The organism is Micromonospora sp. NPDC047762, assembly GCF_043204655.1.
Lineage (GTDB): Bacteria > Actinomycetota > Actinomycetes > Mycobacteriales > Micromonosporaceae > Micromonospora.
Genome location: NZ_JBIDCQ010000001.1, coordinates 459832 through 682952, shown reverse-complemented (window position 1 = coordinate 682952; position 223121 = coordinate 459832). Strand labels below are relative to the sequence as shown.

At 71.0% G+C, this 223121-nt stretch carries 226 protein-coding genes, 2 tRNA genes and 1 pseudogene (2 of these 229 only partly in view); 157 read left to right on the top strand and 72 right to left on the bottom strand.

Annotated elements, in window-relative coordinates:
• On the bottom strand, nucleotides 1-26 hold the beginning of the coding sequence (locus ACGF3C_RS03380; RefSeq protein WP_387351851.1) for a hypothetical protein. The gene continues 484 nt to the left of window position 1, outside the view; only the first 26 of its 510 coding nucleotides appear in the window; the start codon lies at nucleotides 24-26; its stop codon lies beyond the left edge, outside the window.
• Nucleotides 27-672: 646 nt separating this feature from the next.
• Between ACGF3C_RS03380 and ACGF3C_RS03375 the strand changes: the two genes are divergently transcribed.
• Nucleotides 673-1545 (top strand): prepilin peptidase, encoded by an 873-nt coding sequence (locus ACGF3C_RS03375; protein WP_393218351.1) that lies wholly within the window; start codon nucleotides 673-675, stop codon nucleotides 1543-1545.
• Between the two features lie 16 nt (nucleotides 1546-1561).
• On the opposite strand, the gene ACGF3C_RS03370 is transcribed toward ACGF3C_RS03375, so the two are convergent.
• Entirely contained in the window at nucleotides 1562-2191 is a 630-nt protein-coding gene (locus ACGF3C_RS03370) for a phosphatase PAP2 family protein (protein WP_355004752.1), read from the bottom strand.
• A 259-nt stretch (nucleotides 2192-2450) separates the two neighbouring features.
• Here ACGF3C_RS03370 and ACGF3C_RS03365 point away from each other — a divergent pair, with 259 nt between their 5' ends.
• On the top strand, nucleotides 2451-4760 hold the full coding sequence (locus tag ACGF3C_RS03365; RefSeq protein WP_393219068.1) for a glycoside hydrolase family 65 protein: 2310 nt from the start codon (nucleotides 2451-2453) through the stop codon (nucleotides 4758-4760).
• Nucleotides 4761-4818: 58 nt separating this feature from the next.
• Here ACGF3C_RS03365 and ACGF3C_RS03360 read toward each other — a convergent pair whose 3' ends face one another.
• Nucleotides 4819-5283, bottom strand: coding sequence for a hypothetical protein (locus ACGF3C_RS03360; RefSeq protein ID WP_357222197.1), 465 nt, complete (start codon nucleotides 5281-5283; stop codon nucleotides 4819-4821).
• Nucleotides 5284-5463: 180 nt separating this feature from the next.
• Between ACGF3C_RS03360 and ACGF3C_RS03355 the strand changes: the two genes are divergently transcribed.
• Nucleotides 5464-6624, top strand: coding sequence for a low temperature requirement protein A (locus ACGF3C_RS03355; protein ID WP_357222199.1), 1161 nt, complete (start codon nucleotides 5464-5466; stop codon nucleotides 6622-6624).
• 27 nt (nucleotides 6625-6651) lie between these two features.
• On the top strand, nucleotides 6652-7548 hold the full coding sequence (locus ACGF3C_RS03350) for a helix-turn-helix domain-containing GNAT family N-acetyltransferase (RefSeq protein ID WP_357222201.1): 897 nt from the start codon (nucleotides 6652-6654) through the stop codon (nucleotides 7546-7548).
• A gap of 42 nt (nucleotides 7549-7590) precedes the next feature.
• Here ACGF3C_RS03350 and ACGF3C_RS03345 read toward each other — a convergent pair whose 3' ends face one another.
• Genes ACGF3C_RS03345 through ACGF3C_RS03335 form a run of 3 tightly spaced genes read right to left on the bottom strand, consistent with a single transcriptional unit; the run spans nucleotide 7591 to nucleotide 9166 of the window.
• Nucleotides 7591-7974 (bottom strand): hypothetical protein, encoded by a 384-nt coding sequence (locus ACGF3C_RS03345; protein ID WP_357222203.1) that lies wholly within the window; start codon nucleotides 7972-7974, stop codon nucleotides 7591-7593.
• A complete protein-coding gene (locus ACGF3C_RS03340; protein WP_357222205.1) occupies nucleotides 7971-8873 on the bottom strand; it encodes a methyltransferase domain-containing protein in 903 nt (300 codons plus the stop codon). Before ACGF3C_RS03340 ends, ACGF3C_RS03345 begins: the two co-directional genes overlap by 4 nt.
• Nucleotides 8873-9166 (bottom strand): hypothetical protein, encoded by a 294-nt coding sequence (locus ACGF3C_RS03335; RefSeq protein ID WP_357222207.1) that lies wholly within the window; start codon nucleotides 9164-9166, stop codon nucleotides 8873-8875. Before ACGF3C_RS03335 ends, ACGF3C_RS03340 begins: the two co-directional genes overlap by 1 nt.
• A 56-nt stretch (nucleotides 9167-9222) precedes the next feature.
• On the opposite strand from ACGF3C_RS03335, the gene ACGF3C_RS03330 reads away from it, so the two are divergent.
• From ACGF3C_RS03330 to ACGF3C_RS03320, 3 genes are all read left to right on the top strand, one after another.
• Nucleotides 9223-9867, top strand: a complete 645-nt coding sequence (locus ACGF3C_RS03330) for a TetR/AcrR family transcriptional regulator (protein WP_357222209.1) — start codon at nucleotides 9223-9225, stop codon at nucleotides 9865-9867.
• A 170-nt stretch (nucleotides 9868-10037) separates the two neighbouring features.
• Complete coding sequence (locus ACGF3C_RS03325) at nucleotides 10038-10649, top strand: dihydrofolate reductase family protein (protein WP_357222211.1); 612 nt, start codon at nucleotides 10038-10040, stop codon at nucleotides 10647-10649.
• Nucleotides 10650-10797: 148 nt separating this feature from the next.
• Nucleotides 10798-11355 carry a GNAT family N-acetyltransferase gene (locus tag ACGF3C_RS03320; RefSeq protein ID WP_357222213.1) on the top strand — a complete coding sequence of 186 codons (558 nt, stop codon included), beginning with the start codon at nucleotides 10798-10800 and terminating at the stop codon, nucleotides 11353-11355.
• A 79-nt stretch (nucleotides 11356-11434) separates the two neighbouring features.
• Here ACGF3C_RS03320 and ACGF3C_RS03315 read toward each other — a convergent pair whose 3' ends face one another.
• The 4 genes from ACGF3C_RS03315 to ACGF3C_RS03300 all read right to left on the bottom strand — a co-directional run bounded on the left by ACGF3C_RS03315 (nucleotide 11435) and on the right by ACGF3C_RS03300 (nucleotide 16797).
• Nucleotides 11435-13471: an ABC transporter permease subunit gene (locus tag ACGF3C_RS03315; protein WP_393218342.1), complete on the bottom strand. Its 2037-nt coding sequence runs from the start codon at nucleotides 13469-13471 to the stop codon at nucleotides 11435-11437.
• Nucleotides 13468-14898 carry an extracellular solute-binding protein gene (locus tag ACGF3C_RS03310; protein WP_357222217.1) on the bottom strand — a complete coding sequence of 477 codons (1431 nt, stop codon included), beginning with the start codon at nucleotides 14896-14898 and terminating at the stop codon, nucleotides 13468-13470. The genes ACGF3C_RS03315 and ACGF3C_RS03310 overlap by 4 nt, the downstream gene beginning before the upstream one ends.
• 438 nt (nucleotides 14899-15336) lie before the next feature.
• On the bottom strand, nucleotides 15337-16107 hold the full coding sequence (locus ACGF3C_RS03305) for an IclR family transcriptional regulator (protein WP_355004764.1): 771 nt from the start codon (nucleotides 16105-16107) through the stop codon (nucleotides 15337-15339).
• A gap of 144 nt (nucleotides 16108-16251) precedes the next feature.
• Nucleotides 16252-16797 carry a hypothetical protein gene (locus tag ACGF3C_RS03300; protein ID WP_393218338.1) on the bottom strand — a complete coding sequence of 182 codons (546 nt, stop codon included), beginning with the start codon at nucleotides 16795-16797 and terminating at the stop codon, nucleotides 16252-16254.
• 399 nt (nucleotides 16798-17196) lie between these two features.
• On the opposite strand from ACGF3C_RS03300, the gene ACGF3C_RS03295 reads away from it, so the two are divergent.
• Nucleotides 17197-17979, top strand: coding sequence for a methyltransferase domain-containing protein (locus tag ACGF3C_RS03295; RefSeq protein ID WP_393218335.1), 783 nt, complete (start codon nucleotides 17197-17199; stop codon nucleotides 17977-17979).
• On the opposite strand, the gene ACGF3C_RS03290 is transcribed toward ACGF3C_RS03295, so the two are convergent.
• Nucleotides 17972-18571, bottom strand: a complete 600-nt coding sequence (locus ACGF3C_RS03290) for a nucleoside monophosphate kinase (protein WP_393218333.1) — start codon at nucleotides 18569-18571, stop codon at nucleotides 17972-17974. The genes ACGF3C_RS03295 and ACGF3C_RS03290 overlap by 8 nt on opposite strands.
• A gap of 244 nt (nucleotides 18572-18815) precedes the next feature.
• Between ACGF3C_RS03290 and ACGF3C_RS03285 the strand changes: the two genes are divergently transcribed.
• Nucleotides 18816-19352 (top strand): SMI1/KNR4 family protein, encoded by a 537-nt coding sequence (locus tag ACGF3C_RS03285; RefSeq protein ID WP_393218330.1) that lies wholly within the window; start codon nucleotides 18816-18818, stop codon nucleotides 19350-19352.
• A gap of 110 nt (nucleotides 19353-19462) precedes the next feature.
• Here ACGF3C_RS03285 and ACGF3C_RS03280 read toward each other — a convergent pair.
• Nucleotides 19463-19534, bottom strand: a tRNA-Lys gene (locus tag ACGF3C_RS03280).
• A gap of 204 nt (nucleotides 19535-19738) precedes the next feature.
• Here ACGF3C_RS03280 and ACGF3C_RS03275 point away from each other — a divergent pair.
• From ACGF3C_RS03275 to ACGF3C_RS03265, 3 genes are all read left to right on the top strand, one after another.
• Entirely contained in the window at nucleotides 19739-20149 is a 411-nt protein-coding gene (locus ACGF3C_RS03275) for a PadR family transcriptional regulator (protein WP_393218327.1), read from the top strand.
• Nucleotides 20146-21195: a GlsB/YeaQ/YmgE family stress response membrane protein gene (locus tag ACGF3C_RS03270; RefSeq protein WP_393218324.1), complete on the top strand. Its 1050-nt coding sequence runs from the start codon at nucleotides 20146-20148 to the stop codon at nucleotides 21193-21195. Before ACGF3C_RS03275 ends, ACGF3C_RS03270 begins: the two co-directional genes overlap by 4 nt.
• 162 nt (nucleotides 21196-21357) lie before the next feature.
• A complete protein-coding gene (locus ACGF3C_RS03265) occupies nucleotides 21358-22440 on the top strand; it encodes an NAD-dependent epimerase/dehydratase family protein (protein ID WP_357222232.1) in 1083 nt (360 codons plus the stop codon).
• A 136-nt stretch (nucleotides 22441-22576) separates the two neighbouring features.
• Here the strand turns inward: ACGF3C_RS03265 and ACGF3C_RS03260 are convergent, their stop codons facing one another.
• The 8 genes from ACGF3C_RS03260 to ACGF3C_RS03225 all read right to left on the bottom strand — a co-directional run bounded on the left by ACGF3C_RS03260 (nucleotide 22577) and on the right by ACGF3C_RS03225 (nucleotide 29273).
• Complete coding sequence (locus ACGF3C_RS03260; RefSeq protein ID WP_357222252.1) at nucleotides 22577-23761, bottom strand: hypothetical protein; 1185 nt, start codon at nucleotides 23759-23761, stop codon at nucleotides 22577-22579.
• Nucleotides 23762-23843: 82 nt separating this feature from the next.
• Nucleotides 23844-24593 (bottom strand): ZIP family zinc transporter, encoded by a 750-nt coding sequence (locus ACGF3C_RS03255; protein ID WP_357222234.1) that lies wholly within the window; start codon nucleotides 24591-24593, stop codon nucleotides 23844-23846.
• Between the two features lie 54 nt (nucleotides 24594-24647).
• Nucleotides 24648-25838, bottom strand: coding sequence for a GNAT family N-acetyltransferase (gene eis, locus ACGF3C_RS03250; protein ID WP_357222236.1), 1191 nt, complete (start codon nucleotides 25836-25838; stop codon nucleotides 24648-24650).
• Between the two features lie 67 nt (nucleotides 25839-25905).
• The gene (locus tag ACGF3C_RS03245) at nucleotides 25906-26598 is read right to left on the bottom strand and encodes a hypothetical protein (RefSeq protein ID WP_357222238.1); all 693 of its coding nucleotides are present in this window, start codon (nucleotides 26596-26598) and stop codon (nucleotides 25906-25908) included.
• The gene (locus tag ACGF3C_RS03240; protein ID WP_355004774.1) at nucleotides 26595-27440 is read right to left on the bottom strand and encodes an ATP-binding cassette domain-containing protein; all 846 of its coding nucleotides are present in this window, start codon (nucleotides 27438-27440) and stop codon (nucleotides 26595-26597) included. Before ACGF3C_RS03240 ends, ACGF3C_RS03245 begins: the two co-directional genes overlap by 4 nt.
• Nucleotides 27437-27775: a PadR family transcriptional regulator gene (locus ACGF3C_RS03235; protein WP_357222241.1), complete on the bottom strand. Its 339-nt coding sequence runs from the start codon at nucleotides 27773-27775 to the stop codon at nucleotides 27437-27439. The genes ACGF3C_RS03240 and ACGF3C_RS03235 overlap by 4 nt, the downstream gene beginning before the upstream one ends.
• 102 nt (nucleotides 27776-27877) lie before the next feature.
• Nucleotides 27878-28597 (bottom strand): protein phosphatase 2C domain-containing protein, encoded by a 720-nt coding sequence (locus tag ACGF3C_RS03230; RefSeq protein WP_355004776.1) that lies wholly within the window; start codon nucleotides 28595-28597, stop codon nucleotides 27878-27880.
• Between the two features lie 115 nt (nucleotides 28598-28712).
• The gene (locus ACGF3C_RS03225; protein ID WP_357222243.1) at nucleotides 28713-29273 is read right to left on the bottom strand and encodes an XRE family transcriptional regulator; all 561 of its coding nucleotides are present in this window, start codon (nucleotides 29271-29273) and stop codon (nucleotides 28713-28715) included.
• 56 nt (nucleotides 29274-29329) lie between these two features.
• On the opposite strand from ACGF3C_RS03225, the gene ACGF3C_RS03220 reads away from it, so the two are divergent.
• Nucleotides 29330-30562 carry a benzoate/H(+) symporter BenE family transporter gene (locus ACGF3C_RS03220; RefSeq protein WP_393218315.1) on the top strand — a complete coding sequence of 411 codons (1233 nt, stop codon included), beginning with the start codon at nucleotides 29330-29332 and terminating at the stop codon, nucleotides 30560-30562.
• Between the two features lie 67 nt (nucleotides 30563-30629).
• Here the strand turns inward: ACGF3C_RS03220 and ACGF3C_RS03215 are convergent, their stop codons facing one another.
• From ACGF3C_RS03215 to ACGF3C_RS03200, 4 genes are all read right to left on the bottom strand, one after another.
• Complete coding sequence (locus ACGF3C_RS03215; protein ID WP_091395802.1) at nucleotides 30630-31001, bottom strand: hypothetical protein; 372 nt, start codon at nucleotides 30999-31001, stop codon at nucleotides 30630-30632.
• Nucleotides 31002-31630: 629 nt separating this feature from the next.
• Nucleotides 31631-31882: a hypothetical protein gene (locus ACGF3C_RS03210; protein WP_030332357.1), complete on the bottom strand. Its 252-nt coding sequence runs from the start codon at nucleotides 31880-31882 to the stop codon at nucleotides 31631-31633.
• Between the two features lie 81 nt (nucleotides 31883-31963).
• Entirely contained in the window at nucleotides 31964-32437 is a 474-nt protein-coding gene (gene mscL, locus ACGF3C_RS03205; RefSeq protein ID WP_355004779.1) for a large conductance mechanosensitive channel protein MscL, read from the bottom strand.
• A 39-nt stretch (nucleotides 32438-32476) separates the two neighbouring features.
• Nucleotides 32477-33133, bottom strand: coding sequence for a FadR/GntR family transcriptional regulator (locus ACGF3C_RS03200; protein WP_244166066.1), 657 nt, complete (start codon nucleotides 33131-33133; stop codon nucleotides 32477-32479).
• Nucleotides 33134-33243: 110 nt separating this feature from the next.
• Here ACGF3C_RS03200 and ACGF3C_RS03195 point away from each other — a divergent pair, with 110 nt between their 5' ends.
• Nucleotides 33244-34524 carry an MFS transporter gene (locus ACGF3C_RS03195; protein WP_393218309.1) on the top strand — a complete coding sequence of 427 codons (1281 nt, stop codon included), beginning with the start codon at nucleotides 33244-33246 and terminating at the stop codon, nucleotides 34522-34524.
• 18 nt (nucleotides 34525-34542) lie between these two features.
• On the opposite strand, the gene ACGF3C_RS03190 is transcribed toward ACGF3C_RS03195, so the two are convergent.
• Entirely contained in the window at nucleotides 34543-34899 is a 357-nt protein-coding gene (locus ACGF3C_RS03190; RefSeq protein ID WP_030332365.1) for an STAS domain-containing protein, read from the bottom strand.
• A 163-nt stretch (nucleotides 34900-35062) separates the two neighbouring features.
• Between ACGF3C_RS03190 and ACGF3C_RS03185 the strand changes: the two genes are divergently transcribed.
• The 6 genes from ACGF3C_RS03185 to ACGF3C_RS03160 are packed head-to-tail and all read left to right on the top strand — an operon-like array spanning nucleotide 35063 to nucleotide 40663.
• The gene (locus ACGF3C_RS03185; protein ID WP_357230430.1) at nucleotides 35063-35923 is read left to right on the top strand and encodes an STAS domain-containing protein; all 861 of its coding nucleotides are present in this window, start codon (nucleotides 35063-35065) and stop codon (nucleotides 35921-35923) included.
• Nucleotides 35923-36333, top strand: a complete 411-nt coding sequence (locus ACGF3C_RS03180) for an STAS domain-containing protein (RefSeq protein WP_355004782.1) — start codon at nucleotides 35923-35925, stop codon at nucleotides 36331-36333. The genes ACGF3C_RS03185 and ACGF3C_RS03180 overlap by 1 nt, the downstream gene beginning before the upstream one ends.
• Nucleotides 36330-36749 carry an anti-sigma regulatory factor gene (locus ACGF3C_RS03175; protein ID WP_357201045.1) on the top strand — a complete coding sequence of 140 codons (420 nt, stop codon included), beginning with the start codon at nucleotides 36330-36332 and terminating at the stop codon, nucleotides 36747-36749. Before ACGF3C_RS03180 ends, ACGF3C_RS03175 begins: the two co-directional genes overlap by 4 nt.
• Nucleotides 36737-37762, top strand: coding sequence for a SpoIIE family protein phosphatase (locus tag ACGF3C_RS03170; RefSeq protein ID WP_393218303.1), 1026 nt, complete (start codon nucleotides 36737-36739; stop codon nucleotides 37760-37762). The genes ACGF3C_RS03175 and ACGF3C_RS03170 overlap by 13 nt, the downstream gene beginning before the upstream one ends.
• Nucleotides 37759-39120, top strand: coding sequence for a sensor histidine kinase (locus tag ACGF3C_RS03165; RefSeq protein ID WP_357230427.1), 1362 nt, complete (start codon nucleotides 37759-37761; stop codon nucleotides 39118-39120). The genes ACGF3C_RS03170 and ACGF3C_RS03165 overlap by 4 nt, the downstream gene beginning before the upstream one ends.
• 13 nt (nucleotides 39121-39133) lie before the next feature.
• Nucleotides 39134-40663, top strand: a complete 1530-nt coding sequence (locus tag ACGF3C_RS03160) for a SpoIIE family protein phosphatase (protein WP_393218300.1) — start codon at nucleotides 39134-39136, stop codon at nucleotides 40661-40663.
• Nucleotides 40664-40698: 35 nt separating this feature from the next.
• Here ACGF3C_RS03160 and ACGF3C_RS03155 read toward each other — a convergent pair whose 3' ends face one another.
• Nucleotides 40699-41517: a DUF6597 domain-containing transcriptional factor gene (locus ACGF3C_RS03155; protein ID WP_393218297.1), complete on the bottom strand. Its 819-nt coding sequence runs from the start codon at nucleotides 41515-41517 to the stop codon at nucleotides 40699-40701.
• 31 nt (nucleotides 41518-41548) lie between these two features.
• Here ACGF3C_RS03155 and ACGF3C_RS03150 point away from each other — a divergent pair, with 31 nt between their 5' ends.
• The 4 genes from ACGF3C_RS03150 (at nucleotide 41549) to ACGF3C_RS03135 (ending at nucleotide 45047) form a co-directional block, all read left to right on the top strand.
• A complete protein-coding gene (locus tag ACGF3C_RS03150) occupies nucleotides 41549-42139 on the top strand; it encodes a TIGR03086 family metal-binding protein (RefSeq protein WP_393218294.1) in 591 nt (196 codons plus the stop codon).
• Nucleotides 42140-42295: 156 nt separating this feature from the next.
• Entirely contained in the window at nucleotides 42296-42832 is a 537-nt protein-coding gene (locus tag ACGF3C_RS03145) for a PadR family transcriptional regulator (RefSeq protein WP_393218291.1), read from the top strand.
• Nucleotides 42829-43530, top strand: coding sequence for an ABC transporter ATP-binding protein (locus ACGF3C_RS03140; protein ID WP_355004789.1), 702 nt, complete (start codon nucleotides 42829-42831; stop codon nucleotides 43528-43530). The genes ACGF3C_RS03145 and ACGF3C_RS03140 overlap by 4 nt, the downstream gene beginning before the upstream one ends.
• Nucleotides 43527-45047, top strand: coding sequence for an FtsX-like permease family protein (locus ACGF3C_RS03135; protein ID WP_393218287.1), 1521 nt, complete (start codon nucleotides 43527-43529; stop codon nucleotides 45045-45047). Before ACGF3C_RS03140 ends, ACGF3C_RS03135 begins: the two co-directional genes overlap by 4 nt.
• A 42-nt stretch (nucleotides 45048-45089) precedes the next feature.
• Here ACGF3C_RS03135 and ACGF3C_RS03130 read toward each other — a convergent pair whose 3' ends face one another.
• Nucleotides 45090-45275, bottom strand: coding sequence for a hypothetical protein (locus tag ACGF3C_RS03130; protein WP_328651407.1), 186 nt, complete (start codon nucleotides 45273-45275; stop codon nucleotides 45090-45092).
• Between the two features lie 160 nt (nucleotides 45276-45435).
• Entirely contained in the window at nucleotides 45436-47532 is a 2097-nt protein-coding gene (locus tag ACGF3C_RS03125) for a S9 family peptidase (protein WP_357197868.1), read from the bottom strand.
• Between the two features lie 96 nt (nucleotides 47533-47628).
• Here ACGF3C_RS03125 and ACGF3C_RS03120 point away from each other — a divergent pair, with 96 nt between their 5' ends.
• Nucleotides 47629-48987 (top strand): FAD-binding oxidoreductase, encoded by a 1359-nt coding sequence (locus ACGF3C_RS03120; protein WP_393218283.1) that lies wholly within the window; start codon nucleotides 47629-47631, stop codon nucleotides 48985-48987.
• A gap of 18 nt (nucleotides 48988-49005) precedes the next feature.
• Here ACGF3C_RS03120 and ACGF3C_RS03115 read toward each other — a convergent pair whose 3' ends face one another.
• Nucleotides 49006-49413, bottom strand: a complete 408-nt coding sequence (locus tag ACGF3C_RS03115; protein ID WP_357230358.1) for a hypothetical protein — start codon at nucleotides 49411-49413, stop codon at nucleotides 49006-49008.
• A 48-nt stretch (nucleotides 49414-49461) separates the two neighbouring features.
• On the bottom strand, nucleotides 49462-51534 hold the full coding sequence (locus ACGF3C_RS03110; protein WP_357230360.1) for a SpoIIE family protein phosphatase: 2073 nt from the start codon (nucleotides 51532-51534) through the stop codon (nucleotides 49462-49464).
• Between the two features lie 295 nt (nucleotides 51535-51829).
• Here ACGF3C_RS03110 and ACGF3C_RS03105 point away from each other — a divergent pair, with 295 nt between their 5' ends.
• Both ACGF3C_RS03105 and ACGF3C_RS03100 read left to right on the top strand, forming a co-directional pair.
• Complete coding sequence (locus ACGF3C_RS03105; RefSeq protein ID WP_355004796.1) at nucleotides 51830-56197, top strand: HAMP domain-containing protein; 4368 nt, start codon at nucleotides 51830-51832, stop codon at nucleotides 56195-56197.
• Entirely contained in the window at nucleotides 56194-56748 is a 555-nt protein-coding gene (locus ACGF3C_RS03100) for a response regulator (protein WP_355004797.1), read from the top strand. Before ACGF3C_RS03105 ends, ACGF3C_RS03100 begins: the two co-directional genes overlap by 4 nt.
• Nucleotides 56749-56767: 19 nt before the next feature.
• Here ACGF3C_RS03100 and ACGF3C_RS03095 read toward each other — a convergent pair whose 3' ends face one another.
• The gene (locus ACGF3C_RS03095) at nucleotides 56768-57103 is read right to left on the bottom strand and encodes an STAS domain-containing protein (protein WP_355004798.1); all 336 of its coding nucleotides are present in this window, start codon (nucleotides 57101-57103) and stop codon (nucleotides 56768-56770) included.
• A 179-nt stretch (nucleotides 57104-57282) separates the two neighbouring features.
• Here ACGF3C_RS03095 and hemL point away from each other — a divergent pair, with 179 nt between their 5' ends.
• From hemL to ccsB, 6 genes are read left to right on the top strand one after another with little or no spacing between them, the layout of a single operon-like run.
• Nucleotides 57283-58620, top strand: a complete 1338-nt coding sequence (gene hemL / locus ACGF3C_RS03090) for a glutamate-1-semialdehyde 2,1-aminomutase (protein WP_357232956.1) — start codon at nucleotides 57283-57285, stop codon at nucleotides 58618-58620.
• A 6-nt stretch (nucleotides 58621-58626) separates the two neighbouring features.
• Nucleotides 58627-59274 carry a histidine phosphatase family protein gene (locus ACGF3C_RS03085; RefSeq protein WP_355004800.1) on the top strand — a complete coding sequence of 216 codons (648 nt, stop codon included), beginning with the start codon at nucleotides 58627-58629 and terminating at the stop codon, nucleotides 59272-59274.
• Complete coding sequence (locus ACGF3C_RS03080) at nucleotides 59274-59840, top strand: TlpA family protein disulfide reductase (protein WP_393218276.1); 567 nt, start codon at nucleotides 59274-59276, stop codon at nucleotides 59838-59840. The genes ACGF3C_RS03085 and ACGF3C_RS03080 overlap by 1 nt, the downstream gene beginning before the upstream one ends.
• A complete protein-coding gene (locus tag ACGF3C_RS03075) occupies nucleotides 59840-60658 on the top strand; it encodes a cytochrome c biogenesis protein CcdA (RefSeq protein ID WP_357226303.1) in 819 nt (272 codons plus the stop codon). Before ACGF3C_RS03080 ends, ACGF3C_RS03075 begins: the two co-directional genes overlap by 1 nt.
• The gene (locus tag ACGF3C_RS03070) at nucleotides 60658-62301 is read left to right on the top strand and encodes a cytochrome c biogenesis protein ResB (protein WP_357197890.1); all 1644 of its coding nucleotides are present in this window, start codon (nucleotides 60658-60660) and stop codon (nucleotides 62299-62301) included. The genes ACGF3C_RS03075 and ACGF3C_RS03070 overlap by 1 nt, the downstream gene beginning before the upstream one ends.
• Nucleotides 62301-63266, top strand: a complete 966-nt coding sequence (gene ccsB, locus ACGF3C_RS03065) for a c-type cytochrome biogenesis protein CcsB (RefSeq protein ID WP_355004804.1) — start codon at nucleotides 62301-62303, stop codon at nucleotides 63264-63266. The genes ACGF3C_RS03070 and ccsB overlap by 1 nt, the downstream gene beginning before the upstream one ends.
• Before the next feature lie 53 nt (nucleotides 63267-63319).
• Here ccsB and ACGF3C_RS03060 read toward each other — a convergent pair whose 3' ends face one another.
• Nucleotides 63320-63520 carry a hypothetical protein gene (locus ACGF3C_RS03060; RefSeq protein WP_357197894.1) on the bottom strand — a complete coding sequence of 67 codons (201 nt, stop codon included), beginning with the start codon at nucleotides 63518-63520 and terminating at the stop codon, nucleotides 63320-63322.
• 331 nt (nucleotides 63521-63851) lie between these two features.
• On the opposite strand from ACGF3C_RS03060, the gene ACGF3C_RS03055 reads away from it, so the two are divergent.
• The gene (locus tag ACGF3C_RS03055; protein WP_393218270.1) at nucleotides 63852-64658 is read left to right on the top strand and encodes a Scr1 family TA system antitoxin-like transcriptional regulator; all 807 of its coding nucleotides are present in this window, start codon (nucleotides 63852-63854) and stop codon (nucleotides 64656-64658) included.
• Entirely contained in the window at nucleotides 64649-64837 is a 189-nt protein-coding gene (locus tag ACGF3C_RS03050) for a DUF397 domain-containing protein (RefSeq protein WP_393218267.1), read from the top strand. The genes ACGF3C_RS03055 and ACGF3C_RS03050 overlap by 10 nt, the downstream gene beginning before the upstream one ends.
• 75 nt (nucleotides 64838-64912) lie before the next feature.
• Here ACGF3C_RS03050 and ACGF3C_RS03045 read toward each other — a convergent pair whose 3' ends face one another.
• Complete coding sequence (locus tag ACGF3C_RS03045; protein WP_357197902.1) at nucleotides 64913-65389, bottom strand: MarR family transcriptional regulator; 477 nt, start codon at nucleotides 65387-65389, stop codon at nucleotides 64913-64915.
• Nucleotides 65390-65471: 82 nt separating this feature from the next.
• Between ACGF3C_RS03045 and ACGF3C_RS03040 the strand changes: the two genes are divergently transcribed.
• Entirely contained in the window at nucleotides 65472-66026 is a 555-nt protein-coding gene (locus ACGF3C_RS03040; protein ID WP_393218262.1) for a carboxymuconolactone decarboxylase family protein, read from the top strand.
• Nucleotides 66027-66050: 24 nt separating this feature from the next.
• On the opposite strand, the gene ACGF3C_RS03035 is transcribed toward ACGF3C_RS03040, so the two are convergent.
• The gene (locus ACGF3C_RS03035) at nucleotides 66051-66926 is read right to left on the bottom strand and encodes an alpha/beta fold hydrolase (protein ID WP_393218259.1); all 876 of its coding nucleotides are present in this window, start codon (nucleotides 66924-66926) and stop codon (nucleotides 66051-66053) included.
• A 280-nt stretch (nucleotides 66927-67206) separates the two neighbouring features.
• Between ACGF3C_RS03035 and ACGF3C_RS03030 the strand changes: the two genes are divergently transcribed.
• Nucleotides 67207-68667: a menaquinone biosynthesis decarboxylase gene (locus ACGF3C_RS03030; RefSeq protein WP_124854289.1), complete on the top strand. Its 1461-nt coding sequence runs from the start codon at nucleotides 67207-67209 to the stop codon at nucleotides 68665-68667.
• The gene (mqnP, locus tag ACGF3C_RS03025; RefSeq protein ID WP_357226271.1) at nucleotides 68667-69578 is read left to right on the top strand and encodes a menaquinone biosynthesis prenyltransferase MqnP; all 912 of its coding nucleotides are present in this window, start codon (nucleotides 68667-68669) and stop codon (nucleotides 69576-69578) included. Before ACGF3C_RS03030 ends, mqnP begins: the two co-directional genes overlap by 1 nt.
• Here the strand turns inward: mqnP and ACGF3C_RS03020 are convergent.
• Nucleotides 69567-70553, bottom strand: a complete 987-nt coding sequence (locus tag ACGF3C_RS03020; RefSeq protein WP_393218254.1) for a terpene synthase family protein — start codon at nucleotides 70551-70553, stop codon at nucleotides 69567-69569. The two genes, mqnP and ACGF3C_RS03020, sit on opposite strands and share 12 nt — an antisense overlap.
• 152 nt (nucleotides 70554-70705) lie before the next feature.
• Between ACGF3C_RS03020 and ACGF3C_RS03015 the strand changes: the two genes are divergently transcribed.
• The gene (locus ACGF3C_RS03015; protein ID WP_355004816.1) at nucleotides 70706-71335 is read left to right on the top strand and encodes a UbiX family flavin prenyltransferase; all 630 of its coding nucleotides are present in this window, start codon (nucleotides 70706-70708) and stop codon (nucleotides 71333-71335) included.
• 144 nt (nucleotides 71336-71479) lie between these two features.
• On the opposite strand, the gene ACGF3C_RS03010 is transcribed toward ACGF3C_RS03015, so the two are convergent.
• Nucleotides 71480-71746 (bottom strand): BldC family transcriptional regulator, encoded by a 267-nt coding sequence (locus tag ACGF3C_RS03010; protein WP_007454516.1) that lies wholly within the window; start codon nucleotides 71744-71746, stop codon nucleotides 71480-71482.
• A gap of 270 nt (nucleotides 71747-72016) precedes the next feature.
• Here ACGF3C_RS03010 and ACGF3C_RS03005 point away from each other — a divergent pair, with 270 nt between their 5' ends.
• From ACGF3C_RS03005 to ACGF3C_RS02995, 3 genes are read left to right on the top strand one after another with little or no spacing between them, the layout of a single operon-like run.
• Nucleotides 72017-72475, top strand: a complete 459-nt coding sequence (locus ACGF3C_RS03005) for an Lrp/AsnC family transcriptional regulator (RefSeq protein ID WP_357226261.1) — start codon at nucleotides 72017-72019, stop codon at nucleotides 72473-72475.
• A gap of 50 nt (nucleotides 72476-72525) precedes the next feature.
• Nucleotides 72526-73356, top strand: a complete 831-nt coding sequence (locus ACGF3C_RS03000; protein ID WP_393218250.1) for an SDR family NAD(P)-dependent oxidoreductase — start codon at nucleotides 72526-72528, stop codon at nucleotides 73354-73356.
• A 32-nt stretch (nucleotides 73357-73388) separates the two neighbouring features.
• Entirely contained in the window at nucleotides 73389-74480 is a 1092-nt protein-coding gene (locus ACGF3C_RS02995; RefSeq protein ID WP_393218247.1) for a PLP-dependent cysteine synthase family protein, read from the top strand.
• 88 nt (nucleotides 74481-74568) lie between these two features.
• Here ACGF3C_RS02995 and ACGF3C_RS02990 read toward each other — a convergent pair whose 3' ends face one another.
• The 4 genes from ACGF3C_RS02990 to ACGF3C_RS02975 form a co-directional block, all read right to left on the bottom strand.
• Nucleotides 74569-75189, bottom strand: a complete 621-nt coding sequence (locus ACGF3C_RS02990) for a putative glycolipid-binding domain-containing protein (protein ID WP_357197933.1) — start codon at nucleotides 75187-75189, stop codon at nucleotides 74569-74571.
• A 102-nt stretch (nucleotides 75190-75291) separates the two neighbouring features.
• Nucleotides 75292-77124 (bottom strand): DEAD/DEAH box helicase, encoded by a 1833-nt coding sequence (locus ACGF3C_RS02985; RefSeq protein ID WP_393219063.1) that lies wholly within the window; start codon nucleotides 77122-77124, stop codon nucleotides 75292-75294.
• A 344-nt stretch (nucleotides 77125-77468) separates the two neighbouring features.
• Complete coding sequence (locus ACGF3C_RS02980) at nucleotides 77469-79001, bottom strand: hypothetical protein (protein WP_393218244.1); 1533 nt, start codon at nucleotides 78999-79001, stop codon at nucleotides 77469-77471.
• Between the two features lie 114 nt (nucleotides 79002-79115).
• A complete protein-coding gene (locus ACGF3C_RS02975) occupies nucleotides 79116-80681 on the bottom strand; it encodes an NlpC/P60 family protein (RefSeq protein ID WP_357230833.1) in 1566 nt (521 codons plus the stop codon).
• Between the two features lie 239 nt (nucleotides 80682-80920).
• Between ACGF3C_RS02975 and mqnE the strand changes: the two genes are divergently transcribed.
• From mqnE to ACGF3C_RS02960, 3 genes are all read left to right on the top strand, one after another.
• Nucleotides 80921-82090, top strand: a complete 1170-nt coding sequence (gene mqnE / locus ACGF3C_RS02970) for an aminofutalosine synthase MqnE (RefSeq protein WP_091395685.1) — start codon at nucleotides 80921-80923, stop codon at nucleotides 82088-82090.
• A gap of 23 nt (nucleotides 82091-82113) precedes the next feature.
• Entirely contained in the window at nucleotides 82114-82551 is a 438-nt protein-coding gene (locus ACGF3C_RS02965) for a hypothetical protein (RefSeq protein ID WP_355004821.1), read from the top strand.
• A gap of 73 nt (nucleotides 82552-82624) precedes the next feature.
• Nucleotides 82625-82936: a DUF4229 domain-containing protein gene (locus tag ACGF3C_RS02960; protein WP_393219060.1), complete on the top strand. Its 312-nt coding sequence runs from the start codon at nucleotides 82625-82627 to the stop codon at nucleotides 82934-82936.
• A 67-nt stretch (nucleotides 82937-83003) separates the two neighbouring features.
• On the opposite strand, the gene ACGF3C_RS02955 is transcribed toward ACGF3C_RS02960, so the two are convergent.
• Nucleotides 83004-84341 (bottom strand): C39 family peptidase, encoded by a 1338-nt coding sequence (locus ACGF3C_RS02955; protein ID WP_393218239.1) that lies wholly within the window; start codon nucleotides 84339-84341, stop codon nucleotides 83004-83006.
• Between the two features lie 210 nt (nucleotides 84342-84551).
• Between ACGF3C_RS02955 and ACGF3C_RS02950 the strand changes: the two genes are divergently transcribed.
• The 4 genes from ACGF3C_RS02950 to ACGF3C_RS02935 all read left to right on the top strand — a co-directional run bounded on the left by ACGF3C_RS02950 (nucleotide 84552) and on the right by ACGF3C_RS02935 (nucleotide 89723).
• A complete protein-coding gene (locus ACGF3C_RS02950) occupies nucleotides 84552-86429 on the top strand; it encodes a M14 family metallopeptidase (RefSeq protein ID WP_393218236.1) in 1878 nt (625 codons plus the stop codon).
• A 354-nt stretch (nucleotides 86430-86783) separates the two neighbouring features.
• Nucleotides 86784-87713, top strand: a complete 930-nt coding sequence (locus tag ACGF3C_RS02945; protein ID WP_357229273.1) for an ABC transporter substrate-binding protein — start codon at nucleotides 86784-86786, stop codon at nucleotides 87711-87713.
• Between the two features lie 181 nt (nucleotides 87714-87894).
• A complete protein-coding gene (locus ACGF3C_RS02940) occupies nucleotides 87895-88923 on the top strand; it encodes an iron ABC transporter permease (protein ID WP_357229278.1) in 1029 nt (342 codons plus the stop codon).
• Nucleotides 88920-89723: an ABC transporter ATP-binding protein gene (locus tag ACGF3C_RS02935; RefSeq protein ID WP_393218232.1), complete on the top strand. Its 804-nt coding sequence runs from the start codon at nucleotides 88920-88922 to the stop codon at nucleotides 89721-89723. The genes ACGF3C_RS02940 and ACGF3C_RS02935 overlap by 4 nt, the downstream gene beginning before the upstream one ends.
• A 16-nt stretch (nucleotides 89724-89739) precedes the next feature.
• On the opposite strand, the gene ACGF3C_RS02930 is transcribed toward ACGF3C_RS02935, so the two are convergent.
• The 5 genes from ACGF3C_RS02930 to ACGF3C_RS02910 form a co-directional block, all read right to left on the bottom strand.
• The gene (locus ACGF3C_RS02930; protein WP_355004826.1) at nucleotides 89740-90504 is read right to left on the bottom strand and encodes a VOC family protein; all 765 of its coding nucleotides are present in this window, start codon (nucleotides 90502-90504) and stop codon (nucleotides 89740-89742) included.
• 93 nt (nucleotides 90505-90597) lie between these two features.
• Nucleotides 90598-91335, bottom strand: coding sequence for an ABC transporter permease (locus ACGF3C_RS02925; RefSeq protein ID WP_357229269.1), 738 nt, complete (start codon nucleotides 91333-91335; stop codon nucleotides 90598-90600).
• 10 nt (nucleotides 91336-91345) lie between these two features.
• On the bottom strand, nucleotides 91346-92308 hold the full coding sequence (locus ACGF3C_RS02920) for an ABC transporter ATP-binding protein (RefSeq protein ID WP_357229266.1): 963 nt from the start codon (nucleotides 92306-92308) through the stop codon (nucleotides 91346-91348).
• Complete coding sequence (locus ACGF3C_RS02915; RefSeq protein ID WP_357229263.1) at nucleotides 92305-92616, bottom strand: transcriptional regulator; 312 nt, start codon at nucleotides 92614-92616, stop codon at nucleotides 92305-92307. The genes ACGF3C_RS02920 and ACGF3C_RS02915 overlap by 4 nt, the downstream gene beginning before the upstream one ends.
• Nucleotides 92613-93257: a transporter gene (locus tag ACGF3C_RS02910; RefSeq protein ID WP_357229260.1), complete on the bottom strand. Its 645-nt coding sequence runs from the start codon at nucleotides 93255-93257 to the stop codon at nucleotides 92613-92615. Before ACGF3C_RS02910 ends, ACGF3C_RS02915 begins: the two co-directional genes overlap by 4 nt.
• A gap of 136 nt (nucleotides 93258-93393) precedes the next feature.
• Here ACGF3C_RS02910 and ACGF3C_RS02905 point away from each other — a divergent pair, with 136 nt between their 5' ends.
• The 4 genes from ACGF3C_RS02905 to ACGF3C_RS02890 are packed head-to-tail and all read left to right on the top strand — an operon-like array spanning nucleotide 93394 to nucleotide 95677.
• Nucleotides 93394-93789, top strand: a complete 396-nt coding sequence (locus ACGF3C_RS02905; RefSeq protein WP_393218226.1) for a type VII secretion target — start codon at nucleotides 93394-93396, stop codon at nucleotides 93787-93789.
• Entirely contained in the window at nucleotides 93786-94712 is a 927-nt protein-coding gene (locus ACGF3C_RS02900) for a WXG100 family type VII secretion target (protein WP_357196611.1), read from the top strand. The genes ACGF3C_RS02905 and ACGF3C_RS02900 overlap by 4 nt, the downstream gene beginning before the upstream one ends.
• A gap of 9 nt (nucleotides 94713-94721) precedes the next feature.
• Nucleotides 94722-95066: a YbaB/EbfC family nucleoid-associated protein gene (locus ACGF3C_RS02895; protein ID WP_357229257.1), complete on the top strand. Its 345-nt coding sequence runs from the start codon at nucleotides 94722-94724 to the stop codon at nucleotides 95064-95066.
• Entirely contained in the window at nucleotides 95066-95677 is a 612-nt protein-coding gene (locus ACGF3C_RS02890; RefSeq protein ID WP_357229254.1) for a hypothetical protein, read from the top strand. The genes ACGF3C_RS02895 and ACGF3C_RS02890 overlap by 1 nt, the downstream gene beginning before the upstream one ends.
• Here ACGF3C_RS02890 and ACGF3C_RS02885 read toward each other — a convergent pair.
• Nucleotides 95666-97816 (bottom strand): HelD family protein, encoded by a 2151-nt coding sequence (locus ACGF3C_RS02885; RefSeq protein WP_393218222.1) that lies wholly within the window; start codon nucleotides 97814-97816, stop codon nucleotides 95666-95668. The two genes, ACGF3C_RS02890 and ACGF3C_RS02885, sit on opposite strands and share 12 nt — an antisense overlap.
• Before the next feature lie 643 nt (nucleotides 97817-98459).
• On the opposite strand from ACGF3C_RS02885, the gene ACGF3C_RS02880 reads away from it, so the two are divergent.
• The 3 genes from ACGF3C_RS02880 to ACGF3C_RS02870 are packed head-to-tail and all read left to right on the top strand — an operon-like array spanning nucleotide 98460 to nucleotide 101305.
• A complete protein-coding gene (locus ACGF3C_RS02880) occupies nucleotides 98460-99044 on the top strand; it encodes a winged helix-turn-helix domain-containing protein (protein ID WP_357231367.1) in 585 nt (194 codons plus the stop codon).
• Between the two features lie 42 nt (nucleotides 99045-99086).
• A complete protein-coding gene (locus tag ACGF3C_RS02875) occupies nucleotides 99087-100502 on the top strand; it encodes an MFS transporter (protein ID WP_393218218.1) in 1416 nt (471 codons plus the stop codon).
• Nucleotides 100454-101305 (top strand): menaquinone biosynthetic enzyme MqnA/MqnD family protein, encoded by an 852-nt coding sequence (locus ACGF3C_RS02870; protein WP_393218215.1) that lies wholly within the window; start codon nucleotides 100454-100456, stop codon nucleotides 101303-101305. The genes ACGF3C_RS02875 and ACGF3C_RS02870 overlap by 49 nt, the downstream gene beginning before the upstream one ends.
• Before the next feature lie 74 nt (nucleotides 101306-101379).
• Here ACGF3C_RS02870 and ACGF3C_RS02865 read toward each other — a convergent pair whose 3' ends face one another.
• Nucleotides 101380-102342: a hypothetical protein gene (locus tag ACGF3C_RS02865; RefSeq protein WP_393218212.1), complete on the bottom strand. Its 963-nt coding sequence runs from the start codon at nucleotides 102340-102342 to the stop codon at nucleotides 101380-101382.
• Nucleotides 102342-103331 carry a hypothetical protein gene (locus ACGF3C_RS02860; RefSeq protein ID WP_393218209.1) on the bottom strand — a complete coding sequence of 330 codons (990 nt, stop codon included), beginning with the start codon at nucleotides 103329-103331 and terminating at the stop codon, nucleotides 102342-102344. The genes ACGF3C_RS02865 and ACGF3C_RS02860 overlap by 1 nt, the downstream gene beginning before the upstream one ends.
• A 371-nt stretch (nucleotides 103332-103702) precedes the next feature.
• On the opposite strand from ACGF3C_RS02860, the gene paaA reads away from it, so the two are divergent.
• The 25 genes and pseudogenes from paaA (at nucleotide 103703) to ACGF3C_RS02735 (ending at nucleotide 130942) form a co-directional block, all read left to right on the top strand.
• Entirely contained in the window at nucleotides 103703-104779 is a 1077-nt protein-coding gene (gene paaA / locus ACGF3C_RS02855; RefSeq protein ID WP_393218205.1) for a 1,2-phenylacetyl-CoA epoxidase subunit PaaA, read from the top strand.
• Nucleotides 104776-105096, top strand: a complete 321-nt coding sequence (gene paaB, locus ACGF3C_RS02850) for a 1,2-phenylacetyl-CoA epoxidase subunit PaaB (protein ID WP_387351336.1) — start codon at nucleotides 104776-104778, stop codon at nucleotides 105094-105096. Before paaA ends, paaB begins: the two co-directional genes overlap by 4 nt.
• 34 nt (nucleotides 105097-105130) lie before the next feature.
• Nucleotides 105131-105856, top strand: a complete 726-nt coding sequence (paaC, locus tag ACGF3C_RS02845) for a 1,2-phenylacetyl-CoA epoxidase subunit PaaC (protein WP_357231662.1) — start codon at nucleotides 105131-105133, stop codon at nucleotides 105854-105856.
• Nucleotides 105853-106374: a 1,2-phenylacetyl-CoA epoxidase subunit PaaD gene (paaD, locus tag ACGF3C_RS02840; RefSeq protein ID WP_393218200.1), complete on the top strand. Its 522-nt coding sequence runs from the start codon at nucleotides 105853-105855 to the stop codon at nucleotides 106372-106374. Before paaC ends, paaD begins: the two co-directional genes overlap by 4 nt.
• A complete protein-coding gene (gene paaE, locus ACGF3C_RS02835; RefSeq protein ID WP_393218197.1) occupies nucleotides 106371-107480 on the top strand; it encodes a 1,2-phenylacetyl-CoA epoxidase subunit PaaE in 1110 nt (369 codons plus the stop codon). The genes paaD and paaE overlap by 4 nt, the downstream gene beginning before the upstream one ends.
• A 157-nt stretch (nucleotides 107481-107637) precedes the next feature.
• Nucleotides 107638-108828: a cyclic dehypoxanthinyl futalosine synthase gene (gene mqnC / locus ACGF3C_RS02830; RefSeq protein ID WP_393218194.1), complete on the top strand. Its 1191-nt coding sequence runs from the start codon at nucleotides 107638-107640 to the stop codon at nucleotides 108826-108828.
• 375 nt (nucleotides 108829-109203) lie between these two features.
• Nucleotides 109204-110256 (top strand): annotated as a pseudogene (locus tag ACGF3C_RS02825) (cell wall anchor protein); the annotation flags it as partial.
• 777 nt (nucleotides 110257-111033) lie between these two features.
• Nucleotides 111034-111744 (top strand): demethylmenaquinone methyltransferase, encoded by a 711-nt coding sequence (locus ACGF3C_RS02820; RefSeq protein ID WP_196920656.1) that lies wholly within the window; start codon nucleotides 111034-111036, stop codon nucleotides 111742-111744.
• Between the two features lie 86 nt (nucleotides 111745-111830).
• Nucleotides 111831-112055, top strand: coding sequence for a hypothetical protein (locus ACGF3C_RS02815; protein WP_091395588.1), 225 nt, complete (start codon nucleotides 111831-111833; stop codon nucleotides 112053-112055).
• Between the two features lie 139 nt (nucleotides 112056-112194).
• Entirely contained in the window at nucleotides 112195-113472 is a 1278-nt protein-coding gene (locus ACGF3C_RS02810) for a geranylgeranyl reductase family protein (protein WP_357196575.1), read from the top strand.
• A 135-nt stretch (nucleotides 113473-113607) separates the two neighbouring features.
• Complete coding sequence (locus ACGF3C_RS02805) at nucleotides 113608-113973, top strand: NADH-quinone oxidoreductase subunit A (protein ID WP_007454588.1); 366 nt, start codon at nucleotides 113608-113610, stop codon at nucleotides 113971-113973.
• Nucleotides 113974-113987: 14 nt separating this feature from the next.
• Complete coding sequence (locus ACGF3C_RS02800; RefSeq protein ID WP_124821345.1) at nucleotides 113988-114665, top strand: NADH-quinone oxidoreductase subunit B family protein; 678 nt, start codon at nucleotides 113988-113990, stop codon at nucleotides 114663-114665.
• Complete coding sequence (locus tag ACGF3C_RS02795; protein WP_393218188.1) at nucleotides 114662-115399, top strand: NADH-quinone oxidoreductase subunit C; 738 nt, start codon at nucleotides 114662-114664, stop codon at nucleotides 115397-115399. Before ACGF3C_RS02800 ends, ACGF3C_RS02795 begins: the two co-directional genes overlap by 4 nt.
• Nucleotides 115396-116721 (top strand): NADH-quinone oxidoreductase subunit D, encoded by a 1326-nt coding sequence (locus ACGF3C_RS02790; protein ID WP_357222488.1) that lies wholly within the window; start codon nucleotides 115396-115398, stop codon nucleotides 116719-116721. The genes ACGF3C_RS02795 and ACGF3C_RS02790 overlap by 4 nt, the downstream gene beginning before the upstream one ends.
• Entirely contained in the window at nucleotides 116718-117782 is a 1065-nt protein-coding gene (nuoE, locus tag ACGF3C_RS02785; protein ID WP_357222490.1) for an NADH-quinone oxidoreductase subunit NuoE, read from the top strand. The genes ACGF3C_RS02790 and nuoE overlap by 4 nt, the downstream gene beginning before the upstream one ends.
• Nucleotides 117779-119095, top strand: a complete 1317-nt coding sequence (nuoF, locus tag ACGF3C_RS02780) for an NADH-quinone oxidoreductase subunit NuoF (RefSeq protein ID WP_393218184.1) — start codon at nucleotides 117779-117781, stop codon at nucleotides 119093-119095. The genes nuoE and nuoF overlap by 4 nt, the downstream gene beginning before the upstream one ends.
• Nucleotides 119095-121602 (top strand): NADH-quinone oxidoreductase subunit G, encoded by a 2508-nt coding sequence (locus tag ACGF3C_RS02775; protein WP_357222492.1) that lies wholly within the window; start codon nucleotides 119095-119097, stop codon nucleotides 121600-121602. The genes nuoF and ACGF3C_RS02775 overlap by 1 nt, the downstream gene beginning before the upstream one ends.
• Nucleotides 121599-122951 carry an NADH-quinone oxidoreductase subunit NuoH gene (gene nuoH / locus ACGF3C_RS02770; protein WP_357222494.1) on the top strand — a complete coding sequence of 451 codons (1353 nt, stop codon included), beginning with the start codon at nucleotides 121599-121601 and terminating at the stop codon, nucleotides 122949-122951. Before ACGF3C_RS02775 ends, nuoH begins: the two co-directional genes overlap by 4 nt.
• Nucleotide 122952: 1 nt before the next feature.
• Nucleotides 122953-123594 carry an NADH-quinone oxidoreductase subunit NuoI gene (gene nuoI, locus ACGF3C_RS02765; RefSeq protein WP_357222496.1) on the top strand — a complete coding sequence of 214 codons (642 nt, stop codon included), beginning with the start codon at nucleotides 122953-122955 and terminating at the stop codon, nucleotides 123592-123594.
• Entirely contained in the window at nucleotides 123591-124361 is a 771-nt protein-coding gene (locus ACGF3C_RS02760; RefSeq protein WP_357222498.1) for an NADH-quinone oxidoreductase subunit J, read from the top strand. Before nuoI ends, ACGF3C_RS02760 begins: the two co-directional genes overlap by 4 nt.
• Nucleotides 124361-124678 (top strand): NADH-quinone oxidoreductase subunit NuoK, encoded by a 318-nt coding sequence (gene nuoK / locus ACGF3C_RS02755; RefSeq protein ID WP_355004853.1) that lies wholly within the window; start codon nucleotides 124361-124363, stop codon nucleotides 124676-124678. The genes ACGF3C_RS02760 and nuoK overlap by 1 nt, the downstream gene beginning before the upstream one ends.
• A 12-nt stretch (nucleotides 124679-124690) precedes the next feature.
• Complete coding sequence (gene nuoL / locus ACGF3C_RS02750; protein ID WP_355004854.1) at nucleotides 124691-126616, top strand: NADH-quinone oxidoreductase subunit L; 1926 nt, start codon at nucleotides 124691-124693, stop codon at nucleotides 126614-126616.
• A 64-nt stretch (nucleotides 126617-126680) separates the two neighbouring features.
• Nucleotides 126681-128216 carry an NADH-quinone oxidoreductase subunit M gene (locus tag ACGF3C_RS02745; RefSeq protein ID WP_393218176.1) on the top strand — a complete coding sequence of 512 codons (1536 nt, stop codon included), beginning with the start codon at nucleotides 126681-126683 and terminating at the stop codon, nucleotides 128214-128216.
• Nucleotides 128213-129766: an NADH-quinone oxidoreductase subunit NuoN gene (gene nuoN, locus ACGF3C_RS02740; protein WP_357222501.1), complete on the top strand. Its 1554-nt coding sequence runs from the start codon at nucleotides 128213-128215 to the stop codon at nucleotides 129764-129766. The genes ACGF3C_RS02745 and nuoN overlap by 4 nt, the downstream gene beginning before the upstream one ends.
• Nucleotides 129767-129856: 90 nt before the next feature.
• Entirely contained in the window at nucleotides 129857-130942 is a 1086-nt protein-coding gene (locus tag ACGF3C_RS02735; RefSeq protein ID WP_355004857.1) for a polyprenyl synthetase family protein, read from the top strand.
• On the opposite strand, the gene ACGF3C_RS02730 is transcribed toward ACGF3C_RS02735, so the two are convergent.
• Complete coding sequence (locus tag ACGF3C_RS02730; RefSeq protein WP_357222503.1) at nucleotides 130918-132147, bottom strand: MFS transporter; 1230 nt, start codon at nucleotides 132145-132147, stop codon at nucleotides 130918-130920. The genes ACGF3C_RS02735 and ACGF3C_RS02730 overlap by 25 nt on opposite strands.
• 154 nt (nucleotides 132148-132301) lie before the next feature.
• On the opposite strand from ACGF3C_RS02730, the gene ACGF3C_RS02725 reads away from it, so the two are divergent.
• Nucleotides 132302-133084: an IclR family transcriptional regulator gene (locus tag ACGF3C_RS02725; RefSeq protein WP_124821331.1), complete on the top strand. Its 783-nt coding sequence runs from the start codon at nucleotides 132302-132304 to the stop codon at nucleotides 133082-133084.
• A 91-nt stretch (nucleotides 133085-133175) separates the two neighbouring features.
• Here ACGF3C_RS02725 and ACGF3C_RS02720 read toward each other — a convergent pair whose 3' ends face one another.
• Complete coding sequence (locus ACGF3C_RS02720; protein WP_357222505.1) at nucleotides 133176-135302, bottom strand: PhoX family phosphatase; 2127 nt, start codon at nucleotides 135300-135302, stop codon at nucleotides 133176-133178.
• A gap of 215 nt (nucleotides 135303-135517) precedes the next feature.
• On the opposite strand from ACGF3C_RS02720, the gene ACGF3C_RS02715 reads away from it, so the two are divergent.
• On the top strand, nucleotides 135518-136033 hold the full coding sequence (locus ACGF3C_RS02715) for a sigma-70 family RNA polymerase sigma factor (protein ID WP_051708644.1): 516 nt from the start codon (nucleotides 135518-135520) through the stop codon (nucleotides 136031-136033).
• Nucleotides 136030-136737: a zf-HC2 domain-containing protein gene (locus ACGF3C_RS02710; RefSeq protein WP_357222507.1), complete on the top strand. Its 708-nt coding sequence runs from the start codon at nucleotides 136030-136032 to the stop codon at nucleotides 136735-136737. Before ACGF3C_RS02715 ends, ACGF3C_RS02710 begins: the two co-directional genes overlap by 4 nt.
• 100 nt (nucleotides 136738-136837) lie before the next feature.
• On the opposite strand, the gene rarD is transcribed toward ACGF3C_RS02710, so the two are convergent.
• From rarD to eccE, 4 genes are all read right to left on the bottom strand, one after another.
• Complete coding sequence (gene rarD, locus ACGF3C_RS02705; RefSeq protein ID WP_357222509.1) at nucleotides 136838-137755, bottom strand: EamA family transporter RarD; 918 nt, start codon at nucleotides 137753-137755, stop codon at nucleotides 136838-136840.
• A complete protein-coding gene (locus ACGF3C_RS02700) occupies nucleotides 137752-138249 on the bottom strand; it encodes a GNAT family N-acetyltransferase (protein WP_357222511.1) in 498 nt (165 codons plus the stop codon). Before ACGF3C_RS02700 ends, rarD begins: the two co-directional genes overlap by 4 nt.
• A 128-nt stretch (nucleotides 138250-138377) precedes the next feature.
• Entirely contained in the window at nucleotides 138378-138764 is a 387-nt protein-coding gene (locus ACGF3C_RS02695) for a phage holin family protein (RefSeq protein ID WP_091395522.1), read from the bottom strand.
• A 90-nt stretch (nucleotides 138765-138854) separates the two neighbouring features.
• Nucleotides 138855-140816 carry a type VII secretion protein EccE gene (gene eccE / locus ACGF3C_RS02690; protein WP_393218167.1) on the bottom strand — a complete coding sequence of 654 codons (1962 nt, stop codon included), beginning with the start codon at nucleotides 140814-140816 and terminating at the stop codon, nucleotides 138855-138857.
• Nucleotides 140817-141109: 293 nt separating this feature from the next.
• Between eccE and ACGF3C_RS02685 the strand changes: the two genes are divergently transcribed.
• Together ACGF3C_RS02685 and ACGF3C_RS02680 are read left to right on the top strand one after the other, a co-directional pair.
• A complete protein-coding gene (locus ACGF3C_RS02685) occupies nucleotides 141110-141430 on the top strand; it encodes a WXG100 family type VII secretion target (protein ID WP_091395516.1) in 321 nt (106 codons plus the stop codon).
• A 21-nt stretch (nucleotides 141431-141451) separates the two neighbouring features.
• A complete protein-coding gene (locus ACGF3C_RS02680; protein WP_355004864.1) occupies nucleotides 141452-141745 on the top strand; it encodes a WXG100 family type VII secretion target in 294 nt (97 codons plus the stop codon).
• Between the two features lie 169 nt (nucleotides 141746-141914).
• Here the strand turns inward: ACGF3C_RS02680 and mycP are convergent, their stop codons facing one another.
• Nucleotides 141915-143141 (bottom strand): type VII secretion-associated serine protease mycosin, encoded by a 1227-nt coding sequence (mycP, locus tag ACGF3C_RS02675; RefSeq protein WP_393218162.1) that lies wholly within the window; start codon nucleotides 143139-143141, stop codon nucleotides 141915-141917.
• Nucleotides 143142-143293: 152 nt separating this feature from the next.
• Between mycP and ACGF3C_RS02670 the strand changes: the two genes are divergently transcribed.
• Together ACGF3C_RS02670 and ACGF3C_RS02665 are read left to right on the top strand one after the other, a co-directional pair.
• Complete coding sequence (locus tag ACGF3C_RS02670; RefSeq protein WP_393218159.1) at nucleotides 143294-146083, top strand: SseB family protein; 2790 nt, start codon at nucleotides 143294-143296, stop codon at nucleotides 146081-146083.
• Nucleotides 146080-146445: a hypothetical protein gene (locus ACGF3C_RS02665; RefSeq protein ID WP_030486287.1), complete on the top strand. Its 366-nt coding sequence runs from the start codon at nucleotides 146080-146082 to the stop codon at nucleotides 146443-146445. The genes ACGF3C_RS02670 and ACGF3C_RS02665 overlap by 4 nt, the downstream gene beginning before the upstream one ends.
• Nucleotides 146446-146449: 4 nt before the next feature.
• On the opposite strand, the gene ACGF3C_RS02660 is transcribed toward ACGF3C_RS02665, so the two are convergent.
• The 6 genes from ACGF3C_RS02660 to acs form a co-directional block, all read right to left on the bottom strand.
• On the bottom strand, nucleotides 146450-147382 hold the full coding sequence (locus tag ACGF3C_RS02660; protein WP_112638703.1) for an alpha/beta fold hydrolase: 933 nt from the start codon (nucleotides 147380-147382) through the stop codon (nucleotides 146450-146452).
• Nucleotides 147383-147524: 142 nt separating this feature from the next.
• Nucleotides 147525-148844, bottom strand: coding sequence for a phosphatase PAP2 family protein (locus tag ACGF3C_RS02655; RefSeq protein ID WP_357222331.1), 1320 nt, complete (start codon nucleotides 148842-148844; stop codon nucleotides 147525-147527).
• 147 nt (nucleotides 148845-148991) lie between these two features.
• A complete protein-coding gene (locus ACGF3C_RS02650) occupies nucleotides 148992-149783 on the bottom strand; it encodes a hypothetical protein (RefSeq protein WP_393218154.1) in 792 nt (263 codons plus the stop codon).
• Between the two features lie 262 nt (nucleotides 149784-150045).
• Entirely contained in the window at nucleotides 150046-152487 is a 2442-nt protein-coding gene (locus tag ACGF3C_RS02645) for an immune inhibitor A domain-containing protein (RefSeq protein ID WP_393219057.1), read from the bottom strand.
• 333 nt (nucleotides 152488-152820) lie between these two features.
• Nucleotides 152821-155616, bottom strand: a complete 2796-nt coding sequence (locus tag ACGF3C_RS02640) for an immune inhibitor A domain-containing protein (protein ID WP_393218151.1) — start codon at nucleotides 155614-155616, stop codon at nucleotides 152821-152823.
• 267 nt (nucleotides 155617-155883) lie between these two features.
• Nucleotides 155884-157848: an acetate--CoA ligase gene (gene acs / locus ACGF3C_RS02635; protein ID WP_393218148.1), complete on the bottom strand. Its 1965-nt coding sequence runs from the start codon at nucleotides 157846-157848 to the stop codon at nucleotides 155884-155886.
• Between the two features lie 415 nt (nucleotides 157849-158263).
• Here acs and ACGF3C_RS02630 point away from each other — a divergent pair, with 415 nt between their 5' ends.
• Nucleotides 158264-159010, top strand: a complete 747-nt coding sequence (locus ACGF3C_RS02630; RefSeq protein ID WP_393218145.1) for an oxidoreductase — start codon at nucleotides 158264-158266, stop codon at nucleotides 159008-159010.
• A gap of 18 nt (nucleotides 159011-159028) precedes the next feature.
• On the opposite strand, the gene ACGF3C_RS02625 is transcribed toward ACGF3C_RS02630, so the two are convergent.
• On the bottom strand, nucleotides 159029-159832 hold the full coding sequence (locus tag ACGF3C_RS02625) for an HAD-IB family hydrolase (protein ID WP_355004872.1): 804 nt from the start codon (nucleotides 159830-159832) through the stop codon (nucleotides 159029-159031).
• A gap of 467 nt (nucleotides 159833-160299) precedes the next feature.
• Between ACGF3C_RS02625 and ACGF3C_RS02620 the strand changes: the two genes are divergently transcribed.
• The 10 genes from ACGF3C_RS02620 (at nucleotide 160300) to ACGF3C_RS02575 (ending at nucleotide 168653) form a co-directional block, all read left to right on the top strand.
• A complete protein-coding gene (locus tag ACGF3C_RS02620; protein WP_393218142.1) occupies nucleotides 160300-161490 on the top strand; it encodes a serine hydrolase domain-containing protein in 1191 nt (396 codons plus the stop codon).
• A 110-nt stretch (nucleotides 161491-161600) separates the two neighbouring features.
• Complete coding sequence (locus ACGF3C_RS02615; RefSeq protein ID WP_357223733.1) at nucleotides 161601-162155, top strand: sigma-70 family RNA polymerase sigma factor; 555 nt, start codon at nucleotides 161601-161603, stop codon at nucleotides 162153-162155.
• Complete coding sequence (locus ACGF3C_RS02610) at nucleotides 162155-163165, top strand: CU044_5270 family protein (protein ID WP_393218138.1); 1011 nt, start codon at nucleotides 162155-162157, stop codon at nucleotides 163163-163165. Before ACGF3C_RS02615 ends, ACGF3C_RS02610 begins: the two co-directional genes overlap by 1 nt.
• 218 nt (nucleotides 163166-163383) lie before the next feature.
• Complete coding sequence (gene ssd, locus ACGF3C_RS02605; RefSeq protein WP_357223739.1) at nucleotides 163384-164487, top strand: septum site-determining protein Ssd; 1104 nt, start codon at nucleotides 163384-163386, stop codon at nucleotides 164485-164487.
• The gene (locus ACGF3C_RS02600) at nucleotides 164484-165695 is read left to right on the top strand and encodes a TadA family conjugal transfer-associated ATPase (RefSeq protein WP_393218135.1); all 1212 of its coding nucleotides are present in this window, start codon (nucleotides 164484-164486) and stop codon (nucleotides 165693-165695) included. The genes ssd and ACGF3C_RS02600 overlap by 4 nt, the downstream gene beginning before the upstream one ends.
• Complete coding sequence (locus tag ACGF3C_RS02595; RefSeq protein ID WP_393218131.1) at nucleotides 165668-166990, top strand: hypothetical protein; 1323 nt, start codon at nucleotides 165668-165670, stop codon at nucleotides 166988-166990. The genes ACGF3C_RS02600 and ACGF3C_RS02595 overlap by 28 nt, the downstream gene beginning before the upstream one ends.
• Nucleotides 166987-167607, top strand: a complete 621-nt coding sequence (locus ACGF3C_RS02590; RefSeq protein WP_393218128.1) for a type II secretion system F family protein — start codon at nucleotides 166987-166989, stop codon at nucleotides 167605-167607. Before ACGF3C_RS02595 ends, ACGF3C_RS02590 begins: the two co-directional genes overlap by 4 nt.
• A 22-nt stretch (nucleotides 167608-167629) precedes the next feature.
• A complete protein-coding gene (locus tag ACGF3C_RS02585) occupies nucleotides 167630-167797 on the top strand; it encodes a DUF4244 domain-containing protein (protein WP_081883916.1) in 168 nt (55 codons plus the stop codon).
• Between the two features lie 47 nt (nucleotides 167798-167844).
• A complete protein-coding gene (locus ACGF3C_RS02580) occupies nucleotides 167845-168240 on the top strand; it encodes a TadE family type IV pilus minor pilin (protein ID WP_393219054.1) in 396 nt (131 codons plus the stop codon).
• The gene (locus ACGF3C_RS02575) at nucleotides 168240-168653 is read left to right on the top strand and encodes an Rv3654c family TadE-like protein (protein WP_393218125.1); all 414 of its coding nucleotides are present in this window, start codon (nucleotides 168240-168242) and stop codon (nucleotides 168651-168653) included. The genes ACGF3C_RS02580 and ACGF3C_RS02575 overlap by 1 nt, the downstream gene beginning before the upstream one ends.
• Before the next feature lie 453 nt (nucleotides 168654-169106).
• On the opposite strand, the gene ACGF3C_RS02570 is transcribed toward ACGF3C_RS02575, so the two are convergent.
• The 3 genes from ACGF3C_RS02570 to ACGF3C_RS02560 form a co-directional block, all read right to left on the bottom strand.
• A complete protein-coding gene (locus tag ACGF3C_RS02570; RefSeq protein ID WP_357223751.1) occupies nucleotides 169107-169685 on the bottom strand; it encodes a hypothetical protein in 579 nt (192 codons plus the stop codon).
• A 164-nt stretch (nucleotides 169686-169849) separates the two neighbouring features.
• On the bottom strand, nucleotides 169850-170059 hold the full coding sequence (locus ACGF3C_RS02565) for a hypothetical protein (RefSeq protein WP_357223754.1): 210 nt from the start codon (nucleotides 170057-170059) through the stop codon (nucleotides 169850-169852).
• Nucleotides 170060-170157: 98 nt separating this feature from the next.
• Nucleotides 170158-172530 (bottom strand): DEAD/DEAH box helicase, encoded by a 2373-nt coding sequence (locus tag ACGF3C_RS02560; RefSeq protein WP_393219051.1) that lies wholly within the window; start codon nucleotides 172528-172530, stop codon nucleotides 170158-170160.
• A gap of 188 nt (nucleotides 172531-172718) precedes the next feature.
• Here ACGF3C_RS02560 and ACGF3C_RS02555 point away from each other — a divergent pair, with 188 nt between their 5' ends.
• From ACGF3C_RS02555 to topA, 6 genes are all read left to right on the top strand, one after another.
• Nucleotides 172719-173075 carry an STAS domain-containing protein gene (locus tag ACGF3C_RS02555; RefSeq protein WP_355004901.1) on the top strand — a complete coding sequence of 119 codons (357 nt, stop codon included), beginning with the start codon at nucleotides 172719-172721 and terminating at the stop codon, nucleotides 173073-173075.
• Nucleotides 173072-173509, top strand: coding sequence for an ATP-binding protein (locus tag ACGF3C_RS02550; RefSeq protein ID WP_030334228.1), 438 nt, complete (start codon nucleotides 173072-173074; stop codon nucleotides 173507-173509). The genes ACGF3C_RS02555 and ACGF3C_RS02550 overlap by 4 nt, the downstream gene beginning before the upstream one ends.
• 316 nt (nucleotides 173510-173825) lie before the next feature.
• Complete coding sequence (locus tag ACGF3C_RS02545) at nucleotides 173826-176186, top strand: sodium-translocating pyrophosphatase (RefSeq protein WP_357223760.1); 2361 nt, start codon at nucleotides 173826-173828, stop codon at nucleotides 176184-176186.
• A gap of 102 nt (nucleotides 176187-176288) precedes the next feature.
• Complete coding sequence (locus ACGF3C_RS02540; RefSeq protein ID WP_357198393.1) at nucleotides 176289-176828, top strand: hypothetical protein; 540 nt, start codon at nucleotides 176289-176291, stop codon at nucleotides 176826-176828.
• A complete protein-coding gene (locus tag ACGF3C_RS02535; protein WP_357235306.1) occupies nucleotides 176819-177565 on the top strand; it encodes a hypothetical protein in 747 nt (248 codons plus the stop codon). Before ACGF3C_RS02540 ends, ACGF3C_RS02535 begins: the two co-directional genes overlap by 10 nt.
• A 428-nt stretch (nucleotides 177566-177993) precedes the next feature.
• Nucleotides 177994-180834, top strand: a complete 2841-nt coding sequence (gene topA / locus ACGF3C_RS02530; protein ID WP_393218117.1) for a type I DNA topoisomerase — start codon at nucleotides 177994-177996, stop codon at nucleotides 180832-180834.
• A gap of 48 nt (nucleotides 180835-180882) precedes the next feature.
• On the opposite strand, the gene ACGF3C_RS02525 is transcribed toward topA, so the two are convergent.
• Nucleotides 180883-182199, bottom strand: coding sequence for a D-arabinono-1,4-lactone oxidase (locus ACGF3C_RS02525; protein ID WP_357231295.1), 1317 nt, complete (start codon nucleotides 182197-182199; stop codon nucleotides 180883-180885).
• A gap of 226 nt (nucleotides 182200-182425) precedes the next feature.
• Between ACGF3C_RS02525 and ACGF3C_RS02520 the strand changes: the two genes are divergently transcribed.
• Nucleotides 182426-183031 carry a TetR family transcriptional regulator gene (locus ACGF3C_RS02520; protein WP_357231292.1) on the top strand — a complete coding sequence of 202 codons (606 nt, stop codon included), beginning with the start codon at nucleotides 182426-182428 and terminating at the stop codon, nucleotides 183029-183031.
• 50 nt (nucleotides 183032-183081) lie between these two features.
• On the opposite strand, the gene ACGF3C_RS02515 is transcribed toward ACGF3C_RS02520, so the two are convergent.
• On the bottom strand, nucleotides 183082-184287 hold the full coding sequence (locus ACGF3C_RS02515; RefSeq protein ID WP_393218114.1) for an amino acid deaminase/aldolase: 1206 nt from the start codon (nucleotides 184285-184287) through the stop codon (nucleotides 183082-183084).
• A 307-nt stretch (nucleotides 184288-184594) separates the two neighbouring features.
• Here ACGF3C_RS02515 and tmk point away from each other — a divergent pair, with 307 nt between their 5' ends.
• From tmk to ACGF3C_RS02485, 6 genes are all read left to right on the top strand, one after another.
• Nucleotides 184595-186694, top strand: coding sequence for a dTMP kinase (gene tmk / locus ACGF3C_RS02510; RefSeq protein ID WP_357231301.1), 2100 nt, complete (start codon nucleotides 184595-184597; stop codon nucleotides 186692-186694).
• Nucleotides 186694-187953 carry a DNA polymerase III subunit delta' gene (locus ACGF3C_RS02505; RefSeq protein WP_393218110.1) on the top strand — a complete coding sequence of 420 codons (1260 nt, stop codon included), beginning with the start codon at nucleotides 186694-186696 and terminating at the stop codon, nucleotides 187951-187953. The genes tmk and ACGF3C_RS02505 overlap by 1 nt, the downstream gene beginning before the upstream one ends.
• Before the next feature lie 122 nt (nucleotides 187954-188075).
• Nucleotides 188076-188405, top strand: coding sequence for a YbaB/EbfC family nucleoid-associated protein (locus ACGF3C_RS02500; RefSeq protein ID WP_053659404.1), 330 nt, complete (start codon nucleotides 188076-188078; stop codon nucleotides 188403-188405).
• Between the two features lies 1 nt (nucleotide 188406).
• On the top strand, nucleotides 188407-188712 hold the full coding sequence (locus ACGF3C_RS02495; RefSeq protein WP_112725261.1) for a type VII secretion target: 306 nt from the start codon (nucleotides 188407-188409) through the stop codon (nucleotides 188710-188712).
• Nucleotides 188712-189392, top strand: coding sequence for a hypothetical protein (locus ACGF3C_RS02490; RefSeq protein ID WP_357235045.1), 681 nt, complete (start codon nucleotides 188712-188714; stop codon nucleotides 189390-189392). The genes ACGF3C_RS02495 and ACGF3C_RS02490 overlap by 1 nt, the downstream gene beginning before the upstream one ends.
• A gap of 377 nt (nucleotides 189393-189769) precedes the next feature.
• The gene (locus tag ACGF3C_RS02485; RefSeq protein WP_357198373.1) at nucleotides 189770-190609 is read left to right on the top strand and encodes a regulatory iron-sulfur-containing complex subunit RicT; all 840 of its coding nucleotides are present in this window, start codon (nucleotides 189770-189772) and stop codon (nucleotides 190607-190609) included.
• Between the two features lie 157 nt (nucleotides 190610-190766).
• Here the strand turns inward: ACGF3C_RS02485 and ACGF3C_RS02480 are convergent, their stop codons facing one another.
• Nucleotides 190767-192521, bottom strand: a complete 1755-nt coding sequence (locus ACGF3C_RS02480; protein WP_393218105.1) for a metallophosphoesterase family protein — start codon at nucleotides 192519-192521, stop codon at nucleotides 190767-190769.
• Nucleotides 192522-192665: 144 nt separating this feature from the next.
• Here ACGF3C_RS02480 and ACGF3C_RS02475 point away from each other — a divergent pair.
• Nucleotides 192666-192739: transfer RNA gene (locus tag ACGF3C_RS02475), tRNA-Thr, on the top strand.
• Nucleotides 192740-192832: 93 nt separating this feature from the next.
• Here ACGF3C_RS02475 and ACGF3C_RS02470 read toward each other — a convergent pair.
• On the bottom strand, nucleotides 192833-194071 hold the full coding sequence (locus ACGF3C_RS02470; RefSeq protein WP_393218102.1) for a tyrosine-type recombinase/integrase: 1239 nt from the start codon (nucleotides 194069-194071) through the stop codon (nucleotides 192833-192835).
• Between the two features lie 2 nt (nucleotides 194072-194073).
• Nucleotides 194074-194616, bottom strand: coding sequence for a helix-turn-helix domain-containing protein (locus ACGF3C_RS02465; RefSeq protein WP_393218099.1), 543 nt, complete (start codon nucleotides 194614-194616; stop codon nucleotides 194074-194076).
• 97 nt (nucleotides 194617-194713) lie between these two features.
• Here ACGF3C_RS02465 and ACGF3C_RS02460 point away from each other — a divergent pair, with 97 nt between their 5' ends.
• The 37 genes from ACGF3C_RS02460 (at nucleotide 194714) to ACGF3C_RS02280 (ending at nucleotide 217237) form a co-directional block, all read left to right on the top strand.
• A complete protein-coding gene (locus ACGF3C_RS02460; RefSeq protein WP_393218096.1) occupies nucleotides 194714-194953 on the top strand; it encodes a helix-turn-helix domain-containing protein in 240 nt (79 codons plus the stop codon).
• Nucleotides 194950-195381, top strand: a complete 432-nt coding sequence (locus tag ACGF3C_RS02455; RefSeq protein ID WP_393218093.1) for a hypothetical protein — start codon at nucleotides 194950-194952, stop codon at nucleotides 195379-195381. The genes ACGF3C_RS02460 and ACGF3C_RS02455 overlap by 4 nt, the downstream gene beginning before the upstream one ends.
• 93 nt (nucleotides 195382-195474) lie before the next feature.
• Nucleotides 195475-195747 carry a hypothetical protein gene (locus tag ACGF3C_RS02450; protein WP_393218090.1) on the top strand — a complete coding sequence of 91 codons (273 nt, stop codon included), beginning with the start codon at nucleotides 195475-195477 and terminating at the stop codon, nucleotides 195745-195747.
• Nucleotides 195744-195983: a hypothetical protein gene (locus tag ACGF3C_RS02445; RefSeq protein WP_393218088.1), complete on the top strand. Its 240-nt coding sequence runs from the start codon at nucleotides 195744-195746 to the stop codon at nucleotides 195981-195983. The genes ACGF3C_RS02450 and ACGF3C_RS02445 overlap by 4 nt, the downstream gene beginning before the upstream one ends.
• Nucleotides 195983-196210 carry a hypothetical protein gene (locus ACGF3C_RS02440; RefSeq protein ID WP_393218086.1) on the top strand — a complete coding sequence of 76 codons (228 nt, stop codon included), beginning with the start codon at nucleotides 195983-195985 and terminating at the stop codon, nucleotides 196208-196210. The genes ACGF3C_RS02445 and ACGF3C_RS02440 overlap by 1 nt, the downstream gene beginning before the upstream one ends.
• On the top strand, nucleotides 196207-197118 hold the full coding sequence (locus tag ACGF3C_RS02435; protein ID WP_393218083.1) for a hypothetical protein: 912 nt from the start codon (nucleotides 196207-196209) through the stop codon (nucleotides 197116-197118). Before ACGF3C_RS02440 ends, ACGF3C_RS02435 begins: the two co-directional genes overlap by 4 nt.
• Entirely contained in the window at nucleotides 197115-197537 is a 423-nt protein-coding gene (locus ACGF3C_RS02430) for a hypothetical protein (RefSeq protein ID WP_393218080.1), read from the top strand. The genes ACGF3C_RS02435 and ACGF3C_RS02430 overlap by 4 nt, the downstream gene beginning before the upstream one ends.
• Nucleotides 197538-197542: 5 nt before the next feature.
• Nucleotides 197543-198025, top strand: a complete 483-nt coding sequence (locus tag ACGF3C_RS02425) for a WhiB family transcriptional regulator (protein ID WP_393218078.1) — start codon at nucleotides 197543-197545, stop codon at nucleotides 198023-198025.
• Nucleotides 198022-198228 (top strand): hypothetical protein, encoded by a 207-nt coding sequence (locus tag ACGF3C_RS02420; RefSeq protein ID WP_393218075.1) that lies wholly within the window; start codon nucleotides 198022-198024, stop codon nucleotides 198226-198228. The genes ACGF3C_RS02425 and ACGF3C_RS02420 overlap by 4 nt, the downstream gene beginning before the upstream one ends.
• Nucleotides 198225-199223 carry a PD-(D/E)XK nuclease family protein gene (locus ACGF3C_RS02415; protein WP_393218072.1) on the top strand — a complete coding sequence of 333 codons (999 nt, stop codon included), beginning with the start codon at nucleotides 198225-198227 and terminating at the stop codon, nucleotides 199221-199223. Before ACGF3C_RS02420 ends, ACGF3C_RS02415 begins: the two co-directional genes overlap by 4 nt.
• Nucleotides 199220-199498 (top strand): hypothetical protein, encoded by a 279-nt coding sequence (locus ACGF3C_RS02410; protein WP_393218069.1) that lies wholly within the window; start codon nucleotides 199220-199222, stop codon nucleotides 199496-199498. The genes ACGF3C_RS02415 and ACGF3C_RS02410 overlap by 4 nt, the downstream gene beginning before the upstream one ends.
• Nucleotides 199495-199869 (top strand): hypothetical protein, encoded by a 375-nt coding sequence (locus tag ACGF3C_RS02405; RefSeq protein ID WP_393218066.1) that lies wholly within the window; start codon nucleotides 199495-199497, stop codon nucleotides 199867-199869. Before ACGF3C_RS02410 ends, ACGF3C_RS02405 begins: the two co-directional genes overlap by 4 nt.
• Before the next feature lie 11 nt (nucleotides 199870-199880).
• Complete coding sequence (locus ACGF3C_RS02400; protein WP_393218063.1) at nucleotides 199881-200336, top strand: HNH endonuclease signature motif containing protein; 456 nt, start codon at nucleotides 199881-199883, stop codon at nucleotides 200334-200336.
• A 111-nt stretch (nucleotides 200337-200447) separates the two neighbouring features.
• Complete coding sequence (locus tag ACGF3C_RS02395; protein ID WP_393218060.1) at nucleotides 200448-201056, top strand: bifunctional DNA primase/polymerase; 609 nt, start codon at nucleotides 200448-200450, stop codon at nucleotides 201054-201056.
• Nucleotides 201053-202990, top strand: coding sequence for a YfjI family protein (locus ACGF3C_RS02390; protein ID WP_393218058.1), 1938 nt, complete (start codon nucleotides 201053-201055; stop codon nucleotides 202988-202990). Before ACGF3C_RS02395 ends, ACGF3C_RS02390 begins: the two co-directional genes overlap by 4 nt.
• Nucleotides 202991-203250: 260 nt before the next feature.
• Nucleotides 203251-203412 carry a hypothetical protein gene (locus tag ACGF3C_RS02385; RefSeq protein WP_393218055.1) on the top strand — a complete coding sequence of 54 codons (162 nt, stop codon included), beginning with the start codon at nucleotides 203251-203253 and terminating at the stop codon, nucleotides 203410-203412.
• Nucleotides 203409-203738 carry a hypothetical protein gene (locus tag ACGF3C_RS02380; protein WP_393218052.1) on the top strand — a complete coding sequence of 110 codons (330 nt, stop codon included), beginning with the start codon at nucleotides 203409-203411 and terminating at the stop codon, nucleotides 203736-203738. Before ACGF3C_RS02385 ends, ACGF3C_RS02380 begins: the two co-directional genes overlap by 4 nt.
• Entirely contained in the window at nucleotides 203735-204355 is a 621-nt protein-coding gene (locus ACGF3C_RS02375; protein WP_393218049.1) for a hypothetical protein, read from the top strand. The genes ACGF3C_RS02380 and ACGF3C_RS02375 overlap by 4 nt, the downstream gene beginning before the upstream one ends.
• The gene (locus ACGF3C_RS02370; RefSeq protein WP_393218047.1) at nucleotides 204352-205203 is read left to right on the top strand and encodes a DNA adenine methylase; all 852 of its coding nucleotides are present in this window, start codon (nucleotides 204352-204354) and stop codon (nucleotides 205201-205203) included. Before ACGF3C_RS02375 ends, ACGF3C_RS02370 begins: the two co-directional genes overlap by 4 nt.
• A 62-nt stretch (nucleotides 205204-205265) precedes the next feature.
• On the top strand, nucleotides 205266-205619 hold the full coding sequence (locus ACGF3C_RS02365; RefSeq protein ID WP_393218044.1) for a hypothetical protein: 354 nt from the start codon (nucleotides 205266-205268) through the stop codon (nucleotides 205617-205619).
• The gene (locus tag ACGF3C_RS02360; protein ID WP_393218041.1) at nucleotides 205616-205822 is read left to right on the top strand and encodes a hypothetical protein; all 207 of its coding nucleotides are present in this window, start codon (nucleotides 205616-205618) and stop codon (nucleotides 205820-205822) included. The genes ACGF3C_RS02365 and ACGF3C_RS02360 overlap by 4 nt, the downstream gene beginning before the upstream one ends.
• Nucleotides 205819-206826 (top strand): tyrosine-type recombinase/integrase, encoded by a 1008-nt coding sequence (locus ACGF3C_RS02355; protein ID WP_393218037.1) that lies wholly within the window; start codon nucleotides 205819-205821, stop codon nucleotides 206824-206826. Before ACGF3C_RS02360 ends, ACGF3C_RS02355 begins: the two co-directional genes overlap by 4 nt.
• A complete protein-coding gene (locus ACGF3C_RS02350) occupies nucleotides 206826-206993 on the top strand; it encodes a hypothetical protein (RefSeq protein ID WP_393218034.1) in 168 nt (55 codons plus the stop codon). The genes ACGF3C_RS02355 and ACGF3C_RS02350 overlap by 1 nt, the downstream gene beginning before the upstream one ends.
• 27 nt (nucleotides 206994-207020) lie before the next feature.
• The gene (locus tag ACGF3C_RS02345; protein ID WP_393218031.1) at nucleotides 207021-207278 is read left to right on the top strand and encodes a hypothetical protein; all 258 of its coding nucleotides are present in this window, start codon (nucleotides 207021-207023) and stop codon (nucleotides 207276-207278) included.
• Between the two features lie 97 nt (nucleotides 207279-207375).
• Nucleotides 207376-208344 carry a hypothetical protein gene (locus tag ACGF3C_RS02340; RefSeq protein ID WP_393218028.1) on the top strand — a complete coding sequence of 323 codons (969 nt, stop codon included), beginning with the start codon at nucleotides 207376-207378 and terminating at the stop codon, nucleotides 208342-208344.
• 352 nt (nucleotides 208345-208696) lie between these two features.
• A complete protein-coding gene (locus tag ACGF3C_RS02335) occupies nucleotides 208697-209029 on the top strand; it encodes an HNH endonuclease (protein ID WP_393218025.1) in 333 nt (110 codons plus the stop codon).
• Nucleotides 209030-209199: 170 nt separating this feature from the next.
• A complete protein-coding gene (locus tag ACGF3C_RS02330; RefSeq protein ID WP_393218022.1) occupies nucleotides 209200-209607 on the top strand; it encodes a hypothetical protein in 408 nt (135 codons plus the stop codon).
• Nucleotides 209607-211262 (top strand): hypothetical protein, encoded by a 1656-nt coding sequence (locus ACGF3C_RS02325; protein ID WP_393218019.1) that lies wholly within the window; start codon nucleotides 209607-209609, stop codon nucleotides 211260-211262. The genes ACGF3C_RS02330 and ACGF3C_RS02325 overlap by 1 nt, the downstream gene beginning before the upstream one ends.
• Nucleotides 211263-211281: 19 nt before the next feature.
• Complete coding sequence (locus ACGF3C_RS02320) at nucleotides 211282-212520, top strand: hypothetical protein (protein ID WP_393218016.1); 1239 nt, start codon at nucleotides 211282-211284, stop codon at nucleotides 212518-212520.
• Nucleotides 212517-213854: a head maturation protease, ClpP-related gene (locus tag ACGF3C_RS02315; RefSeq protein WP_393218013.1), complete on the top strand. Its 1338-nt coding sequence runs from the start codon at nucleotides 212517-212519 to the stop codon at nucleotides 213852-213854. Before ACGF3C_RS02320 ends, ACGF3C_RS02315 begins: the two co-directional genes overlap by 4 nt.
• A gap of 3 nt (nucleotides 213855-213857) precedes the next feature.
• The gene (locus tag ACGF3C_RS02310) at nucleotides 213858-214235 is read left to right on the top strand and encodes a capsid cement protein (RefSeq protein WP_393218010.1); all 378 of its coding nucleotides are present in this window, start codon (nucleotides 213858-213860) and stop codon (nucleotides 214233-214235) included.
• A 19-nt stretch (nucleotides 214236-214254) separates the two neighbouring features.
• On the top strand, nucleotides 214255-215157 hold the full coding sequence (locus tag ACGF3C_RS02305) for a major capsid protein (protein WP_393218007.1): 903 nt from the start codon (nucleotides 214255-214257) through the stop codon (nucleotides 215155-215157).
• The gene (locus tag ACGF3C_RS02300) at nucleotides 215150-215644 is read left to right on the top strand and encodes a hypothetical protein (RefSeq protein WP_393218004.1); all 495 of its coding nucleotides are present in this window, start codon (nucleotides 215150-215152) and stop codon (nucleotides 215642-215644) included. Before ACGF3C_RS02305 ends, ACGF3C_RS02300 begins: the two co-directional genes overlap by 8 nt.
• A gap of 3 nt (nucleotides 215645-215647) precedes the next feature.
• The gene (locus ACGF3C_RS02295; protein WP_393218000.1) at nucleotides 215648-216043 is read left to right on the top strand and encodes a hypothetical protein; all 396 of its coding nucleotides are present in this window, start codon (nucleotides 215648-215650) and stop codon (nucleotides 216041-216043) included.
• A gap of 1 nt (nucleotide 216044) precedes the next feature.
• Nucleotides 216045-216440: a DUF6093 family protein gene (locus tag ACGF3C_RS02290; protein WP_393217998.1), complete on the top strand. Its 396-nt coding sequence runs from the start codon at nucleotides 216045-216047 to the stop codon at nucleotides 216438-216440.
• Entirely contained in the window at nucleotides 216437-216823 is a 387-nt protein-coding gene (locus tag ACGF3C_RS02285; RefSeq protein WP_393217995.1) for a hypothetical protein, read from the top strand. Before ACGF3C_RS02290 ends, ACGF3C_RS02285 begins: the two co-directional genes overlap by 4 nt.
• 3 nt (nucleotides 216824-216826) lie before the next feature.
• On the top strand, nucleotides 216827-217237 hold the full coding sequence (locus ACGF3C_RS02280) for a hypothetical protein (RefSeq protein WP_393217993.1): 411 nt from the start codon (nucleotides 216827-216829) through the stop codon (nucleotides 217235-217237).
• Here the strand turns inward: ACGF3C_RS02280 and ACGF3C_RS02275 are convergent.
• Nucleotides 217234-217443, bottom strand: coding sequence for a hypothetical protein (locus ACGF3C_RS02275; protein ID WP_393217989.1), 210 nt, complete (start codon nucleotides 217441-217443; stop codon nucleotides 217234-217236). The two genes, ACGF3C_RS02280 and ACGF3C_RS02275, sit on opposite strands and share 4 nt — an antisense overlap.
• 66 nt (nucleotides 217444-217509) lie before the next feature.
• Between ACGF3C_RS02275 and ACGF3C_RS02270 the strand changes: the two genes are divergently transcribed.
• The 7 genes from ACGF3C_RS02270 to ACGF3C_RS02240 form a co-directional block, all read left to right on the top strand.
• Entirely contained in the window at nucleotides 217510-217848 is a 339-nt protein-coding gene (locus ACGF3C_RS02270; protein WP_393217986.1) for a hypothetical protein, read from the top strand.
• A gap of 3 nt (nucleotides 217849-217851) precedes the next feature.
• Nucleotides 217852-218115: a hypothetical protein gene (locus tag ACGF3C_RS02265; protein WP_393217982.1), complete on the top strand. Its 264-nt coding sequence runs from the start codon at nucleotides 217852-217854 to the stop codon at nucleotides 218113-218115.
• Nucleotides 218116-218118: 3 nt separating this feature from the next.
• Complete coding sequence (locus ACGF3C_RS02260; protein WP_393217979.1) at nucleotides 218119-218601, top strand: hypothetical protein; 483 nt, start codon at nucleotides 218119-218121, stop codon at nucleotides 218599-218601.
• A gap of 82 nt (nucleotides 218602-218683) precedes the next feature.
• The gene (locus tag ACGF3C_RS02255; RefSeq protein WP_393217976.1) at nucleotides 218684-219190 is read left to right on the top strand and encodes a hypothetical protein; all 507 of its coding nucleotides are present in this window, start codon (nucleotides 218684-218686) and stop codon (nucleotides 219188-219190) included.
• Nucleotides 219151-219594 carry a hypothetical protein gene (locus tag ACGF3C_RS02250; RefSeq protein ID WP_393217973.1) on the top strand — a complete coding sequence of 148 codons (444 nt, stop codon included), beginning with the start codon at nucleotides 219151-219153 and terminating at the stop codon, nucleotides 219592-219594. Before ACGF3C_RS02255 ends, ACGF3C_RS02250 begins: the two co-directional genes overlap by 40 nt.
• A gap of 4 nt (nucleotides 219595-219598) precedes the next feature.
• The gene (locus tag ACGF3C_RS02245; protein ID WP_393217970.1) at nucleotides 219599-221863 is read left to right on the top strand and encodes a hypothetical protein; all 2265 of its coding nucleotides are present in this window, start codon (nucleotides 219599-219601) and stop codon (nucleotides 221861-221863) included.
• Nucleotides 221863-223121, top strand: partial view of a hypothetical protein gene (locus tag ACGF3C_RS02240; protein ID WP_393217967.1) — the 5' portion only. The gene runs 1096 nt beyond the window's last position; only the first 1259 of its 2355 coding nucleotides appear in the window; it begins with the start codon at nucleotides 221863-221865; its stop codon lies off the right edge, out of view. The genes ACGF3C_RS02245 and ACGF3C_RS02240 overlap by 1 nt, the downstream gene beginning before the upstream one ends.

Below are 223121 nucleotides of genomic sequence, written 5' to 3'. Positions count from 1 at the left end.
CCGCTGGCGCAGGCGGTGACCGGCATCGCCGCCACGCCCACCAGCAGGCAGATTGCCGCTCTTCTGAGCTGCCTTCCGCGCACCGTTGAGCCTCCTCGTGGTCGCCCGGGGTGGTGAGGGCTCGCCGCCGTCGGGCATACGGAAGCGCGCCCGGATCAGCACATCCGGAGCGTTCATTGCGCTTCTGCATTCACCGTTACGGATCTTCTACAAATTGGGGGTCCTGTGTCGTCCGATGGTGAAGGTGAGGCTTGCGTCACACCCAAGGGGCGAGCATAGGCTGACGCTCGCCGATGCAACAGAGGCAATTCAAGCGAACACTCAGCGTGATGACAGGTGGTGGTGGCAGGTGTCCACACTGCTCCCCGGGCAATGGGCGAGCGAACTGTCGTTATTGATGGGGCGTCGCCGGGCCGGACGGGTTCACCGCAGTCGCGTCACCGGTCGCGGGAGTGGGACATCGCGGTCTCATCCCGGCATTCGAGCGACGTCGGCACCCCGTCGACGGGCTGCATCGTCCAACGGCACGCCTGACTCGGAACTGGTCGAAAGCGTCCGCGCGGGCTCCGGTCGGCAGGTCGCTTTCTGCGCCATCCGCCACACCGCAGCGAGCGTGCAATCACGATCCGTGTTCACCGTCGCAGGGGAGCGGTCAGCCGCAATGGAGGAGACATGGCGCTGACCGGCCCCCCGGCGGCCACCCCCGGTCGGGAAGACCGACCCGATCGGAGTCCGGCACCCCGGCCGTCCGGTGCCAGGACGGAACCCGCAGGCCAGGCGACGCCCGCTCCGCCGGGCGACCTCGCCTCGGCGGGGGCACGCACCCGGGTCTCGACGGTGTTCGCGATCCTCGCGATCAGTCCGCTGATGCGGTTGGCCGCGCTGCGCTACGCCGTACCCCCGGGTCTGCCCAGCCGGAGTGGCTGCGACGCCTGCGGCGCGCCGGTCGGCCTGACTCACCCCTGGCCGGCGCTGGGCCCGGCGGCCCGGTGCGGTCAGTGCCGCGCCCGGGTCGGCCCACCGCCGGCCACCGTCGAGCTGGCACTGCTCGCGGCGGCGGTGCTGCTGGCGATCGCCGGTCCGCCGGGCGGGGCGCTGCCGGCGCTGATCTGGTGGCTGGGCTGGACCATCCCGGCGATCCTCGTCGACCTGGCCGTGCACCGGTTGCCGGATCGGCTCACACTGCCCGCGGCAGCCGGGACCTGGCTGCTGCTCGGCGTGGCCGCGCTCGACGCCGACCCGGGGCACTGGCTGCGAGCCGTCATCGGCGGCGCCGGGCTGGCGTTCTTCTTCGCCAGCACCGCTGTGCTGCTCGGCCGCCGCGGCTTCGGGCTGGGCGACGCCAAGCTGGCGCTCAGCGTCGGCGCGCTGCTCGGCTGGTACGGCTGGCCGGTGCTGCTGTTCGGGCTGGTGCTCACCTTCGGGCTCTCCGCCCTGGTGAGTCTGGTCCTGCTGGCCACCCGCCGTGCCAACTGGAGCACCCACCTGCCGTTCGGCCCGTTCCTGCTGCTCGGCACAACGGCCGCTCTCCTGCTGGCGACCTGACCCGCCTCGCGGCTGGTCAGGGGCGGGATCGGCTGGCCAGCTTGGGGGCCGGGCTGCCGGAACGGTTGGCCCGGCGGCGGAGCACCTCGCTGGTCGGGCGGGCCAGCAACGGGGTGAGCACCACGGCGACCAGGGCACCGAGCAGCACACCCGCGATCACGTCGTGCGGGTAGTGCACGCCCACGAAGACCCGCGAGAAGGCGCCGAGCGCGGCCAGGGGCAGCGCGATCAGGCCGAGTCGGCGGGAGAGCAGCAACGTGGTGACCGCCAGCGCGCCGGCGATGGTGGCGTGGTTGCTGGGGAACGACCAGTCGCCCGGCGGTGGGCAGACGCCCGCGATGATCTCCCGACCGATCGACCGGCAGGGGCGATCCTCGTCCACCACGGTCTTGAGGAACTCACTGCCCACGTACGCCAGGACGGCCGGCACGGGCGCGATCAGGGCCAGTGCCCGGTCGTGCGGGCCGCCGGAACGGCGGCTCAGCGCGGCCATCACCAGCAGCGCGCCGAGTAGCAGGATCACCCCCTCGGTGGCGTGCCCGACGAACCACTGCACCGGCTCTGGGCTACCGGCGGCGGCGTCGACGACGTCGCTGTACCACTCGGCGCTGATCTCCGGAACGTCAATGCTGCCGTTGTCGACCATGCATCACCTCACTTCACGTTCATACCCTGTTCACCTTGGGCACACCCTAGGAACGCGCCAGAGGGCATCGCTGCTGTCGAAGGTCAGGTGGTTGTCAGACCTTCGTCCAGGTTTCGCACAGCCGGCTCTGATTGGCTGTCGCAGAACGTCGACCTCGACAGGAGACCTCGTGCAGACCGGTTCGGCCACCGATCAACCGCAGTCCACCGCCGCTACCGCAGACGACGAGACCTGGCGGATCCGGCGCACGGAGGCCGACATGGACCGGCTCGGCGAGACCGAGTCGATCTTCGCGTTGGGCAACGGATGGATCGGCTGGCGTGGGGTGCTCGACGAGGGCGCCCCGTGCGGGACGCCGGGCAGTTACGTCAGTGGCTTCCACGAGCGGCGTGAGCTGAGCTATCCCGAGGAGGGGTACGCGTTCCCGCCAGCCAGCGACACCGTCATCAGCGCACCGAACGCCGCACTGATCCGGCTCTGGGTCGACGACGAGCCGTTGGATCTCCGGACCGGGTCGCTGCGCAGCCATGAACGGGTGCTCGATCTGCGTACCGGCGTGCTGCGCCGGGAGACCGAGTGGATTTCACCGGCCGGGCGGGGCGTACGCATCCGCAGCACCCGGCTGGTATCCCTGCCGCGTCGCCCGGTGGCCGCCGTCCGGTACGAGGTCGAGCCGTTGGACACCGCCGTCGAGCTGAGGGTCAGCTCGGACCTGCTGGCCAACGAGAAGGTGCCGGAGCGTTCGGACGACCCTCGGGCCGCCTCGGTGCCCAGCGACCCGTTGACCGCCGAGACGTACAGTGCGACCGGCCTCGACGGCGTGCTGGTGCACCGCACCGAGCGCAGCGGCCAGCGTGTGGCGGTCGCGGTCAGTCACCTGCTGGAAGGCCCGGGCACTGTGACGACCAGCGGCGACTGCATCCCGGACCGGGTACGGCTGACCGTGACGGGTCGCCTGCACCCGGGGGAGCGGTTGCGGCTGACGAAGTTCGCCGCCTACGAGTGGGCGGCGGTCGACGCGACGCCCGTCGGCGAGTTGGCCGCCCTGGTCGCCGCCGAGGCGGACGCGGCGCGCGCGGACGGCTTCGACGCCCTGCTCACCGACCAGCGCGCCGCCCTGGACGCGGCCTGGCAGGTCGCCGACGTGCGGCTCGACGGCGATCCGGAGCTTCAGCAGGCCGTTCGGTTCGCGATGTTCCACCTGATCCAGGCCGGTCGCCCGGACTCCGACCGGACCATCTCGGCCAAGGGGTTGACCGGCAACGGCTACGACGGGCACGTCCTGTGGGACACCGAGAGTTACGTCCTGCCGGTGCTCACCTACCTGGCCCCGGCGGTGGCCCGCTCGGCGTTGAGGTGGCGGCACGCCCACCTGCCCGAGGCGCGGGAGCGGGCCGCCGAGCTGCGGTTGAGCGGCGTGACCTTCCCGTGGCGCACCATCGGCGGTCGGGAAAGCTCCGGCTACTGGCCGGCGGGCACCGCCGCGCTGCACGTCAACGCCGACATCGCCGACGCGGTGCTGCGCTACCTGGCGGCCACCGACGACCAGCGGTTCCTGGCCGAGGCGGGGCTGGAACTGCTGGTGGAGACCGCCCGGCTCTGGCACGGCTTCGGCCACTGGTCGGGCGGGGGCGACTTCCACCTGCACGGGGTGACCGGCCCGGACGAGTACGCCGCGCTGGTCGACGACAACGTGTTCACCAACCTGATGGCGAAGCGCAACCTGCGCGGCGCGGCGGACGCCGCCGAGGGGCATCCCGAGCTGGCCGACCGGCTCGGCGTGGACCGCGACGAGGTGGCCGGCTGGCGAGCCGCCGCCGACGCGATGGCCATTCCGTACGACAGCGAGCGCGGGGTGCACCAGCAGGCCGCCGGCTTCACCGAACAGCCCGAGTGGGACTTCGCGAACACCGGTGACGACGACTACCCGCTGCTGCTGCACTTTCCGTACCTGGAGCTGTACCGCAAGCAGGTGGTGAAGCAGTCCGATCTGGTGCTGGCCATGCAGCTCTGCCCCGGTGAGTTCACCGCCGACGAGAAGGCCCGCAACCTGGCCTACTACCAGGCCCGCACGGTCCGCGACTCGTCGCTGTCGGCGCCCCCGCAGGCCGTGCTGGCCGCCGAGGTCGGGCACCTGGATCTGGCGTACGACCTGTTCGCCGAGTCGGTCCTGCAGGACCTGGCCGACCTGGGCGACAAGACCGCTGACGGGCTGCACCTGGCTTCGCTGGCCGGCGCGTGGCTGGCCCTGGTGCAGGGCTTCGGCGGGCTGCGCGACGACCGGAGGGTGCTCTCCTTCGACCCCCGGCTGCCGCGCCGGATCGACAGGCTGGCGTTCAGCCTGCGCTGGCGTGGCCACCGGCTGCGGGTCACATTGACTCCGGCCGAGGTCCGCTACGAGCTGCCCGACGCCGCCGCGGACGCCGAGGTCGAGCTGTGGCACCACGGCGAGTCGCTGCGGGTCACCGGCGCCGAGCCGGTCACCCGGCCGATGCCGCCGGTGCCCGATCCCGGTCCGGAACCGCCCTCCCCGCCCGGCCGCCGCCCCACCCGCCGCTCAGCCGACTGAGTCGCCCCGACCGGTTCGGGCCGGCGCGGCTTCGTCCCGAGTCGGCGCGGGCTCCAGCTCAGGTCGGGGCGGGACCGCCGGCCATCCGCTCGCGGACGGCCTCCAGCGCCTCGAAGGCGTACGCCCAGTTGTGGCACTTGAAGCTGCGCAGGCCGTCGATCGCTGTGTGACAGTCGGAGCAGCGCACCCCGGCGATGGCGTCCGGGATCTCGGTGTTGACGTACTTGCGCTCGCCCAGGATGACCGTGGCGATCATGGCCTTGTCGTGCAGGCCGGAGAGCGCCGACGAGACGATGTCGTACCAGGTGACCCGTCGACGGCACTTCGGGCAGTCAGGTTCGTCGCCGCTGACCCAGAGTGGGGCGCCGATGCTGCGCGCCGGCATGCCGAGCAGTTTCTCCAGCCGCCGGACGTCCGACTCGGGGGTGGTCCAGCGGTGTCGGCCGGGCAGTGATGCGGGCGAGTCGTACACGGCGCGGAACAGGTCGTTGTCGACCTGCACGGTCTCGCGCTGAGCGGTCATCGGCGTCCATCCTCGTTGAGTCGGTGCCCCCACCGTGGCCAGCGGTGACCATGGGCGCAGCCGGATCAACGACACGAGGGGGCGGTGGGTCGTCGCTCCGCCGCTGACCGCTTTCGCCTCCGGTGGCCGGCCTCGGGTGGTACGACGGACGCAGGGCGTGCGTCGGCGGGAGGAGCGCCGATGGCGAGCAGACCAGAACGGTTGCTGCGGGGCGGCAACTCGCCGCTGAGCGCCTCGTTCCTGGAGCTGTTCTTCGACCTGGCGTTCGTGCTCGCCCTCAGTCAGTTGGCCGCCCACCTGCTGCACGACCTCAGCCTGGCCGGCGCGCTGCGTACCGCCCTGCTGTTGACGGGCGTCTGGTGGATCTGGGTGCCCACCACCTGGTTCGCCGACTGGTACGACCCGGAGAGTCCGGCGGTGCGGTGGTTACTGGTGAGTGCCGCGCTGGGCAGCCTGCTGGCCGGGGTGGCGATCCCGCAGGCGCTGGACGGGCGGGGCCTGCTCTTCGCCGGCGCGTACGTCTCGGTGCACATCGCCCGGGGCGTTGTCACCGCCGTCGGGCTGCGCGGTCATCCGCGACAGATTCGAACGCTGCGCATCCTCTGCTGGTTCAGCGTCTCCGCCGTACCGTGGTTGGTCGGTGGGTTTCTGCCGCAGTGGCGGGTGCCGCTCTGGCTGCTCGCCCTCGCCATCGACCTCACCGGCCCGCGACTCCGCTGGCCCACGCCGGGGATGGGACGGACCGGGCGGCAGGAGCTGCACCTGGCTGGCGAGCACTTCGCCGAGCGGTACCAGCAGATCATGATCATCGCGCTCGGCGAACTCGTCCTGGTCGCCGGCCTCTCGTACGCCGGCACCGATCTCCACTTCCCGCAGACTGTCGCGTTCCTGTTGGTCTTCGCCACCGCCGTGCTGATCGGTCTGCTCTATGTCACGCCCGCCGGCCAGCGCCTCGGCCCCGCCATCGAGCGTGCCGATCCGGCCCGTCTCGGCGTCATCACCGGATATCTGCACCTGGTGATGATCGCCGGGCTGGTGGTCACCTCCGTCGGCGCCGAGCTGAGCATCGCGCACCCTCTGCGAACTGGTGACATCACAGCGGTCCTGTTCATCCTGAGCGGCCCGATGCTGTTCCTCCTCGGGCGGATCCTTTTCTCGGCGGCGATCCACCGGCGACTCTCCTGGCCCCGGGTCGCCGCCCTGTTCGTGCTGGCCGCCGCGGCGGTTGTTCTGCGGATGCCGCTGCTGGCGGTCAGCGCGGTCGCCACCGGGGTGGCGCTCGCTGTGGTCGTCCTGGACCACGCCGGGATCGGCTCGTACCGGCACCGAGCTGGCGCGTAGTCAAGAAGCCTGACTAAAGTCAGGTATATGGACTCGGCTCTCATCGCCGCCGTGCGGCGGTTCAACCGGACGGTCACCCAACGAGTGGGTGCGCTCGACGACGAGTACATGGCCCAGGGGCGTCCCCTGGCGCAGGCTCGACTGCTGTGGGAGATCGGCCCCGCCGGCGCCGAGATCGCCGCGCTACGGGCCCGGCTCGGCCTGGACTCCGGATACCTCAGCCGACTCCTGCGCACTTTGGGGAACGACGGCCTCATCACCGTCGGACCGGCGGACCAGGCCGGCGGCGACGGACGGGTACGGGTCGCCACGCTCACCGACGCCGGCCGAACCCAGTGGGCCGACCTCGACCAGCGGTCGGACGAACTCGCCGCCTCGATCCTCGAACCACTCACCGAACATCGTCGGGAACGACTCGTCGCCGCCATGGCCGAGGTCGAACGGCTGCTCATCGGCTCGATGGTCGTCATCGAGCCGTGCCCGCCGACCGACCCGCGAGCCCGTGCGTGCCTGCGGGCCTACGCCCGCGACATCGCGCGACGATTCGACGACGGGTTCGACCCCGCGCTGAGCAACCCGGTCCACGACGAAGCGCTCGTCCCGCCCAACGGGGTGCTTCTGCTCGCCACCCTCAACAGCGAACCGATCGGCTGTGGCGCGGTCAAACTCCACCCCGACGCGCCCGCCGAGATCAAACGCGTCTGGGTGGCCGACACGGTACGCGGGCTCGGCGTCGGGCGGCGACTGCTGGGCGAGCTGGAACGGTACGCCGCCGAGCGCGGCGCGACAGCGGTCCGGCTGGACACCAACCGCAACCTCACCGAGGCGATCGCCCTGTACCGGGCGACCGGTTACCGGGAGATCGAGGCGTACAACACCGAGCCGTACGCCCACCACTGGTTCGAGAAGCAGTTGGGGGTCTGACGGCCGCAGTCGTCAGGTGATCGGGCGTCGCGTTCGCGGCGGCTACAGCCGCTCGAAGCTCTCCATGCCGGCGAGTTTCAGCACCTCGGTCCGGGTCGCTGGGCATTCCTTGCGGGTCTGGTCGTCAATGTCACGGCCGTTGGGTACAGGGCCCTGCTTCTCGTACCAGGAATAGAGGTTCACCGTGAGGTTGGCCATCGCGCCCGTCTCGGACCCGATCCCCTTGAGCGTCGGCACCTGGCCGTCCAGGTAGGCGCACACGTCCTTCGCCGACACCGGGGAACCGTCGGCCGGAGCGGATCGGGCCGCGCTGGTCGATCGTGTCGTGTCTGGTGCCGCAGCGGGCTCGGGCGCATCGGCCTCGGTGCACGCCGCCAGGGCGAGCACGAGGCAGAGGGCTGGTGCGAGCGGTCTGAAGGTACTCATTGGATTGTGTCCTCACAGGGTTCGTGGTGGGTAGGGGTTCCGGCGGCGTTCGCGGTGACGAGCCAGAGGCCGGTGGGCAGCCGGTAGCCGACGCCAGGCTCGCGGAACCGGCCGAGCAGCCGGGCGACCCCCGCCCGGGCCGAAGCCTGACCAGCTGGCGGAGCCGTCCGGTACGCGGCACCGGCCGGGCCGACCTCGATGAGCCATTCGGCCACCGCGTCGGCGTCCTCAGGAGTTTCCAGAGCGACATCGCACGGTGTGATCGTGACGGCGGTGAAGCCGGCGGTGGTGAGGATCCGGACGAGCCGCGCCGGGTCGGCGAACGCGAACGGACCGGGCTCGTCACCGACCGGGAGTGGTGGTAACGGTCCGAGATGCGGTGCGGCGCCGAGCATCGCCGCGGACAGCCACGGGTTGACGCCACTGTCGCGGAAGACGGTCGCGGCGAGGCGCCCTCCCGGGCGCAGTGATCGCCGGATCGTGCGGCAGCCGGCGACCGGGTCCGCCAACAGCATCAGGGTCATTCGTGAGAACGCCGCGTCGAACGGGGCACCAGGCACGACATCGAGAGTCTCGATGTCGGCCACGTGAAATTGGGTGCCCGGGTACCCGTCGGTGGGAAAACGGCGTCGAGCGGCGGTCACCATCGCCTCGTCGATGTCGACACCGACCGCCGCGCCGGTCTCGCCGACTGCGACGGCGATCTCGGCAGTGGTGCCGCCGCAGCCGCAGCCCACATCGAGGATTCGCTCGGCGGGTCGTGCGGCCAGTCGATCCATGGCAGCCGCGCCCAGCGGCCGACCGGTCTCGTCCTGCCGATCGGCGTGGCGAATCCAGCCAGCTGCCGCGCCCGCCCAGAAAGCGGCGCCGCGAGCCCGCAGGCTGGCGGTGTCGGCCATCAGAACGGCATCTCGGTGCCGTCGACGCTCATCGAGCGGAAGTGAGCCGCCTTCGTCGGGTCGAAGCCGTCCTCCTGTGCCGCCAAGCCAGCAGCCCGGACCAGCCGTTCGGACTGGAACCGGCGGAATGCCGCCTCGTCCTTCCAGATGTTGATGATCCGCCAGCCGTCCTCCGTCGGCCCGGCGACGTGCGCGAGAAGGCCCGGCGGTCGATCCGGTCCGAGGTGTCGTTCCACCTGCCGGTACTCCGCCTCGCTGACGCCGGGCATCTCCTGCAACACACCGAACGGCATGGCCGCCACCTCTCGATAGAGTGAACCTCTATCCAATAGAGCACTACACTCGAGAGGTGGTTGTCAAGAGACGTTATGACTCTTCCCGCCGACAGGAGCAGGCCCGACAGACCCGGCGGGCGATCCTCGAAGCGGCTGGCCGGCTGTTCGTCGACCCGGGCTACGCGGCCACACCGCTGACCGCTGTCGCCGTGGAAGCCGGCGTCGCGGTCCAGACCCTGTACGCGGTGTTCGGCAGCAAGCGGCAACTGCTCTCCCAGCTGGTCGACGTCACCCTGGCCGGCGACGACGAACCGGTGGCCCTGCCGGACCGGCCCTTCGTCGCCGAGATCCGCGCCCTCACCGACCCCCAGGCCAAGCTCGCCCGCTACGCACGTCACCTGGCCGAGGTCAACGCCCGGCAGGCCCAGGTGATGCTCGCGCTGGCCGGCGCGGCCACGGCCGATCCGGACGCCGCCGAGATCTGGCGCAAGAACGTCGACGACCGCCGCCGCGGCATGGCCATGTTCGCCGCCGAACTGGTCGGCACGGGAGGTGTACGCCCCGACCTGGGCGTCGACCAGGTGGCCGACATCCTCTGGTTGGCCCAGGACGTCCGCAACTTCGACTGGCTCGTCCGGCAACGCGGATGGGCGATCGAGCAGTACCAGCGGTGGTATGTGGACACGGTCAGCGGCGCGATCATCGCCGGCGCCGAATAGCGGAGAGCGCCAGTCATGGCGTGCTGCCGAAGCTGTGGCCATTCCCCGATCGACGTATTAGCGAAGGGTTAGGGCACGTTACCAGTTGTGATCTTGTAGCCCGGTGCCTCGCCGGGCAAGCTGATGGTCATCGCCGAACAGCGACCGGCAGCCTGAACGAGGAGATCGTCGTGCGCAAGCTCGTGTATTACATCGCCGCCACCCTGGACGGCTTCATCGCCGGCCCCGACGGCGCCGACCCGACCGGCCCCGGCGGGTTCTGGCCCATTCCGGACGACTACCTGCGCCACCTCGTCGCGGAGTACCCGGAGACCCTCCCCGGTCCGGCCCGGCAGGCGTTCGGCATCACCGATCAGGGCAGCCGGTTCGACACCGTGGTGGAAGGGCGCAACTCCTACGAGGTGGGCCTGAAGGCCGGTGTGACCGACGCGTACCCGCACCTGCGCCACCTGGTGTTCTCCCGGACGCTGGGCAGCAGCCCGGACCCGGCCGTCGAGGTCATCGGCCAAGACCCGATCGCCACGGTACGGGAGCTGAAGCGGCACGACGGCAAGGACGTCTGGGTGATCGGCGGCGGCGCGCTGGCCGGTGCCCTCTACCCCGAGATCGACCAGCTGATCATCAAGCTTGCCCCGTTGACCATTGGTGCCGGCATCCCGCTCTTCGGCCGTGACGCCGTCTTCGCACCACGCACCTGGTGCCTGACCGACCACACAGTTCTGGACAGCGGCGCGCTCTTCCTCACCTACACCCGCGCACAGACCGGAACCGAGACCGCGTGAGGGCACCGTACCCATGACCAACGCCCTCGCCCGGCCATCAACATGACCTGGACGTGAGCGGCGGCCACGCGTCCCGGCACCCGTTCCTGCTCCCCGCGGCGAGGTAAAGGTGCGCGACGACTCGGAGCTTGGCTCTACGCTCCCCACCATGTTCGCGCCAGTGAAGATCATCTCGGGTGGTCTGGAGATCCGTGAGTTCGGCCCGCAGGACGCCACCCAGCTGGCGGCGTTCGTGGCCGCCGATGATCGGACCGGACTGCCGCCAGGCTCACCGCAAACCGCCGCCGACGTGGACGAGTGGCTGACCGGGATGTCGCGCCAGCGGCTGGCCGGCGACGGTGTGCGGCTGGCGTTGGTGGACACGGCCGGAGGCGAGATCGTTGGCAGCATCGGGTTGCGGGACATCGACTGGAGGGCGGGACGCGGCGAAATCGGCTACGGGGTGCGGGCCAGTCGTCGCGGCCGAGGCTACGCGACCACGGCCGCCCGCGAGGTCGGCCGATGGGCGCTCACCGATTGTGGGATGCGCCGTATCCAGCTGCGCGCCCGGCTCGACAACGTCGCTTCCCTGCTGGTCGCGGAGAGGGCCGGATACCAGCGGGAGGGCACCCTGCGAATGGCCGACTGGGATGGCGAGAAGGCACATGACATGGCCGTCTTCTCGATGATCGCGGCAGATGTGGAAGCGGTCCGAGTCGCTGGTTGACCCGACGCTTGCCGGAGCCGTCGTGGGACGGCCCGTTGCCGGGCCGCTGGTGCGCGATCGGCACCAGCGGCCCGTCGGCTCACCCCTTCACCGCGCCCGCGGTGAGCCCCTCGGTCAGGAAGCGCTGCCCCAGGGCGTACATGATCACCACGGGGATGCTGACCAGCAGCGACGCCGCGGCGAGTTGTCCCTGCGGCACGACGTCTCCGGCGATCATGGATTGCATCCCCACCGGGAGCGTCTTGTACTCGTCCTTCGTGATGAACACGAAGGCGAAGAGGAACTCGTTCCAGGCGTTGGTCAGGGTGAAGAGCGCGACCGCCAGCAGCCCTGGCTTGGCCAGCGGCAGCACCACCCGGCCGAACGCCTGGATGCGGCTGCAACCGTCGACCAGGGCGGCCTCCTCCAACTCGATGGGGATCGACGAGAAGTACCCCACCAGCAGCCAGGTGGCGAACGGCAGTGTGAAGGTCGGGTACGTCACCACCAGGGACCACAACGAGTCGGTGAGCCGCGCGCCGATGAGCATCTGGTACAGCGGGATGAACAGCAGCGCGCCCGGCATCACGTAGGTGAGCAGCACCGTGACGGTGAAGCCCTGGGCCCCGCGGAACCGCAGCCGGGCCAGCGCGTAGCCCGCCAGGGCGGCGCAGACCAGTGCCACAGCGGTCGACGCCGCGGACACCAGCAGGGTGTTGAGATACCAGCGGCCGAACGGTTGGTTGTCGAACAGGGCGCCGAACTGCTCAAGCGTCCACGGCGTCGGCCACAGGTCGTCGGTACGCATGACGACCTGGCCCTCGGACTTGAAGGCCGTGACGAAGATCCAGTACAGCGGGCCCAGCACGAAGAAGAGCAAGCCAGCCAGCGCGGCCCAGGAACCCACACCCGACACCACTGTCGACGAACGGCGACCACCTCGGGACTGGAGGGTCGAGACCACCCGGCCGACCCCCGCCGCGATCAGCAGGATCACAGCGAGGACCACCGCCGCCTTCCAGAAGATCTGCGGTGATGCCCAGAGCAGCAGACCGGTGACCAGTGCGGTGACGACCCACGGCAGCGCCCGCCGCGCCGTCCCGGCCCAGCGCTGTGCCCCGAGCCGCAGCGCTGTCCGGCGTCGCCGAGGCAGTTTGATGTTGGTGTCCTGACGCAACAACCGGACCAGGACGAAGACCAGCCCGCCGATGATCGGCAGCATGACGAGCGTGACCGCCGCGCCCGCGCCGTACTGCAGTTGCAGGATGGCCTTCGAGTAGGCGATGAGCACGTACGGCGCTGTCACGTCACCCGGGCCGCCCTGCGTCAGCAACCAGACGAGGTCGAAGTTGTTGAACGTCCAGATCGACGACAGGGTCACCGTCACGGTGATCACGTGGCGCAGTCCGGGCAGCGTCACGCTTCTGAACCGCTGCCACGCCGAGGCGCCGTCGATGGTCGCCGCCTCGTAGAGGTCCGCCGGGATGGCCTTCAACCCGGCGAGGAAACACACTGTGAAGAACGGCACCCCCTTCCAGACGTTGACGAGGATCACCGACGGCATGGCCAGCGACGGGTCGGACAGCCAGCCCGCGGGCCAGCTGTCGACAAGGTGCGCGCTGGCCAGCAGCGGCCCGATCCCGGTGGCGGTGAGCAGCGTGTTGACGCTGCCGAAGATCGGGTCGAGCAGCGCACGCCAGCTGAACGCCGTCACCACCGTCGGCACCACCCACGGCACCAGGAGCAGCCCGGCCAGCACGGCCCGCCCACGTCGGCGATGGTGCAGCAGCAGGGCGGCGGCCAACCCCAGCACGACCTTGAAAATCTCGGCGTACGCGGTGAATACGAACGAGTTCACCACGCCGGTGTGGAACTGGTCGTCGCCGACGAGCGCGAGGTAGTTGTCCAAACCGACGAAGACGGTGTCCTGCCCGTGCCGTTCCGTGGTGCTGGTGATGATCGACCGGGCGATCGGCACGAGGACGAGCCCACCGACCAGCACCGCCATCGGTGCCAGGAACAGGGCCGCGAGTCGCCAGTCGCGGCCCAGCCGCCGCTGGACAGCGGTGAGGGAGCCGGGCCCCGACGGCGAGGATTTCCTCGCCGCCGGGACCCGGGCAGGACGGACAGACCTCACTGCGGCAGCCCCTGCTGGTTGAAGATCTGCACCATCTTCGCGTGGGCGGCTGACACGGCCTGCGCCGGCGCGGTGCCCTGCACGACCTGCTGCATCATGTCGGTGAGGACGTAGGCCGACCCCACCGCCTGCTGGCCCGCGCTGGCCTTCTGCGGGAAGGTCAGGCCGTTCTTCGTGTTCAGCGGCAGCTTCAATTCAGTGATTCTGCGCAGCATGGGGAACGCCGGGTCGCCACTGGTGAAGAACGGGTCGGCGTCCCAGACCTTCTCCCAGGCGGGCATCACCAGGCCGGGCGCCTCCTTTGCCACCCCGAGCAGCGCGGGCGCGCTGACCAGGTACTGCGCCAGGAGCTTGGCGAGCGCCGGGTTCTTGGCGCCCTTGAAGACGACGAAGCCCTGTGACTGGCCGAGCAGCAGCGGATTGTCGGTCGCCGGGCCGATGCAGTCGGAGAACACGTGGGTGTTCGCGTGCACCGGGTTCTTCTTGGTCCTGGAGTCCGCGTACACGCTGAACTGGTTGCGGGTGTAGCCGAGGATCCCGGCGAGCCAGTTCTCGTTGTTGCTGGTGTCGGTCCAGCTCGCGATCCCCGGCGGCAACATCGGCTTGTACTTCGGGTTGGTGTAGATGTCGCCGAGGAAGGTCACCGCCTGCACCGTCTCCGGGGAGTTGAAGGTGACCTTCCGGCCGTCGTTGGCGGCGATCGACCCGCCGTAGGCGTTGATCAGCGCCTCGATCATGCCGTTGCCGTCACCGGACCGGTTCACCGTCATGCCCCAGCCGAACCGGCGCTTGGCCGGATCGGAGATCTCCAGGCACAGGTCCCGCAGCTCCTCCCAGCTGTAGATGTCCTTGGGGGTGATGCCCTTGTCCTGCATCCAGTCCTTGCGCAGGAACGACCCGATCCCGATGAAGTGGTACGGGATGGCGAACCACTTGCCGTCGAAGACGCAGAAGTTCTTGGCCTCGGCGCAGGGCTCGCCGTACTTGGCGGTCAGCGCCGTGACGACGTCCGTCACGTCCTCCAGGTCGCCCAGCGCCTGGAACTGGGCGACGAACCGCGAGTCGGTCATGAACGCCAGGTCACGGGCCACCCCGCCCTTGACCTCGGCGTCGATCTTGGCCACCACGTCACCGGCGTCGGCCTGGACCAGACTGTTCTCGATCTTCGTGCCGGTGGTGTCGGCGAACTTCTTGATCGAGCTGTCGAGGGCTTCGTTCGCCGCCGTCGAATACAGCTTCTGCGACAGCATGCCCATCGAGGAGCCCTTCATCGCCGCCGCGGCGTCGATCAGCTCCTGCGGAACCTCCGGCTGCACCCTGCTGGGCGGATCGGAGTCGCCACCGCACGCGGCCAGACCGGCCGCGCCGAGCACCCCAACCCCCATCCCCAGAAAGCCGCGCCGTGACCACCCCGACTTGTCCTCCATGGACACTCGCCTCCTTCATCTCCCCGCGCACGGCTGCACGCCGAAGGCACAGCTGGCGGACACCGCGACGGTTGTGTTCCAGTTGGTTTCTGCCGGCGACCACCGAGGGTCGCCCGTCGAGATCAGTGCGTCGGTGGGTCGCCACGGTGGTGAGCGGGCCCGCCCGTCACCGTGGGACGGCCACTGCCGCGCGCTTCGACGGAGCCACCCGAGACATGTCGGGTGCCGCTCGTCGGATGGCGCGACGGGGTCGAGGCGATCGGCGACCGGGCCGAGGCAGTAGCGCTGACGTTCCAGTTCGGTCGGGTCACGGGACCACCGCCGTTCGAGATTTCGAACTAGGTTCGATATACCGTATCGAGTGGTCGCGACGCTAGAACAGTGCGAAGAGCGATGTCAATGTTTCGATGTTGTTTCGAACCGAAAGCGGGAGGAGCCCTATCGAGGCTGCGCCCGGTAACCCATGCGAGCCGACAACGCGGCCGCCCCCTCGCGAACCAGCCCGGTCCACTCCACCTGCACCTGAGGCGTCCAACGGATGATCGGCGCGGACAGGCTCATCCCAGCGATGATGGCGCCGGTGTGGTCCCGGATCCCCGCGGCGACGCACCGCATCGCAGTGTCCGACTCACCGATGTCGACAGCGACGCCCTCCACCCGGACCCGGTCCAGATGTTCACGAAGAAGATCCGGATCGGTGATGCTGTCCGGCGTCATGCCCGGCAGAGGGTCCTTCAGCAGGACGGCGTCCAGGTCCGCCTCGTCGAGGGCCGACAGCAGCACCTTGCCCACGGCCGTGCAGTGGGCGGGCAGCCGCAGCCCGACCCCGGAAACCATCCGAACCGGGTGGGTGCTGTCGAACTTGACGAGGTAGATCACATCGGCGCCGTCGAGCACCGCCACATGAACCGCCTCGTCGCACGCGGCGGCCACGTCCCGTGCGACGCCCTGCGCCTCGCGTACCAGATCAAGCCGGCCCGCGAACGCCGCGCCCAACTGGAACAGCGGCATGCCGAGCCGATACTGCACGGGCTGACCCGGTATCGAGATCAGGTACGCGCGAGCCTCAAGCGTCACGAGCAACTCGTGGACGGTCGTGCGGGGCAGATCGAGTCGCTCCATCACCTGGCGGGCCGACAGTTGAGGGCAGTCCAGAAACAGTTCCAGGACGTCGAGTGCGCGGATGACCGCCGGTACCACACGGGGCATGTTCGATAGTCCCTTCGCAGTGCCGGACCCGTGTCAACGATCTCCACACGAGCCAGCACCTGAAGAGGATATCTACGTCAGCCCGCGGCGCCAGGTGCCAACCTCGTCGTTGATCCCCTGCAACGCGCCCGGATTTCGGGGCGTTCAGGACCCGGTCGTCTGGAATCTGTGGAGCGCGGCCTCGGCCACCCGGGTGAGGTGTTCGGCGCCGTCGGGCTTGTTGCCCTCCGCCTGAACGACCACCAAGGTGGTGCCGGTCCGGACGAGGATGATGTCCCACTCCAGCGTGTCAGGACCCGATGTCGTGGCGTTGATGACGTGAAGGCTGTCATCGCCCAACTGCGGCCCGGCCGCGACCGCGAAGCGATAACCGCCGCCCTGGTCAGGCAGCACAACGGTCGGGCAACTGCCGATGAACGTCCGCAGGTCCGCCATCGCTCGCCGTGCACCGCCGTCGGTGTAGGTCCTGAGGACTTCCGTTCCCACCCACAGGTCGTCGGGACCCGCGTCGAAGCTGAGGGTGGCTGCGGCTGTCGCTGACGGAGTCCCGGTCAGCCGCCTCGCCGACAGCAGCGGGATCATGCTGCGCGAACACGACGCGTCGACGTCTGGACGTCGATCGCCAGCATCGAGTGCCATGGTGGTCGCGATGTCCACGGTGAAGCCGGGCGGTAGCGACTCCGGGGTCACCAGGCGTGCGGACAGCGCCGCGGAGTACCCGGGCCCGCCGGTCGCCGGAACTGCTGGCGGAGGTGACTTCGTGGCCGTCGCCGAATCCGTCGCCTGCTTTGTCGCGTCTGGGGATCGATCCGCTCCGGGAGCCGTCGGAGAACCGCAGGCGGTCACCACGGAGACGGTCGCCACCGCGACCAACCCACGCAGCAGAATCCTGTGCACCGGGCAGACTCCGCCTCTCGTCGAAAGGCGTCAGGCTACCAGCGCGACTTCAGCCGTCGGGCGGCGAATGTGGCCCACCGCGGCCGATATGTGAGTGGGCCGCCAGGGATTCGAACCCTGAACCCCTCTGGTGCGGCGCTGTGCTGTCGTAGGCAGCAGCGCCGCCGCAAACGGCGAAATATGCTGTAGATCATGCACGGGTTCACTGACGTCGACCGCCAGTCAGACCCGAACTCGTGGGTCGACGTACTGGACCGCCTTACCGAGGAACCTTTCTACCGGGCATATCAGCAGCGGGTCCGTCAGCTGCTCCATCCGGCGCCCGGCCGTCGCTACGTTGATGTTGGCGCTGGCACAGGGGCAAGCGCAGCCCAGTTGAAAGATGAGCACGGGGTAAGCGTGGCGACCGTGGACTACGCACTGACCATGGCTGCTGCCAGGCAAGCCCGCGGCTTGACCCAAAGCACCGTCGCCGATGCCCATCACCTGCCGTTCCTCAGCGACTCATTCGATGGGGCCTGGGCCGATCGCACCCTGCAACACCTCGCCGATCCCCACGCCGCGATCAAGGAACTCATCAGGGTTGTCCGGCCGAATGGCCGCATCGTCCTCGCAGACCCCGACTACGACACTCAGGTACTTGACATCGCCGACCAAAGCTTGGCTCGGCGCGTGCTGAGATTTCGGGCTGACGTCCTCCTCCGCAACGGCACCCTGGCGCATCAACATGCCGGCCTTCTCGCCGCACACGGCCTGGTCGACGTCACCACCGAACCCCGAACGCTGCTGGTTCGGAACCCGACCGCCGTCGACAACGTCCTCGGCCTTCGCAGTTGGGCTGCCACAGCTGCTCAACGCGGCGTACTCGACCCGGCCGACGCTCGTGCGTTCGAAGACCAGTTTGACGACGCCGTCGTTGCACACCGGTTCACATACGCAGTCACGTTCTTTCTCACCGCCGCCACGGTCACCTGAGACGCAAGCACCCGCTGGAGACGTCAGAGATGATTTGGATCAGCCTGCCTGCTACGTCCTCGAAGTCGCCGAAGCCATTGACGGTCTGCCACAGGCCATCTGCCCGGTAATAGGCGCGCAACGGATCGACCTGCTCCTGGTAGGTCTCCTGTGAACGCGAGTACAAAAGCAATAGTTCCTGGCGTCGCTCGGCTTGTTGGGAGTCCAGTTCTATCCGATGTTCCACTCGGCGCTGCGCGGCGAGGCGACCCTGGTCCTCCGTCAGGGAAAGTTCGATCACTGCGTTGGGGGCATGGCCGCTCTGTGTCAGCAACTCAGCTTGGCGGATGTCACGGGGGAAGTTGTACATCACCCAGCTACCGTCGACGTGGGTTAGGACCTCAGCGATGGCTCTGACCATTAGCTCATTCGGTACAAGATGTCCGGCCTGCATATACCGGTTCGCCTCTTTGCCCAGCGGAGTCTGCTGCTGCACGTGATCGCGGAAGACGTTGCCTGCGCTGACAACCTGTAGGCCGATGGCGTCCGCCAGAGCCCGCGCAGCGGAAGCCATGTCAACTACCGGCCCGGCGACGAGGACAACGTTGGGCATGTGTACTCCATGTTGATGACGCAGAAGCGCCAAGCTAGCAGCACACGGCACATCACGTGAGTTTGGACGTCGAGCGTCAGCCCGGATAGGCCATCACCATGGAGATCTACACGGTGGTCTCCTCGGCGGCCACCCATGCCGCCCTCAAGCGGCTGGGCAGCGCGCTGGACCGGTGATACCCGAGGCTCAAGCCGTTGGCCGGCACCAGACCGGTCCGTCGGTCCTCCTCGCTAGGGTGCTGCCCGTGGATCACGATGGTCGGACCTTGCCGACTCCTTTGTCCGAAGCTCATGAAGTCGGCTTCGACTACAGCGACGGCGTCGGCGTCGGCGTCGGCGTCGACTTCGAGCCGTACCCGCACTTCCTCGACTCGGGTGAGATTGCCGAGTGGTGGAGGGCGTGGACCGGAAACGCGGAGCTGGACGGTTCCGAGTTCCGGGTCTTCGGACAGGACGGCACCGGAGGCCTCGCCGCGTTCTGGCTGGTGCGTCATGGTGAGCCGATCGAGCAGCAGCCGGTGGTGTTTCTCGGTTCGGAGGGCGAAACGGGGGTCGTGGCGCAAACCCTGTGGGACTACCTGTGGCTCGTCGCCGACGGTTTCGGTCCGTGGGAAGCGACGGCCTATCCCAATCACGAACACGAGCCCCGTACGGATGCCCGCCTCGCGGAGATCGCCCAACGCTGGGCACCGTCGCGTCGCAGGTCGGCGGATGACGTCATTACCGCAGCGCGGGAAGAGTTCCCTGGCTTTGATGAGCTGATCGGCTCACTCTGCCGGTAGTTGGCGTGAGGGGTGCTCGACAAGATTGGGACCGACGAGAGCCCACTGCTGTGCCGAGCCGTGCTGACAAAGACAGCGACCCCGTAGAGGGCCGCTGAGCTGGAACGGAGTGGGCCGCCAGGGACTCGAACCCTGAACCTATGGATTAAAAGTCCACAGCTCTGCCATTGAGCTAGCGGCCCGCGCGCTCAGGTTACCCGACCCTCTGCGGCCCGGCTGATGTCCGCCCCCGGTCCGGCGGAGCGATGCCGGTCTACGCCCGCGTCGCATGACATCCGTAGACGATGCAGGGCCGAGCGACCCGCTGGCGCGTCGGCCTGACATCTCCGGCAAACTTCCGCACTGCTCGGTCACCGGTATAGCTTCATCACCGTTATATTGAGGCCATGGCCACACCCACGCCGCTGCGGGAACCCACCTTCTTGATCCTCACCGCGCTCGCGCGGGAACCCATGCACGGCTACGGCATCACCAGCGACGTCGCGGCCCTCTCCGGTGGGCGGTTGGCGCTGCGGCCCGGCACCCTCTACGGCGCACTCGACCGCCTCGCCGACGAAGGGCTGGTCGAGCGGGACCGCGAGGAGGTCGTCGAGGGTCGGCTGCGCCGCTACTACCGGCTCACCGAAGTTGGCCGGTCCGTGCTCACCGCTGAGACCGAACGACTGCGCCGCAACGTCGAGGCCGCGACGCAGCGGTTACGTGCTCGACCTGCGGTCACCCGCACCGCCGGCGGCACCTCACGCGGCCCTCTGACGGCCGCCCGCCCCATCCTTCGACCGACCGGAGGCCCGGCATGAACCAGCCCAACCCCGCGCAGGATCAGGCCGGGTCGCCGCTGGAGTCCCGCTACCGGCGGCTGCTGTGGGCCTACCCGGGTGACTACCAGGCTGAGCGGGGCGACGAGATCGTCGGGACGTACCTCGACACCGTCGATCCGGGGCGGCGCTGGCCATCCCCACACGACGCCGTCGACCTGCTCGGCGCCGGGCTCCGGGAGCGACTGCGCGGGTACGGCGCTCTCGGGCTGGTTGCGGCTCTCCCGCTGGCCGCGACCGCCGCGCTGAACACCCTGGTCGCGGTCTCCGTCTTCCTGCTCCTGCAGGTCGAGTTCGAAGATCCCCGCTTCGCCGGGCTGGATCCGGTCGGCCCGTTCCAGACCCTCGGGGCCGTGATCTGGCTGGGCTGGCTGCTCGTCGCCGTCACCGCCACGGCGCTGCCCGGGGCTTGGGCCCGCTCTGTCGCGGCCGGCGGTCTCCTGCTGACCGTCGTCGTGCCGTCCGTGGCCGCCGTCACCGGGCGGCCGGGGCCACCGCTGTTCGTGCTGGTTCCCGCCGTCGCGCTCGGCCTGGCCACGCTCGCGCTGCCCTCCCATCCCGGCTGGGTGGCGCGTGGCCTGCCGCCGCTCACTGCCAGTTGTGTGACGGTCGCATCGGTGGCTTTCAGCGCCGCCGAGAACGGCGGGAACATGTTCACCTCGTACGGCTCGACCCCCGAACTGTTGGCGATGGTCGGGGGGTTGATGTTCGCGCTGGTCCTGCTCGTCGGCCTCGGTGGCGCCCTGCGAGCGGACGACTCCGGCCTCTGGGCGACGGTGCTGCTCGCCACCCCGGCCGCCCTGTTCGGCGCCAACCAGCTCAGCCAAGGGATCTGGGGCAGCCAGGGAGGTGGACCGACCTCGGCGGCCTACGCCACCACGACCGGGTCGATCCTTCTTGTCGGCGCGGCGCTGCTGGCAGCGGCCCTCGCCGGCCAGGCCGCACGACACCAGACCGTACGTCGGCGGGTGCTCGACGACGCCTGCCCGACCTGCGGACACCGTTCGACCGCTACGGCACGGGCCTGACGTCGGGCGGGACCCAGGTGGCGGGACTCGGGATCCCGGTAGTCGGGCTGTCCTGGGCGCGCGGATGCCGCGACTTTCAGGAAGTCGAGTGGATCAACCGGCGGGGCGGGCCGCCGCGCTGGTGGGTGGTTGAGCTGCTGCTGGGCGGGTACGGGGTCGGGCATGCGGATCGTGGTGGTGGGGGCGAGCGGCAACGTCGGTACGGCGCTGCTGCGGCGGCTGCGCCGGGAGCGTGGCGTTGAGCTGGCCGGTGTCGTTCGACGGTTGCCCGGCCCGGATGCCGGCGAGCCGTACGACCAGGTGGAGTGGCACTCCTGCGACATCGGCGCGCCGGGCGCGGCCGGGCAGCTCGCCGAGGTGTTCGCGGGTGCGGACGCGGTGGTGCACCTGGCCTGGCAGATCCAGCCCAGCCATGACCAGCGGGTGCTGCGCCGGACCAACGTCGAGGGCAGCCGGGCGGTGATCAACGCGGTGGTCCAGGCCGGCGTGCCGGCCCTGGTGTACGCCTCGTCGGTCGGCACCTACGCCCCCGGCCCGAAGGACCACCCGATCAGTGAGCGCTGGCCGGCCACCGGTGTGCCCGGTTCGTCGTACAGCGAGCACAAGGCGGAGGTGGAGGCGCTGCTGGATGGGCTCGAACGGGATCACCCGACGCTGCGGGTGGTACGGATGCGCCCCGGGTTGATCTTCCAGCGGGCCGCCGGTGCGGAGATCACGCGTTACTTCCTCGGCCCGTTGGCGCCGGTGCGGCTGCTGCGCTTCGGCCGGATCCCGCTGGTGCCGACGAACCGCCGGTTGCGAATGCAGGCGGTGCACGCCGATGACGTGGCTGACGCGTACGCGCGGGCGGTGTTGGGTGATGCGCGCGGTGCCTTCAACGTCGCCGCGGACCCGGTGCTCACTCCGGAGCTGGTGGCCCGGCACTTCCATGGTTGGACGGTGCCGGTCGCCGCGCCGGTGCTGCGGGCGGCGGCGGCGTTGACCTGGCGGGCGCGGCTGCAACCGGTCGACGCGGGCTGGGTGGAGCTGGGTCTGAACGCCCCGCTGATGTCCAGCGAGCGCGCGGAGACCGAGTTGGGCTGGCAGCCCAGGATCAGCGCGCTGACGGCGCTCAAGGAACTCTTCGCCGGCATGGCCGACGGCGACCACACGTCAAGCCCTCCGATGTCCGGCGCACCGAACCTGCCCGGCCGCCCAGCCGCCCTCCTCCACGCCCGCCCCCCAGGCGAAGGAAACCCCTACTGACCCCACCCACCCCACCCACCCCTCAGCTCGTTGATCAAGAGCTTTCGGTCAGAGAACGCCGCCCCGATGACCGAAACCTCTTGATCACCGGCGCCGGGGCCACGGGGGCGGGGCGGGCCACGGGGGCGGGGTTGGGTTAGGAGAGCTTGGAGTTGGTTACGGTGGGGGTGCGGGCGCCCAGGAAGAAGATGCCGGGGAAGCCACGGGTCTCGAACTTGGCGCTGGGGTTGCGGCGCAGGGTCGAGTTTTCGATCCTCATCGTGCCGGTGCGGTTGTTGCTCACGAAGAAGACCGCGCCGCCGCCCTCGTTGGCCTTGTTGTTCTCGATGATCGTGCCGGCGATCCGTACGGTGAACTCGTTGCCGTCGCAGTAGATCGCGCCGCCACTGCCGCCGCCGGGCGTACCGGACTTGGCCGGGTTGGCGCCGCTGCCGATCGCCTCGTTGTTCCTGAGCAGGCTGTTCAGCACCACCCACGACACACCGATGCTGCTCAGCGCCCCTCCGTTGGAGCAGGAGCCGCCGTCGAAGGTGCTGCCCACCACGTACACCGGCTTGTTCTCGTACTGGCTGAGCACCCGGACGGCTGCGCCACCCAGGTCGGGGCCGGTGCGGTCGCAGCGGTTGCGGACGAAGCGCGAGTTGACCACCTTCAGCCGCCCGCCGCGTACGAAGATCGCCCCACCGCCGCCGCCCTCGGCCTTCTCGCCCGTGGAGTTGCCGTCGGCGAAGGTGAGGTTCTGCACGGTGAGCTGCGGGTGATCCTGGTTCTGGCAGTGCGAGGTGGTGAAGCCCTGGGCCTCGTCGCAGGTGTTCATGTAGAGGATGCGGCGCTGCCCCTGGCCGCTCAGCGTGACGGTGCCGCCGCCGTCCAGCACGATCTTCGGCCCGTTGGCGTTGCGAACCTTGGCGGTGGCGGCCATCTTGATCGTCACCGGGGCCGGTCCACAGTTGAACGTGATGACTCCGCCGGCCGCGACGGCCTTCACCACCGCCGCGGAGGTGCAACTCGCCGGGGTGCCCGTGCCGATTCTCCGCGTCGGCTTCGAGGTGTCCACCGCTCGCGCCTCGGCCGGCACGGTGGCCCTGCCGTTCGGGTTGCCGGCGGCGAGCACCTTGTTGGCGGGCTTCGGGCTGGCGCTGGCCCCCGGGCCGCCGAGGCCGTCGCGAGCCCCCGGTGCCTCACCCTGACCGCCGGTGGGCAGGGCCGTCGGCGAGGCGGTCGAGCCGGCCTCGAAGGTGGGGGCCGGGTCGTTGGGCGCGCAGGCGGGCAGGGTCGCGGTGGCGACACCGAGGACGAGGAGAGCGGCAAGCGACGTCATGCGCACCCCGTGATGCTAGGAGCCGTGACGGCGTCGCGACGAATCCGCCGGGCCGGTTTAATGCACCGCTAAGACGCCGTCATCAGGTGTGGGAGAGGGCGAAGGCGGTCAGGAAGCCGGCGACGGTGATCAGACCGACCAGCAGGTGCGCGTTCTCGAACGCCTCCGGGACCATGGTGTCGGTGATCATGGCGAGGATCGCGCCGGCGGCCAACGCGGTGATGGCGGCCAGCACCTCCGGCGGCGCGCCCCCCAGCAGCGTGTTGCCGACCAGCGCGGCGACGCCACTGATCAGCGCGATCCCGGTCCAGAGCAGGAACACGTACCGTCGGGTGCGGCCGGCCTGGCGCATGCCGGCGGCGCTGGACAGCCCCTCCGGGACGTTGCTGAGGAACACCGCCGCCACCGTGACCAGGCTGACCGCGCCGCCGCCGAGCAGGCTGGCGCCGATCACGACCGATTCCGGTACGCCGTCGAGCAGCGCGCCGACGGCGAGCGCCGAGCCGGAACCAGGCTGCTCGCTCTCGGAGGGTTGCTGGTCGCCGGACCGTTTCCGGTGCCGGGCGCCGTGCCGGGCGAGAGCCAGGTTGGCCACTGTGTAGACCACCGCGCCGGCGGCAGCGCCGAGAGCGGTGGGCAGGAGCCCGCCCTGCGCGTGCGCCTCGGCGATCAACTCGAACGACACGGCGGAGAGCAGCACCCCAGCGCCGAACGCCATGATCGACGCGATGAGGCGCTGCGGCACCCGGGCGAACCAGCCGACCGCCGCCCCGACCAGCAGAGCCGACCCGGCCAGCAACCCCCATCCACCCGCCTGTAACCACTCCGGCATTCGCGGGACCGTACCCACGCTCGCCGAGGCGACAAACCCGTTTGTGAGGAGGGCTCAGAAGTCGGCGAAGAGATACGGCACCCGGCGGGGGAAGAGGCCGCGCAACTCCGTGGCGGCGTCCACCGGCACCTCGCCCAGACCGCGCAGTGGCAGCTCGGCCGGGTCCAGCACCCCGTACGCGAGGGCGGAGAGACCGGCTGCGGTGAGCGTGGCGGTCGGCGCGCGGCCGGTGGTGTCGTCGACCAACTCCAACGCCCCGGTCGTGCCGTCGAGCAGGTGGCTGCCGGCCAACCAGCGGTCCCCGGTCAGCTCGATCCGCACCCGGCCCGGACCCGCGGGCAGCCCGCTCAACGCGTCCAGCGACAGCAGCCGGGCCATCGGCGCGGACGCGCCCGGCACCTGGGTACGGGCCTCGACGTGCACGTCCAGGTCGGTCAGCCACAGCTCGGGCAACTCGTCCGGCGGAACCTGAACGGTGATCCGCTGGATCTGGTCGACGTGCCGGGCGAAGAACTGCAACAGCAGCGCCCGCGCGAGCGGGTCGGTGACCAGCAGCTCGTTGCCGTGCAGCGTGCCGCCGTAATCGTCGATCCGGTACGTCACCGCGCCGGTGACCTCCCCACCGACCCGGGCGGTGAGCAGCCAGTACTCGTCACGGTCACGCATTCCGACCGCCCGGTAGTCCGGGAAGATCGCGAAGCCGTGTCGTTCCTGGAGGTTGCGTTCGGTGAACGCCCGCCACGCCGGATAGCCGGCGGCTACGCGTTCCCAGCCGACCTCACCGGGCAGGTCCACCCGGAGCAGCGAACCCAGGTTGGCCGGGGCGAAGGTGACCCGGCGCGGCTTGGGCAGCCCGATGTAGCCGAACCGGGCGTAGAAGCTGGGCCGGAACGGATAGAGCGCGCTGAGCGGATGACCCTCGTCGCGCATCTCGTCGAGGAGTTGGTGCAGCAACGTCCGGACGTGCCCCTGCCGGCGGGCCAGCGGATGGGTCGCCACCCCGGCGACACCGGCCATCGGCAGCACCACCCCGCGCAGGTTCTGTCGCATCGGGATGGCCGAGACGGCGGCCAACGTGGTGCCGTCCTCCTCGGCGATCAACGTCCGGTTGCCCTGGTTGTAGGGCAGGTAGTCGCGGAACTCCGCCGTCCGGGCGGTGCTGAGCGGCGAGGACTCGAAGGCGTACGCGGCAAGCGGAAAGCTGGTGGTGAGACGGTCGTCGTCGGTCACCCGGCGAATGGTCATTCGCCTATCTCAACCCGCCGCGCGGGTCACAGCAACCGGATTGGCCCGATCCACGGTCGGCCGGGCGTCAGCCGACCGGCAGGTGCCGCAGGTGGCGACGGCGGCGCAGGCGGACGCTGGCCACCGCGGCCACGCCCAGAGCCAGCAGGGCGGTGACGGCGACCCCGTGCAGCAGGCCACGGGAGAAATAGCCCTGGTCGGTGTTGTCGACCGTCCAGGTGGCGATCTCCCGGCTCGACCAGAACGGCGTCAACCTCGCCCCCGACCCGGCCGGGTCGATCAGCATCTGCACCGTCACCACAGTGAGCAGCAGCAGCGTGCCCTCCAACTCGCGGGGCAGCAGCGCGCCGATCAGCATTCCGAACGGCGCCGCCACCGCGACGGAACAGAGCAGCGCCGCCGCCAGGCCGCCGTACCGCAGGTCCGCGCCGTCGATCATCGGGAGCAGGAAGAAGGGTACGGAGATGACCAGTCCCACCGTCCACAGGCCGAGCATCCGACCGAGATAGAGATGGTGCGGGCGGTAGCCGGCCAGCCGCAGCCTCGGCTCCAGCTCGCGGGCCGCGGTCGTGGCGAACAGCGCGGCGGTGCTCACCGCCCAGCCCACACCGAGCAGCAGCGAGCGAACCGACTGCCCGAGGTAGGCGTCCCGCCGGATCAGGTAGAAGGTCAACGGCATCAACAACAACAGCAGGAGTACGCCTCGACGCCGCAGCAGCTCCCGCAGGGTCATCTCGGCGACGGTGACGAGCCGGTTCACGGGCGGCCTCCCTGGATGCCGGGCGCGTGCCACCCGGACTCGTGTGCCGGGGTCAGGTCGAGCACGATGTCCACCCGGTCGAGTTGGTTGAGCAGGTGGGTCACCACGACGATGGCCGTGCCGGCGTCGCGCAACCTGCTGAGCTGGTCCCAGAAGTTGACGTACGTGCCCTGGTCGAAGCCCTGGTACGGCTCGTCGAGCAGCAGCACGTCGGGGGCGCTGAGCGTGGACATGGTCAGGTTGAGCTTCTGTCGGGTGCCGCCGGACAGGTGGCGGGCCTGCACGTCGCCGCCCGCTTCCCAGCCGAGCTGCCGGGCCGCCGCCCGACCGGCGCGGCGGGCCGGGCCACGGGCCACACCCTGACCGGCGCCGACCAGCACGAAGTGCTCGTCGGCGAGCAGGAAGTCGGCGGTCCCGCCGGACTGCGGGCAGTAGCCGAGCCGCCCGGAGACGGTCACCTCACCGGCGTCCGGTGACATGAGGCCGGCGCAGATCCGGAGGAAGGTGCTCTTGCCGCAGCCGTTCGCGCCGACGACGGCGGCGATCTGTCCGGCCCGGACGGTGAGCGTGGCGTCGCGCAGCACGGTTCGCCGTCCGTACCGCTTGGTGATGCCTGCCGCGTGCAGCCGGACCGGCCCGGGGCGCGGTCCGGGCGCGGTGCCGATGCTCTCCACGACAGCGCCCGCGTACTGCTGGGGTGGGCCGAAGACGACCCAGGGGTCGCCGCCGCCCTCGCGTAGGTGCGTGGCGGCCTCGGCGACCACGTGCCGTGCGGCGTCCGCCGCGACCCGGCGCTGGTGCAGCTCGGCTGTGAGGGTACGCAGCCAATCGTCGGCGTTCACCGGGTGACCCCCTTCGTGACGATGTCGTTCACCGGCCGGACGAAGGCGAGCCAGGCGCTGCCGCCGGCGTGGAGCGCCGCGTGCCCGTCGTCGGTGAGCCGGTAGTACTTGCGGGCCGGTCCGGCGTTGCCCTCCCGCCACTGCGCCGTCACCAGGCCGGTCTTCTGTAGGCGCAGCAGCACCGGGTAGAGCGTGCCGCCCTGGATCGGCCCGACGCCCGCCGCGTCGAGTGCCTGGGCGAGTTGGTAGCCGTAGGACTCGCCTTTGGACAGCAGGGCCAGGACGCAGATGTCGAGCACCCCTCGCAGCCACTGCCCGCGCCGGTCGGAATCCACGCGTCGGACAGTAGCGGCGCTAGCTAGATGGCACAACCACCTACTGTGGCAGCGGTACCCGAACCAGTCGGTTCGGGTGAGCCGCCGAGGGAGCCGTACGGGTCAGCGGGCGACGACGTCGGAGACCACGACTGTGACGTTGTCCGGTGCGCCGGCGTGGTGAGCCAGCTTCACCAACTGCTCACCGCACTGCTGGCGGTCGGCGTACATGCCCAGGGCCGCGGCGATGGCCTCGTCCTCGACGTAGTCGGAGAGCCCGTCGCTGCACAGCAGCAGCCGGTCACCGGCGACCACGGTGAGCACCCCGACCGCCGGTGGGGTGTCGGCACCCTGCACGGCCCGGGTCACCAGGGACCGCTGCGGGTGGTGGCGGGCCTGCTCGGGAGAGAGGGTCCCCTGATCGACAAGCGCCTGCACGAACGTGTCGTCCCGGGTGAGCTGGGTCAGCTCCCCCTCGCGCAGCAGGTAGCAGCGGGAGTCGCCCACCTGGGCCAGCACCAGCGTCTCCCCGGCCAGCAGCGCCGCGGTGAGCGTCGTACCCATGCCGTCCCGGCTCGGGTCGACGGTGATGGCGGCGTGGATGCGCTGGTTGGCGGTGCTGACCACGGCACGCAGCGCGTCGGCGGCGCCGTCGGGGTCGGTGGGGGGAGCCAGCTCGTCCAGGATCCGGATCACGATCTCGCTCGCCACCTCGCCCGCAGGCAGCCCACCCATGCCGTCGGCGACCGCGATCAGGCGGTCACCGGCGAGGGCGGAGTCCTCGTTGTTGGTGCGCACCAAGCCGATGTCGTTGAGGATGACCGAGCGGAGGATCAGCGTCATGGGGTCAAGCTTGCCAAGAACAACCGGCATTCGTCTCTACGCCTCCTACCTAGGTCGAGAAATGATTGCGATTATCGTCGACGAGGTCGACGGTCCGTGACCGATCGGCGCGGTCTCAGCGGCGCGGATAGCGCAGCAGCAGGCTCGCGGCGACCTCCTCGTCGCCCACCGCCGCGTAGCTGTGTGGCACGTCCGACACCCAGCGGAGGTGGCCACCGGCCGTGGCCGTCAGCGGTGCGTCGGCCGGCCCGGCGCGCAGCACCCCGGCGAACACGGTGACGTGCTCGGTGACTCCCGCCGGGTGGGCGGGGGAGAGCTGGCCCGGCCCGGGCGCGACCCGCATCCGGTACAGCTCGTAGGTCGCGTCGGTGTCGGTGAAGACCTCCAGCAGGGTGGCGGTGACCGCGGTGCCGTGCACGGTGGGCCCGGCGGCGGGCTCCGCCAGCACCGCCGTCAGCGGTACGCCGAGCTGCGCGGTGACCGCCCAGAGCGTCTCCAGGGTCGGGTTGCGGGTGCCGTGCTCCAGGCCGGAGAGGGTGGCCTTTCCGACACCGGCGAGCCGGGCGAGTGTGGACAGCGACATCCCCTGCTCCTCGCGCAGGGCGCGGACGCGGCGCCCGACGACGGCGGGATCCACGTCGAGGCCCGGGCGCGGGGCTGGTGGTGGGTGCGGCACCCGGCTATCGTGCTACATGCTTCCGTTCCGTAAACGGAACAGTCGGGAGGGGTGTGGTGGCCGGACGCGTGCAACCGGTGCTGGCAGGGGCAGTGACCGCGCTGGTGGGCTTCGCCAGCTCGTTCACCGTCGTGCTGGCCGGGCTCCGAGCGGCAGGCGCGTCGGACGCACAGGCCGCCTCCGGCCTGCTCGCTCTCTGCGTGGCATGTGGGTTCGCCGCCGCCTGGCTGGGCTGGCGGTACCGGATACCGATGAGTGTGGCCTGGTCCACTCCGGGCGCGGCGCTGCTGGTGGCGACCGGGCCGCCGCCGGGAGGATGGCCGGTAGCGGTGGGCGCCTTCCTCGTCTCCGGTGTGCTGATCGTCGCGGCCGGGTTGTTCCCGCCGCTCGGCCGCGCGGTAGCCGCCATCCCCAAGCCGGTGGCCGCCGCCATGCTCGCCGGGGTGCTGTTGCCGCTGTGCACCGCCCCGGTCCGCGCGTTGGTCGAGCTGCCGGTGGTGGCCGGATCGGTGGTGGTCGGTTGGCTGCTGCTGCACCGGTTCGTCCGACGCTGGGCGGTGCCCGGTGCGCTGGTGGTGGCCGTGGCGGCGATCGCACTGACCGCACCGCCGACCGGCCTTACCGGTGCCGCGCTGATCCCGTCGGTCACGCTGACCGCGCCAGCCTGGAACGCGTCCGCGCTCGTCGGAGTGGCGCTGCCGTTGTTCCTGGTCACCATGGCCGCGCAGAACGTGCCCGGCATGGCGGTGCTGGTCGGCTACGGCTACCGGCCGCCGTTCGGCGCCGCACTGCGGACCACCGGCCTGGCCAGTCTGCTCGCCGCTCCGGCCGGTGGGCACGCGGTGAACCTCGCGGCGATCACCGCCGCGCTGGCCGCCGGCCCCGACGCGCACCCCGACCCGGAGCGCCGATGGATCGCCTCGGTCACCGCAGGTGTCGGGCTGGCCGTGCTCGGACTGGGTGCCGGCGTGGCCACCACGCTGGTGGCTGTCGCCCCACCGATCCTCATCGAGGCGGTCGCCGGGCTGGCGCTGCTGGGCGCCCTCGCCACCGCGCTCGCTGCGGCGGTGACCGACCCGGCGACCCGGGAAGCCGCCGTGGTCACCTTCGTGGTGACCGCGTCCGGGGTGACGCTGATCGGCGTGGGCGGCGCGTTCTGGGGCCTGGTCGCGGGCTGCCTGATGCTGCTTCTCTTCCACCGCCGCCAACCCGCCCCGGCCGCGCCCGCCTCCGCCGCCCCGGCCACGCCCGCTCCCGCCGCGCCGGACAGATCCACTCGGGTTTCATGAAGTCGGGCCGTCCCGAGGCTCCGGACACCCCGATTTCCGTGAACCCGAGTCGATCAGGGCGGTTGGGTCACTCCTCGGGCGGCAGGTCGGCCACCCCGACGGCCAGGAGGACCCGGCCGTCGGCCACCGACCCGATCCGGTCGGCCGGTACGTAGACCGCGCCGGTGCGGGTCAGGTCGGTCGAGACCTTCAGATAGCCGCTGTGCAGCAGTCGCGCCGCCAGATCTGCTGGGACGTCCGGCTCCTCGACCGCGGTCGCCTCGATCAGCTCGTCCAGGCTGCTGCCCGGGTCGGCGGTCGGTGTCTGGACGGTCACCGCGTTCGGGTCACCCCGCTGGACGAGGTCCACGGTACCGACCTCGGTGCCAGCTGAGTCGATCACCGGCATCCCGGTGGTGATCCGCGAGATGGTCGCCTGCTGCTCGTCCTGCTGGTCCATCCCGCTGCGGTTCCCAGAGCAGCGCGCCGCTAAACGCCGCCGCCACCCACCCCAACCGTCCGCTGCCGGCCCGCCCCTCCCGTCCGTCCCTCCCCGCCCGCCCGCCGTTCAGCGGCCGCCGCGGGCTTGGTGTGGTCGCACCTCGTCCCAGAGCAGTGGCTCGGAGGTGGGGCCGGTCCAGAGGCGGTGGGTCGGGGGCGATGGAGGCTCGGAGGTGGCCGGTCCGGAGGCGGTGGGTCGGGGGCGATGGGCTCGGAGGTGGCCGGTCCGGAGGCGGTGGGTCGGGGGCGATCGGCTCGGAAGTGATGGCCCGGGGAGCGTGATGACTGTGAGTCATATTTATGCCTCAGAGTCATCACCGCCAAAAGCAATACCGCCCCCGGCCCGCTCAAGGTGGCGGGCGGCGGGCCGCTACAGCCAGCGGCGGCCCCGCACCCAGCACCCAGCCCAGCAGACGGCGCCCAGCACCTAGCGCCCAGCAGACGGCACCCAGCGCCCAGCAGGCGGCACGCAGCAAACGGCACTTAACAGGCGGCACAGCAAACGGCACGCAGCAAACGGCACGCAGCAGACGGCACTCAGCACGCAGCGCCCGGCACCCTCGCGCCCGTGCACGGTGTTCCCCGCACTCAGGTGTTCGGGAGGGTCCAGCCGCCGGGCGGGCGGGGGGACAGCTCCCGCCAGGTGTCCGGGCCGTCGAGCAGCGCCCGGACGGTGTCCTCGGCCTCGTCCGCACTGCCGTACTCGTAGAAACGGGAGATGCCCTCGGCGCCGCCGGCCCGCTGCTCGACGTGCCAGCGGTCGGCGTCCACCCGCAGGAAGACGTCCCGCCGGGCCAGCCGCCCCCACTTCCCGTTCCACCAGTGCTTTCGCTGCTCCATGGCGGGACTCTATCGAACACACGTACGAGAAGATGCGGCCCCTGCGGGAATCCCGCAGGGGCCGATGTGCATCCGTTCGGGTCAGCGCTGCGTCGGCGGCTCCGGGCGGCGGCCCAGCACGTCGTCCAGCGCCCCACGCTGCTGGCCGGGGGTGGTGTGGCCGGCGGAGACCAGGGCGTCCCGGATCTCGGTGAGCAGCTTGACCTCCTCGCTCGGCGCCGAGGGCGGCGGCTCCTCGCCCCGCTTGCGCCGCTCGGCCAGCCGGTTCATCGGGTAGACGACCAGGAAGTAGAGCGCCAGTGCGGTCAGCAGGAAGGTGATCACCGCGTTGACGAAGGCGATCCAGTCGAACGGGATGCCACGGAAGCTGGGTGCCGTGCCGGCCAAACCCTTGTCGCTGCCGGTGATGAGCAGCACGAAGACCCGGATCAGCGGGTCGAGGAACGACTTGGTCAGCTGGGTGACCACGCCCGTGAACGCGGCGCCGATGACGACACCGACCGCCAGGTCGACGACGTTGCCGCGCATGATGAAGTCTTTGAAGCCCTTGAGCATTCGTACTCCCGAGGTGTCCGCTTTTCTGTCGGGCACAACCTATGCCCGTTCGGCGGGTTCCAGAAAAGCGCCGGCTTCGAGCGCCGCCCGGCCGGGATCGCCGGCCCGGATCGCCTCGACCAGCCGGGTGTGGTCGACGTAGCGCTCGGGCGTGAGTTCCCCACCCATGGCCTGGGCGACTGTGCTGCGCAGTGCGGTGCCCACCGAGGCGTACAGCTCGGCGAGCATGGCGTTGTGCGCGGCGGCGACCACCGCGGTGTGCAGTGCCGCGTCGGCCTCGACGAACGCGTCGACCCGGCCGCCGTGCCAGGCGGCCTCGCGCTGGGCGAGCGCGCCGTCGAGCGCCGCCAGGTCCTCCGGGGTACGCCGCAACGCGGCGAGCCGGGCGGCCTCCACCTCGAAGGCGCGGCGTACCTCGATGACCTCGGTCATCCGGTCGTCGCCGAGTCGGCGGGCGACCACCGGGGCCAGTTCGTCGGTGGACACCACGTAGGTGCCGGAGCCCTGCCGGCACTCCAGCACCCCGGCGTGCACCAGGGCGCGGACCGCCTCGCGGACCGTGTTGCGCCCGACGCCCAGCGCGGCGACCAGTTGTGGCTCGGTGGGGATGCGCCCTCCGACGGGCCATTCGCCGCCCAGGATGCGGGCGCGGAGTTGCTCGGTGGTCTGCCGGACCCGGTGGCCGCGCGGTGGCACGGGGGGCTGGCCGCGGGGCGGTGCCGGCGGCGCGGAGGGGAATTCAACCGACGGTGGCACTGGTTACATCACCGGTCCCAAATTCATCCCATGATTGTAGGTTAGCGGTCATGACCCCGCCACCAACCGCCGCTCCGGCGCTGCCCGCTCCCGTCGCCGTCGATCCTCGTCCGACGCGGGACCCCGGCACCGGCCGGCGGACGCACCCGGCGACCGGTGGCGCGCTGGTGCTGGTCGGGATGCTGCTGGTCGCGCTCAACCTGCGCGCCGTGGTGACGAGCCTCGGCGCACTGCTCGACGAGGTCCGCGACGGGCTGGGCCTCTCCGGCGTCACCGCCGGCCTCGTCACCACCCTGCCGACCATCGCGTTCGCCGGGCTCGGCGCGCTCACCCCGTGGCTGGTCCGCCGGGTGGCGCCGGCCCGGGTGCTGGTGGTCGCCATGCTCGCCCTCGCCGTCGGCCAGGTGCTCCGGGTCGCCACCGACTCCGCCCTGATCTTCGTGCTCACCAGCGCGCTGGCGCTGTCCGGCATCGCGGTCGCCAACATCCTGCTGCCGATGCTGGTCAAACAGCACTTCCCGCACCGCACCGGCCTGGTCACCGGCGCGTACACGATGGCGTTGACAGTGGGCACGACGGTGGCCGCCGCCTCCGCGGTGCCGATCGCGCACGCCTTCGGGTCGTGGCGGGCCGGGCTCGGCGTGTGGGCCGCGATGGCCGCGGTGGCCGTACTCCCGTGGGTGCCGCTGGCGCTGCGGGCCCGCGCCGCGGCGCGGCGGGCGACCCCGACGGCGGCTGCCGCCACGCCCACGCGGGTCCGGCCGGCGCGGACCCGGCTCGGTTGGGCGATGGCCGTCTACTTCGGGGCGCAGTCGCTCAGCGGGTACGCGATCATGGGTTGGCTGGCCCAACTGTTCCGCGACGCCGGCTACCAGCCGGAGTCGGCCGGGCTGCTGCTCGCCGGGGTGACCGCGCTCGGCGTACCGATCGCGCTGCTGATGCCCACCCTGGCCGGTCGGCTCGGCAGCCTGCGGCCGCTGGTGCTCGGGCTCACCACCGCGTCGGCACTGGCCTACCTGGGGTTGGCGCTCGCACCGCACGGTGCCGCGCTGCTCTGGGTGGCCCTCCTGGCGATCGGGCAGGGCGCGTTCCCGATGATCCTGACCGCCATCGGCCTACGCGCCCGCACCGCCGAGGGCACCGTCGCGCTCTCCGCGTTCGCGCAGAGCACCGGGTACGTGATCGCCGCCCTGGGCCCGCTGATGGTCGGCATCCTCTACGAGGCCACCGGCGGCTGGACGGCGCCGATCGGGTTCCTGCTGGGTGCCCTCGCCGTGCAGACGACGGCGGGCATGGCAATCGCTCGTCCCCGTTACGTCGAGGACGAGTGACGCACGCCGACGGTCAGGTCAGGAGGAAGCCGGCGTCGGTTCGCCGGCGACTGCCTCATCCACCGTCGGGTAGGTGTGCAGCACCTCGACCAGCCCGCTCACCTCAAGGATGCGCAGCACGCCGCGCTGCGGGGCGGCCAGCCGGACCACGCCGCCGGCCTCGTCGCAGCTGTTCTTGGCGCGGACGAAGACCGACAGGCCGGTCGAGTCGCAGAACGAGACGTCCGCCAGGTCGAACACCAGCCGGTTGCGGCCCTTGTCGAGCAGGTCGGTGATCTGGTCCTGCAGCTGCGGTGCGGTGGCCATGTCCAGCTCGCCCGCGACCGCCACGACGACCACGTCGCCGCGTTGTTCCGTGTGCACCGTCAACGACATTCGCCAGACCTCCTGTTATCGGGGGAACGGTATCCCACGACCACCCCCGGAGGTAGAACGGGAGCCGTCATCCGGTGGCCATCGTCATTCCGTTGCTACGGGGCAAGTAGTTGATCAGACCCCGGTGATAGAGTCCGCCCGGTCCAGGTCAAGGGGGTTCGAAATGGCGTTGAGCACCGAAGAAAGTGGTCGGCTCGCCGCGCTGCTCAGCGGGCAGGACGAACGGGTCACGACTCGGTGGACCGAGATCGTCACCAGTTCGTTGCGGGGCCGGCTGAGCCAGGCAGAGCTGCGCCGGCAGGTCCAGGATCTGCACGGCGCCATCGTCGCCACGAGCGAGCAGGGCACCATCGACCTGTCCGCCGAAAGCGCCGCCGAACTGCGCGCCGCGCTCTCCGAGCTGTCTCGTGGCCGGGCCCGGCAGGGCTTCTCCGCCACCGAGACCACGATCAGCGTCTTCGCGCTGAAGGACGTGCTGGCCGAACTGTTGCAGGAGGCCGGGGGCCCGCACGCGCTGTCGGACTACGTCGCCTTCTCCAGGCTCGTCGACGAGATGGGCCTGTTCACCTTCGAGAGCTTCGTCCGCACCCGGGAGAGCCTGATCGCCGACCAGGCCGAGCAGTTGCTCGAGCTCTCCACACCGGTGGTCAAGCTCTGGGAGGGCGTCGTCGCCGTGCCGCTGGTCGGCACCCTGGACTCGGCCCGGGCCCAGGTGGTCATGGAGCGCCTGCTGCAGACCCTCGTCGACACCGGCTCGCCGTACGCGATCATCGACATCACCGGCGTACCGGCGGTGGACACCCAGGTCGCCCAGCACATCCTGAAGACCGTGGTGGCCGCCCGACTGATGGGCGCCGACTGCATCATCTCGGGCATCCGCCCGCAGATCGCGCAGACCATCGTGGCGCTCGGCATCGAGTTCGGTGACATCGCCACCAAGGCGAGCCTCGCCGACGCGCTGCGCCACGTGCTGCGGCTCAACGGGGTGGAGACCGCCCGTCGCCAGCCGCGCCGGGGCTTCTGATGGAACGCGTGCCGATCCTCAAGATCGGCGACATCCTGCTCGTCTCCATCCAGCTCGACATGTCCGACCAGACGGCGGTCCAGCTTCAGGAGGATCTGGCCGAGCGGATCGTGGACACCGGCTGCCACGGCGTCATCATCGACATCACCGCGCTGGACATCGTCGACTCCTTCGTGGGGCGAATGCTCTCCGCCATCGCGTCGATCTCCAAGGTGCTCGACGCCGAGACGGTGGTGGTCGGGATGCGTCCGGCCGTCGCCATCACCCTTGTCGAACTCGGGCTGTCGCTGAACGGCATCCGTACCGCGCTGAACGTCGAGCGCGGCATGGAACTGATCGCGGCTGCCCACGCCGACGAGCTCGACCACCAGCTCGACGACGATCCGGACGCCGAGACGGCCACGCCGTGACCGCGGGCGTCGACCTGGGCCAGCCACAGGCGCAGTCGGTCCGCAGCGATGAGGACGTGGTGCGCGTCCGGCAGCTGGTCCGCGCCGTGGCGGTGGCCAGCAAGCTGTCCCTCGTCGACCAGACCAAGGTGGTCACCGCGGCGAGCGAGTTGGCCCGCAACACCCTGGTGTACGGCGGCGGCGGTTCGGTCGAGGTGACGATCGTGGACAACGGCCGACGCAAGGGCGTACAGATCGTGTTCGCCGACTCCGGGCCGGGCATCGCCGACCTCGATCTGGCGATGACCGACGGCTACACCAGCGGCGGCGGCCTCGGCCTCGGGCTCAGTGGGTCGCGACGCCTGGTCGACGAGTTCCAGATCGAGACGTCAGCGGAGACCGGTACGCGGATCACTGTCACCAAGTGGTCCAGGTGAACGCCGACGCGGTCACCGACAGTGGCATCTGGTTCCGAGTAGAGGCCAGCAGCGCCGCGAGTGCCGTCCGGCGTGCCGCCGAACGGCTCGGCGCGCAGGTGGAGATGGGCGGGGCGCGCATCGCCGACCTGGCCATCGTCGCCGCCGAGCTGACCAGCAACCTGGTCAAGCACGCCGACGAGGGTGTCCTGCTGCTCCGACCGGTACGCCGCGCCGGGCTGGCCGGCGTGGAGCTGGTGGCGATCGACTCCGGGCCCGGCATGGCCGACCTGACCGTCTCGTCCCAGGACGGGCACTCCACCACCGGCACACTCGGCATCGGTCTGGGCGCCATCGTCCGGCAGGCCAGCTGGTTCGACGGATACTCGCTGCCCGGCCGGGGCACAGTCCTCGCCGTGCAGGTCTGGCCTGCCGAGGCACGGCCGTCCCCGTCCTGGGCGGGCGCTCTCACCCGACCGCTGACCGGCGAGACGGTGAGCGGCGACGGGTACGCCGTCCGGGTCGCCGACGGGCGGCACCAGGTGCTGGTCAGCGACGGATTGGGGCACGGCCCGCTGGCCGGGGCCGCCACCGACGCGGCGCTCGCCGCGTTCCGCAACGCCCCGGCCGGCCCACCGGCGACGGTGGTCGGTCACCTGCACCGCGGCATGTCGCACACCCGTGGTGCCGCGCTCGCGGTCGCCGAGTTGGCACCCGAGGCCGGGATGCTGCACTACGCGGGCCTGGGCAACATCTCCGGCGTGGTCGTCGATGCTGACGACAAGCGTCGCGGGCTGGTCTCGCTGCCCGGCATCGCCGGGCACCAGCGGCCGACGATCCGGGAGTACGCGTACCCGTTCGGTCCGGGCGCCCGACTCGTCATGCACAGCGACGGGGTGGCCGACCGGTGGCGGTTGGCCGACTACCCGGGCCTGATGGAGAAGTCACCACTGGTGATGGCGGCGACGCTGCTGCGTGACGCGGGTGTGCGGCGCGACGACGCCTGCGTACTTGTCGCAAGGTCCTGGGTATGACCGACGAACCTTCGGCCCAGCCGCTGCTGCAGATGGCGCTGCGGGTCGAACAGGACATCTTCGTGATCCGTCAGCGGGGCCGCGAGGTGGCCGCGGTGGTCGGCCTCGAACACCAGGACCAGGTGCGGATCGCCACAGCGCTCAGCGAGGTTGCCCGGGACCTGCTGCGGACGACCGGGGGAGCGGACGTCTCCTTCCACGTCGACGCGGGCGCCGACGGCCGGTTCCACCTGCGCGCCGACCTGGCCCCGATGTCCCCGCTGCCGGACGACCGCTACCAACCGCAGTCCGGCGCGGTGTCCCGACTGGTCGACACACTGAGCGTGTCGACCGTCGAGGGGGTTACGGTCGTACGGATGTCCCGACGAGTCCCGGCCAACGCGCCGATGCCGACCCCGGAGCGGCTCGCCGAGTTCCGTACGGAACTCGGCCGCACCGCGCCGGGCAGTGCGCTGGACGAATTGACAGTGCAGAACGGGCAGCTCATCTCCGCACTGGACGAGGTGCGCAGTCAGCGCGACGAGTTGGCCGTGCTGAACGAGGAGCTGGCCGAGACCAACCGTGGCGTGCTGGCGCTCTACAACCAGCTCACCGAGGAGTTGGAGGAGACCAACCGGGGCGTCGTCGCCCTCTACGCCGAGCTGGACGAGAAATCGGCCCAGCTCCGCGCGGCGAGTGAGTCGAAGAGCCGGTTCCTGGCCAACGTGAGCCACGAGCTGCGCGCGCCGGTCACCGCGATCATCGGCCTGGGGCGGCTGCTCACCGACTCCGCTTCCGACCCGCTCACCGACGAGCAGGGCCGCCAGGTCGATCTGATCCGCGCATCGGCGGCGGACCTGCTCAACCTGGTCAACGAACTCCTCGACCTGGCCAAGGCGGAGTCCGGTCGGATCGAGCCGGACGTGACCGAGGTCGACCTGCGGCCGCTCTTCGGTCAACTACGCGGCACCCTGCGCGCGCTGGCCACCCGCCCGGAGGTGGAGCTCGTCGTGGAGGAGCTCACCGGGCCAGCCCTGCTGCGCACCGACGAGGTGCTGCTCGGTCAGGTGCTGCGCAACCTGCTGCACAACGGGTTGAAGTTCACCGAGCGCGGCGAGGTGCGGCTGCGGGCCAGCCAACATGGCGACCGTTGGCAGTTCGAGGTCAGCGACACCGGGCCGGGCATCGCCCCGGAGCTGCACGACCGGATCTTCGAGGAGTTCTACCAGATCCCCGGCGCCACCCGGGTCGGCGGCACCGGCCTCGGTCTGCCGTACGCCCGGCGGTTGGTGACGCTGCTCGGCGGAACGCTGGAGCTGACCAGCGCGCCGGGCGGAGGCAGCACATTCAGAGTCTCCCTGCCCACCGGCGGGGCGTGACGGTGTGGACGGCATGCCGGCAACCATCCTGGTGGTCGACGACAGTCGTACCAAGCGTTACCTGCTGGTCAGTTGGCTGACCCGGGCCGGGTTCACAGTGCTGGAGGCCGAGAACGGCGCCGAGGCGTTGGCTCGGGTCGAGGTGGACCGGATCGACCTGGTGGTCCTCGACGTCCGGTTGCCCGACCTGAGCGGCTACGAGGTCTGCGAACAGATCAAGGCCCGGCACCCGGCGATGCCGGTGATCCACGTGTCGGCGCACGCCGTGGACGTGGCCGACCGCGCCCAGGGGCTGACCCGGGGCGCTGACGCGTACCTGACCGAGCCGATCGAGCCCGAGGAGCTGATCGCCACCACCCGGGCGGTGCTGCGCTACTACCAGGCGCGGCAGCGCGCCGAACTGCTCGCCGAGCGGCTGCTCGGGTTGGCCGACACGACAGTCGCGGTGCACGCCGCGCCGACCTTCGCGCGCCTGCTGGAGGCCGCTGCCGAGGGTGCCGCCCAGATCTTCAAGAGCCCGGCCGCGGTGATCGCCGAAACCTTCGACGGCGACTGCCTCGCGGGCGTCTGCGCCGGTCCCGGCGCGCTGGCCACCGTGGTGCCGTGGGTCGTGGACGACACCGGGGTGCCCACCGGCGCCACGGTCCGGGTGGAGGCCCCGGCGAACTGGGCGCTCGTCGACTGGCCGGCGGACGACACGGTGACAGTCGCCGCCGCCCGGCTACGCGAGGACCGGGCCCCGCTGTACGTGGTGGTCCCGACCGCCACCCAGACCGCGCGGACGCCGGTGCTCAAGCAGCTGGCTCAGGCGGTGGCGGCGGCCGTGGAGGGGCAGCGCTCGTTCGACGAGGAGCACCGGATCGCGGTCACCCTCCAACGCAGTCTGCTCCCGCGCGGGCTGCCCACAGTGGCCGGCCTGGACCTCGCGGTGCGCTACGAGCCGGCCAGCGCGCAGACCGAGGTGGGCGGCGACTTCTACGAGCTGGTGATGCTCGACGGGCACCTGCTGCTGGCGATCGGGGACGTCGCCGGCCACTCGCTGCACGCGGCGACAGTGATGGCCGAGCTGCGGCACGCGGTGCGGGCGTACGCGGTCGAGGGCCACCAACCCGGCGAGATCCTGCACCGCGTCAACGAGCTGATGCGGACGCTGCTGCCGAACGAGATCGCCACGCTCTGTGTCCTGCTGCTGCATCCACCGACCGGACGGGTCCGGCTGGCCAGCGCAGGGCACCTTCCGCCGCTGATGATCATGGACGGCAAGGTCGAGTTCATCCAGCATTCCGCGCCGCTGCTCGGCGTCCGCGCCCCGCGCCCGGCCGACCTGGAATTCGTGGTGCCGGCCGGAGCCACGCTGGTCTTCTACACCGACGGGCTGATCGAGCGACGGGACGCCACCATCGACGAAGGGCTGGCCGCGCTGGCCGCGAGCGCAGCGACCGTCGACGGTAACCTCGACCACTTCTGCGCCCGGCTGCTGGCGGAGTTGGCCCCACCGGAGATCCAGGACGACGTCGCCGTGGTCGTCCTGCGTCGTCGCTGATCTGCGGCTCTCTCAGCTCTGGCAGCTTCCGGCTCTCAGCGCACCGAGCGGGCGTACGCGGCGGGGGACACCCCGGCCACGGCGGTGAAGTCACGGACCAGATGGGCCTGGTCGCTGTAGCCGAGGTCGGCGGCGAGATCGGCCCAGCTCAACGGGCCACCGGTGGCCTGTTCGACCGCCTCCTGGAGGCGGTAGCGGCGGATCACCCACTTCGGCCCGACCCCCACGTACTCGATGAACAGCCGCTGCAACCGGCGGACCGGAACGTCGTGCCGCGCGGCGAAGTCGTCGACGCGCAGCACAGTGCGGTCGGTACGGATCGCCTCGGCCATTCGGACGGCCTCCTCGGCCAGCGGGTCCGGCTCCGGCTGCCAGGCGGTGAGGAGGGTGTCCAGCGCCCGGCAGCGCTCGTCGTCGCTGGCCGCCGAGGTGAGGGAGGCGCCCACGCCCGCCGGGACGTCCGGGTGGGTCAACCGGCCGAAGGGCAGCGGCTCCCTACGGCCGGTCAGTTCACTGACCGACCGCCGCCAGAACGGGTGGAAGCCGCCGGGGCGGAACTGCACCCCGGACACCCGGCCGGTGCCGTTGAGCGTGATCCGGAACAGGTCGCGGCCCACCCCGGCCACCTCGCCGGACTCGGGCCCGTCGTCGTCCCGTCGGAACACCACGTTCACCGCCGGGTGCGGCACGACCCGTTGCTCGAACGGCGCGCTCAACGCCCAGTCGATCAACCAGTAGTGCTCGACCCACTGGCGCAGCGACTCCGCCGGCAGGTGTCGGCGGAAGCGCATCTCGCGCAGCAGGCGTCCGGGGTCGAGAATTCCCCGGCTGTCGCCACGCGGTCGCTGTCGCATTTGTTCAAGACCACCCTCATACGCTGGCCGTATGTCCACTCAGACTAGCGAGCTGCTGGCGGCCGCCGCGCCGCGAACCGTCGATGTCGTACGGGGTGTCTCCGACGACCAACTGGACCTGCCCACCCCGTGCAGCGACTATCTGGTCCGTGATCTGCTCAACCACCTCTTCCAGGTGGTGGTCAACTTTCAGGGCCTGGCCGAGAAGCGACAGGTGGAGTGGGCCGAGAAGCCCGATCACCTGGGCGACGGCTGGCGGGACCGCTTCGAGGCGGAGACCGACCGATTGGTGACCGCCTGGTCGGATCCGTCCACTTTGGAGGGCGTGGCGCCGGGCATGGGCATGCCGCAACCCGTCATCGGCGGCATGGCACTGCTGGACCTGACAGTGCACGGTTGGGATCTCGCGGTCGCCACCGGCCAGCCGTACCAGCCAGCCCCGGAGGCGGTGGCCGAGCTGCACGCGCTGGTGGAGCGGTTGGGCCCCACCGCCCGCAAGATGGGCGTCTTCGCCGACCCACCCGTTACCCCGACCCCCGGCCCAACCCCCGACCTGGCACCCAACCTGGCCCACCTCCTGACCCAGACCGGCCGCACCCCCACCTGGCCCCGAACCCCCTAACCCCCCGGGGTACGCCCTTCTCTCGTTGATCATGAAGTTATTGCCCTCGATCTCGGCGTGTCGGCGCAATAACTTCATGATCAACGGGGTGGGGGGTGGGGTGGGGGGGTGGGTGGGTTGTTGACTTGGGTATTCGCTGGGTGAATAGTGGGCGGGGTGTCTACGCCGCATGTTCTGCTCGGGTTGCTCGCTGGGGGCAGCCGGCACGGGTATGAACTGAAGCGTGCGCACGACGAGCGGCTGCCGCGCGCCCGGCCGCTGGCCTTCGGGCAGGTCTACGCCACTCTCGGCCGCCTCGAACGTGACGGGCTGGTGGCTGCCGCCGGCCAGGACCGGGTGGCCGGGCCGGATCGCACGGCGTACGAGCTGACCGACCAGGGGCGGGACGCGCTGGACCAGTGGCTGTCCACTGTGGAAGCACCAATGCCGTACGTGGCCAGCACGCTCTTCGCCAAGGTCGTGGTCGCGCTGCTGGTCGCCGATGTCGATCGGGCCCGGTCGTACCTGATCGCCCAGCGGGCCGCGCACACCGCACGGTTGCGTGAGTTGACCGCGGTCAAGGGCGAACCGGCCGCCACCCTCAGCGACGTGATCGCGGCCGATTTCGCGATCGCCCACCTCGACGCGGATCTGCGGTGGCTGCACGCCACCCTGGGCCGGGTCGCCGACTGGCACCGGGAGGTGCATCCGTGACGCAACTCCAGGCTCGCGGCGTGGTTCGGGCGTACGGCCCGACGCCCGCACTGCGCGGCGTGACGCTCGACCTGGCCGAGGGCGAGATCGTCGCCGTCACCGGGCCGAGTGGCTGCGGCAAGTCGACACTGCTGCACTGCCTGGCCGGGATTCTCCGGCCGGACGCCGGCGAGGTCACCTGGCGTGGGCACCGCATCGACACCTGGTCGGAGGCGGCCCGGTCCCGGCTGCGGCGCACCGAGTTCGGGGTGCTGTTCCAGTTCGGTCAGCTGGTGGCCGAGTTGACCGCCGCCGAGAACGTCGCACTTCCTCTGCTCCTCGCCGGCACGGGGCGGCGAGAGGCACGGACGGCGGCGCTCACCTGGCTGGAACGGTTCGGGGTGGCCGAGGTGGCCGACGTCCGGCCGGGTGAGATGTCCGGGGGCCAGCAGCAACGTTGCGCCACGGCGCGGGCGCTGGTGACCGAGCCTCGGGTGCTCTTCGCCGACGAGCCGACCGGCGCACTGGACACGCTCACCGGCGAGCAGGTCCTCACCCAACTGGTCCGGCTCGCCCGCGAGCAGCGCACCGCCGTCGTGCTGGTCACCCACGAGCCGCGGATCGCCGCGTACGCGGATCGGGAGATCGTGCTGCGTGACGGCCTGGTGGACCACACCGGCCTGGGGCTCGACGTGCCGCTGGCCGGCGGCGCCCGGTGAGACCGACAACGCTGCTCCGCCTCGCGCTCGCCGGCACCCGCACCGACACCGCCCGGGTGGTGCTCACCGCGCTCAGCGCCCTGCTGGCCACCCTGGCCGGGCTCGCGGCGCTCACCGTGTTGGCCATCGAGAAACCCGCCGGTGACGCCTGGGAGCAGTCCGAGCAGTACCACAACGCACTGCTGCGGGAGCCCGGGCTGCGCGGCGGCACGGCGTTCGCGCTGCTCATGCTGATGGTCCCGGTGCTGGCGCTGGCCGGTCAGTGCGCCCGGCTCGGCGCGCCGGCACGGGACCGCCGGTTGGCCGCGCTGCGGTTGGCTGGTGCCACTCCGGGCCAGGTCACCAGACTGGTGGTGTTGGAGACCGGCGTGGCCGCGCTGCTCGGCACGCTCGTCGGGCTGGGTGTCTACCTGGTCGGCCGCGACCTGCTGCACAGCCCGGACGCGCAAGGTCGACTGGCCCTGCCCACCGACGTGCTGCCGTCGACCGGCGGGCTGGTCGGCGTGGTGCTCGGTCTGCCGGTCGTGGCGGCGCTGGCGACCGCCCTGATGCTGCGTACGGTCACCACCAGCCCGCTCGGGGTGAGTCGAAAGGCCGCCCGCGAGCGCGGGCCAGGCCCGTGGGCCGGGCTCCTGATCGGGTTCGGCGTGGTCTCGTTCGCGCTGATCCGCCCGGTGGTCTACAGGGTCGCCGACGGGCAGGCGGCGGGCCGGCTGGTGCCACTGCTGTTCGCGGTGGGCGCGCTCGCCGCGATGATCGGGGTGGTGATCGGCACCGGCTGGCTGTCGTACCACTGCGGGCGGTTGTTACGTCGGCACGCCCGCAGGCCGGCTGCCCTGCTCGCGGCGGGCCGGCTGATGGCCGATCCGTGGGCGGGCAGCCGCACGTTCGCGGCGCTGCTCGCCGCCCTGATCTTCGGCGGGGGTGCGGCAGCCCAGCGGGCCTACTTCGCCACGAAGGACCAGATCGAGCGGGAGCAGAGCCGACTCGCCGGGGCGGACGGTGCCGCCAACCCCTTCTATCTGTCGACGATGGATCTCGTCGACGGCGCGATCGCCGTAGCCATCCTGATCGCGACGGGCGGGCTGATCGTCGCGCTGGTCGAGGGGATCGTCGCCCGACGCCGCGCCTACGCCGCGTTGGTCGCCACCGGGGTGCCCCGGGCCACGCTGGGCCGTTCGGTGGCCTGGCAGGCGTTGCTGCCGGCCGTGCCGGCGATTCTGCTCGCGCTCACCGTTGGCACGCTGCTCGGCCGAGGGCTCGTCGCGGACGTGTCGGAGGGCGGCGGGTCGACGTTGATCTGCGAGGCCCCGGCCGCGCTCTGCGAGGACCCTGCCACCCGGGACCAGTACTCACGGATCGTGTACTACCCCGCGGTGCAGCGAGCCGTTCCCGTACCTCTGGAGCACCTGGCGTGGCTCGGCGCCGGCGCCCTGGCGGCGGTGCTGGTGACGGTCGCTGTCGGCCTGCTCTTCCTGCGTGCCAGCACCGCGTTGGACGAGCTGCGGACGACCTGATCCGAACCGCCCCCGCCGGCCGGCCTGACCCACACGGTCGGGTCAGGCGGCGAGCAGGCCGGAGGAGAGTGCGATCAAGGCGCCGACCACTGCCGAACAACAGCAGACGAGCAGGCCGGCGACCACCGCGAGGATCAGCCAGACCCGGCGGTCCCGCGCCACCGCCGCCACGCTCGGTCGGCGGACGTCCTCGGCCGCTCCGCCGTCACTATCCGTAGCCCCGGTCACCCCGGAAGTCTAGGCCGCGACATCCGCCACGACCCGGAATGGCCGGGCCGCGTATGCGCGACCCGGCCATGATCGCGCCCGATCGTCGGAGTGGGTGGTCTCCCCGAGCCGCCGAGGGGACCACTCCCACCACCGAACGCGATCATGCCGACCCGTCGGGTCAGGCGTGGCCGATGCGGTCCAGAATCCAGGCGTTGATGAACGCCTCCTCGCGCCACGAGTCGTAGCGACCGCTCGGGCCGCCGTGCCCGGCACCCATCTCGGTCTTCAGCAGGTAGTCGCCGCCCGGGGCGACCGCCCGCAGCCGGGCGATCCACTTCGCCGGCTCCGAGTAGAGCACCCGCGTGTCGTTGAGGCTGGTCACCGCGAGGATCGCGGGATAGTCAACGGCGGCCACGTTCTCGTACGGGGTGTAGGACTTCATGTACGCGTACACCTCGGGGTCGTCGAGGGGGTTGCCCCACTCCTCCCACTCGGTGACGGTCAGCGGCAGCGACGGGTCGAGGATCGACGTGAGCGCGTCCACGAACGGCACCTGCGCCACGATCCCGGCGAACGCGTCCGGCGCGAGGTTGGCCACCGCGCCCATCAGCAGGCCGCCAGCAGATGCGCCCCGGGCGACAAGCCGGTCGCTGGCCGTCCAGCCGGCCTTGACGAGGTGCTGGGCGCACGCCACGAAGTCGGTGAAGGTGTTCTTCTTGGCCAGCAGCTTGCCCTGGTCGTACCACCGTCGGCCCAGTTCACCGCCGCCCCGGGTGTGCGCCACCGCGAAGACCACACCCCGGTCCAACAGGGACAGCCGGGCCACCGAGAACCACGGGTCCATGCTGGCCTCGTAGGAGCCGTAGCCGTACAGCTCGCAGGGCGCCGAGCCGTCCCGGGGGGTGCCGACGCGGCAGACCAGTGAGATCGGCACCCGGGTGCCGTCGTCGGCGAGCGCCCAGTCACGGTGCTGCTCGTACTCGGCCGGGTCGTACGGTCGCCCGTCCGGACCGGGCAGCACCGGCTTCTGCTTGAGCAGCACCATCTGCCGGGTGACCAGGTCGTAGTCGTACACCGAGTCGGGAGTGATCAGCGAGGAGTAGCGCAGCCGGACCTGGCCGGTGCGGTACTCCGGGTTGGCGTCCAACCCGACGCTGTAGAGCGGCTCGGGGAAGTCGATGTCGTACCCGTCGTCACTGCCCACCGGCAGCACCCGCAGCCCGGTGAGCCCGTCGGTGCGCAGCGACACCACCAGGTGGTTGGCGAAGGCGTCGACGGCCTCCAGTCGGGTGCCGGGGGTGTGCTCGATCAGCGGCACCCAGTCGCCCGGTACGTCCGCCGAGGTGAACGCCAGCGCGAAGTCCTCCGCGCCGTCGTTGTGCAGGATCAGGAAGCGGTGGCCGTGGTGCTCCACCGTGTATTCGACGCCCTGTCGGCGGGGGGCGATCACAGCCGGCGCGCCGGTCGGGTTGCCGGCGGGGATCACCAGCACCTCGCTGGTCACCTTGCTGTGCACGTCGATGAGGATGAACTTCTCCGACCGGGTCAGCTCCACCCCCACCCAGAACCGCTCGTCATCCTCCTGGTGGACCACCACGTCGTCGGCGGCGGCGGAGCCGATGGTGTGCCGCCAGACCCGGTTCGGCCGCCACGCGTCGTCCACCGTCACGTAGAACAGCACCGAGGCGTCCGACGACCAGGCGGTGCCGTAGAACGTGTCAGGCACCTCGTCCGGAAGCAGCTCGCCGGTGGTCAGGTCCTTCACCCGAAGGGTGAACCGTTCGTCACCGGAGAAGTCGGTGGAGTAGGCCAGCCAGCGACCGTCCGGGCTGACGTCGAACGCGCCGAGCGAGAAGAAGTCGTGCCCCTCGGCCAGCAGGTTGCCGTCGAGCAGCACCTCCTCGCCGTCGAGCGGGGCGCCGTCCGCGCTGACCGGCGGGTCGGTCTCACCGTCGCGGACCGCCCGGCGACACTGCACTCCGTACTGTTGTCCCTCGACCGTCCGGGTGTAGTACCAGTGCCCGCCCTTGCGGGTCGGCACTGACAGGTCGGTTTCCTGGGTGCGTCGGCGAGTCTCCTCGAACAGGTCGGCCCGCAGGTCGGCCAGGTGTGCGGTGCGCGCGTCGGTGTACTCGTTCTCGGCGGTCAGGTAGGCGATCGTCTCCGGGTCGTCCTTGGCGGCGAGCCAGGCGTACTCGTCGACGACGGTGTCGCCGTGGTGGGTGCGCTCGCTGGGCACCCGCTTCGCCGCGGGCGGGGCAGTCTCGGTGGTCACGGCGGCCACGTTACCGGCCGGCAGCCGCAGCGCGCCGGACCAGCGGCATCCCGATACTCGCCGCCACGGCTTTCGAACACATGTACGATGGCCGGCATGGCGGCAGCAGCGAGTTCCCTAGGCCGGTCCGGAGCCCTCGAGATCACCCGGCGGTTGGCGGCGATCTGCGGTCCGCCGTTCTCCCGGCTGGCCGGGCCCGCCGACGAGGTGGCGGGGCGACCGGCGCGCTGGGTCGCCGTCCCGGGCGGCCCGCACGCCGCCGCCGAGGTGCTGCGGCTGGCCGCCGTGCACGATCTGACTGTGGTGCCCCGAGGCGCGGGCACGAAGATCGACTGGGGCGCCGCCCCCGTTCAGGTCGACATCCTGCTCGACACCGGCCGGCTGGCCGGCATCGGTCACGAGCCGGTCGACTCGCTCGTGGCCGACGTGGGTGCCGGCACTCCACTGCGGGCGGTGCAGGCCACCCTGGAGCGCACCGGGCAGCGGCTCGCCATGGACGCCCCCTCACCCGGCGCGACACTGGGCGGTGTGCTCGCCGCCGGCGAGGCCGGCCCGCTACGCCACCGCCACGGCAGCCCCTGCGACCAACTGCTCGGTGTGCGTTACCTCGCCGCTGACGGCGAGCTGATCAGCATCGGCGGCGGCGCGCCCGGGCTCGACCTGGCCCGCCTGCTCTGCGGCTCCCAGGGCGCGCTCGGCGTGCTGGTGTCGGCGAGCCTGCGGGTGCAGCCGGTGCCGGCGAGCAGGCTCTGGGTGTCCCGCCCGGTGTGGACGCCGTTGGAGGTGCACGACCTGGTCCGGACGATCCTCGCCGCTCGGCTGGAGCCGTCGGCCATCGAGCTGGACCTGCCCGGGGGCACCCCCCGCCCCCGTACGTCGTACCCGCCCGGTCACCCGGCCGCCACCGCCCGGGAGCGCCACCCGTCGATGTCCGGCCGGGCCGGTGCGCCGTCCCGGGCTGGGAGCCTGGTGGTGCTGCTGGAGGGCGGCCCCGCCGACGTCAATGAGCGCGCCGAGCGGTTGGTCGGGCTGCTGCACGGGGAGGCGACGATCGCCCACTCAGCGCCGACGTGGTGGCGCCGCTACCCGTTCGCGCCCGGTGACACGGCGCTGCGACTGGAGGTGCCGATCGGCGACCTGCACGCGGCCGTCTACGCGCTGCGCGACGCGGCCGGAGCGCCGGTGCCGGTGCGCGGCTCCGCCGGGCTGGGCGTGGTGCACGCGGCACTGCCCGGGGCTCTGGCAGCCGACCGGGTGGCGTCCATCCTGGCCGCCGTCAGAGGGGTGCTGTTGGCCCGGCAGGGTCGCTGCGTGGTGGTCTCCGCTCCGGCGGCGGTCCGCCAGGCGGTCGACCTCTGGGGCGAGCTGGCTGGCCTGGCCCAGTTGCGGGCCGCGAAGCGGCACCTGGATCCGGAGCACCGGCTCGCGCCCGGCCGGCTACCCGGCGGCCTGTGAGGCCGGGCCGGCAGAGGGTCAGTCCATCCACCACCGGTGCATGTCCAGCAGCGGCGGGGTGAGACGGGCCACCATCACCAGCAGGCCGCCCACCGCACCGGCCAGCAGCAGTGACCGCGTCACCCGGGGCAGGACCGCGCGCTCCCGGGCGACCACCGCCCCCGCGACGATCGCCAACGGCAGCCCGAGCACCGCACCCGTCAGGTAGAGCACCGCCACCACGGGGTGGAGCACACCGAAGAAGGCGATGTCCTTCGGGTCGTACGCGCCGGTCAGCATCTCGGCCGGCCCGACGCCGGCGCTCGTCATCCGTCCGACGTAGAGCAGCAGCACGGCGAGGAAGCCGCCGATGGTCGCGAACTGCGCGGCGATCAGGGCCCGCACCGCCGGCCGGGAGTACGACGTGACCTGCGCGACGCTCGTCATGGCCGTCAATCTACCCAGCGGGCCGACATCCGGGGGCCCGTGCGGCGGTCAGGTCGCGTCGTTGCGGAGCACCAGGACGGCGATGTCGTCCCGGGGCGGCTCGACCGAGAAGTTGATCGCCGCGGCGCGCAGCCGGGCGGCCACCACGTCGGCCGAGTATCCGGCCAGGGGCGCGGCGGCGTCCCGCAGCCGGTCGGTGCCGAACAGCTCCCGGCCGCGCCTCCGCTCGGTGACGCCATCGGTGTAGAAGATCAGCGAGTCGCCCGGTGCGAGCGTGATCTCCGCCGTCGGCGAGGTGATCGTGTCGAGCAGGCCGAGCGCGGTGCCGCCCGTGCCGACGAACCCGGCACCGCCCGCTGCGGCAAGCAGCACCGGCCGGTCGTGCCCTGCGAGGTGCAGCGAGACGTCCAACTGGTCACCCTCGCCCGGCCCGACCGCTGCCAGCGCCAGCGTGCAATAGCGACCGCCGCCGCGCTCGACAAGTGTCTCGTTGAGCCGCGCCAGCGCCTCCGGTAACGGTTTGCCGTCGCCGACCAGCACTCGGATCACGTCCCGGACCAGCCCGGTCACCGCAGCGGCCTGGACACCCTTGCCGGAGACGTCACCGATCACCACCAGCCAGCGCCCGTCGGGCAGCGGCACCACATCGTAGAAGTCGCCACCCACCTCGGCGTCGTCGCCGGTCGGGACGTACTCGGCGGCGAAACCGATCCCGTCCACCAGCGGCAGCACCGGCGGCAGCAGAGACTGCTGGAGCGTCTGCGCCACCCGACGGCGTTCGGCATGGATCCGGGCGTTCTCGATGGCCAGCGCGGCCCGCCGGGCCACGTCCTCCAACACGGCCACCTCGTCCGGGTCGTGCCGGTGCCGCTGGTGTCGCCCCACCGCCAGGGTCCCGAGTCGCTGCCCGCGCGCGATCAGCGGAACGGCAAAACCCTCCATCGGCCCGCCCAGGGGAATCTGCGCCGCGCTGCGGGACGCCTCGCGGAGGCGGGCCTGGATCGAGTCCGGACCGGTCTCGGCCAGCACCTTGTGCAGTTGCGGAAGCATCGACTCGTCGGCGTGGCTGGCCGCCGCCAGCCGGAGCCGACCCCACTCGTCGGTGGTGTGCACCGCGCACCACTGACCGAGTCGCGGCACCACCAACTGCGGCACCAGCGCCATGGTCAGGTCGACGTCGAGCGACTGGGCCAGCAGCTCGCTCGCCTCGGCCAGGAAGGTCAGCCACACCTGCCGGCGGACATCGGCCCGGCGCAGCCGGTCGTTCTCCAGGTGCAGCGACAGCCGCTCGGCGGTGAGCACCGCCAACGGTTGGGCGTACGCCGACGGCGCGGCGTCCAACTCCAACTCCCCGGCGTACGGGCGGTGCACAGTCAGTGGCACCCGGAGCAGTTCGCTGCCGGGGCGGGGTGGCCGACCGAAGCGGGCCAGCACCTGGCTGCCCTGCCCGTCGCCCCGGTCCAGGCGGATCGTGCCGCCGGCTGCGCCCACCATCTCGGCGACCCGGCTGAGCAGGCTGGTGGCGAAGTCGGGCAACGGGTCGTCCCCGTACAGGTCGGGGGCGGTCTGCATGAGTTCGCTCATCGCGCTGGCGCTCGGCGCGGACCCGTCGGTGCTCGTCCAGGGGCCGGCGTTGGCCGGTGTCGATTCGCTGATGGTCCCGCTGCTGGGCAGCTCGGTGCCGGGGCGGTCCAGCCGGAACCAGACGCCCTTCCCGGTGGGCAGGTAGGTGGTGCCCCAGCGGCTGGCGAAGTGGTCGACGAGCAACAGGCCCCGGCCCCGCACGGAGACCTCGTTGATCTCGGCGGAGTCGTTGCGGTCGCCCACGGTCAACTCGTCGCCGGAACCGGGTGCGAAGTCGGAGACGGTGACGGTCAGCCCGATCTCGTCCGCGACGACCTCGATGTCCAGTTCGGTGCGGGCGTGCTCGACGGCGTTGGTGGTCAGCTCGGTGGTGAGCAGCAGCGCCTCGTTGGCCAGCTCGTCCAGGTGTGACTCGGTCAACACCGAACGGACCACGGCGCGGGCGGCGGCCGGTGTGCGCCGGTCGGCGGGCAGCCGGACCCGCCGGACGGCCCCGTCCTGGGCCCCGGCCGTCGCGGGCCCAACCTCGCCTGACACCCCCGTATCCTCCACCGTCGCACTGCCGGGTGCCAAGCCGATCAACGATCCGGTGCTGTCGCGTCGCTCAGCGGCACCGTTGGGGGCGTTGGGGCGGACGCGCAGAAACGATTGGCCCGGGAGCCGGGCGAGGTTTGCGGCGCGGCGTGCCGGCCCGACGCCGATCGGGCGGGTCGACGGGGCGATCGATGCCACCTGGCGGGTCGCGCACCCTGGCACCACGGCGCGCGCGGGCACAATATGGGGTGCCGGTGTGTGCGCACGGACCGGCGCCCCCCGAGTTGAGCGAGGAATGATGACCACGTCGAAGCAGTCGGTGGCGGATCCGTCCGCGCTCGACAACGAGGCGCTCCTCGGTGAGTTGACCGAGGCACTGCGACGGATCGGGCGGGGCGACCTGAAGGTCCGGCTTCCCCGCCGGGCCGGCGCGGCCGGTGAGGTGGCGGACGCCTTCAACGAGGTGGTCTCGCTCCAGGAGCGGCAGTATCTGGACCTGCGGCGGATCAGCCGGATCGTCGGTCGCGACGGCCGGCTCACCGAGCGGCTCGACGACGAGGGGCTGGACGGCTCCTGGGCGGAGGGGCAGCGGGCGATCAACTCACTGATCGACGACCTGGGTCGACCGACCACGGAGATCGCCCGGGTGATCGTTGCGGTCGCCGACGGTGACCTGTCCCAGCACATGGCGTTGGAGATCGACGGTCGGCCGCTGCGCGGTGAGTACCTGCGCATCGGGCGCACCGTGAACACGATGGTGGACCAGCTGTCGTCGTTCTCCAACGAGGTGACCCGGGTGGCCCGTGAGGTGGGCACCGAGGGCAAGTTGGGTGGCCAGGCCGATGTGCGGGGCGTCGCCGGCACCTGGAAGGACCTCACCGACTCGGTGAACACCATGGCGTCGAACCTGACCGGCCAGGTGCGGTCGATCTCGCAGGTGGCGACGGCGGTGGCCAAGGGTGACCTGTCGCAGAAGATCACCGTCGGCGCGCGTGGTGAGGTGGCCGAGCTGGCCGCCACGATGAACTACCTGACCGACACGCTGCGGCTCTTCGCCGAGCAGGTGACCCGGGTGGCTCGTGAGGTGGGCACCGAGGGCAAGTTGGGCGGCCAGGCCGAGGTGCCGAACGTGGCCGGCACCTGGAAGGACCTGACCGACAGCGTCAACTCGATGGCGTCGAACCTGACCGCCCAGGTCCGTAACATCGCGCAGGTCTCCACGGCGGTGGCGCGCGGCGACCTGTCGCAGAAGATCACGGTGGCGGCGCAGGGCGAGATCCTGGAGTTGAAGGACACCGTCAACACGATGGTGGACCAGTTGTCGTCGTTCGCCGACGAGGTGACCCGGGTCGCGCGTGAGGTGGGCATCGAGGGCAAGCTGGGCGGCCAGGCCCAGGTGCGCGGCGTCTCCGGCACCTGGCGGGACCTCACCGAGAACGTCAACCAGTTGGCCGGCAACCTGACCAGCCAGGTCCGCAACATCTCCCAGGTCTCCACCGCCGTGGCGAAGGGCGACCTGTCGCAGAAGATCACGGTGGACGCCCAGGGCGAGATCCTGGAGCTGAAGAACACCGTCAACACGATGGTGGACCAGTTGTCGTCGTTCGCCGACGAGGTGACCCGGGTGGCCCGTGAGGTGGGCACCGAGGGCAACCTGGGCGGTCAGGCGCAGGTGAAGGGCGTTTCCGGCACCTGGCGGGATCTGACCGACAACGTGAACTCGATGGCGTCGAACCTGACCAGTCAGGTCCGCAACATCGCCTCGGTGACCACCGCGGTGGCGAAGGGCGACCTGTCGCAGAAGATCACGGTGGACGCGCGGGGCGAGATCCTGGAGCTGAAGTCGACTGTCAACACGATGGTGGACCAGTTGTCGTCGTTCGCCGACGAGGTGACCCGGGTCGCGCGTGAGGTGGGCACCGAGGGCAAGTTGGGCGGTCAGGCGCAGGTGCGCGGGGTCGCCGGCACCTGGCGTGACCTGACCGACAACGTGAACTCGATGGCGTCGAACCTGACCGCCCAGGTCCGCAACATCGCCCAGGTCTCGACGGCCGTGGCGAAGGGTGACCTGTCGCAGAAGATCACGGTGGACGCGCGGGGCGAGATCCTGGAGCTGAAGTCGACTGTCAACACGATGGTGGACCAGTTGTCGTCGTTCGCCGACGAGGTGACCCGGGTGGCCCGTGAGGTGGGCACCGAGGGCAAGCTCGGTGGTCAGGCGCAGGTGAAGGGCGTTTCCGGCACCTGGCGTGACCTCACCGACAACGTGAACTCGATGGCGTCGAACCTGACCAGTCAGGTCCGCAACATCGCCTCGGTGACCACCGCCGTGGCGAAGGGCGACCTGTCGCAGAAGATCACGGTGGACGCCCAGGGCGAGATCCTGGAGCTGAAGTCGACAGTCAACACGATGGTCGACCAGCTTTCGTCGTTCGCCGACGAGGTGACCCGGGTGGCCCGCGAGGTCGGTATCGAGGGCAAGCTCGGTGGTCAGGCGCAGGTGAAGGGCGTCTCCGGCACCTGGCGCGACCTCACCGAGAACGTCAACCAGCTCGCCTCGACGCTGACCACACAGTTGCGGGCCATCGCCCAGGTGTCCACGTCGGTGACCCGGGGCGACCTGACCCAGCGGATCGCGGTCAAGGCGCAGGGCGAGGTCGCCGAGCTCAAGGACAACATCAACCAGATGATCGTCACCCTCCGGGAGACGACCAAGAAGAACGCCGAGCAGGGCTGGCTGGACTCCAACCTCGCCCGGATCGGCGGCCTGTTGCAGGGCCAGCGCGACCTCGGCGAGGTCTGCCGCATGATCATGACGGAGGTGACGCCGCTGGTCGACGCCCAGCTCGGCGCCTTCTTCCTGGCCGACGACACCGACGGCAGCATGCGGCTGCGGCTGACCTCCTCGTACGGGTACGTGGCGCGGGGGCACGACGTCACCTTCGGGCCGGGTGAGGGGCTGGTCGGGCAGACCGCGCTCTCCCGTCGCACGATCCGGGTCAGCGCCTCCCCGAACAGTCGGCTCACCCTGCGGTCCGGCCTGGCCGAGACACCCCCGTCCGACCTGGTGGTGCTCCCCGTCCTGTTCGAGGGCGAGCTGCTCGGGGTGATCGAGTTCGCCAGCGTGTCAGCCTTCTCCGAACTGCACCTGTCGTTCCTGGAGCGGTTGGTGCTCACCATCGGCATCGCGGTCAACACCATCCAGGCCAACCGGCGTACGGAGGAGCTGCTGGCCCAGTCGCAGCGGCTGGCGCACGAGATGCAGGAGCAGTCGGCGGAGTTGCAGCGCACCAACGCCGAGCTGGAGGAGAAGGCCACTCTGCTGTCCGAGCAGAAGGGCAACATCGAGACGAAGAACCGGGAGATCGAGCTGGCGCGGCTGGGCCTGGAGGAGAAGGCGCAGCAGCTGACCCGGGCGTCGGCGTACAAGTCGGAGTTCCTGGCCAACATGAGCCACGAACTGCGGACTCCGCTGAACTCGTTGTTGCTGCTGGCCCGTCTGCTGGCCGAGAACTCGGAGCAGAACCTCAGCCCGAAGCAGATCGAGTTCGCCCGGACCATCCACGGGTCCGGCTCCGACCTGCTGCGACTGATCGACGACATCCTCGACCTGTCCAAGATCGAGGCGGGCCGGATGGACGTCGAGCCGACCGAGATTCGCTTCACCGAGCTGCGCGGCTACGTCGAGCAGGCGTTCGCCCCGCAGGCCGAGGAGAAGAACCTGGACTTCCAGGTACGGGTGAGCAAGGATCTGCCGCCGGCGTTGGTGACCGACGCGCAGCGGTTGCAGCAGATCCTGCGCAACCTGCTCTCCAACGCGGTGAAGTTCACCGACAACGGTGCGGTGACGCTGCGGATCGCCCCGGCCGCGGAGAACGCGGTGTTCGACGTGCCGGCGCTGACGAACGCTCAGCAGGTGATCGCCTTCACCGTGATCGACACCGGGATCGGCATCTCCGACGACAAGTTGTCGATCATCTTCGAGGCGTTCCAGCAGGCCGACGGCACGACCAGTCGCCGGTACGGCGGCACCGGGCTGGGCCTGTCGATCAGCCGCGATCTGGCCCGACTGATCGGCGGCACCATCACCGTCTCGTCCGCGCCAGGCCAGGGCTCGACCTTCACGCTGTTCGTGCCGCAGGTGCTGGCACCGGACGCGGTGGTCGTGCCGCAGATGCCGTCGCCGCAGCGCGCCGGGCTGCCGTCGTCGCTGCTGATGCCGCCGCTGGAGCTGCTGCCGGAACGGCCGGAGGCGCCGGCCACCCGTCAACTGGACGGTGCCACAGTGCTGATCGTGGACGACGACGTACGCAACGTCTTCGCCTTGACCAGCGCGTTGGAGCTGCACGGGATGACCGTGCTGTACTCGGACAACGGGGCGGACGGTGTCCGTCTGCTGGCAGAGCATCCGGAGGTGGACATCGTGCTGATGGACGCCATGATGCCCGACCAGGACGGTTACGAGACCACCCGCCAGATTCGCCGCAACCACCGGTTCGCCGACCTTCCGGTGGTCTTCCTGACCGCGAAGGCGATGCCGGGTGACCGTGAGTCGGCGCTCGCTGCCGGGGGCAGCGACTACATCACCAAGCCGGTCGACCTGGACGACCTGATCGAACTGATGTCGTCCTGGATCAACGGCAGCCGGACCGAGGAGACTTCGTGACCCAGATGGCCAAAGCGCTGCTCGTTGACGACCGGCGGCAGAATCTGACGGCCCTGGAGGCGATTCTTCAGGGCCTGCCGGTCCAGTCCGTGGCGGTGGAGAGCGGCGAGGCGGCGCTCAAGCAACTGCTGGTGGACGACTTCGCGGTGATCCTGTTGGACGCGCAGATGCCGGACATGGACGGCTTTGAGACGGCGAGCCACATCAAGCGCCGCGAGCGGACCCGGCACGTGCCGATCATCTTTCTCACCGCCGCCGACCGGGACGCCCAGCTCGCCCTCCGGGGCTACCAGGTGGGCGCGGTCGACTACCTCACCAAGCCGTTCGACCCGTGGGTGCTCCGAGCCAAGGTGTCGGTCTTCGTCGAGCTGTGGGTGAAGACCCGGCAGTTGGCCACCCAGTCGGACCTGGTTCGGGAGCGCGACACGCAGTGGCGGCGGCTCACCGAAGCGGTCGACGAGGCGACCGCCCAGCTCCGCTCGGACGACCCGGAGGTCCGCGACCGGGCGGTGAGGCTGCTCGAGCAGGCCCGCTGGGGCAACACCGCCTGACGCGGCAGGGCGGGGCGGCTCAGCCGGTGGGCTGGTCGTTACGGATCATCAGGGCACTGCGCAGACCGGTGATGTCCAGTACGCGGATCAGGAAGTCGCCCACGTGCGTCAGCATCAGCAGGCTCTGCGCGTGGCTGGCCTTGCGGCTGAGCACGACAAGGGTGCCCAGCCCCTGCGAGTCGCAGAAGGTGACGCCACCAAGGTCGAGGATGATCTTCGGGGGTGGGTCGGCCAGCACCTCGTTGACGACGGTGGAGAGCTGGGCCGCTGTGAGCATGTCGATCTCACCGGCCAGGCGCAAGACTGCTTCGTCGCCCGTCCGGTGTAGCGTGATGGACAGTTCGGCACGATCCACCCGGTCAGCCTAGCGCGATCCGACCGACCTGGCCTGTCGAGGCCGTGAGCCGCCGCCGTCCAGGCCACGAGGCCCCCCGTGTTCGCGCTGCTGACCGGCGCGGGTCACAGGTGAGCCGGGTAACCCCACCACGGGGTGGCTGCTGGTTGACCGTCCGGCGCTGTCACAATGGCGGCATCGTGACCGACATCTTCTCCGCCGGATCCGGCCGCTACCCAGCCGATGCGCCGGCCTCCGAGGCCCTGTTCGACCGCGCCCGCGCCATCGTGCCGGGCGGGGTGAACTCCCCTGTGCGCGCCTTCCAGGCGGTCGGCGGCACCCCGCGTTTCATGGTCCGTGGTGAGGGCCCGTGGCTGTACGACGCCGACGGTCGCCGCTACGTCGACCTGGTCTGCTCCTGGGGTCCGCTGATCCTCGGGCACGCCCACCCGGAGGTGGTGGAGGCCGTCCAGGCCGCCGCCGCCCGGGGCACCAGCTTCGGCACGCCCACCCCCGGTGAGGTGGAGTTGGCCGCCGAGATCGTCGTCCGGACCCCGGTCGAGCAGGTCCGCCTGGTCAACTCGGGCACCGAGGCGACCATGTCGGCGATCCGGCTGGCCCGCGGCTTCACCGGCCGCTCGAAGATCATCAAGTTCGCCGGTTGCTACCACGGCCACGTCGACGCGCTGCTCGCCGCCGCCGGCTCCGGCGTGGCCACCCTGGGCCTGCCCGACTCGCCCGGCGTGACCGGCGCGGCGGCCAGCGAGACGATAGTGCTTCCGTACAACGACATCCGGGCCGTCGAGGAGGCCTTCGCCGCCGAGGGCCCGCACATCGCCGCGGTGATCACCGAGGCCGCCGCCGGCAACATGGGCGTGGTGGCCCCCCGCGACGGCTTCAACCAGCAGCTCGCCCGGATCGCGCACGCCCACGGCGCCCTGTTGGTGGTGGACGAGGTGATGACCGGGTTCCGGGTCTCCCGCGCCGGGTGGCACGGCCTCGACGCCTCCGACGCGGACCTGTGGACGTACGGCAAGGTCATGGGTGGCGGCCTGCCCGCCGCGGCGTTCGGCGGGCGGGCGGACATCATGGCGCGGCTCGCGCCGGCCGGCCCGGTCTACCAGGCCGGCACCCTCTCCGGTAACCCGCTGGCCTGCGCCGCCGGCCTGGCGACTCTGCGGCTCGCCGACGACGCGCTGTACCAGCGCCTCGACGAGACGGCCGCCGTGGTGGGCAAGCTCGCGTCCGACGCGTTGGCCGCCGCCGGGGTCGCGCACCGACTGTCGTACGCGGGCAGCATGTTCTCGATCTTCTTCACCGACGCCGACGTGGTCGACTACGACAGCGCGCGAACCCAGCAGGTGCCCGCGTTCAAGGCGTTCTTCCACGCGATGCTCGCCGCCGGCGTCTACCTGCCGCCGAGCGCGTTCGAGTCGTGGTTCGTCTCGGCGGCGCTCGACGACGCCGCTCTGGAGCACATCGCCGCCGCGCTGCCCACCGCGGCGAACGCGGCGGCAGCGGCCGGTCACGGGGGGTAGACAACCTTGAGCAAGACTGTGGTTCACGTGCTGCGGCACGGCGAGGTGCACAACCCCGACCAGATCCTCTACGGCCGGCTGCCCGGTTTCCGCCTCTCCGAGCTGGGTGTGCAGATGGCCAAGGCCGCTGCGGAGGGCCTGGCCGAGCGGGAGATCGTGCACGTGGTGGCCAGCCCGCTCGAGCGCGCCCAGCAGACCGCCGAGCCGATCGCCGCCCAGTTCGGGCTGCCGGTCGGGGTGGACGAGCGGCTGATCGAGAGCGCCAACTGGTTCGAGGGCAAGAAGGTCTCCCCGGGTGACGGATCGTTCCGCGACCCGCGCAACTGGTGGGTGCTGCGCGACCCGGTGACCCCGTCCTGGGGTGAGGCGTACCGGGTGATCGCCGAGCGGATGTTCGCCGCCGTGCACGCCGCCCGGGTCGCCGCCGAGGGACGCGAGGCGGTGCTGGTGTCGCACCAGCTCCCGATCTGGACGTTGCGCCGTCACGTAGAGCGCAAGCGGCTCTGGCACGACCCGCGCAAGCGGCAGTGCGGCCTGGCGAGTCTCACCTCGTTCCACTTCGACGGCGCGAAGGTGGCGGGCATCGGCTACAGCGAGCCGGCCGCGCACCTGATCGCTCTCTCCGCGACCGCCCGGACGGCCAAGGGGGCCTGATGAACGCCCGGAGGTGGACCGCCGGTCTGCTCGCCACCGTCGCCGCGGTGGCGCTGGTCGGCTGCACGTCCGCGGGCGGCGGGGAGAAGCAGTGCACCAGCGACGGCCTCACGATCACCTGTGCGCCGGACCAGCGGTCGAAGACGCCCAAGGTGGTCGGCGAACTGCTCACCGGTGGCCAGTACGACGTCTCCCAGGCGCGCGGTCAGGTCGTCGTCGTCAACTTCTGGGGTTCCTGGTGCGCGCCCTGCCGTGCGGAGGCTGACGACCTGGAGGACACCTACCAGGCCACCAAGGCGTCCGGGGTGACCTTCCTGGGCGTCAACGTGCAGGACAGCAAGGACAAGGCGATCGCCTTCGAGCGGGGGCGGGTCACCTACCCGAGCATCTTCGACCCGTCCAGCAGTCAGGCGCTGAACTTCGACATCCCGCCCAATTCCACACCGGCGACGGTGGTCCTCGATCGCGACGGCCGGATCGCCGTGGTGATCCGCCGCGCCGTGACCAGGGACGAGCTACGGCCGATCGTCGAACGGGTCGCCGCCGAGAAGCCGGCACCGAACTGATGGGCGAGACCTTCCGGGAGTTGGCCCTCAGCGGGCCGCTGCTGCTCGCCATCGGCGCGGCGGCGCTCGCCGGCCTGGTCAGCTTCCTCTCCCCGTGCGTCCTCCCGCTCGTCCCCGGCTACCTGTCGTACGTGACCGGCCTGGCCGGCGCCGACCTGGAGGGCCGGCGGCCGCAGGCCGATCCCGTGCCGGCCGGCGGGGGTGTCGCGGTCAAGGAACGGGTCGCGCGGGTCGGCGCGGTCAAGGGTCGGGTGCTCGCCGGGACGCTGCTCTTCATCGGCGGCTTCACAGTCGTCTTCGTGGCCACCGCGATCCTCTTCGCCAGCATCGGTCGGGTGTTCTTCGACTACAAGCGCGAGTTGCAGATCGGCGTCGGTGTGCTGGTCATCGTGGCGGGGTTGAGCTACCTCGGGATGATCCCGGCCCTGCAACGGGAGTTCCGGATCTCCCGGTTGCCGTCGGCGGGGCTGCTCGGCGCACCGGTCTTCGGGGCGGTCTTCGCGCTCAGTTGGGTGCCCTGCACCGGCCCCACCCTCGGCGCGGTGATGGGCATGGCCACCGCCAGCGGCCAGAGCGACCGGGCCGTGGTGCTCGCCGTGGCGTACTGCCTCGGGTTGGGGATACCGTTCATCGTCTTCGGGCTGGGCTTCGAACGCCTGCTCGGGGTCTTCCGCGCCGTTCGGCGCAACAGCCGCTGGGTCACCCGGGTCGGCGGCGCCCTGCTCATCCTGATCGGTCTGGCCCTGGTCACCGGCGGATGGCAGAGCTTCGTGATCTGGTTGCAGACCACCGTCGGGGTGGGCGAGGTGAGCATCTGATGACGGTCGTCGACGACCGACCGGAGACCGCGGCGCCCGCGCCACGCCGCCGGCCGAACCGGCTGCTGGCCCTGCTGCGCAACTCGTGGCGGCAGCTCACCAGCATGCGTACGGCGCTGATCCTGCTCTTCCTGCTCGCGATCGCCGCCATTCCCGGCTCGGTGCTGCCGCAGCGCGGAATCAGCCCGGAGAAGGTCAACGAGTACTTCGTCGACCACCCGGACTGGGCCCCCCGACTGGACCGGATCGGCGCGTTCGAGGTCTTCGGGTCGGTCTGGTTCTCCGCGATCTACCTGCTGCTGTTCACCTCCCTGATCGGCTGCATCACGCCCCGGCTGCGCGACCACGTCCGCACGCTGCGGTCCCGTCCGCCGGCCGCGCCGAAGCGGATGGCCCGGCTGCCGCAGCACACGGTGCTGCCCGCCCCGCCCGGTGGGGCGGCGGCGATCGCGGAGGTGTTGCGCAAGCGGCGCTGGCGCGTCGAGGTGCGCGGCGACGAGGTCTCCGCCGAGAAGGGCTACCTCAAGGAGACCGGCAACCTGCTGTTCCACACCTCGCTGATCGCGGTGCTGATCGGGGTGGCGCTCGGCTCCTGGTACGGCTGGAGCGGCAACCGGCTGCTGGTGGCCGGCGCGGACAACGCGTTCTGCAACACCCGCCAGCAGTACGCCGAGGCGAAGCTCGGCCCTCAGGTGGACAGCGCCGACCTGCCCGGCTTCTGCCTGCGGCTGGACGACTTCCAGGCCCGGTTCCTGGCGTCCGGTCAGCCGGAGTTCTTCAACGCCAGGGTGACAGTCAACGGTCCGGACGAGCCGACCCGCAGCGCCGACTTCTCGGTGAACTCGCCGCTGCGCCTGAACGACGCGAGCGTCTACCTGCTCGGCCACGGGTACGCCCCGGTGATCCGCTACACCGACCGGTTCGGCAACAGCCAGATCAGTGACGAGCCGTTCCTGACCACCGGCGACATGGGCCTGACCAGCGAGGGGTTGGCGGCCTTCCCGGACGCGAACGTCGACCCGGCGACCGGCCAGCGCGCACCGGATCTGCAGATGGCGTTCACCGGCATCTACCTGCCCACCGCGCCCGAGCAGGCGCCGTTCGTCCGCTCGCAGTACCCGACCGAGCGCAACCCGGCGCTGAACCTGGTCGCCTACCGCGGCAACCTCGGTCTGGACGCCGGTATCCCCGGCTCGGTCTACCAGCTCGACCAGCGGCAGGTGCGGGCCGGCAAGGTCAAGGAGGTCGGCACCAAACTGCTGCGCAAGGGCGAGACCTGGAAGTTGGACGACGGCACGACAGTTGAGTTCCTGGGCACCGAGCGGTACGTCACCCTCTCCGTCCGGCACGATCCCGGCTCGACGATGCTGCTGGTCAGCTGCGGCGTCCTGCTGATCGGGCTGATGGGTTCGCTGTTCGGAAAGCGCCGCCGGGTGTTCTTCCGGGTGGTGCCGGCCGACCCCGGGGACGGATCTCCGACGAGCGGTAGTAGCTTGATGGAGGTCGGTGGGTTGCCGCGCACCGACTATCCAGGGTTTGCCGACGAGTTCACCCAGCTGGTCGCCGCCGTCAGCGGTGCCGAACGGGCTGGTGCTGGCGCTGACTCCGCTGACCGGGCCGGCGTGCGAGAAGGAGCCGAGTGATGTCCGCACTCTCCGACAATCTGGTGACATTCGCGATCCTGGCGTACCTGGTCGCGATGATCGGCCACGCCGTCGAGTACGCGCTGGGCAACGCCCGTACCCGGGTCGCCACGGCGGCTCCGGTGCGCGAGTTGGTAGGTGCCGGTGGCGTCCCGACGCCGTCCGCGCCGGTCCCTTCGCCACCGACGGTCGACCGCTCGGCCGGGCGGGCCCGGCTCGCGGGCCTGATCGGGGTGGGCGCCACCGCGGTGGCCGCCGCGCTGCACCTGGGGGCGCTGGTCACCCGTGGGCTCGCCGCGGACCGGATGCCGTGGGGCAACATGTACGAGTTCGTACTCACGGTGACGTTCATCGGGGTGGCCGCCTGGCTGGTGGTGCTCTGGAAGCGGCCGTCGCTGCGCAAGCTCGGGCTCTTCCTCACCCTGGTGATGGTGCTGCTGGTCGCCACCGCCGAGCTGGTGCTGTACGTGCCGATCGTGCCGCTGGTGCCGGCGCTGAACTCGTACTGGTTCATCATCCACGTCTCGACGATCGTCTTCGCGTCCGGCATCTTCCTGCTCGGCGTGGTGCCGGCGGTCGGCTTCCTGATGCGCAGCGGGTACGAGCAGGGCAAGCGGAGTTTCCCGTACATCCTGGCGAAGCGGCTGCCCGGTGCGGCCGGCCTGGAGCGGCTTACCTTCGCGCTGCACGCCTTCGCGTTCCCGATCTTCACCTTCGCGGTGATCGCCGGTGCCATCTGGGCCGAGGCAGCCTGGGGTCGGCCGTGGGGCTGGGACCCGAAGGAGACCTGGGCGTTCATCTCCTGGGTGGTGTACGCCGGCTACCTGCACGCCCGCGCGACGCCCAGCGTGAAGCGCAACGTGGCCACCTGGATCGCGGTACTCGGCTTCCTCACCGTGCTGATGAATTTGTTCGGCGTGAACATCTTCTTCACCGGCCTGCACTCTTACGGCGGGCTGGACTGATCTGGACGTGGAGCGCGGGCCGGTCACGGATTCCGTCAGTGACCGGCCCGCGTCTACGGGGTGGGTCGCCAGGCCCGCATGGCCCGCTCGACCTGGACGGTGACCTGGTAGGACACCTCCGGTAGATCAGCCAACTCGATCCGCTCACCGCGCATCGCCAGTTGGGCGTGCAGCTCCCGGGCGACGGCGTCACGTAGCTCGACCAGCAGGGGCGACAACCCGTCCGGGTCGCCGACGACGTACGCGTCCGACATGAATCCACTCTGCTCCTGCGTCCCGCCGTTCGGCCAGGCACGGTGAGATGTGTCTGCCGGGCTTGACCCGGCCCTGGGCGGCGAGATGGCGGTGGCCCGCGCCTGGTCGCCCGTTGATCCACTCGGCTTTCAGGAGTCGGGGTGTCCTGCGGCCCGGGACACCGCGACTTCGCGAAACCCGAGTGGATCTTGTGCTTGCCGGCCACCCCGGGCGGGTCGCAGCTCGCGTTACCCCGATATGCGCGTCACGGCATGACGCAGCGTTGAGTGCTCGCTACCGTGCGGCAGGTGGGTCGCACGACCCGACAATTGCGGCGGAAGGTGGGGTGCGGTGACCACAGTGGTGTCCACGGCAGCGCTGATCCGGGAGCAGCTCCGGCGGTCCCGGCTCGCAGCCGGGCTGACCCAGGAGGAGTACGGCAAACGCGCGCACTACTCGCCGTCCATGGTGTCGGCCGTCGAGCTGGGGCACACGGCGCCCAACGAGGCGTACCTGACCCGGGCCGACGAGGTGCTCGACACTGGCGGCCTGCTGACCTCGCTGCGCGAGCTGGGTCGGCGCGACGGCGAGCCGATCTGGTTCCGCCCCTGGCTGGAGGTCGAACGGGTCGCCACCCAGCTGCGCTGCTTCGGCGCGACGATGATTCCCGGGCTGTTGCAGACCGCCGACTACGCCCGGGCGGTGTTCCGGCTCGACCTGGGGCTGACCGCCGACCGGGTGGAGGAGTTGGTGGCGGCCCGGCTGGAGCGGCAGACGATCCTCGACCGGGAGCACCCACCGCAGCTCACCGCCGTGATCGACGAGGCCGCGTTGCGGCGCTTCGCGGAGGGCTGCGCTGACGTGCTGGCCGACCAGTTGCGGCACCTGGTGGCGTGCGCCCGCCGCCCGCACATCAGGGTGCACGTGCTGCCGCAGGGTGTGGGCCTGCACGCCGGCCTCTTCGGGCCGTTCATCCTCGGCCGCACCGTCGACGGCAGTTGGCTCGGCTTCCTCGACAACCAGACCGGCGGCACCGCCGTGGACGACATCTTCGAGGTGGCGACCCTGCTCGGAAGGTGGGAGAGTCTGCGCAGTGACGCGCTGCCCCGGCAGCAGTCGATCGACCTGCTCGAGGAGATCGTGAAGCCATGGATCTGACCGGAGCCCGCTGGCGCAAGTCCACCCGGAGCGGCAACGACGCCGGCGCGTGCATCGAGGTCGCCGACAACCTGCCCGGCCGGGTGCACGTCCGCGATTCCAAGGACCGCGACGGCGACCTGCTGACCTTCAGCCCGGCCGCGTGGCGGGCCTTCGTCGACCTGGCCCGCACCCTCTGACCGTCCGCGAGCCGCGCAACTGGTCGGCGGCCCGTGATCAGCCGCCGAACCACGCAGCCGGTCGGCGGCGCGTGATCAGCCGCCGAACCAGCCGGGCACGTCGAGCCGGAACCAGTTCGCCGAGGCCATCGTGCCGAGGTCGTCTTCCATCGCGGTGACCCGTTCCGGGCCGAGCGTGTCCGCCCACTGTGCACGCAGCCGGTCGAAGATCTCGGCCGAGCGGCGTAGCCCGTCGGCGCCGCGCGGGGTCACCCGGACCAGCCGCCGTCGGGCGTCGGTGGGGTCGTCGACCCGCTCCAGGTAGCCGACGGCCACCAACCGGTCAACGGTCTTGCCGGCGGCCTGTTTGGAGATGCCCAGCCGTTGGCCCAGCTCGGTGGCGGTGGTGCCCTCCGCGCCGACCGCCTGGAGCACGAACCCGTGCAGCGGTCGCAGCTCCGGATGCCCCTCCCGGGCCAGCTCGGCGTGCAGATCGTCGATCAGCGTCCGGAAGCCGGCCAGCAGCAACAGCGGCAGCGCGAAGCCGGGGCGCGCGGGATCAGCGCTTGCCATGTTCGACAACCACGTTTACTATTTCGTCAACCACGTTGACCATCTTACGTCGTCCGATCCAATCTCTGGAAAGTAGGTAGCCATGCCCGTCTTCACCGCTCACACCGCCGAGACCGCGCCCGCCGCCGCCCGACGAGCCATCGAGGGCGTACGCGGCCGGTCCGGCTGGCTGCCCACCCCGGTGGCGCTGATGGCCGACTCGCCGCAGTTGCTCACCGGCTTCCTCACCGCCAGCGCGGGCTTCGAGCAGACCGACCTCGCCCCGCTGGAGCGGGAGGTGGTCATCCTGACGGTCTCCACCAGTCACGAATGCCATTTTTGCGTCGCCCTGCACAGCGGCAAGCTCACCCAACTCGGCGCGACCGCCGAGCTGATCACCGCGCTGCGTGCCGGCTCGGCGCTGCCCGAACCACGCCTGGAGGCGCTGCGCCGGTTCACACTGGCCGTGCTCGACCACCGGGGCGCAGTGCCGGACGACGAACTGGACGACTTCCTGGCCGCCGGCTACCAGCCCCGGCACGCGCTGGACGTGGTGCTCGGCGTCGGTGCGTACACCATGTCCACCTTCGCCAACCGGCTCACCCGGGCACCGCTCGACCCGCCACTGGCCGCTCACGCCTGGGCGCCCGCTGCCTGACCGCTGACACCTGCGGATCCCTGCTCAGGCCGCCTGGAGGAAGTCACGCAGCAGGGCGAGCATCTCGTCCGGACGCTCCTCGTACAGCCAGTGCCCGCAGTCCTCGATCACCTCGCCGCGGACCGTGTCGGCGTACCGGCGGACCTGCTCGGCAACCTGCCCACCGAGGCTGGCCGCCGATCCGACGGCCAGCACCGGCATGGTCAGCTTCGTGCCCCGGTACGCAGCGTTGTCCGCGATGTCCTGCTCGAACGCCCGGAAGTAGGCGAAGCTGGCCCGCAGATGTGCCGGGTCGCGCAGGTGGCTGGCGAACTCCTCGATGTCGGGCGCGCTGATGCTGCCCTTGCGCACCATCAGCGCGTCGGTGAACCTGTCCACCCAGAGCGACTCCCGCCCGTTGACCAGTGCCTCCGGAAGCCCATTGCCGAGAGAGAAGTAGCCGAAGTTCCACACCCCGGGCCCGGCCGAGGTGAGCGCGGGGAACGTGTAGATGCTCTCGTCGGGGATCGGCGCCTCGGTGAGCGCCAGCCGGCTCACCCGCTGCGGATGGGCGGCGGCGTACGCGTACGCCACCATGGTCCCCAGGTCGTGCCCGACCAGTCGAAGGTCACTGACCAGGCCGAGCTGGTCGAGTAGTCCGTGCAGGTCGGCGGCGACCGTCTTCTTGTCGTACCCGGTGTCCGGGGCGTCGCTGCCCCCGAAGCCGCGCAGGTCGGGCGCGACCACGTCGAAGGAGCGCCCCAACTCGGGCAGCAGGTGCCGCCACATGTACCAGCACTGCGGGTACCCGTGCAGCAGCACCAGCGGCGGGCCGGCGCCGCCACGGACGTAGTTCATGGTGATCTGGCCGACCCGAGCCCGCTGCTCGGTGAACCCCGCCGGAACCCGTTCCACGCCCATCGCCGCCTCCGCCCGCCGTCCGTCCGCCCGCCCGTGCCCTATGCCGTCCGCCCGCGCGCCTCCGTCCGCCCGCCGCCTGCCCGGCTACCCGCTCAACCGCCCGCCATGCCCGCGAGGTTCGGGTTCTGCCGGTTGATCCACTCGCCTTCCTTGAAGTCGCGGTGTCCGGCGGCCTGGGACACCGCGACTTCCTGAAAGCCGAGTCGATCAGGGGGGCGATCGCGAGCGTCACAGCACCCGGCTTGGGCCGTTCGGGAGCCCGTGCGGGAGACTGGGTGACATGGCGGCTCGTGGCTTCCCGTACACCGATCTCAAGGACTTCCTCGCGGCGCTGGAGCGCGCGGGGGAGTTGCGCCGGGTCGACGTCCCGGTCGATCCGACCCTGGAGATCAGCGAGGTGGTCACCCGGACGGTGCGGGCCGGCGGCCCGGCGCTGCTCTTCGAGCGTCCGACCCGGGGCGAGATGCCGGTGGCGATCAACCTGTTCGGCACCGAGAAGCGGATGGCGATGGCCCTCGGGGTGGAGAACCTCGACGAGATCGGCGCGCGGATCGGCGAGATGCTCAAGCCGGAACTGCCGCAGGGCTTCTCGGGCATGATGGGCGGGCTCGGCAAGGTCATGCAGCTCAAGTCCATGCCGCCGAAGAAGGTCAAGACGGCCCCCTGCCAGCAGGTGGTCTACCGCGGCGACGACGTCGACCTCAACCGGTTGCCCGGGCTGCAGGTCTGGCCGGGCGACGGCGGGATCTTCCACAACTTCGGGCTGACCCACACCAAGCACCCCGAGACGGGCAAGCGCAACCTCGGGCTCTACCGCCTGCAGCAGCACTCGCACAACACCATCGGCATGCACTGGCAGATCCACAAGAACTCCACGGCGCACCACGCGGTCGCCGAGCGGCTCGGGCAGCGCCTGCCGGTCGCGATCGCCATCGGTGCCGACCCCGCGGTCGCCTACTCGGCCAGCGCGCCACTGCCTGCGGACATCGACGAGTACCTGTTCGCCGGTTTCCTGAGCGGCGAGCGGGTGGAGATGGTCGACTGCCTGACCGTGCCGCTGCAGGTGCCGGCGCACGCGCAGATCGTGCTGGAGGGTTACATCGAGCCGGGCGAGCGACTGCCGGAGGGCCCGTTCGGCGACCACACCGGCTTCTACACGCCGGTCGAGCCGTTCCCGGTGATGCACATCGAAGCGATGACCATGCAGCGCAACCCCGTCTACCACTCGATCGTCACGTCGCAGCCGCCGCAGGAGGACCACGGCCTCGGCAAGGCCACCGAGCGGATCTTCGCACCACTGCTGCGCTTCCTGATCCCGGACATCGTCGATTACAACCTGCCCGCCGCCGGGGTCTTCCACAACTGCGCGATCGTGTCGATCCGTAAGCGCTACCCGAAGCACGCCCAGAAGGTGATGAACGCGATCTGGGGCGCGCACATGATGTCGCTGACCAAGCTGATCGTGATCGTCGACGAGGACTGCGACGTGCACGACTACAACGAGGTGGCCTTCCGCGCCTTCGGCAACGTGGACTACTCGCGCGATCTGCTGCTCACCGAGGGCCCGGTGGACCACCTCGACCACGCGTCGTACCAGCAGTTCTGGGGCGGCAAGGCGGGCGTCGACGCGACCCGCAAGTTACCCACCGAGGGCTACACCCGCGGCTGGCCGGAGGGGATGAGCATGAGTCCCGAGGTCACGTCCCTGGTCGACAAGCGCTGGAAGGAGTACGGAATCTGATGGCCGTCATCGACGCACCGGCGGCGAAGCCGGGCCGGACCAAATCCTTCCTGAAGCTCGTCGCCGTCGAGCACTCCGTCTTCGCGCTGCCGTTCGCGTTCCTCTCCGCGCTGGCCGCCATGCAGATCAACGGCGGCCGGGTACGGTGGCTCGACCTGCTGCTGATCACCGTGGCGATGGTCGGGGCGCGGACGTTCGCGATGGCCGCCAACCGGATCCTCGATCGCAGGATCGACGCGCGGAACCCGCGTACCGCCGGTCGGGAACTGGTCACCGGAGCGGTGAGCGTGCGGACGGCCTGGACCGGCGCGGCCGTCGCACTCGTGGTCTTCCTCGTCGCCGCCGCCCTGCTCAACCCGCTCTGCCTGGTGCTCGCGCCGCTCGCCGTGGTGCCGCTGGTCGTCTACCCCTACGCCAAGCGGTTCACCAACTGGCCGCACGCCATCCTCGGCATCGCCCAGGCGGTCGGCCCGGTCGGCGCCTGGCTGGCGGTCACCGGCACCCTGGACGGGTCCGGGCCGGCCTGGCTGCTCGGCGCGGCGGTGGGGCTGTGGATCGGCGGCTTCGACCTGATCTACGCCTGCCAGGACTCCGAGATCGACAGGGAGATCGGCGTGCACAGCGTGCCAGCCCGGTACGGTCGGCGCTTCGCGCTGCACGCCTCCTCTGTCGCGCACGTGGTGACCTTCGCGCTGTTCGTCTGGTTCGGTGCGCTGATCGGTCTCGGCTGGCTCTGGTGGATCGGGCTGGCGTTGACCGCCGTGGCGTTCGCCTACCAGCACCTGGTGGTCACCCCGACCGACCTCAGCAAGGTCAACCGGGCGTTCTTCACCGCAAACGGGTTCGTCGGCATCGCGCTGTTCTTCTTCGCCCTGCTCGACCTGGTGATCCGGCTCGGCCTACGGCCCTGAGGTCGGCGGGCTGGTGCTGACCGGGTAGCGGGCGCTCTCGAAGGTCCAGTCGATGGTCCCGCGCACGGCGTTCGCGATCCCGTCGAGATGGTCGGCGACCGTCTCGTCCAACGCCGGGCCGAACGACGGCACCGCGGCTCGCAACGCGACGAAGCGCCGCATCGCCTCCCGCCAGTGCTCGGCAGCCCGCTCGGCCGCCTCCGCCTCCGCGACGCCCAGTTCGGCCTCGATGGCGAGGACCAGATTGTGCCCGCCCGAGGTCACCCGGTCCCGTTTCAGTGAGGCCAGGTCGTTGTACCAGGAAAGCAGGTCGTTGCCGGTGCGGGCGATCTGACGCAGCAGCGGGTGGTGGTAGACCGGGTCGGGCAACGGCCGGCCGCTGACGAACTCCACGAGCGGGTACGACACCTCCGCCGCCGAGGTCGACCGACGTAGCTCGACGTACTCGTCCACGCTCGGACGGCGGCCGGCCTCCTTGGTGACGGCCTCCTGCCAGGTGCCGTCGAGGTGCCGGGCCACCGCGTCGGCGAAACGCTGCCGCCACCGTGCCGGCATCCGGCGGCGCGGCTCCCGCCAGGCCAGCACCAGCAGTCGGCGCAGCGGGCCGGTCAGCCCGGCCTGCCGCAGCCGGGTGCCGTCGTGCAGAAGCGCCAGGGTGCCGTTGCGCAGCGCCCGGATCTGCTCCGGTGTCAACCGGTCCGGCCCGTCGCAGGCGTCATCGACCAGAAAGAACCAGGTGAACATCGCGGCCAGCACCCGCAGGTCGGCTTCGGTCGCCGCCGGGTAGAGCCGCGCGGCGTACCGGGCGAAGGCGCCCTGGGACAGCCGGCGCAGCGCGGCGTCGTCCAGTGGAAAGCCGAGCTCGGGCAGCAGATCGAGCAGCCAGTCCTGCACACGATCGACGTGTGGTGGTGGAAGCCGGGGCGGGATCGGACATTCGGCACGCAGCGCCCGGAGGATCTCGCCGGTCGTCACCGATGCCTCCTCTTCGAGATGGATCCGGTGCGAATCGCCAGCGGCAGCATGTCAGATCGGCGGGTTGGGCCGGTGCCCCGCCCGACATGTCGGACCGGACCAACCACGGGGGTGCCCACCAGCGGACCAGCCGGACCAGGCAGGCTGGGGGCATGCGGGAACCATGGGTGGTCGGGGTCTCCGGTGCCTCCGGCACGCCGTACGCGGCGGCCGTCATCGGCGGACTGCTCGACGCGGGCGAGCCGGTGGACCTGATCGTGTCCCGGGCGGCACGACTCACAGTGCTCGACGAGACCGGCCGCCCCTTCCGTGACGGGCACTGGGCCGAGGACCTCGCCGCCTGGCTGGATCGGGACCTGACCGCGGCGGATGTGCGGCACTGGCCGGCCGGCGACCTGGCCGCCGGGCCGAGCAGCGGCTCCTACCGGGTACGCGGAATGGCAGTGGTCCCGGCCAGCACGGCCGCCTGCGCGGGCATCGCGATCGGGCTCTCCAAGGACCTGTTGCAGCGCGCCGCTGAGGTCAACCTCAAGGAACGCCGTCCCGTGGTGCTGGTCCCCCGGGAGACACCGGTGACCCGCAGCCACCTGGAGCACCTCATCGCCCTGCACGACGCGGGCGCGGTGGTGCTGCCGGCCAGCCCCGGCTTCTACGGCGCCGGGGCGGCGGCCAGCGCGCAGCAACTTGTCGACTTCGTGGCCGGCAAGGTGCTGGACGCGCTCGGCGTCCCGCACACCCTGTTCCGGCGGTGGTCCGGCCAGCTCGGCGCGGCCCGGAGCTGAGCCGTCCCGCTCGTGCTGGGCCATCCCGCTCGCGCTGGGCATGGTTGTGCTGCTCAGCACGAGCGGTGCTGCCGCCCGGCGGTTGGCCGAAGCGGGACGCGGACCGGACTGGTGTCCGGTCCGCGTGGCGTTGTCCGCACCAGTTCAGTACATGCCGGCGTTGGCCGGACCCGGCCCCGTGGATGCTGCCGGCCCCACATTGCGTGGCTTACCGACCTCATCCACTTCGTCCAGCATGCCCTCCCCCTCAAGCAGGGCTCGCACCTCGGATTCCCGAAACCGGCGATGCCCGCCTGGAGTCCGGATGCTTCCTATCCGGCCGGCCGCCGCCCATCTCGTCACAGTTTTCGGGTCTACCCGAAACAGCGCGGCGACCTCACCCGGTGTCAGCAGGCGATCTCCAGTGTCCACAGCCCCCTCCTCGCGTCGACGAAGCCCCCGGCTGAACACACTGCCCCCGGCTGGTGCGTAGCCCAGAGCCGTCATGAGGGACGTATGGCAATTACAGCACCAGGGACATGGCCTGTCCGCCCAAACGCGAAAAATGCACTGAGTGGGGAGTTAGTAATGTTACTGGTGCTACCTCGACCCTGACCGGTGGTTTATGAACAGTGACTCACCGCTCAGTCCAACGGGTGCCGAAGGCCGCACGTTACGCGTCAGCGGTTAAGGTGACTCTCTGTGGATGCCATCGACCTGAGCCTCGTCGACCTGCTGCGCGGCAACGCCCGCCTCTCGTACGCCGAGTTGGCCCGTCAGGTGGGTCTCTCGGCGCCGGCCGTGCACGAGCGGGTCGGCAAGCTGGAGAGCAGCGGCGTCGTCCGGGGCTACCGCGCGGATGTGGCTCCGGAGTCGATCGGGTTGGGTGTCACGGCGCTGATCGGCATCGTCGAGGACTCCGGTGCCGACAGCGACGACATGCTGGAGTCGCTGCGGGTGCTGCCCGAGATCGAGTCCTGCTACTTCATGGCCGGGGTGGAGTCGTTCCTGCTCAAGGCGCGGGTCGGCACGATCGCCGAGCTGGAGCAGTTGATCGTGCGGTTGAACCGGACGCCGGGGGTGGCCTCCACCCGTACCGCCATCGCGCTCTCCACGAAGTGGGAGAACCGCCCCCAGCCGGTCGGCCCGCCCGCGCCCTGACCGCCGCGTACCCCTGGTGTCGCCCGGGCGGCCAGCGGTAGCGTGCGCCGATGACCCAGCCGCCGCGTCCCGTGGCCGTGGTGACCGGCGCTGCCGGCGGCCTGGGCCGTGCCATCGCCACCGCGCTGCACACCGACGGTTGGTCGGTGCTGCTCACCGACCTTGACCCGGTGGCGGTGCAGAGCGCCGCCGCGCCGCTCGGCGGCTGGTCGGCCGCGCTGGACGTCCGGGACGAGGCCGCCTGCGCCGCCGTCGCCGCGGACGCGGCAGGCCGGGGTGACCTCGCCCTCTGGGTCAACAACGCCGGCATCCTGGTCACCGGTGCGTCGTGGGAGCACGACGCCGCGACCCGCCGTCGGCTGCTCGACGTGAACACCCACGGGGCCATGAACGGCACCCTCGCCGCGCTGGCCGTGATGCGCGCCCAGGGTCACGGCCACGTGCTCAACGTCGTCTCGCTGGCCGGGCTGATCGCCGCGCCCGGCGAGACGGTGTACGCGGCCAGCAAGCACGCCCTGCTGGCCTTCAGCCTCGGCACCCTGTCCGACCTGCGGATTGCCGGGTACCGGCGGGTGCACGTCTCCTGCCTCTGCCCGGACGGCATCTGGACCCCGATGCTGCACGACCGGCTGGACGACCCGGGGGCGGTGGCCTCGTTCACCGGATCGATGCTGACCGCGCAGCAGGTGGCGGCGCGGGCCGTCCGGCTGGCCCGCCGGCCACGTCCGGTGGTCAGCCTGCCCCGCTGGCGGGGAGCGCAGGTGCGCCTGTTGGACGCACTGCCCAGACTGGCCGTCGCACTCACCCCGATCGTCCGGGCCGCCGGCCGCGCCGGTCAGCGCCGCCAACGCCGCAGGTCAACGCCGCCGGACCCGCGCTGACCACCGCCGGCCCGCTTGCTAGGTTTCCGAGCGTGACTCATCTCGACCGGTGCGACGAATCCAGCAGAACCTGGGTGACCGAGGCGATCGCCGCCGTCGAGGCAGACGCCAACCGGTCCGCCGACACCCACCTGCTGCCGTTCCCGCTGCCCAGGGAGTGGGGGATCGACCTCTACCTCAAGGACGAGTCGTCACACCCCACCGGCTCGCTGAAGCACCGGCTGGCCCGTTCACTGTTCCTCTACGGGCTCTGCAACGGCTGGATCGGGCCGAGCACCACGATCGTCGAGGCGTCGTCGGGTTCCACGGCGGTCTCCGAGGCGTACTTCGCCCGGATGCTGGGCCTGCCGTTCATCGCGGTGATGCCCGCCTCCACCTCGCCCGAGAAGATCACCCAGATCGAGTTCCAGGGCGGCCGGTGTCACCTGGTCGACGACCCGGCGAGCGTGGTGGTCGAGGCCCGGTGGCTCGCCGAGGACTCCGGCGGGCACTTCATGGACCAGTTCACCTACGCCGAGCGCGCGACCGACTGGCGGGGCAACAACAACATCGCCGAGTCGATCTACGCGCAGTTGGAGCTGGAGCGGCACCCGATCCCCGCCTGGGTCGTGGTGGGCGCCGGCACCGGGGGCACCAGCGCGACCATCGGCCGCTACGCCCGGTACCGCCGGCTCGCCACCAAGCTCTGCGTCGTCGACCCGGACAACTCGGCGTTCTACCCGGCCTGGCTGGCCGCCGACTGGTCGGTACGCACCGGGAAGGGCTCCCGCATCGAGGGGATCGGCCGGCCCACCGTGGAGGCGTCGTTCCTGCCCTCGGTGGTGGACCGGATGGTCCAGGTGCCGGACGCGGCGTCCCTGGCCGCCATGCGCGCCGGCTCGGCGCTGCTCGGCCGCCGGGTGGGCGGGTCCACCGGGACCAACCTGTGGGGCGCGTTCGGACTCATCGCCGCGATGCTCGCCGAGCGTCGGACCGGCTCGGTGGTCACCCTGATCTGCGACCCGGGCGACCGGTACGCCGACACGTACTACGCCGACGACTGGGTGGCCGCCCAGGGCCTCGACCTGGCTCCGCACCTGGCCACCATCGAACGCTTCCTGGCCAGCGGGACCTGGCCCGCCTGAAGCGGTCAGCGGAGCCCCCATGGGCCGTCAGCGGAGCCCGACCCATCCCGGGCCGATCGGCCGAGCCACTGGCCCGTCACGAGGCTGATCAGCGCGGATCGATCCGTTCGGCCAGCCCGGGGTAGCGCACCACGTAGCCGCTGTCGTCCAGATCGATGTCGGCTGTGAAGGTGCCGCTGGCGAAGCGCACCCGACCGGGCCCGCGCCCGGTGTAGATCTGCTCGGCCGGCACCACCTCCAGGCCGGGCAGCAGCACCCAGGCAACTGTGATCCGGTGCGCCACATCGGCCGGCTCCGCCGCCATCCGAAGCCGGTGGACCGGCAGAGTGTTGAACAGCGGCGAACCGCTCAGGTCGACGTCGAGCGCGTCGGCCAGCCGGTCCGGGTCGTCCGTACCCGGCAGACCGGCGCGGGGATGACCGGCCGCGACCAGGGCGGCGTCCAGGTCGCCCTGCTCGGCGGTGGTCACCCGCCAGCGGCCGGCGGCCCGCTCCAGGGTCACCCGGCGCAGCCAGCCGAGACCCTCTGCCTCGACCTCGACGCGGGTGGTGGCCCAGTCCGGCGTGGTGGTCAGCTGATAGCGGGCGGTCCACGGGATCGGGTCCACGGCGAGCAGAGTGCCCCGGGCCGTCAACCCGTGGCCGTCGTCGAGCAGAACCTGCTCGCTGCCGGCGGTGTCCGTCCGGGACCAGAAGATCGACTTCGGCATGGTCGGCATGAGCCGGACGTTACGCGACCTGCTCGGTATCGGCAGGGCATGCGCGAACGCCGCCGCGAAGCCTGGGCTTCACGACGGCGTTCGGTAAATCAATCAGTAGGTACGAGCTGCCGGTCGCCCGCCGAAACCGCGCCGGTCGTCACGCGGGCGGTCCTCGCGGGGCCGGTCGTCGCGGGGCCGGTCGTCCCGGACCCGGCTCTCCGGGCGGAACCCACCCCGAGCGTCCCGGTCGCCGAAGCGCCGTTCACCCTGCGGCCGGTCGCCGAAGCGCCGCTCGCCGGTCGGTCGGTCGCCCCGACCGTCGCGGTCACCGAACTGCGGCCGGTCGCCGAACCGGCGCTCGCCCTGCGGCCGGTCGCCGTACCCCCGGGTGTCCCGATCGGCGTAACGCCGCTCGCCCTGCGGTCGGTCGCCGTAGCCCCGGTCGCCCTGCGGTCGGTCGCTGTGCTGCCGGTCGCCGAAGCGGCGCTCGCCCTGCGGTCGGTCGCTGTAGCTCCGGTCGCCCTGCGGGCGGCCGCCGTAGCTCCGGTCACCCTGCGGGCGGTCACCGAAGCGGCGCTCGCCGGTGGGCCGGTCGCCGTAGCGCCGCTCGCCGGTGGGCCGGTCGCTGTAGCTCCGGTCGCCCTGCGGGCGGCCGCCGTAGCTCCGGTCACCCTGCGGGCGGTCGCCGTAGCGCCGCTCGCCCTGCGGGCGGTCGCCGAACCGGCGCGGTCCGCCCGAGCGGTCGCCGTAGCCCCGGGGCTCCGCCTCGACGCGGACCGGGACGCCACTGGGCTCGCGGGCGCCGACCAGCTCGGCCAACGCCGCGTCCCCGACCCGGACCCGGGTCTCGGCCGGCGCGACGCCGGCCTTCTCCATCATCGCCAGGGTGGTACGGCGCTGCTTGGGCAGCACCAGCGTGGCGACCGCGCCCGACTCGCCGGCCCGGGCGGTACGCCCCGCGCGGTGCAGGTAGTCCTTGGGGTCCTTCGGCGGGTCGACGTGCAGCACCAGGGTGACCCCGTCGACGTGGATGCCTCGCGCCGCCACGTCCGTGGCGACCAGCACGTTCATCCGGCCCTCACGGAACTCGGCGAGCGTCTTGGTGCGCATCCGCTGGGTCTTGCCGCCGTGCAGCCCACCGGCGCGTACGCCGACGGCCGCGAGCTGCTCGACCAGCCGGTCCACACCGAGCTGCGTGCGGGCGAAGACCATGGTCCGGCCGTCCCGGGCGGCGATCGAGGCCGCCACCGGGAACTTCTCGTGCGGCGGGATCAACAGCATGTGGTGGTCCATGGTGGACACCGAGGCGGTGGAGGGCGCCGTGGAGTGGGTGACCGGGTCGGTCATGAACCGCTTGACCAACGCGTCGACGTCACCGTCCAAGGTGGCCGAGAAGAGCAGCCGCTGACCGCCCGCGGGCGTCTTCGCCAGCAGATCGGTCACCTCGGGCAGGAAGCCCATGTCGGCCATCTGGTCGGCCTCGTCGAGCACCGTCACCTCGACGTCGTCGAGCTGGCAGATGCCCCGTTCGATGAGGTCGCCGAGTCGGCCCGGGGTGGCCACGATGATCTCCACGCCGCGGCGCAGCGCGTCGATCTGCCGGTCGTACGGGACGCCGCCGACGGCGGTCTTGAGGAAGATGCCGACGGACTTGCCCAACGGCACCAGGGCGTCGTTGACCTGCATGGCCAGCTCGCGGGTGGGCACCAGGACCAGGGCGCGCGGACGCATCGGCCGGGCCCGGTTGCGGTTGGCCAGCCGGGCGATCATCGGCAGACCGAAGGCGAGCGTCTTGCCCGACCCGGTCTGCCCGCGGCCCAGCACGTCGCGGCCGGCGAGCGCGTCCGGAACGGTGGCCCGCTGGATCTCGAACGGGCTGGTGATGCCCTGCTGGGCCAGCGCGCGGACCAACTGCTCCGGAAGGCCGAGAGCGGCGAAGCTCATCGGCTCGGCGGTCTCGGTCTGAGCGGTCGCTACCGCAGGGGTGCCGGCCTCGCTCGGGGCGACGTCGAGCTGCTCCCGGGAGGCGTCGGCCGCCGGGACTGAGTTGAAAACGGACGTAACGGTGCTGTGGTCAGCAGAGGTGGTCAACAAAAACCTTTCGAGCGGGGCGCATCTTCGCGATGGCCTGCCGCGGCTGTGCCGCCGGATCGCCCGCAAGATCGCCCAGGGGCGCACACCACGCGCGCCGGGTCAGTGATCTCAACCAGTGTACGGCGGTCTGGCGAAGCCGCCAGTCGGTTGACCGACCGTAGTGGGCGGACTCACCATCGCCGGCGCTCGCTGGCTCACCCGTTGAGCACGCTGCCCACCAGACCGTCCAGGGCGTCGCCGGCCAGCAGGACGACCATGACACTGATCGCGACCAGCAGCCCCAGAGCGGCGGCCAGGACGATCATCACCCGGGCGTTACTGGACCGTTCGGCCGGCGTGTCGGACCACCCCTGGGCCAGGATGTGCCCGGTCAGCGAGCCTGAGTTCTCCACCGCGTTGGCGGGTATCGCGACAGTGGTGAAGCCGGCGCCCTCGCCGTTGCCGTAGACGGTGCCGGCCAGGTCGGTGCGGTTGTCGCGCCGCCCACCACGGGCGCCGGCAGCGTCCCGTCCGGCGGAGCCAGCCGGCGGGCCGCTCGGCGGCGCGGTCACACGCGAGTTTCCGGCGTGCGCGGTCGACGAAGGTGCCCCGGCGGTGGACGGTGGCCAGCTCGGCAGTGCCGGTGCGGGCACCACCGGCGGCGCGGAGACGGCTGCACCGGCCCAGCCGGCACCGGACGTCGGGCGGGTCGCCCCGGCGGGGGACGACCACCCGGCTGGTGGTGCGGAGACCGAGGCGCTGGCCCGTACGCCGGGCGTGTCGGTCATCGCGGGCGGCGGCGGAAACGGCGGTGCCGGCATCGGGCCGGGCGGGGCCGGTGGTGCCGGCACCGGCGGACCGGGTGGCGGCAGCGGCGGGCTCGGGACGGGCGGCGTCGGCGGACCGGGGATGGGCGGCATCGGCGAGGGCGGCGGGGACGGCGGGCCCGGAAGGGGTGGAACCGGATCGGGCGGCGGCGTCGGTCGGGGACCCGGCGTCGGCGCCGGACCGGGCGGGTACGGACCCGGGGCCGGCGCGGGCTCCGGTTCCGGTGGCGACGGCTGGGTCGGCCCGGGGCCGGGTGGCGTGGGGTCCGGCTCCGGCTCCGGAGTCGACGGCGTCGGAGGTTGGGCCGGCTCGGCACCCACCGGCGCGGCTCGATAGACGGCGGGCGCGCTCTCGCGACGGTCCGGGGTGCCCAGGGCGCTGGCAGTGCCCCGGCTGCTGCTCGGAACCGTGGCGCTGGCCCGGGCCGGCGCTGAGGAGTCGCTTCGCTGGCCCGGCAACGACACGTCGGCTGGGCTGGCCGAGCCGGTCGCACGGTAGGTGGTCGCGGTGACCGGAGCGCTGGCCGGCAGGTCACTGCGGAGAGCGCCGGCGGTCACGACGCTGGCACGTGCGCGTACCGGTGCCGCCGCCGGGCTCTGGCGCTCGTCGCCGGCCGCCGCGTCGTCATCGGCGTTGGTCGAGTCGTCAGCGACGACCGCTGCCGTGCCACCGCCGACCTGACCGCTGACCGCCGTGCCGCTGACCGCCGGGGCGGCGTCGCTGGCGGCGGAGCCGGCGTCCGTCGAGCTGGTGTCGCTGCCTGTCGAGCTGGTGGCAGCCGGGTTGGCGTCGCTGGCAGCCACCGGCTCGGCGGTGTCCGGCCCCGGTGGGCCGGGCTGGTCGACGGTGTCCGGCCCTGGTGGGCCGGCCTGGTCGACCACGGGGTCGACAGTCTCCGCCGGATCTCTCTGCTCGGCCATTTCCGCCCTCCGCGCCGTGCTCGCACCCGGACCCGTGACGTCGAGTCGGATGTGCCTGGTTGTCACGGTGCCACAGATCTTCCCGAGCGGACAGCCGGAGCCGGTCGTGGCGGATCAGCCCGTGGCGCTGGGGCTGCCCGTCGCGCTGCTACTGCTCGACGCGCTCGTGCTGGCCTTCGGCGTGGTCGGCGGAGACGTGCTGGCCGGCGCGCTGGTCGTTGCCGGGGGCAGGGTCGTCGGAGGGTTGCTCGCAGTGCTCGACGGCTTCGGCGTGGTGCTGCCGGTCGGAGTGGGCGTCGGGGTGGTCGTCAGCGTCGGCGTCGGCGTCGGCGTGGGCGTCGCGCTCTCGGTGGGCTTCGGGGTGGTGGTCTTCGTCGGCGACGGTGTGGGCGTCGGCTTGGTGGTCTTCGTCGGCGACGGGGTGGGCTTCGGGGTCGACACGGGCGGGGTCGGGTTGGTCACGACCGGTGCCGGCACCGCGCCGATCACCCGGGTGGCGGCGTACAGCCGGGACCAGCGGACGACCGAGATCTTGACGACGTCGCCAGTGGTGGGCGCCTGCACCATCTTGCCGTTGCCGATGTACATGCCCACGTGGTGGATCGTCGTCCAGCTGCTGCCTGAGGCGAAGAAGAGAAGGTCGCCGGGGAGCAGCGCGCTCTGCGGGACGGTGCGGCCCCGGGTGGCGGCGTACTGGTCGCGGGAGACCCGTGGCAGGTCGAAGTAGTCAGCGCCGGGGGACCGGTACGCCGCCCACATCAGGCCGGAGCAGTCGAACTGGTTCGGCCCCTCCTCGGACCACTTGTACGGGTCGCCGAGCTGGGCGAGCGCGTACCGGACCGCGGCCAGTGCCCGGGGGTGCGCGGCCATGCCGCTGATGCTCTGGTTGGAGACGTAGCCGGCACCGATCTGCTGCTCGGCGGCTTCCTGCTGACGTTCGATCTCGATCAGCGCGGCGGCGTTGTCCCGGCGCAGCTTGAGCAGGCTCGCCTCGGCGGTGCGCAGCGCCGTCTCACCGGTGGTGAACTCCGCCTCGGCGGCGGCAAGCAGATCCTTGGCCTGGCTGTGCTTCTGGTACGCGGCCTGCTCGCCCGCGCGGGCCCGGGACAGCTCCCCGGCCACGCCGGTGGTGCCGCCGTCGACCTTCTCGCCACGGGTGATCGCCTGGAGGCGGCTCAGCCCGCGGATGTCCTGGGCGAAGTCGCCCGGCGGCAGCGCGGCGGCGGCCTTGACGGCCTCGGCGGCGGCGGTGTCGGCCGACTGCTGGGCCCGGAGCAGGGCGTCCTGCGCGGTCGCCAGCGCCTTGCCGGCCGCGTCGAGCTGCGCCTGGGCGTCGACGCGTTTCTGCCGCCTCACCAGCAAATCCTCGCCGAGCGCGCCGACCTGGACCTCACCGGCGGAGATCGCGGTGGCCAGCGGACCGTTGCCGATGTTGACCACCGGAGGGGCGGGCACGCCGGCGACCGGCGCGCCGCCGGGCAGTTGGAGCGAGCCGGTGACCGCCGGGCGCGAACCCGTGTCCGGCACTGTGGTCGGCACGCCGGGCTCCGCGTACGCGGGGGTGGCCAGCACGGCTGCGGCGATCGCGCCGAGCAGGGCGGCCCAGAGCTTCGGACGCAGGACCGGCGAGATCACCGGGCTCCGTCGTCGCTGCCGTCGCCCGCGCCCGCTGTAGACCATGCCGCTCCCCGTCCAACCACTCGTCGTCGCGCTCGGTGGGCGCGACCGCCGGGACGGTACCAGTGTGTGTGTTCCGCCCCACCTTGTTACTACCGCACCGCGCCACTCATGTCGATGTGTTGTCGGGTTACGGGAGGCTGAGAGTCTGGTGAGGTGGGTCGCTGCCAGCGACCGTGCCGGCAGGCCCGTCGGTGTCGCGACGTACGCTCGATCCGGACCGCAGGTGGAAGGGACGTGCCATGGACGCCGGACTCAAGCGTGAGCTCGAAGCGAAGGTGTACGCCGGTGAGCGGCTGACCCGGGAGGACGGGGTCGCCCTCTACGAGAGCGACGACCTGACCTGGCTGGGGCGGCTGGCGCACCACAAGCGCACCGAGCTGAACGGCGAGCGGGTGATGTTCAACGTCAACCGGCACCTCAACCTGACGAACGTCTGCTCGGCGTCCTGTGCGTACTGCTCGTTCCAGCGCAAGCCGGGCGAGAAGGACGCGTACACGATGCGCATCGACGAGGCGGTCCGCAAGGCCAAGGAGATGGAGGACGAGCAGCTCACCGAGTTGCACATCGTCAACGGCCTGCACCCCACGCTGCCCTGGCGTTACTACCCGAAGGTGCTGCGCGAGCTGAAGGCGGCGCTGCCGAACGTCAAGCTCAAGTGCTTCACGGCGACCGAGGTGCAGTGGTTCGAGAAGATCAGCGGCCTGAGCGCCGACGAGATCCTCGACGAGCTGATGGACGCCGGTCTGGAGTCGCTGACCGGTGGCGGCGCGGAGATCTTCGACTGGGAGGTCCGACAGCACATCGTCGACCACGCCTGCCACTGGGAAGACTGGTCGCGCATCCACGCCCTGGCGCACAGCAAGGGCATGAAGACCCCGGCGACGATGCTGTACGGCCACATCGAGGAGCCCCGGCACCGCGTCGACCACGTGCTGCGGCTGCGCGAGTTGCAGGACGAGACCGGCGGCTTCGCGGTCTTCATCCCGCTGCGCTACCAGCACGACTTCGTCGACTCGGCGGACGGCAAGATCCGCAACCGGATCCAGGCGCGCACCACGATGGCCTCGCCGGCCGAGTCGCTGAAGACGTTCGCCGTCTCCCGGCTGCTCTTCGACAACGTGCCGCACCTGAAGAACTTCTGGGTGATGCACGGGCTGTCGGTGGCCCAGCTCTCGCTGAACTTCGGCGTGGACGACCTGGACGGCTCCGTCGTCGAATACAAGATCACCCACGACGCCGACTCGTACGGCACCCCGAACACCATGCACCGGGACGACCTGCTGCACCTGATCTGGGACGCCGGCTTCCAGCCCGTCGAGCGGGACACCCGCTACAACGTGGTCCGGGAGTACGACAAGGCCCCGTCGCTGGCCGAGCGGCGCGCCGAGCCGCAGCAGGTCTGGGCCTGAGCCACCACGTACCCTCGCAGTCGATGACCGAGCAACGAGGACCTGAGCCGCAGAGCGGGTTTCCCCGCCGGGACGCCGAGGGCCGCATCCGTACCCTGGGCGATCTGCTCGGGGTGTGCCTGGCCGGCCTGGTCATCGGCGTGCTCGCGTTGGTGTTGTTCGACTGGGCGTTCGCCTCGATCGGCGCCGGCGACTTCGGGCACACGAACGGTTGGCTGGCGGTGATCCTGCCGGCCTGGCTGTTCTGGGACGACTTCCGGGCCTGGGAGTTCGGCGCCGCCCGGGTGGTGGCGGCGGTGGTCGCCGCTGCCGTCGGGGTGTTCGCCGGGTTGCTGATCGCCGGTCTGGGTGCGGGGTTGCCGCCGCTGCTCTCCGGGGCGTTGGCGGCGGCGGCGTTCACTGTGGCGTACGCGGCCCTCTGGTTCCCGGGTGTCCGCTGGCTGGCCCGCCGGACCGGCTGACCGCGACCGCCCGTCGGGCGGCTCGACCCTTCCGCCGGCAGTGGCGGGCGACGGAGAGAACGGAGTGGTGCAGGTGAGTGCCGCGCTCAAGTACACGCTGGGCCGGATCGGGCTGTTCGTCGCAGTGCTGGCGGGCCTCTGGCTGGTCGACATGAACGTGTTCCTGAAGCTGATGCTGGCGCTGGTGTTCTCCGCCGCGCTCTCCTTCTTCCTGCTGCGTGGTTGGCGGGACGAGATGGCCGGGGAGATCGCCGAAGCAGCCGAGCGCCGCCGCACCGAGAAGGAACGCCTCCGCTCCGCCCTGGCCGGCGAAGACCAAGCCCAAGCCCAAACCCAAACCCCCACCCCAGACCCCCCCACCCAAACCCCCGACTCCCCGCGTTGATCATGAAGTTATTGCCACGACACGCCGATCGGTCGGGCAATAACTTCATGATCAACCGCATCCGGGTCTACCAGTTGGTGGAGCCGGGGACCTTGGGCCAGGGCTTTGTGGTGGGCTTGATCAGGTACGCGATGCCGCCCGAGCCGCCGGAGACGCCGCCGCTGGCGTTGGTGCGCTTGGTGCGCAGCCAGATCTGCTCGAACTGCGCACGCTTGTAGACGTTGCGCACGACGTCGTTGCTGGACGAGGCCGGGTCGTTGACGATCACGTCGCCGTCGGCGGTGAAGCCGACCACCACGAAGAGGTGTCCGGAGGTGCCGTAGTTCGCCCCGTCCAGCTCACTGGCGAGGAATGACTGGCTGGTCACGACGGGGATGCCGGCGGCGATGAAACGCTCCAGCTCGTCCAGCGAGTGCAGCCGGGTCACCCGGCCCTCCAGCCCGGGGAAGCTGGCCGCGTACGCGGTGTTGAACGGCCAGTTGCCCGCGCCGTCGTACGCGTAGTCGTAGGTCATCCGGGCGGCGTGGTTGACGGTCGGGTCGGGGTAGGTGGGGTCCACCCAGGAGGTGTCGGCCGCCGACGGTCGGCGACCCCAGTACTCGACGACCATCTCCGTCGAGGTGGGTGAGCACCACGCCTCGCCGCCGCCGTCGTACTCGGGGTAGTGCCCGGAGTGCACGTTCTGCGAGTAACGCGGCACCGGCAGTTCCCGGCCCCAGGCGATGTGTCCGGCGCTCGGCGGCACCGTGAACCGGTCCGGCACCGTGGAACTCATCGCGCCGAGCATCCGGACCACCGGGGCGGCGCTCTGCCCGGGAGCGCGGTAGAGGGTCAGCTTGAGCTGGTACGACCGCAGCAGCACCCCGGCGGTGGCGTCGTCGATGCTGAAGGTGTCGGTCCAGATCGTCGACCAGGGGTCGCCCTGCCGGTTGACGCTGGTCCGCCGGATGTCGGTGTCGCCGGACGCCCAGCGACCCAGGACGTACCACGGGGTCTGGTCGCCGCTCGTGTAGCTGCCCTGCATCTCCACCTGGATCCAGGTGCCGGCGGGGGTCTCCGCGTTCCAGGAGGCGATCAGTTCGGTGGCGTCGAACCCGACCCGGGTCACCGGCGAGGTCCAGGTGCCGTACTCCCAGGTGCGGGTGGTGCCGGTGTGCGGGTCCGCGTACTCGGTGGTGCCGGCCGGGCGGGCCAGGGTGACGCCCGATCGGGCGCCGGGCACGACGCGGGTGCCGGCCCGGCTGCCCCGGTGCCAGTCGGCGGGCCCGGACCAGTCCTGGTAGGTGATCTGCTCGTCGTGGGCGGGGGCGGGCGGGTGCGCCGCCAGCGCGGGTGTGGCGCTGGTGAGCAGTGTGAGCGTGGTGACGCCGGCGAGGGCGGCCGCGCGCAGGCGGGGTCTGGCCATGGGTGCTCCGCGGTGTCGAGGGGGCATCGTCGCTGGTCAGTTTTCCGCTTGGAGGGAAGTTTCGCCAGATGTTGATAGGTGGAAAATCATTGCCGCCATGATGATCCGCCTGGGATGGCCAACACAACGATCAATGTTGATATGACCATGTGACAGGTGGTGAAGTGTCCTTCACCGAGCGGGATCTCCCGCCCATCGAGGAGGTAGTCCATGGCCCTCCGCACGCCCATCCCCCTCCGCCGTGTCCTGGTGCTCGCTGTCGTCACCGGGCTGGGCATCGTCACCGTCGCCGCCGGCCCGGTCGCCGCCCGACCGGCACCGGACCGCACCGCTGAGCAGGCCGCCGCCGGCTACCGGGTGCTCGGGCCCCGGACCCTCGCCGACCGCAACGCGGTGGCCCGCACCGGAGCCGCCATCGACTACTCCGAACACGGCGTGCTGCACATCTCGGCCACCGCGGCCGAGGCCGCCGCGATCGGCAAGCTCGGCTTCCGTTTGGAACCGCTCGCCCCGCCACCCAACGCCGAACGAGGCGCTGGCGACTTCGGCGCGCTGGCCTTCCCGCCGGCCGACTCGAACTACCACGACTACGCGGAACTGACCGCCGTCGTGAACCAGGTCGTCGCCGACCATCCGGCGATCGCCCGCAAGATCAGCATCGGTTCGTCGTACGAGGGCCGCGACCTGATGGCCGTGAAGATCTCCGACAACGTCGGCACCGACGAGAACGAGCCGGAAATCCTGTTCAACTCCCAGCAGCACGCTCGTGAGCACCTGACCGTCGAGATGGCGATCTACCTGCTCAACCTCTTCACCGACAGCTACGGCAGCGACTCCCGGATCACCAACATCGTCAACGGCCGGGAGCTCTGGATCGTGCCGACGGTCAACCCGGACGGCAGCGAGTACGACATCGCCACCGGGTCGTACCGGTCCTGGCGCAAGAACCGGCAACCCAACAGCGGCTCGTCCAACGTCGGCACCGACCTGAACCGCAACTGGTCCTACAACTGGGGATGCTGCGGCGGCTCGTCCGGCACCACCTCGTCGGAGACCTACCGGGGGCCGTCGGCGTTCTCCGCGCCCGAGACGCAGGCGCTGCGCAACTTCGTCAACGGCCGGGTCGTCGGCGGTGTGCAGCAGATCAAGGCCAACATCGACTTCCACACGTACTCGCAGCTGGTGCTCTGGCCGTACGGCTACACCACGGCGAACACCGCGACCGGGATGAACGCGGACCAGTACAACACCTTCGCCACCATCGGTCAGCAGATGGCGGCCACCAACGGCTACACCCCGGAACAGTCGAGCGATCTCTACATCACCGACGGAGACAGCCTCGACTGGATGTGGGCGACCCACAACATCTGGGCGTACACCTTCGAGATGTACCCGGGCTCGTCCGGCGGCGGCGGCTTCTACCCGCCCGACGAGGTGATCCCGGCGCAGACCTCGCGCAACCGGGAGGCGGTGCTGCTCCTCAGCGAGTACGCCGACTGCCCGTACCGGGCCATCGGCAAGCAGGCGCAGTACTGCGGCGGCGGTGGCGGAACCACTGTCTGGTCGGACACCTTCGAGACCGCCACCGGCTGGACCATCAACCCGTCCGGCACCGACACCGCCACCCTCGGCGCGTTCGAGCGGGGCGCCGCCCAGGCGACCACGTCCTCCGGAGCCAAGCAGCTCACCCCGTACGCCGGATCCAACGACCTGGTCACCGGCCGGCTCGCCGGCTCGGCGGCCGGTGACTACGACGTGGACGGCGGAGTGACCAGCGCCCGGTCACCGGCGGTGACACTGCCGTCGTCCGGCACGCTGACGCTCTCGCTCGCCTGGTACCTGGCGCACGGCTCGAACGCCTCGTCGGCGGACTACCTGCGGGTGAGCGTGGTGCACAACGGCGGCACCACAGCGCTGCTCACCCAGGCCGGCGCGGCCAGCAACCGTAACGGAACCTGGGCGGTGGCCAACCTCAACCTCACCCCGTACGCCGGCCAGTCGGTCCGCGTGCTCGTCGAGGCGGCGGACGCGTCCGGAGCCAGCCTGGTGGAGGCGGCTGTGGACAACGTCACCATCACTTCCTCCTGATCGGGTGGGGCCCCGTCCCGCCCCGGCGGGGCCCCACCACCCGCTCCTGAGCCTCCAGATCCGGGACAAACCCCTCGTGCACAAGGGCTCTGCGATCGACCCACGCTGATCGGCCCTTGATCGATCCGGCACGTCCCGGCGGTGCGCTACCGTCTTAGCGACCAGTCCGCAGCGAAGCCGGTGCTCATCCCGGCGCTGTCCCGCAACTGTGATGCCCCACCGGTCGGTGGGGACGAGCCAGGTCGCCTACGGATCGGTCGCGAAACGCGCTCTCGAGGAAGGGCGCCTCGTGGGCGGGCGTACGAAAGTCCCTGTCGGCGAAGCACCACACTCCTCGACCGACAGGAGGCCCCTATGAACAGACGTACCCCTCGAATCTTCGCGGCGACCCTCGCGGTCGCCGCGCTCGCCCTCGGCGCATGCGCCGAGAAGGCCGACGACAAGCCGAGCGCCGGCACCGCTGCCGCCGCGTACCCGGTCACCGTCGGCGCGCTCACCCTCGACAAGCGCCCCGAGAAGATCGTCGTGCTGTCGCCCACCGCCACCGAGATGCTCTTCGCAATCGGTGCCGGCCCGCAGGTGACCGCCGTCGACGACCAGTCGAACTACCCGGCCGACGTGCCCAAGACCGACCTCTCCGCCTTCCAGCCGAACGCCGAGGCGATCGCCGGCAAGAACCCGGACCTGGTGGTGCTCTCCGATGACCGCAACAAGATCGTTGAGCAGCTCGGCAAGCTGAAGATTCCGGTGTACCAGACCCCGGCGGCGGTCACGCTCGACGACTCGTACCGGCAGATCACCGAGCTGGGCACGCTGACCGGTCACGCCGACCAGGCCACCGACGTCGCCACCCGGATGAAGGACGACATCGCCAAGCTGGTCAAGGACCTGCCGCAGCGCGCCGAGAAGCTCACCTACTTCCACGAGCTGGGCCCGGAGCTGTACAGCGCCACCAGCAAGACCTTCATCGGCTCGCTCTACAGCCTGGCCGGCCTGACCAACATCGCCGACCCGGCCGACGCGGACGGCAAGAACTTCGGCTACCCGCAGCTGTCCCAGGAGATCATCGTCAAGGCCGATCCGGACTTCGTCTTCCTGGCCGATGCCAAGTGCTGCCAGCAGAGCGCCGACACGGTCAAGGCGCGCAGTGGCTGGGCGGGCCTCACCGCGGTGAAGAACAACCAGGTCGTCGCCCTCGACGACGACATCGCCTCCCGCTGGGGCCCACGGGTCGTGGACCTGCTCCGGGTCATCGTCGACGCGGTCGCCAAGGTGCCGGCGTGACCGTCGTCCGTCAGTGACCGGGCCGCGACAGGTGTCCGATCCGGCACCAACCGGTCAGCCGACCGAGCCGCCACCGTCATCCCTGCGGGCCGAGCCACATTCCCCGGCCCGGCCCGCCGGGCTGCGGTCCACGGCCCGGCCCGCCGGGCTGCCGTCCGGGGCGCGGCCCGCCGGGCTGCGCATGCGGTGGCTGGTCGCGGGCCTGGTGGCGGTGCTCGTCGCGCTCGTCGTCGGGGTGTCGCTCGGCCCGGTGAGCCTGCCCCCGGGCAGCGTCGCCGCCGAGCTGCTCAACCTGTTTCCCGGGGTGCACCTCGACAGCGGGCTGACCGAACGTGAGATCGCGATCGTCACCGAGCTGCGCCTGCCCCGGGTGGTGCTGGGCCTGCTCGTCGGCGGTCTGCTCGCCCTCGCCGGTGGTTGCTACCAGGGCGTGTTCCGCAACCCGCTGGCCGACCCGTACCTGCTCGGTGTGGCTGCCGGCGCCGGCCTCGCGGTCACCGCGGCGATCGCCCTCGGCGGCGCCGGCCGGCAGGGCACGCTCTCCGGGTTGCCGATGACCATTCCGCTGGCCGCGTTCGCCGGTTCGCTGCTCGCCGTCACGATGACCTACGTGCTCGGCGCGGCCGGTGGCCGACGCGGGTCACCGGCCATGCTGATCCTGGCCGGGGTGGCGGTCTCCGCGTTCCTCTCCGCCGGGCAGACGTACCTCCTGCAACGCAACGCCGACACCATCCAGCCGGTGTACTCCTGGTTGCTCGGCCGGCTGGCCACCGCCGGTTGGCACGACGTGCTGCTGGTGCTGCCGTACGCCGCGCTGACCACAGTGGTGGTGCTGCTGCACCGCCGCGAGCTGGACGTCCTCGCGGTCGGCGACGACGAGGCGAGGAGTCTGGGCCTGCACCCGCAGCGCACCCGGTACCTGTTGATCGCCGCCGCCTCGCTGGGCACCGCCGCGGCGGTCTCCGCGACCGGCCTGATCGGCTTCGTCGGCATCATCGTGCCGCACACCGTCCGGCTGCTCGCCGGGTCCAGCTACCGGGTGATCCTGCCGATGTCACTGCTGTTCGGCGGCGCGTTCCTGGCGCTGACCGATGTGGTGGCCCGCACCGCCGCCGCTCCGTCCGAGCTGCCCATCGGAGTGGTGACCGCCCTGCTGGGCGGCCCGTTCTTCGTCCTCGTGCTGCGGACCGCCCGGCGAGCGCTCACGTGAGCCGCGAACCCGCCGCCGGCACGCCGGCCGTCGAGGTGCGCGGGCTGTACGTCGACCTCGGTGGCACGCCGATCCTGACCGGCGTCGACCTCACCGTCGCCGTCGGCGAGTGGGTCACCGTGATCGGCCCGAACGGCGCCGGCAAATCCACCCTGTTACGCGCCGTCGGCGGCCTGCTGCCCGCGCCGAAGGCGATCACTCTCTTCGGTACGCCGAGTGCCGCGCTGCGCCGCCGGGACCGCGCCCGGATAGTGGCCACGGTGGCGCAGTCCCCGGTGGTGCCGCCCGGCATGTCGGTGCTGGACTACGTGCTGCTCGGCCGCACCCCGTACATTCCGACCCTGGGCCGGGAGTCGACAGCCGACGTCGACGCCGTGCACGAGGTGCTGGGGCGGTTGGACCTCGCCGGCTTCCACCGTCGCGAACTGGCCACCCTCTCCGGCGGCGAACGGCAGCGGGTGTTCCTCGCCCGCGCGCTCGCCCAGGGCGCGACGCTGCTGCTGCTCGACGAGCCGACCAGCGCGCTCGACATCGGCCACCAGCAGGACGTGCTCGAAGTCGTCGACCAGCTGCGCCGGGAGCACGGCCTGACCGTCCTGGCCACGATGCACGACCTCTCTCTGGCCGGGGAGTACGCCGACCGGATGGTGATGCTCGCCGCCGGTCAGGTGGTGGCCGCCGGAACTCCGACCGAGGTGCTGACCGAGGAACTGCTCGCCACCCACTACCGGGCCAGCGTCCGGGTGGTCCCCGGCTCCCACGGCCCCCTGGTGGTCCCCGTCCGTCCCACCCGCCCCTGAGCGCGCGGGCGCTGGGTCAGGGGCCCAGGTCGATGACGGAGAAGAGGGCGCCCTGGGGGTCGCGGAGGGCGGCGAAGCGGCCCGCGGGGATGTCGCGGGGCGGGACCAGGATCGTTCCGCCCAGCTCGGCGGCGCGGGCCGCGGCGGCGTCCGCGTCGGCAACCGCGAAGTACACAGTCCAGTACGCGGGCAGGTCGGCCGGGAAGTCGTCGGCCAACGGCGGCATCATCCCGGCGACGATCTGTGTCCCGAGCCGCCACCCGGTGTACGTCATCGCGCCCACCGCCTGGTCGTCGGGCTGCCAGCCGAACACCAGCTCGTAGAAGACCTTCGCGCCCTCGGGGTCGGGGGTGACCAGCTCGTTCCAGCTCATCGCGCCGGGCACGTTGAACACCTCGGCACCGGCCATGGCCAGCGGCTGCCAGACGCTGAACGTGGCACCGGCCGGGTCGGCGAAGACCGCCATCCAGCCCCTGTCGAAGACCTCGAACGGTGGTACGACGACCTGCCCGCCGGCCCGTTCGACCCGGCCGGCGACCAGTTCGGCGTCGTCGGTGGCGAGGTAGGTCGACCAGATCGGGATCTGGTCCGGGATCGCGGGCGGGCCGGCGCCGGCCACCGGCTTGCCGTCGAGCAGGAAGACCGTGTAGCCGCCCGCCTCGGGTTCCGGGGTGACCCGGCCGGTCCAACCGAACAGCTCCGGGTAGAAACGCCGCGCGTCGGTCAGGTCCGGGGTGGCCAGGTCGGCCCAGCAGGGCGTACCCGGCGGGACGGTGCTCACGTCAAGACCCCTCTCGGCCCGGCGGCCACGGCGGCCCCCTGCCGGAATCCTGGCACCGTCCCGCCGCAGCCCGGGGCGGAAACGGACGAATCGTCAGCTGAACCGGCGACCCTCGTCCCGTCGGTACGCCCAACCGGCGAGCGCGGCGAGCAGCACCACCCAGACACCGAGCATGATCAGTGCCAGCGGTTGCACGTCGTAGTCGGCCACCGACGCCCACATCAGTTCCGCAGCGCCCCGGGTCGGCAGGTACGGCGCGATCGTCTCGATGAACCCGGGCGCGTCGCCCGGCGCGGAGAGCAGCCCGCCGCCGAACGCCAGCGGCAGGAAGATCAGCTGTGCCACCACGATCGCCGCCTTGCTCGGCAGCAGGTAGCCGATGGCGAGCCCCATCAGCGTGAACGGCACCGAGATGACGGCCACCGTCCCGAGAGCCAGTAGGAACGCCGCCGGCGTGACCTGGGCCGCGGTCAGCGTCGCGCCGATCACCACGACCGGGATCAGCGACAGGTAGGTCAGCGCCAGGCCGGCCAGCACCCGGCCGGCGAACCGCGGGCCCGGCCCGGTCGGCAGGGTCCGGGTGTACGGGTTCCAGGGCTGGTCGCGGTCCTCGGCGACACCGACGCCGTACTGGAAGATGTTGGCGCTCATCACCGAGAAGGTGACCATCGACGCGGTGGCGTAGGTGGCACCGACCGGATCGTCACCGGCGAACGGCACCACGAAGAAGATCATGGAGGCGGCCGGGAAGAAGGCGCTGCCGAAGACGGCCACCGGAATCCGGATGATCTCCAGGAGTTGGTAGCGGGCGTGGACCAGGGCGAGCTGCACGGTCGCCTCCTCAGACGGTGGTGGGTCGGCCGCCGGCAGCGGCGGTGGCGGGACGGTCGTCGGCAGCGGCGGAACGGCCGGTGCCGGCGAGCGTGTCTTCGCTGGACGCGTCTTCGCTGGTGATGGCGAGGAACGCCTCCTCCAGCGAGGTCGGCCGTACCTCCAGGTCGGTGAACGGGGTCCGGGCCGTGACAAGCGCTCGGACCAGTTCGTCGGCGTCGGTGGTGAGCAGGTGCAGCCGACCGTCGACCCGTTCGGTGCGAACCACCCCCGGCAGGTCGGGCAGGTCATCGGCGACCAGGCTGACCCGGCGTACGCCCACGATGCCGCGCACCGCGTCCACCGTGTCGTCGGCGAGCACCCGGCCCTGCCCGATGACCACCACCCGGTGGGCGAGTGCCTCCACCTCCTCCAGGTAGTGGCTGCTGAGCAGCACGGTGCCGCCGTCGTCGTGGAATGCCCGGATCGCGTCCCAGAGGGTGCGCCGGGCGGCAACGTCCAGGCCCGTGGTCGGTTCGTCGAGCAGCACCAACCGGGGCCGGCCGACGAACGCCAACGCCACCGCCAACCTGCGGCGTTGCCCGCCGGAGAGCCCACCGGTCTGCCGTCGGGTCAGGTCGGCGAGGCCGAAGCGGTCGAGCAACTCCGCCCGGGGCACCGGGTCGGGGTAGTGCGCGGAGACGAAGTCGACGACCTCGCCGACGCGCAGTGTGCTGGGCGGGCCGGTTTCCTGCATCGTGACCCCGATCTGTCGCCGGCTCGCCGGGTCGCGGGGGTCGCCCCCGAACAGCTCGACCCGCCCTGAGCTGGGGCGGCGCAGGCCCGTCAGCAGTTTCATCAGGGTGCTCTTGCCGGCGCCGTTCGGCCCGAGCAGGCCGACCAGCTCACCGGCTTGGACTTCCAGGTCGACACGGTCGAGCGCGAGGACATCGCCGTACCGGCGGCTGGCCTGGTCGGCGCGGGCGAGGGTCATGGCTGCTCCTTCGACGGGGTGGGGTCGAGCAGGGCGCGGATTGCTTCGGTGTACTCCTCGAACGCCAGCCGACCTCGCCGGCTGAGCCCGACCAGGGTCGTCGGAGTGCGTCCACGATGGGTCTTGCTGATCTCCACGTAGCCGGCGTCCTCGAGTTTGCGCAGGTGCACCGAGAGGTTGCCGGCGGTCATCGCGAGCAGCTCCTGCAGGCGGGGGAACGCGATCTTGTCGCCGACGTTGAGAGTGGAGAGGCTGGCGACGACCCGCAGCCGGGCCTGCGCGTGGATGACCGGATCCAGCTCGGTCACGGCTGCTGTCGCTGTCGCTGCCGCCGCCGGGCGAGCGCGCCGGCCACCAGCATTCCGCCGCCGCCGGCCAACGCCACGACGAGCGGGTGCCAACCCGGCCCGGCGAACGCCCCGACCAGGTTGATCAGGCTGATCCAGACGCCCAGCCGGAACAGGTCCTGGTCCAGCCAGACCGCCCCGCCGGCCATGTGCAGGGCACCGGTCAGCCCGACGGCGGTCGCCGACCAGAGCAGCGCCGCCAGGTCGTGCGGCAGGTGTTCGGAGATCCGGCCCAGCCCCGCGTAGACGCTCACCGTTCCGAGCGCCCAGGCGTACCCGTACCACTTGCCGCGCCGGGCGGAGTCGCCGGTCACCTGGCCGTAGGCCCGCATGCTGACCACCGCCTGGGTCGCTCCGGCGGCCGCGAGCAGTACGAAGAGGACGGTCAGCGGCAGCCAGCTCGGCAGTGCGACCAGCGCCCGATCACCCGGGGGGAATCGCAGGAAGAACAGCCCGAAACCGACCAGCCAGGCGACACCCCACGGCCAGTAGAGCAGGCGGGCGTCGGGATCGAGCTGGCGTGCCGTCGCTGACCGCTGGTCCTGGATCAGCCGGAGCGCCGCCGCGGCGTCAGTGGGTGGTGAATCATCGTCGAGGTCCACGCAAACTACTTTACGACACAAAGTCGAGCGGGGTGACCCCGTCGTCACCGACGGGACCCCCCGATGCCGGCGAGCATTGCCTATGGTGGTTCAGTCGTGACCACTGATCCGTCGCACAGGCCACAGGGGAGGGTTCGTGTCAAGCCCGAGCAATGAGCTGGAGGTCCAGCCGGAGGCTCTGACGGCGTTCGCCGCCGGGTCCAAGGATCGGGCGGCCCGTTTCCGCGAACTGCACCGCGCCTTCGGTGACGGGCACGTGCCACGGCACGCCTTCGGGGTGATGCCGGCGTCCTTCAACCTCGCGGCGACGTACGCCGAGCAGTTCGAGGCGTGCCTTCAAGGGCTGGCCGACGGCGCCGAGATGATGGCTGACATCGCCGAAGGGCTCACCGACACCGCCGCCGCCTACACCGGCACCGACGTGGCCAACACCGACCTCTTCGTGCCCGGCCGCCCGCCCGCTCCCGACCTCATCGCACCCGGCCCCTGGTCGGGTGGCAACGGCGCTCCGACCGGTTCGGTGCCGTCGTGAGCACCGAGGCGTTGCAGCGCAACAAGACCTACTTCGAGCAGATCGTCTCGGGCACGCCCGAGCCCTTCAAACCGCTCTCCAACGCGGTGCTCTGGCCGTTCGAGCAGCTGTTGGAGCTGGTCGCCGGCGAACCGGACGACCTGATGCGGGCCGCGCAGCTCTGCCTGGACACCGGCGCGGCCGTACGGGAGATCGCCGGTGACCAGATCGCCGACCGGGCCCGCCTGCGTGGCGCCTGGTCGGGCGACGCGGCCGAGGGCTTCCACGCCTCCATGGAGTCGGTCGAGGCGGCGATCGAGGAGCTGGCCCAGGGGCTCGACGGCACCAAGGACGTGCTGGTCGAGGCGGCGAACGCGGCGGTGGACGCGTTCAATCTGCTGGTCGAGCTGATACTTGAGTTCCTGCTCTGGTTCCTCACCGAGGTGATCATCGCGGCGGTGGCCGCGGCGCTGAGCGCCGGCGTCTCGTTGGCCGCCACAGTGGTCCGGGTGCTGGCCCGGCTGGCCACCACGGTGGGTCGGATGGTCAAGATCGTCGCTCGGTTCGCCGAGGTGCTCACCCGCCTCGCCGCCCGGCTGGGCAAGGTCGCCGGGCAGCTTCGCAAGTACGCGGAGACCGTCATGGAGATCAAGAAGCGAAAGAAGCAGTACAAGCTGCTCAGCAAGGGCGGCTGGACGCCCGAGGGGCGGGCCTTCCAGGTCGAGAAGTTCAAGACCCTCTTCCCGGGCAAGTTCGTCATCAACCAGGTCTCGCCGGTCAACATCCCCGGGTTCGGCGGTGCCCTGCTGGACACCGGCGTGGGCCTGCACGACATCTCCGACGGGCAGAAGGACCGCAACTACCTGGTGGACGGCACGTACAGCGAGGACCTGGGCCCGTATACCGCGGGTGTGCAGAATGTCTTCGACTCCATCGTGAACTGAGAGGCAGCCATGACCTTCCCCGCCCTGGACCGAATCGAGGCGCTGGCTCGCAACCTCGACGGATGGCAGCGGCAACTCGCCGATCGGATGGCGGAGCTGGAGCAGACCAGCGCCGAGGGTGTGAGCGACTCCGGTCTGGTGCGGGTCACCGCCGCCGCCGACGGCAAGATCCTTTCTTCGGAGCTGAACGCGCGGGCGATGAGACTGGACTCCTACAGCCTGGCCGAGGAGTTCACCGCAGCCGCCAACCGGGCGCAGGAAGCCGCCGCGGCCCGCGTCCGGGAGTTGGTCGGGGAGGTCATCGGTGACGCAGGCGCCGGTCCGCGCCGGTCCGCCGACTACGAGGGACGTTGATGACGACCGACGGGAGCCAGACACGGTACGTCGAGGGGATCACCCGACTGCTGGCGGCCGGGGAGCAGGTGCGCGCGGTGGCCCAGGTGCGAGCGGGCGGCGGGCTGACGCCGGCGCCTCCTTCGCAGCCGTCGACCCCACCCGCCACCGGTGGGCCGGGCTTCCTGGGTGTCCTGCTCAACGTGCTGTCCCCGAACATCACCTTCGGCCGGGCGGACAACGCCGTCGACTGGCTCTTCTTCGGTGTCGGAGGTCGAGGCGACCCGGATTCCCAGGCATCCGTGCTGCACCACGCCCTGACCGCGGCGGCGAAGGGCCCCGGCCTTCGGACCCTCGTGCTGGGGGTCACCGACCAGCGGCTGCTGCTCGGCGCGACAGCACCCGTCGGCCTGCTCTCCAGCTCGACGGCTGACGAACAGGCGCAGGCCGACATCGAACTGCTCGGGTCCGTCCCGCGCACGACCGTCGCCGCCCGGGTCGGCAGGTACCGGTTGAACTGGAAACGGCTGCGGATCGACTTCGCCGACGGGTCGTGGCTGTCGTTCCACGTGCCGCTGGCCGACTCCAGCCGCCCGCTGCGGGAGGTCGCGGCAGCCCTGTCAGCCGGCTGAGCCACCGTCGAGCGGGGCGGGCAGCGGCGCAACGTGCAGCACCGCCAGCCGGGACACCGCCCGGGTGAGCACCACGTACAACCGGTGCAGCCCGCGCGGCTCGGCCGCGACGATCGCGGCCGGCTCGACCACCACCACATGGTCGTACTCCAGGCCCTTGACCAGCGTCGCCGGCACCACCGTGACCCGCTCCGCGGTCGCCACGTCGTCGGCGGTCGCGGTCTCGACACCGGCCTCGGCCAGCGCCGCGCGCAGGCCGTCGACCGCGTCGTCCGCGGCGATCACCCCGACCGATCCGTCGTGCGCGAGCGCCGCACGCACCTCGGCCACCGTCGCCGAGGTCAGGTCGGTCACCGTACGCACATCCAGGCCGCCGTCGTGGCGCAGCGACTCAGCCGGCGGTACGTCCACCGCGAGCGCCGGGAGCAGCAGGTTCGCGAAAGCGACGACTGCGGCGGGCACCCGGAACCCGATGGTCAACGGGACCACCACCGCGTCCGGCTTGCCCAGATGGGCGAGAGATTCCCTCCAGTCCGTCGCCGCCCACGGCGCGGTGCCCTGGGCGAGGTCACCGAGGAGCGTGACCGAGCCGTGCTCACTGCGCCGAGCGATGGCCCGACACTGCATCGGGGAGAGGTCCTGCGCCTCGTCCACCACCACGTGCCCGAACCCGGAGAGCCGTTCCAGCAGCCCGGTCGCCTCGTCGATCAGCACCGCGTCGGCAGCGGTCCAACGGGTCGCCTTCGGCGTGCGGGCCGGCTTCACCCATGTCAACTGCGCCTGCTCAGCGTCGCTGAGCAGCCCGTCCGCTGCGGCGGCGAGCCGGTCCGGATCGGAGAACAGGCCGTGCACCAGCCCTTCCGGGGTGAGCGACGGCCAGACCGCGTCCAGGAAGTCGAGCACCGGCCGGCAGCGGCTCATCCGGCGCAGCCAGGCATCGCTGGGCGACTCCGCACGCCGCGCCTCGGCCTGCCGTTGCAGCAGACTCACCACCCGCGCCTGGACACGTTCCCGACCCGTGCCGTACGGCAGCCCCTCCCGGCGGGTCTCCTCGACGATCCGGTGCAACGGCTCCACCCCGATGCGCCAGCGGAACGAGCCGTCCGACACGGTGATCGACTCGGTCGGAGTGCCGATCTGCGCCTGCACGGCGCGTCGCAGCACGCTCGCCATCCGTACGTCGTGTTTGAGCGCGGCCACCGCCGGCGCCTCGACCGCCCGAACCGCCACCCGGGAAATCAACTCCTCCACCGTGGCCTGCTCGACCTCGACCTCACCGAGCGCCGGCAGCACCGCCGCGATGTACGACAGGAACGCCCGGTTCGGCCCGACGATCAACACACCCGCCCGCCGCAACCGCTCCCGGTGCAGGTAGAGCAGGTACGCGGCCCGGTGCAGACCGACAGCCGTCTTCCCCGTACCCGGCGCGCCCTGCACACAGATCGAGTCGGCGAGATCAGCCCGGACCAGCTCGTCCTGCTCCGGCTGGATGGTGGCGACGATGTCCCGCATCGGCCCGACGCGTGGACGCTCGATCTCGGCGGTGAGGATCCGACTGGTCGTACCGAGCTCTTCGCCCCGATCCAGCCGCTCATCCTCGAAGCTCGTCAGCACACCATTGCTGAACCCGAACCGTCGCCGAACCGCCACCCCCTGCGGATCCCGCACACTGGCCCGGTAGAACGACCGGGAGACCGGTGCCCGCCAGTCCAGCACCAACGGCTCACCACGATCATCGGTGACATGCCGCCGCCCCACGTGATACCGCCGACCGTGATGATCGCCGTTCGCGTCAGGTGCGATCGGCTCGCTGGCGGGCCTGCCGGCTGTGGTCCTGTTGTCGGTGTTCCTGTTGTCGGTGGTGCTGTTGTCGGGGGCACCGGCGAAGTCGAGGCGGCCGAAGAAGAGCGGAGTGGTCGGGTCGTCGGCCAGCTCGGCGACCCGGCGGGCCAGGGTGCGGCCGAGCGTCTCGGCCGCGTACGCGTCGCCGGCCACCTGGTCACCGGTGGCGAAGAGAGACTCGGCCCGCTCCCGCATCCGACCCAGTGCCGCCCGCGAGGTGCTGAGGTGTGCGCGTTCGGCGGCCAGGTCCGCGTCGAGGCCGGTGTCGGTGTCGGTGTCGAGGTCAAGTGCGGGCATGCTGACGTCCCATCGTTCACATCTGCTGCGCGCTCGCGTGTCCGGGGGCGGATGGCCGGCCGCCCGGCGCGAAGACGTCCGTTCCGGTGCAGCTCACCTCGGCCGTCAAGCGGCCTGCAACCCTACGCTTCCCAACCCGCCGCAGCCATCGAATTACCGACGCGACCACCCGTCCGAGACGGCGTGTCGCCCGGACGGCTGTCGCTGGACGATCAAGCCCCGCCCCCCGGGGGCCGTGCCTCTCATGCCGTGACCGCCGCGACGCCGGTGATCGACTCGGCTTTCAGGAAGTCGCGGTCTCTGGGCTGGTGCAACGCCCCGATTTCCAGGAAGCCGAGTCGATCACCGGGCCGCTGGGCCGGGCCGCTGGGCCGGGCCGCTGGGCCGGGCCGCTGGGCCGCGCCGCTGGGCCGCGCCGCTGGGCCGCTGGGCCGCGCCGCGAAGCCATGTCGCGCTCGCCGCGTCGCTGGGCCGCGGTGCTGAGACGCCAGGCCGCGCTCGCCATTCAGGCCACCCCGTCGAACCGTGCCCGCCCTCGAATCCGCCTGCTCGGTGCCGAAGGTGAAGGCGCGGCGACGCGCGGTGGCCCGGGCGGGACGCGGGGGTGATGGCAGGTTGGGGAGGCTGCCGGGATCATGGGGGTATGACCGAGGCCCGCTCCGATTCGCGCCGGATGACGATCAGCGACCCCCAGGTGATGCGGGCGATGGCCCATCCGGCCCGGATCGCGATCATGGAGTACCTGAACAGTCGCGAGAGTGGTGGGACTGCCACCGAATGTGCCGAGATCGTTGGGCTGTCGCCGAGCGCAACCAGTTACCACCTGCGGGCGCTGGCGAAGTTCGGCCTGGTTGAGCAGGCGCCGAGCCGGGGGGACGCGCGCGAGCGCTTGTGGCGTGTGCCGAGCGTGAGTGTGCTGGTAGAGGCGGGTCGTGATGCCGGGCCTGAGGCGCGTGCGGCCGAGGCGGCGCTGGTGGAGGCGCATGCGGTCCGGGCCATGGAGCGGACTCGGGACTGGTTGCGGCGTGCCGGGGACGAGCCGGCCGAGTGGTACGACACGGCCCTGTTCACCGACACGCTGGTGCTGCTCACCGCCGACGAGTTGACCGAGTTGAACGATGCGGTGCTGGCGCTGCTCCGGCCGTATCACCCGCGGCGGCGGCAGGGTGGCGCACCGCCGGGGGCGCGCACTGTCGCGGTGCAGTACCGGACGGTGCCGTTGGCATAGCCAGGCTTGCATGAATCAGTTGTGAAGGATTATTTTCGAAGTATGTCCTTCACAACTGATGAATCGCGCTGGTCGGACGTCTGGCTCGCCGCCGCCGCTCGGGGCACCACGATCTGCGGCGACTTCCTCGCCGCGACCGCGCTGGCGCTGGCGCTACAGGGTGCCGGTGCCGGTGGGCTGGCCGTGTCGGGGCTGCTGCTGGCCGCCACCCTGCCCCTGGTGGTGCTCGCCCCACTCGCGGGCAGACTCGCCGACCGGACGGACAGTCGTACCCTGCTGGTGACCATCGGGTTCGGCCAGGCCGTAATCTGCGCGCTGCTCGCCGTCGTCGAGCAACCGGTCCTGGTGGTAGGGCTCGTCGCCCTGCTGGCCTGCGGGCTCGCGGTCACCCAACCCTGCCTCGCCGCGCTGCTGCCGGCGATGGTCCGCCCGGCTGACCTGCCGCGAGCCAGCGCGATCAGCCAGACCGCCGTATCGCTCGGTGCGCTCGGCGGCCCGGTGCTGGCCGGCCTGCTGGTGGGACAGTTCGGCACCCGCGTACCGCTGCTTCTCGATGCCGCGACCTACCTGGCGCTCGTGGTCGCGGGCCTACTCCTGCGGACCCGACGCGGTGGCCAGCGGTCCGCCGCCGCGGCCAGCGAGACCGCAGCCAGCGAGGCCGTCGTGAGCAGCCAGACCGCCGCCAGTCGGGCTGCCGACGTCAGCAGCCCGGCCGTTTCGGGCGGTGTGCCAACCCCGGGGGGTACGGAGGTCGGCTGGCGGCTGCGCCGCGATCCGTTGATGCTCGTCATGGTGGTGAGCACTGCCGTGGTGATCGCGGCGATCGGCGGCATCAACGTGATCGAGGTCTTCTTCATCCGCGAGACCCTGGAGGGCTCGGCGACCACGTACGGCCTGGTCAGCGCCGCATGGATGGCCGGCATGCTGCCGGGGACCTGGCTCGCCGTACGACTTGCCCGGCGGCTCGACGACGACGGCGCGTTGGTACGGGGGGTGCTGGCCACTCTGGCCGTGTGCAGCCTGATGGTGTTGCTGGCGGCGACGGTGCCGGCGGCAGGTGTGCTGGTGCCGCTCTGGCTGGTGGGTGGTGCGGCCAACGGTGGCGAGAACGTCTTCGCCAACCTGCTCACCGCTCGGCGGGTACCAGAGGCGATGCGCGCGCGGGCGTACGCCAGCTACGGCGCGGCGGTGCAGGGTGGCTCGATGGCGGGCTTTCTGATCGGCGGGGCGTTGCTCGCGGTCGTTCCGCCTCGGCCGCTGATCGCTGGTGCCGGTGTGGTCGGGCTGCTGGTGGTGCTGGCCTTCGTGCCGGTCGTGGCCGGGGCGGCACGACGGTCGTCAAGTGCGGGCTTGGCCACTCCGGGCCGGCCCGCCGAGCCGGAGCCGGCAGCCGGGGATACGGTCGGGCTATGGCTGAGCGCATCGCACGCCCGCGGGTCGGGCACATCCAGTTCCTGAACTGCCTGCCGATCTACTGGGGTCTGATGCGCTCCGGTGCCCTGCTCGACGTCGACCTGCACAAGGACTCGCCGGACCGGTTGAGCGCGGCGCTGGTCGCCGGCGACCTCGACATCGGCCCGATCACGCTGTTGGAGTATCTGAAGCACGCCGACCAGCTGCTGCTCCTGCCGGACCTGGCGGTGGGCAGCGACGGGCCGGTGCTCTCGGTCAACATGGTCTCCACCCGTCCCCTCGGCGAGTTGGACGGCGCCCGGGTGGCGCTCGGTTCGACCTCGCGGACCGGGGTGATGACGGCCCAGCTGCTGCTCGCCGAGCAGTACAACGTGCGGCCCGAGTACTTCCGCTGCCCGCCGGACCTGACCCAGATGCTGCTGGAGGCCGACGCCGCAGTGCTGATCGGGGACGTGGCGCTGCGGGCGTACTACGAGGCACCGCAGAAGGGCCTCACTGTCACCGACCTCGGGCAGGCGTGGCGGGAGTGGACCGGGCTGCCGATGGTCTTCGCCGTCTGGGCGGTCCGCCGTGACTTCGCCGCCGCCCACCCGGGCCTGGTGAAGGAGGTGCACGAGGCCTTCCTGCGCTCGCGGGATCTCTGCCTGGCCGAGTTGGACCAGGTCGCCGAGGCCGCTGCCCGCTGGGAGACCTTCGACGCGGAGACGCTGGCCACGTACTTCCGGACCCTCGACTTTTCCCTCGGCGAGCGGCAGGTCACCGGGCTGCGCGAGTGGGCCCGTCGGGCCGCCGCCATCGGCGAGGCCCCGGCGCTGCCGGACGGCGGCCCGGAGTTCTTCGCCGGCTGACCGCCGCCAAGCCGGGCCGGCAGAGCGCCGAGCTGCCAGCTCCGGCCCGGCAGAGCGCCGAGCTGCCGAGCGGCTCAGGTGCCGGGGCGGAGCAGTGCCTCGGTGATCTTCTCGCAGTTCTTCATGCCGTAGTCGTAGCCCATGTTGATCGGGTATTTGACCATCACGCCCATCGTCCAGGTGTCACCGATCGCCAGGCAGTTGATGTGCATCTCCTGCTCCTTGGTCCGGTCGATCCACCCGTTCTTGATGGCGATCTTCTTCTGCTCGGAGGCCGGGAAGGCCTTGCGGATACCGAAGTCGCCGGCTCCGCGAACCAGCTTCATCTCGTTGAGCAGCCACTTGGTCCACTTCGGCCCGGCGGCCGTGCCGGTGACGATGCAGTTGCCCATCCGGGCGGTGTCCCGGGGGGAGAGCGCCGTCCGGCTCCAACCCTTGTCGGGGGCGACGCTGCTGTCGGTCAACTTGCACATGGAGATGAGCCGCTTGATCGATGCTTCCCGGTCGACCTGGTTGTAGAACTGTTCGGCCCGGGTGTTGTCGCTGTCCCGGATGATCCGCGTCGCGTCGGCGAGCTTCGCGTCGCTCGGGGTCTGGCCGGCGTCGGCCGCGCGACGCAGGTAGTCGGCGACGATCCAGGCCTTGATCATCGAGGCGGTCGTGCTGGTCTCGCCCATGTTCTTCGAACCGATGATCTTTCCGGTTCGGCGGTCGAGGACGCTCCAGGAGTACCAGCCCTCGATGTCCAGGTCGAGGTTCTTCGCCACGAACGGCAGCGGCTCCAGCGACGGGCTGGGCTTCGGCGACGGCGAGGACGGCTGGCGGGCGCTGCGGTCGGTGCCGGAGCCGGTGGGGCGGTCGCTGGTGCCGGAGCCCGCGTCGCCCCACTTGGCCGCGGCGGATGACTCGAACGGCGATCCGGGCAGCAGTCGCAGCGACACCAGGACCAGCCCGATGAGGATGACCGCGACGGCGATCAGCCGAACCGGGGAGGCCTCGCCGCTGTTGCGGCGGTCGACCCGACGGTTGCCGGCCATCAGAGCTTTCCGACCGGCTGCTGCGGCACCTTGAGCGCGGCGCCCGGCTGCGGGGTGACCAGTTGGGTGGCCACACTGGCGCAGACCTTCGCGCCGTAGTCCAGACCGGTCCTGATCGGGTAGCGCAGCATCACCGCGAGGCTCCACTTGCTGGTGACGGCGAGGCAGTTGACGTGCCAGTCGCCGTCGCCGTAGATGGGGGTCCAGCCGTTCTTGATGCTGACCGGGCCCTGGGAGGTGATCGACTTGGGTAGACCGTCGATGATCCCCCAGCGGCCACCACCGGACGAGGGTTTCTGGTCCTTGGCAGCGGTGGTGCCCCTCACCTTGCTCATCTGGTCCAACACCCACTTGGTCCACTTCGGGCCGGCAGCCTTGCCGTCGGCGATGCAGTCGCCGACGCGAGCCGCGTCGCGGGGGGACATCCGGGTGAAACTCCAGTAGCCGGTGTACGGCTTGACGTTGCCGCGCTTGGTGTCGGTCAGCCCGCAGATCTTGATCGCCCGCTGGATCACCGCGTCGGGAATGCTGCTCGACGAGGGCTTGTAGGAGCCACCCGCAGCGGCGTGGATCTTGTTGGCCGCTCCGTCATCGCTGTCGACGATGGCGAGGCTGGCCATCTTCTTCATTGCTGCGGGCGGCTCCCTGTCGCCGAGCTGTCGCAGGTAGTCGGAGACGATCCACGCCTTGATCATCGATTCGGTGGAGCTGGTCGCGGTCATGTTCGGCGACCCGGAGATCTTGCCCGTCTTCCGGTCCAGCAGGGCCCACGAGAAGAACTCACCCTTGAAGCTCACCGACACCGGGCCGGCGGCCAGGGTGGGCGGCGGTGGTGGGGTGGGCGCGGGCGCGGCCACGCTCGACGTGCCGCCTCCACCGCCTCCGCCGCTGTCGTCGCTGGCGAGCCGGGCGTACGCGGTGGGGACCAGTAGGACGCCGCCGAGCACGACCGCCGTGATGGCGAGCACCAGGGTCACGCGAGATCGCATGAGTGGGTGAACTCCAGGTGTCAGGGCCGGGGGGACCGGCTTGTCGTCGGGACGAATCGGGTGCGATCGCCGAGGCCGGGGGAGGTGGCCTCTGTGGAGATGTCGACGTCGGCAGCCGATCGGTTGTCCGGCAGAAGTCTACGTCCGGACCAGCGGACCGCCAGGGTTCGACACTAGGCAACCTGGGATAAAGGCGGGATATGGGGCCGGTATGAGGTTTTTGCAGTGATTCATCTTTGTTCCGTGGCCTAGGTCACGGCGACGTAACGGTCCCCAGGTAGCGCAAAGCGCTCATCCGCTCACAGATGGGATGCCCGGATTCCTGTTACACCCCCTGGTGCAACGAGGCGCAAGCTGTAACACTTAGCCTCATGTATGGCAACGACTTCTCCGCCCCGGACGGCGCCACCGACGAGGCGCCCGGCGGCCTGCTGGGCGAGGTCGAGGCCGCCGAGGCCGAGCTGCGAGCAGCGGCGGCGCGCGGGCGGCGTGGCGGACCCGCTCCGGACGAGGACCTGGCGGCGTACTTCGCGGAGGTCGTCGACGCCGAGCAGAAGATCGAGCCCCGCGACTGGATGCCCGACGCGTACCGACGGACGCTGATCCGGCAGATCGCCCAGCACGCCCACTCCGAGATCATCGGCATGCAGCCGGAGGGCAACTGGATCAGTCGGGCGCCGTCGCTCAAGCGCAAGGCGATCCTGCTGGCCAAGGTGCAGGACGAGGCGGGTCACGGCCTCTACCTCTACGCCGCCGCCGAGACCCTCGGCATCAGCCGCGACGAGCTGGTCCAGCTGCTGCTCGACGGTCGCCAGAAGTACAGCTCGATCTTCAACTACCCCACTCTGAGCTGGGCCGACGTGGGCGCCATCGGGTGGTTGGTGGACGGCGCGGCGATCGTCAACCAGGTCCCGCTCTGCCGCTGCTCCTACGGCCCGTACGCCCGCGCGATGATCCGGGTCTGCAAGGAGGAGTCGTTCCACCAGCGGCAGGGCTACGAGATCCTGCACACCCTGGCGCACGGCACTCCCGCCCAGCAGGCGATGGCCCAGGACGCGGTGGACCGTTGGTGGTACCCGTCGCTGGCCATGTTCGGCCCGCCGGACGGCGACTCCACGCACTCCGCCCGGTCGATGGCGTGGAAGATCAAGCGCTTCTCGAACGACGATTTGCGCCAACGCTTCGTCGACATGTGCGTCCAGCAGGCCGAGATCCTCGGGCTGCGCATCCCCGATGCGGACCTGCGCTGGAACGACGAGCGGCAGGCGTACGACTACACCCAGCCGGACTATGACGAGCTGATGCAGGTGATCTCGGGCGACGGGCCGTGCAACCGGGAGCGGATGGCCCACCGCCGGGCCGCGCACGCCGACGGCGCCTGGGTACGCGAGGCCGCCGCGGCATACGCCGCGAAGCGGGCGGGACAGAAGGAGACGGTGGCCGCGTGAGCGAGCGTAGCGAGCAAGCCGGAAAACCCGGCATGACGAGTCATTCGCCTCTGTGGGAGGTCTTCGTGCGGGCCCGGCGTGGGCTGTCGCACACGCACGTCGGCAGCCTGCACGCGCCCGACGCCGAGCTTGCCCTGCGCAACGCCCGCGACCTCTACACCCGCCGCCAGGAGGGCGTCTCCATCTGGGTGGTGCCGGCCGGTGCGATCACCGCCTCCAGCCCGGACGAGAAGGACGCCTTCTTCGACCCGGCCGCCGACAAGGTCTACCGCCATCCCACCTTCTACGAGGTGCCGGACGGGGTGGCCCACCTGTGAGCGAGCGAACCAGCCAGCACAGCGAGGTGACGGCGTGAACGGGCCCTTCGACTTCACCCTCTCGCTCGCCGACGACGCGTTGATCGCGGCCCAGCGGTTGGCCGAGTGGACCACCCGCGCGCCGGAGATGGAAGAGGACATCGCGCTGGCGAACATCGCCCTCGACCAGCTCGGGGCGGCGCGGCTGCTGCTGTCGTACGCCGGCGAGCTGGAGGGCGCCGGCCGCGACGAGGACGCGTTGGCGTACCTGCGCGACGACCGCGAGTTCCGCAACGCGCTACTGGTCGAGCTGCCCAACGACGACTTCGCGGTGACGATGGCGAAGCTGTTCTTCCTGGCGGCGTACCAACTGCCGTTGTACACGGCGCTGGCCGGCTGCGCGGACGAGCGGTTGGCCGCGATCGGCGCGAAGGCGCGCAAGGAGTCGGCGTACCACCTGGACCACGGCGCGCTGTGGGTGAAGCGGCTCGGTGACGGCACCGAGGAGTCGCATCGTCGGATGCAGGCTGCCGTCGACCAGGTGTGGCCGTACACCCATGAGCTGTTCGCCGCGGACCCTGCGGCTCCGGTCGATCCGGCCACCCTGCGGTCCTCGTTCGACGAGGTCGTCGGCCCGGTGCTGGCCGAGGCGACGCTCACCCAGCCGGGCGGTTCCTGGGCCCCGGCCGGTGGGCGGGCCGGTGTGCACACCGAGCACCTGGCCTACCTGCTCGCCGAGATGCAGGTGCTGCACCGCGCCCACCCCGGAGCGAAGTGGTGAGCGCGCCGAGCGCGAGCCCGGCAGTCGATGACCGCGCCGGCAGGGCGAGCGCACGGGAGGCCGCCGCCAGCGTCGTGGACCCGGAGATCCGGGTCATCACCATCGACGAGCTGGGCATCCTGCGGGCGGTCGAGGAGGATCCGGCCAGTGGCCGGGTGACCGTCACCATCACCCCGACCTACACCGGCTGCCCGGCGATGGACGTGATCCGGGCCGACATCCGCCGGGCGCTCGCCGCCGCCGGCCACCCGGACGCGCAGGTCCAGACCGTCTACAGCCCACCGTGGAGCACCGACTGGATCTCCGAGGGTGGGCGGGCCAAGCTCGCCGCCGCCGGGATCGCCCCGCCGGCCCGGGTGCCCGCCGCCGGCGTCGTGTCAGTGACGCTCGCGGTCCGCTGCCCGCAGTGCGGCTCACCGGAGACCGAGCAGGTCAGCCGGTTCGGTTCCACAGCGTGCAAGGCGTTGTGGCGGTGCCGTTCCTGCTCCGAACCCTTCGACCACCTGAAGGCGCTGTGACTGTCACCATCACCCGCCCGGTTCGCCGCCGGCCGGTCTTCCACCCGTTGTCCGTCGCCGCCGTCGACCGGCTCACCGACGACTCCGTGGCGGTGACCTTCGCCGTACCCGAGGAACTGCGGGAAACCTTCGCGTTCCGCGCCGGCCAGCACCTCACCGTGCGGCGAGCCGCGGAGGACGGCACGGACGTGCGCCGGTCGTACTCGATCTGCTCCACCCCCGACGACCTCGCCCGGCACGGCCGGTTGCGGATCGGGGTGCGGGAGATCCCCGGCGGCGCCTTCTCGGCGTTCGCGTGCGGGGCGCTGCGCGGTGGCGACACCGTGGAGGTGCTGCCGCCGCTGGGCACCTTCACCACGGCGTTCGCGCCGGACCGGGCGCGGCACTACGGCGCGGTCGTCGCCGGCTCCGGCATCACCCCGGTGCTCGGGCTGGTCGCGACGGCTCTGGCCGTCGAGCCGGCCAGCACCTTCACCCTGGTGTACGGCAACCGCACGGCGAACACCGTGATGTTCGCCGAGGAGTTGGCCGACCTGAAGGACCGTTACCCCACCCGGCTGCACCTGGTGCACGTCCTCTCCCGGGAACAGGGCGAGTCGCCGCTGCTCTCCGGTCGGATCGACGGCGAGCGGCTGGGCCGGCTGCTGGGCACCATCGTGCCGGGCGACCTGATCGAGGAGTGGTTCCTCTGCGGCCCGTACGGCATGGTGGTCGACGTCCGGGACGTGCTGACCGCACGCGGGCTGCCCGAGTCGGCGGTGCACACCGAGCTGTTCCACGTCGACACGCCACCGGAGCCGGTGCGCCGACCCGTCGACCAGGCGGGCGCCGGGGCCGAGGTGACCATCGTGCTGGACGGCCGGTCGTCGAGCTTCACGATGGGTCGCGAGGAACGGGTGCTGGACGCCGCGCTGAAGGTGCGGGGTGAGCTGCCGTACGCCTGCAAGGGTGGCGTCTGCTCGACCTGCAAGGCGAAGGTCGTGGACGGCGCGGTCACGATGGCCCGCAACTACGCGCTGGAGCCCGACGAACTGGCCGCCGGCTACGTGCTGACCTGCCAGTCCAGCCCGACCACCGACAAGCTCACTGTCGACTACGACGCCTGATCAAGCACCCGTACCGCAGATCTTGGACACTTTCCGTCACGCCGGAACGGAAACTGTCCAAGATCTCGGCCGGACGGGCCGGGCGTCGTACTGGGGTGCTCGTCACCGGCGGCGGAGGGGCGCGTCGGCCGCCGAAGCGGCGACGTAGGCTCGGGGTGTGACGGTGAGCCGGGAGATCGACGACATCCTGCAGCGCGGCGCGGACGGCGGGCGGATCACGCCCGAGGAGGCGCTGCTGCTCTACACCGAGGCGCCCTTCCACGCGTTGGGCGAGGCGGCGGACGCGGTGCGCCGGCGGCGCTATCCGGACAACGTCGTCACCTACCTGATCGACCGCAACATCAACTACACGAACGTCTGCGTGACGGCGTGCAAGTTCTGCGCGTTCTACCGCGCACCGAAGCACTCCGAGGGCTGGACCCACCCGACCGAGGAGATCCTGCGCCGCTGCGGCGAGGCGGTCGAGCTGGGCGCCACCCAGGTGATGCTCCAGGGCGGGCACCACCCGGACTACGGCGTGGAGTACTACGAGGAGCTGTTCTCCTCGGTCAAGCAGGCGTACCCGCAGCTGGTCATCCACTCGATCGGCCCCAGCGAGATCCTGCACATGGCCAAGGTCTCCGGGGTGAGCCTGGACGAGGCCATTGCCCGGATCAAGACCGCCGGCCTGGACTCGATCGCCGGCGCCGGCGCGGAGATGCTGCCCGAGCGGCCCCGCAAGGCGATCGCCCCCCTCAAGGAGTCGGGCGAGCGCTGGCTGGAGGTCATGGAGCTGGCCCACCGGCAGGGCATCGAGTCGACCGCCACCATGATGATGGGCACCGGCGAGACGCACGCCGAGCGGATCGAGCACCTGCGAGTGATCCGTGACGTGCAGGACCGCACCGGCGGTTTCCGGTCGTTCATTCCGTGGACGTACCAGCCGGAGAACAACCACCTGAAGGGCCGCACCCAGGCGACCACCCTGGAATACCTGCGGCTGGTCGCGGTGGCCCGGCTCTTCTTCGAGACCGTGCCGCACCTGCAGGCGTCCTGGTTGACCACCGGCAAGGACGTCGGGCAGCTTTCGCTGCACATGGGCGTGGACGACCTCGGGTCGATCATGCTGGAGGAGAACGTCATCTCCTCCGCCGGTGCTCGGCACCGCTCCAACCTGCACGAGCTGATCGGCATGATCCGCTCGGCGGACCGGATCCCCGCGCAGCGCGACACCCTCTACAACCGGCTCGCCGTGCACCACACGCCGGCCGACGACCCGACCGACGAGCGGGTGGTCTCGCACTTCTCCTCGATCGCGCTGCCCGGCGGAGGCGCGGGCCGATCCCTGCCGCTGGTGGACGTCAGCTGACGGTCGACACCCGGCCGTTCGGCTGATCGACGCTCATGCTCCCGCCGGGTCACCCCGGCGGTACGGGTGGTCCCCGCCGCCGCAGCGTCAGCCTCTCCGGTCTGGGGCTGGTGGAGATGATCGTCGGCGGCTAGCGTCCCGGCTCATATTCGTCGCCACCGTCGACGGAAGAGGCTGTCCTCCATCGGCCCGCTGCGGGTCGTTCATATAACGCACGGCAGTACGGGCGGGATGGGTGACCATCCCGCCCGTACTGTCTGCGCAGCTCGGGCCGGACGGACGAAACGGCCTCCGCCTGCTGGCGTGGAAGATCGGCCTCCGATAGCGTCCGCTCGTTCCGCAACCATTCTTTCTTCCCTACCCCCCGGGGGACTGATGACAGCGTTCCACCGCTCGACGCTGGTGCGCGCCAGTGTCGTGGCGCTGCTCGCGGCCGGCGGCATCGCCGCCGTGGCCGCCCCAGTGCTGGCGGCCGAGCAGGCCGATCTGGCTCTGGTGCCGCTCAGCTACAACCTGGCCAAGGGTGTCACGGAGGCCAAGAGCAAGCCGTTCAAGTTCTCCGTCGACAACAGCCGGAGCGAGGAAGACGCCAAGGGTGTCAGTTACACGGTGGACACCAGCAAGCTGAAGACGAACAAGGTCCGGGTCGTGGTGCCCGACGGCTGCCGGGTGAACGGCAAGAAGTTCACCTGCCGCCTCGGCGACCTGGCCGCCGGAACCAGCGAGGACTTCGGTATCCCGATCTTCTCCACCGGTGGCAAGGGTGCCGCCGGCACCCTGGTGGTCACCATCCGCTCGACCACCGAGGACCCCAACAAGGAAGACAACAGGGTCGAGCACGACATCACCGTCACCGAGCCCGGGTACGACCTGACCAGTTGGGTGCAGGACGTCAACGCCAACGTCGTGCTGAACGGCGTCAACGGCGATGACCCCGACCTTCGGCCGGTGCGGCCGGGCGAGACAGTGCCGGTCGACTGGGCGGTCTACAACGACGGCAGCCGCAAGGCCACCGGTCTGGCCTACGTGCTGACCCTGCCGGCGGGCGTCACCTTCGACACCCTGCCCGACACGTGCACCACGCAGACGTTCGGCGTCGCTCAGGCGCTCTGCCAGGACGACGGCGCGGTGATCCGCCCCGGTGACTACTACACCGCGGACGTCAAGGTGACAGTCGGCAAGGACGTCACCGAGCCCGTGCTGCGGGTCGGCGAGCTGGTGGCGCACGGCCTGGACGCGGCAGCGGGCAAGCCCGAGGAGCAGCCACGACGGGCCAGCACCGCCCAGCGGAAGGCCTTCACCGAGATCGACGAGGGCGACAACCAAGCGATCTTCGACGTCTTCGTCGACCAGACCGTCGACCCGACGCCGACGCCCACGCCGACGGCCACCCCGACCGAGTCGCCGACCCCGACGCCGACGCCGACGGTCACTCCGACCGAGTCGCCGACCCCGACGCCGACGGTCACTCCGACGGAGACGCCGACGGCGACGGAGACGCCGACCCCGACGCCGACCGTCACCCCGACGGCGACGCCGACGCCGACGGAGACGCCGACCCCGACGGAGACGCCGACCCCGACGGTCACCCCGACCGAGTCGCCGACGCCGACGGAGACGCCGACCCCGACGCCGACGGTCACCCCCACGGCGACGCCGACCCCGACGGTCACTCCGACCGAGACGCCCACGGTCAGGCCGACTCCGACCGCAACGGAGACGCCGACGGCCACTCCGACCGCGACCGTCACCCCGACCGCGACTGCCACTCCGACGCCGATCCCCAGCGGTACGACGACGCCGGGCACGACCGTCTCGCCGGGTGCCGGTGATGGTTCCACCGGTGGTGGCTCGGGCGGTGGCGGCCTGCCGGTGACCGGTGTGCAGGTCGGCCTGATCGGCGGCATCGGCGTGATCATCCTGCTGGTGGGTGGGGCGCTGCTGGTGCTCACGCGTCGCCGCAAGGTGGTCCTGGTCTCGCCGACGGACGAGGAGTCGACCGACTGACACCGGTGTCCTGACCAGCGGCGCGCACGAGCGGCGCGACCGCGACGGGTGCGATGGCGACAGGCGTTCTGACCGAGGTGTCACGGACGCGGGTACGACGCGAGGGCGGGGTGGGCGACCACCCCGCCCTTTCGCGTACGGGGTGCGGGCCGCCCACCCAGCGAACGTCGGTTGGCGGGCGGCTGGCAGAGTGAGGGGGTGAGCCGTACCCCGCAGGGCCAGCGCGCCAGTCTGGACAAGCAGCCGCACGAGGTCGCCGCGATGTTCGACGGCGTGGCCGAGCGTTACGACCTGACCAACACGGTGATCTCGCTGGGCCAGGATCGCTCCTGGCGGCGGGCCACCCGGGCGGCGCTCGGGCTTCGGCCGGGCGAGCGGGTGCTGGACGTGGGCGCGGGCACCGGCGTATCGACGCGCGAGCTGGCCCAGTCCGGGGCGTACGCGGTCGGGGTCGACCTGTCCCTGGGCATGTTGCACACCGGCAAGCGGGCCCGGCCCGAGGTGCCGCTGCTGGCCGGGGACGCGCTGCGACTGCCGTTCGCCGACGCCAGCTTCGACGCGGTGACCATCTCCTTCGCGCTGCGCAACGTCAACGACACCGACGCGGCGCTGCGTGAGCTGGCCCGGGTGACCCGGCCGGGCGGCCGGCTGGTGGTCTGCGAGTTCAGCACCCCGGTCAACCCGGTCTTCCGGACGGTCTACCTGTCGTACCTGATGCGGTCGCTGCCGGCGGTGGCCCGCACGGTGTCGAGCAACCCCGAGGCGTACGTCTATCTCGCCGAGTCGGTCCGCGCCTGGCCGGCGCAGTCCGCGCTGGCCGGCCGGGTGGCCGCGGCCGGGTGGGGGCGCGTGGCGTGGCGCAACCTGACCGGTGGCGTGGTGGCCCTTCACCGGGGGATCCGCGAGTAGCGGGCGGTCTGCACCAACTGGTACGGACATTATTCAGGTTCCGTAAATATCGGACTTGGTCCACTTTGCCCGGTACGCTCGATCGCATGACCGGAGCAGACCCGGCGGACCCGGTGGCCGCGACCGATGACGACGCGGCCGAGCTCATCTCCCAGTTGCGCGAGCTGGCCGGGGCCGACCCGGTGGAGGTCCGGCAGGTGGTCGCCGAGGTGTTGGCGGCACTGGACCGGGCGGCGGGTGGGGCGCTCCGCGAGCATCTGCCGGAGACAATTCGGGTCGATGCGGGCCTGGACGCCTCCAGCCCGGCCTGACACCTGACCGCTGTGGACGGTGGTGAGCTGTCACATCGGCGAGTTAGGTACCCCTGATCCTGCGCTGGTATGACGCCGGTCATACACTCGTCCCGTCTGGCTTGTGAAGCATTTCACGAGCGTGCGGGAGGAGGCGCGGATGACCGCGGTGGAACATGACGCCGACGTCATTGTCGTGGGCGCCGGTCCCGGTGGATCAGCGACTGCGTACCACCTGGCCCGGCACGGCGTACGGGTGCTGTTGTTGGAGAAGACCGAGTTCCCCCGGGAGAAGGTCTGCGGCGACGGGTTGACCCCGCGCGCGGTGCGCCAGCTCATCCGCATGGGTGTGGACACCTCACCCGAGGCGGGCTGGCTGCACAACCGCGGCCTGCGGGTCATCGGCGGTGGGGTGCGCCTCGAACTGGACTGGCCGGAGCTGGCCAGCTTCCCCAACTACGGTCTGGTGCGCACGCGCCTGGACTTCGACGACCTGCTCGCCCAGCGGGCGGTGGCTGCCGGCGCGAAGCTTCGGACCAGCGTCAACGTGCTGGGCCCGGTGCTCGACGGCGATGGCCGCGTCACCGGCGTCGAGGCGGAGGTCGGGCCGGGCAAGGAGCCCACCACCTTCCACGCCCCGCTGGTCGTCGCGGCGGACGGCGTCTCCGGCCGGTTCCCGCTGGCGCTCGGGCTGGCCAAGCGGGAGGACCGGCCGATCGGTGTCGCCGTCCGCCGCTACTACCGCTCGCCGGCCAAGCACGAGGACAACTACCTGGAGTCCTGGCTGGAGCTGCGCAGCAAGGACAGCGGTGACAACCTGCTGCCCGGGTACGGCTGGATCTTCGGCCTCGGTGACGGGCGGGTCAACGTCGGGCTCGGCGTGCTCAACTCGTCCTCGGCGTTCGGCAAGACCAACTACCGCCGGCTGCTGACCGACTGGCTCGCCAACACCCCGGAAGACTGGGGGATGACCGACGAGACCAACGCCGACGGCCCGATCCTCGGTGCCGCGCTGCCGATGGGCTTCAACCGGGTGCCCCACTACACCCGGGGAGTGCTGCTGGTCGGCGACTCCGGCGGCATGGTGAATCCGTTCAACGGCGAGGGCATCGCGTATGCGATGGAGTCCGGCGAACTGGCCGCGGAGGTCGTGGTCCAGGCCCTCGCCCGGCCGGCCGGCCCGGAACGCGAGCGTGCGCTGCTGGCGTACCCGAACGAGTTGAAGGCCCGGCTCGGCGGCTACTACCGGCTGGGCGGCATCTTCGTGAAACTGATCGGCCGCCCCGAGATCATGCGGATCGCCACGAAACACGGCATGCCACACCCGACGCTGATGCGTTTCGTGCTCAAGCTGTTGGCCAACCTGACCGACCCGCGCGGCGGGGACGCGATGGATCGGGTCATCAACGCGATGACGAAGGCCGCCCCAGCCGTATAAGTAGGACGGCATCGGTGCTGGTCAAGGCCCCGATGCCGACAAAGATCGACCCCCGCCGACTGCCACTGCGAGGGACGTGAATAGTGTGATTTTCGTCAAGCACCGAGGGCAGGGAAGGACGAGCAGGAGAAAACGATGTCGCTCTCGCCTTACGCACCGATCATCGGGCTGTTCGCCCTCGCCGCGGCGTTCTCGCTGTTTTCCGTCGGCGCCGCCCGCTTCGCCGGTCCCCGTCGCTACAACAAGGCCAAACTCGAGGCTTACGAGTGCGGCATCGAGCCCAGCCCGCAGCCGGTCGGCGGCGGGCGGTTCCCGATCAAGTTCTACCTGACGGCGATGCTCTTCATCGTCTTCGACATCGAGATCATCTTCCTCTACCCCTGGGCGGTCTCGTTCGACGCTCTGCCGATCTTCGGCTTCGTGGAGATGGTCCTGTTCATCGTCGCGGTCTTCGTTGCGTACGCCTACGTGTGGCGGCGCGGCGGCCTGGACTGGGACTGAGGAAGGAACGTCAGATGGGCATCGAGGAGAAGCTTCCCGCCGGCGTCCTGCTCACCTCGGTGGAGAAGCTGGTCAACTGGTCTCGGAAGTCGTCCGTGTGGGGCGCCACCTTCGGCCTGGCCTGCTGCGCCATCGAGATGATGGCCGCCGGTGGTCCGCACTACGACATGGGCCGCTGGGGCATGGAGGTCTTCCGGGCGTCGCCCCGGCAGGCCGACCTGATGATCGTGGCCGGCCGGGTGAGTCAGAAGATGGCCCCGGTGCTGCGCCAGATCTACGACCAGATGGCCGAGCCGCGCTGGGTGCTCTCGATGGGCGTCTGCGCCAGCAGCGGCGGCATGTTCAACAACTACGCGATCGTGCAGGGCGTCGACCACGTGGTGCCGGTCGACATGTACCTGCCCGGCTGCCCGCCCCGGCCGGAGATGCTCATCGACGCGATCCTCAAGCTCCGCGAGAAGATCATGTATGAGCCGCTGGGCCCGAACGGCCGCAAGATGCTGGCGGCCCGCCAGGAGCGCGGCGACGTTCCGATCGTCCCCTACGGCTCGATGCCCTCCTCGTACCGCAGCGACAAGGCCCGGCGCGCCGAGTGGACCCGGGCGGTCCGCGAGGGCCGCGAGGAGCAGCTGCGCATCGAGAACTGGATGAACGCTCAGAACCACCTTCACCCGCAGGCAGGCCCGAAATGACGTCACCCACCGACAAGCCAAACGACGGCGGGGTGCCGGTACCGGTCACTCCGGTCGGCGCCAGCAGCACCGCCCCGGCGGAGTACCCGCCGGCCAGCCCGGCGGGGCGCGGCATGTTCGGCAACCAGGGCACCGGCGACGTGTCCGGCTACGGCGGCCTGGTCCGCCAGCGCCAGCCCATCGAAGAGGCGTCCCGGCCGTACGGGAGCTATTTCGACGAGGTCCGCGACGCGCTGGAGGAGGCGTACCCGGCCTTCAACGACGCCATCGAGAAGGTGGTGGTCGACCGGGGTGAGCTGACCCTGCACGTACGCCCGGAGCGGATCGCCGAGGTGTGCCAGGTGATGCGGGACGACCTGGCGCTGCGCTTCGAGCTGTGCTCCTCGGTGTCCGGTGTGGACTACCTCGGCGCCGACGAGCGTCGGCTGCACGTGGTCTACCTGCTCACCTCGATGACGTACCGGCGGCAGGTCCGGCTGGAGGCCGCGGTCTCCGTCGAAGCCCCGCACCTGCCCAGCGTGACCGCCGTCTACCCGACGGCGGACTGGCAGGAGCGCGAGGCGTACGACATGTTCGGCATCGTCTTCGACGGCCACCCCAACCTGACCCGGATCCTCATGCCGGACGACTGGGAGGGCCACCCGCAGCGTAAGGACTACCCACTCGGCGGCGTGCCCGTCGAGTACAAGGGCGCGGAGATCCAGCCGCCGAGCGAGCGGAGGTCGTACCAGTGACGACGTCGAACTACGCCAGCGAGCGCGAGACCGACGAGGGTCGGGTCTTCACCGTCACCGGTGGGGACTGGGACACCATCGTCTCGGGCACCGACCCGATCAACGACGAGCGGATCATCGTCAACATGGGTCCGCAGCACCCGTCCACGCACGGCGTGCTGCGGCTGATCCTGGAACTGGAGGGCGAGACGGTCCGCGAGGCCCGCTCGGTCATCGGCTACCTGCACACCGGCATCGAGAAGAACCTCGAATACCGCAACTGGGTCCAGGGTTCGACGTTCGTGACCCGGATGGACTACCTCGCCCCGATCTTCAACGAGACGGCGTACGCCCTCGCGGTCGAGAAGCTGCTCGGCATCACCGACGACATCACCGAGCGGGCCACCACGATCCGCGTGCTGATGATGGAGCTCAACCGGATCTCGTCGCACCTGGTCTGGCTGGCCACCACCGGCATGGAGCTGGGCGCGATCTCGATCATGTTGTACGGCTTCCGCGAGCGGGAGTACATCCTCGACATCTTCGAGACCATCACCGGCCTGCGCATGAACCACGCGTACGTGCGGCCGGGCGGTGTGGCGCAGGACGTGCCGGACGAGGCGATCGTCAAGATCCGCGAGTTCCTCAAGATGATGCCGAAGAAGCTCAAGGAGTACGAGGACCTCCTCTCCGGCCAGCCGATCTGGACCGAGCGGACGAAGGGCGTCGCGGTGCTGGACGTCACCGGCTGCGTGGCGCTCGGCATCACCGGCCCGGTGCTGCGCTCCGCCGGCCTCGCCTGGGATCTGCGCAAGACCATGCCGTACTGCGGCTACGAGACGTACGAGTTCGACGTGCCGACCCACCCCGACGGTGACGTGTGGGGTCGCTACCAGGTCCGGCTCGCCGAGATCCGGGAGTCGATGAAGCTGGTCGAGCAGGCGCTGGACCGGCTCCGTCCCGGCCCGGTGATGGTCGCCGACCGCAAGATCGCCTGGCCGGCGCAGCTCGCCATCGGCGTGGACGGCATGGGTAACTCGCTGGAGCACGTCGCGAAGATCATGGGTCAGTCGATGGAGTCGCTGATCCACCACTTCAAGCTGGTGACCGAGGGCTTCCGGGTCCCGCCCGGCCAGGTGTACGTCGCCATCGAGGCGCCCCGCGGCGAGCTGGGCGTCCACGCGGTCTCCGACGGCGGCACCCGGCCCTACCGGGTGCACTACCGGGAACCCAGCTTCGTCAACCTCCAGGCCCTCCCGGCGATGGCCGAGGGCGGTCTGATCGCCGACGTGATCGCCGGCGGCGCCTCGTTGGACCCGGTGATGGGTGGGTGTGACCGATGACGACGACTTTCACTGACGAGACCCGGGAGCGGGCGCGCGACATCATCGCCCGTTACCCGGCGGACCGGTCCCGCTCGGCGTTGCTGCCGCTGCTGCACCTGGTCCAGGCCGAAGAGGGGTACGTCTCCCCGGCCGGGGTCGCGTTCTGCGCCGAGGTGCTGGGGCTGAACAAGGCCCAGGTCGGCGCGGTGGCCACCTTCTACACGATGTACAAGCGCAAGCCGACCGGTGACTTCCTGGTCAGCGTCTGCACCAACACGATGTGCAACGTGCTCGGTGGCCAGGAGGTCTACGACACCCTCGCCGAGCACCTGGGCGTCGGGCACGACGAGACCACGGCGGACGGCACGATCACGCTGGAGCACGCCGAGTGCCTGGCGGCGTGTGACTACGGCCCGGTGATGACCGTCAACTACGACTTCTTCGACGGCGTGGACGCCTCCACCGCTGTCGGTGTGGTGGACGAGTTGCGGGCCGGCGGTCGGCCGATGCCGACCCGGGGCGCCCGGCTCTGCACCCTGAAGGAGATGGCGGTGCAGCTCGCCGGTTTCGCCGACGAGCGCGACGGTGCGGTCGCCGACGGCGGGCCGGGCGAGCCCACCCTGCGCGGGCTGCGGCTGGCCCAGCAGCACGGCGTCTCGGTGCCGGGCTTCGACCCGAACACCCCGATCCGCAGCAAGGCCGAGGCCGACAAGGCCGCCGCCGAGGCGAAGGCGAAGGCGGAGGCCGCCAAGCCGGCGCCCGTCGAGGCCAGCGCCGCGCCGGTCAAGGGCGGCGACGGGGCGTCCGCCCCGACGGGGGCCGGAGTCACCGGGCCGGCAGAGGCCAGTGACAGCCCCGGCACGAAGGTCCCGACGGACGGCACCGGCACCGCGCCCGAGGCTGGCGACGCGCGGTCGGCCGAGGCCGCCGGCGTGGCGGCCAACGCGCCGGCCAGCGACGGCAAGCCCGCCGGCGACGAGGCCGGGGCGCAGGAGCGCAACCTCACCGAAGCGAAGGCTGGGACGGACGCCGACGGCGCCGGACCGGCGGACGCCAACGAAACGGGGGCCCAGAAGTGACCACTCCCCGCCCGGAGACGCTGGCCAAGCTGACGCCGGTGCTGACCAAGCGCTGGCTGTCGCCGGACGCCTGGCGCATCGGCACGTACGAGCAGTTGGATGGCTACGCCGCGCTGCGCAAGGCGCTCAAGGCCCACCCGGACGACCTGATCCAGCTGATCAAGGACGCCGGGCTGCGGGGCCGGGGCGGCGCAGGCTTCCCGACCGGCCTCAAGTGGGGCTTCATCCCGCAGGGCGACGGCAAGCCGCACTACCTGGTGGTCAACGCCGACGAGGGCGAGCCGGGCACCTGCAAGGACCTGCCGCTGATGACCCACGACCCGCACGCGCTGGTCGAAGGCGTCATCATCGCCTCGTACGCGATCCGGGCCGCCCGCGCCTACATCTACATCCGGGGCGAGGCGGTGCACGCCGCGCGCCGGCTGCGCAACGCGGTCCAGGAGGCGTACGACAAGGGTTACCTGGGCCGGAACATCCTGCGCAGTGGCTACGACCTGGAGCTGGTGGTGCACTCCGGCGCCGGGGCGTACATCTGCGGCGAGGAGACGGCGCTGCTGGACTCGCTGGAGGGGTTCCGGGGTCAGCCCCGGCTGCGCCCGCCGTTCCCGGCCACCCACGGCCTGTACGCGAGCCCGACTGTGGTGAACAACGTCGGCACGATCGCCAGCGTGCCGCCGATCGTGCTCGGTGGGGCCGACTGGTGGAAGAGCATGGGCACCGAGAAGTCCTCCGGGCCGATGATCTACTCGCTCTCCGGCCGGGTCGCCAACCCGGGCCAGTACGAGTGCTCGATGGGTGTCACGCTGCGCGAACTGCTGGAGTTGGCCGGTGGCATGCAGCCCGGCCACAAACTGCGGTTCTGGACCCCGGGCGGCTCCTCCACCCCGCTGCTCGCCGCCGAGCACCTGGACGTGCCACTGGACTTCGAGGGGGTGGCGGCGGCCGGCTCGATCCTCGGCACCACGGCCACCCAGATCTTCTCCGACCAGGACTGCCCGGTCTACGCGACGTACCGGTGGCTGGAGTTCTACCACCACGAGTCGTGCGGCAAGTGCACCCCGTGCCGTGAGGGCAACTACTGGATGGTCCGGGTCTACCGGCGGATCCTCGCCGGTCAGGGCACCCACGAAGACCTGGACACCCTGCTGGACACTTGCGACAACATCCTCGGCCGCTCGTTCTGCGGTCTGGGTGACGGCGCGACCAGCTCGGTGACCTCCTCGCTGCAGTACTTCAAGCAGGACTACCTCGACTACATCGAGGGTCGGACCGCACCCAAGCTGTCGGAGAAGACCCTGGTAGGGGCGCACTGATGACCGACGTAGCCAAGCAGACCGAGACCGTCACCCTCACCATCGACGGCGTCGAGGTCACCGCCCCCAAGGGGACGCTGCTGATCCGGGTCGCCGAGCAGATGGGCACCGAGATCCCCCGGTTCTGCGACCACCCGCTGCTGGCCCCGGCCGGCGCGTGCCGGCAGTGTCTGGTCGAGGTGGAGGGCCAGCGCAAGCCGGTCGCCTCCTGCACCCAGACCGTCGCCGACGGCATGGTCGTGCGTACCCAGATCACCTCCCCGGTCGCCAAGAAGGCGCAGGAGGGGGTGATGGAGCTTCTGCTGCTCAACCACCCGCTGGACTGCCCGATGTGTGACAAGGGCGGCGAGTGCCCGCTCCAGAACCAGGCGATGTCCACCGGCCGCACCGACTCGCGCTTCCACGAGCACAAGCGGGAGTACGAGAAGCCGATGGCGATCAGCAGCCAGGTGCTGCTGGACCGCGAACGTTGCGTGCTCTGCCAGCGGTGCACCCGGTTCTCCGAGGAGATCGCCGGCGACAAGTTCATCGACCTGATGGGCCGGTCGTCCGCCGAGGAGATCAACATCTACCGGGACGACGCGTACGGCGAAGAGGGCGACGCCGGGGACGTCCCGTTCAACTCCTACTTCTCCGGCAACACGGTGCAGATCTGCCCGGTGGGTGCGCTGACCGGTGCCCAGTACCGTTTCCGCGCCCGCCCGTTCGACCTGGTCTCCAGCCCGAGCGTCTGCGAGCACTGCTCGGCCGGCTGCGGGCAGCGCACCGACTGGCGGCGTGGCAAGGTGCTGCGCCGGCTGGCCGGCGACGAGCCGGCGGTGAACGAGGAGTGGAACTGCGACAAGGGCCGCTGGGGCTTCCAGTACACCCGGGCCGCCGACCGGCTGACCACTCCGCTGGTCCGGGACGAGCGCACCGGTGAGCTGCGGGAGGCGTCCTGGAGTGAGGCGCTCACCGTCGCCGCCGAAGGGCTGCACATCGCTCGGGAGAGCGGGCAGGGCACCGCGGTGCTCACCGGCGGCCGGCTGACAGTCGAGGACGCGTACGCCTACGCCAAGTTCGCCCGGGTCGCGCTGAACACCAACGACATCGACTTCCGGGCCCGCCCGGTCTCCCGCGAGGAGGCCGACTTCCTGGCCAGCTCGGTCGCCGGGGTCACCGACGTCACCTACACCGACGTGGAGAACGCGCCGGCGGTGGTGCTGGTGGGCCTGGAGCCCGAGGAGGAGTGCCCGATCCTCTTCCTGCGGCTGCGCAAGGCGTACCTGAAGAAGACCCTGACCGTGTACGCGCTGGCGCCCTTCGCCACCCGCGGCCTGGAGAAGCTCGGTGCCAAGCTGGCCCGGGTGGTGCCGGGCGAGGAGGCCAGCGTGCTCGCCGAGCACGCCACGGTCAGCGAGGCGCTGAGCGCACCGGGCGCGATCCTGATCGTCGGCGAGCGGCTGGCCACCGTGCCAGGTGGACTGTCCGCCGCGGCCGACGTGGCCCGGCGTACCGGCGCGAAGCTGGCCTGGGTGCCGCGGCGCGCTGGTGACCGCGGCGCTGTCGACGCGGGCTGCCTGCCCAACCTGCTCCCCGGTGGACGCCTGGTCACCGAGCCGGCCGCCCGGGCCGAGCTGGGTGAGGCGTGGGACATCCCGGCCGGGGTGATCCCGAGCCAGGCCGGTCGGGACACCGACGGCATCCTTGCCGCGGCCGCCAACGGGCAGCTCGGCGCGCTTGTCGTCGGCGGTGTCGACCCGGCCGACCTGGCCGACCCGCGACTGGCCGAGTCCGCCCTGGACGCGGTGCCGTTCCTGGTCAGCCTCGAGCTGCGGGGCAGCGCGGTGACCCGGCGGGCGAACGTGGTGCTGCCGGTCGCCCCGGTGGCCGAGAAGGCCGGAAGCTTCCTGGACTGGGAAGGCCGGCTGCGCCCGTTCGAGGCGGTGCTGAACACCTCCGCGATGACCGACGGCCGGGTGCTCGACGCGCTGGCCGCGCTGCTCGACGTACGCCTCGGCACTGCCGACGTGCTGAGCGTGCGTCGTGAGCTGGGCACGCTGCCGGCGACGCGGATGTCCCGGCCGGCCGCGCCGTCGGTCGCACCGGGCCGGGTGCCGCAGCCGAACTCCGGGGAGGCCGTGCTGGCCACCTGGCACCAGCTGGTGGACCTCGGCACCCTGACCGAGGGCGACGAGAACCTCGCCGGGACCGCCCGCCCGCCGGTGGTCCGGCTGGGTAAGGGCACCGCCGAGGCGCTCGGTGTGGTCGACGGTGACGCGGTCACGGTCGGCACCGACCGGGGGGCACTGACCCTGCCGGCGGAACTCACCGAGATGCCGGACGGCGTGGTCTGGCTGCCGACCAACTCACCCGGCTCGACCGTGCGGCGCAGCCTCGGGGCGACGTCCGGCGCGGTCGTCCGGATCTCCGTCCCCGCACCGAGTACGGCCATCCCGGCCGGACGCGTGGCGGCCGACGAGACCGGTCTCCCGGGTCCGCTCCTCAACTCCGGGGGTAACCAGTGAGTCCGATCTACCTGGCCCAGGATCCGACGCTGGCCGACTTCGGCCGGGATCCGTGGTGGCTGGTCCTCGGCAAGATTGTCTTCGCGTTCGCCTTCGGTCTGCTGGCCACCCTGCTCGGTGTCTGGTTCGAACGGCGCGTGGTCGGTTACATGCAGGTGCGGCCCGGCCCCAACCAGGTCGGCCCGTTCGGCCTGCTGCAGACCCTCGCCGACGGCCTGAAGATGGCCTTCAAGGAGGACATCCTGCCGAAGGCGGCCGACAAGGTCGTCTACTTCTTCGCCCCGACCATCTCGGTGATCTGCGCTGTCACCGCCCTGTCGGTGGTGCCGTTCGGCCCGATGGTGAGCATCTTCGGTCACCACACGCCGTTGCAGGTCACCGACGTGCCGGTGGCGGTGCTGCTGCTGCTCGCCTGCTCCTCGATGGGCGTCTACGGCATCGTGCTGGGCGGCTGGGCCTCGGGCTCGACGTACCCGCTGCTGGGTGGTCTCCGGTCGAGCGCCCAGATGATCTCGTACGAGGTCGCGATGGGGCTCAGCATCGTGGCGGTCTTCATGACCGCCGGCACGATGAGCACCAGCGGGATCGTCGCCGCTCAGGGCGACGGCACCGAGCTGACCGTCTTCGGCCAGACCATCCCGGCGCCGGGCTGGTACGCGATCCTGCTGCTGCCGAGCTTCATCATCTTCTTCATCGCCACGGTGGGTGAGACCAACCGGGCGCCGTTCGACCTGCCCGAGGCCGAATCCGAGCTGGTCGCCGGCTTCATGACCGAGTACAGCTCGCTGAAGTTCGCGCTCTTCATGCTCAGCGAGTACGTCGCGATGGTGACCATGTCCGCTGTCACCACCACGCTGTTCCTGGGCGGTTGGCGGGCACCCTGGCCGATCACCATCTGGGAGGGCGCCAACTCCGGTTGGTGGCCGATGCTCTGGTTCTTCGGCAAGGTGATCGCCCTGGTCTTCGTCTTCGTGTGGTTGCGTGGCACGCTGCCCCGGCTGCGGTACGACCAGTTCATGCGGCTCGGCTGGAAGGTCCTGCTGCCGATCAACCTGGCCTGGATCCTGGTCCTGTCGGGCCTGCGCTCCATCGAGGACTGGGACACCCGCGGCAAGGTGATCGCCGTCGGCATCCCGGCCGGCATCCTGCTGATCGCCACGATCTTCTGGCCCAGCCGGCGCCCGACGCCGAAGCCGACGACGCAGGAACAGGTCGACAACCGGCCGCACGGGAGCTTCCCGCTGCCACCGATGGATCTTCAGGTACCACCGAGCCCGCGCATCACGCGCGTGGTCGCCGAGCGGGAGCCGGCCAACATCGTTGCCGGCTCGGACTCCAGGGAGGTGTGACGTGGGCGCGATCACCGGAACGTTCAAGGGATTCGGTGTCACCTTCTCGCACATGTTCAGGAAGGTCGTCACGACCGACTACCCGTTCAAGCCGCCGGTGTCGGCGCCGCGCTACCACGGGCGGCACATCCTCAACCGGCACCCGGACGGCCTGGAGAAGTGCATCGGCTGCGAGCTGTGCGCCTGGGCCTGCCCGGCGGACGCGATCTACGTCGAGGGTGGCGACAACACCGACGAGGAGCGCTTCTCGCCGGGTGAGCGGTACGCCAGCATCTACCAGATCAACTACGCCCGCTGCATCTTCTGCGGGCTGTGCATCGAGGCCTGCCCGACCCGGTCGCTCACCATGAGCAACGAGTACGAGTTGGCCCGGGACAACCGGCAGGACCTGATCTTCACCAAGGAGCAGTTGCTCGCGCCGTTGCTGGAGGGCATGGAGCAGCCTCCGCACCCGATGCGGCTGGGTGACAGCGAGAAGGACTACTACGTCGGCGCGCTGGACAACCCGGGCACCTCCGCCGGTGCGGAGACGTCCCCGATGGGCCCCGGCCGCTACCAGGTCGAGGAGCACCCCGGCGTGACGTTCCCGGGCGCCGAGCAGGCCGCCCAGCGCGTGGCGACCGGCAAGGGAGAGGGAGCATGACCACGTCTACGGTGCTCGCCGCGGCGGGTTCGGTCTCCACCGGTGAGGCGGTCACCTTCTGGATCCTCGCCCCGCTCGCGCTGATCGGCGGGATCGGGATGGTGGCCGCGCGCAACGCCGTGCACTCGGCGCTGTGGCTGGTGCTGACAATGCTCTGCCTGGGCGTGTTCTACGTGCTCCAGGCCGGCCCGTTCATCGGCATGGTGCAGATCATCGTCTACACCGGCGCGATCATGATGCTGTTCCTCTTCGTGCTGATGCTGGTCGGCAGGGACTCCACGGACTCGCTGATCGAGACGCTGCGCGGCCAGCGCGTCGCCGCGATCGTGCTCGGCCTGGGCTTCGCCGGTCTGGTCGGCACCGGCCTCTACCAGGCGCTGGACCGGACCAACACGGTCGGTCTGGAGCAGGTCAACGCCGAGGGGAACGTACAAGGGATCGCCCGGCTGCTGTTCACCAAGTACGTCTTCGCGTTCGAGCTGACCTCGGCGCTGCTGATCACCGCGGCGGTCGGTGCCATGGTGCTGGCCCACGTCGAGCGGCGGAAGCAGGACAAGGTCGACCAGGTGTCCACCATGAAGGCACGCTTCGCCCCGGGCAACTACCCCGGCCCGAAGCCGGGCCCCGGCGTCTTCGCGACCTCCTCCTCGGTGGCCACCCCGGCCCGGCTGCCCGACGGCCGCCTGACCGACCGCAGCATCCCGGCGATCCTTCCGCAGCGCGAGCTGACCGCCGAGGAGACCTCGCTGAAGGGGACGGACAAGTAATGGGATCGTTCTTCTCGGTCGAGCCGACCTACTACCTCGTGCTCGCCGCGGTGCTGTTCACCATCGGCGCCGCCGGGGTGCTGGTCCGGCGCAACGCGCTCGTGCTGTTCATGTGCGTGGAGCTGATGCTCAACGCGGCCAACCTGACGCTGGTCACCTTCAGCCGGATCAACGGTGACCTCAACGGCCAGATCATGGCGTTCTTCGTGATGGTGGTGGCGGCGGCCGAGGTTGTGGTCGGGCTCGCGATCATCATGTCCATCTTCCGGACGCGACGCTCGGCGAGTGTCGACGACGCCAACCTGCTCAAGTACTAGAGGGGTCCACCGGTGGAAGAGACTGTGGAATACGCCCAGGCCACGGGGCTGCTCGGGGGCGTCTGGCTGCTGGTGGCGATCCCGCTGCTCAGCGCGGCAATCCTGCTGCTGCTCGGCCGCCGGGCCGACCGCTGGGGGCACTGGTTGGGCGTCGCCGCCATCGGCGCCGCGTTCGTGCTCGGCCTGAGCTTCTTCTTCCAGCTGCGTGGCCTGGAGAACAAGTCCGTCGAGCTGAGCCTCTGGGACTTCATCGCCGTCGGTGATCTGCGCGTCGACTTCGGCCTGCTGTTCGACCCGCTGGCTGCGGTCTTCGTACTGCTGATCACCGGGGTGGGTTTCCTGATCCACCTGTACGCGGTGGAGTACATGTCGCACGACGCGGGCCGTCGTCGGTTCTTCGCGTACTTCAACCTGTTCGTCGCGGCGATGCTGCTGCTGGTGCTCGGCAACAACTACGTGATGCTGTACTTCGGCTGGGAGGGCGTCGGTCTGGCGTCGTACCTGCTGATCTCCTTCTGGACCGAGCGGCCGAGCGCGGCCACCGCCGGCAAGAAGGCGTTCCTGATGAACCGGGTCGGCGACGCCGGCCTGGCCATCGGCATCTTCATCATGTTCGCCACCCTGGGCACCACCCAGTACGACGAGGTGTTCAACGGTGTCGGCGCGCTGACCGGCACCACGGTGCTGGTCCTCGGCCTGTTGCTGCTGCTCGGGGCGGCCGGCAAGTCCGGTCAGTTCCCGCTCCAGGCGTGGTTGCCGGACGCGATGGAGGGTCCGACCCCCGTGTCGGCGCTCATCCACGCCGCCACCATGGTCACCGCGGGCGTCTACCTGATCGCCCGGTCCAACCCGATCTTCTCGGCCAACTCGACGCTGCAACTCGTGGTGGTCAGTGTCGGCGCGCTCACCCTGCTGATCGGCTGCATCATCGGTGCGGCCAAGGACGACATCAAGCGGGTGCTCGCCTGGTCGACGGTGAGCCAGATCGGCTACATGTTCCTCGGTGTCGGTCTCGGCGGCGCGGCGTACGCGCTGGCCATCGTGCACCTGCTGGCGCACGGCTTCTTCAAGGCCAACATGTTCCTGGGCGCGGGCTCGGTCATGCACGGGATGAAGGACCAGGTCGACATCCGCCGCTTCGGTGGGCTGTCCAAGTACATGAAGATCACCTGGTTGACCTTCATGATGGGTTGGCTGGCCATCATCGGCATGTTCCCCTTCTCCGGCTTCTTCTCCAAGGAGCCGATCATCGTGGCCGCCTTCGAGCGGGAGGACTGGACCGCCTGGCTCTTCGGCGGTGCGGCACTGCTCGGCGCCGGGCTCACCGCGTTCTACATGACGCGGCTGTTCGTCCTCACGTTCCACGGGCCGCAGCGGTGGACCGAGGACATCGAGCACCCGCACGAGTCGCCGAAGCTGATGACCATCCCGCTGATCCTGCTGGCGGTCGGGTCGGTCGGCGCCGGCTTCCTGCTCGCCACGTCCGTCCCGGACTGGCTGACGGAGACCGCCGGACTGGGCGGCGAGCACGCGGAGCACGAGGCGGTCCTCTCGCACACCGTGATCACCATCCTGTCGCTGCTGGTGACCGTGCTCGGTGCCGGGCTCGCCTGGTTCCTGTTCCGCGCCGGCACCGCCACCGCGCCGCAGCCGGCCGGGGTGCTGGTCACCGCCGCCCGGCGCAACCTCTACACCGACACGGTCAACGAGGCGGTCTTCGAGAAGCCGGGCATCTTCCTCACCCGGGCGCTGGTGTACCTCGACAACCGGGGCATCGACGGGCTCGTCAACGGGCTCGCCGCCGCGGTCGGCGGTGGCTCGGGTCGCCTCCGTCGGATGCAGACCGGCTTTGTCCGCTCGTACGCCACCTCGATCCTTGCCGGTGCGCTGCTGGTGATGGCGGCGTTCCTGGCGGTGCAGGCGGGGTGGTTGGCGTGATCGACCTCTTTCCGGCCGCCCCCGCCGGCGGACCACGCAGTGACGACGGAGGTAAGGCCGCATAATGTCCAACTTCCCGTTCCTCTCGGTGCTCACCGTGGCGCCGCTGGTGGGCGCCCTGGTGGTGGCCTTCCTGCCGCGCCACCGCCCGGAGCTGGCCAAGCAGGTGGCGTTCGCCTGGTCGCTGCTCGTGCTGGTGCTCTCGGTGGTGATGTGGGTCAGCTTCAACGCCGGCGGTGACCGGTTCCAGTTCCGCGAGTCGTACTCCTGGATCCCGAACTGGGGGGTCAGCTTCACCTTCGCCGCCGACGGCATCGCGCTGGTGATGCTGATGCTGATCGCGGTGCTGGTGCCGCTGGTGATCCTGGCGTCCTGGCACGACGCGGAGTCGTCGAAGCGGTCGGTGCCCGTCTACTTCGCACTGCTGCTGGTCCTCGAGTGCACGATGATCGGCGTCTTCGCGGCCGCCGACGTCTTCCTGTTCTACGTGTTCTTCGAGGTCATGCTGGTGCCGATGTACTTCCTCATCGGCAGCTACGGCGGCCACCAGCGGCAGTACGCGGCGGTGAAGTTCTTCCTCTACTCGCTCGTCGGCGGTCTGTTCATGCTGGCCGCGGTGATCGGCCTGTGGGTGGTCGGCGGGAAGACCTTCGACTGGCAGGCGCTCTCGCAGGTCGACATCAGCACCGGCACCGAGCGGTGGCTGTTCCTCGGCTTCTTCCTCGCGTTCGCCATCAAGGCGCCGTTCTTCCCGTTCCACACCTGGTTGCCCGACGCCGGTGGCGCCGCCCCGGCGGGGGCGGCGGCGCTGCTTGTCGGCGTGCTGGACAAGGTCGGCACCTTCGGCATCCTGCGTTACTGCCTGCCGCTGTTCCCGGAGGCGTCGAAGTGGTTCGCGCCGTGGGCGCTGGCCCTGGGCGTGATCGGCATCGTCTACGCCGCGCTGCTGGCGGTCGGCCAGAACGACCTCAAGCGGCTGGTGTCGTACACCTCGATCGCGCACTTCGGCTTCATCGGCGTGGGCATCTTCGCCTTCACCACCCAGGCCGGCACCGGCGCGGTGCTCTACATGCTCAACCACGGGCTGGCAACCGGCCTGCTCTTCCTGGTGGTGGGCATGCTGATCTCTCGGCGTGCTTCGTCGCTGATCAGCGACTTCGGTGGCGCCGGCAAGCTCGTCCCAGTGCTCGCCGGGGTGCTCTTCTTCGCCGGTCTCGCCTCGCTCGCGCTGCCCGGCACGGCGCCGTTCATCTCCGAGTTCCTGGTGCTGATCGGCACGTTCACAGTGAACAAGCCGGTCGCGGTGATCGCCACGCTCGGCATCATCCTGGCCGCCGCGTACGTGCTGTGGATGGTGCAGCGCACCACCCAGGGCACCCTCAACCCGGCGCTGACCGAGGTCGACGGCATGCGCCGGGACCTCAACCTGCGCGAGAAGGTCGTGGTCGCCCCGCTGATCGCGCTGATCGTGCTGCTCGGCTTCTTCCCCAAGCCGGTCACTGACGTGATCAACCCCGCCGTCCAGGCGACAATGGACGACATCGGCAGAACCGACCCGGCGCCGTCCGTGGGCGGCACCGTCCAGGAGGCGGCAAAGTGACCGAGTTGAAGCTGCCGTCGATCGACTACGCGGCGATCTCTCCGATCCTGATCATGCTGGGCACCGCGTTGCTCGGCGTGCTGGTCGAGGCCCTGGTGCCTCGTCGCTGGCGGCACGTGGTGCAGTTGACGCTGGCGCTGCTCGCCGTGCTCGCGGCACTGACCATGGTGGTCCTCAGCGCCGACGAGCGGATCATCACGGCGGGTCAGGCGCTCGCGATCGACGGGCCGACGCTCTTCCTCCAGGGCGCGATCCTGGTGCTGGCCGCCATGGCGCTGCTGCTGATCGGTGACCGCTCGGTCGAGCGGGGCGGGGCGTTCGTCGCCCAGGCCGCGGTGACCGCGGAGTCGGCCGACGACCGGCGGCAGGCCGAGGGTCGCAACGGTCTCACCGAGGTCTACCCGCTGACCACGTTCGCGATCGGCGGCATGCTGATCTTCGTGGCGGCGAACGACCTGCTGACCATGTTCATCGCCCTTGAGGTCTTCTCCCTGCCGCTCTACCTGCTCTGCGCGCTGGCCCGTCGCCGGCGTCTGCTGAGCCAGGAGGCGGCGATGAAGTACTTCCTGCTCGGCGCGTACGCCTCGGCGTTCTTCCTGTTCGGCGTGGCCCTGATCTACGGCTTCACCGCCGGCATCCCGGGCCGCACGGCCGGCGTCGACTTCGCCACCATCCACGCGGCGGTGGGCGAGTCGCCGGCCAGCCCGGTGCTGCTCTTCGCCGGCATGGCGCTGCTCGCCATCGGTCTGCTCTTCAAGGCCGCGGCGGCCCCGTTCCACGTCTGGACCCCGGACGTCTACCAGGGCGCTCCGACCCCGGTCACCGGTTTCATGGCGGCCTGCACCAAGGTCGCCGCGTTCGGTGCCCTGCTGCGCGTCTTCCAGGTCGCGTTCGCCGACGCCAACTGGGACTTCACGCCGGTCCTCGGCGCGGTGGCGGTGCTGACCATGCTCATCGGCGCGGTGCTCGCGGTCACCCAGACCGACATCAAGCGGCTGCTCGCGTACTCCTCGATCGCCAACGCCGGCTACCTGCTGGTCGGTGTGTTGGCGCCGAGCCGCGACGGGCTCGCCGGCACGATGTTCTACCTGGTCGCGTACGGCTTCTCGGTGCTGGCCGCGTTCGCCGTGGTGACGCTGGTACGCGACGACGACGGCGAGGCCACCCACCTGTCCCGCTGGGCCGGGCTGGGCCGCCGGTCGCCGTTCTTCGCCGCGCTGTTCACGTTCATTCTGCTGGCCTTCGCCGGTATTCCGCTGACCAGCGGCTTCACCAGCAAGTTCGCCATCTTCGGGCCGGCGCTGGAGGGTGGCCAGGCCTGGCTGGTGATCGCCGGTGTGCTGACCAGCATGATTCTGGCGTTCCCGTACCTGCGGGTCGTGGTGATGATGTGGCTCTCCGAGCCGGGCGAGTCGACCCCGACCGTCACGGTGCCCGGTGGGCTCACCGCCGCGGCGCTGATGATCGGTGTGCTGGCGACCCTGGTGCTGGGTGTCGCCCCGGCGCCGCTGCTGGATCTGGCTACCGGAGCCGCCGAATTCGTTAGATGACCGAAGGATCGATCACCGGGGGTCGGCGCGTGTTCACGTGCCGGCCCCCGGTGCGTATCCCCGGGCCGGAGCAGGTCGAACGGGTGTGGCATGGTTGATAGCGTGGTGAATCCGGCGGGCGAGCGTTCAGGTGCCTCCGGCTCCGGCGGTCGACGGGGTCGGGCGAGCACGAGTCAGTTCGGCGCGCTTGGCCTGAGCCTCGCCGATCCCCGTGTCGAGGCGTCCGTGCTGGGTCTGCTGGACACGGTCGAGGTCGAGTTGCGGGCCAGCGTGGCCAGTGCCGACCCGTTCGTCACCGAGGCCGCCCGGCACCTCGTCGAGGCCGGTGGGAAGCGGTTCCGGCCGTTGCTGGTGGCGCTCGGCGCCCAGTTCGGTGATCCGACCGGTGCGCAGGTGGTCCCGGCCGCCGTGGTGATGGAGCTCACTCACCTCGCCACCCTCTACCACGACGACGTGATGGACGAGGCAGCCGTCCGTCGGGGCGCGCCGAGCGCGAACTCCCGGTGGACCAACTCGGTCGCCATCCTGGTCGGCGACTACCTCTTCGCCCGCGCGGCGGACATCGCCGCCGACCTGGGCCCCGAGGCGGTCCGGTTGCAGGCGCGCACCTTCGCCCGGCTGGTGCACGGCCAGATCGCGGAGACGGTCGGGCCGCGTGCCGACGACGACCCGGTGGCCCACTACCTGCACGTGATCGCTGAGAAGACCGGCTCGTTGATCGCCACGTCCGCCCGGTTCGGCGGCATGTTCGGTGGGGCCGCCCCTGAGCACGTGGAGGCCCTCGCCGGGTATGGCGAAACGATCGGCGTCGCCTTCCAACTCTCCGACGACCTGCTGGACATCGCCTCCGAGTCGGTGCAGTCGGGCAAGACCCCCGGCACGGACCTGCGCGAGGGTGTTCCGACGCTGCCGGTGCTCTACGCCCGCGAGGCGGACGACTCCGACGCGTCGTCGGTGCGGCTGCGGGAGATCCTGGCGACCGGCCCGTTGACCGACGACGCGCTGCACGCCGAGGCGTTGGGGCTGCTCCGGGAGAGCCCGGCGCTCAAGCGGGCCCGGGAGACCGTCCGCAGCTACGCCGAGGACGCCCGCGCGCAGCTCGCTCCGCTGCCGCACGGCCCGTCCCGCAGCGCTTTGGAGTCGCTCTGCGACTACATCGCCGACCGCACCAGCTGATCCACGCCACGGCCCTCCGCAGCGCCGGCGCGGGTCAACAGTCGGCTGCCGACGAGCATGAGGGCGGCGGCGAGCAGCATCGCCACGGCCGCGACGGTCCACATCGCCGGGTAACCGAGGTGGGCGGCGAGCGGGCCCAGGCTCAGCGGGCCGAGGCAGCCGCCCGCGTACACCCCGGTCTGTGTGATCGAGGTGGCGGCGGCCGGTGACCGCGGGTGGAGCCGGACCACCGCGAAGTTCATCAGGCCGGGCCAGGCCCAGCCCAGGCCGAAGCCGAGCACCACACCGACTACCAACGGCACCGAGCCGGTCAACGCGAGCAGGCCCAGCCCGACCGCGCCGACGAGCAGCATCGCGGCGATGAGGGCGACGTGACCGGTCTCGCGGCGGTCGGCCAACCAGCCCGCGCCCACCCGGGCCGCCACGCAGACAGCGCTACCCAGGGTCAGGGTGAGACCGGCGAGGCCCGGCGACAGACCTCGGGCCGCCGAGGAGTCCACCAGGAAGGTGCCGAGCGAGTTGGCCGCGCCCGACGCCAACGTCGCCGCCGCGCCGATCACCACCAGCGCCGCCGTCGCCCGCCCCGCGCGCGCGGCGCCGGCCCGACGGGCCGGGCCAGGCAACTGTCGGGGTACGGCGGCCAGCGTCGTCAGCGCCGCCACGGCGGCGGCCACGAACGCCCAGCGCCAGCCGGCGGTGAGCGCGATGGTGGGCACCGCCGCGCCGGCCAGCAGGGTGGAGACCGGGATGGCGGCCTGCTTGACACCGAACGACAGCCCCTGCCGCCGGGCCGGCACGTGCTGGGCCAGCGCCGCGTTGCTGGCCAACTGGCCGAGCGCGTTCGCGGCGGCGCTGAGCGCCAGCAGACCGACCAGCACCGGGTACGACCTGGCGAAGGCGGCCACGGCCAGCATCGACCCGGCGGCCAGCACGATGCCGCAGCGGGCGACCACCGCCGGTCCGTACCGCTCGACCAACCGCCCGGAGGGCACCGAGGCCAGCGCGCTGACCCCGAAGTAGACGGAGACGGCAAGGCCCAGGCCGGCCGGCGAGAAGCCGAGGTCCGTGCCCATCTGAACGGCGAGACCGCCGAGCAGGAAGACGGGGAGTACGCAGGCCACCGTGGTGACGACTGCGCCGACGCTGGCCCGAACCGGATGGGGTCGGGCAACGGCCGGATCGGGGGTGTTCGAGGTGTCGGTCATCGTTCGGCAAACCTACGCGAGCCCTGTTCACCGCACTCCCGGTGACCGGCGGGCAACAACCTGTGGATGGTGATCTGGCATCCTCGACCCGAACAGGCATTTCGCACCGGGCCTGTTTTTCATATGGTGTAAGTCCACGGCGGCGGAGGTGGTTGTGCGCGACCCCTTGGCAGAACCTTCGGACCTGATTCGCAGCGTGTCCCGAGCGCTACGGGTGCTGGAGTCGGTCGGTCGTGCCCCGAAGGGCCTGACCGTCAAGCAGATCGCCAGACGCTGCGAGCTGACCGTGGCCACCACCTACCACCTGGTTCGCACCCTCGCCTACGAGGGCTACGTGATCCGTCGCGAGGACGGCACGTACATCGTGGGGTTGGAGGTGGCCGACCGGTACCGGGAGCTGGTGACGGCGTTCCGGGGCCCGCCGGCGGTCGGTGAGACACTGCGCCGGGCCGCCCTGGACACCGGCTACAGCCACTACCTTGGTCGGTTCGTCGGCGGCCAGGTGGCCCTCACCGCCGTCGCCGAGGGGCACCGCTCGCCCTACCTGGAGGATCTGGTCCCCGGCTTCGACGAGGGTGCGCACGCGACAGCGCTCGGCAAGTCGCTGCTCGCCACCCTCACGACCGACCAGCGCTACCGCTATCTGCGCGAGTACGGCATGCGCCCGTTCACCACCGCCACGCTCACCACCACCGAGAGTTTCGAGGCGGACCTGGCCGCCGGCGACCGGCGCGGCATGCAACTGGAGATGGGGCAGTTCCGCCAGGGGGTGGCCTGCGCCGCGGTGCTCGTCGCGCCGGACAAGGACATGGAACGCCGGGTCGTGCTGGCCTGCGCGTTGCCGGCCAGCGAGATGATGACCTCCGCCCGGGTGGTACGCGCCAAGCTGCTCACCGTGGCCCGCAGCGTGGCCGACGGCATCGCCAGCGACAACTGACGGCCGAGAGGCCCTCTCCCGGGCTGGGAGAGGGCCTCTCGGGGCGGTCCAACGCGGGACCGCCGGAGGAATGTCAGCGGCTGTCGTGCCGTCAGCTGCCCACCGGGCCGCCGTCGAGGCGCCAGGTGACCACCACGCCCGGCTTGGCGTAGTCACCGTCCGGCCAGTTCGAGGCCGGGTTCTCCACCGAGGCCCCGGTGATCTCGCCCGGGTGCTGCACGGCAACGAAGACCGAGCGGTTGTCGCCGGTGATGAACGGACCGCAGGTCTCCGCGCCGAGCGGCACAGTCAGGAACTGCTTGAGGTGACCCCGCTCCGGACCCTCAACGGCGGTGGCGAACAGACCGTCGTTGCTGCCCAGCGCGTTGCCGTCAGTGGAGATCCAGAGGTTGCCGGTGGCGTCGAAGGCGACGTTGTCCGGGCAGGAGATCGGGGAGACCTTGGTCTTGTCGTACCCGGCGAAGAAGGTCGACGGGTCGGTCGGGTCGCCGCACACGATCGGCAACGACCAGGCGAAGGTCTCCGAGGTGTTGTCGTTGCGGTCCTCGACCAGTTCCAGGATCTGCCCGTGCTTGTTGGCGTTGCGCGGGTTGGCCTCGTCCGGCTTCGGGTTGCTGCCGACGCCCCGGTTGGTGTTGTTGGTCAGCGCCACGTACACCTTGCCGGTGAGCAGGCTCGGCTCGACGTCCTCGGGGCGGTCCATCTTGGTCGCGCCGACCTTGTCACCGGCGAGCCGGGTGAAGGTGAGCACGTCCGCCGCGGTCATCCCGTCGACGAACGACCGGTTGCCGCTGACCAGCCTGATCCAGCGGCCCCGACCGTTGAACGCGCCGTCGGTGGGGAGCTTGCCCGTACCGTCGATCTCGGCGGCGCTGGTCTGGTCGAGCTTCGCCACGTAGAGCGTGCCGGACTCCAGCAGGGTCAGGTTGTGCTTGCGGGCAGCCCAGGAGTTGCCCTTCATGAACTTCTTGTCCGAGACGAACTTGTAGAGGTAGTCGAACCGCTCGTCGTCGCCCATGTACGCGACCACGTGGCCGTCCTTCGCGACGATCACGTTGGCGCCCTCGTGCTTGAACCGGCCCATCGCGGTGTGCTTGCGCGGGCGGCTCTCCGGGTCGAACGGGTCGATCTCGACGACCCAGCCGAACCGGTGTGCCTCGTTGGGGTGCTTCGCCAGGTCGAAGCGCTCGTCCGCGCGCTCCCACTTGCGGCTGCCGCTGGGGTAGCGGCTGGCGGTGCTGATGCCGTAGCGGTCCAGCTTCGGCTTCAGTTCGGCCGGGGCGGCGTCGGCGCCCACGAAGTACTGGTTGAAGTTCTCCTCGCCGGAGAGCACGGTGCCCCACGCGGTCACGCCACCGGCGCAGTTGTTCAGCGTGCCGACGACCGTACGGCCCCTGGGGTCGGCGGCGGTCTTCAGCCAGGCCGAGCCGGCGGCCGGGCCGGTCAGGTCGAACTTGGTGCTCAGGGCGGTGACCCGCCGGTTGTACGGCCGCGGGCCCTTGCCGACCGGCTTCCACTGCCCGGTGCCCGCGACCCGCTCAAGCTCCACCACCGACATGCCGTGCGCGGCCATGGCGGTGCGCACCTGCTCCACGGAGAGCCCGTCCAGGCCGGGGAAGCCCGGGAACATCAGGTCCTCGTTGGTGTACTCGTGGTTGACCACGAGCAGCGCCCGCTTGCCCTGCTTGTCCAGCGGCAGCACACCCACGAAGTCGTTGTTGTAGCCGAACTGCTTGGACTGCGCGGCGGCGGTCTGGTGGTGCAGGTCGAACTCCGGCGCGCCCGGCAGCACCGGGTCACCCCACTTGATCACCACGGCGTGGTCGTAGCCGTTCGGCACGACCAGGGTGTCCAGCTTGTTCGGAGGGATCGGCTTGAAGGTCAGCGCGCCGCTGCCGATTCCGGTGCTCGGACGACCGAACCCGAAGTTCTCCGGAACGTCCGGGGCGGTCGGGGCCGCCATGGCCGGGGCCGCCCCGGCGAGCGCGCCAGCCGCCGTGCCGCCGAAACCGAGCACCAGCGCGCCGACCGCGCCAGCCCGGACCACGCCACGCCGCGACACCTCGGCGTTCACCACATCGCCGAAGTACGCGTTGTCGGAGGTGTTCGGGACCGGGTGGTCACACGCGTTTCCGCACCGGTACAGGCAGGTCATGGCATCACGGGTGCCATGGCGGGTGCCGTTCAACAGGGGGAGCAGCCGGGGACGGTCGCTCATGGGGGAGGCCTCCAGAGAAGTCGGTGGCACGACAGGCGGCGTACCAGCCGGACGCTAGGAGGACGTGGTGAGCACGCGTCAGCCGCGATGTGAACCAGGCATGAACACCTCTCCGGGCGGCACCCGTCTGACCTCGGGCTGAACCGTTCGGCGTGACCGCACGTATTCCCGAGCGGACGCACCGCCGGACGCGCGCCGGAAGCGAGGAGACCGCCATCAGCGACCACGACGCCCAACTGCTCCGCGCGCTGCACGACGAGCACGCGGAGGCGCTGTACGCCCATGCTCTGCGGCTGGTCAACGGGGACCGGCAGCGGGCCGAGGACCTGGTGCAGGAGACGCTGCTGCGGGCCTGGCGACATCCGGAGTCACTCGACCCGAGGCGCGGATCGGTGCGGTCCTGGCTGTTCACCACCGCCCGTAACCTGGCCATCGACGCCTGGCGGCGGCGATCCACCCGGGTCGGCGAGGTGTTCACCGACGATCTGCCCGAACCGCCCGAGGTGATCGACGAGGCCGAGCGGGCGGTGGAGGCGTGGACCGTCGCCGAGGCGCTCAACCGGCTCAGCCCGACCCACCGGGAGGTGCTGGTCGAGTGCTTCTACCAGGGGCGGTCGGTGGCCGAGGCGGCGTCCCGTTTGGGCGTACCGCCAGGGACCGTGAAATCCCGCACCCACTACGCGCTGCGGTCTCTACGGTTGGTCCTGGCCGAGATGGGGGTGACGGGATGACCCGGTGCGAGTTCGCGTACGACGACGGCGCGTACGTGCTGGGCGCCCTGGCCCCCGCCGAGCGGGCGGCCTACGAGCGGCACCTGGGCGGCTGCGCCTCGTGCCGGGAGGCGGTCGCCGAGATCGCCGTCCTGCCCGGGTTGCTCGGGCGCCTCGACCCGGCGGGGTTGGAGCAGATCCTGCCGCCGCCGGCCCCGCCCCGGGTGCCCGCGCTGCTCGACGAGGCCCGCCAGCGTCGTCGTCGGGAACGCGCCGCGGATCGGCGACGGTGGGCACTGACCACACTGGCCGCCGCCGGGCTGGCGCTGCTGGTCGGTGTGGGCACCGCAGTGGCGCTGCCTCGACCGGTCGACCCGCCCGGCGCGCAGGGCAAGCCCGCCCCGCAGGTGTCGATGGTGGCCATGCGGCCGGTGGCCGCCGCCGGGCCGGTGCACGCCGACCTCGGGCTGACCGGCACGAAGTGGGGCACCGAGGTGAGAATGCGTTGCGGGTACGACGCGCGGACGAGCTACGGCAAGGCGTATCCGTTCCGGCTGGTGGCGCGGGGCCCGAACGGTGCCACCGAGCAGATCGGCTCGTGGTTGGCGGCTCCCGGCGACGATCTGAGCTTCACCGGCGCGACGAGGTTCACCGACGCCGAGCTGGTCAGCGTGGAGCTCCAGAAAGCCGACGGCACGCCCCTCCTGACCTACGCCGTCCCGTAACCCACCCCACCCCGTCCCTTTCGCGATCTTGCATTTCCTGTCCTTCCACAAGGGGCATGGAGGGCATATCGGCGACAGAAACTGCAAGATCGCGGGGCGGTCAGGGAGTTGGGACGGGCGTTGGGAGAGGGGCGGGCCGGCGGGTGCGGCGGGAGGCTCGGACGGCGTCGGCGGTGAAGACGATCAGGGCCAGCCAGACCAGCGCGAAGCCGGCCAGCCGGGCCGGGGGCATCGGCTCGTGGAAGATCAGCACCCCGCAGCCGAGCTGAAGGATCGGCGCCAGGTACTGGACCATGCCCAGGCTGCTCAGGGGCAGCCGGTTGGCCGCCCCGGCGAACAGCAGCAGCGGGATCGCCGTGGCCGCGCCGGCCAGCACCAGCAGCGCGGTGTGCCCCGCCGAGACGTGCCCGAAGGTCAGGTCGGCCTTCGCCGTCAGCCAGCCCAGGTAGCCCAGCGCCGGCAACGCCAGCACCGCCGACTCGACGAACAGCCCCTCCGCCGCCGGCAGCCCGAGCCGCTTCTTCACCAGGCCGTAGCCGGCGAAGCTGAACGCCAGGGTCAACGCCAGCCAGGGCAGCCGTCCGTAGTCCACTGTGAGCACCGCGACCGCCGACGCGCCGATGCCCAGCGCCACCCACTGCGCCGGGCGCAGCCGCTCCCGCAGCACCGTCACCCCGAGCAGCACCACTACCAGCGGGTTGATGAAGTAGCCGAGCGCGGTCTCCACGACCCGGTCGGAGTTGACCCCGTAGATGTAGGTGCCCCAGTTGACAGCGATCAGCGCGGCGGCGGCGACGATCCCCGCCACCGCCCACCGGCGGCGCAGCAACGCCCGCAGGAAGCCGATGTTGCGCAGCGCGCCCAGCAGCAGAGCCACGAAGACTACCGACCAGACGATCCGGTGGGCCAGGATCTCCAGCGGGCCGGCGGGTCGCAGCAGCTTCAGGTAGAGCGGAAAGAAACCCCAGAGCAGGTACGCGCCGAGGCCGTAGAGGTATCCAAGGCGGAGTGGCGTCACGTCTCCACCGTAAGGGGCGTAGTGCTGCTTTGTTCCTTTCCGGTGAGCGGGGTCACCGGGGCTCGCCGGTCCAGCTGCATCCACCGTTGCGGCGCGTCCAACGGGGTGAAGCCCACCCCGGCGTACACCTGGTGGGCGTCGTTGGTGCAGAGCAGGATCCGGCGTACGCCCAGCTCATCCAGGTGGTCCCGGACCGCGCCGGCCAACCGTCCGCCCAGCCCGCGACCCCGGGCGGCGCGGTCGACGTACACGTCGCAGAGCCAGGCGAAGGTGGCACCGTCGGTGACGACCCGGGCCACGGCGACCTGGCGGCCGTCCTCCGGCCGGTAGATGCCGAACGGCAGCGAGCCGGCGAACGACCGCTCGGTGGTCTCCCGGTCCCGTCCGAGCGCCCAGTACGCGTCGGTGGACAACCAGTGGTGCACCAGATCGAGGTCGATCCGCTCCGGATCGGTGCTGAGCAGGTGGCCGTCGGAATAGGTCAGCGAGAACATGCCGCGACGCTAACCGCCGAGGTGGGCGGTAAGGCCGCCACATTCCCGAACTCTGGTCATCGGCCCGCCGGGGCCCCGGCCGAGGTCGGAGCCCCGGACGGACCGGGTCGGTGCTGGCTGGTCGGCGGTCAGTCCCGGTCGAGGACGGCGCCGAGGATCCAGGTCACGATGCTCACGAAGAGGGCGCCGAGCACTGCCGCCGGCCAGAAACCGTCCACCGAGAACGGCAACCCGGCCTGGTCGGCGATCCAGCTGGTGAGCAGGAAGAGCAGCCCGTTCACCACCAGGGCGATGAGACCCAGGGTCAGCAGGTAGAAGCCACAACCGACGGTCTTGATGATCGGCTGGAGAACAGCGTTGACCACACCGAAGATCACCGCCACCAGGAGCAGCGTGGTCACCGTCTCGGTGGCCGAGTTCGAATCCAGGGAGATGCCCGGGATGAGGAGCGTGGCCAGCCAGAAAGCCAGTGCTGTGCTGGCCAGCCGAATCAGCAGACCTTTCAGAAAACCCATGGCGGGGATCGTGCCACGGACACCGCAGCGACGTAACCCGCCGGCTGGCGCGTCCGGTCGAATCAGCCGCGCGTCGGCGGGCCGATCAGTTCAGCCGCGCGTCGGCGGGCCGATCAGTTGCGCCTCGATCGGAGTGGGGGAGAGCAGTGCCCACCGCAGCGCCCGACGGTTGACCACCGCCACCATGTCCTCCCGGATCCGGGTCAGCCACTCGGCCGACCCGCCCAGCCCCAGCGCGGCTCCGGCCAGGGTGGCCTCGGCGGAGGTCAGTGGCTGGAGCAACGCCAGGTCGGCGCGGCTCAACGCGTCCACATCGGCCGGGGTCAGCTCGTCGCGTACCACCAGGGTGGCCCGCCACGGCGGGCCCGGCACGGCCTCGGCCGCCACCGGCCCGGCGTCGACGATCAGCAGCAACGGACGCAGCGCGGTGCCCACCCCGTCGGCGACCGCCCGACCGGGAGGGAGCAACGGGATCGTGCCCCCCGGTGCGCCAACCCCACGGACAAACGGCTCCCAGGCCCGTGGCCGGGCGGTCTGCACCACCACCAGGGCGCCGAGTGCCAGGGCGCGCAGGGCCACCAGCTGGGCTGCCCGTACCCCGCCGACCAGCAGCACGCGGGTGCTCTCCGGCCGGAACAGTCGCACTGTGACGGCGCGGCCGTGCCGGTTGGTGCCGACCATCATTCCCGCGTCGCCCACTGACAGCTCCCAGTCGTCCACGGTCGGGCCGGGTCGCTGCCCGGGCGCCGGTGGGCGGGGCTGCGCTCCGGGTGCCGTCAGCGCCAACGGCAGCGTGGCGGCCAGCCCGCTCAGGTGCGCGCCGTCGAGTCGTCGCAGCTTTCCGCCCAGGTCGGTCACCAGCCGGACCAGCGCCTCGCTGGCCGCCGCCAACTCGGCCGCCGTCCCGGCGGCCAGGCGTACGGTCAGCTCGGTCGGCACTCCGCCGGCCGTAGGCGGAGCCGACGACGTCGACATCGTCGGCGACGGGCCTGAGCAGATCGACACCGTCGTGGCCGTCGCCGGCAGCGCCAGCAGGCGGGGTACCAGCCGGCGCCCAGCCGCAGCGCCCGCGTCGGGCCAGTGGAGCAGACGGAAGGTGGCCTGGACGAGACTGCCGGACCGGATCGCCGGCCACGACTCCCGGACCGGGTCGCCGTCGTGGTGGGCCAGCTCGCCCAGTACGCGTAGCGCCGCCGGCACCCCGAGCGGTCGCGCGGCCAACGGCCCGAGCCGGCGGACGATCCGGCGGACCGTTCCGGCGAGTACGCGGCGCAGGTCCTCCTCGGACCAACCGTTCACCCGCAGCACCCGGACCGCCACCACCGCGCGCTCGCGCCCGGCGAGCCGCCCGTCGGTGAGCTGCCGGTACGACGTGCCGACCGTGCCACCGGCGCTCGGCACCGGCGCGGGCGCACCGGCGAGCAGCAGTTGGACCAGCAGCGGGGGCTGGTCCGGCCCGGTCGGGGGGAGCAGCGCGGCCGGGGCGGGGATCGCCTGGGACACGTCACCCAGCAGGTCGCCGGGGTCGCCGAGCTCCAGGAGCGCGACCATGCCGGTGGTGTCCTCCAGGAGCGCCGCCGGCCCGCCGGTCAACTCGGTCGAGCGGACCACGGTGCCCGGGGCGACCAGGTCGAGCAGTTCGGCCGCGTCGGCCGGCCCGGTCAACGCCCGCCGGCGGGTGAGGTGCCCGACGGCGGTGCCCAGCCACTCGAACAGCCACCGGCCCCGCACCGGCGCCCAGGCGGCGGCCACCAGCAACACGGCCACCAGTACGGCTGCCGCGACGACCGGCGCGGGTCGGCCGAGGGTGACGAGCACCAGGGCCGCCGCGACCTGTGCGGTGACCAGTTGGCCGGCTCGCGCTCCGGCAGCCGCACGACGGCCGAGTGCGACCCAGTGAGCCGCCGGCGACCGGCGACGGGGGGTGCGCTGCTCTACCGGCAGCGGGCCGCTGTCGGTGGGTCGGCCCGGCCCGCCCACCCGTGGGGAGGCGCCTGCCTCGGACCCGACCGGGGTCGGCGGGTGCGGCCCTCCGGTGGTGATCGCCGGCACCGTGCCTCCTCGACCAGTGGGGACCAGGGTCGGGCGGGCCGGCCGCCCTCCGGCGGCCCGTCACGCGCCGCGACGTGACTGCGGCACATCGTAAGCGACCGATGGCCGCCTCGGTTGTCCACAGGGGAAGCCGGTGGGGTAGCAGAACCGCTACGAGGTCGCTACCGTCAGCCACGAAGTCCTTCGCTGACCCGTGTCTCAGTGCTCGAAAGACCGGGCCAAGCGACGACGCGTCGCCCCGGGATGGGCGCGTCGACGGCCAGGTGCGATCCGAGAGACGAGGTGACGTCCGGATGTCCCAAACCAAGGCAGAAGCAGCGGTGATGCAGCAGACTGCCGCGAAGTTCGAGCAGGTGGACCAGTCGTTGCAGTCCATGCTGACCGGCCTGCTGGCCGAGCTGGAAGTGTTGCAGCAGGCCTGGCGTGGCGCTGGTGGCCGGTCGTTCGAGCAGGTCAAGCAGCAGTGGTCACAGGACCAGGCGGCGCTGCACCGCGCGCTGCGCGAGACCGCCGGTGCGATCCGCACCGCCGGTCGGCAGTACCACGCGTCCGACGACGAGGTGGCCAGCCGGGTGGCCGGCACCAACCGCGGCGGCATCCAGCTGCCGCTCTGATCCCGCTGGGGAGGGAATCCGATGGACCATGGTGTGCTGGTCGTCAACTTCGCCGCGCTGCAGCAGGCCGGCGCTGACATTCAGAAGGCGTTGAACACCCTCGACGCGCAGCTCGGTCAACTCGAACGTGACGCCGCCCCGCTGGTGGCGAGCTGGACAGGCGACGCGCAGCAGGCCTACGAGCAGCGGCAGGCGCGGTGGCGTTCGGCCTCGCAGGACCTGCAGGGGATGCTGCGTGACATCAGGTTGGCGGTGAACGACTCCGCCACCGACTACCTGGACACCGAGAAGAAGAACACCGGGCTGTTCCAGTGAGCGATGTGGGCCGGGAGCGCTGACCGTGTTCGGGTCAGCGCCCCGCCCGCGGCCGGTCGGCGGCGAGGGCCGTGTGCGGACGGCTCCAGGCCCTGTGCGGGCGGCTCCAGGCCGTGTGCGGGCGGCTCCAGGCCGTGTGCGGGCGGCTCCAGGCCCTGTGCGGGCGGCCTCAGGCCGGGCCGGCCGGTCGCCAGCGTCGACGGGTGCCCCGGGGCACCACCAGGGCGAGCAGCGCCACGGTGACCGCCGTGATGCCGGCCACCGCCCCGACCAGCAGGGCTCGGTCCCGTGCGGCGACCCGGCGGGCCTGGTGGGCGAGCTGCGCCGGGTCGGCCCGGTCGTCGGCGAGCGCGGCGACCGGCGGTGCGCCGGCCGCACGGCCACCGCTGGTCTCGGTGACCGCCCGGTAGGGGTTCAACACTCCGGAGCCGTACCCGCCGCCCCGGCCCGCGCCCGGAGCTGGGTCGGCGGTGGCGATGATCCGCTCCGCCACCTGGGCGGCGGTCAGCTCCGGCCGGTACTCCCGCAGCAACGCGGCGGTGGCGGCGACGAAGGGCGCCGCGTAACTGGTCCCCTCGACGCGATGGTGGCCGACACCGGGTGCGGCGGTCAGCACCTCGCTGCCCGGAGCGACAAGATCGACGTACGAGCCGGTCTGCGAGAACGCCGCCCGCCCGCCGTCCGCCCCGATCGCGCCCACGCCGAGCACCCCGTCGTAGCCGGCGGGGAACGGTCGGGGGTCCCCACTGTCGTGCAGGTTGCCGGCGGCGGCCACCAGCACCACGTCCCGCTCGACCGCGTACCGCACCGCCGACCGGACCTCCGGGTCGTCCGCGTACAGCACGACGGACAGGTTCACCACGTCGGCCTCATGGTCGACGGCCCACCGGATGGCCCGGGCGAACTCGTCGGCGCTGACCGTACGCCCCGACTCCCGCCCCTGCACGACCTGCTGTTCACTCACCCGAACCGGCAGGATCCGGGCACCCGGTGCCAGGCCGCGGAAGGCGACGTCGGGGCGGGGTGCCGCGGCGATGATGCTCGCCACACCGGTGCCGTGCCCGGCGCAGTCCCGACCGCCGTCCCCGCCGGGGTCGAGCAGGTCGGTGCCGGCCAGCACCCTCCCAGCCAGTTGCGGGTGCACCCGGTCCACCCCGGAGTCGACCACCGCGACCGTCACCCCGTCGCCGGTGGCCAGCGGCGCGAGCCGCGCCGGGTCGTACCGTTGCTGTGGCCAGGGCCTGGCGGCGACCGGCCGGACGGGGGCGAGTGGGGTCGCGCAGGCCGGTGCCGACGCGCCGAGACCGGCGGTGGCGGCGACGGTCGGAAGGGCCGGTACGGTCAACAGGCTGGCGGCCAGACCTGCGAGGACCGGGCGCGTGATCGATCGGGACATCGACACCCTCCGTATCGTGTCGGCTCCGAAACGGGATGTTATCGCCTCCCTCGGGCCCTGGCAGGCCGCCGCCGGCCAGCCATTGTGATCTTGGTACCACCTTGTAGGTTGTACGCGATACCTGTGGCCTGTTCTCGGAAGGGGAGGTGGCCGTGACCGCATGGGAACCGGCCACGGAGGCCGAGGTGGCGATGCGCGACGCGCTGCGCGCAAACGACCAGGAGCTCTACTTCCGGCTCCTGTCCCGCACCGATGTGCTGCTGCCGGTCTCCGCGCCGACGCAGCCCGGCCAGCCACCTGCCGGATGGGGCACCTGGACCACCGGCGGCCGGACCCACGTCCTGGCCTTCACCTCCGCCGCCGCACTGCGAGCCTGCCTCGGCGATCACGCCGGCAGCAACCGACGCATCCCCTTCGCCGACCTCGCGGCCAGCTGGCCCAACCACGAGTGGTGGCTTGCCGTCAATCCGGGTCTGCCGGTCGAGGGTTACCTGCCGGCCTGGTTCGTGTCGCAGTTGTCCCGAGGTGACGTGCGGCTGCCCGGCCGTGCCATGGGTGCCCGCGCTCGCCTGGAGCGTGCCGAGACCCTGGCCCGCACCCGGCCCGGCGCGCCACCGCGGGACACCGCCACTGCCGCTGGATCACCTCCCGTGACGGGGGTGGCCCCGTCCGCGCCCGAGAGTGCTCCGCTCGCACCCCGAAGGCCCGCGCGGAGCCCGGGCCCTCGGGTGGGTGTCCCGCCGGTGCCGGGTCCGGCGCCCCGGCCACCCGCCTCTGCTGAGCCGCCGCGCGGACCTGGCGAGGAGGACCTGCCCGCCGCCGGTCAGCGGCACCCGACCGAACCGCCTCGACCCGCCCCAGGCGTCGGAGCACTGCCCCGCACCGGCCGGCCGTCCCGGTTCACCCCGTTGGCTACCGCCGGCCCCACCACCGACCAGGCTGGGCCGGGTGCGGGCTGGCCGGCAGCGACCCGGCCGGGCGACGTCGACGGCCCCGCCCCGGCCAACGGCAACGGTGGCCCCCAGGCCGCGCCTCGGCGCTCCTTCTTCGACCCCACTCCGGCCCGCGACCCGGCCGCGAGCGGGGGACGCCCCGGTGAACGGGCGGTCCCGCCGACCCGGTTCGGTCGAGGCAGCCAGCCCTTCCCTCGCCGCCGCCCAGCCGATGCGCCGGCCGACGAGTCAGCGACGCGGGCCTTTCCGATGGCGGCGGACCCGGCCGCCACCCAGCCGGTACGACGGCCGGAGGGCGGCCTCGGCGCGCCTCGCGGGATGGACGTGCCGCCGTCCGGCGAGGAGATCACCCAGCCGCTGCCGCCGCGCCGGCACAACCCGCTGGCTGAGGAGCCCACCCGCGCGTTCCGGGTGACCGGTGAGCCTCGCCCGACCGGTGCGCCCGGACGGGCATCGGCGGAGGAGACGCAGGCGATTCTCCAGGACCGGCCGGGCCGGTTCGAGCCGGTGGAGGATCCGCCGGTGTCCGTCGCGGAACCGGTCTCCGGGCCGCCTGCGCCGCGCCGAGGCTTCACGCCCATCGTCATCGAGGGCACCATCATCGAGTCCCGCGACCTCACCGACCCGGTCGAGAGCAGCGCGCCGGTCGACGCGCCCCGGCGGCCCAGCCCCACCGAGGCCGCCCCGCCGCCGTTCGGCTCGACGCCCCCCGGTCCGGGCCTGTTCACGGCGTCCCCCAGCCCCGCTGAGGCCGCTCCGCCGCCGTTCGCCAGCCCTGGTCCCTTCGCACCTCCGTCCTTCAGCCCCGATCAGCCCGCCCCTAGCCCGTCCGTCCCGCAGCCCGTGGTTCCGGCCGAGTCCGGCGGCGTCGGCGATGGCCTGGGCAACCTGAGGGCCGACGTCCCGCTCAGTGACGATCGCTCCGACAGCGAGGGCTCGTCGGGAAGCCCGGCCGGCGGCGAGAGCATGACCGCGGACGACGGCACCTACCCGCCTGCCGACGAGCCGCCGCCGGTCGAGTTCGAGCCGGCGAACACGGTCGAGGAAGACCTGCTCAATGCCGCCGGCTCGGGCAGCACCGACACGTTCCTGTCCACCCTGCTGCTTGCTCGGGTGCTGCTGCCGGCGGCACCGGACTCGGCGCGGGGAAGCCGCCCCGGGGATCCCGGCTTCGTCTGGCGTACCGGGCAGCTCGACGGCGAGACGTACGTGGTGGTCTACACGTCGTCGGAGCGCCTCGCCGACCATGTCGAGGGGGACATCGACACGGTCCGGGTGAAGTTCGCCCAACTGATCAGGCGCTGGCCCGACGAGGACTGGTCGTTCGCCGTCAACCCGGGCACGCCGGTGGGTGCCAAGTTGCCCGGCGAGCAGATCGTCGCGTTGGCCAACTGGGCCGCCGAGGTGGGGCTCGGGGACGACCTGGAAGTGGACCAGGTGGAAGCGCCGGCCGTGGCCGAACCCGCCACCCGTCCCCGGTACGCCCCCGCAGCGGTCGACCCGACCCGGCCGACGGTCATGCAGAAGGCGATCGCCCCCAGCCAGCTCGCGTACTACCTGGATCGCGGGTACGACCGGGTGTCCGGGTTCGTGCACCGGGCCGGTGAGCTGTCCCACCTGACCACACCGGCTCAGTTGCACGAGGCGCTGGGCCTGAGCTACCCCGGCTCGCCGTTCGCCCAGGACGCCGAGGAGATCTACGTGCTGCGCTGGCCGGCGCACCGGCCGAGCCTCTACCGCATCCCGTACGGCGGTCAGAACGAGCCGGCGATGCGGGCCATGGAGGGCTGGGTCATCGAACGCCCGCCGTTCCGGGGCAACGGCTTCGCCCCGGGTGAGAGCAGCGACGTGGTGGCGGAGTTCAAGGTGGACAGCGCACGGCTGCCGCACGGCGCCCAACTCTGGCGCATCGGCGCGGACGGCAGCGAGCGGGTGGTCGCCGAGCTGGACACCGACACGGTCACCTGGCGACGGGTCGGGGAGGCGTGATGCGCGACGGCTACGTGGCCCGTTGGCAGGGCCGGGAATACCAGGCCAGCCCGGACGGCGACGACATCCGCCTCTACCAGCCCGAGCCGGGTGAGGGCTTCGAGGAGGTCCGCGCGGGCCGCTACGTCCGGGTGCTGCCGGCGAGCGAGATCGAGGATCTGGCGTACGTGCGGACCACCTGCACCTGGCAGGGGCAGCCGTTCATAGTGCTCGGCGAGCACGACGCCTGGCTGCGGGTGGAGTACACGGGTGGTCGCTGGCCGGTGGCCGAGGCGATGCGGCTGGAGGTCTTCGACTTCGGCGTCTACCAGGGTTGGGCGCCGGCCGCCGAGGTCACCGACCTGCGGGAGCAGCGGGTCTGACCGGTCAGGTCTTCGCCCATCGCAGGATTTCACCGAGCACCAGCTCCGGCGCCTCCAGGTGCGGGAAGTGCCCCACACCGTCGAGCAACCGCCACTCGTAGGGGGCGACGACGTACCGGCCGGAACCCAGCGCGGTGCGGGGCAGGGAAGCGGTGTCCAGGGCGCCGTGCAGTTGCAGGGTCGGGGTGGACAGCGGCTTCTGCATCAGGCGGACGAACCGGTAGCCGTGCAGTCGCAGCAGCGAGCGGAATGCCCAGCGGTAACCCTCCAGCGCGCAGAACGCGGCCTGCGGGATGCACATCGCCTCCCGGCACCGCTCGGCGTACGCCTCGAAGTCCGGCCCGGCGACCCACTGTGGGCCGCCCCAGCGGCGCATGATCTCGCCGACGGCCGCGGCGCCGTCGCGGGTCAGGACGTGCTCGTAGCGGGGTAGCTGGAACTTCAACGCCGGAGTGGAAGCGGTGAACTGCCCGCGCGGGTCGGCGAAGATGGCGGCGCGCAGTCGCAACGGGTGCGGTGCCCCCAGCACGACGAGCCGGCGGACCAGGGACGGGTGGAACGAGGCCACCGTCCAGGCCACCATGCCGCCGAGGCCGCTGCCGACGATCGTCGCGGACCGTTCACCGAGCGCGCGGATCAGTCCGGCGATGTCGGCGGCGAGGGTGTAGCCGTCGTACCCCCGGGGTGGTTTGTCGCTCGCCCCGTAGCCGCGCAGGTCGACGGCGACCGCCCGGAAGCCGGCGTCGGCGATCGCCGGCAGCATCTGGTGCCAGGCCCACCAGTGCTCCGGGAAGCCGTGCAGGAAGAGCACCATCGGCCCGGTACCGCCCTCGACCACGTGGAACCGGCTGCCGTTGGCGCCGACGAAACGGTGCGTCCACGGCCCCTCGGTGAGGACACAGGACTCGTCGACGGCCCCGCCGCGCTGGTCGGTCATGGCAGACAGCCTAGAACCCGAGGTCGCGGTGACAGTCGCCACGGCCACGTCGCGACCGCAAAGGTGTGCCGACAGGTACGAGGCTCGAACGCGCGACGATCCCGGATCGGTGAGTGCTCACCGATCCGGGATCGCTGTCGGTCTACCGCAGGTAGGTGCTGAAGGCCCGGTTGGCCACCTGATCGCCGACGGTCAGTCCGGAGTCAGCGTCCCACTGGTAGTGGACACCGAGCCAGACTCGACTGCGGGCGTTCTCGATCGCAGCCGCGCTGAAACTGGTGAAGGTGCGCGTGACGTTGACCGCCTGGGGATCCTCGGTGGTGGCGGCGAAGGTGAACGCGTCCGTGCCGTAATGGCGCTTCATGATGCCGGCCCACGCGCCGGCGAAGGTCGCGTGCCCGGACACGTACGCAGGGAAGGGCGGGGAGAAGTGGTTGCCGCTTCGATCGGCTGACAGGGGCTCCCAGGAGGGGTTGGGCGTGGTCGCGGCGTTGTTGTCCGTCTCGGGCTCGGCGATCGCGGTGTCCGGGCGCCACAGGTCGATGCTGGTGTTGTATTTGGCGTCCCAGGCTGCGATGGCGGCATCGGCCATCGCCATCGCCACCAGGGCGAACAGTCGCGCGGTGTCGAGAGGACTCTTGGTCGCGACGATCTGGGTGTGCCGGAAGAGTTGGCCCGGCGGCTTGTAGGTGCCGTCGAGGTCGTTGGCCCAGAAGTACGCCGCCTGGGTCTGGTCTGCGGTGCGGTCCTCGGTGCTGGCGGTCGCGGAGCCGCGCTTCCTGACCTCGTTCACCTGCTCCGCGTAGGCGCTGCTGCGGAGCATCGTGTCGACGTTGGTGAAACCGCCCGGTAGCGGGGGACGGAACTGCGAGCCCGAGGTGAGGGCGAACGGCGTGACCGCGCCCCAGTTGGGGCTGGCCGCAGCGCCGGAGCCGGTCGGTCGCCACTGGCCGGCGGTGAAGCTCGCGGTGTACGCGGCGTTGTTGGTGGAGCCGTCGTTGGCGCGGGCATTGATCATGTTCTGTGCCGCGCCCTCGCCGACGCTCGTGCTGTACCCCTCAGGTCCAGGGTTGCCGATCGGCGGGTAGGCGCGCGAACCGGCGAAGTCGGTGGAGAAGTCCCGCGTCGGCCAGATGGAGCTGAGGACGGTCACCGCCGCCACGTCCATGTTCCACTGGCGGTCGTAATTGTAGTTGGGTATTTTCGCGATCCGGGCGATGTACGGAGCGCCGCTGCCGCCGAGCGACACGTGCGCGTCGTACATGGCGAGATGCATCATCGCGCCGGCCCGAGACAACACCGTCGGCGGGCCCCCGACCGCGCGGTAGGTCTTCAGCAGAACGTTGTTCCAGTAGATGACATGGTCGAAGCCCTCCGGGACGGCTTGCGCCGGCCGGGGTGCTGCGGTGATGGTGCCGCCGATGGTGAGTGCGGCTACGAAGAGGGCGACGGTCCGTCGCATTCCGATCCTTCGCAAGTGGATCCTTCCCCGTTGAACATCCGCGCCGGAGGCGCGTCGCCGACAGGATCTCCATCGGCTTGTGTCAATGATCGGGGGCCCCGGGAGGCAGGGACATGGCGAAGTGGCCGCAGTCCGCAAGTTGCAAGATCAAATCCAGCCGCGTTGCGCGGCGGCGACCCCGAGGGTCAGCCTGTTGGACGCACCGAGCCGCTCGGAGAGCAGTTCGAAGTGGCGGCGTACCCAGCGAGGGCTGCGCCCGAGGCTGCGCGCGATGGCCTCGTCCTTCGCGCCGCTCGCGGCCAGTCGGAGAATCTGTGACTGCACCGCCGTCGGACCGTCGCTCTCGCCGGTCTGCCGTTCGGCCAGTGGTACGGACCGTGACCACAGGCAGTCGAAGTGGTGCGTCATGATCTCCACCAGCGCGGCCGTGCGAAGGAACAGGCCCGACCACCGACCGGCGCCATCCGGGGCGATCAACGCGGTGCGTCCACCGATCACCATCGACGTGGGCACGGATGCCGCCATCCGTACCTGGGTGGTGTCGACGCCGCGTAGGTGGTTCGGCGTGTCGAGTACGCGGTGATCGACGATCGTCGGGTGGCGCCGCGCCGATTCCGGGTAACCCCAGAGAGCGCCATCGCCGGCCGGAGGCGGCACGCCGCGCAGCGACCGGCAGTCGTCGTTCTCGACGGTCAGGCGGTCGGCGAGCCGGACGAACTCGGCCCAGTCGCGGACCGTGTCACGCTCCTCCGCCGGTGACGCCGTCTGCTGCTCCCGCTGTTCAAGCCGGGTGTAGTGCTCGATCAGGCGGTGCTGGGCCTGGACAAGCTCTTGTTGCCCGGCGGCCAGCCGCAACCTCAGTTCGAGGGCGGAGACGGTGGCCAAGCGCACTGTCGGTGCGCCGCCCCCACCCGGATCCAACTCCACGTCACTCGACACGCGAACCACCCCCGTGGTTGTGCCTGCCGTGGCTGGCGCGTGATTCGGTCAGCGCCGAGTCGAGGTGACCCGGGATCCACAGTCAGGCGATACCAATCGTCACGGTCGGTCGATGTGTCGTCAACCGCCCGTACTGGCGTTGACTGTGGTCGATTGATGTGCTCCGAGACTCGGCGCTGTCGGCCGAGGAGAACCGCCGCCAAAGGGCGACGCCCGGGCAGGTGACCTGCCCGGGCGTCGCTGGGTGTTGCTGAGTCAGAGGTCAGCTGACCCTGATCTTCATCGAGGTGCCGTTCTGCTCCTTGACCTCGATCTTGACACCGGCCGCGGGGAGCTTGACGCCGTGGTTCGGCAGCTCCTCGTAGAAGTACTTCTTGGTGTCGTTGAACACGGGCTCAGCGGCCTGACCGCGGATGTACTGCGGCTGGCTGTTGAGGTGCAGGGTGAACGAGTCAGCCTTGTTCAGGCTGAACGGTGCGTCGTACACCTGGATGCGGGCGCGCCACGGGGCTCCGGTCAGGTTGTAGATCGGGCGCGGGTGCGCGTCGATGTACAGGTTGCGGCCCTCACCCGGGTGACCACCCGGGTTCGTCACCGGGTCGTACGGCGCGGTGTTGTTGTCGGAGAACCGGGTGTTCCAGTACGAGATGAGCAGGCCCTCCTGGTACGCGTAGTGGTCCACCCAGTCCGGGCGGGTGTTCGCGTAGCCGAAGAAGTACGGGCCCGTCTTCAGGTACTTGTCGTACGAGACGTACGACCGGTTGCCGGCGATGTAGAAGTTGTCGAACAGCCGGGTGTAGGTCGCCCCGACCACCTCGAACTTGGAGAGCGTCCAACCGGCGTCGGTCTCGGCGCCGTCGCTGAACACGGTCTGGCCGTCGGCGGTCACGGTGATCGCGTCGCCGAAGAAGCCGCCCTCGGAGACCCCACCGTCGGTGACGTAGTGCAGGCGGACCTGCGCCACCTTGCCGGCGACCGAGGTCAGCGGGATGTTGATGTCCGCCCAGGCGCCCTTGCTGTTGCCGGCCAGGGCCGGGCGACCCGCACCGTCGACGCCGATCGGCTTGCCGCCGACAGTGCCGTCCAGGTCGGCCCAGGTCTGACCGCCGTCCGTCGACGCCTCGAAGTAGAGGTAGTCGTAGCCGGCCTCGATGCTGTACTTGCCCTTGAGCGACAGCGCCGCCGAGGACTTCCCGGTGAGGTCGAACGTCCTCGTCATCTTGCTGTCGAGGTTGTCCTCGTTACCGGAGAAGTACTGCTTCGAGCCCTCGAACGGTGCCCCGTAGTTGAAGGTGTACTCCCGCTGCGGGAGCACGACCACTGCGGCCTGCGCCTTGTCCGAGTTGTACTCCTGCGGGCCGAGTTCCAGCGTGCGCTTCTGGCCCGCCACGATGACCTCGTAGTCGAGCCAGCCGAGCTGGAGCTTGTTCCACGCGCCGAGGTCGCCGCCCCGGTCGCCGATGCCGACGTCGTTCTTCGCGCCGAGCCGGCTCTGGGCCATCAGGGTCCAGTGCTCGTTGTTGTTGTCCGCGGGGCCGTAGTCGTCCGGCAGGCCCAGGTCGTGGCCGTACTCGTGGTAGAAGACGCTGCGGCCGCCGTTTTCCGGCTGGATCGTGTAGTCGCGGATCCAGACGCCGGTGTTGCCGATCTGGGTGCCGCCGATCGGGAAGTTCGGCGGGCCCACGGGCGAGCTGTTGAACGCCGACCAACGGTGGCTCCAGATCGCGTCCTCACCCTGCTGCGGGTCACCGTCGGCCTGGTCGCCGCCGGAGTGGACGATCTGGAAGTGGTCGATGTAGCCGTCCGACTCGTTGAAGTCGCCGTCACCGTCGTAGTCGAAGCGGTCCCACTGGTCGAAGGACTTCATCTCGGTGGCGATCTGCGCGTCCGTACGGCCCTTGGCCTTCTGGTCGGCGACCCACTGGTTGGCGGCGTCGGCGATCAGGTTCCAGGTGTTCGCGCAGACGTTGTCGTTGCAGACGGCCGGGTCGTTGGCCGGGACGTCCAAGTCGTCCGGGATCGGGTCGTCGGAGCGACCGTAACGGGCCTCGTTGTACCGGACCTTGACCCAGTCGGTCACCTCACCGTCGACGGTGTAGCGACCCGAGGACTGCGCCTCGTAGTACTGCTTGAGCGACTCGTCGCCCGGGTTGGTGCCGAAGTAGAGCTGGCGGAAGTGGTCCGGGCTGAAGTCCGGCTGCCAGATGGTGGAGTTGTCCACGGCCCGGTTGGGCTCGGGGATCTTGTTGTGCAGCGGCCCGTCGAACGTCGCCGGTCCGGCGATGTCCGGGTTCATGTCCTTGTCCGGGTAGGACGGGTGCCGCTCGTCACCGAACTCGGCCAGGATCACGAAGATCTTGTCGGTCCGCTCACGCTTGAGCTCGACGTACTGGTCCTTCGTCGCCTGAGCGCCAGCGGCGGAGCGCGCGTTGCCGTTGGTCGCCGTCTTGCCGACCTGGCCGACCTTGACGACAGTGCTGCCGTTGCGCTCGATCGGCTTGCTGCGCCCGCTCAGCACGTCGGCGAGACCCTGCTCACGCAGCTCGCGGCGCTTGTCCTCGAGCTTGTCGGGGAGTTCATCCTTCAGCGCTTGTGGTTCGGCAGCGGCCGGTGCCGCTGCCGGCAGTTTGGGCTGCGGGGCGGCCGAGGCGGACGGGCCGAACGCCAGGCCTGTCGCCGTCAGTGAGAGCCCGAGCAGACCCACTGCGACTTTGCGCACGTGGTACCTCCGGTGTGAGGGAACCGGCCCAACGGGGGTACGGGCCGGTGGGAGATCGATCCCACTAGTGGGACCATTGGTGAACATAGTTACTGGCGGGACAGGTGGGAAGACGAACGCGTCGATTTGTTGCAAGATTTTGTTGGGAATGCTTTTCACCGTCACACCCCGCCGGTTCATCAGCCACGGTGAGCAGCGCGGGTGCGACCGCGACCGTATACAACGACATTTCTCGATCAATCTGACCGCACGCAAGACAGCGGGGCCGGCGGCGTCTCCGCCACCGGCCCCACAGTCAGTTGTCGCGCAGTGAAACAGTTACTTCTTTGCCGGGGTCACGTAGATCTGGGCCGACGAGTTGTCCCCGGCGGCCTTCTTGATGGTCAGCGAGACGCCGTAGTTCACGCCGGCGTCGCCCGGGTTTCCGGTACCCAGCACGATCGCGCCACCGCCCAGGGTCACGCCGTAGAACTCCGGCGCAGGGCTGCCGTCCGGGTTGGTGACCCGGGTGGTGTACGGCGCGTTGTTACGCGACGGCAGGACCACCGACGCGTCGTTGTCGCGGGCGTAGGCAGCACCGTCGCGCATCTCGATGCCCGGGTACCAGCCCTTGGCGTCGGTGAACGCCTTCACCGGCGGCAGCCCCTTGAACTTCGTGCAGTACGCGCTGTACGGCTCGTCGGCCGCCTCCAGGCACTCGGTGAACGGGTACGTCCGGTTCAGCGTGAACGCCGCGTTCGACGACTGCGGGCGGCTGGGCAGGTTGTCGGTCACCGACGGGTCCTTTACCGCCGCCTCACCGGTACGGCGCAGCGGGTCGAAGTGCGAGTCGACGATGAGCAGGCCGCCCTTCGCGCCGTAGCTGGGCAGCGCGGTCATCTGCCCGGTGACGTGGTTGACGTCGCCGAGCGCGGTGTCCCGGTACCACACCAGCATGCCCGGAGCGTTGTAGGAGATCCGGTCGACCTTCCACGCCTCGTGCGAGTAGATGGTGTCGTAGGCGTACTGCAGGCCCTTGTCGAAGCCGTCGAAGTTACGCCACTCCGCCAGGTAGTACTGGGCGTGCACCTCGGTGCCGCTGGAGACCTTCCAGCCCGCGCCGGTGGTGTCGACGAAGGTGCCGCCGGTGGCCGTCCAGCCGTTGGCGCCGCCCTCGACGTCGTCACTCCAGGTGGTGGCGCCGCCGCCGGTGACCGAGAAGTCGTCGACGAACCAGTTGCGCTCCTCGAACGCCTCGTCGGTGGCCAGACGCAGCCGCACCTGAACCGTCGTCCCGGCGTACGCCGACAGGTCGACGTAGTCGTGCCGCCAGCCGTCGGTGCTGCCGGTGAGGCCGTACTTCTTGCCGCCGAAGTCGTTCATCCGGCCGTTCGGGTCCGGGTAGCCGTCCGGCGTGGTGACCACCGTGCCGCCCTCGTCGTACACCTTCTGCTCGGTCCAGGTCGTACCGCCGTCGGTGGAGAGCTCGACGAAGCCGTAGTCCCAGTCCTCCTCGATGATGTAGTTGTTCCACATCCAGAACTTCGAGTCGGCGGCTGCCGGCACGTCGACCGAGCGGCTCAGCTTGACGTCGGCCCACTCCTGGTCGTTGTTGCTGTGCCACATCTTGGTGCCGCTGTGCGGGGTCGCCAGCGTCGTCACCTTGTCCGGCAGGTCGACCTTGATGCCGTCCTCGGAGTCGATCGGGGTGCGCGACGTCTGGCCGAGCTTGACCTCACGCGGGTTCGATCCGGGGCGGATGGTCAGCGGGTCGGCCCAACCGAGCACCCACTTGTCCCAGATGCCCATGTGCGTCGGCAGCGCCTGGAAGATCTCACCGGAGTGCGAGCCCGAGGCCATCAGGTCCCAGAAGTCCACGTCGGAGTCGGCGTTGCCGGACGTGTCGTAGAGGTCCGGCAGACCCAGGTCGTGGCCGAACTCGTGGGCGAAGACACCGACGCCGGCGTCTTCCGGCTGCACGATGTAGTTCGACGCCTTCAGGTTGGTGCCCGGGATGGTGTAGCCACCGGCGACCGTGGAGGAGTGCGCCCACACCGCGTACACGCCCTGGTCGCCGCCGCCACGGGACTTGCCCTGGCCGGCGTGCACCAGCACGAGGTGGTCGATCACGCCGTCCGGCTCGAAGACGTTGCCGTCACCGTCGCGGTCGGCCTGGTCCTCGATGTCGTAGTCGGCCCACGGGAAGTTCGGGTCCTTCGCGACGAGCGCGTCGATCGCGTCGGTCGCCAGGCGGCCCGCGCCGGCCGGGTTGTCCGGGTGGCCGTTCATCGACTGCTCACGGCCGGGAACCCACGCGCCGGTCTCGTCCTGGAAGCAGCGGTTGGCCGCGTACCAGCCCTCCGAGTGCGGCACGGTGATCCACGGGCTGGCCTGCCCGTCCACCGTGTACGCGTTCTTGGACATCTCCAGGTACATGTTGTGCATCGTGCGACCGGACAGGTCGATGCCCTTCTTGCCGTCCGGGCCCTTCAGGTCCGTGCGGACCCGCTCGGTGATGCCCTTCTTGCTGTAGAGCATCTTGTTGTAGTGCTGCGGCGAGAAGTCCGGCACCCACATGGAGTTGTTGTCCTCGTGGGGCAGGCGCGCCGGGTCCGCGATCTTGTTGTGCTTCGGGCCGTTCTGGACCGTGCCGGGGACGCAGGTGCGGTCCTCGAACACCGTCTTGGGGACCATGACGTCCGTGAAGTCGTCGTTGGCCTTGTCGTTGAACTCCACCAGCAGCGTCAGCAGCTTCGCCGTCTGGGTGGTCGGGGCCTTCTTGAACTTGCGGGGGTTCTGACCCGTCTTCAGCGACTTGGCCTCGTCCTTGGCCAGCTGCCGTGCGGTCACCGGGTTGCCCCGGGCGTGCTTCTGGTCGAACGCGCGCGCGGATTCCGCGGCAGGGGTGTAGATGCCACCCTTGCCCTTCACCTCACGGCCGGTGGTGTCCGGCTGCACCTCGGGCTCGGCGTAGTTGATGTAGTGCTCGTCCGCGCCGATCACCGCCTGGGGGGTGCCGGACGACGGCTGGGCTGCCGCACTGCCACTCACGGTCAGTGACGTGGCCGCGAGGGCGATGACGGGCAGTGCGACGAGTAGTCGTCGCCGCGCCCTGGACTGCGGTTTGTGGTTCATGCCGCTCCGTTTCTCGGGCATGGGGAGGAGGACGTTGGGGTTGCCGACCATCGAAGCGATGTCTGTCGAACTCTGCCAACCTGCGTGAACCTAAAGCACAACCGGCCGAAAGGACAGTGGTGGCCGACGCCTGTGCCCGTTCAGCTTTCCCCGACTCCCCCGACCGACCGATGTGACACCGGCAGTGCGACGCGAACCGCACCCGTAAGACATGGCAGAGGGTGGCGGCCCGAACGGACCGCCACCCTCCATTGAGTACGCCTACCGTCAGTCCTCGTCGGACTTCGTACCGCTCATCCCCGAGGAGATCAGGTCCATCACCGAGGAGTCCTGCAACGTCGTCACGTCGCCCAGCGAGCGGTTCTCCGCCACATCCCGCAGCAACCGTCGCATGATCTTGCCGGAGCGGGTCTTCGGCAGCTCCGGCACCAGCATGATCTGCCGCGGCTTGGCGATCGGGCCGAGGGTCTTCGACACGTGGTTGCGCAGGTCGGCGATGAGCTGCTCACCCGCCTCGCCGGCGATGTCCGTGCTGCCCCGCGGGATGGCGAACGCGACGATCGCCTGACCGGTGGTCGGGTCGGTCGCGCCGACGACCGCCGCCTCGGCCACCGACGGGTGCGACACCAACGCCGACTCCACCTCGGTCGTCGAGATGTTGTGCCCGGACACCAACATCACGTCGTCCACCCGGCCGAGCAGCCAGATGTGCCCGTCGTCGTCCTTCTTCGCACCGTCGCCGGCGAAGTACATGCCCTGGAAACGCGACCAGTACGTGTCGATGAACCGGTCGTCGTCACCCCAGATGGTGCGCAGCATCGACGGCCACGGCTCGCGCAGCACCAGGTAGCCGCCACCACCGTTCGGCACCGACTGGCCCTGGTCGTCCACCACGTCGGCCACGATGCCCGGCAGCGGCGTCATCGCCGAGCCCGGCTTGGCTGCGGTCACCCCCGGCAACGGCGAGATCATGATGGCGCCCGTCTCGGTCTGCCACCAGGTGTCCACCACCGGCAGTTCGCCCCGGCCGATGTGCTCCCGGTACCACATCCAGGCCTCCGGGTTGATCGGCTCGCCGACGCTGCCCAACAGACGCAGCGACGACAGGTCGAAGCCCGCCGGGAGGTCGTCGCCCCACTTCATCATCGTCCGGATCAGGGTGGGAGCGGTGTAGAGGATGCTCACCCCGTACTTGTCGACGATCTCCCAGAACCGGCCCTTGTGCGGCGTGTCCGGGGTCCCCTCGTACATCACCTGGGTGGCGCCGTTGGAGAGCGGGCCGTACACGATGTAGGAGTGCCCGGTGACCCAGCCGATGTCGGCCGTGCACCAGTAGACGTCCGTCTCCGGCTTCAGGTCGAACACCGCGTGCGTGGTGTACGACGCCTGGGTGAGGTAGCCGCCGGTGGTGTGCAGGATGCCCTTCGGGCGGGCCGTGGTGCCACTGGTGTAGAGGATGAACAGCGGGTGCTCGGCGTCGAACGGCTGCGCGGTGTGCTCGGCCGACGCGGTCTCCACCGTCTCGTGCCACCAGTGGTCCTTCTCGGTCCACGCCACGTCCTCGCCGGTGCGGCGGACCACGAGCACGTGCTCCACCGACGGGGAGTTCGCCACCGCCTCGTCCACAGTGGGCTTCAACGCCGACGGCTTGCCCCGCCGGTAACCACCGTCCGCGGTGATCACCACCTTGGCGCTGGCGTCCTGGATCCGGTTGCTCAACGAGTCGGCGGAGAAGCCACCGAAGACCACACTGTGCGCGGCGCCGATCCGGGCGCACGCCAACATCGCCACCGCCGCCTCCGGGATCATCGGCAGGTAGATCGCCACCCGGTCGCCGGCTGTCACCCCCAGGTCGGTGAGCGCGTTCGCCGCCCGGCAGGTCAGCTCGTGCAGGTCCGCGTACGTGATGGTGCGGGTGTCGCCCGGTTCGCCCTCCCAGTGGATCGCGACCTTGTCGCCCCGGCCCGCCTCGACGTGCCGGTCCAGGCAGTTGTACGCGACGTTGAGCTGCCCACCCACGAACCACTTCGCGAACGGCGGGTTCGACCAGTCGAGCACCTCATCCCACTTCTTCGACCAGGCCAGCCGATCGGCCTGCTTCGCCCAGAAGGCCAGCCGGTCGGCCTCAGCCTCGGCGTACGCGTCGATGGTGACGTTGGCGTGCGCGGCGAGTTCGGCCGGCGGGGGGAACTGGCGCGTCTCGTTCAGCAGATTGGCCAATGCCTCGCTCATGCCGTGACTCCTCATCCTCGGGGTGACCTGGGTCTCGATGGCACGAGGGTAGTCGCGGGGCCTGCGCCCGGCCACGGCTGCCCACCGCCTCGCGCCGAGCGGCCCCCGGGGCGCGCCCGGCGGCCCGTCCCCGGCCGCGCGGCCCGGCAAGGGCGTCGTGGGTGGGCGCGGCGCGAAGCGTCTTGATCAACACGGGTTCTTTGAAAACGCGCTGTCCAGACCAGGCGGACACCCCGGATTCATGGAACGCGTGGTGCCCCCAGCCCGAACGGGTGCCAGCCTGACCGGGGCGGCCGGGGTTGCGGGCGGGTGCGCCGCGCCGGGCCTGGTGCGGTGCCGCGCCGGGAGGGTGGTCCCTGTCGCGTTGCGGGCGGGTGCGGCCCGCCGCGCCGGGCCGGGTCGTTAGCGTGGCGGGGTGACCACCGACCCGCTCGCCCCGTTGCTCGCGCTCGCCGACATCGCCGCCGCCGTCGAGCAGGTCCGCGCGCGGTTCGACCAGGCGCTCGGGCATCGGGCGCTGCGCCGGCACGGCGGACAGGTCGCCGCCGAGGTCAGCCTGCGCTCCGCTGTCGCCAGCGCGGCCCTCGAGGGTGCCGGGCACGAGCGTGAGGCGGTCCGGGCCGGCACCGTCACCGACCCGGTGCTCCAGGGGGCGCTGCGGGTCGCCGGAGCGCTGCCGGGCCTGAGCGAGCTGTGGCCCAAGGCGCCCCGCCAGGCGCTCGCGAAACTGCACGTGCTCGCCGCACGGGACCTGGTGCCGGAGGCCGAGCTGGGCCGCCCGGTCGCCGACCCGGTGGTCGCCACCCGACTGGACGGGCTGGCCGGCCTCGTCGCCGGCGGTACGAAGGTCTCCCCGTTGGTGCTCGCCGCTGTCGTACACGGCGAGTTGTTGAACCTGCGTCCGTTTGCCGGGCCGTCCGGCGTGGTGGCCCGGGGGGCGGCCCGGCTGGTGCTGCTCGCCAGTGGCCTCGACCCGCGTGGCCTGCTCGCCGTCGACGTCGGGCACCGCGAGCGGGAGCCCGAGTACGTCGGCGCGGCCGGTGCCTTCGCCACCGGCACCCCGGACGGGCTGCGCTCCTGGCTACGGCACTACCTGGCCGCCGTCGAGGTCGCCGCCGACCAGCTCACCGCCATCGGAGACGAGATCCTCGCCGCCGCCTGAGCAGTTGGACGGGTGGTGTCAGGCGGTGGTGGCGGCTCGGGTTCGGCGGTGACGGCCGTACCAGGCGATGCCGATGGCCACACCCACCCCGACCCCCAGAGCCGCCGCGGCCACCGGAACGGCGGGCCGTTCCCGCAGCCGCCGGCCCAGCGGGATCGGGTGCCGGAACTCCAGCACCGGCCACGCGTTCTCCGAAGCCAGCTTGCGCAGCTGCCGGTCCGGGTTGACCACACTCGGGTGGCCCACGCACTCCAACAACGGGCGATCGCTGTACGAGTCGGAATAGGCGTACGAATCAGCCAGGTCGTAGTCCCGGGCGGCGGCCAACTCGGTGACCGCCTCGACCTTGCTCGGGCCCGCCGCGTAGAACTCGACCTCGCCGCTGTACCGGCCGTCCTCCACCGTCATCCGGGTCGCGATCACGTCGGTCACGCCAAGCAGCTCACCGATCGGCCGGACCATCTCCTCGCCGGACGCCGACACCAGCACCACGTCCCGCCCAGCCGCCTGGTGCTCCACGATCAGGGCGGCGGCCTCGGCGTACACGTAGGGGTTGATCAGCTCGTGCAGCGTCTCCGCGACGATCTGGCGGACCTGCTCCACCTGCCAGCCCTTGCAGAGCGCAGCCAGGTAGTCCCGTGTTCGGGCCATGGTCTGCTCGTCGGTGCCGCCCAGCCGGAACATCAGCTGCGCGTACGCCGACTTGACCACGTCCCGCCGGGTGATCAGCCCATCCCGGTAGAACGGCCGACCGAACGCCAGGGCGCTCGACTTGGCGATGACGGTCTTGTCCAGATCGAAGAAAGCGGCACTTCGGCCCACGGCGCGAAAGTCTAGCCGGATGGTCTATGGTCGGCGGGTGCCCGGGGTCATGCCACCCCTCAGACCTGCGGGCTCTCCGCTCCGCGTGATCACGCTCACACTCTGCGAGGAGATTTTCGCAGTGAGTGGAGGCAGCACCACTCGACGTGACGGGCCCGCTCAGGCAGACTTGTCCGTACGACGAGCTTTCACATCCCCGAAACAGGCAGACCCTCAGCGGTTGCACCCCCCGTGACCGCTGAGTGGTTCGGCTCGACCCCCCCGGAGCCGAACCTCCGACGACCCCCGTCTCCCCCCGACGGGGGTCGTCCCTTTTCGTGGGAGCGCGCCACTCGGCACCATGAGGCTCGCTCGCGCCCTGGAAGCGGGGGTCTGCTGCTCGGTCGGGCCTTTCACCCTCACGTCGCGGGCCGTGCGACCGCTGCCTGGCGTGTAATTTCCCAGCGGGACGAGCTGAGGAGGAACGCGTGGCTGCTGGTGGCTTCTCGTCGAAACGGCTGGCCCGGCTGCGGGGGTTCCTTGAGCACCACGTCGAGTCCGGCTTCGTCCCGGGCATGGTGGTCGTCCTCGCCCGGCACGGTGAGGTGCACATCGAAGCGACGGGTCAGCTCGCGTTCGAGGGTCCCGGGTCGCAGACGCCGATGGCGGCCGACACGATCTGTCGCCTGGGCTCGATGTCGAAGCCGATCGTCGCCGCGTGTGCGATGACCCTCGTCGAGGACTGCACCGTCCGCCTCGACGACCCGGTCGACGATCTTCTCCCGGAGTTGGCGGACATGACAGTGCTCGTCGATCCCCACGGTCCGCTGGACGACACCGTCCCGGCGGAACGCCCGATAACGCTGCGGGACGTCCTGGACGGCACCCTTGGCACCGGCATGGTCCCTGCCGAACCGGGCACGGTGCCGATCGCCGACGCGTTGGACGCACTCGAATATCAGTCGCCGGACGAGTGGATCCGCCAGCTCGGTGACCTTCCGCTCGTCCACCAGCCGGGTGAGCGCTGGATGTACGACACCGCCGCCAACGTGACCGGCGTGCTGATCGCCAGGGCCACCGGCATGTCCTTCGGGGATGCGATCCGTGAGCGGGTCTGCAAGCCACTGGGGATGATCGACACCGCGTTCGACGTGGGTAGCGAGAGCATCCACCGGTTCGCTACGGCGTACGAGCAGGACAACGCCGCCACCGGCGAGCCGGTTGTCGAGGACGGTCCCGACGGGCGGTTCAGTCGACCGCGCCTGTTCGAGTCCGGTGGCGGCGGGCTCGTCTCGACCGCTAGGGACTACCTCGCCTTCGCCTCGGCGCTGCTTGCCGGCGGTGTCCACGGCGGCGGGCGGGTGCTGTCGCGGCCTGCGGTGACGCTGATGACGAGCGACCACCTGACGGCGACCCAGAAGGCCGTCTCCGGGTTCTGGCCCGGCTACTTCGACGCCATCGGCTGGGGTTTCGGAATGTCGGTCCGGACCCGCCGAACGCACCTCGGGCCCTCGGTCGGCAGCTACGGATGGCCTGGCTTCTACGGCACGGCCTGGTACAACGACCCCGCCGAGGACCTGACGGCGATCGTGTTCATGCAGCGGGCACACGCTGGCGACCAGCGGCTGCCGATGTGGCACGACTTCTGGACCACCGTCTACCAGTCGATCGACGACTGACCGCAGCGTTCGTACCCCGGTGGAAGGCACCCGCCCCAGGCCGCGCGGTAATCCCGGGGCCCTCAGCGACACAAGCCATTGTGAGAGTCGCCGAGGCAATGGGGGTTCGGGTGGGTCCACCGAAGAAGCGGGACGAGGGCTGGTTCACCAGTCTCTACGCCGCCGAGTACGAGCACATAGTTCGATACGGCCTGCGTCGGCTCGCTGACCGGGATGCCTCGGCGGAGCTTGCCCAGGAGGTCTTCGTCGTCGCCTGGCGTCGTCGCGCCGAGGTGCCGGAGCGCAGCCTGCCCTGGCTGTACGGGGTGGCCCGACGCCTTCTGGCGAACCAGTGGCGGTCGCGACGCGGCGCACCGGACCTCCTCCCGATCACCGATGTCGACCTCGAGCGACTGGCCGGATCGTCGGGTGCCGACACGAGCGTCGGGGTCGCCGACATCTGGACCGCGCTGGCCAACCTCAACGACCTCGACCAGGAAATCCTCCGGCTGGTCGGCTGGGAGGAGCTGACGGTGTCCGAGGCGGCCAAGGTTCTCGGTTGCACCGGGGCGACCGCCGCAGTGCGCCTGCATCGCGCCCGCCGTCGCCTTGCCGAAGCGATGTCAGCCCGGCCCGCGCAGACCGGGCGTCGCCCGGTGTTGGCGACCCTTCGAGAGGATCTGTGATGTTCGGAGCAGAGCAGACCCGTACTCTCCTAGGCCCGGCCGACCCGGCCCGCAACGCCGCCGTCGGGCCACCGCCGGTCTCGGCGCGCGAGCTCATCGACCGCGCCAGCGCTACCGAGACGGTCGTCGGGCGTCGTCGCGTACGCCCGACCCGCCGGCTGGTCCTGACGGCCGGGACGCTGGCGGTCGCGGCCGGTGCCGTGGCGGTGCTCCAGCCGCTCGGCGGGCGCGCACCGGAGGCCCCGGGCGGGCCTGGAAACGCAGCGGGGTTGGTGCTCGTGCCGGTCGCGTACCAGTTCGACGCGGATCCGCCGGCCGCCGGCCCGCAGCTGCGCTTGCTGGCCGACAAGATCAAAGATGCGGCGTACGACCACCAGCGCGGCCGCTACATGTATCACCACACGAAGGTGTGGGGCGATCCGGTGATGACCTCCGCCGACGGTCGCCACCACGTCGCCTTCGCCGGGGCCTCCAAGGTCTGGCAGGCCGCAGACGGGACCGGCAGTCAGATCAACACCCAGCTGGAGCCGCAGTACCCCGACCAGGAGTCCCGGGACTACTGGCAGCGCGCCTTCGATTCGCGTCCGGCGGTCGAGGGCACCCCTGCTCCGGCCATGATCCCGCTGCCGCCGCAGGAACTCAGGCCGCCGTCGGCTGTCCCGGCCGAGCTACGGGAGCTGCTGAAGGTCGAATACGGCGCAGGGGCGGCGAGCAAGGAGGTCAGCGCACTCTACGGCCGGTACGTCGTACCGCGTGCGACCCGAGCGGCGGTCCTGCGGGTCCTCGCCGATGTGCCCGGCTTCCGCTGGCGGGGGCAGGTCACGGACCGTGCCGGTCGGAACGGGGTCGCCGTCACCTTCGACGACCGCGAACACGACGCGCAATCTCTTCTGGTCTTCGATCCGACGACGGGCGAACTGCTCGCCGATGAGCGGTTGACGCTGTCGCCAGTGCGGATCAGCTCGTACCAGGTGATCCTCGATGCCGGCTGGACCGACCGGGTCGGCTGACCGCGACTTGCGGGGCCGCTCCTTACGGGAGCGGCCCCGCTGTCTTCCCGTAGCGCCCGTAGCTGCGGCGATGCCCGCGCCCGTAGCAGATCAACTGCCTCGGCGGCGGTTTTCCACAGGCCACCAGGTTGTCCACAGGCGACGACATCGGGACGGCTCGTGGGGTGGATTCCGAGCAGGGTCGGCGGCATACCAGAGCCCGACCGCTGGAGGCCGCGATGCCACCCCGTACCACGGTTCCGCCGATCCGCCGGCTCCCGCTGGTCGTCACCGGCGACGACGACCTGCTCGACGATGTGCTCCGGCTCGCCGCCGTCGGCGGCACGGAGGTGGAACTCGCCCGCGACCCAGCGGCTGCCCGCACCCGGTGGCTTCCCGCGCCCCTGGTGCTGCTCGGCGCCGACCAGGCGCAGGCCTGCCTGCGCGCCCGGTTGCCGCAGCGCCCTCGGCTGGTGCTGCTCGGCCGGGCTGGTCAGCTCGACCCTGGCTGGCAGATCGCCGAGCTGATCGGGGCCGAGCACGTCGCCACGCTGCCGGCCGCAGAGCCGTGGTTGGTGGATCGGTTCGCCGAACATCATCCGGATCGTCCGGCTGGCGTCGGCGCCCGTGTGGTCGCGGTCCTCGGTGGTCGGGGCGGTGCGGGCGCGAGTGTGTTCGCCGGTGGTCTGGCGGTGACCGCCGCCCGGGCCCGGTTGCGCACCCTCCTGGTCGACGCCGACCCGCTCGGTGGTGGCCTCGACCTCGTGCTGGGCTGGGAGCAGTTGGAAGGCCTGCGCTGGCCGTCGCTCACCAGCGCCGACGGACGGGTGGACGCCCCGGCGCTGGTGCAGGCCCTGCCCAGCCGGGGTGACCTCGTGGTGCTCTCCTGGGACCGCGGCGAGATGCTGCCGCTGCCGGTGACGGCGATGGCGGCGACAGTCGACGCGGCCCGGCGTGGACGGGACTTCGTGGTGATCGACCTGCCCCGACAGTTGGACGATGCGGCTGTGGTGGCGCTGCAAGCCGCCGACCAGGCGTTTGTCGTCGTGCCGGCCGAGTTGCGTGCCACCGCGGCGGCCACTCGGGTGGTGGCCGCGGCCGCCCCGCACTGCGCTGCGCTCTCGGTGGTGGTGCGCGGGCCCGCACCTGGGCGGTTGCGGGCGTCCGAGGTGGCACGGGCGCTGGGCCTCCCCTTGGCCGGCACGTTGCGCCCCGAGCCGGAGCTCTGCCGTCGGCTGGAACGGGGCGAGGCGCCGGCCGCCGGGGGCAAGGGCCCACTCGCCGTGCTCTGCCAACGGATCGTCACCGACCTCACCGGCGCGCCGGCTGCGGGTGCGGCGTGACCGCCGGGCCGGAGGACGGCACGCTCGCGGCCCGGGTACGGCAGCGGATCGCCGCCGCCACCACCCCGGTCACCGCGGCGGCCATCGTCTCCGCGGTACGGGCCGAACCCGCCGCCGCAGTGCTCGGCGACACCGCCATGCTGCGGATCGCCGACCGGGTGCGCGACGACCTCGTCGGCGCCGGGCCGTTGGCGCCGCTGCTCGCCGACCCTGAGGTCACCGACGTCCTCGTCAACGGCGTCCGGGTCTGGGTCGACCGCGGGTCTGGGCTGCACCAGGTCGCCGTCCCGGTGGGCTCGGTCGAGGACGTCCGTCGATTGGCGCAGCGGCTGATCGCCAGCGCGGGGCGGCGGCTCGACGACGGCTCCCCGTACGCGGACGCGCGGCTTCCCGACGGCACCCGACTGCACGCCGTGCTGCCGCCGGTGGCGACCGAAGGTCCCTACCTCTCGCTGCGGACCTTCCGGCACCGGCCGTTCACCCTCGACGAGCTGGTGCGCCAGGGGACCGTGCCGCGACCGCTGGCACCACTGCTCGCCGCCGTTGTGGCGGCCCGGCTGGCGTACCTGGTGACCGGTGGCACGGGGTCGGGCAAGACGACCCTGCTCAACACCCTGCTGGGGATGGTGCCGGCCACCGAACGGATCGTGCTGGTGGAGGACGCCGCCGAGCTGCGTCCGGGGCATCCGCACGTGGTGGGGCTTCAGGCACGTACCGCCAATGTGGAGGGGACGGGCGTGGTCAGCCTGGCGGACCTGGTCCGGCAGGCGTTGCGGATGCGCCCGGACCGGCTGGTGGTCGGGGAGTGCCGGGGCGGTGAGGTGGTCGACCTGCTGGCGGCGCTCAACACCGGCCATGACGGGGGCGCGGGCACCCTGCACGCCAACACACCGTCGGACGTGCCGGCCCGGTTGGAGGCCCTCGGCATGTTGGGTGGGCTGCCTCGCGCCGCGCTGCACGCCCAGGTGGCCGCCGCGTTGCAGGTGCTGTTCCAGGTACGACGCAGCGACCGGGGTCGCGTCCTGGAATCGGTCTGCCTGCTGCTGCCCGAGGGACCCGAACGCATGGTGACGGTGGTGCCCGCCTGGGTGCGCGGCAGCGGGCTCGGGCTCGCCGCCCGCGCCCTCGGGGCGCTGCTGCGGGAGCGTGGGGTGGCGGTGCCACCCATCCTCAGCGAACCATGGCCCGGATCGGCGGGTCCGGCATGACCGCCGAGACGATGCTGGTTGCGGCGCTGCTCCTTGTCGCCGCTGCCCTGGTGGCGTGGCCTGTGCGGAGCATTCGGTCCCGTCGCCGTCGCGTGCTGGCACCGGAGCGGATGGCCGGCCGTGTTGATCCGGATGACGCCCTGGTGGAGTGGATCAGGGAACTCGGTCGCACGCCGGACGGGCCGGTCGACGGCACCGGAGCTGCCCCGACCAAGGGTCATCCGGTCGGCATCGCGGGCGAGTCGGGTGCCACCGTGGGTGCCAACGAAAGACGGACGGCACTCGGCTGGCCCGACCGGGACGTCACCCGCAGCCCGAGGTGGCCGGGAGCGGCAGACGGGGGCACACGTCCGGAGGGGCCGACGCGCCCACCGGCCCGGCGGGATCCCCGACGCCCGACCGGCACCGCCCGCCCGGGGGTGGCCCCCACGATGCTCGATGCCGAACGGCAGCCGGGCGCGTCGGCGGCCACGATCACGATCGGTGTCAGCAGCGCGGACACGGCCGGTCGGAACGACGTCTCCGGCCCGGCAACCGCAGACGGGCACGGCGACCTGGACGCCGACTGTCGAGGCGGTGCGTCCGACGGGGCGGCGTCCGACGGGTGCGCGATCGTCGATTGCCGCGCCCACGGGCGCGTCGGCGCGACCGGGAGAAGGCCGGGTACGCCCCCGTCGGTGCGCATCTCGCGATCGACGACCCGCGTGCTGCCGGTGGTCGGTCTGCTTGGCGGCGGTGTGGGTGCCGTGGTCGGCGGTCCGGTGGCTGCGGTCGCGATGGCCGGGTACGGCACCCTGGCCGTGCGCGCCGCGCTGCGTTGGCGAGTGAACCGCAGCGCCGACCGGGACAGACGACGTGGGCTGGACCAGCTCTGCGGCCTCGCGGCGGACCTGCGGGCCGGCCTGCCCGCCCCACACGTGCTCGACGTCACGGTCGTCGGGAGTGACGGGGGGAGCCGCCTACGTCAGCTGACCTCGGCGGCGGTGCGCTTGGCCGACCGTACCGGTGCGCCGCTGGCGGAGCTTCTGGAGCGGATCGAGGCGGACGCACGGGCGACCGACCGGGGTCTGGCCGCAGCGGCGGCCCAGGCAGCCGGTGCCCGGGCCACGGCCTGGCTGCTGGCGGCCCTGCCGGTTGGCGGGATCGGGCTGGGGTACGGCATCGGCGTAGACCCCATGGCGGTGCTCCTGCACAGCACGGTCGGCGGCGCCAGCGCGGTTGTCGCGGTCGCCCTTCAGGTCGTGGGCCTCCTCTGGGCGGAACGGCTGGGCGCGGCACCGGGGCGGGCTGGATGACCGCCCAAGGCCCAGCCAGGCGGCGACCGGACGTGATCCGGCTCGTGGCGGTGCTGGCTGGGCTCGCCGTGGCCATCGTCGTCGAGGGCTGGCTCGGGCTGCTCGGCGCTATCCCGGCCGCGTTCCTGCTCGACGTCCTGTTGCGGCGGATCGAGTCGCCCGCCGTGCGTCGGCGGCGGCAGCAGGAGGCCGCCGACCTACCGCTCGCCGCCGACCTGCTGGCCGCGGCGATGCGGGCGGGCGCCCCGGTGGATCGCTCGGTACTGGCCGTCGCCGAGGCACTGGACGGGCCGCTAGCCGGCCGGCTGGCCCGGGTCGGCCGCACGCTGCTGCTCGGTGGTGGCCCAGCAGAGGCATGGTCCGCGCTGGACGGAGTGCCCGGCGCGGAGCGCCTGACCGCAGCGGCGTTGCGGTCGGCAAACAGTGGTGCCGCCCTGGCCGGCGCACTGACCCGGCTCGCCGACGACCTGCGCGCCGACCGGGCCACCTCTGCAGAGGCATCAGCCCGCCGGGCGGGTGTGCTCATCGTCCTGCCGCTGGGGCTCTGCTTCCTGCCGGCCTTCATTCTCGCCGGACTCGTGCCGGTGATCGTCGCCGTTCTCGGCGACGTGCTCTGACCCATCGAGAAGGGAAACAGTCATGCGCAAACTCATCGCCCGCCTGCGCGGCGATGCCGGAATGAACACGGCCGAGTACGCCGTGGGCACCCTCGCTGCGGTCGCCTTCGCCGGGATCCTGTTGAAGGTGCTGACCTCCGGCAACGTCCAGTCGGCACTGACCGCCGTCATCGACCGGGCACTGAAGTGATCGAGCGCCGGCAGGCCGGCCGCGATCCGGGTTCGAGCGTTCCCGGGCTGGCGGCACGCGGCGGGCGGAGACTTCGCGTCCTTCCGCGGACCGTTGGCGGGGACCGGGGGTCCTTCACCGCCGAACTGGCGGCCGGCCTGCCGGCGCTGCTCCTGCTCCTGCTGGCCGGCCTGACCGCTGTCAACGCCGTCAGCGCACAGGCGGGCTGCCTGCACGCGGCCCGGGAGGCTGCGCTCGCCGCCGCCCGGGGCGCGGACGGCGGCGCGGAGGGTGACAGCGCGGTGCCGCCGGGCGCGGCGGTCTCAGTGTCCGTCGACGGCGACCTGGTGCGGGCGACGGTACGGGCACCCGTCCGGACGTTGGGCGGCCGGCTACCGCGGATCACCGTGGTCGCCACCGCAGTCGCCGCCGTCGAACCGGGCGCGCACCAGGGGAGTTGGTAGTGCGAAGGGATCAGTCACCCCGCGCCGGTCACCGACCGGCTTCCGGGGAGCACGTTGATGGCCGGCCGGACCGGCAGCGAGGTGGCGCCACGGTCCTGCTGCTGGCGATGGGGCTCGTCTTCGTGGTGTTCGGGACGTTCGGTGCCGCCATCGTCGCCGCCGGAATGGCGAGCCAGCGGGCGGCGGTAGCTGCCGACCTCGGCGCGCTGGCCGGGGCGGCGCGGGCGCTCGACGGCGACGCCGCAGCGTGCGCGTCCGCATCCGACCTCGCCGGTCGCAACGACGGCCGGCTGGTCGGCTGTCGCCTCGACGGGATGGACGTGCTGGTGACGGTCGAGGTGGCGTTCACGCCGCTACCCGGCCTGACCCGGGTGGCTACGGCGAGCGCCCGCGCCGGCCCGGTACGTGGTTGAGCCGTGTGGTTGCCCGCCTGACCGGTGCCGTGGTGTCAAGCGCAGGTAGGGGCCGTTGCGCGGCTGAAGCGAGCTGGGGCACTCGTGGGATTGGTGGACGCTACGGAGCTGAATCGTTTACGACGCCAGGCGTGATGCGTTTACGACATCAGCTCCAAAGGGGGAGCGGACCACATCCGGGGGCAGGGGGCCGGGTCACCAACGGCCTGCCGCCCGGCGGTGCGTTCAACGGCCTGCCGCCCGGCGGCGCGGTGCAACGGTCTGCCGCCCGGCAGTGCGTTCAACGGCCTGCCGCCCGGCGGCGCGGTGCAACGGTCTATCGCCCGGGAGTCAGGACACGCCTGCGGCCCGCCGGCCGGGACTGGTTGAGGTCCCGGCCGGCAGCCGAGGATTGGGTGGCCGCTACGGCGACGGTGGAGGGTCGCCGCGCCGCCGTGGCCCGGGCCGGGTGTGTCAGCGGGCCTGGAGCGCGTCGAGGGCGACGGCCATCGCGATGACCAGGCGACGGTCGATCTGCGGGTTCTGCACCTCGACGACGTACTTGTCGCGCAGGCCCCACTTCTTGACCACCGTGAAGACCGGCTGACCGCCTGCGGTGAAGTCGAAGTGGTACGGCAGCCAGGACAGCGAGTCGACGAAGCGACGCAGCAGTGCCACCGGCATGCTCCGCTCCTGGCCCGTCACCTGCGGCAGACCGGCCTGCTCGACGTGCCAGGTGGAGCGCAGCAGCGACTGGGCGAAGTCCTTGCGGAACAGCCCGATCGCGTTGCCGGCCGCGTCGGTGACGTCGTACGTGGCACCGAGGTCGATGCGCTGGCGGGCCTTGAAGCCGAGCAGAGGCTGCTGCTTGGAGTCATCCGTGTAGATGGTCACCTGCTCCTTGAAGGCGAGCCGCTTCTGCTGCGCGAACGCCAGCAGCTCACCCTCGGTGCCATCGGGGGCGACCGCCCGGACCTCGTACTGGTTGACCATCATGCGCAGTCGCTGGCGGATGTGGAACTGGTGCTGGCCCTGCAAGTTGTCGAGCTGCATGTGTACTCCTCCGGGGGTTGGTGCGCCGGAGTCTCGCACAGCCCGACAATCGTCGCGTCCCTGCCGCCCATGATCAGAAGCTGCTGGGTAGCCGTCGAGGTCCCCGGACGACTACCCAGCACGAAGTGGTCACTGGTGCCCTGGCAGGACCACTCCGAAAGACCTCAGCGACTGTCGACGGAGTTCGCGGCCCGCAGCGCCCAGGTGTTCAGCACCTGGTGGATGCCGCGCAGCCGCTCGTTGATCTGTTCCAGCCGTTCCGCCTGGGCCAGGGCGGCCAGTGCCGACCCCAGCGCGATCTGCTGGTCGAGGGTGAGATTGTCCTGGTCGATGGTGTAGAGCAGGTCGACGGTTTCGGCGATGGTGTCGGCCACGGCTTCTCCTCGGGCACGGGGGCGGTCGGCAACATGGGCATCGATGGAAGCGCTCCCATACCATTGTGCCCCGTGCCAAGCCGATTCATGCAAGCCGCTCAGTCCGGCAGGTTCGCCAACACCACGTCGAGCACCCGGATCGCGTCCGGCTTGGAGAGGGGATTGTTGCCGTTGCCGCATTTCGGTGACTGCACGCAGGACGGGCAGCCGGCCTCACAGCCGCACTCCGCGATCGCGTCCCGGGTGGCCCGCAGCCACGCCGCCGCCGTCCCGTACGCCCGCTCGGCGAACCCGGCTCCACCCGGATGCCCGTCGTAGACGAAGACGGTCGGCGCCTCGGTGTCGGGGTGCAGGGCGGTGGAGAGCCCGCCGATGTCCCACCGGTCGCAGGTGGCCATCAGCGGCAGCAGGCCGATCGCGGCGTGTTCGGCGGCGTGCAACGCACCCGGCACGTCGGCCGGCTGGACCCCGGCGAGGGCCAACGACTGCGGTGACAGGGTGAACCAGACCGCCACCGTGCGAAGCTCCCGGGTGGGCAGGTCCAGCGGCCGGGTGTCGATCACCTCGCCGGTGGCGATCCGCCGCCGTTGGTACGACACCACCTGACTGGTCACATCCACCTCACCGAGGAACATGCCCACCGGGCCGGCGTCCACGTAGGAGCGCACCGACACCACCGACAGGTCGGTGACGTCGCGGGCGTGAGTGGACCAGTCCGGTTCCTCGGCGCGTACCAGCGCGCAACCGTCGGCCAGGTCAAGCTGGTCGACCACGTACGAGACACCCTGGTGCAGATAGACCGCGCCGGAATGCAGCAGGAAGTGCGACGAGCCGCCGTCGACAGTGCCGAGCAGCCGGCCGGTCGACGACTCCACCACCGCGACCGGGGCACCGCCCTCGCCGCGCAGGTCCACCTCTGGCCGCTCGCGGTGCCGCCAGTACCAACCGGTGGGCCGCTGCCGCAGCGCCCCCGCCGCGACCAGCTCGTCGACCGCCTCCTTCGCCCCCTCGCCGAAGAGCGCCAGGTCGGCAGGTGTGAGCGGTGCCTCCACCGCGGCGCAGGCCAGCTGCGGTGCCAGCACGTACGGGTTGGCCGGGTCGAGCACAGTCGCCTCCACCGGCGCGCCGAAGATCGCCTCCGGGTGGTGCACCAGGTAGGTGTCCAGGGGATCGTCCCGGGCCACCAGCACCGCGAGGGCCTCCTGCCCGGAACGGCCGGCGCGGCCCGCCTGCTGCCACAGCGACGCCCGGGTGCCCGGGTAGCCGCAGATCAGCACCGCGTCGAGCCCGACCAGGTCCACGCCCAGCTCCAGCGCGTTGGTGGAGGCCAGGCCGAGCAGGTCGCCGTGCAGCAGCGCCCGTTCCAGCTCGCGCCGCTCCTCCCGCAGGTAGCCACCCCGGTAGGCGGCCACCCGGTCGCCGAGCCCCGGAACCGCGTCGTCCAGCGCTCGACGCGCGTTGGTGGCCACCACCTCCGCGCCCTTGCGGGAGCGGACGAAGGCGAGGGTGCGTACCCCCTCGGCGACCGTGTCGGCGAGCAGGTCCGCGGTCTCGCGCAGCGCCGACCGGCGGACCTGGTGGAGCTCGTCGTGTTCGCCCGTCGCCTGCGGCGGCACCGGGGTGGAGGCCGACGAGTCGGGTGGCAGCAGCGGCGGTTCCCAGAGCGCGAAGGTGACCCCGCCGCGGGGGGAGGCGTCCTCGGTGACCGCCGTCACCGGCAGCCCGGTGAGACGCCCGGCCGCGGTGGCCGGGTCACCGGACGTCGCCGAGGCGAGCACGAACACCGGGGTGGCCCCGAACCGGGCGCACTGCCGGCGCAGCCGACGCAGCACGTGCGCGACGTGCGAGCCGAACACGCCCCGGTACGTGTGGCACTCGTCGATCACCACGTACGCGAGTCGGCGCAGGAAGCCGGACCACTGGGCGTGCCCGGGCAGGATGCCGTGGTGCAGCATGTCCGGGTTGGTCAGCACGAACCGGGAGTGCCGCCGGATCCACTCCCGCTCGGTGCGCGGAGTGTCCCCGTCGTAGCAGGCGGGGCGTACCCCTTCCAGCTCCAGCGCGGAGACGGCGCGCAACTGGTCCGCGGCGAGGGCCTTGGTCGGTGCCAGGTAGAGCACCGTGGCCCGGGGGTCGGCGAGCAGGGTGGCCAGGGCGGGCAGTTGGTACGCCAGTGACTTGCCGGACGCGGTGCCGGTGGCGACGACAACGTGCTGGCCCTCGTACGCCAGGTTGGCAGCCTCGGCCTGGTGCTGCCACGGCGCGACCACGCCGCGTCGGGTGAACGCCGCGCGCAGCTCCGCCGATGCCCACGGCGGCCACGGCGCGGGCACCCCGGCGCGGGCCGGCACCCGCTCGACGTGGGTGACCGGGTCGGCGGCGCCTCGGGCGCGTAGCCGGCGCAGCAGGTCGGCGGGCGCTGGCCCGGTCCCGGGACCAGCGGATACGGTGGCCGCGGACGACGACTCCAGGTCGTGGCGCGGCGTGCCGCGCGCGGAGCTGAAGTCGTTGGAGGTCACGCCCTGCACTCTCGCACTGGTGTTCGGAGATGAAAAGTCGGACACCGGGGTAAGGGGAAGCCTCCGCTGGCGTCCGCAGGCCGCCCCGGCGGTAGTGGTTAGATGCCCACGAGAGTTTACGGCTCTGGCGAGGAGGACCGATGGAGCTGTCACTGGCGACCCGCACCGTGGGCGAGCACACGGTGCTCGAGGTCGGTGGTGAGGTGGACGTCTACACCGCGCCCCGGCTCCGTGAGCGACTCCTCGAACTGATCGACGGTGGCGCCCGTCACGTGGTGGTGGACCTCGGTCGGGTGGACTTCCTCGACTCGACCGGGCTGGGCGTGCTGGTCGGCGCGCTCAAGCGGCTCCGCTCGGCCAGCGGTTCGTTCGCGCTGGTCTGCGACAAGGAGCCGCTGCTCAAGATCTTCCGGATCACCGCGCTGGACCAGGTGTTTCCGCTGCACCCGACGGTCGACGCGGCGGTCAGCGCCGACTCGGCGGGCGCCGACGCGTGATGGCGACAGTCAAGCTCTCCTTCTCGCCCGCTCCGGTGCACGTGCGCACCGCCCGCCTGGTCGGCGTCGCCGTCGCCCGGCGGGCCGGGGTGCGGGAGGACCTGCTGGACGAGGTGCGCCTGGCCATCGGTGAGGCGTGCACCCGCGCGGTGGCCCTGCACCGGCAGTACGGCCTGGCCGACCCGGTGCTGGTCGAGATGTCCGACGGTGGCTCGTACGCCGTGCGGGTGGTGGACCGGGCGCCGATCGAGGCGGGTATCGGTCTGACCGCGCTGCCGCCCGACGAGCTGGCCAACGAGTCGCTGACCGATGAGGCGCTCACCACCGGCGTCGGCTTCGCGCTGCTCGCCGGTTTCGTCGAGGACCTCCAGGTGCGCCCGGTCGACGAGGGCATCGGCACCGAGGTGCGGATGGTGTGGCCGGTCGGCCGCTGACCACTTCCGCTGCGTAGGCCGCGTCCCCTGCTGGGGATGCGGCCTTCTCTGCATGGATCGGGCCCTATATCAGATTTCGTTTCATAACACAGCGACGAAGATCATCGCGACACGGTGCCACCTGGGTGTGACCTCCAACACTGTGGAGGGCTACAGTACCCGGGTTGTCAGCAAGTGACCTATCCCGCAGCCAGCGGGTATGGGTGTTCATCGCTGGTCCGCTGGTGGGTTGGCGCGCGCTTGCGAGTCCGCATCCAGGCGTCGGTCAGTGCGTCTCCACTCACCGGCGCGATTGTTCGGTAACAGGAGGACACAGATGTCCGAGACCTTGGCCGCCGACGGCGGCGGGCTTTCCCTTACCGGAAGCAATGTCACCTACGTCGTCATCGCCGCGGTTGTCGCGCTGGTGGCACTTGGTTTCGCTGCCGCCCTGACGAAAACGGTGCTGGCCGCTGGCAAGGGCACCGAGAAAATGCAGGAGATCTCGGGGGCCGTCCAGGAGGGCGCCTCGGCCTACCTGCTCCGACAGTTCCGCACCCTGGCGATCTTCGTGGTCATCGCCGTCGTGCTGCTCTTCCTGCTTCCGGTGCACGACACCGACGGCAGTGAGCTCGCGGTGAAGCTCGGCCGGTCACTCTTCTTCGTGGTGGGCGCCCTGTTCAGCGCGTTCATCGGCGGCGCCGGCATGTGGCTGGCCACCAGAGCCAACCTGCGGGTGGCCGCCGCCGCGAGGGAGCGGGCAGGCGGCCGCGAGGCGGCCATGAAGATCGCGTTCCGGACCGGTGGTGTCGTCGGCTTCTTCACCGTCGGCCTCGGCCTCTTCGGTGCCGCGCTGGTCGTCCTGATCTACCGGGGTGACGCGCCCACCGTGCTGGAGGGCTTCGGCTTCGGCGCCGCGCTGCTCGCGATGTTCATGCGGGTCGGCGGCGGCATCTTCACCAAGGCCGCCGACGTCGGCGCCGACCTGGTCGGCAAGGTCGAGCAGGGCATCCCCGAGGACGACCCGCGCAACGCCGCAACCATCGCCGACAACGTGGGCGACAACGTCGGTGACTGCGCCGGCATGGCTGCCGACCTGTTCGAGTCGTACGCGGTCACGCTGGTCGCCGCGCTGATCCTCGGCCGCGCCGCGTTCGGCGAGGAGGGCCTGGTCTTCCCGCTGATCATCTCCACCATCGGCGTGCTGATCGCCATCGTCGGCGTCTTCATCACCCGGCTGCGTGCGACCGACCGCAACGCCCTGACCGCGATCAACCGGGCCTTCTACCTGTCGGCTGTGCTCTCCGCGGTGCTGGTGGCTGTCGCCGCCTTCGCGTACCTCCCGGCGACGTTCGGCGAGTTCGACAGCGGGCTCACCGACGCGCCTGGCAACCCCCGGCTGGTCGCCATCGGCGCGGTCGTGATCGGCATCGTGCTGGCAGCCGCGATCCAGGCGCTGACCGGCTACTTCACCGAGACCAACCGGCGACCGGTGCAGGACATCGGCAAGAGCTCGCAGACCGGTGCCGCAACCGTCATCCTGGCCGGCATCAGCATCGGTCTGGAGTCGGCGGTCTACTCGGCGCTCCTGATCGGCGCCGGCGTCTTCGGGGCGTTCCTCCTCGGCGGCAGCTCCATCACGCTGTCGCTGTTCGCGGTGGCGCTGGCCGGCACCGGCCTGCTCACCACTGTCGGCGTGATCGTCGCGATGGACACCTTCGGGCCGATCTCCGACAACGCCCAGGGCATCGCCGAGATGTCCGGTGACCTCGACGAGCACGGCGCTCGCACGCTCACCGAGCTGGACGCCGTCGGCAACACCACCAAGGCGATCACCAAGGGCATCGCGATCGCCACGGCGGTCCTCGCGGCGACCGCGCTGTTCGGCTCCTACACCGACTCGCTCCGCAGCGCGTACGAGGACGCTGGCGTGGGCGACGTCGGTACGGAGATCCTCAACTCGCTGAACGTGGCGAACCCGCGCAACCTGGTCGGCCTGATCATCGGCGCGGCGGTGGTCTTCCTCTTCTCCGGGCTGGCCATCAACGCGGTGTCCCGCTCGGCCGGTGCCGTGGTGATGGAGGTCCGCCGGCAGTTCCGTGAGCTGCCCGGCATCATGGACGGCACCCAGCGCCCGGAGTACGGCAAGGTCGTCGACATCTGCACCCGGGACGCGCAGCGCGAGCTGATGACCCCCGGCCTGCTCGCCATCCTGGCGCCGATCGCTGTCGGCTTCGGCCTCGGGCCCGGCGCGCTCGCCGCGTACCTGGCCGGTGCGATCGGTGCCGGCACCCTGATGGCGGTGTTCCTGTCCAACTCCGGTGGGGCCTGGGACAACGCCAAGAAGCTGGTCGAGGACGGCGCGTACGGGGGCAAGGGCTCCGAGGCGCACTCCGCCACGGTCATCGGCGACACCGTCGGCGACCCGTTCAAGGACACCGCCGGCCCGGCGATCAACCCGCTGATCAAGGTGATGAACCTGGTCTCGCTGCTGATCGCGCCCGCCGTGGTGGCCTGGAGCGTCGGCGACGACCGCAACGTCGGCCTGCGGGTCGGCATCGCACTGGTCGCGACGCTGATCATCGTGGCGTCGGTGGTGTTCAGCAAGCGCAAGGGCATCGCGATGTCCGACTCGGACGCCGACGGCAACGCCGGCGCGGGCAGCACCGACCACCGCCCGGAGACGGTCAACGCCTGATCCAGGAACGGCCCGGGTCCCCGGTCGACGTGGCTTGTCGACCGGGGACCCCGGCCGTCCGGCCCGATGCCACACCTGGCCAAAGGCCGTACGCTGCAACGCATGCGTACGTGCCGGGCGTCTGCCGCCGGAAAGCTCACGGTGGTCCTGGCCACGATCGTCGTTCTGGCCGGCTGCGGCGGCGGCCCCAGCCCACGGGCCTGGGCGGCCTCGGTCTGTGGCGCCCTCACCCCATGGCGCTCCGAGATCAACAAGTTGACCAGCAGCACCGACGAGCAGATGACCGCGCAGACCACGCCGGCGCAGGCCAAGGAGAACCTGGTGCGGCTCTTCGACGGGGCGGAGCAGGCCAGCGAGGCCGCGCGCAGCAAGGTGGAGAAGGCGGGCATCCCGGAGGCGGAGAACGGCGAGGCCATCTCCGCGGGTTTCCGCAGCTCCCTGGGGAAGATGCGGGACGCGTACGGCCGTGCCCGGGACACCATCGACGGCCTGGGCACCGGCGAGCCGACGGCCTTCTACGACGGCGTGCGGGCCGCCGTGGAGACCCTCAACAAGGAGTACGACGCCGGCGCGCTGGATACCAGCAAGCTCAACTCCGAGGAGTTGAAACAGGCATTCGACGAGGTGCCGGAGTGTCGCTGAGCGGGCTCGGTGACACCGGGAAGGCACAGCCGCCCCCGGCGCTGTTCCCCGCGCCCGAGTCCGACACGCCCACTCCCGGGCGACGCCGTGGCGGCGCGCCGCAGGACCGCCCGTCGCCGGGCGGCCCGGTTCGGAACGGCCCGCCCCAGACGGACGACGCGGGCCGGCAACTTGTCTTCTTCGGCGCGGATGCGGCCGAACCGACCGTCGCCGACCTGGCCGGGCTGCTCGCCGGGCCGGCCGAGGTGGTCCGGATGGGCGGCACCGCCCGGCTCTCGGTGCAGGTGGACGCCGCCTGGCGGGTGCACGTGCTCGTCGCCGAGCTGGCGTCGAGGGGGCTGGCGGCGAGCTGGGAGCCGACCGAGGGCGCGCGACACGCCGTTCGTACGTCGTACACCCGGATCTTGAAGCCGCTGGCGGCCGCCTGGCTGCACGGTACGACGAAGCGTCCGCCGGCCGCGTTCCACCTGACCGGTCGGCGGTTGCGGCTGTGGCTGGCCGCCGCCGGGACGCCGGAGCCTCCGGACTGCTTCCTGTTGCGGCTGGGCGTCGACGACCAGGAGTGTTGGGAGCCGATCGGCGTGGCGCTCGCCTCGGCGGGGCTGGCCGGGGCGCTGCTCGGCCCGGGTGAGGGCGGCCCGGCGTACCGGATCACCGGCCGCCGCCGGTTGGCGCGGCTCGCCGAACTGGTCGGCGGGCCGCCGCCCGCCACACCACCCGAAGCCTGGCCAACCTGATCCACCCCTCATCGTGTCGATCATGGAGTTGTGGTGTGCGGGATGTATTGCTCGTCCGGGGCTAAAACGCCCACCATAAGTCCATGATCGACCCGGTTGGGCGGCGGCTTGAGACGGTGTGGCCGGGTGTCTGGTGCCGGACAGACGGCGGGTCGATCCAGGCGGAAAACGGGCGGGTCGTGGGCCCGCCATCGTCACAGTGACCCGCTTCGAGCCCTACCCACGGTGTACGGTGGCGCCGTCCGGCAGTGCCGAGCGTGGCGCAGTGGCGTCGACAGCCGCGTCGAAGCGGATTGCGGCCCGCGAAACCCGAAACGCGGGCGGCGCGTTACGTTGGACATCCGGACCGCCGGTGCGACGGCGGGGTCGAAAGCGGTCGCTGTCCGGGCGCCGGCAGGCCACGAGCAGGAGTGAGGTCGGGGAGAGACGTGCCGAGCAACGCTGGAACCACCCGTCTGGTCATCGTCGAGTCACCGGCGAAGGCCAAGACGATCTCGGGCTACCTCGGCCCGGGGTACGTCGTGGAGGCCAGCTTCGGTCACGTCCGCGACCTGCCACGCAACGCCGCCGACGTGCCGGCCAAGCACAAGAAGGAGCCCTGGGCCCGGCTCGGGGTGGACGTCGACAACGGCTTCCAGGCGCTCTACGTCGTCTCCGCCGACCGTAAGCAGCAGATCAGCAAGCTGGTGAAGCTGGCAAAGGAAGTCGACGAGATCTTCCTGGCGACGGATGAGGACCGTGAGGGCGAGGCCATCGCCTGGCACCTGGTCGAGACGCTCAAGCCCAAGGTCCCGGTCAAGCGGATGGTCTTCCACGAGATCACCAAGCCGGCGATCCAGGCGGCGGTGGCCAACCCGCGGGAGATCGACCGCGATCTGGTGGACGCCCAGGAGGCGCGCCGGATCCTCGACCGCCTGTACGGCTACGAGGTCTCGCCGGTGCTGTGGAAGAAGGTCATGCCACGGCTCTCGGCGGGCCGGGTGCAGTCCGTGGCGACCCGCATCGTGGTCGAGCGGGAGCGGCAGCGGATGGCCTTCCGCACCGCCGAATACTGGGACATCCTGGCCAGCCTCGCGGTGGCCGACGCCGGTGAGGGCCCGCGTGCCTTCAACGCCACCCTGATCGCTCTCAACGGCGACCGGATCGCCACCGGTAAGGACTTCGAGCCGACCACCGGTCGCGTCCGGGCCGGCGCTGGCGTCGTGCACCTCGACGAGGGCGGCGCCCGGGGTCTAGCGGCCCGACTGGAGGGGCGGCCGTTCACCGTCACCCGGGTGGAGGAGAAGCCCTACCGCCGTCGCCCGTACGCGCCGTTCATCACCTCGACCCTCCAGCAGGAGGCGGCCCGCAAGCTGCGCCTGTCCTCGCAGCAGACGATGCGTACCGCGCAGCGCCTGTACGAGAACGGCTACATCACCTATATGCGTACCGACTCGGTCAACCTGTCGGAGACCGCCATCTCGGCGGCCCGCCGACAGATCGTCGAGCTGTACGGCGAGCGCAGCGTTCCGCCGGAGCCGCGCCGCTACACCGGCAAGGTGAAGAACGCGCAGGAGGCGCACGAGGCGATCCGCCCGGCGGGGGACAACTTCCGTACCCCGGGTGAGGTGGCCAAGGAGCTGTCCGCCGAGGAGTTCAAGCTCTACGAGCTGATCTGGCGGCGCACCATCGCCTCGCAGATGACCGACGCTGTCGGCTCCAGCGTGTCGGTGCGCATCCGGGCGGTCTCCACCTCGCAGGAGGAAGCCGACTTCGGCGCGACCGGCAAGACCATCACCGACCCGGGCTTCCTGCGCGCCTACGTCGAGTCGAGCGACGACGAGAACGCCGAGGCCGAGGACGCCGAGCGTCGGCTGCCCACCCTGGTCAAGGACCAGCGGTTGACCGCCGACGAGTTGGCCGCGCAGGGCCACCACACCCAGCCGCCGTCGCGCTACACCGAAGCGTCGCTGGTCAAGGCCCTGGAAGAGCTGGGCATCGGCCGCCCGTCCACCTACGCGTCGATCATGCAGACGATCCAGGACCGGGGGTACGTCACCAAGCGCGGCCAGGCGATGATCCCGACCTTCCTGGCCTTCGCGGTGATCGGGCTGATGGAGCGGCACTACCCCCGCCTGATCGACTACGACTTCACCGCCACGATGGAGAACGAGCTGGACGAGATCGCCGGCGGTGACCACGCGGCGGTCGACTTCCTCACGGCGTTCTACTTCGGCAGCTCCAACGGTGCCGGCGACCAGGACATCGCTCGTTCCGGCGGGCTCAAGAAGCTGGTCACCGAGAACCTCAACGACATCGACGCCCGCAGCGTCAACTCCATCCCGCTCTTCACCGACGACGACGGTCGCGAGGTCGTCGTGCGGGTCGGCCGCTACGGGCCGTACCTGCAACGGGAGCTGCCCGGCGGCGAGCAGCCGGCACCGGCCGCGGCTTCGGGTGAGGGCGAGGAGGGCGGCACCCAGGGTGACCGGGCGCCGATCCCCGAGGGCCTGGCCCCGGACGAGCTGACACCGGAGAAGGTGCACGAGCTGTTCCTGGGCGGCAGCGGCGAGCGCAAGCTCGGCGACGACCCCGGCACCGGCGAGCCGATCGTGCTCAAGTCCGGCCGGTTCGGCCCGTACGTGTCCAGCGGCGAGCGGAAGTCCTCGCTGCTGCGTACGCAGACCCCGGACTCGCTGACCCTGGAGGAGGCGCTCAAGCTGCTCAGCCTTCCCCGGCTGATCGGTGTCGCGCCGGACGGCGTCGAGATCTTCGCGAACAACGGTCGCTACGGCCCGTACGTCAAGCGGGGCGAGGAGTTCCGTTCGCTGGAGTCCGAGGACCAGATGTTCACCGTCGGTCTGGACGAGGCGCTGGCTCTGCTGGCCGCCCCGAAGGCCCGTGGACGGCGAGCCGCGGCACCGCCGCTGCGCGAGATGGGCGTGGACCCGGCGACCGAGAAGCCGTTGGTGATCAAGGACGGCCGGTTCGGTCCGTACGTGACCGACGGGGAGTTCAACGCGTCGCTGCGGCGCGGGCAGACGCCGGAGGCGCTGACCATCGAGGAAGCGTCCGAGATGCTGGCCGAGAAGCGGGCCAAGGGTCCGGCGCCGCGGAAGAAGGCGGCGGCGAAGAAGGCGCCCGCGAAGAAGGCGACGGCCACCAAGAAGACGGCCGCCGCCAGCAAGTCCACGGCCGCGAAGAAGACCACCACTGCCAAGGCGACGGCGGCGAAGAAGGCTCCGGCGAAGAAGGCCGCCCCGCGCAAGGCCGCCTCCAACACCGACTGACCACGCCTCGGGTCACCTGATCGTCACGCGTCGGTCCGACGTGAGCCGTCAGACCCCGAGGACGTGCTTCAGGTGGGGGTTGGCGAAGACGCGGTGTGGGTCGAGCCGGTCGCGGACGGCCTGGAAGTCCGCGAATCGGGGGTACGCGGTGGCCAGCGAGGCGGCGTCGCGGTAGTGCAACTTGCCCCAGTGCGGGCGACCGCCCAGCCCGGCGGCCACCTGCTCGAAGGCCCGGAAGTACGGCTCGTACGGCATGCCGACGTACTGGTGCACGGCGATGTAGGCGTTGTCCCGGCCGTAGCCGTGTGACAGCCAGATGTCGTCGGCGGCGGTGAATCGCACCTCCACCGGAAAGAGCACCTTGAACGGCAGGCCGTCCACGATCCGCTGGAGCGCGGCGAGCGCTTCGGGCAACGCCTCCCGGGGCAGGCCGTACTCCATCTCCACGAAGCGGACCCGGCGCGAGGTGCAGAAGACCCGGTCGGAGCGTCCGGTGTACTGCCGTTCGCTGAGGGCGCGGACGGACACCGCGCTGATCCCCGGGGCCAGCGCGGGCACGGCCCGGCCGAGTCGGCAGGCGCCGGCGAAGACCCGGTTGGGCAGGAAGTCGTCGTCCAACCAGCCGCGCCAGCGGGACAGCGGCCGGTCGTTGGCGGGTACCCGGTCATTGGCCTTGACCTGGACCCGGGCCGTGTACGGGAACCAGTAGAACTCGACATGGTCGTGTCGGCCGATCAGCTCGGGTAGTTCGCCGAGCACGTCGGCCAGTTCGGCCGGTCGTTCGTGGGCGCGCAGGACGAAGGCGTCCACGCAACGCAGGGTCACCTCCACCAGGACGCCGAGCGCGCCGAGCGACACCCGGGCGGCGGCGAGGACGTCGGGATGCTCGTCGGCGGAGCAGCGCAGCACCTCGCCGGTGCCGGTGACCAGTGTGATGGCCTCGACGAAGGTGGAGAGGCACCCGTAGCCGGCTCCGGTGCCGTGGGTGCCGGTGGAGATCGCCCCGGCGACGGTCTGCGCGTCGATGTCGCCGAGGTTGGGCAGCGCGAGGCCGTGCCGGGCGAGCAGGCCGTTGAGCGTGTGCAGGGTCATGCCCGCCGGCACGGTGACCAGTCGGTGTGCGACGTCCACGCTGACGGTGGTGTCCAGGTCGGACAGGTCCATCCGACGGTCGTCGGCGAGCGCGACGGCGGTGAACGAGTGGCCGCTGCCCGTCACCCGGATCCGGCCGCCGTCGTCGGCGGCAGATCTGACGGCTTCTACGACGTCGGTCGGCGAGCCGGGGCGCAGGATCGCGCTGGCGCTGCCACGCTGGTTCCCGGCCCAGTTGGACCATCCAGCCCCGAGCGGTGCGGTGCGGACCATGCGCGCTCCTCATTCATGAATATGAACTGACTTCATATCAGGAACGTTCTAGCTGGTAAATACCGCAATTGCGATCCGCTCGTTGTACCGGTAGTCACGGACTCGTGACGTGGAGATATGTTCATCCGTCGAAGGGGGGTGGCGCAGAGTGTCCACACCAGCCGCCACGACCGGGCCGCTGCGCCGCGTACCGGTGCAAGGTCGAAGTGTCGCGCGGGTACAGCGCATGTTGGATGCCTGCGCCGAACTCGTCGACGAGGTGGGGTACGAGGGGCTGACCACCACCCTGCTCGCCGAGCGGGCCGAGGTGGCGATCGGGTCGGTCTACCAGTTCTTTCCGGACAAGCGAGCCATCGTGCAGGCGTTGACCCTGCGGACCATGGAGTCCTACCTCCAGCGCCTCGACGAGCGGTTCGCCTCCGACGAGATGACTCACTGGTGGGACGGCGTCGACGCGGGCATCGACGAGTACATCACGATGCACCGCACCGTCCCCGGCTTCCGTACCCTGCACTTCGGCGACGTGGTCGACCTGCACCTGCTCGACGAGCAGCGGGACAACAACGGCGTGATCGCCGACCAGTTGGCCCGGGTGCTCACCGAGCGTTTCGGGCTTACCGACGTGCCCAAGCTGCGCTTCGTGCTGGAGATCGCCGTCGAGGCGGCGGACGCGCTGATCAAGCTCGCGTTCCGTCGGAAGTCCGACGGTGACGAGCGGGTGCTGCTGGAGGCGAAGGCGTTGATCCGGGAGTACCTGCACCGCCAGGTCGACGGCCCGGACAGCGGCCGGTCCGCAGTCGGCAAGCAGGCCGAGGCGCCCCAACCCGCCTGAGTCGGCGTGGGGCGCCGGCCCCGGCCGGCGGTGGGGGCGGTTGTCCGATCTCAGAGGAAGGCCTGCCCCTCACCCCGGTAGGTGGGGACGGTCGCCACGACCGTGTCGCCCTCGATCAGGTGCAGCTCGTTGACCCGTTCACACAGCTCACCCGCCTTGGCGTGCCGGAACCACACCCGGTCGCCGACGCGCAGCCCGGCTGCCGCCGCTCCGGACAGCGGAGTCTGCACCTCGCCGGCGCCCTCGGCGCCGACCAGCTTCAGCCCTGCCGGTAGCCACGGCCGGGGCAGTCGACTGTCGGCGGCCGGGCCGGAGGCGATCCAGCCACCGCCGAGCACCGTCGCCAGCTCCGGCGTCGGTCGGCGGACCACGGCGCAGGCGAAGAACGCCGCCGGGGTGGGCCGCCAGGCGCGGTACGCGTCGAACAGCGTCGGCCCGTACAGGCCCGATCCCGCGGTGATCTCGGTTACCGCGGGATCGGCGCTGGTCGCGGCCATGCTGCCGGTGCCGCCGCCGTTGACGAACTCCAGGTCGGCGTGCTCGCGTACCGCGGCGACCGCCGCGCCACGGCGGGCCAGCAACTCACGGTACGACCCGCGCTGGGCCAGCCTGATCGCGCCCGCCAGCAGCGTCTTGCCCGGCGGCGCGTCACCCAGGCCGGCGATCTGCGCCTCGTACGACATCAGCCCGACCAGCCGGAAGCCGGGCCGACGGGCGACGGCGGCGGCGAGCGCGCCGGCCGCCCGGGCGCTGTGCACCGGTGAGCGGCGGACGCCGACGTGCACCCCGCGCAGCGGTCGCCAGGAGGCGTCCAGATCCAGGCAGAGCCGTAGCACGGCGCGCTGCCCCGGGGCCTTGATGGCGTCGATGAGGTCGAGTTGGCCGGCGCTGTCGATCATCAGGGTGATCGCGGCGGCGAGTGTCTGGTCGGCGCCCAGCTCGGCGAGGGCGGCCCGGTCGGCGCTCGGGTACGCGACCAGCACGTCGTCGCTGACGCCGGCGCGGACCAACCAGATCGCCTCGGGCAGTGTGAAGGCCATCACGCCCTGCCAGTCGGGCCGGGCGAGGGCTCGACTGATCAATTCCCGGCTGCGGACCGACTTGCTGGCGAGCCGGACCGGTTTTCCCGCGGCGCGGTCGGCCAGGGCGGCCGAATTGGCGTCGAAGGCGGTGAGGTCGACCACCGCGTACGGGGGGTCGAGGTGGGCAGTCGCCCGATCCAGGCGCTCGCGAAGTTTGTCGCTTTCGATGGCCACGTGTGCACGCTAACTGTCTGACGGAAAATGCGAAATACCCTCGCGTACGTCCGGGCTGCGGTCGGTACCTCCGGCGGCCTAGGCTCAGCGAGCAGGAGAATGTCGCCCGGGGGGTGGCCCCCACCGGGTCTAGAGTGTTGCACCGGAGGTGCCCAGCGATGGGCCGGCACGTGGAGGTACGGCCATCGAAAGCCAGAACAGCGGCGAGTCGCCCGGCGTGTCGCGCTCGGGTGACCAGTCGGGCAACGCCGCCACGCAGCCCAACGGCGGTCAGGTTGATCCGTCCGGTTATGCCGCGATCCGGTCCGTGCTGCGCATCCGGCCGTTCCGCCGGCTCTGGATCGTGCTTGGCGCGGCCTCCTTCGGTGACTGGCTCGGCCTGCTGGCCACCGCCCTCTTCGCCGCCTCGCAGGTGCAGGGCAGCACCGCCCAGGGCGCCGCGTTCGGCGGGGTCACCGCGATCCGGCTGCTACCCGCGCTGGTGCTCGGCCCGGTGGCCGGCGTCTTCGCCGACCGGTTCGACCGACGCTGGACGATGGTCATCTGCGACCTGCTGCGCTTCGTGCTCTTCGCGTCCATTCCGCTCTACGCCCTCAGTGGGGCCGCAGGCGGCCTGGTGGTCGGCTGGGCGCTGATCGCCACCTTCCTGATCGAGTCGCTCACCCTGCTCTGGATTCCGGCCAAGGAGGCCGCGGTCCCGAACCTGATCCCGCGGGCCCGGCTGGAAGCGGCCAACCAGCTCACCCTGATCACCACCTACGGCCTCACCCCGGTCGCCGCCGCCATCGGCCTCGCCGTGCTCGACCGTGGCGTCCGTGGTGCCGTCGGCGGCGACCTGCCCTCCTGGGCCGAGCCGGCCCAGCTCGCACTCTGGTTCAACGCCTTCTCCCGGCTCGCCACCGCACTGGTGGTGGCGTTCGGGATCAAGGAGATCAGCGAGGCGCAACGCGGCGAGGCGGAGCGTGCCGAGCAGAGCATGTTCCGGCAGTTCTCCGAGGGCTGGAAGTACATCGGCCAGACCCCGCTCGTCCGCGGCCTGGTGCTGGGCATCTTCGGCGCGTTCGCCGGCGGCGGCATCGTGGTCGGTACCGCCAAGTTCTTCGCCAACTCACTGGGCGCCGGTGATGCCGCGTTCTCGCTGCTCTTCGGCGCGATCTTCGTCGGCCTGGCGCTCGGCATCGGGCTCGGCCCGATGGTCGTCAAGGAGATGTCCCGGCGTCGCTGGTTCGGCATGAGCATCGTGCTGGCCAGCGCCGCGGTGATGACCCTCGCCTTCGCCATCCACCTGTCCATGGCGATCGTCGGCGCGGTGCTGGTCGGCGCCGGTGCCGGGATGGCCTTCCTGGCCGGCACCACGCTGCTGGGCGGGGAGGTGGCCGACGAGGTGCGCGGCCGGGTCTTCGCGGTGGTGCAGATCGGCACCCGACTGGTGCTGATCCTGGCCATCGGGCTGAGCAGCGTGTTGGTCGGCGTCGGTGGCTCGCGCAAGCTGGAGATCGCCGACCTCGGCATCTCCGTCTCCTCCACCCGACTGCTGCTGCTCGCCGCCGGTGCCGCCGGCATCTTCGCCGGGATCAGCGCGTTCGGCCAGATGGACGACAAGAAGGGCGTTCCGGTCCTCGCCGACCTGTGGGGCTCCATCCGGGGCCGTCCGCTGATGCCCGCCGAGCCGTTCGTCTCCGCCGGGCTCTTCGTGGTCTTCGAGGGCGGCGAGGGCGCGGGGAAGTCCACCCAGCTGGCCGCGCTCTCCGAGCGGCTGCGCGGTCACGGCCGAGAAGTAGTGGTCACCCGCGAGCCGGGGGCCACCGGCGTCGGCCGGCGAATCCGGTCGCTGGTGCTGGACACCTCCGGCGACGACGCGCCCTCCCCCCGGGCCGAGGCGCTGCTCTACGCCGCCGACCGGGCGCACCACGTGGCCACCGTCGTCCGGCCCGCGCTGGTTCGGGGCGGCGTGGTGATCAGTGACCGGTACGTCGACTCGTCCCTGGCGTACCAGGGCGCCGGCCGGACACTGCCCGTCGACGAGGTCTCCTGGCTCTCCTCCTGGGCCACCGGTGGGCTCAAGCCCGACCTGGTGGTGCTGCTGGACGTCGAACCGCGCACCGGTCTGTCCCGGGTGGCCTCGCGCAACACCGGCACCGACCGGCTGGAGGCCGAGTCGGTCGCCTTCCACGAGCGCGTCCGGTACGCGTTCCTCGACCTCGCCGCCGCCGACCCGAAGCGCTATCTGGTGCTCGACGCGTCCCGGCCGGCCGACGAGATCACCGGGCTGGTGGTCCGGCGGGTCGAGGAGATGCTCGGCAAGCCGGGTGGCATCGTGCACCCGCGACCGGCGCAGGGCCCGGACACCTCGGTGCAACCTGAGTTATCCGACGCGGAGCTGGTGACGATGGAGCACAAGACCTGATGCCGGACGTCTTCGCCGACCTGGTCGGCCAGGACGAGGCGGTGGTCGAGCTGCGGCGCGCCGCCGCGGCGGCCGCCGCCGTCCTGCGTGCTGGCGCAGCCGCGTTGGTCACCGCCGGCCCAGCCGGCGGTGACGGGTCCGCGGCCGACGACGCAGTGACCGGCGTGGACCCGTCCGCCGGGATGACGCACGCCTGGATCTTCACTGGGCCTCCCGGTTCCGGCCGCTCGGTCGCCGCGCGCGCGTTCGCCGCCGCACTCCAGTGCGTGCACGGCACCGGCTGCGGTGAGTGCCCCGGCTGCCACACCACAATGGGTGCCACCAACGCCGACGTGCGGATGGTGGTGCCGGAAGGGCTCTCCATCGGCGTCGGTGAGATGCGCGCCCTGGTGCTCCGCGCGGCCAGCACCCCTTCCGGCGGGCGCTGGCAGGTGGTGATCATCGAGGACGCCGACCGGCTCACCGAGGCCGCCGGCAACGCGCTGCTCAAGGCGATCGAGGAACCACCGCCGCGGACGGTCTTCCTGCTCTGCGCCCCGTCCACCCACCCGGACGACATCTCGGTGACCATCCGGTCGCGCTGCCGGGTCGTACCCCTGCGGCAGCCGCCGGCCGCCGCGGTGGCCGAGGTGCTGGTTCGTCGGGACGGCATCGCGCCCGACGTGGCGCAGTGGGCGGCGTCGGCCGCGCAGGGTCACGTAGGCCGGGCCCGCCGACTGGCCCGCGACCCGGAGGCCCGCAAACGACGCGAGGCGGTGCTCGCGGTACCCCGCCGGTTGACCGGTGTCGGCGCGGCGTTCGACGCGGCGTCCGCACTGATCGAGGCCGCCGAAGCGGAGGCCGAGGCGTCGGTCACCGAGGCCGACACGACCGAGCGGGCGGCACTGGAGACCGCGCTCGGCGCGGGCGGCACCGGCCGCGGCGCGGCCGGCGCCCTGCGAGGCGCTGCCGGGCAGCTCAAGGAGCTGGAGAAGCGGCAGAAGTCCCGGGCCACCCGGGCCCAGCGGGACGCACTGGACCGGGCGCTGGTCGACCTCGCGGGCTTCTACCGGGACGCGCTCACCATGGCGCTGCGCGCACCCGTCGCCCCGGTGCACACCGACACGGCCGCGCTCGCCGGTGCTGGCGCGCAGAAGTGGGACGCCGACGGGGCGCTGCGCCGGCTGGAGGCCGTGCTCGCCTGCCGTGCGGCGATCGAGGCGAACGTCAAGCCGCGGATCGCGGTCGAGGCGATGATGCTCGCCCTCTGGAAGGGCTGACCCGCACTTCCCGGCCGTTGTCCACAGGCATCGACAGGCCCGATTGCGGTGCGGTACGGTCCCTGTGCCGTGGTGACGGTGGCACCACACTGAGTGATGAATCACCCGGGAGGAGTCGGCCGATGCCGCGGGGGGAGATCGACGAGGCCTGGATCGAGGAAGCGGTGCGACGCTACCGCCGGATCGAGTCCCTCCAGGCCGAGTTCGACCAGGCGGTGTCGACCGTCGAAGTGACTGTCCGCTCGCCGGACGGCCTGGTCGAGGTGGTGGTCACCGCCGGTGGACGGATCACCGACGTCCGGTTCCTCGGGCCGCTGCACAGCCGCAGCCCGCGCGACGTTGCCGGTTCCGTGCAGGCTGCTGTCACCGCGGCGGCCGACGCCGCCGAATGGGCCCGGGAAAAGCTGCACAACGAGACGTTCGCCGCCTACCGACCGCTCGCGGGGGCCTGAGATGGACACACTGCGCGCGCTCTCCGCCCGACTGGACGAGGCGAGCGCCACGCTCACCGTCGTTTCGCACACCGTCACCGCCAGCGATCCGGCCCAGGCCGCGTTCGGCGCCGACGCACCGGGCCGCCCGGGCGAGATCGGTCGGGCGCTGCACCGGCAGTGGACCACCGCCACCGACGACCGGGCCCGGGAGGCCCGCGCAGCGGCCGGTCGACTGGCCGCCGCCGCGGCTGCCGTGCGGGAGGCCGCCGACCGCTACGCCGAGGTCGACCGGGCGGCCCGCCGCCGGCTCACCGGGGAACCGTGATGGACGCGCTGGACCGGCTCGCCGAGCCCGGCCTCGACCTGCTCCGCCGGGTGGACAGACTGATCGCGGCCGGTGTCCCCGAGGGGCACCGGGTCTGGCCGCTCCTGCGCCGCATGCAGGTGCTGCCGGGCGACGCGGTCCGCGGCTTCCTCGACCTGCACCCCGTGCCGCTCGCCAGTGCCGGCCACGCGGTGCGCCGGCTCGTCCGGGGGTACGACGACGTCTCCGCCGCGCTCACCGACCCGGTGCTCTGGTCCGGTCCGGCCGCCACGGCGTACGGGCAACAGCGGGCGGCGCTGCTGCGCCACCTCGACGAGGGGCCGGACAGCCTGGTCGGGCGACTCGAATCCACCGCCGGTTACGCCGACGCCCTCGCCGACTGGGTGGAGGGCAGCCGACTCGCGCTGGCCCGCACGTTGGCCGACGTGCTCCGCTCGGCCGAAGCGGTCGCCGTGGTCGCCGCCACCGCCACCGGTGCGTCGACCCGCCCCGGGCCGGTCGGGCCCGGTGTGGCCGACGCCGCCGAGATCGCCGCGCGGGTGCTGGCGGTGCTCTGCGTCGCGTACGACGGTGCGGAGACGCTGCTGCGTCAGTGGGGGCCGAGCCTGGCCGAGACCGCGTGGCGTCCGCCAACGGACGGGCGTCCCCACTACGACCAGCCCACCCGGGTCGGCTGGTAGCTGAGCCCGGCCCTCCGGCCGTGGCCGCGTCGCCCCGCCATTCGGTCTTCCGGCCGTGGTCGCGTCGCTCCGCCTCTCGGCCTCCGACCGTGACCGTTCTGCCTCGGACAGGCCACGGCGTCGCTCGCGGGCGCCTGACCTGAAGCCGGCGCCCACGGCGACGCCGTGGTCTTCCCCCTGCACCCCCCGCAGGTCTGCCTCCACTCAACGCCGCCGAGGCACGTCTTGTCTCCTGCCCGGCCCCGGATTCAACCGTCCGGGCGAGCAGCAATGGCACGACGGGACGCCAGGCAATAGGTCGAGTCGACGGTCATGAATGGCAGCGGGGCGTAGCCGGCCGGTGCGCCTTGCGCCGTGACCCGTCGTAGGGTGGGGGGATGGGCATGCTCTGCGCGGTCAGCTTCAACCGGTACGGGCGGCTCTACTACCTCGACCCGGGCGAGTTGCGTCCGCAGGTGGGCGACCGGGTGCTGGTGCCCACCGATGACGGGCCCGAGGTGGCGGAGTGCGTGTGGGCCGCGCAGTGGGTGACCGAGGAGACCGACGGCTTCCCCCGCCTGGTCGGGTTGGCCGGCGACGACGACCTCCGCCGGGACGAGGCGTTGCGTCGCCGCAAGGCCGAGGCCAAGGTGGCCGCGAAACGGCTGATTCGCTCGCACGGCCTGCCGATGAAGGTGGTGGCGGTCGACCATGTGCTCGGCTCCGCCGAGAGCGGCGGTGAGCGCAGCACCGTCTACTTCACCGCCCCGCACCGGGTGGACTTCCGGTCCCTCGTCCGCGACCTGGGCGCGACCCTGCACTGTCGGGTGGAGCTGCGTCAGCTCTCCGCCCGCGACTCCGCGCGGGTGCAGGGCGGCATCGGCTCCTGCGGTCGGGACCTGTGCTGCGCCACGTTCCTCACCGACTTCGAGCCGGTGACCATCCGGATGGCGAAGGACCAGGACCTGCCGCTCAACCCGCTGCGCATCTCCGGCGCGTGCGGGCGGCTGATGTGCTGCCTCAAGTACGAGCACCCGCTGTACCAGCGCTTTCAGGAGACCGCCCCGGCGGTCGGCAGTCGGGTCTCCACCCCAGAGGGTGACGGCCGGGTCGTCGGCCACAGCGTCCCGCGTGACGCGGTGACCGTACGCCTGGACGCCGACGGCTCGCGCTCCATGTGCTCCCGCGCCGACGTCTGCGGCTCCCGCCAAGCCCACAACCAGCAATACACCCCCTAACCCACCCCCACCCCCACCCCCACCCCCACCCCCACCCGCGAACCGCCGTCACCCCACCCGCGTTGATCATGAAGTTATTGCCCCGACACGCCGCGCTAGGTGGCAATAACTTCATGATCAACGCGTGTGGGGCGGTGTGGGGTTGGGGTGGGGGGGGTTAGCGCAGGACTGTGGGGGGTTCGGTCAGGCGGGGGGTCAGGGGGGACTTGGGGGTCAACCAACTCTGGGTGGGGGACTGGTCGGGGTTCACCTGCCAGTCGCGGGAGACCCGGTCCACCCCCAGCGGGTAGATGGTCAACGTGCCGTCCGGGTCGATGCGCAGACGCAGGAACGACTTCGAGTCCTCGATGCCCTGGCCGGCGAAGAGTTCGTTGACGTTCACTCCGAACGAGCCCGCCACCAGCAGGTACGCCGCCACCAGTTGGCTGGCGACCAGTCCGATCACCGGGCCGTAGAGCACCGCTGCGGCGACCGCCGGCAGCGGCCACGGCCAGTCGTAGAACGGCAGCGCCAACCAGACCCAGGTGCCGGCCGCAGCCAAGGCCACCTGCGCCACGCCGTGGCCGACGCCGAGGATCCAGTGCCGCGCGTGGCGTTTGCCGCTCGCGCTCGGCGGCTTGGCGAACAGGGCCGCCGCGATCACCGTCACGAGCACCATCACCACCAGCGGGACGCTGAACAGCCGCTGGTCCGTGCTGTCGGCCCAGTTCGCCGTCGCACCGGCCATCGCCAGCATCAGCAGGGTGTGCAGGGTGCCGAGCAACGTGGTGAAGCCGGGATTGCGCAACGGCAACCGGGGGAAGATGCCCCAGCCGTAGCGGCGCGACCGCGCCGCGTCCGGGTACCGGGCCACCAGGTCGTACGGCTGGGCGGTGCTGGCCTTGCGGGTCAGCGTGTCCCGCGGTGGCACCTCGATGCGCTCCGGCAGCTTGTGCGTGGGGTAGAGGTACGCGCCGCCCCCACCGCAGGTGATCAGCTGCCGGTCGGCCCCCGAGTAGCGGGCGTAGTGGTGCAGGTCGCCCGAGAGCAACAGCCGCACCCGCGCCCCGGTCGGATCGATGATCGTGCGGATGAAGTAGTCGATCGAGTCGTACGCGGTGGGGTCGTCGGCGGCCTTGACCCAGGTCGGTGCCGGTGCCGCGATGATCACCTTGGACTCCGGCCCGAGCCGGCGGGCCACCTCGTCGAAGTAGGCCAGCTGCGGGTCGTCCAGGTACGAGCCGGACTGGTCGTCCACGCCGAGCAACCACCAGTCGGCCGGCAACTCCACGGCGAAGTACGACCGGGACTGCCCGGTGCCCCAACCCGCGAAGTTGCGGTCCCGGGAGCGGACGAACAGCCGCAGGAACGCGGTGAGGCCGTCGTACCAGTCATGGTTGCCCGGCACCGCGAAGAGCGTCGGCTTCTCGGCTGGCGCCACCGGAAGGGCAGCCTGGTAGGGGCCCTTGCACCGGTCCTCGTACGCGGCGTAGGCCGCCGACGGGTACACCTGGTCTCCGCCCATCACCAGCGTCTGCGCCCGGGGCAGGCGGTGCCCGTCGACGGTCAGCTCGGGCTGCGCCAGCAGGTACGCCACCGAGTAGGTGGCGTTGAAGCCGTCGCCGAGGTCGGCCACGTAGTCGAGCCACAGCCCGCCGTCCGGCCCGACCTGGCGGAAGACGCCGTCGCCGAACGCGTTCTGCAACTCGCGCTTGTCGAGGTACGCCCCGAAGAGCACCGCCAGCAGCGTCCGGATGCCGGTGCTGATCAGCAAAAACGGCGCCAGCCACGGCACCGGTTTGCGCGGCGTGAAGCCCAACTCCAGCGGGTCGGTGCTACGCGGCCGGTGGGCGGCGCGTTCACCGGCCGGCGCATGGTCAGGGCGTTCGGCGGGCTCGTCCTGACGTTCGGGGTGGTCGCGTTCGTCGCTCACCCGCCGCAGCGTAGTCCCGGACCCGATCATCCGCTGTCCGGTAATCGTCCAGATGGCAGCCGATGTCCGGTTGGTGCTGGCCGGCGCGGCAGGGGTATCCCGTTCGGTCGGTGGCGCCGGGGTGCCGTACACTTGCTGATCGTTGCCGCCTTAGCTCAGTCGGCTAGAGCGACGCACTCGTAATGCGTAGGTCGACGGTTCGATTCCGTCAGGCGGCTCGGTAAGAAAAGGGCCTCTGGCCTCGGGTGGAAGCCCGGGAGCCAGAGGCCCTTTTCTATGCCCGCACGATCAACAGTGTAGATCGAGGTGTACTACCCCTCGTCTTCGTCGCCGTCCTCGTCACCGTCGGCGACGTCATCGCCCATGAGCAGGGTGCCCATACGGTCAGTGGCCTCACGGGTCAGCTCGTCGACGACCTTCGCGTACCCCTGCGTGGTCCGAATGTCGGTGTGCCCCAGGATCACCTTCACCACCTGCAAGTCGACGCCCTGGGCCACCATCAGCGTCGCCGCCGTGTGCCGGGCGTCGTGCAGCCGCACCTTCTTCACGCCGGCGGCAGCCAGCAGGTCCACCCACGCCTGGTAGTCCTGGCGCGGATCCAGCGGCCGACCGTCGTTCTGGGCGAACACGTAGTCGCCGTCCTGCCACCACTCGGCCGCAGCCTCCTTCTCGGCGAGCTGCGCCCTGCGGTGCCGCCTCAGCTTCGCCGCCAGCGGCTTCGGGATCGGCAGCGTCCGCTCGCTTTTGCCCTTCGGGTCGACCAGGACCAGGCCGCCGGCTGACCGCTTCGGACAGTCCGCCCCGCGCTTCTTCCCGCAGGTGCCGTCGCAGCCGTGCTCGTAGATCCGGCGCCGCAGCTGCTTGGGGATCTCCATCTGCCCGGTCTTCAGATCGACGTGCGCCCACCGCAGGCCGAGCGCCTCACCCTGACGCAGGCCGAGCGCGAGGGCGACCGACCACCGGGCCGCGTTGCGCACCTCTGCCGTCACGGCGAGCACCTTCATCGCCTCGACCTCGGTCAGGAACGCCATCTTCGGCGACTTCCCCGACGGGGCGTCGATCAGCTTCGCCACGTTGCGGGCCACCAGGCCGCGCCTCAGCGCGATCTCCAACGCCCGGGTCATGATCCGGTGCACCTTGAGGGCGTGCGACGACGCCTTGCCTTGCCGCTCCATCGCCAGGTACATCGCATCGAGCTGCTCCGGCTTCAGCTTGTCCAGCCGGGTCCGACCCAGGTGCGGGTAGATCCAGTTACGGCACTTCGACCGGTAGTCGTACAGGGTGGCCGGGTTGCAGCGGCGCGGCGCGACGTCGGTCAGGTATGTCTCCATCCACGACTCGACCGTCTGCGCCCGTCCCGCCTTCGTGACGGCACCGGAGCGGCGTTGCGCGAGCAGCTCGTCGACGCGGGCGACCGTCTCATCCTTGGTCCGGCGCCGGACGTGGCGCTGGTCGGCGCGGCCGTTGGGCTTCGTGCCGACGGTGACGTACGCGTGCCACCACCCGTCGTCGCCCTGCTTGATCGTGGGGTAGGGGAGACGGGGTGACATCCTCAGTCCTCGCCTGCGGCCTTCCGGCCGTTCGCGTCGCCCTGGCCGATGATCAGCCGCAGCATGTTCCGGATGGTTTCCTTGCGCGTCGCGGAGACGTTCGGGTTCATCAACTGCCGCTGGATCGCGCGCAGTTCGGGATCGAACGACTCGGAAGCGTCGGTGTTGGGTCTGCCGTCGGCGCCCCACCCGAGCGCCACGTACGCGGACCGCTTGGGGATGTCGAGGCCATCGCAGAAGGCGTCGACCTGGGTGGGTCGCGGGTCGGCTGTCCACTCACCGTCGCGCCAGCGGTAGAAGGTGCTCGACCCCACGCCGGTGCGGCGTTCGATCTCCTTGACGGTGATCTTCCTGTCCTTGGCGTCTTGGAGAGCTTGTCGCACGAAGCGGCTGAAGGCAGCGCGACGCTTCTCAAGAGACACCATGGGAGAAAGATAGGTCCCGAGATCGGGAGCCAGATCCCGAGATCGGGTAGATCCCCGAACTCGGCGACGATCGCCAGGACGTGAGCGTCCATCGATAGCGCTGGTTGCGGCGGCGGGCATGGCTGACACCTTACGTCACGAACGGCTAGTGCAAGCCTGACCGAAAAGCTGACTCATCCCCTTGTTCGGGAACTCCAGTCCATCGTAGTCTATCCCCATGTTCGGGAATGAAACACCAGAGATCCCCGAGGGCGGGGACGTGACCCCACCGTTCCGCCTGCTCTACCCCGTACCTGAGGTGGCCATCCTGCTCGGAATCTCCAGGAAGCAGGTCGACCGCTACATCAAGAGCGGCGCGCTGAGGAGCCGCAAGGTCGGCCGCCGGCGGCTGGTCCACCGCGACTGGATCAACGCCTTCGCCGAGGCCGACGAGCACGAGACGGTCGACGTCGCATGATTCCGGTCCGCAAGCCCATCACCGTGCCGGACGGCCGCCACTTCTACGGCCGCTGGCCCCAGCAGATGCCAAGCACCGGCGAAGGCCCGTACATCGCGGCCCTGGCCCGCCAGATCGGCGGAACGTGCGAGGTCTGCCTACCGGTAGGGCGGGCGGATGTCGCCACCAATCGTGTCGTCTTCGAGGTCGAGCCCGCCAAGCAGTGGCGCACCGCCGCCCGCCAGGCGCTCGGCTACGCCGGTCAGACCGGACTGACGCCGGCCATCGCACTGTTCGGGCCCGCCGACTACCTGCGGATCTACCTGTTCGTCCGCGATCGGCTGCCCGGCTTGCAGATGTGGGTGCACCGCTTCGAGTGGGAGCACACGACGAGCCGGCAAGCCGCAGTCCGGAAGTACAACCCGGCGCACGAACTGCGCGTCGCCTGATCCACCCCGGCGCCCACCCGGGCCCGGACACAGAACGACGCCCCCACCAACCGCCAAGTCCGCAGGGGCGTCCGAACCGACAGGGAGTATCCCATGACCCACACGGTCACCACCTCCACCAAGACCGCCCACCCCGCCGACGGCTCCGACCGCTGGTCCGTCACCGGCGAGCACGGGAAGGTCGTCTACGACGTCCTCGGCAACCACCTCGCCCTCATCCCCACCCTCGGCGAGATCGACTCGGTGATGGGCCTCACCCTCGCCCGGGTCGCCGAGTCCGCCCAGTTGGACGACGACGACGCGGTGTTCCTGGCGCTGGAGAACCTGTACTACACGGAGCTGGCATACCCGGCGGTGACCCGGTGAGCCCCCGGATCGCGGACCTCGGCTACCAGTCGTTCGCCCCGGGCCCGACGCTCCCACCGCCGACCGGCCCTGGCACCGGAGACGGCGGACGCCCCGCCCCCCAGGTCGTCGACCTCACCCGGCTGCAGGAGCTGGTCGACGGCACCGACGCCCTGATCGACGCCTGTCGGGCCACCGTCACCGACCTGACCGCCGCCATGGTCCGCACCCGCGCCGCCCGCGGGGCAGGTGCGTGATGGGCGTCTACGCGATCCACCACCGCAAGCCCGCCGGGATGCCGGTCAACAACACCCCGAACTACTGCGGCCTCTGCTGGACGCCGCCCGGCCGCGAGCACGGCCTCGCCTGCCCCGCCGTCGAGCCCGACGGGCACCGCTTTTTCCGGGGCCTGCTGCACGCCCTGCCGCTGGCCCTCGCCCTCGACGCCATCCTGCTGGCCCTCCTGATCTGGAGCCTGACGTGACCGACTACACCGCCCACGAAATCCACCGCCTCGACCAGGCCTACCCCGACGCCGTCAACACCCTCGACGACCTCACCGGCAACCCCGACCGCAAGCGTCGTCTCGCCGAGGTTGGCCCGGAGGTGTTCGCCGCCGAACTGACCCGCGACCTCGCCAACTCGGCCGCCAACCCGATGTCCCTCGCCGCGTGGGCGGCCGTCGCCACCACACAGCACATGACAGCGGCGAAGACGTGGGAGGACGACACGGACGCGGCATGGGCCAAGGTCGACGAGCTGACCGCCGACGTGGAGCGGCTGCGCCGCGAGCGGTCCGACGCCGCCACGGCGTACCTAGAGGACGTAACAGACGCGACGGCCAAGGTCGACGAGCTGACCGCCGAGCGGGACCACGCCAACCGCCAGTACGCCGAGGAAGCAGCCACCGTCGGCGAAGCGTGGGCCGCCCTCAACCGGGCCGGCTTCCAATCACCCACGGCCAGCATCGCCGCGCTGATCGCCCAGATGTCCGCCGCCCTCACCGAGGCCCGCACGCTCGCCGCCACCCGCTCCGACGAGGTCGGCCGGCTGGTCGACGAGAACGCCCGGGTACGGCAACAGCGCGACGAGGCGCTGGCCGAGCGGGAGAAGGCTCGCACGCAGGTCTGCCTCATCGTCACCTGCCTTGGGTGCGACGAGAAGTACGAGTACGACGGCGGCGTCGTGCACTTCGCCACCCTCGACGAGGCCCAGTCCATGGCCGAGGACGACGACTGGCGGCGCGTAGGCGACCAGTTCGTCTGCGGTAGCTGCGTCCACAACCCGCACCCGTTCAAGTCGGACGGTCTCGACGTGCTCACCTGCGAGCGGTGCGACCTCGAAGAGGACGACCACGAGCCGGTCGCCGAGAAGGCGGAGGCCACCCGATGAGCATCAACTACGACCCCAGCCCCGTCACCGCCTGGCCCAACACCAAACCCGCCCACCACCCCAACGCCTGGACCCGTTGGCGCGACCGCCTCTTCGGCCCCGACCACACCGGAGCCGACGACACCTGGCAACCCGCCAACGACCTCACCGCCGGCGTCCACCACACCGACCGCATCCACAAAGTCGACCCGCTGCACGGGCTCACCCCCGCCGGGTTCCAGTACGCCACCGGCACCGAACAGCAGGTCCACGCCGGACCCGACGACGCCACCGGCATCTGGGAGAAGCCCCGCAAGCCCATCGCCGCCCTCACCGCCACCGGCCACTGGGCCGTCTACGACGAGCACCTCGGCGGACTCAACCCCGGGCCGCTGGAGCCCGCCCGCATCCACGACCAGCTGATCGGAGCAGAGCAGTGAGCGCAATGACCCTGCCAATCGCCGAATGGCGCACCTTCGCGAACTGTCAGGGCCTCAACGACGCCATGTACCCGGAGTGGGGCGACAAGGTTGGCGAGCGCGACGCCAAGCGCGTCTGCAGCGAGTGCCCCGTCAAGCAGCAGTGCCTCAAGGAGGCGCTGGCCCTCAGGGACTACTGGGGCATCCAAGGCGAGCTGAACGGACGCGAACGCCGCCAGATCGTCGAAGGCGACGAGGGCCGAGAGTGCGCCCGCTGCGGACAGAACTACATCCCCCGCATCAAGAACCAGAAGAACTGCTACGGCTGCGCTCAAGCCCTCGACGGACATCACTACGGCGCCAAGCGTCGCGCCTGCACAACCTGCGGGGCGAACGCCCACGTCGACGACGACACCGGGAAGCTCGGCCGTCACAAGGTGGCCGGCAAGGGCAACGCCCGCCCCATGTGCCGTGGCGAGGATGCCGCGCCGCTGGAGGTGGCGGCATGAGCCGCGGCACCTGGGCCGACATCGGCGCCGCCACCCACGCCGCCCTCAACGGCGGACAGCCCTGCGCCGGTGGGTGCCGGTGGCCCGTCGACCCCGCCGCCACCAAAGGCGCCGACGGAACCCCGGGTGTCTTCGACCGGCACCCCGGCTGCGAACCCGGCGGACAACCACTGCGGCTCATCCAAGGAGGGAAGGCGGCATGACCAACGACCCGTTCGACACCCCCGGCGCCCCGCCGGCCCAGCCCACCGCCGCCGGCCCCAAGCGGGACCGGTACGGCCGGTACCTCCTGCCCGACCTGGGCAACGGCAAGGAGAAGCCGTGGACCCGCGCCACCACCTGGGCGAAGTCCTGCGCCGACACCACCGCCCTCGCCAAGTGGCAGCAGCGGATGGTCGCCAAGGGCATCGCCAACCGCAGCGACCTGTACGCCCTCGCCTCGGCCACCGACGTCGAAGACCGCAAGACCTTCGACCAGCTGTGCCAGGACGCCATGGAAGCGGCGGGCAGTGCCACCGGACGCAACCAGGGCACCGCGCTGCACTCGTTCACCGAACGCGTCGACCGCGGCGAGCAGGTCGACGTGCCCGCCCAGTGGCGCGACGACGTCAACGCCTACCAGCAGGCCATGGCCCGGTCCGGGCTCACCGTCCGCCCCGAATGGATCGAACGGATCACCGTCGTCCGGGACCTCGGTGTGGCCGGCACGTTCGACCGGGTCGTCGTCCGCCCCAGCGGGCAGCCCGTCGTGTTCGACCTGAAGACCGGGCAGAAGCTCGACTACTCGTGGGGCGAGATCAGCATCCAACTCGCCCTGTACGCCAACGCCGACGCCATCTGGAACGACCACACCGGCGAGTACGAGCCGATGCCCGAAGGCATCGACCGGCAGCACGCCATCGTCGCGCACCTGCCCGTCGGGCAGGCCCGCTGCGACCTGTACGAACTCGACATCGCCGCCGGGTGGGAGATGGCGCAGGTGTGCGGCACCGTCCGCACCTGGCGCACCCGCCGCGACCTCGCCGGCCGCTACAACCTGCCGACGCCGGCGGCGCCCACCGACCTGCTCGACCGGATCGAGAAGGCCGCCACCGCCCAGGCACTCACCGACCTGTGGCAGCAGGCGTTCACCGCCGGCCAGTGGACCGACCAGCACACCGCCGCCGCCCGCGCCCGGAAGGCGGCACTCACCTCATGACCACCCCGGACCTGTTCGACATCCCCACCACGGCACCGGCATGCCGGCACTGCCGGGCGGTGGTGCTGCGGGTCCGCGACACCGAACTCGGAGTGTCCCTTGACCTCGACCCGACCCCGCTACCCGTCACCGGCCCGTTCCCCGCCGACCGGGCCCTCATCGAAAACCACCCGACAGCCGGCTGGCACTGCCCATCCAGCCCCCGCCGGCGGGGCTACCCACTCCACCTCATCCACACCTGCAAGCCCAAGCCAGAAAGCGAGCACACGCCATGACTGACCTCTTCGACGCCCCCGCCACCGGGGCGAAGATCACCACCTTCGAGAACTGCCTCCTCCTGCTCACCCCCACCGGAACGCAGGACGGCATCAACACCGCCTTCGGCGCCGCCGACGCCACCGTCGTCGACCTCGCCGTCCTCGACGGCCCCAACGCCGGAGAGCAGCACAGCGGAGTCCTCGTCTTCCAGAAGGCCCTCCAGGGGCAGCTGCGCCCCAAGGTCGGCACCGGCCGCATGGTCCTCGGTCGCCTCGGCCGCGGCACCGCCAAGCCCGGCCAGTCCGCCCCGTGGATCCTCGGCGACCCCACCGACCAGGACAAGCACACCGCCCGTCAGCACCTGAGCAAGGTCGCCCCGCCTTTCTAGGAGGAACGGAAATGACGCAGTTGAAGGTGATCGACGTTCCCGCTAAGGCGGCCCGCAGGGCGGCAAGCAGCTACGTCGAGGACGAGCAGGGCTGCTACATCAGCACCTACTCGGTCAACAGCAGCGGGTACGCCCAGATCGGCTGGGTCATCAGCCTCGACCCGAAGCGGTCTCGGATGACCACCGCCCACCGAGCGGCCTGGGTCGACACGAACGGACCGATCCCCGCAGGGATGACCGTCGACCACCTCTGCAAGAGCCGCCGCTGTGTACGCGTCGATCACCTTCGCCTGCTCTCGAACTTCGAGAACGCGCGCCGAACAAACGGACGTGACTGGCCGCTCGGCACCTGCATCAACGGCCACTCGAACTCGGAGCTACGCACCGAGCCGAGCGGACGCCGCCGGTGCCGCCGGTGCAAGCGCGACGGAGCAAAGCGGCGCCGACTGCGCCGACAGCTCACCTGATCCGGCCCGCCGGAGTCCCGCACCAGCCGCACCGGTTGGTGCGGGGCCCCGACCGACCGGCACCACCCACAGACCAACCGACCACCGGCACGGATAGCGAGGGGGCAACCCGTGAACCAGACCCACCCGCCGATCGAGCAGCAGCTCGACCAGGCACTACGCACCCTCGACCTCGACACCTTCCACCGCCTCGGCCAGCAAGCCGACCGCGACGACGCCACCCGCGAGGCCCGCCTCACCGCGCCCGACGCGCTCGCGAACGCCGCCCGCTGGTACGCCGGGCAGGGCATCCCCGTCTTCCCGCTCATGCCGGGGGAGAAGAAGCCCTACCCGGGCAGCCGCGGCTTCAAGGACGCCACCACCGACCTGTCACAGGTCAACCGGTGGTGGGCCGCCCACCCGCAAGCCAACATCGGCGTGCCCACCGGTGGGCTGTTCGACGTCATCGACATCGACGGCGAACAAGGGGCCCTGTCCTACCGGGAACTCGCCGGCACCGACGTCATCCCCACCATCTACGGCAAGGCCACCACCGGGCGGCCCTGCTCCCGGCACCTCTACATCGCGGCCACCGGCGACGGGAACAGCGCCGGCGTGTGGCCCGGCATCGACTACCGGGGGGCCGGCGGGTACGTCGTCGCCCCACCGTCGCGCACCGCCCGCCGCTACGACTGGGAGCAGCCCCTCGACCTGGCCGGCCTGAAGGCGGCGGCGAAGTGACCGAGTCGTTCCTCACCAAAGCCAAGGCCGCGCGTGCCCAGCACGAACAACGCGACCGGCCGCTGCGCGCCGTCCCCGACCAGCCCGGCGACCCGTTCGACACCCCCACGCCGCAGAGCACCGGCGGTGGTGCCGGGTACGCGCAGACCGCGCTGACCAACGAACTCGAGCGGGTCCGCACCGCCGTCAAGGGCACCCGCAACGACGCCCTCAACCGGGCTGCGTTCTCCCTCGGCCAACTCGTCGCCGGCGGTGAACTCACCGAGCTGGAGGTGCGCTCCGCACTCACCGACACCGCCCGCGGCGCCGGCCTCGACGAGCGTGAGATCGCCGCAACCATCGCGAGCGGACTCGGCAAGGGACAGCTCAACCCCCGGCAGGCCCCACGCGTGCAGATCCTGCGCGGCATCTACGCCAGCGTCGAGCAGGCCACCGAACGGTTCGACGAACCCGAGCCGCTCGAGGGCGTGCTGGAGCCGGCGCCGCCATTCCCCACGGAGGCGCTCCCGCACGGCGTCGGCGAGTTCGTCAACGCCCTCGCCGCGACCACCCAAACTCCCGTCGACCTGGCCGGCATGATGTCCATGTCCGCGCTGTCCGTCGCCGCCGCCAACCGGTGCTGGGTGTCCGGCGGCGCGAGCTGGGTCGAATCGCTGATCCTCTGGACCATCACCGCCCTGCCCCCGGCGTCGAGAAAGAGCCCAGTGGTCGGCGCGATCGCCGAGCCGTTCCACCGCCTGGAGTTGGAGGCGCTCACCGAGCACCAGCAGTCCCACGGGTCGAAGGCTGACCTGCTCGAGGCCGCCGAGTCCCGCCGGTCCCAGCTGGTCGGGAAGCTCGGCAAGGTCGAGAGCACGGTCGAGCGCACCAAGCTGGAGGCAGAACTCGACGCCGTCCGCGCCGAGATCGCCGACCTCACCGTCCCGCCGCCGCGCGAGTACCTCGTCAACGACTTCACCCCCGAAGCCCTCGCGCTGGTCCTCAACGAGAACGGCGGCACCATCGGCGTCCTCGACGACGAAGGCGGCGTGTTCGGCGCCATCACCGGCCGCTACACCAACGGCACCCCGCAACTCGACCTGGTCCTCACCGCCTACGACGGGAAGAAGCCCTACAAGCAGACCCGCGTCGGCCGCCGCAAGGTCCACATCCCGTGGCCCGCCGTCGCCATCGGCCTCGCCGTCCAACCCTCAGTGCTGCGCGACACCACCCAGACACCGGTGCTGCGCGACCGCGGACTCATGGGCCGATTCGCCTACTGCGTGCCCCACGACACCGTCGGCACCCGCACCAACCGCGGCGTGCCCGACCTGCCCGCGCACCTCGCCGGCCAGTGGGACAAGACCATCGAGGCCATCACCCGGATCCCACTGTGCGGCCCCGACCAGCCCAAGCGGATCATCCAGCTCACCGCCGACGCCCACGAGGCGCACCTCGACTACCGGGACATGCTCGAACCCCGGCTGCACCAGGAGACCGGCGACCTCGCGTTCATGTCCGACTGGGCCGGCAAGCACGCCGGCCGGATCCTGCGGCTGGCGGGGCTGTTCCACCTCGCCGCCGGCAACAACCCCGCCGACCCCATCGACGTGCACACCATGGCCAACGCCATGCACGTCGGCGACTGGATGCTCGAGCACGCCGTGCGGGTGTACGGCGGCTGGCGGCAGGCCGGCGGCCGGGACATGACCGGGCCGCTGGCCATCCTGCGCTGGATCCGCCGCGACGGCGTCGACCAGTTCACCCACCACGACGCTCACATCCGGCTGCGCGGGCAAGGCTGGGCGAACGCCGACGCCGTGCGCGACGCCCTGGTCGTCCTCGTCGAGCTCGGCTGGCTGTCGAGCGTGGAGCGGCTCTACGCCGACGGCAAGCGCCGTAACCGCGCCGGCCTGTTCGTCGCCCACCCGATGCTCACGGAGAGTGCGCGATGACATCGGCGGTGGGCATGCACAACATCCCCCTCGACATGCACAACATCTCCCCGACATGCACAACATCTCCGGGGTGCGCGATCCCGGGACCAGCGCGAACCCCTCGCGGGGGAGATGTTGTGGATGTTGTGCATGTTGTGCCTAAAAAGAATGTTCCAGCTACTTACTTACTCTCTGTAGTTACTGGGGCCTCTTTTCTTCTACGCGTAGTCAAGGGCTCGCAAGGGCCTATTCCTACACACGCGTATCCCCTGCACAACATGCACAACATCCCCAAGACCTGGCACGCGACCTCACCCAGCGTGCAGATGGCACGCGTCCAGACCGCCCTCGCCGCCCGGCGCCGTGCCGCCATCCACCGACTCGGCCGCGCCCACACCACCAGCCCACTACTCGCCACCCGCCGACAGGAGCCGTCATGACCCAGCCCGCCAACCCGGAGCCGAACAACCTCACCGACGCCCTCACCGAACTACGCATCCTCCGCGCCGACCTCGACCGCGCCAACAAGCCCACGCGCGACCTGCTTGCCGAACTTTCCGACACCCGCCGCATCCTCACCGGCGTCACCCAGCAGCGGGACCGCCTCGACGGGATCTGGCGGCGGATGGTGTCGGAGGCCGCCGACGTCGAGCGGGCACTGATCCGCGCCGGCTACGAGCGACCCACCGGACGGGCCGCCGACCTCATCGACCGCCTCGCCGCCGAACGGGACGCCGCCCGCGCCACCGCCGAGGTGAAGCCGTGAAGGTCATCGGCCTGGATCTTTCGCTCACCGCCACCGGCATCGCCTCCAACCTCGGCTGGTGCCAAACCATCGGCGAAACCGGCATCACCACCCTGCCCCTCGACCAACGCCTCGACGCCATCGAACGGCTCAACCGCGACATCCTCACCACCATCGGCGGCGGACCCGGCAACTGGCCCGACCTCGTCGCCATCGAGATCCCCGCGTTCTCCCGCTCCGGCGCCGGCAGCCACGAACGCTCCGCGCTCTGGTGGCGCGTCGTGCGCAGCCTGCGCGACCGGGAGATCCCCGTCGCCGAAGTCGCCATCCAGCAGCGGATGCGCTACGCCACCGGCAAGGGCTCCGCCAGCAAAGGCGCGGTCATCGACGCGGTGGCCCGCCGGCTGCCGATGTTCGCCACCGGTGGGGACGACAACTGCGCCGACGCCGCGATCCTCGCCGCCATGGCCGCCGACCACCTCGGCCAACCGATGGCCGTCATGCCCGCGGCGCACCGCAGGGCCCTCGACGCCGTGCAGTGGCCCGACGAGGTCCGGCCGGTGGTGGCCCCGTTCAGCCCGTCCGCCGGTGTCGGCGCCGACACCGTCCACCTGCCCGCCACGGAGGTGGCGTCGTGAAGCCGCCGTTCCCGTACTTCGGCGCGAAGGGCAACATCGCCGAGCGGATCGTGTCGCTGCTGCCCGCCCACGTGCACTACGTCGAGCCGTACGCCGGATCGCTCGCCGTCCTGCTCGCGAAGCCGCCCGTGCGGATGGAGACAGTCAACGACCTCGACGGCGACCTCATGAACTTCTGGCAGGTCCTGCGCGAGCGCCCCGAAGACCTAGCCCGCGCATGCCAGCTCACTCCGCACTCGCGCACGGAGTACGTCCGCTGCCGTGAGAACCCGACCGCGGGGGACGACCTGGAACGTGCCCGCCGGGTGTGGGTGCTGCTCACCCAGGGTCGCGGCGGCACCCTCGGGTCGCTGACCGGCTGGCGGCACTTCGTCGTGCCTCGCGGATCCTCGATTGGCATGCCCGGCTATCTGGACGGCTATGTGGCCCGGATGGCGACCGCGGCTGAGCGGCTGCACTCGGTGTCGCTGGAATGCATGCCCGCTCTCGACCTCATCGCCAAGTACGGCCGTGACCCCGAGGTGCTGCTCTACGTCGACCCGCCGTACCTCGGGAGTACCCGCGCCGGCCTGTACCGGCACGAGATGAAGGGCGACGCCGAGCACCGCGAGCTGGCCGAAGCCCTCCGCGGATGCAACGCCGCGGTCGTCCTGTCCGGCTACCCGTCGCCGCTCTACGACGAGGACCTGTACGCCGACTGGCACCGCCGGGACCTGCCGACCATGACCGGCAACGGGCGCAACGGCAGCAAGGACCGCACCGAGGTCCTGTGGTCCAACCGTCCGCTCACGGATCAGGCCGACTTGTTCGACCTCGCCGCCACCGCCTGGAACCGGGCTTCCGCGTGAGCGGCCGTAGCCACAGAAGCAGCGTTCTTATGGCACCGATTGATCTAGCGAAGGAGAGTCCGATGGGCTACCTCAACCCGCACACGCACCAGCTCGACACCCCACCTCGGCCGAGCGTTGTCGTCCTCTGCGGCAGCACCCGCTTCCGCGAGTACTTCCATCGCGCCAACCGGGACCTCACCCTGGCCGGGAAGATCGTGCTCGCTCCGGGCGTCTTCGGTCACGCCGACGGTCTTCAGCCGACCGATGAGCAGAAGACGGCACTCGACGCGCTGCACCTCCGGAAGATCGACCTCGCCGACGAGGTGATGGTGATCTGTCCGGGCGGCTACATCGGCGACAGCACTCGGGGCGAGATCGAGTACGCCCACGGCGTCGGCAAGCGGATCGTCTACGTCAACGGGCAGGACTGGTGACCGTCCCCGCCGCCGGGCCGCAGCCGGGCGACCCGGACCGCCTGTACCTCGACCTCAAGGGTGCCCGCGAACGGCTGTGCCGGGCACAGACCGGACTCAACCCCACCGACTCGGCGATCCTCCAAGGCGCGATCGACCGCATCGACCTTGTCGGGTGCGACCTACCGCAGTGGTCGCGGCACGACGGAGGGCGGGCGTCGTGACTGAACTCGCCCCGCTGCCCGCCGCAGGCGACCACCTCGCCCGGCTCGCCGCGCTCCTCAACTCGTTCCTCGAAGGCGTCCGCAACGAACTCACCGAAGCCACCTACCGCCGCGACGTCACCCACTGGCTCGCCTGGTGCGTCCAGCACGGCATCGACCCGCTCCAGGCGTGGCCCGCCGACATCAAGCGGTGGCAGCGTCACCTGTCCGAACACGGCGGCCGGACGGGCAAGGGCGAGGTAGGCACCAGCCGCGCCCGCCGGCTCGGAGCGGTGAGCAGCTTCTACAAGTTCCTCATCGAACACCGGGTGGTGGAGCGCAACCCCGCCGACCTCACCCGAGGCAGCCGCCCGGTCCGTGCACCCCGGCTCGCTGCCGCCCTCTCCGACGAGCACGTCGGCCAACTCCTCGCCCAGGCCGACCTCGACACTCCACGCGCCGCCGCCATCGTGTGGCTACTCCTGCACACCGGCCTACGCGTCGGGGAAATGCTCGACGCGACCACCACCGACATCGGCACAGTCCGGGGCCACACCGTGCTGCACGTCATCGGCAAGGGCGGCAAAGGCCGCACCGTGACGTTGGTGCCCGACGTGGTGGCTCGCATCGACGCGTACGCCGCCACCCGCACCGACCGCACCGGGACGGTGGTGCTCGTCGGCCAGGCCGGGGCCACCGCCCCGCGCCCGCTCATCGCCACCGCCAACGGCCGCCCGCTCGACCGCAAGGCCGTCCGGCACCTGCTGCGCCGGCTCGCCCGCGCCGCGAAGCTCCCGCCAACCGTGGTGGAGCAGCTGCACCCGCACGTCACCCGCGCCACCTACGTGACCGCAGCCCTCGCCGAAGGGGTGTCCATCTACGACGTGGCCAAGGACGTCGGGCACGCCTCCACGGACACCACGCGGGGCTACGACCGGTCCCGCTACGACCCGGCCAACGCCGCCGCGTACCGGCTGCAAGGCCGCTACGCCCGCCACCTGCCAGCAGAGAGGACCGACGCCTGATGGAGAAACACGACGTGATGCGCGCGCTCGCTGAGCACGCCAAGACGCTCGGCTGGGAGATCGCCGAATGGTCGTGGAAGGACGACGACAGCGAGGGCTACAGCGAGTACGAGGTCTGGCTGCACCCGCTCGACCAGGACGACGAGACCACCACCGTGCCGCGCTGAGCGGCCCAACCGGAAGGACCAACCGCCATGGCCAACGAAAGCTTTCTCGCCCGGCTCAAGGCCAACGCCGAGCGATACGAAGAGATCAAGCACCTCCGCGACCGGGTTGAGACGGCCGGCAGCAGCTACGCCCGAGCGTCGTACCGAGTCCACCTCGACGAGGCGACCCGCGACCTGTCCGACCAGGACCTGATCGTGCTCTGCGACCGGGGCAACGCCTGCTTCGGCGGGCACGTGGGCTTCCGGTCGCGCGACTCGGTCGCCGTAGACGTCTACACGGACTGAGACGCCGGTGGCCCTCCTGGACGCAACCGGGAGGGCCACCACCAACGCCCCGCAGGGCGCCGCATACGCACCGGCCAGCCTACAAGGGGGGACCTTGATGAGCCTGCTCTGCCTCGCCGACCACTGCCGCATCGTGGGCCAGCACGGCGACGACTGCCCCGGTGGCGACTGCCGGGGATGCCTGCCGCGCCGGGCGGCCGACGGCCTGCGCCTGTGCGAGGTGGACACCCGTCGCCTGGCCGAGGACGCCCGCACCGCCGCCGTGCTCTACGACGACCTGGGGCTGGTGCTGATCCGCCGGGGTCGGGGTGGTGAGCGGGTCGCCGGTAGCAACTCGGGCGCTCCGATCCCCGACGAGGACGTGATGGAGGCGCGGGACGCCATCTACGCCACGCTCACATCCATCGTGCGGGTCATCGCCGAGGAGCGGGGTATTGCCATCCCGTGGGAGTGGCGCACGGAGACGCTGCCAGACGGCTTCATTGGCCCGCCACGGCGCATTCGGGTCGGGGTCGGCTACTCGTCCGCCCTGAGCGCGTACATCGCCAAGCACGCCGTCTGGCTGGCCGCGCACCCCGCCGCTGACGAGCACGCGCGGGACCTACGGGACATCGCCTCCGATCCGCGCACCCGACGCCTCGCCTACCCGTCCAGCACCGACCGGCTGTACATCGGCGACTGCCCGCTCATCGTCCGCGACCTCGACGGCGTGGAGAGCGTGTGCGGCACCCGGCTCTACCAGTACGCCGAGCAGCAGCTCATCGGCTGCACCGGCTGCGGCACCGACGAGACGGTGGAGTGGTGGCAGCGGCGGTTGGTGGGTGACGCGGTGAAGCTGGTCGACGCGTACGCCGCCGCCGCCGACCTGGCCCTGCGGTACGCGCGTCCGGTGGACCCGGCGTTGATCCGCAAGTGGGCGTCGTTGGAGCAGCGCAAGGCGGACCGCAACGAGACGTACCAGCCGCGTGTGACCCGGCATGGGCGTGATGAGAAGCAGCGGACGTTGTACGACGTGGATGAGCTGCGGCAGTACGCCCAGCGGTTGTGGGTGAGCGTGGCAGCGTGAGCGCCGCGACGTTCGGTCGTTGGTGCTTCACAGGCGGTTGGGCATTGATGGCCGCCCTGTCCGCAGTACAGCGGCTGACGGACTGGCCGGACTGGCTCGGCATGGCCGTCGTTGTCGTGGTCAGCCTCGGCGCGTTCCGCCTGATAGATCGGCTGGCAGGACGACCAGCGCGCCAGCTTGACACTGATCGTTCACACCCCGATTCTTAGGGTGGCTGAAATGCGATAGCGCCACACGACCTCGAAGCCCCACCAGTGCCCCCGCACGGTGGGGCTTCGTCGTACCCGGGGGGCGGGAGAAGCGGGCAGGCTGCCTGGCGGGACGGCCTGCCCGCACCGCACGGAGGTGCACGATGGCGAAGCGGCCATGCCTCGACTGCGGCGCACTAACCAACCGCACCCGCTGCGGCGACTGCCAGCGGCCACGAGAGCGGGCCAGGTTGAGGGACGCGCGGCAACGCAGGCCCCGACCCAGCTACGCCGAGGACAAGCGCAGGGCCGACGCGGTCGCAGCGCACAGGCGAGAGCGGGGCGACTGGTGTCCGGGCTGGCAGCGTGAACCACACCGAGCGACGGACCTGACCGCTGACCACGTCAGCGCTGTCGCTGCTGGTGGTGCTGAGGGTGGAGACCTTCAGGTGTTGTGTCGTTCGTGCAACAGCCGCAAGGGCGACCGGCGTAAGTAACACAGCGTGACATCGGTGATGTGACCGAGCGTGACGATGAGCCCGGAAAAAATCTGGATCACGCAAGAGCTGGACCACCGGGGCAGGTCGCTCGCTTTCTGTACGGTTCCCACGTTCGCCAGGCCGTCACCTAGCGTGAACGGTCACTGAGAGTGTTGCGGAGGGTGATGATGCCTCAGCCTCCGAAGCACGACCCGACCCGCCGCAACGCCCGCGTCGGCCCCGTGATGCTGCCCGCCGAGGGCCGCAAGGATGACCCGCCAGTGTGGCCACTACCAGGGCGAATGTCGCCGGCCGAGCGTGAGGCGTGGGCGCAGTTGTGGTCCACCCCGCAGGCGGTGGCATGGGAGCAGATGGGCTGGACGCGGACCGTCGCCCGTTACTGCCGGGTGATGGTCGAGGCGGAGAAGCACGACGCGAGTGCCGCGCTACTCGCCCAGGTCACCGCGTTGGAGGATCGCCTCGGATTGACCCCGAAGTCGATGCGGCTGCTGCTGTGGCAGATCGTCGCCGACGAGGTCGCGGAGAAGCGCGAGAAGTCCGAGGGCGCGCGAGGGCGGATCAAGGCGGTCGGCTAATGCCCTGGCGCGGACCCAATGAGCCGGGCGAGTTCCCGACCCTCGGGTACGACGTCGGGGAGTGGATCGAAGAGAACGTCGTCATCCCCGACGGCTACCGGATGGGTGAGCCGTACCGGCTGACCGATGAGATGTGGGCGTTCCTCGTCCACTACTACCGGCTCTACCCGCACGCCGCCCCATGGCCCGCGCCTGACGCACTGCGGTACACCGGTGGGCAGTTGCGCCGGTCGCAGAAGTGGGGCAAGGACCCGTTCGGCGCGGCCATCATCCTCGCGGAGGCGCTCGGGCCGACCCGCCACGACGGGTACACCGCTGATGGTGAGCCGGTCGGGGCCCCGTACCCGACGCCGCTGATCGTGTGCCTGGGCACGTCGGAGGATCAGACGGACAACACGTGGCGTCCGCTGCTGTCTTCGGTGCGCAACGGCCCGCTGATCAACCTTCGGGGGATCGACGCGGGCGAGACGAAGGTGACGCTGCCCGGCGGCGGGAAGATCGAGCCGGTCACGACCAGCGCCAAAGCCCGCCTCGGTGCCCCCCTGACGTTCCTCACGATCACCGAGTCGCACCTGTTCACGTTGCAGGGCGGCTACCGCAAGGTGGCCGGCGCGGTGAAGCGGAACGTGGCCGGCATGGACGGTCGGTGGTTGGAGCTGACGAACGCCTGGGATCCGACGGAGGGCTCCGAGGCGCAGGTCACCGCCGAGTCGGGCGACGAGCGGGTCTACACGGACACGGTCGAGCCGCAGCGGGTGGAAGACCTCAGCAACGACGAGGCGCTGTACGCGGAGCTGCTGCGCCAGTACGGCGACAGCTCCCGGGAGCGCGGCGGCTGGGTGAACATCCAGGGCCGGATCATGCACGAGGTGCGCTCGGCCCGGTACATGGAGGCTGACCGGCGGCGGTTCTTCCTGAACGAGATCGTGGTCGGCGAGTCGGTGTTCGTCCTGCCGGAGGCGTGGGACTTCCAGGCCCGCCGGGACGACAGGCTGCGCCCCGGTGACGGGATCGCCCTCGGCTTCGATGGCAGCAAGTACCGCGACGCCACCGCGCTGATCGCTTGCCGCATCTCCGACGGGCACCTGGTGGAGATCCGGGTGTGGGAACGCCCGCGGGACGCGTCGGCCGATTGGCGGGTGCCGTCGGCGGAGGTCGACAAGGTCGTCAAGGACACGTTCGGCGCGTACAACGTGGCGGTCATGTTCGCCGATCCGTACCGGTGGCAGGACTACCTGGACGCCTGGTCGGCGTTGTGGCCGGACCGGATCGTGGAGTTCCCCACGAACGTGCAGCAGCGGATGGATAAGGCCATTGAGCGGTTCACCACGTCGTTCGCGGGCCGGGAGTTCACCCACGACGGCAGCGAGTCGCTGAGCCGGCACGCGAAGAACGCGGTGATCGTCAAGGGTGACCGGAAGCGGGCCCGCCCGGGCGAGGACGAACTGATCACGACGCACTACCTGAAGCTCGCGAAGCGCGGCGACGGGATGTGGATCGACGCCGCCGTAGCCGCGGTGCTGGCCCGCACCGCCCGCGCGCACGCCATCGAGCACGGGTGGAAAAAGCGCTCGCCGGTGCCGCCGCCGGTGAACCTTCCGGCCGATCCGGGAGGGCAGTGGCCGGCAAGCGACCTAGCCAACACCGGGTTCTGACCGTGGGGAGGTGACCGCGATGACCGCACCGGTCAACGAGATCGGGTACGCCACCCAGACATCGCTGATGGGCTGGATGGAGTTCGTCGAGGACGAGCCGACCCCGGAACTTCGATGGCCGCGGTCGATCGAGGTGTACGACGCGATGCGATCGCAGGATGCCCAGGTCGGCTCTGTCCTGCGGGCGGTGACGTACCCGGTGCGACGCACGCCGTGGCGGATCAACCCGGCGGGCGCCCGGGACGAGGTGGTCGAGTTCGTCGCCGACAACCTGGGGCTGCCGATCGTCGGCACCGAGCCGCGGCCCATGCCGCGCACCCGTGATCGGTTCTCATGGCCGGAGCATCTTCGCCTGGCGTTGCTCATGCTGCCGTTCGGGCACACGTACTTCGAGCAGGTGTACCGGATCGCCGACGACGGCAGCCGCGCGCGGTTGAGGAAGCTTGCGATCCGGATGCCGAAGACCATCGAGAAGATTGACGTTGCTGCGGACGGCGGCCTGGAGAGCATCACCCAGTTCTCATGGAGGGTCGGCAAGCGGCAGCAGCCGATCCCGGTCGACCGGCTGGTGGCGTACGTACTGGAGCGCGAGGGAGGGAACTGGCTCGGCAAGAGCGTGTTGCGCAACTGCTACAAGAACTGGCTGCTGAAGGACAGGTTGCTGCGCGTCGACGCGCAGACGATCGAACGCAACGGCATGGGCATCCCTCTTTACAAGGCAGGCGAGGGTGAGGCGGATCTGGCGCGTGGCACCGCGATGGCGCAAGCCTGGCGGGCCGGCGCGACGTCTGGCGGCGCGGTGCCTCACGGTGCCGACATGGTGCTGCGCGGTGTGGAGGGTGACCTGCCGCAGGCGTTGCCGTCGGTCCGTTACCACGATGAGCAGATCGGCCGATCGGTCCTCGCCCACTTCCTGAACCTCGGCACTCAGACGGGCAGCTGGGCGCTCGGGTCGACGTTCGCGGACTTCTTCACCATGAGCCTGCAAACCCTCGCGGAAGAAATCGCCGACGTAGCGAATCAGCACGTCGTCGAGGACCTGGTCGACGTCAACTGGGGCGAGAACGAGCCGGCGCCCCTGATCGTGCCCGACGAGATCGGCAGCAAGCAGGCCGCGACGGCCCAGGCCCTGAAGTGGCTCGCCGACGCCGGGATCCTCCTGCCGGACCGGTCGCTGGAAGAGGCGGCCCGCCAGCAGTACGGACTACCCCCCAAGGACTACCCGAAGACCTCAACCGACGATGGGAGCACCTCATGACGGGCCATGCCCAGATTCGTGGCCTGCGCCGTCCTGAGCCGTGCCAGGCGACGAGCCGACGAGCGCAAGCACTCGGCCCGGTAGACCCCGAGCGGTCGTGGTACCGGGTTGGCCCGGTCCATGCCGCCACGACGGCAGCGACGGACACCCCGGCCGAGACCCCACAGACCACCAGCGCCGACGTATACGTGTACGACACGATCGGAGGCTGGCTGGGCGTTACCGCCGACGACTTCGTCCGCGAGGTGGCCGCCCTGGAGGTCGACGAGATTCGCCTCCACCTGAACAGCCCGGGCGGCGACGTGTTCGAGGGCGTGGCCATGGCCAACGTGCTGCGCCAGCACCCGGCACGGGTGGTCGTCATGGTCGACGGACTGGCGGCGAGCGCAGGCACGATCGTGGCGATGGCTGGCGACGAGATCGTCATGGGTGTCGGCTCGCAGCTAATGATCCACGACGCATGGGGTGTCTGCGTGGGCAACGCCTCGGACATGGAGGCGATGGCGCGGATGCTGGCCACGACCAGCGATTCCATCGCCTCCACCTACGCGGCCCGAGCCAGCGGCAGCGCCGAGGACTGGCGGGCCTTGATGCGCGCCGAGACTTGGTACACCGCCGACGAGGCCGTAGCCGCAGGCCTGGCGGACCGGGTTGCCACAGAGGCCGACAACGGCTCGGCCACCGGCGAGCAGGTCACCCCGGGCGGCTCGGGCAGCTTCTGGGATCTCTGGGACACCTACCGGGCGGCGGACCGATTTGACCTATCGGTGTTCGCCCACGCTGGTCGCGCGAACGCGCCGGCGCCCCTACTCCCGTCCGCGTCTGCGGTCGGGCCAACCAACCAGGAGAGGAGCCGCGCCGTGGCGTTCAGCGACGAGCAGCTCACCACCCTGCGGCAGCGGCTCCACGTCGCCGACGACGCCGACGAGGCCACCATCCTGGCGGCCTTCGAGTCGGCGCTCGCCGAGCGGCCCGCCGCACCGCAGACCGCACCGGGCACCGTGGTGCTCGACGAGGCCCAGCACACCCAGCTGCTCGCGGACGCCCGCGACGGCCGGGAGGCGCGGGCGCAGCAGTTGCGCGAGCAGCGCGAGGCCACCGTCCAGGCGGCGGTGCGTGACGGCCGGATTCCCCCGGCCCGGGCGGCGCACTGGCTGTCCCAGCTTGAGGTCGACCCGGGTGCCACCGAGGTGCTCGCCAACCTCAAGCCGGGTCTGGTGCCCGTCAACGAGATCGGCTACGGCGGCGAGGACCCGAAGACGGCCGCTGACCCGGCAGCCGCCGACGACTACTGGTTCCCGGGCGCGGTCGCCGCGGGCACGAAGGGGGACTGACCCATGGCTAACGAGTGCATCCCGTTCTACGAGCCCGGACGGCGGATCACCTGCCAGGCCACGGCCGGCGTGACCGGCTGCCGGTTCGTGATGATCTCCGGCAACCGGCAGGCCGACGGGTCAATCAGCGTCTCGCACGCCACCGCCGCGACCAAGGCGTTCGGTGTGGCCGCGTACGACGCCGCGACCGGCGAGAAAGTCGGCGTACTCCGCGGCTCCGGGTTCATCGTCCCCGTCACCGCCGCGGCGAACCTGACCGCGAACCAGCGGGTCGAGGTCGGCTCCAACGGCCAGGCCGCGGCCCTCGCGTCCGGCATCGCCGTCGGGACGGTCGTCACCGCCGCCACGTCCGGCAACCTCGCGCAGATCGCGCTCGACTGAGAAAGGGGGACCTAGTCAGATGCCTACGCAGCAGACCGCGTACCCGCTGGCCGCACCGACCATCACAGGCAACGTCCTGACGGTCGACATGGCCCTCACGCAGCCGACGCGAATCACGCGCCGGATCATGGATCTCACCCTGCAACGGTTCATCGTCGACAGGATCTTCTCCTCCGGCGGCACCGCAACCGGGTCGGTCGTGTACGACCAGGCCACCGTCAACGAGCTCTACACCGACCGGGACGTCGAGCGTCGCGGCCCGGGCGACGAGTACCCGATCGTCGGGTCGCAGCGACCGACACCGAAGGTCGCTCTCCCCGAGGACTGGGGTGGCAAGTTCTTCATCACCAAGGAAGCGCGGCGCCGCAACGACGTGGCGTTCTTCAACAACCAGGTCACGCAGCTCGCCAACACCATCGTCCGTCGGGTCAACACGAACGCGATCGCGGTGCTGGAGGCGGCGATCGCGTCGCTCGGTGGCGCTGGCACGTTCGTGGGCCACAACTGGGCCACGGTCGTGACCGCCGGCTCGTCCCAGACGAACAACAGCGGCTGGCCGGGGGCGGACTTCGCGAACGCGCAGTACCTCGCTGACGTCGACGAGCTGGGGGTCGAGTACGACCTGTGGATCGTTAACCCGAAGCAGAAGATGGACCTGGTCACCGCCTACGGCAGCGCGCTGCCGGAGATGCTGGAGGCGGCCGGCATCGACGAGCTGTTCGCCTCGAACCGGGTGGCCAACGGCACCGCGTACGCGGTGGCCCGCGGTCAGGTCGGCGAGCTGCGCGTCGAGCAAGGGCTGGAGACCGAGACGTGGGAGGAGAAGGCGACCAAGCGCGACTGGGTGCAGTCGTCCGTCGTCCCGATCATGTACGTCACCAACCCGTACTCGATCAAGAAGGTGACCGGGCTCAATGGCTGAGAAGACGATTGTTCACGGCAGCTTCTGGTACCTCGACGAGGATGGGCTGCACCAGACTGCGGTGCGGGGCGACAGGGTCGACATCACCCGCGACGAGGACCTGAAGCGGGGCGAGCGGCACGGCGCGTTCGCGACCGACGAGGACCTGGCGGAGGGTTCCGACTTCCGGGCGTTCGTGGACCGCCGTGCTGCGGCGGGCGCCCCGGGTGTCGTGACCGTCGACCCGGCCGACGTCGAGGGTCGCATCTCGATGGCCGGTTCGGCTGACCCGCGGATCCAGTCCGGCCTGATCGATCCGGCCACCGTGCCGGCGCGCGAGCAGGGCGGCACCGAGCAGAAGCGGGCCGCTGGTGTCCCGAACGGCCGGTCGTCACGCGAGGACTGGGCGACCTTCGCTACCACGAAGGGCGCGCCGGACGAAGAGACCAAGCCGGTCGACGAGGGCGGCCTGTCCCGCGACGACCTGCGGGCCAAGTACGGGAGCTGAGCCATGGCGGATCTGTTCGAACTGGAGGACCTGCGGAAGCTGCTGCGGCTGTCGGTCGACGAGTTCGACAGTGACGCCGCGGGAATCGCACGTCGTCAGGCCGGTGGGTGGTTGTCCGATGCCACCGGCCTGACGGCATGGCCCGACCCGGTACCTGAGCGGCTGTGGTCGTGGGGTATCGAGCTGGGCTCGATCGCCTACAACAACCCGGAGGGTGCGGAGTCGGAGCAGATCGACGACTACCGGGTGGTCAACGACGTGGACAGGCGGGAGGCGATCCTCGCCGCCGCGCGGTCGGCGTATCCGTCGCCGGCTCCGGCGGGTGCTGGTCCGCAGTGGTCGTTCCCGGCGCCGGACTGGTCGTGGGGGCCGCAGGAGTACACGGGTCAGGGGGCGTGAGGTGTCGCTCGCGTCTGCCCTAGCCCGTGGCCGCCGGGCCGCCGAACGGCTCATGGTCGACCAGTGCGTGATCAGGCGTGACGCTGGCACGACGTACGACCCGGTGACGGGCTATCCGACCCCGAACACCACCGAGGTGTACGCGGGCCGGTGTCGGGTTCAGCAGCAGACGGCGTCCGCCGGCCAGCGTGACGTTGGTGAGGCGACGGTGCTGCTGCTGCGCCTGGAGGTGCAGCTGCCGATGTCGGTGGTCGGGGTGCGGGTGGATGACGTGGTCGAGGTGACCGCGTCGATGCACGACCCGGATCTGCCGGGCCGCCGGTTCCGGGTACGGGAGCTGGCGCACAAGACCCACGCGACGGCCCGCCGGTTCGGGGTTGAGGAGGTCACGTCGTGAAGGTGACGGTGACCTCGTCGGGCCTGAACGAGCTGGCCGTGGCGCTGGAGTCAGCCGCTGACGACGCGGTCGATGAGGGCCGCAAGGTGGTGGCCCGGGGCGCGTTCCAGATCAAAGCTGACTGGCGTCGCCGCTGGTCAGGCAGCCCGCACGCGCCGGCCCTGCCGTACGCGATCGGCTACGACGTGCGCACCCGGGGCACGACGGTGAGCGCGGAGGTCGGCCCGGACAAGGCGAAGCGGCAGGGTGCGCTGGGCAACCTGTACGAGTTCGGGTCGGTGAACAACGCCCCCCGCCCGGGTGGTGCTCCTGCCCTGGCCGCTGAGGAGCCCCGGTACGTGGCGGCGCTGGAGAATCTCGCCGCTGACCTGCTGGAGGACTGACCGGTGATCCAGGCGCACGCCGACGCGTTCCTGGCCCGGGCGCGGACGGCACCAGGCACACCAGCGTTGGCGGTGCTGGACGGCTTTGTGCCGGCCGGGACGACCGCCCCGTACCTGCTGGTCTACCTGTGGGCCGAGACGCCGGAGTTGCCAGACTCCCGGTCGGTGCAGGGTGCGTCGGAGCGGTTCGTGCTGCACGCCATCTGCCATGCGGTTGGCGGCAGCGCGTCGGCCGCGCGGGCGGTCTCTCAACGGGGCCGGGGCGTGCTGCTGGATGCGGTGCTGACCGTCGCTGGCCGGCGGTGCTTTCCGATCCGGTCGGAGGGGTCGAACCCGGTGGAGCGCGACGAGACGACCGGCGTCGCGGTGTTCGACCAGGTTGACCTGTACCGGCTGGAAAGTGTGCCGGCCTAGGCAGCAAGCAGCCGAAGGATTCGCTGCATGATCTCGTCACCGCGCCGGACGAGTTCGGCTGGGCTGGGCGGGTGCTGCTCGTGTTCATGGCCGCCGCCGGGCGGCCAGAGCGGTAGATAGCGGGGCTCGGCCTCGGCGAGTGTGGTCACCTCGGGCCCCTGCTCAGCGGTGACGCCGCACAGCCAGCACCGCAGTTCGCTGCTCATCGCTCCATCGTGACACGCCACGACCTCCGCCATCGGGCGGGAACCAACCAATGAAGGGGGCGCCCGATGGCGCTGATGACTGCTGTCCGCCCAACGGCGGCCGGGACCACGATCGCCGGTGCGGCGGTGACCTCGTCGGACACGATCTCCGCGAACGACCTCGGGTCGCGAGGCGCGTACCTGGTGGTGACCAACGGCGGCGGCGGGTCGATCAACGTGACCGTCTCCGACGCGAGCCTCACCCCGGCGGGGAACGCGGCGACGACTCCTGCGGTGGCGGTGCCGAACGCCACGTCGAAGGTGTTCTACATCAGCCCGGCGGCCGTCAACCTCAGCACCAACGTCGTGACGGTGGCGTTCTCCGGCACCACGTCGGTTACCTACCAGCTGTTGCCGGTGGGCTGAGCGATGGCCGATGACTTCGTGTGGATGAAGCACCCCGAGGGCACCGAGGCGGCCCCGTTCGCCGTGGACGCCGCCGAGTTCTGGCAGGCGCGCGGTTGGGAGCCGGTGGAGAAGCCGGCCGAGCCGGACCCGACGGCGGAGCCGCGCCGCGAAGCACCTCCCACGCCCGCTGAGCGGGCCGCAGAGACCACCACCGGTGCTGTGCCGGTGCGGACCAAGCCCACCACCGCCGGCCGCCAGCGCGGCGCCGACGCACCCAAGGAGTGACTTATGGCTGACATTCCGGTTGACGGCAACACCCGGGTCGCCTGGGTCCCCGCCATCTCCAACAAGGCCGCCCCGACGGTCGCCGAGCTGAACGCCGGCATGTTGCTCCAATCGCTGATCACCGCCGACGGGCTGGTGGGTTTCGAGGCGGAGACCGCCGACGTGGACACGACGTCGCTGGCCTCCACGTTCGACACGATCACGATCGGCCGGGACTCGTTCTCCGGAACGATGCTGCGGATGAAGAAGCAGGACGGCACCGACACCGCCTGGAACACCCTCGTCCGTGGCGCGACCGGCCACATCGTGATCCGCCGGGACGTCGTCGAGACGGCCGCGTGGGCGGCGTCGCAGAAGGTCGAGGTGTTCCCGGTGATCGTGGGCCAGGCCCGCCGGTTGGCGCCGGAGGCGAACACGGTGGCCCGGTACGAGGTTCCGACGAAGATCAACGCGTCGCCGGAGTTGCGGGCGACTGTCGCTGCCTGACCGATGACCTGGGAGGCGGGCCAGCAGCCCGGTCCGCCTCCCAGCACCAACCCGACGGGCTGACAGGGCTGGAGCAGAAAGCATGGACGTCAAGGAACTGATCAAGGGCGCTCGGCTACCGGAAACCCAGGTGCCGCTGTGCCTGCGCACTGATTTGGTCGCTGAGTACGAGCAAACACAGCGTGAGCGCGCGAAGGCTCAGGAGGACGCAGGGCAGTCTCTGGCCGGCTCAGGCAGGTCGGTGCAGGCTCTCGACGAGCGGCTCTCCGACCTGCGGACGGAGATGCGGGAGTCGACGCTGACACTGACGCTGCGGGCGTTGCCGTCGGCCCGCTACCAGGCGTTGGTCGACGAGCACCCGCCGCGTGTGGTCGACGAGAAGGTGGACCGCCGTGACCGGGTGTTCGGCTTCAACGTCGATACGCTCTTCCTCGCACTGGCCAAGGTGTGCGCGGTGGAGCCGCAGCTCGACGCCGAGGACTGGGAAGCCCTGCTCGGCGACGACGGGAAGCTCACCGACGCGCAGGTGGGCACGCTGACCGACGCGGCGTGGAAGCTGAACCGCAAGGACGTCGACCTCCCTTTCTGATCCGCCGCCTGGTCGACGAGCCGGAACTGCTCCACCGCATCGAGACGGCCGAGCGGCTCGGTATCGCCCCGCGCCGGTACGCCGGCTGGGAGCCGACCGAGACCACCACCCACGAGTACGGCGAGGGTGGCCGGTTGGTGCGGTCGGTGACGGTGCGGGAGCCGGAGTGGTCCGACGCCGACCGGGCCTGGATGGCGGCGCTCGCCGGCTACCGGAACCGGCCGTGCGCGTGCGGGTGCGGGCACCCGGCGGAGGAAACCACCGCCCACGAGTCGGACGGCCGGCAGTACGTGGTGCCCCCGCCGACCCGCTGTAGGGCACGCACGGCCCTCGCGCAGGCGCAGGCCCATTACCAGGACACCCCGCAGCCTGAGGCGCTGCTGTGGCGAGTGGAGAGGCGGTGAGCTGGTGGCCCGGACCGTCAAGGTGGAGCTGCTGCTGGAGGCCGCCCGGTACATCCGTGGCGGCCGGGAGGCGAAGCGGACCACCGACGAGGTCAAGGACTCCGTCGAGGACCTGGGTGACGCCAGCGGGAAGACCAGCCACGAGACGGAGCAGCTCGGCGACGAACTGTCGGAGCTGGCCCGTGATGCGCGCCGGCTGGACTCGCAGATCGACGAGACCCGGGACGGTATCCGGGAGCTGGCGCGGCAGATCGCGGCGACCTCCGACGAGGCGTCGAGGGCGGATCTGACCAAGAAGCTGAAGATTGACCAGGCGGACCTGCGGCGCAACCTGAACCTGCGCAAGTTGATGGAGGTGGAGGCCGAGGACGCCGCCAGCGGGTTCGCTGCCCGCTTCGGTGGTCGCATCGGCCCGCTGATGGCATCCGCGCCGATCGCGTCAGGTGCTGGTGCCGCCGGTGCCGCGCTGGGGTTGGCGATGACCCCGACCCTGTCGGCGACGTTGTCCGCCGCTGTGGTGGGCGGTGCTGCCGGCGCGGGCATCGTCGGCGGTGTCATCCTCGCCACCCGCGACGCCCGGGTGCAGGCCGCTGGCAAGGACCTGGGCGCGTTCGTCCTGGGTGACCTGGAGCAGCGGGCGTCGTCGTTCACCCCGGTGGTGTTGGACAGCATCGAGGACATCCGCGCCGGCTGGGTGAAGATCGGCCCGGACATCACGCGGATCTTCGCGTCGTCGCGGCTGGTGGATCCGCTGGTCGCGGGCATGGTGTCCGGCGGTCAGCGGCTGGTCGGCGGCATCGCTGACGCGGTGGACGCCGCTGACCCGGTGGTGTCGTCGTTCGGGACCCTGCTCGACGGGGTGGGTGACGCCGCCGGTGACGCCTTCTCCACGTTCGCGCAGGACGCCGACGAGGGCGCGTCCGCGATCGAAGACCTCACGACCTCGGTGACGAACTTCGTCCGCGTCACGGCCGCGATCGTGCACGCCGGGGCGACCGTGAAGGGCTGGACCGACCAGGTCGACACCGCGATCGACAAGGGCCGGTACTGGATCGAGGACAGCTCGTACATCGCCGAGGCTCTGGCCCGTCAGGGCATTCAACTCGACATCACCGCCGACGGTTTCAAGGCCGGCACGGCGGAGGCTGAGGCGTACCGGGCCGCCACGGAGGGCACCGCCACCGCGGCTGACTTCGCCACGCTGGCCGCCGCCGGGATGACCAGCGCGCAGATCGCCGCCGCCGACGCCAGTGGCACCTTCCGGGCGGCCACCGATGAGGCCAACGGTGCTCTCGATGCCAGCAGCGAGGGGTACCGCAACACCACCCAGTCGATCGAGGAGTTCAACGCCCGGCTGGCGGAAGCCTTCGAGCTGCAGAACCAGGGGACATCCGCCAACCTGTCGGCGGAGCAGGCCAACCTGCGGCTGGAAGAGGCCATTGACAAGGCCACCGCCGCGGGGAAGGCCAACAACGACGGGATCAGCGCGAACACAGAGAAGGGTCGGGCGAACCGCGAGGCCTTGTTGGGTATCGCGGGCGCGGCGGCCACTGCGGCAGAGAAGATCCACGCGACGACCGGTTCCACCGAGCTGGCGTCACAGGCCACCGAGCGGGGCCGGGCGAAGTTCCTGGAAGCCGCCGCCGCGATGGGTGTGGAGAAGGGTGAGGCGCAGCGCCTGGCTGCCCAACTGTTCGGCATCCCGTCGGTGAACCCCAAGGTCACAGTGACGACGAAGCAGCAGCCGCTCGACCTGAAGACCGTCGCGGGGCGTATCGCGGCGATCAAGTCCAAGACCGTCGTCATCACCGTGCACAACAAGATCATCACCACTCGCAGCGAGGGCCGCAACGTTCCCATCGGGGACGGTGTTGGCGGCCGGCGGTGGGGTGGCATCACCGAGCACGCCCAGTGGGGTGTGCTGCGGGAAGCGCAGGTGGCCTCGCCGGTGGCGGGGGCCCGGTACGCGTGGGCTGAGCAGGCCACCGGTGGTGAGGCGTTCGTTCCGAGGTTCGGTGACCCGCGCCGGTCGCTGGACATCCTGGAACGGGCCGCCGGCTGGTACGGCAAGACCTTGCGCACCCCGGGCCTGTCCGCCGTGCCACGCCCCAGCGGGTCCGGTGGTGGCGGCGGGACGACGGTCATCAACCGCACGGTGGCGATCACCGTGAACGTGCCGCCGACGGCGAACCGGGCCGAGGTGGGCCGGGAAGTCGTCCGCGCGATCCAGGACTACGAACGCGGCAGCGGCAAGGGGTGGCGTAGCTGATGGCTGATCCCCGGCACATCGTGGAGATCGGGTTCACCGCCCCGCTGACCGGCACCGCGTTCCACCTGGGCGACACCACCCGAGGTGTCCTCGGCGTCGGCACCCTGGCCTCATCGAGCCTGTTCACCGACGTGTCGACCTTCGTGACGTCGATCGTGACCCGGCGGGGCGCGACCGACGCGGACGGACCGTACCCGCGGTTCGAGGCGGGCACAGCGACGATCCGGTTCCGCAACGACGACCGCCGGTTCGACCCGCTCAACCTGACCGGCCCGTACGTGGCCGCCGGGGTGACGCAGGTCGAACCGATGCGGGCGGTGCGGATCCGCGTCGAACACAACGGGGTGACGTACCCGGTGTGGCGGGGCTTCACCGACCAGTGGTCGGTCGGGTACGACGGCCCCGATTCGGCGTGGGCGCAGGTGACCTGCTTCGACGCCCTGTCGGTGTTCGCCGCACAGGACCGGGGGGCGGTCGCTGCGGTGGGCGCCGGGGAGTCCAGCGGCGCGCGCATCGCCCGGATCCTGAACAACGTCGGGTGGCCGGCGGCAGACCGGGTTCTCGCGGCGGGCGTGGAGTCGGTGCAGGCGACCACCCTCGCCGGACCGGCGCTGACAGAGATGCTGCTCACGGCGGACACCGAACTGGGTGAGCTGTGGATGGACGCGCAGGGCCGGGTGACGTTCCGAGACCGGTCAGCCCCGTACACGGACGCCCGATCGAGGTGGCCCGTCGCGCATTTCAGCGACCAGGCGGCGTCCGGTGACACCACCATCAACCTGGCGACGAACCCGTCGATTGAGACGTTCGCGGGTGGCGGGTGGACGCCGGTGGGCACGGTGCCACCGTCGCTGGCCCGCAGCAACACCCGCGCCCGGTTCGGTTCGGGGTCGCTGCTGGCGACGTGGGGCACCGGCGGGCTCCTTCCCGGCGTCGCGTATGACGTTGTCGGCCTGACGCCCGGGCGGACGTACACGATCTCCGCGTACGTGTGGGTGCCGACCGGCAGCCCGCGCATTGACACGGTCGTCGCGGGCCGGTCGGCGTTCGGCACCAGTTCCACCACGAACGACCAGTGGGAACGCCTGGTGTGGACGGGCACCGCGACCGCCACGACGCTCGGGTTCGGGCTGTGGCCGTCGGGGTCACCGACCGCCGGCCAGCAGGTGTGGATCGATGGTCTCCAGGTCGAAGAGGGCGCGGTGGCTACCGCGTACGTGGATGGCGACCAGCCGGGCGGCGAGTGGGACCGGGTTGC

Coding starts and splice junctions, on each gene's coding strand:
- ACGF3C_RS03375 (WP_393218351.1), top strand. CDS start 673: ATGGCGCTGACCGGCCCCCCGGCGGCCACCCCCGGTCGGGAAGACCGA.
- ACGF3C_RS03370 (WP_355004752.1), bottom strand. CDS start 2,191: ATGGTCGACAACGGCAGCATTGACGTTCCGGAGATCAGCGCCGAGTGG.
- ACGF3C_RS03365 (WP_393219068.1), top strand. CDS start 2,451: ATGGACCGGCTCGGCGAGACCGAGTCGATCTTCGCGTTGGGCAACGGA.
- ACGF3C_RS03360 (WP_357222197.1), bottom strand. CDS start 5,283: ATGACCGCTCAGCGCGAGACCGTGCAGGTCGACAACGACCTGTTCCGC.
- ACGF3C_RS03355 (WP_357222199.1), top strand. CDS start 5,464: ATGGCGAGCAGACCAGAACGGTTGCTGCGGGGCGGCAACTCGCCGCTG.
- ACGF3C_RS03350 (WP_357222201.1), top strand. CDS start 6,652: ATGGACTCGGCTCTCATCGCCGCCGTGCGGCGGTTCAACCGGACGGTC.
- ACGF3C_RS03345 (WP_357222203.1), bottom strand. CDS start 7,974: ATGAGTACCTTCAGACCGCTCGCACCAGCCCTCTGCCTCGTGCTCGCC.
- ACGF3C_RS03340 (WP_357222205.1), bottom strand. CDS start 8,873: ATGGCCGACACCGCCAGCCTGCGGGCTCGCGGCGCCGCTTTCTGGGCG.
- ACGF3C_RS03335 (WP_357222207.1), bottom strand. CDS start 9,166: ATGCCGTTCGGTGTGTTGCAGGAGATGCCCGGCGTCAGCGAGGCGGAG.
- ACGF3C_RS03320 (WP_357222213.1), top strand. CDS start 10,798: ATGTTCGCGCCAGTGAAGATCATCTCGGGTGGTCTGGAGATCCGTGAG.
- ACGF3C_RS03310 (WP_357222217.1), bottom strand. CDS start 14,898: ATGGAGGACAAGTCGGGGTGGTCACGGCGCGGCTTTCTGGGGATGGGG.
- ACGF3C_RS03305 (WP_355004764.1), bottom strand. CDS start 16,107: ATGCCCCGTGTGGTACCGGCGGTCATCCGCGCACTCGACGTCCTGGAA.
- ACGF3C_RS03295 (WP_393218335.1), top strand. CDS start 17,197: ATGCACGGGTTCACTGACGTCGACCGCCAGTCAGACCCGAACTCGTGG.
- ACGF3C_RS03290 (WP_393218333.1), bottom strand. CDS start 18,571: ATGCCCAACGTTGTCCTCGTCGCCGGGCCGGTAGTTGACATGGCTTCC.
- ACGF3C_RS03275 (WP_393218327.1), top strand. CDS start 19,739: ATGGCCACACCCACGCCGCTGCGGGAACCCACCTTCTTGATCCTCACC.
- ACGF3C_RS03270 (WP_393218324.1), top strand. CDS start 20,146: ATGAACCAGCCCAACCCCGCGCAGGATCAGGCCGGGTCGCCGCTGGAG.
- ACGF3C_RS03265 (WP_357222232.1), top strand. CDS start 21,358: ATGCGGATCGTGGTGGTGGGGGCGAGCGGCAACGTCGGTACGGCGCTG.
- ACGF3C_RS03260 (WP_357222252.1), bottom strand. CDS start 23,761: ATGACGTCGCTTGCCGCTCTCCTCGTCCTCGGTGTCGCCACCGCGACC.
- ACGF3C_RS03255 (WP_357222234.1), bottom strand. CDS start 24,593: ATGCCGGAGTGGTTACAGGCGGGTGGATGGGGGTTGCTGGCCGGGTCG.
- eis (WP_357222236.1), bottom strand. CDS start 25,838: ATGACCATTCGCCGGGTGACCGACGACGACCGTCTCACCACCAGCTTT.
- ACGF3C_RS03230 (WP_355004776.1), bottom strand. CDS start 28,597: ATGACGCTGATCCTCCGCTCGGTCATCCTCAACGACATCGGCTTGGTG.
- ACGF3C_RS03215 (WP_091395802.1), bottom strand. CDS start 31,001: ATGGACCAGCAGGACGAGCAGCAGGCGACCATCTCGCGGATCACCACC.
- ACGF3C_RS03210 (WP_030332357.1), bottom strand. CDS start 31,882: ATGGAGCAGCGAAAGCACTGGTGGAACGGGAAGTGGGGGCGGCTGGCC.
- mscL (WP_355004779.1), bottom strand. CDS start 32,437: ATGCTCAAGGGCTTCAAAGACTTCATCATGCGCGGCAACGTCGTCGAC.
- ACGF3C_RS03195 (WP_393218309.1), top strand. CDS start 33,244: ATGACCCCGCCACCAACCGCCGCTCCGGCGCTGCCCGCTCCCGTCGCC.
- ACGF3C_RS03190 (WP_030332365.1), bottom strand. CDS start 34,899: ATGTCGTTGACGGTGCACACGGAACAACGCGGCGACGTGGTCGTCGTG.
- ACGF3C_RS03185 (WP_357230430.1), top strand. CDS start 35,063: ATGGCGTTGAGCACCGAAGAAAGTGGTCGGCTCGCCGCGCTGCTCAGC.
- ACGF3C_RS03180 (WP_355004782.1), top strand. CDS start 35,923: ATGGAACGCGTGCCGATCCTCAAGATCGGCGACATCCTGCTCGTCTCC.
- ACGF3C_RS03165 (WP_357230427.1), top strand. CDS start 37,759: ATGACCGACGAACCTTCGGCCCAGCCGCTGCTGCAGATGGCGCTGCGG.
- ACGF3C_RS03160 (WP_393218300.1), top strand. CDS start 39,134: ATGCCGGCAACCATCCTGGTGGTCGACGACAGTCGTACCAAGCGTTAC.
- ACGF3C_RS03155 (WP_393218297.1), bottom strand. CDS start 41,517: ATGCGACAGCGACCGCGTGGCGACAGCCGGGGAATTCTCGACCCCGGA.
- ACGF3C_RS03150 (WP_393218294.1), top strand. CDS start 41,549: ATGTCCACTCAGACTAGCGAGCTGCTGGCGGCCGCCGCGCCGCGAACC.
- ACGF3C_RS03120 (WP_393218283.1), top strand. CDS start 47,629: ATGGCGGCAGCAGCGAGTTCCCTAGGCCGGTCCGGAGCCCTCGAGATC.
- ACGF3C_RS03115 (WP_357230358.1), bottom strand. CDS start 49,413: ATGACGAGCGTCGCGCAGGTCACGTCGTACTCCCGGCCGGCGGTGCGG.
- ACGF3C_RS03105 (WP_355004796.1), top strand. CDS start 51,830: ATGACCACGTCGAAGCAGTCGGTGGCGGATCCGTCCGCGCTCGACAAC.
- ACGF3C_RS03080 (WP_393218276.1), top strand. CDS start 59,274: ATGAACGCCCGGAGGTGGACCGCCGGTCTGCTCGCCACCGTCGCCGCG.
- ACGF3C_RS03075 (WP_357226303.1), top strand. CDS start 59,840: ATGGGCGAGACCTTCCGGGAGTTGGCCCTCAGCGGGCCGCTGCTGCTC.
- ACGF3C_RS03070 (WP_357197890.1), top strand. CDS start 60,658: ATGACGGTCGTCGACGACCGACCGGAGACCGCGGCGCCCGCGCCACGC.
- ccsB (WP_355004804.1), top strand. CDS start 62,301: ATGTCCGCACTCTCCGACAATCTGGTGACATTCGCGATCCTGGCGTAC.
- ACGF3C_RS03060 (WP_357197894.1), bottom strand. CDS start 63,520: ATGTCGGACGCGTACGTCGTCGGCGACCCGGACGGGTTGTCGCCCCTG.
- ACGF3C_RS03050 (WP_393218267.1), top strand. CDS start 64,649: ATGGATCTGACCGGAGCCCGCTGGCGCAAGTCCACCCGGAGCGGCAAC.
- ACGF3C_RS03045 (WP_357197902.1), bottom strand. CDS start 65,389: ATGGCAAGCGCTGATCCCGCGCGCCCCGGCTTCGCGCTGCCGCTGTTG.
- ACGF3C_RS03040 (WP_393218262.1), top strand. CDS start 65,472: ATGCCCGTCTTCACCGCTCACACCGCCGAGACCGCGCCCGCCGCCGCC.
- ACGF3C_RS03035 (WP_393218259.1), bottom strand. CDS start 66,926: ATGGGCGTGGAACGGGTTCCGGCGGGGTTCACCGAGCAGCGGGCTCGG.
- ACGF3C_RS03030 (WP_124854289.1), top strand. CDS start 67,207: ATGGCGGCTCGTGGCTTCCCGTACACCGATCTCAAGGACTTCCTCGCG.
- mqnP (WP_357226271.1), top strand. CDS start 68,667: ATGGCCGTCATCGACGCACCGGCGGCGAAGCCGGGCCGGACCAAATCC.
- ACGF3C_RS03015 (WP_355004816.1), top strand. CDS start 70,706: ATGCGGGAACCATGGGTGGTCGGGGTCTCCGGTGCCTCCGGCACGCCG.
- ACGF3C_RS03000 (WP_393218250.1), top strand. CDS start 72,526: ATGACCCAGCCGCCGCGTCCCGTGGCCGTGGTGACCGGCGCTGCCGGC.
- ACGF3C_RS02990 (WP_357197933.1), bottom strand. CDS start 75,189: ATGCCGAAGTCGATCTTCTGGTCCCGGACGGACACCGCCGGCAGCGAG.
- ACGF3C_RS02985 (WP_393219063.1), bottom strand. CDS start 77,124: ATGAGCTTCGCCGCTCTCGGCCTTCCGGAGCAGTTGGTCCGCGCGCTG.
- ACGF3C_RS02980 (WP_393218244.1), bottom strand. CDS start 79,001: ATGGCCGAGCAGAGAGATCCGGCGGAGACTGTCGACCCCGTGGTCGAC.
- ACGF3C_RS02975 (WP_357230833.1), bottom strand. CDS start 80,681: ATGGTCTACAGCGGGCGCGGGCGACGGCAGCGACGACGGAGCCCGGTG.
- mqnE (WP_091395685.1), top strand. CDS start 80,921: ATGGACGCCGGACTCAAGCGTGAGCTCGAAGCGAAGGTGTACGCCGGT.
- ACGF3C_RS02965 (WP_355004821.1), top strand. CDS start 82,114: ATGACCGAGCAACGAGGACCTGAGCCGCAGAGCGGGTTTCCCCGCCGG.
- ACGF3C_RS02955 (WP_393218239.1), bottom strand. CDS start 84,341: ATGGCCAGACCCCGCCTGCGCGCGGCCGCCCTCGCCGGCGTCACCACG.
- ACGF3C_RS02950 (WP_393218236.1), top strand. CDS start 84,552: ATGGCCCTCCGCACGCCCATCCCCCTCCGCCGTGTCCTGGTGCTCGCT.
- ACGF3C_RS02945 (WP_357229273.1), top strand. CDS start 86,784: ATGAACAGACGTACCCCTCGAATCTTCGCGGCGACCCTCGCGGTCGCC.
- ACGF3C_RS02940 (WP_357229278.1), top strand. CDS start 87,895: ATGCGGTGGCTGGTCGCGGGCCTGGTGGCGGTGCTCGTCGCGCTCGTC.
- ACGF3C_RS02920 (WP_357229266.1), bottom strand. CDS start 92,308: ATGACCCTCGCCCGCGCCGACCAGGCCAGCCGCCGGTACGGCGATGTC.
- ACGF3C_RS02895 (WP_357229257.1), top strand. CDS start 94,722: ATGACCTTCCCCGCCCTGGACCGAATCGAGGCGCTGGCTCGCAACCTC.
- ACGF3C_RS02890 (WP_357229254.1), top strand. CDS start 95,066: ATGACGACCGACGGGAGCCAGACACGGTACGTCGAGGGGATCACCCGA.
- ACGF3C_RS02885 (WP_393218222.1), bottom strand. CDS start 97,816: ATGCCCGCACTTGACCTCGACACCGACACCGACACCGGCCTCGACGCG.
- ACGF3C_RS02880 (WP_357231367.1), top strand. CDS start 98,460: ATGACCGAGGCCCGCTCCGATTCGCGCCGGATGACGATCAGCGACCCC.
- ACGF3C_RS02875 (WP_393218218.1), top strand. CDS start 99,087: ATGTCCTTCACAACTGATGAATCGCGCTGGTCGGACGTCTGGCTCGCC.
- ACGF3C_RS02870 (WP_393218215.1), top strand. CDS start 100,454: ATGGCTGAGCGCATCGCACGCCCGCGGGTCGGGCACATCCAGTTCCTG.
- ACGF3C_RS02865 (WP_393218212.1), bottom strand. CDS start 102,342: ATGGCCGGCAACCGTCGGGTCGACCGCCGCAACAGCGGCGAGGCCTCC.
- ACGF3C_RS02860 (WP_393218209.1), bottom strand. CDS start 103,331: ATGCGATCTCGCGTGACCCTGGTGCTCGCCATCACGGCGGTCGTGCTC.
- paaA (WP_393218205.1), top strand. CDS start 103,703: ATGTATGGCAACGACTTCTCCGCCCCGGACGGCGCCACCGACGAGGCG.
- ACGF3C_RS02815 (WP_091395588.1), top strand. CDS start 111,831: ATGACCGGAGCAGACCCGGCGGACCCGGTGGCCGCGACCGATGACGAC.
- ACGF3C_RS02810 (WP_357196575.1), top strand. CDS start 112,195: ATGACCGCGGTGGAACATGACGCCGACGTCATTGTCGTGGGCGCCGGT.
- ACGF3C_RS02805 (WP_007454588.1), top strand. CDS start 113,608: ATGTCGCTCTCGCCTTACGCACCGATCATCGGGCTGTTCGCCCTCGCC.
- ACGF3C_RS02800 (WP_124821345.1), top strand. CDS start 113,988: ATGGGCATCGAGGAGAAGCTTCCCGCCGGCGTCCTGCTCACCTCGGTG.
- ACGF3C_RS02795 (WP_393218188.1), top strand. CDS start 114,662: ATGACGTCACCCACCGACAAGCCAAACGACGGCGGGGTGCCGGTACCG.
- nuoE (WP_357222490.1), top strand. CDS start 116,718: ATGACGACGACTTTCACTGACGAGACCCGGGAGCGGGCGCGCGACATC.
- ACGF3C_RS02775 (WP_357222492.1), top strand. CDS start 119,095: ATGACCGACGTAGCCAAGCAGACCGAGACCGTCACCCTCACCATCGAC.
- ACGF3C_RS02760 (WP_357222498.1), top strand. CDS start 123,591: ATGACCACGTCTACGGTGCTCGCCGCGGCGGGTTCGGTCTCCACCGGT.
- nuoK (WP_355004853.1), top strand. CDS start 124,361: ATGGGATCGTTCTTCTCGGTCGAGCCGACCTACTACCTCGTGCTCGCC.
- ACGF3C_RS02745 (WP_393218176.1), top strand. CDS start 126,681: ATGTCCAACTTCCCGTTCCTCTCGGTGCTCACCGTGGCGCCGCTGGTG.
- ACGF3C_RS02735 (WP_355004857.1), top strand. CDS start 129,857: ATGGTTGATAGCGTGGTGAATCCGGCGGGCGAGCGTTCAGGTGCCTCC.
- ACGF3C_RS02730 (WP_357222503.1), bottom strand. CDS start 132,147: ATGACCGACACCTCGAACACCCCCGATCCGGCCGTTGCCCGACCCCAT.
- ACGF3C_RS02720 (WP_357222505.1), bottom strand. CDS start 135,302: ATGAGCGACCGTCCCCGGCTGCTCCCCCTGTTGAACGGCACCCGCCAT.
- ACGF3C_RS02710 (WP_357222507.1), top strand. CDS start 136,030: ATGACCCGGTGCGAGTTCGCGTACGACGACGGCGCGTACGTGCTGGGC.
- ACGF3C_RS02700 (WP_357222511.1), bottom strand. CDS start 138,249: ATGTTCTCGCTGACCTATTCCGACGGCCACCTGCTCAGCACCGATCCG.
- ACGF3C_RS02695 (WP_091395522.1), bottom strand. CDS start 138,764: ATGGGTTTTCTGAAAGGTCTGCTGATTCGGCTGGCCAGCACAGCACTG.
- ACGF3C_RS02685 (WP_091395516.1), top strand. CDS start 141,110: ATGTCCCAAACCAAGGCAGAAGCAGCGGTGATGCAGCAGACTGCCGCG.
- ACGF3C_RS02680 (WP_355004864.1), top strand. CDS start 141,452: ATGGACCATGGTGTGCTGGTCGTCAACTTCGCCGCGCTGCAGCAGGCC.
- mycP (WP_393218162.1), bottom strand. CDS start 143,141: ATGTCCCGATCGATCACGCGCCCGGTCCTCGCAGGTCTGGCCGCCAGC.
- ACGF3C_RS02660 (WP_112638703.1), bottom strand. CDS start 147,382: ATGACCGACCAGCGCGGCGGGGCCGTCGACGAGTCCTGTGTCCTCACC.
- ACGF3C_RS02655 (WP_357222331.1), bottom strand. CDS start 148,844: ATGCGACGGACCGTCGCCCTCTTCGTAGCCGCACTCACCATCGGCGGC.
- ACGF3C_RS02640 (WP_393218151.1), bottom strand. CDS start 155,616: ATGAACCACAAACCGCAGTCCAGGGCGCGGCGACGACTACTCGTCGCA.
- acs (WP_393218148.1), bottom strand. CDS start 157,848: ATGAGCGAGGCATTGGCCAATCTGCTGAACGAGACGCGCCAGTTCCCC.
- ACGF3C_RS02610 (WP_393218138.1), top strand. CDS start 162,155: ATGTTCGGAGCAGAGCAGACCCGTACTCTCCTAGGCCCGGCCGACCCG.
- ssd (WP_357223739.1), top strand. CDS start 163,384: ATGCCACCCCGTACCACGGTTCCGCCGATCCGCCGGCTCCCGCTGGTC.
- ACGF3C_RS02595 (WP_393218131.1), top strand. CDS start 165,668: ATGGCCCGGATCGGCGGGTCCGGCATGACCGCCGAGACGATGCTGGTT.
- ACGF3C_RS02590 (WP_393218128.1), top strand. CDS start 166,987: ATGACCGCCCAAGGCCCAGCCAGGCGGCGACCGGACGTGATCCGGCTC.
- ACGF3C_RS02585 (WP_081883916.1), top strand. CDS start 167,630: ATGCGCAAACTCATCGCCCGCCTGCGCGGCGATGCCGGAATGAACACG.
- ACGF3C_RS02570 (WP_357223751.1), bottom strand. CDS start 169,685: ATGCAGCTCGACAACTTGCAGGGCCAGCACCAGTTCCACATCCGCCAG.
- ACGF3C_RS02555 (WP_355004901.1), top strand. CDS start 172,719: ATGGAGCTGTCACTGGCGACCCGCACCGTGGGCGAGCACACGGTGCTC.
- ACGF3C_RS02545 (WP_357223760.1), top strand. CDS start 173,826: ATGTCCGAGACCTTGGCCGCCGACGGCGGCGGGCTTTCCCTTACCGGA.
- ACGF3C_RS02540 (WP_357198393.1), top strand. CDS start 176,289: ATGCGTACGTGCCGGGCGTCTGCCGCCGGAAAGCTCACGGTGGTCCTG.
- ACGF3C_RS02525 (WP_357231295.1), bottom strand. CDS start 182,199: ATGGTCCGCACCGCACCGCTCGGGGCTGGATGGTCCAACTGGGCCGGG.
- ACGF3C_RS02520 (WP_357231292.1), top strand. CDS start 182,426: ATGTTGGATGCCTGCGCCGAACTCGTCGACGAGGTGGGGTACGAGGGG.
- ACGF3C_RS02505 (WP_393218110.1), top strand. CDS start 186,694: ATGCCGGACGTCTTCGCCGACCTGGTCGGCCAGGACGAGGCGGTGGTC.
- ACGF3C_RS02500 (WP_053659404.1), top strand. CDS start 188,076: ATGCCGCGGGGGGAGATCGACGAGGCCTGGATCGAGGAAGCGGTGCGA.
- ACGF3C_RS02495 (WP_112725261.1), top strand. CDS start 188,407: ATGGACACACTGCGCGCGCTCTCCGCCCGACTGGACGAGGCGAGCGCC.
- ACGF3C_RS02490 (WP_357235045.1), top strand. CDS start 188,712: ATGGACGCGCTGGACCGGCTCGCCGAGCCCGGCCTCGACCTGCTCCGC.
- ACGF3C_RS02485 (WP_357198373.1), top strand. CDS start 189,770: ATGGGCATGCTCTGCGCGGTCAGCTTCAACCGGTACGGGCGGCTCTAC.
- ACGF3C_RS02470 (WP_393218102.1), bottom strand. CDS start 194,071: ATGTCACCCCGTCTCCCCTACCCCACGATCAAGCAGGGCGACGACGGG.
- ACGF3C_RS02465 (WP_393218099.1), bottom strand. CDS start 194,616: ATGCCCGCCGCCGCAACCAGCGCTATCGATGGACGCTCACGTCCTGGC.
- ACGF3C_RS02460 (WP_393218096.1), top strand. CDS start 194,714: ATGTTCGGGAATGAAACACCAGAGATCCCCGAGGGCGGGGACGTGACC.
- ACGF3C_RS02455 (WP_393218093.1), top strand. CDS start 194,950: ATGATTCCGGTCCGCAAGCCCATCACCGTGCCGGACGGCCGCCACTTC.
- ACGF3C_RS02450 (WP_393218090.1), top strand. CDS start 195,475: ATGACCCACACGGTCACCACCTCCACCAAGACCGCCCACCCCGCCGAC.
- ACGF3C_RS02440 (WP_393218086.1), top strand. CDS start 195,983: ATGGGCGTCTACGCGATCCACCACCGCAAGCCCGCCGGGATGCCGGTC.
- ACGF3C_RS02430 (WP_393218080.1), top strand. CDS start 197,115: ATGAGCATCAACTACGACCCCAGCCCCGTCACCGCCTGGCCCAACACC.
- ACGF3C_RS02425 (WP_393218078.1), top strand. CDS start 197,543: ATGACCCTGCCAATCGCCGAATGGCGCACCTTCGCGAACTGTCAGGGC.
- ACGF3C_RS02420 (WP_393218075.1), top strand. CDS start 198,022: ATGAGCCGCGGCACCTGGGCCGACATCGGCGCCGCCACCCACGCCGCC.
- ACGF3C_RS02415 (WP_393218072.1), top strand. CDS start 198,225: ATGACCAACGACCCGTTCGACACCCCCGGCGCCCCGCCGGCCCAGCCC.
- ACGF3C_RS02410 (WP_393218069.1), top strand. CDS start 199,220: ATGACCACCCCGGACCTGTTCGACATCCCCACCACGGCACCGGCATGC.
- ACGF3C_RS02405 (WP_393218066.1), top strand. CDS start 199,495: ATGACTGACCTCTTCGACGCCCCCGCCACCGGGGCGAAGATCACCACC.
- ACGF3C_RS02400 (WP_393218063.1), top strand. CDS start 199,881: ATGACGCAGTTGAAGGTGATCGACGTTCCCGCTAAGGCGGCCCGCAGG.
- ACGF3C_RS02385 (WP_393218055.1), top strand. CDS start 203,251: ATGCACAACATCCCCAAGACCTGGCACGCGACCTCACCCAGCGTGCAG.
- ACGF3C_RS02380 (WP_393218052.1), top strand. CDS start 203,409: ATGACCCAGCCCGCCAACCCGGAGCCGAACAACCTCACCGACGCCCTC.
- ACGF3C_RS02365 (WP_393218044.1), top strand. CDS start 205,266: ATGGGCTACCTCAACCCGCACACGCACCAGCTCGACACCCCACCTCGG.
- ACGF3C_RS02350 (WP_393218034.1), top strand. CDS start 206,826: ATGGAGAAACACGACGTGATGCGCGCGCTCGCTGAGCACGCCAAGACG.
- ACGF3C_RS02345 (WP_393218031.1), top strand. CDS start 207,021: ATGGCCAACGAAAGCTTTCTCGCCCGGCTCAAGGCCAACGCCGAGCGA.
- ACGF3C_RS02340 (WP_393218028.1), top strand. CDS start 207,376: ATGAGCCTGCTCTGCCTCGCCGACCACTGCCGCATCGTGGGCCAGCAC.
- ACGF3C_RS02335 (WP_393218025.1), top strand. CDS start 208,697: ATGGCGAAGCGGCCATGCCTCGACTGCGGCGCACTAACCAACCGCACC.
- ACGF3C_RS02330 (WP_393218022.1), top strand. CDS start 209,200: ATGCCTCAGCCTCCGAAGCACGACCCGACCCGCCGCAACGCCCGCGTC.
- ACGF3C_RS02325 (WP_393218019.1), top strand. CDS start 209,607: ATGCCCTGGCGCGGACCCAATGAGCCGGGCGAGTTCCCGACCCTCGGG.
- ACGF3C_RS02320 (WP_393218016.1), top strand. CDS start 211,282: ATGACCGCACCGGTCAACGAGATCGGGTACGCCACCCAGACATCGCTG.
- ACGF3C_RS02315 (WP_393218013.1), top strand. CDS start 212,517: ATGACGGGCCATGCCCAGATTCGTGGCCTGCGCCGTCCTGAGCCGTGC.
- ACGF3C_RS02310 (WP_393218010.1), top strand. CDS start 213,858: ATGGCTAACGAGTGCATCCCGTTCTACGAGCCCGGACGGCGGATCACC.
- ACGF3C_RS02305 (WP_393218007.1), top strand. CDS start 214,255: ATGCCTACGCAGCAGACCGCGTACCCGCTGGCCGCACCGACCATCACA.
- ACGF3C_RS02300 (WP_393218004.1), top strand. CDS start 215,150: ATGGCTGAGAAGACGATTGTTCACGGCAGCTTCTGGTACCTCGACGAG.
- ACGF3C_RS02295 (WP_393218000.1), top strand. CDS start 215,648: ATGGCGGATCTGTTCGAACTGGAGGACCTGCGGAAGCTGCTGCGGCTG.
- ACGF3C_RS02275 (WP_393217989.1), bottom strand. CDS start 217,443: ATGAGCAGCGAACTGCGGTGCTGGCTGTGCGGCGTCACCGCTGAGCAG.
- ACGF3C_RS02270 (WP_393217986.1), top strand. CDS start 217,510: ATGGCGCTGATGACTGCTGTCCGCCCAACGGCGGCCGGGACCACGATC.
- ACGF3C_RS02265 (WP_393217982.1), top strand. CDS start 217,852: ATGGCCGATGACTTCGTGTGGATGAAGCACCCCGAGGGCACCGAGGCG.
- ACGF3C_RS02260 (WP_393217979.1), top strand. CDS start 218,119: ATGGCTGACATTCCGGTTGACGGCAACACCCGGGTCGCCTGGGTCCCC.
- ACGF3C_RS02255 (WP_393217976.1), top strand. CDS start 218,684: ATGGACGTCAAGGAACTGATCAAGGGCGCTCGGCTACCGGAAACCCAG.